The following is a 230,686-nucleotide window of genomic DNA, read 5'->3' as shown; positions in this document are numbered from 1 at the left end:
CTTACATTTCTTTTCTAACAAATCAAGAGGATCTAAAATAGCAGAACAAGCATCGCATTGATCTCCTCTTGCTGCTTCATGGCAATATGGACATATTCCTTCTACATAACGATCCGGTAAAAACTGCGTACACGTTTCACAATACGCTTGTTCCACTGTTTTTTTATAAATATAGCCTTCTTCTAATAAACGTAAAAAAACTTTTTGAACAGTTTCATGATGATGCTCGCTATCGGTACGTGTATAGCAATCATACGTAAAACCGAGATCACGAAAACATCGCTGAAATTCTTCATGATACTTATTAGCAATTTCTTTTGCTGTCACACCTTCTTGTTTTGCTCTAATTGCAATCGGTGTTCCATTGCAGTCACTCCCTGAAACATACAGCACATTCTCACCTTTTGCCCTGTAATAACGCGCTAAAATGTCTCCAGGTAATAAACTCGCAATATGTCCAAGATGTAATGAGCCATTCGCATATGGCCAAGCGCCCCCAATAAAAATACTCATCTTACATTCCTCCTTTAAAATATAAAAAGCCCCGCCCCTATCTTAAAAAAGATAAGGGCGGGGCTGTATAAACAGTCGCGGTACCACCTTATTTCGCCAATCACTCACATAATTAGCCTTAACAAGTACGGAGCTCTATGCTCTTATACTGTGGTTTTGATAACGAGTACCAACTCTCGTCGCCGCCTACTATTATCATTTGATAAGTTCAGGACGAAGCTCAAAGGCCATTGTTCAAATGAATATTCTTGCTTCTTCTCAGCTACCGAAGCTCTCTGGAAAGAATGTGTTCATCCTACTTTTCCTTTTCAACGCTTTTACGTATAACAAGTATTGTACGACTTAATCACAGAAAAATCAAACTTTTATTCAGAACGAAAAGGAAATCCCATCCTCCCGCCGAATACCTATACGTTCACAAAAGGAGTGATAACATTGAACCCAAAACAACTAAGCACTATAAATGAAAAAAGCTGGAATACAGCTGCTTATGAAGCTTGGACGAATCGCCATGGGGCACCGGAGGATTATGCGAAAAAAATCATGGAAGATCCCACACGCGAAGTAGCACATTATTTACCTTACATACAATCTCCAAAAGGAAGACGTATTATTAATTTACTCGGCTCAAAAGGAAATAAAGCTGTCGCACTTGCCCTTTTAGGCTCTGACGTAACAGTTGTTGATATTTCAGCAAGTAATGCAAAATATGCAAATGAACTTGCGGACGCCGCAGACGTCTCTATTCATTACATCGTTTCTGATGTACTAGATGTAAATCTCTCCAAATCATTTGATATCGTATTACTGGAGCTTGGTGTACTTCATTACTTTCTAGATTTAAAACCACTTTTCAAAAAAATTTCTCAACTACTAAAGCCAGGTGGGATACTTATCCTTCGCGATTACCATCCAATATACACAAAGCTATTAGGAGTAGACCATCCATCATTTCGAGCAAGTGGAAATTATTTCGATGAAGAATTAATTGAAGATGATGTTGCTTATAGCATCCTTCTTACAGAAGCACAGAAAGAATCGCTACCTAAAACAACCATCCGTCGCTGGACGCTAGGAGAAATCATTACAACACTGGCGGAAGAACGTTTTAAAATTGAAAAACTAGTTGAAGAACATGGATCTCATCAAAGATGGGTCTTCCCTTCTACTGCACCAGAAGGAATCGAAGAACGTATCCCTGGTCTATATACAATAATTGCGACAGTATGCAAAAAAGGATCCCTTCACGGATAGGATCCTTTTTGCATGCTCACGCATATAAGTTGAGGTTGGAGATTACCATAATTCTGTAGAATAGGACACAAGATATTTCAACATTTCGTCTCTGACTTACGTCGTCAAAAAGGGGTATGACCAACATAACGAAGAGTAATGTTTTTAGTTGATACTGATAATCGTTATCAACTAATTAGAAGTATACATGATGTCATTTCAAATTTCAATAGCATTTCTAATATTTATTTATGAATTTTATGATATGCAAATGTATACATTTTAAGAACTTTTTCTAATACCAATCTGACTCCTTCCATTATCTGCTATAATTTTTATTGAACAGATTAATAACTTCATAATAATGTTTTTATTAATTTCGTTTTAAATATCTATAAATCATAATAAACAGTTTAAATGAGGGTAGGGGTAACGATGAAATATGTTAGTATTCGAAAAAAACTACTGTTCACACTCTTAAGCATTTCTTCTTTATTTAGCATTGCTCTTATTGTTATTCTTTCATTCGCCATGAATCAAGCAAGTGAAATCGAAACGTTAAAAAATGATGTATCGAAAAGAGCGACGATTTTAAAAGAACGTGGCGATTGGTTCCAAGGACAAGTTGCTGGTTTACAAGAATATTTGCTATCACATGATCAAAAAGGATTAGATAAGTTCAACCGAGAAGGGAAAAAATTAGCTGATACTAGAGAGAAAGTAACAAGTGACAAAAAGCTCCCAGAAGGAATGAAAGAAGCCATTTTAATGGGAGGAAAATGGCGTAGCGTCATAGATAATGAGGTACTCCCTCTTGCGCGTGAAGGAAAATGGGACGAAGCATCTAGAATTGCTTTAGCACAAACAGATTATGTAAATGATCTTTTAGGTCGTTTTAATAAATATACAAATGAAGAAAATGAGAAACGTGACGCATTAATTGCTGATGTCGAGTCTTCTTCATCACTTATTCAATATATTATTTTCTTCTCACTCATTACATGTACATTAACGTCTATTTTATTAGCATGGTGGTTCTCTGGTAAACTCGTTAAACCAATTCGACAAATTGATGAGAAGTTAAAAGAATTAGCTTCTCAAGATGGAGATTTAACGGCTAGATTACACGTAACGAGTAAAGATGAAATTGGTGACATTGCAAATTCCTTTAATCAAATGCTCACTAACTTACAGCATATAATAAAACAAGTTCAACAAACATCAACAAGTGTAAAAGAAGCTTCCGAAAATGTATTTATTGAAACAACCGCTTCTATGGAAAATACCGCAAGGACCCAAGAAACTATGAATGCTCTTGAACACAATATTCGTTCACAAGTTTCTAGCATTGAAGAAAGTTCAACCGCAATGGATGACATGGCAACGAGTGTTCAGCGTATCGCTGAGTCCGCCTCTTCTGTTACTAGTTTAGCTGTCACAACTTCAGAAAAAGCAGATGATGGGAATAAAGTCATTGAGAAATCTATTACACAAATGCATACAATTAACGAAGCTGTTAATGCTACATCACAAGTAGTTGAGCGACTCATTACACATACAAATCATATAGATACTGCACTTCAATCTATTTCGAATATCGCCGAGCAAACAAATTTACTTGCTTTAAATGCTTCTATTGAAGCAGCTCGTGCTGGTGAACACGGTAAAGGATTCGCTGTTGTTGCCGATGAAGTTAGAAAACTTGCTGAACAATCTCAACTAGCCGCAACTGACATTAACCATTTACTGCATCAAATTCAAGCTGATACTAAAATAGCAAATGACATGATGACAAAAGGTCAAGCAGAGGCTTCTGAAGGAATTACGGTTATTCGTACCGCCGGATCTTCATTCTCAGAAATTGTTAACCACATTAACAAAGTCTCTACGCAAATGCAAGAAATGTCTGCAACTGCTGAAGAGATGGCTGCAAGCTCTGAAGAAATGAATGCAGCTTTAAATAATATCGCTTCTATTTCAAACGAAGTTGCTGCAGAAACATCACAAACAGCACATTCGGCTGGTGATCAAGTAAACAAAATGAGTATCGTGGCTAACAAATCATCTGAAATGAAAACAATTGTACAAGAACTTGAAGTTCTCGTTTCTCATTTCAAAACAAACGCTTAAAGTGAAAATGACACGAACTCAAAGGTATAGGAAAGCAAGTTTTACAGTCTCTCTTTTTTCACTTTAAAATATCTCTTTCTATCTCTCATTCCGTCTGCTATAATTCCTAAAGGAAATAAGAAAGCTTTATTCCAACTGGAGTAAAGCTTTCTTTCAATTTTTTACATTTATTAATTCTAATACTAAGATTTCACAAAGGAGGCTTTTTATCATATGAATTTTGTAAGTATCAGAAAAAAACTTATGTTCATGATGGGAACGATTTGCGCTTTATTCGGTATCGCCTTAGCATTTATTTTATTTTTTGCTATTGACCAATCTCGTAAAGCTGAAACATTACAAAAAGAAATTTCTCCACTGGCAACAGAATTAAAAGAACGTGGAGACGCTTATCAAGTACAGCTCTCTGCTTTAAGAGGTTATTTACTACAACATGATCAAGTCGAATTAGACAAGTTTAATGAGATGAGTAAACGTCTTGAGGATTCAAAAGATAAACTTCTTTCTAATCCAAATGCTTCTTCGTCCGTAAAAAGTACAATGGAATTAGGGTCTACTTGGAGAAAGTTCGTTGAAGAAAAAGTATTCACTCTTGCAAAAGAACAAAAATGGGAAGAAGCTTTACAAGTAGCTTCTTCAGAGAACGGAACTGTCTATAAAGTAATTGGTGACTTCACAAATTACAGTAATGAACAAGCTAAATTACGTGAACAATCTATTGAAAAAATTGACCAATCTGCACTCTTAATCGAATATGTTATTTTCTTATCACTTGTTATTTGTATTGTCGCTGCAATTATTCTTGCATGGTGGTTCTCTGGTAAACTTGTGAAACCAATTCAACAAATTGACACAAAACTAAAAGAATTAGCCTCTCAAGAAGGTGACTTAACGGCACGTCTACAAGTAAATAGCAACGATGAAATCGGTGCTATCGCAACATCATTTAATAAAATGTTAGAAAACCTACAACATATCATTAATCGTGTTCAAAAAACATCAGTGGAAGTACAAACTGCTTCTGAAAATATGCTAGAAAAAACGAATACCTCACGTGAGGCGACAGTAAGAGTCCAAAGCTCGATGTCCAACTTAAATGCAAGTATTCAATCACAAACTTCTAGTATGGAAGAAAGTTCAACTGCAATGGACGATATGGCAGTAAGTGTTCAGCGTATTGCTGAATCTGCTTCATCTGTAGCGGAACTTGCTGTTGCCACATCTGAACATGCTAGCGATGGAAGTACCGTTATCCAAAAATCTGTTTCACAAATGACAACGATACACGAAGCTGTAAATGCTACGTCAGAAGTGGTTGAACGTCTAATCACTCATACGAAATATATTGATACTGCTGTACAATCTATTTCTAATATTGCTGAGCAAACAAACTTACTTGCTTTAAATGCTTCTATTGAGGCAGCTCGTGCTGGCGAGCAAGGAAAAGGATTTGCTGTCGTAGCTGACGAAGTTCGAAAACTTGCTGAACAATCTAAAACAGCTGCAACAGACATTAATCAATTACTACATCAAATTCAAAATGATACAGAAACTGCTAGCTCTATGATGTCTCAAGGCCGTTCTGAAGCATTTGAAGGCATTAATGTTATTCGTGAAGCTGGTACTTCTTTCTCAACAATTGTAGAACAAGTAAATAAAGTATCTACTCAAATGCAAGATATATCAGCAACTGCTGAAGAGATGGCTGCAAGTGCTGAAGAAATGAACGCTTCACTTAATAACATCGCTTCTATCTCGACTGAAGTATCCAGCGAAACTGCCGCAACGGCACAATCTGCTGAAAAAAAGGTTATCGTTATGAATGAAATGGCAGTAACTGCTGGAAAAATGAAACAAACAGTTGAAGAGTTAGATCAACTCGTATCTCATTTTAAAACAGAATAGATTTTCAAAAAAATATCCCCCTTTCAAAGAGGGATATTTTTTTGAGCTCATTTCCTGCACATTATACTCATTTCCGTTATAATGAGAATCGATATCATTAAATTGTAGGAGGGGCTGCTTATGTCACAAGAAGCATTTGAAAATAAATTATTTGCCAATTTAGAAGCTGTTATTGACCCTGAACTAGGTGTTGATATCGTTAATCTTGGATTAGTGTATGATGTTACAGCAGATGAAAATAATAATGCTGTCATTACGATGACTATGACTTCTATCGGTTGTCCAATGGCTGGGCAAATCGTATCAGACGTTAAAAAAGTATTATCAACGAACGTACCTGAAGTTAATGAAATAGAAGTAAATGTCGTTTGGAATCCACCGTGGTCGAAAGAACGTATGTCACGTATGGCGAAAATCGCATTAGGCATTCGCGACTAGCGGGATAAAGAAAAAAAACCTGACACTCTAGTCAGGTTTTTTTCTCTTATTATTTTACGCCTACTGCATCATAAGCTTTCGTTACAGCTTGTACAGCTTTAGAGTTTTTACCATATAAATCTTCAGCTGACTGAAGTGCAGCTTGACGCATCATTTTGAAGTCAGAGTTTGCAGTTAAATATTTCGTAAGCGCACGGTAGTAAATTTTTTCTGTCGCTTCACGGCCCACTCCAGTTACTTTCACGCCGTAATGATCTCCGCCTTCAGATACTAAATAAGCAGCTTTATTATTAATACTACTGTTAATATGAACGCCGCCATTATCAGCTGTTCCAGTATAACGTTTACTATAGTGATCTGGGTAACCTTCACTTGGTTTTAATGGGTTTGGAATAGATGCTGGATCTTTTAGTGAACGAAGTGCATCGCCTGGTTTATCAGGTGTATAAATGTCAGCACCTAAATCCCAGCTCTTCTTCTCAACCATAACACCCATAATGTCAGATAACGATTCATTTAACGCCCCTGACTCATTTTTGTAAACAAGGTTTGCTGTATGTTCAGTTACAGCATGCGTTAATTCGTGACCGATAACATCAAGTCCAGCAGATAATGGAATGAATGTTTTTCCATCGCCATCACCATACATCATTTGCACACCATTCCAAGCTGCGTTATTCCAGCTCTCCCCTACGTGAACAGTAGAAATAAGCTTCGCACCTTTATCATCGAAAGAGTTACGATTAAATGTCTTTTTGTAGTAATCATATACTTTTCCTGCATTTACATGCGCATCAACTGCAGCTTTATCTTCGAAGAACTTAGATTTACTTTCAACTTCTTCTCCTGTATATCCAAGCCATTGTGAGAATAAATTAAACCAGTTCTCGTCCATATTTTCTGCATCAAATGTATGAACACCTTGTCCTCGTTTACCATCAAACAAGTTGAATTGTCCTGTTTTCGTATCTTGAGCAATTTCAAATGATTGTCTAGCACCTAATACTCCGTAACCAAATCCAGTAATGTTATCTACAGCGTTATATTTCTCAATAACATTTCCATTCGTTGCATCAACAAAATAATGCCAATATCCTGGAGCTGGTTTTGAAATCGATGCCTTAACTAAGTATGCAAGATAGTAATTACCGTCCTTTTCATATACAAATAAATCTTTTTTCACACCGTCATAACTCTTTACTTTACCAATTTCTTTCTCAATATCTGCCTTAGCAATTGTTTCTGCTTGTTCCGCAGTAATGCTTGCAGCTGCAGGAATATTTTTATCATCTAAATTCGGAATAACTTGTCCGAAGAATGCTTTTACATTATTCTCTTTATCAAGTGTAACAGTTTGATCAGAACCGTACACAGGAATGTTATTATGTTTCTCAACTAGCTTTACATGTGTCGTATCAGATTCAGCGTCTTTTTCTTCCCCAACGATATTAAAATGCTTTTCAATATTTCCTGCTAATTTAAACATATCTTTCTTACTCTCTAAGTATTGAAAGACCGTCTCTTTTTTATCTAGCCCTTCCGGTGCTTTCCATTCTTCACCTATGTATGCAGGTGTTTTAAATTCTTGATGATATTGAATTTTTTGTTCTTCCGCTTTCGTTGTCGTTGCCCCAAACGCTCCAAATCCCCCGGTGATAACAGTTAACGCTAATGCTGATGAAATGACTTGCTTTTTCACTATAACATTCCCCATTCCCATAAAGATTTTTGACACTTTTATACAATTCTGATTTTTACAGCTGATACCTCTACCCAAAATTTGAGAAACATTTTTCAGACAATTCCAATCAAAAAAAGAGGACATCCGATCGGATGTCCTCTTTTTTTTACGCATTTTATTATTTTTTCAATTCAATTGCTAAATAGTGTGATTGCTCTTTTGCTTCAATATGAATATCTTCTTCTACCGCTTCTGCTGCATCACGCATAACAAGATTTTCACCATTGATTACACTGCTTCCTTCAATTTGTACAAGGTACAATTGACGGCCTTCTTTCACTGGAAAATGAATTTCTTTTCCAGCCTCTAATGATAAGGAGTATAAATTCGCATCTTGGTGAATTTGAATTGGTGCATTTCCTTCTACTGAAGATACCATATGGAACCATTCATTTTCGCGCTTGCTCCAATCAAATTTAAACTCACCATAGTTTGGTTTATGATCCGCACGGTCTGGTAAAATCCAAATTTGTAATAAACGCAGCGTTTCATTTCCTAAATTATGCTCGCTATGAAATACACCCGTGCCAGCACTCATATATTGAACATGTCCACGCTCAATCGTTCCGCGATTTCCCATGCTGTCTTCATGTGTTAAAGCACCATCTACAACGTAAGAAATAATCTCCATATCACGGTGCGGATGCATATCAAAACCAGTTTGTGCCGCTACTAGATCATCATTAATAACACGTAACGCTCCGAAGTTCATGTTATTTGGGTTATAGTAATTAGCAAAAGAAAAATGAAAATGTGTATTTAACCAGCCATGATTTGCTCTGCCCATATTTTTATGATCAACTTTTCTAAACATATCCTTCACCTCATACTATCTCGAATTCGAGATTTATTTTAAAATTTTTTCTTACTGTAACTTTTTTAGTAGTGTTAATAATTGCTTTTGTTCCTCTATATTTAAATTATGAAACTTCTCTGCTTGGAACGTTTCTTGAGGTGGGACGATTTCCTCATATAAAGCTCTTCCCTTTTCTGTTAAAGAAATATATTTCGTAGTACCCTCTTGTTCACGCGAAATCCACTCAAGCTGCTCCATTTTATTTAAAAGCTGCGTTACATTTCCTTTCGTAACAAATAGCTTATTTCCAAGTTCTTGCTGCGTTAAACGATCATGTCCTCCAACTTGAGCTAACACATCAAACTGGGCGGCAGATACATTCCATTTCTTCAAATGCTGATTCGTCTCACGAATACTCTTATTATAAAAACGTGATAAACGAAACCATAATAGTAGCCCTAGTCTATCTTCTGTTTTCATTTCATCACCTCGCTCGTTTCATACCATTAGTTTAGAACTAAACTTTATAAAAGTCAAATACTTATTTTTAATAAGCACAAAGAAAGCACAGCGCTATTTCTCCACTATGCTTTACATTAACTTTCTACTCTTATATTCATCCAATTTCCTCTCCGCGAACTTCCTCGCATCTTTTTCAATCCACCGCTCTTCGTACCGTTCACTTCCCACATACAATATATCTCTCTTATGCTGCATCGCATGGCGGAATTCATGCAGTAGCGTTTTGAGAACTTGCTCATACTCTTCCCATATACAAACGAAAATTAATTGCTTTTCTTTATGATAAAAACCACCTACTGGGAATAGGAACTCTTCTTCCTCTTCTCCTAATGATAGAAGCACATCGTTTGCATCACACGTATCACAAAAAATAACGGGCGTTTTACATACTTCAATAAGAGAAAACAAATCCTCTCTCAACTTTTTGATATCCCAAGGAAGCTCCGAATCCAACACATACCAATTCTCTACCTGTTGATATACATTTTGAAACTGGAGTTCCATTTCTCTTTATTCCCCTTTCCAAGCACCCTTTTTCTATATGTATGCCACAATATGGTAAATATTAAACGTATTCTTTCATCCTTGAAAAAATGCCAATAAAAAAGGAATCTACGTCGACATAGATTCCTTTTCTGTAATCACTTTTTTTTCATCATTTTTTTTAATACAAAATAACCAATTGCACAAACAATAGCAGCAAGTGCAAAGTATTTCACATATGGCCCCGCAACTTTATTAATACTTTCCCATTCTGTTCCTAATTTAAAACCTAAATATACAAACACAATTGACCACGGAATAACAGCTAATGTAGTTAGCGTAATAAACTTAGCATGTGACATTTTCGCAATACCCGCTGGTATCGAAATAGCATGACGCACAACCGGAATAAAACGTGCGGTAAAGATAACGCCAGTTCCATAACGATTAAACCAATCTTCAGCATAATCAATATGTTTCTTCTGAATTAAAATATATTTTCCATATCGCTCAAGAACAGGTCTTCCTCCATATCGACCAATCCAATAAATGAATAGTTGTGCAATTACACCACCAATTGTACCGAACGCGACAGCGCCCCAAAATGTAATGCTTCCTGTTGATACTAAATAACCTGCATAAGACAATACGATTTCACTTGGAATAACCTCTAGCATTAATCCAAGCATAATTCCCCAATAACCAAGTCCTTCTAAAAAAACTAAAACCGAATGAATCAACTCTCCTAACATCATTTACCTCTCTTTACTGTTTTCATTACAAAAATAAAAGTACAAGCAGGAAATATCTTGTACTTTTATTTTTTTTAATTTAGTTAGTCTTCGTATCCCACTTAAAGATTTTATTTAAGAATTTATATACATTCTTCGACTCTTTTGTCAAAAGTGGGCCTAAAATGGATAGTATAAGCACGTATAGTGCTGAGAATGGTTTCAGTACTGACATTAAACCACCAGCGATACCGATATTAGCCATAATGATGGAGAACTCTCCTCTTGAAACGATTGTTAATCCGATATTTGTTGATGCTTTATGAGATAATCCAGCTTGTCTTCCTGCGATCATTCCTGCTACAAAGTTACCGATTATCGTAAGAAGGACAGCGCCTAACGTTAACCATATCGCTCCGCCTAATGAGAACGGATCAATACTTAACCCGAAGCTGAAGAAGAAAATAGCTCCGAAAAAGTCTCTAAATGGAACAACAAGATGTTCAATTCGGTCACTATGCTCTGTCTCAGAGAAAACTAATCCTAGAAGAAGTGCTCCAATTGCTTCTGCAACGTGAATTGTTTCTGAAAAACCAGCAATGAAGAATAACGAAGCAAATACTACAATAATAAAGATCTCATCTGAGCTAATGTTGAGCAATTTATTTAATAACGGCGTAGCCTTTCTAGCTACTATAAAGAATAGAAGCATATATCCTAAAGCAATTCCAATTGAAGTAAGGGCACCTAAGAAGGAAGCGTGATCCCCAAGTACTAAACCAGAAACAACTGATAAATATACAGCAAGGAATATATCTTCAAACATAATAATTCCTAAAATTAATTCGGTTTCATTATTACCAGTTCTTCTTAAGTCCACTAACACTTTAGCAACGATAGCGCTAGAAGAAATCGTAATAATACCCGCAATAATTAAGATTTCTAGTAATGGGAATCCCATTATAAATCCGTATAACAAACCAAGTGAAAAGTTAATTAAAATATAAATCGTTCCACCAATCGCAATAGAGCGTCCAGATTTAATTAGTTTTTTCATTGAAAATTCTAATCCTAGATAGAATAGAAGGAATAGAACCCCAATCCGTCCAAGGAAGGAAATTACACTTGCACTTTCAATAAATTTGAGATCGATAACACCTATTGTCGGTGCATGCGGTCCTACTAACATTCCAAGAACGATTAGAAAAGGAATTACTGAGAACTTAAATTTTCCAGCAATTACTGCTGCAATTGCCACTAAAACTAAAGCTGTACCAACTTCAAAAATTAACGTATCCATCTAATCAGTCCCCCCTATTTGAAAGTAATTCATTAATGATTTTTTTAATTTCTTCTCTCTCACCTGAAACTACCAGCATATCTCCTTCTTCAATTACTGTTTCTGGTCCTGGATTAAATAGCTTCTTCATGTTCTTCTTCATAACCGCGATTATCGTTACGCTATATGTTTTTCTTATTTCAAGATCGCCAATTGTTTTTCCGATTGCTGGAGCTGTATTCTCCACTTTGAACCACTCAATCGCTAAACCTTCAAAAACCATCTCAACATTTTCTAACGCCCTAGGCTTATATACCATTCCACCTAATATTGCTGCAATTTGTCTTGCCTCTGAGTCACGTAGTGAAATACTTGAGATGCTTTCTTCATGGTCTGAATCAAAATGATACATTTCTCTACGTCCATCATCATGAATAACAATTACCATCTTTTCGTTACCTTTCGTAACGATTTGAAACTTATAACCAATACCCGGAAGTTCACTTTCTCTAATATTCATTTTTAGCTCCTCCATAACTTATTTATTTTAATTTTCTGTTTTTCTGTCTTTTATTCATCCAATCAGCTTTAGAAATTCTAACCACTCAGGATATTTGTGATTTGGAAATCTTTTATTGTAATAATAAGTGGACCCTAAAAAGATACTTAAAGATGTAATGATAAAAAATATATTACTTCTCATTTTCAAACTCTCAAGGCTTACTTTCAATAAAGAATCTTCTTTCAAATTATCCCCACCTTCTCGCTTTAAATTTAGTTTTTTAAAATGTAAATAATTCTAAAAATATTACGATGTAACATAATCATAACACAAAAATGACTTAAGTAACATAATTTTTTAGAAAAATTGATTCTCGTATATTTTTTGCATATAATTTTCTTATTACGAAAAAAAGGAAGTGTATTATATGGTTGATATCTTTAGCAGATTCCTTGAGGTAACGAATAATATTTTATGGTCATATATTCTTATTGCAATGCTAATCGGCTTCGGTCTTTACTTCTCTTTTAAATTAAAATTTGTCCAAATTACTCATTTCAGTGAGATGGTCAGCTTAATTAGTAAAGGGTTTAATCGAAAAGAAAAAAAGAAAGATAGCATCTCCCCATTCCAAGCATTTTGCTTAAGTGCAGCAGCACGTATCGGTATTGGGAACTTAGCTGGCGTAGCATTAGCAATTTCAATGGGTGGACCTGGCGCAATATTTTGGATGTGGTTTATCGCGATTATCGGAGCAGCTACTAGTTTCGTAGAATGTACACTTGCGCAAATTTATAAAGTAAAAGATGGAAGTAGGTTCCGTGGTGGACCAGCATATTACATGGAAAAAGGGTTAAACAAACGCTGGATGGGCGTCTGGTTTTCACTTCTTATTACAGTTGCGTACGGATTAATTTTCAATTCAGTTCAAGCGAATACAGTAACAATAGCGTTTGAAAATGCTTTTGGACTAGAGCGAACGATCGTAGGAGCTCTATTAGCCTTATTAGTTGCAGTTATTATTTTTGGTGGTATTAAGAGCATTTCACGTATTACAGAAATGATTGTTCCGCCAATGGCAATCGTTTATATCGGCGTGGCTATTTTTGTCGTTATTAACAACTTCAGTATGTTACCAAGCATTTTCATGGAAATCTTTAACGGTGCATTCGGTTTAGACCAAGCCATCGCTGGTGGTATTGGAGCAGCAATCAAGTTCGGTATTCAGCGCGGTTTATTCGCTACAGAAGCAGGAATGGGTAGTTCTCCTAATGCAGCCGCAACATCTGATGTATCTCACCCTGTAAAACAAGGGCTTGTTCAAGCATTAGGCGTTTTCGTAGATACATTCTTAGTATGTACATCAACAGCATTTATCGTATTATGTTCTGGACTTTACAAAGGATCAAATTTAGAAGGCATCGAATTAACACAAAACGCATTAAGTTCACAAATTGGACCGTGGGCAAGCACTTTCTTAGCGATTATTATTTTCCTATTCGCTTTCAGTTCACTTCTAGGAAACTACTATTATGGTGAAACAAATATCGCATTCATTAAAGAAAGCAAAACATGGTTAATGATTTATCGTGTTGCAGTTGTCGGAATGGTATTCTTCGGATCAATCGCTGCTCTTAAAACAGTTTGGAGTTTAGCTGATTTATTCATGGGACTAATGGTATTCACAAACTTAATTGCCATCTCATTCCTTAGCAAATTTGCTTACGCTGCATTAGTAGACTATTTGAAGCAAAAGAAACAAGGCAAAGATCCTGTCTTCGTTGCAAACTCTATCCCTGGCTTAAAGAATACAGAGTGCTGGGATGGACAGGATGTAGAAGAAAAACAAAAGGCTGTTTAACAAATAAAAGCGGAAGCGGCTCGTTTAGAACAAGAGCCATATCTCAAACAAAGGCCCTATTACTTCACCGTAATAGGGCCTTTTATTTACAACAGTTCATAATTTGTTCAAATTAATTCCAGCAAAAGGGTTGATTTATAGAGATTACTAGATTATAATAATTATAAATTAGTAATTGATATCACATAACAACTCAAAAGGAGATTGATCATAATGAACAAACAAGTAATCGAAGTATTAAACAAACAAGTAGCAGACTGGAGCGTTTTATTCACAAAACTTCACAACTTCCATTGGTATGTAAAAGGACCTCAATTCTTCACATTACACGAGAAATTCGAAGAACTTTACACAGAATCAGCTACTCACATCGATGAAATTGCAGAACGTATTTTAGCAATTGGCGGCAAACCAGTAGCAACAATGAAAGAATACTTAGAACTATCTTCTATTCAAGAAGCAGCATACGGAGAAACTGCAGAAGGGATGGTCGAAGCAATCATGAAAGACTACGAAATGATGCTAGTCGAACTGAAAAAAGGCATGGAAATCGCTCAAGACTCTGACGATGAAATGACATCTGACCTACTACTAGGTATCTACACAGAACTAGAAAAACACGCTTGGATGCTACGTGCGTTCTTGAATCAATAATAGACTTTAAAGCGGAAGCGGCTCGTTTAGAGTCGCTTTTTTATGTAATGGTCGCACTTAACGGTACACGAAATTATATCAACGATTTTTCAAATATATCGATCATAACTCGCAATATATCAACGATTTTTTCATTATATCGATCATTACCCGCAATATATCAACGATTTGACAAAGGATATCAATTTGCCGACAAATCACGACAATATCAGCGCCCCTCTCCCCTACTTTTATCAATATATTACAATCTCATCTATGTTAAAATATAAGAAACACCCTTTAGTATCATAGATCCAAAAAGCTTTTCCAAATTCATCATTTACTACTTAAATGACGGGAGTGGTTCAGTTGAAAGACTACTTAATTAGAGCATTTTTTGCGTTGATAACAGTTGGGATTCTCTTACTTATAGCTAATATTTTCAATATACGTGTCGAGGTTAAAGACTATGCTTTCCTCGTTGTCGTAGCAATTGGTGGCGGATGGGGTGGCTGGTACCTGTATAAAAAACAAAATAAAAATAACAATAAAGGCATTCCGAAATAATATGGAATGCCTTTATTCTATATTACATAATTAAACTTAAGCCAATAATAAAAGCAGTCCCCAAAAAATATCATAAAACCCATATTCTATGGTAAATAAAAAGAATTCATTTTGAATATAGAAACAGTCCAAAATCTTGCATAACAGAGGTATAACCCATTTGCCGCAACATTGTGGCTATATTCCCACGGTGATATGCTCCGTGGGTGACGACGTGTAGTATTGTTTCAGAAACCGTCGTATCTAGGTGCCCAGCATATGGATTATCAACCTCAACCACTTTTTCATAATCTTGTTGACTACTTAAAAGTACTTTATATCGTTTAGATAATTCATAAAAACTAGTTTTCATTTCCTCAATATTTTTTGTTTCCAGCTGCTCTCTCAATTGGTCTGTGTGTACCATTGCATCACTCATGCTTTTACCAGAAATAATCTCAAACCAGGCTAAATCTGTGAGGTATATGTGAGACATTACTTTTGCAACCGAAGAAAAACCACTCTTAACTTCCTTATGGAAAATGTCTTGCGGTAGTTCTTTTAAACGATTTAAAATAACTTCATTTGCCCATAAGTGGTAGTTATACATTTTTAATACAGAACGCCCCATGCTCATCTCTCCTCCAATTTTCATTTTAATGATTAGATTATGATACATAGCTGATTAAAAATTTCCAAAGGATTACATCTATAAAATTTATTCTCATTTCGATTAAAAAAACCTCTACTAACTTCATAAAAACATTCGGTATCTTCCACAATCTGACCCTTTAACGGAACAATTATATGTCACTCAATAATTCCTTACTCACCCTTTATTCAGATGTTCTTTTTTAATTCATCAAAACATCCCTCCATCTACTTCCCCTCTTCAAACGCTTCCACATCTCACTATCAATATATTGAACCAAATTAAAAACACATGCTTTTTTAAAATAAACTTTCATGTGTTTCCAAAGACATCTATAAAAAACAAAGCAATCAAAATGATAAAGGCATTCCAAAGTAATATGGAATGCCTCTTTTATTGCCTTCTGTAATAAATAATGAAATTCAGGCCACTAATACAACCAATCGCAATAAACATACAAAACGATTGTGGATCTCCAGCCAAATTATACTCATCAACAATAAAGCCAATCATAAAGAGTGTTATCGCCGAAACACCGATACACAATATCGAAATAAACCAAAGCCAAAATTCATTAATTAGCTCTTTCTTCTGTGTTGAAACGATTAGCATAACAAGAATAGACGCTGCTAAAATACTTTTAAAAACAGGACGTAAATACACAAACTCCTCCATCAATTTCTCCTTTTCCAAAAAACATCATATCTCAACATTAACATATTGAACCAAATTAAAAACACATGCCATCTTAAATTAAAACGACATGTGTTTCCGTATTTGCTATGATAGTTGCTTCCACTTCGTTCCCAAAACAGGACGCTCATAATTTTGGATTGCATGAATTAGTTTATCTGCCGTCTCAGCTGAAACGATCAATTCTTTATTTGATGGATTCATAAATCCTTCTTCTGCTGCACGTTCAACCATTTGCAGAATTGGTCCGTAAAAACCTTTTATGTTTAATAAACCAACCGGCTTATTGTGTATACCAATTTGTGACCAACATACAACTTCAAATAGTTCTTCAAACGTTCCGTATCCGCCTGGAAGCGCAATAAAAGCATCTGCAAGCTCTGCCATTTTCGCTTTACGTTCATGCATCGTCTCTACTTCAATTAATTCTGTTAATCCTGTATGCACAATTTCTCCTCGGAATAGACCGCGTGGCATAACACCTGTTACACGCCCACCTAAACGAAGAACTTCGTTTGCTACTTCTCCCATTAATCCAACGCATGAACCACCGTATACGAGCTCATACTCGTTCTCAACAAACATTTTACCTAACTGAATTGCCTGCTCTTTAAACTCTGGTCTCTCCCCTAAATTAGAACCTGCAAACACACAAATCTTTCTCATCCCTACACCCCGAAACTATATATTGTTATGATACAATGAACATTGTACAACATATTGAGGAGATGAGGAAGAAATGGATATCGTTGCATTTCAAAGATGGGTTGAGGAATTTTACGAAAAACGAAGCTGGTCACAGTATAATGCCTTTATTCGCTTAAATTTCTTAACCGAGGAAGTTGGGGAAGTTTCACGAGTCGTTCGTGCTATTGAAATCGGCCGCGATCGCCCTGATGAAGATGCGAAAACAGAAGAAGAGCTAAAACAAGAACTAAAAGAAGAACTTGGCGATGTACTATCTAACCTTATTATTCTTTCGCAAAAATATGATTTAGACTTACAAGACATTATGGACGCACACGTCACAAAGCTTTCGAAAAGGTTCGAAGTATCTAAATGAGAATATTATCAATTATGGTATAATATTCTTGTCACAATACTAAGGGGGATTTTATGTTATCAAAAAAATTGCACGACGCATTAAATGAACAAATGAACTTTGAATTTTACTCTGCCCATGCTTATATGGCAATGGCTGCTTACTGTACAGCTGAGAGCTATGATGGATTCGCTAACTTTTTCCTTGTACAAGCTGAAGAAGAACGTTTCCACGCAATGAAGCTTTACAACTATATTAATGACCGCGGAGAGCGCGCTATTATTACTGGATTTGATAATCCGAATAACGAATACGAATCTGTATTAAACGCTTTTGAAGTCGCACTTGAGCACGAGCGTGAAGTAACGAAACGTATTTATAACTTATCTGATATCGCTTGGGATGAGCGTGAACATGCAACAATTACATTCTTAAAATGGTTCGTTGACGAACAAGTTGAAGAAGAAGCTTCATTCGATAGCATCATCCAAAAACTAAAACGTATTACAAGCGATTCAAACGCACTGTTTATGCTAGATGCTGAATTAGAGAAACGTACATTTACACCTCCAGCTGAGTAATATTTCAATCACCTTAATACATGTATTAAGGTGATTTTTTTGTTTGCTCTCTATCTTAAAATCACCTTAAATTTCCTCATATTTGACATAGTGCCAGATATAAAATGGTATTATTTTCAATATAAAAACGAATATACGAGGAGAGGAAAAATGAATCAACGTGTAGAAGCTGTTGATGCAATTCGTGGTTTCGCTTTGTTTGGCATTTTACTAGTCAATATGACATTAATTCAATTTGGGTTCTTCACCAGTGAAAAACCAACTTATCTATTTGGCGATCTTGATAAAGGTGCTAATTGGTTTATTCAATTTTTCGGCACACATAACTTTATATCCCTATTTTCTTTTCTATTTGGGCTTAGCATTATTTTGTTACAAAAAAGTATTATCGCAAAAGGAAAAAAATTCTTCCCCACATACATAAGACGTATTATCATTCTTTTACTACTCGGCTACATTCATGGCACTTTTGTTTGGGAGGGAGATATTTTATTTGCATACGGAATAATCGGGATTTTTTTAATGATATTCATCAATCGAAAACCGAAAACTTTGCTTATTTGGGCGATTATTCTACTCGCACTTACTACATTTATGTCTTATCAAACTGATCCATCTACAAATATAAATGATTTCGCACCTTATACTGAAAAAGAACATAAAGTCCATCAAACTGGAAGCTATATGGATCACGTCAACTTTAGATTGACTGAAAATCCTTTTGATTACATGGGAATTGACGGTGCATTCGGATTATTTTTCATATCAGTTTTCGCAATAATTTTTATGTCTCCACTGTTCCTACTCGGAATGTATGTAGGGAAAAAAGGCTGGCTATTTGAGGTCAGTAAACATATACCTGCTGTCAAAAAAATATGGTTTGCCACCGGTCTCTTCTCTTTTACAATTAAAATCTTAGCTATGTTCATAAAACACCCGGTTTTAATTATGTTACAAGATGGCCTTACACCAGTAACTATGACCTTCTTTTACGGAAGCACAATCATTTTATTATTCCATTACAAAAAAGCAACCCGTCTACTAACATACATGGCGAACATGGGGAAAATGTCCGTTAGTAATTACTTAGCGCAATCTATTATCGCAACAACCATTTTTTACGCATATGGATTTGGCTTATACGGGAAAATCGGCTATTTCTTCGGTATTCTTTTAACCATCGGAATTTATACGATTCAATTATTCGTTAGCACCTATTGGCTCCAGAAATACCGAATGGGGCCAGTGGAATATGTCTGGAGACTGGGAACTTATTTAGAGAAACCACGTTTTAAAAGAGACTTGGATAAAGCAAGTTAAACAAAAAAAGCAATGAGCCTACGCTCATTGCTTTTCTTAATTTATTAAAGCATAACCCCAACGATAATCGCTGATAATATACTTACTAACGTTGCACCGTATACAAGTTTTAAACCGAATGATGATACAACGTTTGCTTGTTTGCCATCGATACTCTTCGTTGCACCTGCGATAATTCCGATAGATGAGAAGTTCGCAAATGATACAAGGAAGATAGATAAAATACCTACTGTACGAGCTGATAAATCGCCAGCTACTTTTCCAAGGTCAAGCATTGCAACGAATTCGTTCGTTACTAATTTTGTTGCCATAATTTGTCCTGCTTGTAGCATCTCTGATGTTGGAATACCCATTACGAATGCTAATGGTGAGAAGATGTATCCTAAAATGCTTTGGAATGTGATTCCGAAAATTGAATCGAATACACCGTTAATTGCTGTAATTAATGCTACGAAACCGATTAACATCGCCGCTACTGTTACAGCGATTGAGAAACCAAGCATAATATATTCGCCTAACATTTCAAAGAATGTTTGTTTCTTGTCTTCTTGTAATTCTAAAATATCGTCTTCTTCTTTTACTTCATATGGATTAATGATATGAACGATAATGAATCCACTGAATAAGTTTAATACAAGTGCTGTTACTACATATTTTGGATCAATCATTTTCATATAAGAACCGACAATTGACATCGATACTGTAGACATTGAAGATGCACAAAGTGTGTATAAACGATTTTTCGGTAATTTGCTTAGTTGATCTTTTACTGTAATGAATACTTCCCCTTGACCAACGATTGCAGCTGCTACCGCATTATATGATTCTAGTTTTCCTAAACCGTTAACTTTACTTAATAGGAAACCGACTGCACGAATGATAATCGGTAAAACTTTAATATGTTGCAGAATCCCGATTAATACTGCTAAGAAAATAATCGGTAATAATACTGTTAAGAAGAATGGTGCTTGTCCATCGTTTGCTAGACCACCAAATACGAAATTAACCCCAGCTTCCGCAAATTTTAAAATAGAACCAAATCCATCTGCGATCCCTTTTACTAATACAAATCCGACCTTTGTATTTAGTAAGAAATACGCAAGTACCAATTGAATGACGAGCATAAGTGCAATTGGTTTATATTTAATCTTCTTACGATCTGAACTGATAAGGAAACCTAGTACAAACACTACAAGTAAACCGACTAGAAACATTACGAACTTCATATGTGAATCCTCCACTTCTCCCACGAGTTATTGGTCGTATAACGTATAACGAATGACGTCTGACCATTGTTGTTAAAAAAATTTAAAACCCCTAAAACTATTCAACTGTCATCTAAAATCAGTAAGCGTTTACATAAATTGCAATTTATAAAAGGTAGCTTCTTCTCTCCTACCATACTTGAAAGTCTGAAATTGATACCACCTACAAATCAAATTGTAAGCGTTATCTAGGTGAAATGCAATATAAATTTTAAAAGATTTTTATATGTTAATATATTCCTAATTAATTGGTTTTTTCATGCAAATTTACCATAAAAAAAATAGCCCTAGCTATGAGCTAGAGCCATCCTTTTTTTATAACATAACACCAACGATAATCGCTGATAGAATACTTACTAACGTCGCACCGTACACAAGGCGTAGACCGAATGATGATACAACATTTGATTGATTTTCATCGATACCTTTCGTTGCACCTGCAATAATTCCGATAGATGAGAAGTTCGCAAATGATACAAGGAATACAGAAAGAATACCAACCGTACGAGCCGATAAATCACCAGCTACTTTACCAAGATCAAGCATCGCAACAAACTCGTTTGATACTAATTTTGTTGCCATAATTTGTCCCGCTGTTACCATTTCTGCTTGCGGGATGCCCATTACGAATGCTAATGGTGAGAAAATATATCCTAAAATAGCTTGGAATGTAATACCGAACATTGTATCAAACAAGCTATTGATTGCTGTAATTAATGCTACGAAACCGAGTAACATAGCTGCTACTGTAATCGCAATCGTGAAACCAAGCATAATGTACTCGCTCAGCATTTCAAAGAATGATTGTTTTTTCTTATTTTCTAATTTCAGTGTATCTTCTTCTTCTGTAATATCGTACGGGTTAATAATATGAATGATAATGAAACCACTAAATAAATTTAATACAAGTGCTGTTACTACATATTTCGGTTCGATCATTTTCATATAAGAACCAACGATTGACATCGACACTGTCGACATAGAAGATGCACATAATGTATATAAACGATGTTTTGGGATTTTACTTAATTGATCTTTTACTGTAATAAATACTTCTGCTTGTCCAACAATGGCAGCTGCTACTGCGTTATATGATTCTAGTTTTCCTAGACCATTTACTTTACTTAACAACGTACCAATAGCACGAATAAATATCGGTAAAATTTTAAAGTGTTGCAGAATTCCGATTAAAACCGCAAAGAATACGATTGGTAATAACGCTGTTAAGAAGAATGAAACCTCTCCTTTATTAACAAGACCACCAAATACGAAAACGATTCCAGCTTCCGCATATCCAAGAAGTGCGCCAAATCCATCTGAAATTCCTTTTACTAAAATATAACCAACTTGCGTATTTAATAAGAAATAAGATAATGCTAGCTGAATAATAAGCATAATTGCGATTGGTTTATACTTAATCTTCTTTCGATCGGCACTTATAAGAAAACCGAGTACAAATACAACGAGTAATCCTACAAGGAACATAACAAACTTCATTAATAAAATCCTCCATTTAACTCTTCATTAACGTTGAACGTCTGACCATTCAAAACAAGAAATAATCCGAACTTTCCATTTCTCCTCCAAAATCTTCAATCGGATAGGAAAGATCATAAAACCTCTTATTTCAAAGGCATTTTCCATTCTAACATAAATCACAACTCATATCCGCACTTTTCTTAAAAAAATACATTTTATTACGAAACATCCATTAATGTTCGTCTTTTTCATTATAAAGCGAAACTTTAATGAGCAGGAGTTTCACTTCACACAAATAGCTGAACCAACAAAAAATGAGCATCAAGTTTCACTTGATGCTCACCTCATTATACTGCTTTTTCTTTATCAGCTACCGCTGGCTTATCCCAACACTCTGTATTGTTCAAACCTGGAATAGACTCCGCATAAAAGACTGGATCTTTCCCTTGTTTCTTTTGCTTAATATAATCTGATAAAGCTGCGAAAGCATACTTAGAAAGGAATACAATTGCTACTAAGTTAATAACAGCCATAATTCCCATAAATAAATCTGCTAAATCCCAAACGATTTGAATTGTCGCTACAGATCCTAGCATAACCATACCAAGTACAGCAATGCGGTATGCATTTAATAGCACTTTACTTCCATTTAAGAACTCAATATTTGTTTCACCATAGTAGTAGTTACCTACTAATGAACTAAATGCAAACAAGAAGATCGCAACTGCTACAAATATAGAAGCCCATGGACCGATATGTTGACTTAACGCCTGCTGCGTTAATTGAATTCCATTTAAATCAGCTGCATTATGCACGTCTGATAAAAGAATGATAAATGCTGTACAACTACAAATTAATAATGTATCTGTAAATACCCCTAAAGTTTGAATGAAACCTTGTTTAACTGGGTGCGTTACGTTTGCAGTCGCTGCTGCGTTCGGCGCACTACCCATACCTGCTTCATTTGAGAATAACCCACGTTTTACCCCTAATAAAATCGCAGCTCCTAATCCTCCGCCTACTACTTCTTTAATTCCGAAAGCATGTAAGAAAATTTCTTTAAATACATATGGAATTGCCGTAATGTTTGTTACAACAACAAATAATGCCACTGCTACATAAATAATTGCCATTACTGGAACAATCATTTCAACCGCGCGAGCAATTCGTTTTACTCCGCCGAAAATAATAACTGCAAGTAAACCAGCCATAACAAGACCTACTAATCTGCTATCTGTTTTAAATGCACCATCAAAGGCAGCTGCTACAGTATTAGACTGTACAGCGTTAAAAATCAATCCGAAACTTACTGTTATTAGAACAGAGAACACAACACCTAACCAGCGTTTATTTAAACCCTTTTCCATATAATACGCTGGGCCCCCACGGAATGCATTCCCATCTTTTACTTTATAAATTTGCGCTAATGTGCTCTCTACAAATGCAGAAGCACCCCCAATTACCGCGATTAACCACATCCAAAATACTGCTCCTGGTCCACCTGCTGAGATTGCAATAGCTACACCAGCTAAGTTACCAGTACCTACACGAGAAGCTGTACTCATACAAAATGCTTGGAATGACGATACACCGCTCTTCTCTTTTTGCGCTTTCCTCGTTTTCGAGCTTGCTCCATCCCCAAGCAAACGAATCATTTCACCGAAGTAACGAACTTGGACAAATTTCACACGAAATGAAAAATAGAGCCCTAACCCAATTAACATCGCAATAATGACATATGACCAAAGGATATTATTTACATCCCCAATTACCCTAGCTAAAAAATCCATATTTGTATTGCCCCCTCTTCCTAACAATAAGAAAATTATATTCTAAAAACTTTAAGTAATCAAGAACTTTATGTAAGGTTTTATGACATGAGTATGTTAATTCTCTTAACATACGTGTTTTTTTCATAAAATATAGCTATTACATGCATTTATCCAATACTCAATCACTTATCCTCTTCGACCAGTCATACTTTTAAAATAGTACGTTCCCCATAAATAACGAGAGAAACAAACAAAAAAAGTTATATTGATAATTACCTCTCACCCTTTTCATCATTTACTACAACAAAAAAGGCGAGCATCGAATTTGCCTCGATGCTCGCCTTTTCATTTACACTGCTTTTTCTTTATCTGTTACCGCTGACTTATCCCAGCACTCTGTATTCGTTAAACCAGGAATAGAATCTGCACTGAAGACTGGATCTTTTCCTTGTTTCTTTTGCCTTACATAGTCTGCTAATGCTGCATACGCAAATCGGCCAAGAAGTGTAATCGCAATTAAGTTCGTGATTACCATTAGACCCATAAATAAGTCTGCCATATTCCATACAACTTGAAGCGTCGCAACAGAACCGAATAATACCATTCCAACTACCGCAATACGGTAAATTGTTAACCACGTTTTGCTTTGCTTAATGAATTCAATATTTGTTTCACCATAATAGTAGTTTCCTAGAAGTGAACTAAATGCAAATAAGAAAATAATAATCGCTAAGAAACTGCTCGCCCATGGGCCAATTTGTGAACTTAATGCATTTTGTGTTAATTCAATACCTTCTAAATTCGTTGCTTTATATGCACCAGAACATAGTACGATAAACGCTGTTGATGTACATACTAAGAATGTATCTACTAATACTCCAATTGTTTGAATAAAACCTTGTTTCGCTGGATGCGTTACATCAGCTGTTGCTGCCGCGTTCGGCGCACTACCCATACCTGCTTCGTTCGCAAATAATCCGCGCTGAATACCATATTTCATCGCAGCACCGATACCGCCACCTACAGCTGAATCTAAACCGAATGCACCTTTAAAGATTTCCGTAAACACATCTGGTATTAAATAGAAGTTTTTAATGACAACAAAAATAGCTACTGCAATATAAATAAGCGCCATTGGCGGAACAATCATTTCCGACATACGTGCAATACTTTTTACACCACCAAAAATAATAACCCCAACTAATGCAGCTAATACAATACCAACAATATAACGCTCTAAGCCAAATGCATTTTCAAACGCTAATGTTACTGTATTTGCTTGTACTGAGTTGAAAATTAAACCGTAACTAATTGTAATCAGAATAGAGAACCAAATCCCCATCCAACGTTTATTTAAACCTTTTTCCATATAATAAGCAGGACCACCGCGGAAGCCACTGCCATCTTTTATTTTATAAATTTGCGCAAGCGTACTTTCTACGAAACTTGAAGACGCACCGATAATCGCAATAACCCACATCCAAAATACAGCTCCAGGTCCTCCCATAGAAATAGCTAACGCTACACCAGCTAAGTTCCCGATACCAATACGAGCTGCAGAACTCATACAAAATGCTTGGAACGATGATACGCTGCCCTTTTTACGTGTCTTGCCAGTTAGTCCATCACTCATTAAACGAATCATTTCCCCTAAATGAGTAAGTTGTACGAATTTTAATTTAATAGAAAAATAAAGCCCTAAACCAATTAACATTGCAATAAGAATATATGACCAAAGAATTGTATTCGTTGATGAAATAAATTGCTCTAAAATATTCATACAATTAACCCCCTCCTTTTCTCCATAAAACGAATTATATTTAAAAAACATTCAAAAATCAACATTTTTCGACAATTTGCAATTTCCAAATATTAGCCAGGTTCACAGTAACAATATCTTTATGACTGACTACCCTCCCTCTAACTGTGCATACTAAAACAAAAAATAAATTCACAAACAACCCTATTGACAAAAATACCAACCTGTAACTATAATGATTACAACAGGTTGTAACAAACCTAATTACAACAAATTCATTTACTTTCAGATATACACTTTAACAAAACACTTTGGAGGGATTTATTATGAAAATCGGAATTATCGGAGCAACTGGTAAAGCAGGAAGTCGTATTTTAAAAGAAGCATTGGATCGCGGACATGAAGTAACTGCAATCGTAAGAAACGCTGCAAAAATTACAGAAGACAATGTAAAAGTTTTAGAGAAAGATGTATTCTCTCTTACATCTAACGACCTGCAGGCATTTGACGTAGTTGTAAATGCATTCGGTGCTCCAGCAGGCGAAGAACACCTTCACGTAGATGCAGGAAACGTACTTATTGAAGCTGTGAAAGGTGCACCAAATACAAAATTACTTGTAGTTGGCGGAGCAGGAAGCTTATTTGTAGACGAAGAAAAAACAACACGTGTATTTGATACACCAGGTTTCCCGGGCGAATACCTTGCAACAGCTCAAAACCAAGGTAAAAACTTAGAAATCTTGCAACAAACAAATGATATCACTTGGACATTCATCAGCCCTTCTGCACTATTCGCATTAGGAAAACGCACTGGTTCTTACAAATCTGGCAAAGACAATCTTCTTGTTAACTCAAAAGGTGATAGCTACGTAAGTTACGAAGACTTCGCAGTTGCAGCACTTGATGAAATCGAAAACCCAAAACACGTAAACGAACGCTTCACAGTAGTTTCTGAAGCTGAATAATAAAAAAAGCTCGTAAAACATTATGTTTTACGAGCTTTTTCTTATTATTGCACTTGCTCTAATCCATTTTGAGTAATCTTAAAGGATATTTCTTGCCCCTTCATCGCATCCTCTTTTTTAACGAACTCATTCTTTTTGTACCAATTCAAACGACTCGGTTCCGCATGATATACTTTCAACACGTCTCCATACTCAAATGCCGTTCCATTTACTTGCCCAGCAAAATTCTTTGAAGTCTCTTGTCCTTCTGCCGTTACATGCTTTTTCTCATTTCCATTTTGATCATAAATCGTAAGGCCTATATACTGCTCATTTACAAAGCGATAATGAATCTCCTCATTTGTAAATGTTGCATGTAATTTCTTTTCAGCGTGGTTTAACGTAACAATTGAACGTGTTACATTCGACACACCTTGATATACTATGCTATCTCCATATGTAACTTCCACAAATACTTCTGTCACTTTCTTATTCCCAAAGCGATCTTTCGTTTCTACTTTTGCTTTTTGTTCACCAATTTTTGTTGTATCCGGTTTCTCTACAAATCCGAGTACTTCTCCATCTTTCACTTGAACAAAGTCTTTCGCATCTAATTTTTCAGCGTCCGTTCCGATTACTACTTTTTGTGGGACTGCTGTTACTTCTTGTTGCGCTTCCATTCTCTCGAAACCTTTTTCCGTTAATTTAAAGTACAACTCTTGTTTTCCTTTACCGTTACTTACAAACTCATTTTTTTGATACCACTTCAATCGATCTGATTCTGCATGATATACCTTAATAACATCACCATATGCGAAGTCTACACCATTTAACTGTTCTGCAAAGTTTTTCGAACTCTCTTGCCCTTCTGCCGAAATAACTTTCTTTTCATTTCCATTTTGATCGTATAGCGTGATTCCCATATATTTTTCATTCGCAAAACGATAATGAACTTTAGCATCCGTAAATGTTGCCTGTAGCTTTTTCGTATTATGATCCGCAGTTACGATAGAACGCGTATTATTACCATCACCTTGGAAGACTAAGCTATCGCCATAAATTACTTCCAATGGTACTTCCGTCACTTTCTTATTTCCAAAACGATCTTTCGTTTCTACTTTCACTTTTTGTTCACCGATTTTTGTTGTATCCGGTTTTTCTACAAATCCAACTACTTCTCCATCCTTCACTTGAACAAAGTTTTTTACATCTAATTTTTCAACGTCTGTTCCGATTACTACTTTTTGTGGGACTGCTGTTACTTCTTGTTGCGCTTCCATTCTTTCGAAACCATGCTCTGTTATTTTGAAATATAACTTTTGTTCTGCTTCCCCTTTTCCCTTACCTACAAACTCGTTATTTTGATACCAGTTTAATCGTTCTGATTCTGCATGATACACTTCCACAACATCACCATATGCAAAGTCTATACCATTTAACTGTTCTGCAAAGTTTTTCGAACTCTCTTGCCCTTCTAGCGAAATAACTTTCTTTTCGTTTCCATTTTGATCATATAGCGTGATTCCCATATACTTTTCATTCTCAAAACGATAATGAACTTTAGCATCCGTAAATGTTGTCTGTAGCTTTTTCGTATTATGATTCACAGTTACGATAGAACGTATCGCATCACCATTGCCCTGGAAGACTATACTATTTTCGTAGCCAACATTCACTAAAACTGGAATTAAATTTTTATTCCCTTTTTCATCTATAATTTCTACTTTTACAGTTTTTTCTCCAATTCCAGGTTTATCTTGTATAATTACACCTGTTACTTTTACACTTTCTCCTAAATTTTGTACAAGTTCGTTTGCTTTTTTCTCATCATATGTAGTACCAACTGCTATATTTTGTATTTTTGTATCATTTGGCTCACCATATGGAACTTCATATAGCTCAGTTTGTTTTTCTCGAATTGGATTACTATCTGTCGATAACCATATTTCTTTTTCTAATTTAGGTAAATTTAATCCCTCTATTTTCTCTCTTGTATCATCATTTGGAGTTAATCCCCATTTTTCAAAGAAAGAAATTAAATTTTGTCCAGCTGCTTTGGACGTCATATAAATAAACATCTGCTTTTTCTCTTCATCAGATTGAGGCATTTCTACATCATGTAACATACGGTACATTTGGTGCAGTTTCGGATAGAATTGATCTCCATAAGCTAAATGCAGCTGCCAAAACATAACTAATTTCTCGAATACCCCCATTTTCTCTTGCGCATCCGGTTTACCTAAATATGCAAATGCAGCTTCATAACGCCCTTCTTTTTCTAATCTCGTTTTATGCCCAAATGTAGTTTGAACCGCTAAAGAATAAATATTAACAGTTACCTCTCCAAGCCCATTCCATAACCAAGGATCCTGCTGATGTTGATGACCTAATTCATGCCAAGGGCCCCATCCATTAGCATTTAATTCTTCTACATCTAATACTGGTTTTAAACTTCCTTTTGAATAGGCTGTTCTATACTCCATAGCGTACATATGAGTTTTTGTATACCAATCTTCCACGAAATGAATATAATGTTTGCCCCTATTCGTAGCACCTACACCATCTTTTGATAAACCTGATATTCTACTTTCTATATTAATGATTTCATCATGTTTCTTTAGTAACTCAGTTGGATCTGCTTGCTTCAAATGTTCCTTCACAGTTTCAGGGTGCATAGTCAATAAACTATTTTCCCCCTTCATCTCTATTGCATAAGGGTTAGGATTCTCTGCCAACATACGCTTCCAATCTTCTGTCGTATGTTTCCCTAAAATAAATAAAGGATTTGTACTTCCACCTTTCTCCACTTTAGCAGTTATTTCACCTGAATCATTGTAATTATAAAAGTACAATAACCCACCCTTTGGAGAAGAAATTTTGTTCTCACCAGGATTTAAATTAAATTCGATAGGTCCTCCTAATACATTTTCATTTTTATAAGAATATGTACCAATATAAGCTTTAATTTGCTGATTGCCACCTACTTGAATAACTATTTCTTCACCTGGTTTTGCATAAATACCTGTTGGTTCATATGGAGAAAAACTAAATTGACGTTTATGCAAGTCACGTATCTCTTTCACGTCACCTTTTGGCAACAATTGATACACTCGCTCTTCTTGCTGTTTCTCCATATTTGCAAGTGACATCTGTGCATACACCCTAGGCACTTCAAGACCATATGGTGTTAATAACGTAGCTAAACAAACACCAGCTACTAATACCCTACTCTTTTTCTTCTTTGACATAATCTGTGTCCTCTATTCTTTTTTTAGACAAACCATCCTACATATATCCATTTAATTAAAAATCCTATTATCTTTATAAAAACATTTAATGTACAGACTAAGATCTCTCGCACCTATATCTATTACTACCGCATCCCTTTCCACATATTCACTTTCTTACATTGTAAAGCTTTTATGTATTGTATCCTCCTCACTTCTCTACTTGTGACGAGTTCTCTTTCTACATAAAAAAAGAATAGTAATAGATATTTTTCAGTCTTGTCATCTATACATCTAAAAACATGAGCGACAATAAAATCTTACATTTTCTTCATATATGACCATCTATAGGTAGTTTTTTCAACTGAATTTTACATGCTTTTTCCTACATTTGATAGACTTCAACCAAGAATAATATTACAATTTTGTGAATAAAAACCTATCATCTTAACGTTACGATTAATCGTATTTAATATTATTTCAAAATAAAAACCTATCAAAAAGACGCTACTCTTTTTGACAGGTTTTTATTAGTTCAGTATACGTTTCATTATAAATCCTTTTCCATTTATCCATTCACCTTCAATTTCACCAGTTAAATGAAATCCAATTGATTCATATAATTTTTGGGCAAGTCTATTCTCTGGATGTATACTTAAATATATAACTTTTCGATCATATTCTTTTTGTAAGTATTCTATTAGCAAATGTAATAATGGTTTTGCGTAACCTTTACCTTGGCAATTACTATCAATCATAAATTGATTTAAATATACAGCCTTCTCTTTTTCTTCAAACCAACCGTACATCGCATATCCGATTGGCGTGTCACCATCATAAAACCCTAATGAAGCAGCATCGCCTTTATATTTCGTATCAACATCGACTAAACATTCTGCAACTGTACTTTCAATAAATTCAAGCTGTTCTCTGGTTACTTTCAAATTAGCAATTTCATTTCGATTTTCATTCGTTATTTTATAAATATGAAGAGCCATAATTCTCTCTCTTTCTAATTTCTCATTTTCATTATACTTTACAGTGGTGTAATGAAGCCAAAATAAACTAATTCTAACTCTTTTCGCGGCAAAAGTTCAAACGAATGAAAAAGCATTGGCATACGCCAATGCTTTCTCATTATCTCTTTTGATTCGGTTTATGCGGTTCATTTGGAGTATATGGCTTATTTGGAGCCTCAGCCTTTTTCCAACTTACCGCTAACTCTGGACTTGTTTTTTCTTCACTACGCTCAAGTAATACTACTGCATTTTGAATAGTCGGTGTACCTTTATGCGCAATCCCTTGTAATTTCGTTAAATTTCCTGATACTTTAAAGCTAAATCCACCAGCTGGTGTTTGTTTCGGAATTAAAATGCGGAACTTTTCTCCTACATTAAATTCTGTTTTTGTTTCGCCTTTTTCATTTGCAAATTTCACGCCCGCTGGTGCACCTGTTGCTTGCACTTTATACGTTCCGCTTTTTGCATTTGTTTCTACTGTATATAAGCCTGTTTCAAAGAAATCATTTTTTAAGACTGCTTCTTGTTCTTCTGTAGGAGTTACACTCATCGTAATTTCTTGTAGTTCTTCACTAGCACTTGCTTTTGCAACGATATCTTTCGTTACCTTTTCTACATTTTTATTACGGAAGTCTAAATCATTAACATCAATTTGTTTTAACGCATTCCACACTGCAAGCTGCGTTGCGTAATGCGCCTCTCTCCAATCAGATACTCCTAATTCTTGTGGACTCTTTTGTGGATATCCATTCAATAGTACACGGTACACATTAATATCCACTTTCCCCATTTCCGGTAAATCTTGACCGCTTGGAGATTTCAAATCTACATTTAAGCAAAAAGCAATTTTGCCATCTGCCGTTTTAATAAGCTCTGTTCGAATTGGCTTCTTCTTGGACTTACTATAACTCCAATCCATTTCATACTTTGTATGGTCCATCACTTCTGCGAATGCTTTTTGAAGTGGGAATAATACAAATAAGACACTTAAAAACATAGCTAAAAGTTTGAACGATTGCTTTATATTCATGTTTACAGCCCCTTAATAACAAACTTAATACTAAGTAGTATTTAATTAGAAAATATTTTTATGCAAAAAAAAGAGCGCATAAAAGCACTCTTTTTTCTTTCTTACTTTAATCTTAGAAATCGAAGTTATCAGGATCTGGACCAACGCGGTGATTTTGGTTTAACGCATCGATTTTTTCCATGTCTTCTTTTGTTAATTCAAAGTTAAATACATCAGCATTTGCAATAATGCGGTGTTCTTTCGTTGATTTTGGAATTGTAATTACTCCGTTTTGAAGATCCCAACGTAAAATCACTTGTGCTGTTGTTTTACCGTGTTTCTCAGCAATTTCTTGTAATGTTTCATTATCTAATAATTGACCTTGCATAAGTGGTGACCATGCTTCCATTTGAATACCTTGTTCTTTACAGAAAGCTTGTAGTTCTTTTTGTGTTAAACGAGGGTGGTATTCTACTTGGTTAATCATTGGTTTAATTTCTGCATCTTTCATTACATCTTGTAAGTGATGGATTTGGAAGTTACTTACACCAATTGCACGTACGCGCTTTTCTTTATAAAGTGTTTCTAGCGCTCTCCATGTATCTTTATATTTTCCTTCTGAAGGCCAGTGAACAAGATATAAATCTAAATAATCTAGTCCTAATTTTTTTAAACTCTCTTCGTATGCAGCGATTGTTGTTTCATATCCTTGATCTGCGTTCCATACTTTTGAAGTAATAAATAATTCTTCTCTTGCAATACCAGTCGCTTCAATACCTGCACGAATTCCTTCACCTACAGCTTTTTCATTTCCGTAAATTGCAGCTGTATCGATGCTGCGGTATCCTGCTTTAATTGCTGATTTAATTGCTTCTACAAGTTCTGGTCCTTCTTCTACTTTAAATACACCTAAACCGAACCAAGGCATTTCTACACCGTTATTTAATACTGCTTTACTTTGTAAGTTTTTCATTTTATTTTCTCTCCTTTTATTTTACTTGATCTCTTTTTTCTAATGTCATGCTCCATGCTGTTAAAATCACGGCACCTACTACCATAAGACCGCCTACCCAAGCAGTATGGATTAATCCTAACGAATTCGTTACAAGGCCACCTATATAAGAACCTAAAGCGATTCCTCCGTTAAATGCGGCAATATTAATTGCTGAAGCAACATCAACCGCACTTGGAACAAAGCGCTCTGCCAATATAACTACATATACTTGTAGCCCTGGAACATTCATAAATGCGAATAGTCCCATGAAAATAATTGTGATTAATCCAGCTACTTTAAATGGCGCTGTAAATGTTAAAACAAATAATATGATCGCTTGAATAAAGAACATGTAAAATAGCGCTCGAATCGGATTATGATTCGATAATTTCCCGCCAACCATATTCCCTATCGCAATTGCGATTCCATACACTAATAAAATGATAGTAACGGTACTTGCTTCAAATCCTGTTACTTCTTGTAATAGGGGTGATAAATACGTAAATGTTACGAATGTACCACCGTATCCAAGTGCAGTAATAATGAAAACAAGTAATAGTCTTCCATTTTTAATCAATTTAAATTGATCACGAAACGATACAGGTACACCATTTTTTAAATTAGATGGGACGAGTATACTGTTTGCGATGAAAGCAATAATTCCAATTACGACAATCGCCATAAATGACGCTCTCCAGCCAAACTCTTGACCGATAAATGTTCCAATTGGCACACCAGTAATAGTCGCAACTGTTAATCCAGTAAACATAATCGCAATTGCGCTAGCACGTTTATTCTCTGGTACGATTGCAGCTGCAATTGTAGATCCAATTGACATAAACACACCATGTGCAAACGCGGATACAATTCTTGCGATAATTAATACAGTGAAGCTTGTTGCTACCGCCGCAATGCCATTACCAATAATGAAAATAACCATAATCCACATTAATAATGTCTTTCGCGACATACTAGCCGTTAACGCTGTTAAAACAGGAGCTCCTACCGCTGCTCCTAACGCATATAAGGAAACCGTTAAACCGGCTGTTGTAACCGAAACATTTAAATCTTTTGAAATAGATGGTAGTAAACCGACACTAATAAACTCGGTCGTACCAATCCCAAACGCACTAATTGCTAGCGCTAATAAAGCAAACATACTTCTTCGGCTCGTCTGAGCTTCCGAAGATGGTACTGTATATGAACTCAATTGAATTCCTCCTTATTACAAGAAATCCAATCATAATAGTATGATAAAAAGGCCCTTTTATCTTCTAAAAAATATATTTCATACTTACAAATGCTATTATGAATGGTTTCATTCCTTTTTTGAAGAACGCACTTTAAAGTACGATAGGCACTAAAAAGTAACATAGTCACTTTTTGGTACCGTACTACTCATTTGCCTCTTACATGTGCTATTATGAAACATATTTAACATAATAAAAAGTACGTACTTTAAAGTGCTATAGGTACTAAAAAGTAACATTTGTATTATTAAACTTACTTTACTCAAAAAGGGAGGGGTTCATATGAAGAAATACAATATTCCTGTAGAGGCGACTTTAGAAGTTATCGGCGGCAAATGGAAAGTTGTGATTCTTTGTCACTTAACGAAAGGTACAAAGAGAACGAGTGAATTAAAACGCTCAATGCCTGGTATTACACAAAAAATGTTAACGCAGCAATTACGTGAATTAGAAGACGACGGGGTCATTCAAAGAAAAGTATACAACCAAGTCCCACCGAAAGTAGAATATTCTCTTACCGACTACGGTTGGTCTTTAGAATCCATTCTTGACTCTCTTTGTTCTTGGGGCGAATGCCATCTTGAAAAAGAAGGTAACACATCGATGCTAATTGCAGAAGGTGAATAATAGGAAAAAGGAAAAAACGAACATGAATTTGTTCGTTTTTTCCTTTTTTTCTATATATATATGTACATTTCTAACTGAAACAAAATATTTTATACGCTTTCATACCTTGTCAGCACTACGTTATACACTCAATATCAAATAATTAGGAATCATTTTTATGTTAACATAGGTGTATATAGTATATAATATAGGATATATATTATATACACTTTCCGGTAACGGAGCTTTTCCATTATGCGGACAAGCCATATATCGGACAGTTCATAAATAATAAGTAAGACGTTATGGTTTTAGATTTATGTTTGCAGCTTACTTGCTGTCATAAATTTAAAGGCATTTTATTGTGTTTTGTGAAACTTTGCATAAAGTTTCGTAAACGTTTACTATCTTACTTATAAAAAATAAGAGTATTGCTATCGTAAAGGAGAATTGGAGATGCCAGAAACTATGACTCAAACAAAGCCAGAACAAGAAACTGTACAAATTTCTGCTAGCCAAGGACAACTTGATGTACTTGATCAGTTGTTAAAACCTGAGGTACAAGAATCATTAACAACACTAGTAGAACAGCTTCCAAAATTAACTGAGCTTGTTAACATTTTAACTAAGTCTTATGACTTCGCTCAAACTGTTGCTACTGATGAAGTATTAAAAAGCGACACTGTTGGTGCAATTACAGAGCTTGTAGAACCTGTAAAAGATACAGTGAAAAGCATGGCGGCAACTGCAATCGAAGCGAAAGATCGTGCTGACGAAAGTACTGAAGTTATCGGCCTATTCGGTCTATTAAAATTACTAAAAGATCCACAAGCACAAAAAATGTTCCGCTTTGTGAACGCATATCTTCAAATTAGTGCAGAACGTAACAATAAATAATTTAACTTATAACAACAATTAGTAAAGACGGGGGATATCATACTATGTCAAAACAAATTGTCATCTTAGGCGCTGGTTATGGCGGTCTTCTTGCCGCTTTAAACGTACGTAAATATTACAGCAAATCAGAAGCACAAGTTACAGTGATTAACCAATACCCAACACACCAAATCATCACTGAATTACACCGCCTTGCAGCTGGTAACGTGTCTGAGCAAGCAATTGCAATGCCACTTACAAAGCTTTTCAAAGGTAAAGATATCGATCTTAAAATTGCAACAGTTGAGTCATTCTCAGTTGATAGCAAAGAAATCAAACTAGCTGGCGGCACTACTTTATCTTACGATGCACTTGTAGTTGCTTTAGGAAGTAAAACTGCTTACTTCGGTATTCCAGGACTAGAAGAAAACAGCATGGTATTAAAATCTGCTGCTGATGCAAACAAAATCTACAAACACGTTGAAGACCGTATTCGTGAATACGCGAAAACGAAAAACGAAGCTGATGCTACAATCGTAATCGGTGGTGGCGGATTAACTGGCGTTGAGCTAGTTGGTGAGCTTGCTGACATTATGCCTAAACTTGCAAAAAGCCACGGCGTAAATCCAAAAGAAGTTAAACTTCTTCTTGTTGAAGCAGGTCCAAAAATCCTTCCAGTATTACCAGACCACTTAATCGAACGTGCAACTACTAGCCTAGAAGCACGCGGCGTTACATTCTTAACTGGTCTTCCTGTAACAAACGTTGCTGGCAATGAAATCGACTTAAAAGACGGTCAAAAACTTGTTGCTAACACATTCGTTTGGACAGGTGGCGTTCAAGGTAACCCATTAATCGGTGAATCAGGTCTTGAAGTTAACCGTGGACGTGCAACAGTTGATGCATACCTACAATCTACTTCTCACAAAGACGTATTTGTTGCTGGAGACAGCGCTGTTGTCTTCTCTCCAGACGGTCGTCCATACCCACCAACTGCACAAATCGCTTGGCAAATGGGTGAGTTAATTGGATACAACTTATACGCAGCACTAGAAGGCAAAGCATTCGAAGAGTTCGCACCTGTAAACTCTGGAACACTTGCTAGTCTAGGACGTAAAGATGCGGTTGCTACAATTGGAGCAAGCAATACTCCACTTAAAGGCTTACCAGCATCATTAATGAAAGAAGCAAGTAACGTTCGTTACTTATCACACATTAAAGGTCTATTCAGCTTAGCTTACTAATCTGAATATAAGCCCGAATCATGCCCAGCATGGTTCGGGCTATTTTTATCCGTAATTTTCTCTAACTTATTTATTCGGCAAAAGAATAATATAACCCTTTTAATTATCTAAATTTACTGATTATTTTATGTCCAAATTGTGTATACGAAAAGATGGAAGTATTCTTCCTACTCCCATCCTTTCACACAAACTATTCGCCTAACTTCACAAGGCTGTAGTTCTTCTTCCCTTTACGAATAATAATAAATCTGCCATCAAATGAATTTTCTACAGTAACATCCGTACCCACATCTGTTACTTTCTCACCATTCATAGAAATCGCACCATTATTAATGTCTTCGCGTGCTTGGCGTCTAGATGGTTCAATTCCTAAATCGACTAGCCACTCTACGATGTTTTTCGTCTCTTTTGAAGACTGGAACGTTGGCATTTCTTTAAAGCCTTGTTCAATTTCATCAGCTGTTAACGATTTAATATCCCCGCTAAATAACGCTGCTGTAATCTTCTCAGCTTGTAATAATGCCTCTTCTCCATGAACGAATTTCGTCATTTCTTCCGCTAACACTTTTTGCGCTTCACGTTTATGAGGTTCCGCTTCTACCTTCGCTGCTAATTCATCAATACGCTCTTTCGTTAAGAACGTAAAGTATTTCAAGTATTTAATTACGTCACGGTCATCTGTATTTACCCAGAACTGGTAAAATTCAAACGGTGTCGTTTTTTCAGGATCAAGCCAAACCGCACCACCTGCTGATTTACCAAACTTCGTACCGTCCGATTTTAATAATAACGGAATCGTTAATCCGAATACTTTCGCCTCATGACCTTCTAACTTACGAATTAAATCTAAACCACTCGTAATATTTCCCCACTGGTCACTACCACCAATTTGAAGTTGAACATCCTCTTTCGTGTATAAATGATGGAAATCCAGCGCTTGCAAAATTTGGTACGTGAATTCTGTGAAAGAAATACCTGTATCTAAACGGCTTGCTACAATATCCTTCGCTAACATGCTATTGATGCTAAAGTTTTTCCCGTAATCACGTAAAAACTCAATAATATTTATTTCATGTGTCCAATCATAGTTATTTACCATCTTCACTTCGCTATTTCCGCCAAAATCAAATAGCTTTTTCATTTGTGCTGTTAACGCATCTACATTATGCTGAACCACTTCTAACGTTTGAAGTTGACGCTCCGATTGTCGTCCACTCGGATCACCAATTGTTCCTGTTGCCCCGCCAATTAAAATAACAGGATGATGGCCAGCTAATTGGAATCTCTTCATCATCATAAACGGAATCAAATGTCCGATATGCATACTATCACCAGTCGGATCAACTCCGCAGTATAGTGAAATCTTTTTCTCTTCTACTAGCTTACGTAAACCTTCTTCGTCAGTCTGCTGATTAACGGCGCCACGCCATTCTAATTCATCAATAATATTCATCTTTTGTCATCCCCTTTATTTTTTAAAAACAAAAAAGCCCCTATGTCTACGATAGACATAGGGACGATTATTCACCGTGTTACCACCCAGTTTGCATAAATAGCATAGCTACTCATACCACTCTTAGCAATAATATCGATTGCTAGTCCGCTTAGCATTACCTAAGATACTCCAGAGTGTAATTCGCAAGTTTGTTTGTGCTAGGTTCCAGCAACCCCTAGCTCTCTCGTTAACAGTGACAAACTGCTACTGGGCTCTTTCAACGTATGTTATTTGTTAAATTATTAGCATTATATTGAATTGAAAACAAATTGTCAACAATACCCAAATATTATTTTAAAATAATTCATATCTTCATACGTATTTCGTTATTCCTTATCTTCTCCAATAATCCTTACTTCTCGCTCTAACTTCACGCCAAATTTCTCTTCAACTGTCTTTTGTACGAAGTGAATTAAATCGATGTAATCTTGTGCTGTTCCGTTATCAACATTCACCATAAATCCAGCGTGTTTTAAAGAAACTTCCACTCCACCAATTCGCTTACCTTGTAGTCCTGAGTCTTGAATCAACTTACCAGCAAAGTTATTTGGTGGACGCTTAAATACGCTACCACATGAAGGATATTCTAGAGGCTGTTTTGACTCACGCTTAAACGTTAAATCATCCATTTTTGCTTTAATTTCTTCACGTACACCTTCTTCAAGTTCAAATCTCGCTTCAAGAATAATGTAATGGTTGTTAGCAAATACACTCTTACGATATCCAAATTCAAATGCTTCTTTCGTCAAAGTACGTAGCTCTCCATCACCTGTCATTACAACAGCTTCTGTTAACACAAACGATACTTCACCACCGTAAGCACCAGCATTCATATATAACGCTCCGCCAACTGAACCTGGAATACCACAAGCAAACTCAAGACCCGTTAAGTTATGGTCTAAAGCAATACGTGATACGTCAATAATTGCTGCACCACACTGTGCTACAATCGTCGTTCCTGTTACAGTAACACCTGTAATATGAATTAAACTTACTGTAATCCCGCGAATTCCACCATCTTTAATAATGACATTCGATCCATTTCCTAAAAACGTAACTGGAATATTATATTCGTTCGCATATTTGATAACTTCTTGAATTTCATCATAATTTGTAGGCGCAACAAAAACATCTGCTTTTCCGCCAACTTTAATATGCGTATGATTCTTTAACATTTCATCTTGTTTAACATGTCCTTCAGGCAATACCGTACTTAAATATTTATAAACCTCTTGCATATTCATTTTACGATTCCTCTATTTCTATATTCATTTTATCCCGTTATACGGGCCCATAATATCCCCACGTACATGAAAGAACCTAAAGTGGTGGATACAGTGTACCCAAAATCAATTCGAGACACCTATAAACCTCTTAATTTATAAGAGGTGCCACTCATATTAAAATATATATTGCATAATAAAGCAACCCAAATGGACTACTAAACTTGACATGTCATCAGAAAGACAACAATTTGTAAAATATGTGACTTTTTCAAAACACTATCCCTCAGTATCTTACTATACCATACAAAAAGAAAGTGGTATTTTTTTGTACTTTTTACTTTATTTACATCAATAAAAAAGAGCACATCCGACAGAATGTGCTCTTTCTATACTCTTTATATTACTTTTCGTTCTCTTCTTTTTCTTTATCAAACCATAACAGCTCATCGTTATCAACTTCACCATTATAATTGATTAAAATTTCTTCTCCTGCTTTTATATCTTTATAAGCAAAGAAGTTAAACGTATGGTTCTCGAAGACAATATCATACGTTGCATTCGGTTTATATGAATGATTAAATAACATACCGTATCCTAAAAGGATTGCCGTATGATTGATCCCATACTCAAATGCGTAGTCAGCAAGTAACGTTTTCTCAATATGTTCATGCTGTTCATTCGGATAAGAGATAACTGGTGCTGCGTGTATCAACTCACCCTTTTTAATATCACGAGTTGCAAATACACCTCTATTAAATTCTCCATCACTAAGTTCAGAAGTCTTAACTTCGATCATATGCGTCACCTATATAATTCTTTCTTTGAAGTATTTTATTCCGCTATTTGCGGATAGCTTGATTGGTGAGGGCTAATAATCAGTATGTACTAGTCTCACTTTATCTCCTTAAGCTTGGCAGAAAACGCGCAGAAAAGCAATTAAATTCCTATCAAGTATTCGTTTCAATGAAAAAAGAGCACATCATTTGTGCTCTTTCCAAGCAATATTACTTTTCTAAAATATCTTCTAACAACTTCACTTGCTCGCTAACAGTTTGTAACGTCTTCACTGACGTATCATTTCGATGTTTTTCTTCTTCCACACTCGCTAGCACTTCTTCTGTAGCTGTAGAAGTTTGCTGAATTACGTTAGAAGCATGCGTAACATCCTTTACGATATTCGTCGTTTTAACTTGGAAACTTTCTTGATGAACAACAACCTCTCGCATTACTTCATTAATCGCATCAATAAACTTCCCTAAATCAGTTACGTTTGTTAAAACGCTTGCTAACATTTCGTTACACTCTTCTTGTACTCTTTCTGACTTCTCTACCTGCACTTCTACCTTACTTGCTTGATTACTAAACTCCTTCAAAATCCCTTGAATTCTTCCCGCAGAACGATTTGATTCTTCAGCAAGCTTTAACACTTCACTCGCTACAATAGCAAAACCTTTTCCATGCTCGCCTGCCCTGGCAGCTTCAATATTTGCATTTAAAGCTAGCAAACTCGTCTGACTTGAAATATTCGTTATTACATCTACAATTTCATTAATTTGTTTCGATTGCATCATTAAATCTCTAAATATAATTCCAGACTGTGAAACAACATCATTTAAACTTCTCATGTTAGTTTCAAAATTTCTTAGAGTATGTACACTACCTTTTGAAATTTCTAAGCTTTCATCCACACGAGCCGATGCAGTTCTTACTTGAGAGATGATTTGTTCAATATTTCCCTCCATATCATTCAATACTTCTACCGAACGATACATCATCTCTGATTGTGATTGCGTACCAACTGCCACCTCTTCAAAGGCAAAATTAATTTCACTCATCGATTCCATCGACGTGTTCATATTTTGTCTTAAATGATTGAAATTACTATCTAGTTTCAAAACTGTTTCTTCAATAAGTCTTTGCGTCTCTTCTAACTCCTGAGCTTTTCTCATTACTTCTTGCTTCTCATCACTTAAACGAAGGAGCAGATTAGAACCGATTTTCGTGACGCCCCACATAGCGATTGTTACAATCGCTAACAAACTTGCGAAATTAGCAGCTTCAGATGAGGCTGTATAAGCAAAAAATTGCTCCGGCCAATAGCTACAAAGGATAAATGTGATCACAACAGCTACCCCGCCAAGAATTAAAATGAGGCGCTCACTTAAGTAAATAAGTGAAACAGCTAATGTAAAATAGACCATTTGAAATACAGCCGGGCTTTCATTAAAAGCTTGTACCATAATGTAAGACATTGTAAGCAACATAAATGTCATGATATATTTATACGCTGATTCCATACTTTTTATAAAAGTAAAAAGCGTTCCAAATACAACGACAGAAATACCACAAATCCAAAACGCTATTGCTCTCTCTGTAAAAATATATCCATAATACCCAATCGCGATTATCCCAAGGAAGAAACTACAAATCGTTATAAACAGTAATAAATGATTTTTCTGTGATTCTTTCTCAAGGTTAGAAAAACAAGTCCTCTTTAACCACTCCATATGAAGCCCCACCTTCTACTTATACATATCAATTACTTCAGTTTAAATACCGCACTTACTGGGTTATGATCGCTATTTTCAAACTTTAAATCTTTCCCTTGTACATTTACGATCTCTACATTCGGTGAAACGATAAAGCCATCAATAATAGTGACGAAATTTTCACCTTCTACATATTTCTTTACATCATCTCTCACAGTCATAACAGACGGATCTACAGCCCACTTAAAGCCACCGTCCGTAAAGTCCTTCGGTAACTCTACTAACCACTCAGGACGCTCTTTCACGAACTTCGGATCACTTAATTGAGCGTTTGAAACTAATTGATTCCAATCTCCGCCCATTATTACGTAATCACCATTTTCATAATGCTTGTTCATATATTCTTTTAAATACTCTACTTGCTGTTTTCTAATTTTCCCGCCTTCATCATAAGCAGACAAATGTAAATTTACGAGTCTAACATGTTTCCCATTATTAACAGGGATTTTATATTCCACAATTGCTCGATCTAAATCAAACAAACGCTTTGGCCAAGGCTCCATTCCAGGAAGCTGGAACCTCTTCGCTTCTTGAACAGTGTATTTAGAAAACGTACTTAATCCAGCCTCCGCATAGCCCATTGGATTTGTTATTGGCACTGGAACCCATTTCGTATCGTAGTTCTTACCAAATGATGAAACATAATCAGGTAATCCTTTTTTCAAAAATTCATGTTCATTTACATCAAATGAACGAAGTGACTTTATATCAACTTCTTGTAATAGTGCAAAATCACTATTCTCATTTTGTAAAAACGAAAGCATATTCTTTAAATTAGTTTCCGTTTGCTCTTTACTACTTGAACCAGATCCCTTTCCACCATCCATAAAGAAATCTTGGTCCTTATCTAACCCAGCATATCCAATATTAAATGTTGTAACTTTAAATTCATTTCCAGTCGCTAATACGCGCTCCTTATTATTCTCCACCTTCAAGCTTATAACATCAGCAGGCTGTTCTTTAGTAAGTGTCATATACGCTAGAAATCCTCCTACAATGCCCGCTACTACTAAAACACATATAAATACGATTTTTAAAAATTTCTTCAAATAAATGACTCCTTTTCACGCGAATTTATTTTTCTTTATTTTCAGTCAAATAAAACAAAACGACACACATAAGAAACATTTTATCATAATTAAAACCGTATATCACTATATTTAGTTGATAAGTAATCGATCCCATTTTAATTACTAAAAAAAACCTTCAGGCATCAAAAAAAGAAACGTTACACCCACCTCCTCACTGGAAATTAAACGGTATATTTAGTACACTATATGTAATAATCATAGGCGATGGAGTTCGCCATAAACGCTGCTTAGCTAATGACTCCTACCAGTATACATACTGGTAGGAGTCTATTTTTTTGAGCAAGCTATTTAAAGAGGTGAGAAAATTGATTTATATTATCGTCGGCATTGCCGGTATATTAGGAGCTCTTTCTCGTTATTATTTAGGTCTTAATATCTCCACATTTTGGCATCATTCATTTCCATTAGCAACATTACTCATTAACTTAATCGGTTGCTTCTTCTTAGCGTGGCTAACTACTTATATCGCTCGGCTAAACATCTTACCTTCAGAGGTTATCACAGGCATCGGGACTGGATTCATCGGTTCCTTTACGACTTTTTCAACATTTAGTGTAGAAACTGTGCAATTGATCAATCATTCTGAGTGGAGCATAGCCTTCTTATATGTATCATGTAGCATACTTGGTGGCCTCATTATGTCTGGCCTTGGCTATACACTTGGAGATTTCTTAATTAAGAAATCTCTTACGGAAGGTGATTACTCATGATAGAAGCTTTATTAGTCGCAACAGGAGGATTTTTCGGTGCGATTACACGATTTGCAATTAGCAATTGGTTTAAGAAAAGAAATAAAACACAATTTCCAATTGCTACATTCCTTATTAATATAACAGGAGCATTTTTACTCGGATATATAATTGGCAACGGAGTTACTACAGGCTGGCAACTATTATTAGGTACTGGATTTATGGGCGCATTCACTACATTTTCTACGTTTAAATTAGAATCTGTTCAGCTTCTCAATCTTAAAAAACCGTACATCTTCCTTTTATATTTAAGTGCTACTTACATAATTGGTATCCTCTTCGCATTCCTTGGGATGAAGCTAGGTGGAATATAAAAAAAGCGACTCTATTGAGTCGCTTTCTTTCATAAGAAATATGTCCCGCCATATGGAATGGAAAATAAACCAGCTGGATGTACATCGTAATGTACAATTTGCATCGGAAGCTGTGAATACGGCATATACTGACTTTGCATCATTTGTGCTGCTTGTGCTTGCTGCTGCATGTGAATAGCCTGATACACAGCATGAATTGTTCCCTGTGCCCCTGCCCAAGTAATAGCCGATCCTACTTGTCTTCCATTATAAAAATGATGGTTCATCATGATTCATCTCACTTATTCTTTTTTTCCATATGGTATGTTTCTATTTCATAGTGAGTGTTTTGTCCCTATTGGTAGCCCCTATCTATTGCCCTTTTTCAGCTTTGAAGTAATAAATCCAAATAATGATACACCAATGCCACTAAGGAACAATACATAACTTATCGGTACTAGGAAAAAGAAAGGTTCTTCAAGGAATCCATCCGCTCCTACTTTACTGTTTGAAGCATGTATAGTTAAAGAAATAATCGCTAAAATCATGAAAGAAATAGCTACTACGTATTTATTTTTCATTTCACATTCTCCTCTACTTATGTAATTCTCCTTAAATCGTTAACATCATATTATCTAAAATAACATTAACAGTCAATAACTATTTATCGTTTAACAATAAATAGTTATTGACTAGACTAATAACAAAAAGGTTTACGAAGCATCTTAAATCACTTCACAAACCTTCTAAATTATAAATATTTACACTTCAAACCTCTTGCTTAATACAATATACATTGCGCAAAATAACACGAATATCCCAGCATAAATTAACAAAATCTCTACACTAAGCATATCCGACAACGGACCAAATATTATCATTCCTAAAGGAAGCGCGCATGAATTCGCAATTTGTACAAGGCTGAACATCCGTCCGTGCATCGATGGTTCTACTTTCTCCTGCAATAACACAGTAACTGGTGTATTGAAGCACGGCATTGTTATACCAATTAAAAAATTAAATACTAAATACATAATAAATATCGGTGCTATTCCGAGTCCAATCATAAGCAGTCCATATAAAGCACAAGCTAGCGCTGTTGTATACATACGATTACGAAAGCCACCCCACGCCGCAATCAATACGCCACCAGCTGCCGCACCCGCACTAAAGGTCATCTCACTAGCAGTAAGTCTCCACATTTCGCCCCCGAAAGAACGAGTTACCATTAAAGGTGTTAAAAAAGCAGCTGGACTTATTAAAATCATGACGATAATTAATAAAACGATTAGCCTTTTAATGAATACATTTTCTTTTAAATAAGAGAATCCTTCTTTAATTCCTTGTAGATTAGATTTTTGCTTATTCTCTACATTCACATGTCCTTCCACCTGAATGATAAACATAATACTAATTCCAATCATAGCCGTAATAACATCAATAAAAAATGTTGTTTCAATGCTGGCAATAGAAAGAATCGTCGCACTTGCTGCTGGAGAAAGAAACATAATTAAAGATGTAATACTGCTATTTATTCCATTTACTTTCATAAGATACTCTTTCGGAACGATTTGCGGAATTAATGCATTCACAGCTGGCGTTTGTACTCCTGTTCCAGCTGAACGAATGAGTAACACGATAAAAAGTAACCAAATACTTTTATATCCTGTTAAAAATAAAATTGCTAAGACTAACGTCGCAATCGCTATAATTCCGTCCGATAACATAATCATCTTTTTACGGTCATAACGATCAATCCAAACACCTGCAAACAAAGATATCGCAATTTGTGGTAGGAAACCGCAAACAGTTGAAATAGTCAACATCACTCCTGATGATGTTGTAAGGGTGATATACCATATAATCGCGTATTGCACGAGAGAGGAGCCGAACAACGAAGTAGTTTGAGCGGTCAAAAATAATATAATTTTCGTTTTCCAATTGTTTTCACTCATATGTTTCACACCCCCTTAACTAATCCTGTCTCTATATGAAAGATGCTATCTGCCCAATCAAGATAAAAACTCGCTTCGTGAGATACGAGTATAATGCTGCCCTTAAAATTAATTAGCGCCTTTTGCAAAGCTTCCTTCGCTTCTGCATCTAAATGATTTGTCGGCTCATCTAAAATTAAGAAGTTACACGGTGATAGTAATAATCCGCACAGTTTCACCTTCGATTGTTCACCACCACTTAACGTACGAATTTCTTGCGAAACGTGCGTATCCTTCACACCACACGCAGCTAAATGATGGCGTATTTCCTTCATATTCAGTTTAGGAAACTGCTCTGAAATAATTTGAAGCGGCGTTAAAGAATCATTGCTCCAATTTAAATCTTGCTCATAATATCCAATCTTTAGTTGCTCTGAAAAGTGAAACTCTCCAGAAATACTAGCAATATTTCCAACGATTGTTTTTAATAAAGTAGATTTCCCTACTCCATTGAAACCTGTAATAACAAGTTTTTGCCCACCCATTACTGAAAAATTCAACTTTGGTAAGAGAGCGAAGTCGTAACCAACTTCAAGGTTATTTACTTCAAAAACTGTCTGAACTGAAATGGGAAGTTCCTGAAAATGAATAGACGGTTTATGAGTAAAACTTGGTGGCGCAATTCTTTCCATACGCTCCAATTGTTTTCGACGACCTTGCGCTATTTTTGAATTCACCCCAGCAATATTTCTACGAATATACTCTTCCGTTTTTTCAATTTTCTTTTGCTGTGCATAATATTGGCGAATGTAATCTTTTCGCAAATGCTCCTTCTGCCTTACAAAATCTGAGTATTTACCGTAATACTTCTTAACTGTTCCGAACTCTACATCACATATGCAAGAAGTTACTTTTTCCAGAAAATCAAAATCATGTGACACTACAATAAACGCTCCTTCAAAATTCATTAAATAATTAGCAAGCCACTCCACATGCTCCTTATCAAGAAAATTCGTCGGTTCATCTAGTAATAAAATATTAGGCTCTTCTAATAAGAGCTTCGCTAAAATTACCTTTGCACGCTGCCCTCCGCTTAATTCACCAATAACACGATCCATCCCAATTGCATCAATACCTAAACCGGCTGCCACCTTATTCGTAATACTGTCTACTGAATAAAAATCACGAGCCTCAAGCTGCTCTTGCATTTCAGCCGCTTTTAGTAGTTGATTCTCATCTCCAGTCATCGCACTTTCTTCATATAACTTGTTCATTCTCTTTTCCATTTCATACAAATCATAAAAAGCTCTCTTTAAATATTGTGAAATGGTATAACCCTCATCAATTTCAGCGTATTGATCAAGATGCCCAATTTGAATATTAGGTTGCCACTTTATGTCTCCCTTATCAGAAATAATTTCCCCCACCAATATTTTCATTAATGTGCTTTTTCCTGCACCATTCTGCCCAACAATTCCCATATGCTCCCCTTTATGCAAATCAAAAGAAGCATTCTCGTATAATACTTTATCTATAAAACTATGTGATAAACTTTCAACTTTAAGTAAACTCATTTTTATTCCTCTTTTCCTGAAATTAAAAAAAGCAGAGAGATAGCGTCATTCGACACTAGCCCTCTGCTTCGTGTTTTTTCCTATACTACTCCAATTTACGGTAAAGACTCATCGGAATAATATACACAAAGGGCCATAGACAAAGCATTGTCTATGGCCCCTTAATCTATTTTATACACCAGCTGAAAAACCATAACGAAATAAGCATAGATAAACTATACTTTTTTAGAAAAGTTATTCAGCCGATGAATATAGGGGATTTATACCCCTTGATTAAGCTCCGTACAACGCTTCACCGTATACATTTGTGCGGAGCAAAGTTTTCTAATGAGTTTTACAAATTTTATATAAAGCATATTCTGCACCTTCCTTAATACTTAAAAGGGATTTTAGCATACGGTTTTATGAAGCGTCAACATTACTTCCGAATCTTTCAACTACTTGTTTTCAAAATATTGCTTCTGAAACATACACATTCTTATCGCATTATGATAGTTACCATCAACGAAAAACTCATCGATAAGCTCACCTTCTACAATAAATCCAACCTTTTTATAAACATGTACTGCTTTTTCATTTTCCTTATCCACAACTAAATATATCTTATGCATATTTAATACAGCGAAAGCATAATCCATTGCTAAACGCGTCGCCTCTACTGCATAACCATACCCTTGATAATTCGGATCAATAATAATTTGGAATTCTGTTCTACGATGAATATAATCGATTTCTACTAACTCAACTAATCCAACCATTTCATTGTCTTTCTCAACGATAAATCGGCGTTCGCTTTGATCATGTATATGTTTATCGTATAAGTCTTGCAGCTCCACAAATGCCTCATATGGCTCTTCAAACCAATACGACATAATATGCGCATTATTATTCAGTTCGTGTACGAACTTTAAATCTTCTCGTTCCAATGGACGTAACTTCAATTCCTGATTCATTCCTATAACCTCCAAGTAAAAGAAACCTCTTCACTTAATTTCTCAATTTTTTTCGATTTCAAACGCCCTAATTTCATTGTAAACTTTCAAGTAACTTGAAGGTCAAGATGTAAAAAAGTAGTGCAAACTTACGTCTGCACTACTACTCTTTTCTCAAATCTCTCATATTCGATATGTATAAAGCAATAACTAAAACAAGAATTGCTCCTGCGTATAATAACGTCTCCATCGGTTCCTCATGAGACACAATAATTAATCGAATTAAAGCCGTAATTCCGATATAAATAAAATAACGTAACGGGAAATGATAATTCGATTTAAAATACTTAATAATTAATGCAATGAACTCGAAGTATAAGAAATAGACGATGATACTTTCAACCAATTTATAAGACGTATACTCTTTTGACGAAAAAATATACTGCACAAACGTGATCGTCTCATTCACTAAGAAAATTGATAACACAATGGATAATATAATTAAAGCTATATTTAATATCCATTGCAAAACACTAGCTATAACATGATCGATATTAAATGACTTCATTTTCTCTTTAGACTCCCCTTCGTATAAGTACTTATTTATTATAGCAAAATTACGATTGGAAAGAAGTTAAATCATATATTCGTCCTTTGTTGTTTCCAGTGTAGGGAAGATTTAGTGTGTGGAGAATTCTGTTTACAACCATACCCGACGAAACATTGAGAAACTCCTTCAAATTACCATTCGTACATGTCTTACTAATGAGCAATGCATAATCTCGTATAGCATCCACATGTGCCACTTTTGAAAAATCTTTACAACTTGTACAACGCCAACCCTTCTTAACTTTAACCATTGGAATAACTAAGCATTTCTCACATTGTACTCCATTTAGCAACTCCTCTTTTTCTATTTTATATTGCTCAAGTATATTTTGTTGAAGTGGAGAATGCTCCGCTATTATTTGATGAATGAGCCTATCTACATTATCTATAACTTTTCTCTTATATTTACTTTCAAACCACTTTATTTTATGAGGTAAATTGGCACTATGAATAATTGTATGAAGAAGATTGTCATCTGAAGATTTTATAATGGTACGAGGCGAGCTAATAACAACGAGGGACTCAATTGGAAGACTAGAGGAAAATCCATGTGAGTTTAACCATTTCTTTAGTTGTATTTCTTGCCTTTTTATTTGTAAAACCGGATCTGGAAATCCCTCTGAATTTCCTTCTGTTATTCGGATAAGTTGATTAAACTTTGCATCAAACATTAATGTACCTGCTATATTTTTTATCTCAAGAAAAAGAAGAAACTTTGTGGAAAGGATAATAGTATCAATTTGAAAGTATTTATCATAATTACATAAGCGAACATCATGTAAAACACTATACTCTTTCTCAGAAATAAAACTAAGCGGATAATCAATCGCTTGCTCTCCTTTATACCCCGCCATGTGTTTTGCCAAGTTTTCTCCAATTAAATTTCGTTTCGGATGATGTACAGGTAACCTTCTAAGAAGTGCTTCTAACTGTCTTATATAAATCGGCATTTTTCTCTCTTTCACAATCACCTCAAACACCCCTTTACAAATATATCAACGATTTTTCCAATATATCTATCATAACTCACAATATATCAACGATTTTCTCAATATATCTATCACAACTCACAATATATCAACGATTTTTCCAATATATCGATTGGTCGACAATATCTGACACTACCTCACTCCAATCACTCACAGCATATCCTAGAAAAACATCTTCAGCAAAAACTTAAAATCGCATTTCCTCATAAAAAAACATAACCCGCTCCTCCAGCAAAGGTATGATTTTTAACCCTGCGATGCCACTCTATCTATAACCTTGCTGTGAATTCCACAAAATCCATTTGTACTTATACCAACTTTCACTTTTTTCACACTGAAACTATATCCGTTAAAATCGTTTCATAACGTTATTACTTCCGCATAGCTACAATTTATATAATAACGGTACAGTACAAATAACGTGCTGAATCACTAAGTATGGGGGAATAACGATGAACGAAGCGTTACTATTAGTAGACATACAAAATGATTACTTTGAAGGCGGCAATATGGAATTACATCAACCTGAAAAAGCCGCACAAAAAGCGAAAGAAGTTTTGAAAGCATTTCGTGAAAAACATAAAACAGTTATTCACGTACAACATATTGCGAACAATGAAGGGGCTACTTTCTTCTTACCCGATACAATAGGTGTTCAAATTTATGATGATGTACAACCGATTGCTAACGAAAGAGTCTTACAAAAACACCACTCCTACAGTTTTTCTCAAAAGTTTTGTACTACAATCGATTAGCTCTATTAGCAATTACATTATTGTTAGCGGCTTTCCTTCTTCTTTACAATGTATTTTTTGGATTACTCGTAGGCACTACAGTAATCTAGCGATTTTTTATAAATATGAACATTTTTTAGGAATTAGTTTATCTTTTTTTAATGTTTTATTTAGAGGCAGTTTATAGTCGGGGATTAACATAGGAAACGTAGCAACTAAGTTCATCTATGACGCACTGCTACTATAATCGCTAACCGTACTACTTGAAATCATAAAATAAGGAGACGATAAAACATGAACAAAAAAGCAAAAGCACTATCATCCGTACTGCTCGGATTCACATTAGCATTAACAGGGTGTGCTGGTACTAAAGCTGAAGAAAATCATGGGAAACAAAAACAAGAACAAGTTGCCAAAGAAACAAAAAAGGAAAATAAATTAACTAAAGGACAAAAAATGGCTAATATTCTTAGCGAGACAAATTGGCAAGGTACACGAGTGTATGACAAAGATAAGAATGACTTAACAAAAGAGAATGCAAACTTCATTGGTCTTGCAAAATATGATGCGAAGTCAGGCAGATATGAATTTTTTGATGCTAAAACAGGTGCAAGTCGTGGCGATAAAGGAACTTTCTTTGTCACAAATGATGGGAAGAAGAGAATATTAATTTCAGAATCAATGAAGTATCAAGCTGTCGTTGACATGACAAAACTAAATAAAAATGTATTTACTTATAAACGAATGGGGAAAGACGCTAACGGTAAAGATGTAGAAGTTTTCGTTGAACATGTTCCATATAAAGAAAAAGAACTTTCTTTCACTGATCCGGACAAGCAGCTGAACACGACTACAGGAGATATTGTTAAAAACGTTGATGGAGATAAAATTTTGGGCGGTACCCTTTGGCACGGAACAAAGGTATTAGATGAAGCTGGTAACGATGTAACACAGTTTAATTCGAATTTTATAAGTCTAGCAAAATTTGATGACAAATCTAATAAATATGAGTTCTTCAATAGCGAAACAGGTCAAAGCCGCGGTGATTATGGCTACTTCGATGTTGTACACGAAAATAAAATAAGAGCCCATGTTTCAATTGGAAATAATAAATACGGTGCTGCTCTTGAGCTTACTGAACTAAATAAGAATAAATTTACGTATAAAAGAACTGGTAAAGACCAAACTGGTAAGGATATAACTATATTCGTTGAACATGAACCTTATAAAGGTGATATGAAACCACAATTTAGTTTTTAAATACGTTTGATTAAAGATCCTGTACTGAGTTGCAGGATCTTTCTTATTAAGCAAGAGAACGAAAAGACGAAAAACATGTAGCTTTTCGTCTTCACAATATTCCCACCTTATAGTTGATGATTTACAAAACCTAAAAACATACCGATACAAAATAAAATAAATCCAATTAGAATTAAGGGAAGAGTGAAGCCACCCCAAGCTGGTTTATTAGCAAACGCCCTTATTTTAAAATTAATCCTCGCTAAAGACATGATAACGATACCCGCTATTGATAAAATTGTAGTTACATAAGTCATCTAGAATAATACTCCTCTTCTATATTGATTTTATATCTCTGCAAACCATCTACATAAGTGTTACAGTCCACTATTCATACATGTCATCCCAATTGTAGCAATCCAGCTTTGTGCCACATCATTTGTAAAATTCATTCTTCACTCCTAAAAAAGGACAGAACCAGACGGTTCGGTCCTTTTTGTTTTATAATAATCTCTTTTATTTTTGCTACAATACCTTTTTTATATACATCTTACGCTAACACAGCTTTTGATTAACTTATCCTGAAATATTATGAATTTGCGTTCAACTTATCTAAAATACCTTTTTCTATTTTTGCCTGATTCACTTTAGCTATTTTAGAAACAATCCCACGGCGATCTTCCCAATCAATCAAATAATATTGATTTTTTTCCAATTCATTTTGCAAGGAAATTTTCAGTTCTCTTTCTTCCCCTTTTTTATCGTACACCTTCTCATCATAAACATGATACGTAAGAACTTCTCCATTACTCAATTTTTCATTTTCTACTGTAGAATCCGTCGTTACTTTTACATAATATTGTTTAGTCGAATAGTACCCATTCCCTGACTTCATATAGTAGAAAGCACCTCCTACTATAGCTAATAACACAAAAATTCTCATGATCCATTTCATATGATAATACCTAACCTTTCTATTATACTTGTAAGATTTATACCCGTTAAAATATAAACCTTCCTTACCTTAAGTATGCTTTAACCATAAAGATGGTACAATCCAGTTTCCTTACATCCACATTACATTTTTGTAATCCTATCATTTTACAAAAGTTTCTTAAGTTGGCCCAAAACAAAGGAACATAAAGTTTTATTCCTCCAATTGCCACACTTTTAGCAACACTTGTCCAAGTAATAGGAATTTCATTTCAATCCATTTTACGTGAAGAAGTAAATCAACGCCGATTAACTATATTAGGAATTACATTATTAATCAGCCCTCACCGATCGGGCCGCCCGGCAAATAGAGGAATAAAATTTGTGACTAAGTAAAAAAGCGCCCTACTTATAGGGCGCTTTTTTTATACTTAATGACTAATACTAGCTGTTGGGTATAATGTTGTTCCTCCAATTGAAACTTTTATTTCATTTGTTAATGGAACGTTTTGTTCATTAATAATTGTTCTCCACCATTCCCATGCAAGACCTGTACATTCTCTTGCTACAATTTTTATATTTTTTGAATTCGGTGGAAGAGGGATAACTGTAGAGTAATGAGCCGTTTTGTCTTTTCCACTACCATCCCACGTTTTATGTGTTAGTACTTCGTTACCCTTTTGATCAAATGTGAATTCATCCCAAGATACATCAAATTGAGCAACGTAAGCACCGTAATGATCAAGTGTCATTTTAGCACTTGAATATTCTGTAGTTGTAGTCTCAATATAATCTGTATTGTTATGAACAGCAGCAGTTGCATTATCTTTTAAGAAAGTACTTGTATATGAAATTGGGTATGCTGGATTTTTAAGACTTAATTCAGCATTATCTTTAATAATATTTCGGATTTCATTGAAATCTTTAGTAACAACCCTGTTATGCTCTTTCGCATCTCCGCCTAATACTACAGCAGTAAAGGTACTCTCTTCAAAAATATCTTTATACTGTCCACTTGTTTCAACGCTGTTATTCTTAAGTAAGGCTTTAAAAGCAGCTTGTACATCTTTGCTCTTAGATGTTGTTTCTAATTTTACATAAATCGTTCTACCATAAGCTACATTTGAAACCATAACAGGTGGAGCCGAATTACTTACGCCTTTTCGAGTTAACTCGTCAAAAGTAACGCTATTATCAAAAAGGTCGGATGGATTGTTAGGTAGTTCAGCACTTACCGTATAAAATATTTGCTTATACGCCGCTACCATCACTTTTTTCTCTCCATTTGCAACCGCATTAAAATCAATGTTTAGACTGTTATCAAGATATTTAGCGTTAACATTAAGAGCGCTTGCGATTTGTGATTTACTATAAACCATAGATTCCGTATACTGCATTCTTGCAGGTAACGTATGTGTTGTAGAATACTTTTCATTCCAAGTAGATACTAAATCGTCTACTGCTCCAGCTACATTACCATATGTCGGATTTTGGACAGTGATTGTATTTTCTTTTCTCATGCCCGGTAAGTCTATACTAATATTCAAAGGCTTTCTCTTAGCCACTAATAAACTTGGTTGATTGTCTGCAAAAGCTTTATTTGCAAGTTGTACAGCTCCTGGATACGTGCGATTCACTACAGAATCAATAATTGAAATATCGACTGGTGACGTTGTAAGTGATTTTTTCTCGCGTTCCACTACTACAAATTTACCATTTGAATTAATACTTTCTTTCGGAACAAAACTTTCTACTTTATCACCATTTACAGCTAAAACCTCTTGATTATTATATTTAAGATTTGCTATACCAGTATTAATGCCACTAGCATTTTTGGTCACATCAGTTACATTACTTGCTTGTGTTTCTGCGAAGGAAATAGATGAATAATTAATAGTGCATAGACTAACTAATAAACATGTAAGGAACTTTCTTCTTTTAGTGTTTTTCTTAATATTCAGAAAAATCACCCCGTTCTTTTTTTAGTAAAATATGATAATGATTGATAAATGATAGCTAACTAATAAACTTACATAAATGCTTTTAAAAGTTCTTGAATTAACGGGATTACGCCACCTACAAATTTTAAAACTGCCATTGCGATTTCCATATTATTTCCTCCTTTTTATTGCTACGAAAATGTGATTTATCTTTATGCCCTCATTATAGTGACCCCTTACACTTTTATCAATACACTCTGATATGCAATATTACATATACAAAAAACAAGCTGAATTCTTTTGAAAAATTATACAGAGATATTTTTTCCACTTGGTACATACTTGAAAAGATGAAGCATTCTTTTGCATTTTATGAGTAATCACATAAAAAAAGCTGCTGCCTATAAAATACAGACAGCAACTTCAACTAGAGTGTCTTGCATAATCTACGCAAGACATTTTATAACTAATAAACAGCGATTGGCCCATAAGGACCATTAATAATCTCTATTTTTGTTTCAAAAATATCTGTCAAAAGTGTTGGGTCCATAACTTCTTCTACTGTTCCAAAAGCAGCAATTTGTCCATCTTTCATAGCACAAATTTTATCCGAGTATTTAGCTGCAAAATTTATGTCATGCATGACAGTCAAAATTGTTCTTCCAAATTCATTAGCTGCACGTCTTAAATGCTCCATCATTTGAACAGAACGAGCAACATCAAGGTTGTTCAAAGGTTCGTCCAAAAGTACATATTCAGTCTCTTGGCACAATACCATCGCTACATATGCCCTTTGTCTTTGACCACCAGAAAGCTCATCTAAATATCTATTCTCTAAACTAGTTAAATCTAAGAAATCGATATATTTAGAAATGATAACCTCATCTTCTTTAGTCAATCTTCCCTTTGAATAAGGAAAGCGCCCAAATCCAACTAATTGTCTAACTGTAAGCCTAGTTACAAAATGATTTTCTTGTCGCAATATAGTCAAAACTTTTGCTAAGTCTTTTGATTTGGATTCAGAAACATCCATATTTGCTACCTGAATTTGACCTTCATCCATATCTAAAAGTCTGCCAATCATCAAAAGTGTCGTTGACTTTCCAGCGCCATTTGGTCCAATTAAAGAAGTAAAGCCCGCTTTTGGTATTTCAATATCCAAAGGTCCTATTTTTACCTTATCAGTATAGAACTTTTTAACATTATCAATTTTTATCATAAAGCCCTCTTCCTTAAAACTATAGTTAAGAATATGATTCCACCGAATAATTCAATAATAACTGAAACTACACCTTGAGCATGGAATACATGATACATTAAAAAGTATGCGCTCGTCATTATTAAAAATCCTATAGCAAAAGCCATCGGAAAAATATATCTATGATCATAAGTTGACGCTGCCTGATAACTCAAAGTTGCCACTAAAAAGCCGTAGAAAGTAAGTGGCCCAATTAGAGCTGTTGAAATGGACATTAAAATAGCTACTAATACAAGCGTATAAATTACACTAGGTTGATATTTAACCCCAAAAGAAGTAGCAACATCCTTTCCTAGTGACAAAACATTTAAATTCTTAGAATGAGCAAAAATTAATACTGCTACAATTATGATCATAGGAATTACAATAGGAAAATATGCAGGATCTGCATGATTAACAGAACCAAATAATCTTGCTTGTAAAATATCAAATTCTGAAGGCGCAAGTAGTTTTCTCATGAAAGTTGACACTGAATTTAGCCCGGTACCAATAATAATTCCAACTAAAAGCATAAGTTGTAAATTCCCGTATTTACCGGAAAGTAACCATCCATAAAGTATCAAACTCATGAAGACCATAACAACAACTTGGAATAAAAATGATCCAATTCCATTAAAATTTATTAACGCACTAGCACCAAAGAAGAATACTGTACTCGTTTGAATTGCTGAATAAAGTGATTCGAAACCTAAAAGCGATGGAGTAATAATTTTATTATTCGTAATAGATTGGAAAGCAACTGTCGACAAGCTATGGCAAACCGCAGCAATAATCATTGCAACAATAGCTACTATCCTTCTCTTAACGACTGGGATAAAAGAAGGTGAATCTATCGGAACTGGATTGTTATAAACTAAAAGTCCATATGAAGAAAGAAGACCTAAAGCAATCAATGTTATCAGTAAAATCCAATAACGTCTTGCTTCCTTCTTAGACCGAAAAGCGCTAGCTGATCTACTTTCATTATGAAGGCTAGAATCGATTTCGACATTTTCTTTTTTTCTATATTCTAATGTGATCATCGTAGCCTCCTTGGTTTTCTTTGTCTCAATAAAATAGTAATAAACACGACTGCTCCCACTGTTGCAAGTATTAAAGAAACAGGTAATTCAAAAGGCTGTATAATTGTTCGAGAAATGATGTCACAGGCAGTTATTGATCCCATTCCGATCACACAAACCCAAGGTAAATTACTCCTAAGATCATCACCTCTAAACATTGAAACGATATTTGGCACAATTAATCCTAAGAAAGGTAAGTGTCCAATAACAGCTGCAACAATTCCAACTGCAACAGAGATAAGAGCAGTCCCAAAAAGAACAATTCTATTGTAATTAACTCCAAGACTTGTTGCGACATCTTCTCCTAGTCCAGCTAAAGTCAATCTATTAGCATACATAAAAATAAGAAAAGTAATGATAACAATCAGCCATAAATATTCATATCTTCCCACCTGAATGTTAGCAAATGAACCTACAAACCAAGTTTCAATACTTTGCGTCTTTTGAAAAAGGAGTCCTAAAAAAGTAGACACTGCAGAAATTACTGCTCCAAGCATCAATCCAATAATCGGAACAATTAAAGACGAACGAAGCTTAACTCTTCTTAAAAATAGAAAGAAAATCATAGTTCCTATAAAAGAAAAAATGATTGCACCAGTCATTCTTTGAACTAAAGTCGGGGCAGGAAATAATAAATACACAAAAAGCAGGCCTAAGCCTGACCATTCAATAGTCCCCGTTGTAGTAGGTTCAACAAAGCGATTCTGTGTAATGAGTTGCATTACGAGCCCTGCCATCGCCATCGCAGCTCCAGTAAGCATTAATGCAGCTGTTCTCGGAACACGAGTTATGAAAAACATCTCTGTCCCGTCCTCTTGTCCACGTATATCATAAACTCCAGTAAACAGTGATATAATCCCTAAAATTATAACAACTATAACTGCTATTATAAAAGGTTTTGTCCATAATTTATTGTGATTATAAAACTGGGGTTGAGAAATATTCTCAACCCTAGAAATTATATTTTTTGACACTGTTTCGTACTCCTTTACACTACTTAGCTAAAGTTTTTGCCATATTTCCAAATAACTCTATATAAGTTTGAATTGATTCATTCGTGTAAGTATCTTCTGGTGCATAAATAACTTGTTTTTTAGAAACAGCAGTTGTGTTTTGAAGAGCAGGTGATTTAGAAATAACATCCTTAGCAGGTGTTGACTTAGCTGCATCAGATGTTGCAGCATCACGATCTAATACGAAAATCCAATCAGGATTTGTTTGTGCAATAGCTTCAACAGAAACGTCATCACCTTTATGACCTGCAGTAGAATTTGAAACTTCTAACGCTGGAGTCCAACCGAAAATTTCATACATTGGTCCCCAAACACGACCAGAATGTGGAGCAGCAAAACCAATATTACCACCAGTAACGATAACACTCATAACTTTATCTTTTCCGTTATAAGCAGATTTTGCTTTTTCAATAGATTTATCAAAATCAGCTACTAATTGTTTAGCTTCTTTATCTTTATTAAAGATTTTTCCTAAAGTAATTGTAGAATCTTTAAGTCCTTTTACTAAGTTTTCGCCAGGCTTAGTAGCTTTCTCAGAAACATCAAAATTAAGATCAATAACTGCTGCATTTGGTACTAATTTTTTGATTTCTTCGTAATGGTCAGCAAATCTTTGACCAACAATTACAAGTTCAGGATTTGCCGCTGCAATAATTTCTAGATTTGGTTCACGGTGATTCCCAATATTTTGAACTTTTTCATCCTTTTTATATGCTGAATCAGCAGGCATGATATCCTTTGGAGCAGCCGCTAATTTAATTCCCCAATCAGATAAAGTTTCAAACGTTCTGTTATCCAAAGCAACTACATTCTTTGGGTTTACAGGGACTTTAACAGTTCCATGAGCATCAGTGATTTCAACCGTTTTTGGCTTATCACTACCATTATCTTTATTATTAGCCTTCGAAGTTTCTTTACTTGAATCTGAGCAAGCTACTAACATTAAAGTGAAAATTGCTAGAATACTCACTAATTTTAAAAGCATAGATTTTTTCATATGTATACTCCTTATAGTGTGATTTATTTCGAAAATGATGACATCCATAGATTGAATTAGAAAGTAATTTTCATTCAATTGAATCGCTATTGATAATCATTTTCACTTGAACATCCTGTTAATTAGTATAGTCATTAATTCTGTGAAAATCTTGTGAATGGTGTGAATTAATAAAATCAGGCACACAAAGTAATATGTGAAGTCGGGCGTGTTGATTAACCATGATTTCCTCTACAAAACACGCTCATTAATAGCTAATACTTTCATAATCCATTTTTTTACGTCTTTTAATACTTCTAAGAAACTATTTGATTATCATATTTAATAAAAAAATGAGTAAAACCGAATGAAATAGTTTTACTCATTTTTTTATTATCTTATTTTTATCAGTCAATCATTGAATAGCCTCTGCCATGTATCGTTTGAATATATCTGTCTTTCTTCTCGCACTTTAACTTTTTTCTTACATACCCAATATATAAGTCTACTACATTTGGATTTACTACTACGTTATATCCCCAAACTTGATTCAAAAGCATTTCACGGCTCAATATTGTGTTTTTGTTTTTGATTAAAAATACAAGCAAATCATACTCGCGCTTAGTAAGGGAGAGGTTCTCGCCACCTTTTTTCACAATATTGCTAGATGCATCAACAAAGAGATCTTTAAACTGAAAAAAGTTTATCTCATTTTGCTGGTTACAATTACTTCTCCTTAAAATAGCTTGAACCCTTGCTACCAATTCTTCTTTCGCAAATGGTTTTCTTATATAATCATCTGCTCCTGCTTGTAATCCTGCTACGCAATCCTTACTAGAAATATTGTCGGTCACAATAATGATCGGTGTCTTTTTAACAAGCCGTATTTGTCTGCAAATTTCTGGTCCCGATATACTTAATGAATCCCAATCTAATATGATAATATCCCAGTCTTGTTCATATATTATATTTAAACCTTCGTTTTCATTGTGAAGTTTTAAAATGAAATAGCCTTCTTGCGTTAGACCGCTTACGATTTTCTTTGCTGAAGACCGTTCATTTTTAATCACCAACACTTGCTTCACCGATGGTTCACCTCTACTTCAATATAACTTAGTTAGATAAAAAATTATCCCCAAAAAACAATTTAAGATTTATAAATTTAAAACCCCTAAATAATCCATTAAAACAGTTTATTAGGAGAACTCTATATAATCTTACAATAGATATAGATAAAAATACAAAACATATGAAGATTTGAATAAAATGAAAACTTAATTAAGTCTTATCAACCAGGCTTTGACGGGATAGACTTGTAATCATTAAGGGATACGCATTAAGGATAGAATTGAAAGAAGTGAAGAATTAAAAGCATTCTATTTTTAGAATCCTAACTTTTCCACAAACAAAAGAAGCATAAACTTGCCGTGAATGTTACAACAAGACAAATAAAAATACCTATTATCAGCATGTGGCATTTAATCTTACTATTTTATTCATTAAAGCTTTTATACAACAAATTCAATAACTTTAACAACGGAGTTTTAGTATATTGGCTTAATGATAAAAGTGTTTGTAATGATATCCTTTGCTTTTAGAGGTACCGTCAGGAAAATGCGGATTTACAACACTAAGCCCATTTTCCTGACGATTCCTCCGCTTTCAACAACGTTAAGAAAATTTTATATGAAAGAAAGTTTTGTTCTTTTAACCAAAAATGGTCGTTTATGGTTAGATGAACTACTCACAGCTATTTATGTGATGCCATTTTTTAGATGTAATCAAAGGTAGTACAGTTGCATCATGAATTTGCCAAATTCCTTGTGTCTGTTGTCCCATATGGAAGGATCTCGTATATTTTTGCAGCAAGTGCCTGGGGAGATTCCTTTGCCCCTCTTTTAATCCAATCGTTAACAATATTATAGATACCGCCTGCTAAAAACAGGATTTGCATTCTGCTTATGTCATGATTGCGCGTAATATCCGCTTGAAAGACCTTTTCCATTGTGTAATTCAAATAATCAAGCATCATACTAGATATATTTGCATCAATTAACTTTCCTGACGGCTTCTGTGCAGACACAAAGCCCTCTATAATATATTCAATAATTAGCTGCATACTTTCATAAGGATCCAAACTATCAACCTCTTTCAAAAATTGTTGAACAATTTCATCCACTGATACTTGTACGACGTCGTAAACGTTGCGGTAGTATTTGTAGAATGTGACTCTGGCAACTCCAGCCTTTTTGCAAATAGCTGTTACAGTTATATCTTGCAGTTTATGTTCATGCAACAGTGCGCTCAATGCCTCCATAATGTATTTCTGAGAGTGTATACTGTCTTCTCTTGACTTCCTCAAAACTAACACATCCCTTCATTCTGTTCGTTTTAAGTGCAAATTTTCACATAGTGCTTGAAAGATGAAAATTCACTGTTATACTTACACATGTAAGTACAATTGTTAGTGTATAAAAGGCCATCATTGCTGTCAATGTGTACCATTTTCTTTGTTTCCTACTGGCAATTTTCCGCCATTTTGCAAGCTATAAATAGGGTGAGATATACTGATACAATTTATAATATACATTTTAAAATCCTTTTATATAAATAATATAAGATTTTGGTGTTTGTACATTTCTAAATTACAACGTAAGAACAAGACAAATTTTCAACGAGAGTAGGGTGAGATTTAATTGGCAAAATATCTTTATAAGTTAGGACATTGGGCAGTAAATCATAGGAAAAAGGTTATATTCAGTGCACTCGCAATTCTTATTGCATTTGTACTTATTGGAGTCAACATGGGTTCCTCTTTCAATGATGAAATGAGCATTCCGAATACACCGGCAGATAAAGCAGGAAAAGTAATTAAAAAAGAGTTTAAAGCGATGCAACCAGCAGGTGCACAAGTAAAAGTAGTATTTCGAGCACCAAAAAACGGAACCTTGGAGTCAGCGGAAGTACAACAGAAAATTGCAGAAGTTCTAAGTGAGATAAAAAAAGATTCAGCTGTTGATTCTGTGGCAGCACCGATGCAACTGCAGAACCTTAGTGAAAATAAGAAAATCGGATATGCAGTTGTTACGTACAAAGTGGAAGCGGAAAAGGTCACAGAAGCTTCTAAGGATAAGATTTTAGATAGTATTGAAACAACAAGGGATGCCGGCATTCAAACGGAGCTATCAGGAGGCGATATTAAGTTTTCCGACTCAGAGACTTCAGGTATGACTGAAATTGTTGGAGTACTTGTTGCCTTCGTAGTCCTCACATTTACTTTTGTGTCTTTTCTAGCAGCTGGACTTCCGATTCTCACTGCGATAATCGGATTAGCGATTGGAATGCTAGGAATCATGATTGGAACCAATTATGTGGAAATCCAATCTGTTTCCTTAACATTAGCTGCCATGCTGGGACTCGCAGTAGGCATTGACTATGCGCTTTTCATTATCAATCGCTTTAGACAGCAGCTCGCACAAGGAGATTCTGTTCCAGAATCTATTGCCATTGCAACTGGAACAGCGGGAAGTGCCGTAATCTTTGCAGGATTAACTGTTATTATTGGTCTTTTGGGACTGTCTGTTACAAAGATTCCATTCCTAATAGCGATGGGCGTATCCGCTGCTTTCACTGTGTTCATAGCTGTGGTGGTTTCCGTCGTCATATTACCGGCCATATTAGGAATTATCGGCCATAAGATTGCCCCAACTAAACAAAATCGATTCTTAGAAAAGATGACTGGGGCAGGTAAGAAACGCACTGGTTCAAATAAATGGGGGGAATTTGTCGTAAGACGTCCTCTGGCTGTTTCGATTTTCGCAATCGGACTACTTGCAGTGATTACGATTCCATTTTTCCATATGAACCTTGGGCTGCTTTCTGATGGAACATCAAAGTCCACAGAAACGACAGAACGAAGAGCATATGATTTATTGACGGAAGCATATGGAGAAGGAATTCATGCCTCTTTAGCGGTAGTGGCAAAAGCTGAGGAAGCAACAGCTGAAACGCAAAATACTATGAACACCGTTGCAAAAGAATTGGGTGACTTATCTGACGTGAAAAGTGTGACACCAGCTATCCCTGGTCCTTCTGGAAAGATTTATATGATTTCCATCACACCAAAAACAGGACCTGACGATACAAAGACGAAGGATTTGGTAAATACGATTCGGGACAGATCAAACCAGACCGAGAAAAAAAATGGAATTGAACTAATGGTAACGGGCACAGCAGCGATGAATATTGATATTGTGCAAAAGCTGAGTGATGCCTTGCCAGTTTTCGCTGCTCTTATTGTGGGACTCGCATATGTACTCTTAGTTCTAGTGTTTAGATCTCTACTCATTCCATTAAAAGCAGTATTAGGGTTTCTACTGTCTCTTGGTGCTACGTTGGGAGCCGTGGTATTTTTCGTGCAGGATGGGCATTTCCAAAATTTATTTGGTTTCCCAGCTGCCAGTCCAATCTTAGCTTTCTTGCCTGTTATTCTGATTGGCATCCTGTTCGGACTTGCCATGGACTATGAGGTGTTCCTAGTAAGCAAGATGCGGGAAGTATATACGCATACAGGCGACCCGAAGAGAGCTATTTTAGAAGGAATGCGAGAGAGCGGTAAAGTCGTAGTCTCAGCAGGATTAATTATGATGTCTGTATTTATTGGATTCATGTTGGCACCTGATAGCATCATTAAATCCATAGGCATGGCTCTTACATTCGGTGTTTTCTTCGACGCATTCATCGTGAGAATGACAATCGTACCTGCGGTCATGGCTCTCATGGGTAAGTCGGCCTGGTACTTGCCAAAATGGCTGGATAAAATTTTGCCTAACATTGATGTTGAAGGCGAAAGCATTATACATCAAATGGAAAACAAAAGTGAAAAGATATATAAACAGAACAGTTAAAGTTAATTCATAGTTATATTCATAAAAAAACCGCTTTCTTATAAAAGAGAAGCGGTTTTTTAGAGAAAGTATAGATTTCCTTTGCTATTTATACAAATATAGGTAAAAACAATTTAAGAAGGTTTGTTTGCATCATTGTAAAATATAAAAATAAATGAAACACGCATTTTGAAAAAACTTAATCAAAATGCGTGTTTTTAGTATAAATCTAGTAATTTTATCAATGGGTACAAATTGTCCTTTTAAATTGTAGAAATTCAATGAATATCATATACACGTAAGGTGGTCACTTCCCTGTCAAGTAGACAATAATAAAGATACGGTTTAAAATCTTTTATTTTTGGAACCATAACTTTGCCACAAACAAAAAGAACCATAACCTCGCCAATCTGGCAAAATTATGGTTCATATCATACAAAATAAAAAAACCACCAAATATGTATTGGTGGAGACGGTGGGAGTCGAACCCACGTCCAAAAATATCGGCACTTAAGCTTCTACGAGTGTAGTCGATATATTAGCATTTCGCGAACTCTTCGGCCTATCGACAGGCTTCCAAGTTGCTAGTCTGATTGTTCTCTTCCTTCGCCCTCAGACGGCGAACTCCGGCGTAGTCCACTTAGTTTGAGTCCCTTACCCTACCACATGGACGATGGAGGGAGGAACCTTTAGTGCAATTAAGCAGCTAAAGAAAGATTGTTTTGTTTGCCAATTATAGGCTTTGACGTTTTAACGAGGCCGATCCCCTCGACTCGCAACCTAAGCTCGAACTATCCCTGTCGAATCCGTAACGTCCCCATGATAAAAATGGAGCATACGAAGAAAATATCGTGATAGCTACTAAGAGCTATTTTTCAATGTGCAACAACCTTACATAAGTTATTATATCATACGCGCGCCGTTTTACAAATGTAAATATCTGTATTACATCTTTTGGCGATCACGGAACACGCGTGCAATTTCACGTTTTGCTTCTTTCTCTTTTAAATCGTGACGTTTATCGTATTGTTTCTTACCTTTTGCTAAACCAAGTGCCATTTTTGCAAATCCATTTTTCAAATAGATTCTAAGTGGAACTAATGCGTAACCTGTTTCTTTTGCAGCGCCCGCTAGCTTATCAATTTCTTTTTTATGAAGAAGTAACTTTCTCGTACGAAGTGGATCATGGTTGAAACGATTCCCTTGTTCGTATGTATTAATGTGCATATTATGAACCCATACTTCACCATTATGTACACGTGCAAACGCATCTTTCAAGTTCACGCGACCAGCGCGAATCGACTTAATTTCCGTTCCTTGAAGGACAAGCCCTGCTTCGTATGTTTCTTCGATGAAATAATCATGAAACGCCTTTTTATTTTGTGCAATAACCTTACCTGTACCTTTTGGCATATAACGTCCCTCCTCTATTTTTACTATTGTAACAAATGTTAATAAAAAGCGAAAGTGGCTCGCTCAGAATCTTTGGACATTGGAACTCCCGACAGAGAAGCGCTTTTTGCTTCGTCCGAGGGAGTGAAATGGCCCACAGATTCTAGCCACTGTAGCTGGATTCCATTAAAAGCGAAAGTGGCTCGCTCTCAAGCCACCAATAAAAAAAGAAAAAGCCCCGCTTTTCATCAAAGCGAAGCCACTCTTTTCTTACTTACGCTTTTTCTTTTTCTTCTTGAATCCTGGTACGTTTTCGAAAAATCCTTTTTTCTTCTTGCCGTTACCATCTTTTTTCCCTGGCTGACTTGCGGATGCGGATGTGGATGCAGATGCGGATCCTCTTCCTTTTCCTTTGCCACCACGGTCAAATTTTCTACCTGTGCCACGTTCACCGCCGCGCTCATTACTGCGCTCGCTACGTCCACCGCGTTTCTTTCTGCCTGTTCTTGGCTGCTCGATAACGACTGGACGATCTTTGAACTTACGGCGAGGTGTGCCTTTCATACCAACGATTTCAAAGTCGATTGCACGCTCGTCTTTATTTACGTTAATAACGCGAATTGTAATTTCGTCACCGATGCGGAATACGTTTCCTGTACGCTCTCCGATCATAGCGAAATGCTGCTCGTCATAACGGTAGTAATCATCCGTTAAATAACTAACGTGTACAAGACCTTCGATTGTATTTGGAAGCTCTACGAATAAACCGAAGTTTGTTACAGAGCTAATCATACCGTCATACTCTTCACCGATCTTATCAACCATATACTCTGCTTTTTTCATCTCATCTGTTTCACGCTCTGCTTCAACAGCACGGCGTTCCATATTAGAAGAGTGCTCTGCAATCTCAGGTAATTTTTCACGCCATTTTGCTTGCGTTTCATTGTCGACTTTACCATTAATAATGTATTCACGAATTAATCTATGAACAATTGTATCTGGGTAACGACGAATTGGTGATGTGAAATGTGTGTAGAACTCAGTTGATAAACCGAAATGTCCTAAACTATCCGAATCGTAACGAGCTTGCTTCATAGAACGAAGCATAACTGTTGAAATAACTACTTCTTCTGGCTGTCCTTGAACCATTTCAAGAATTTGTTGCAGCGCACGAGGGTGCACTTCATTCGCACGTCCTTTTACCGCATATCCGAAGTTCGTTACAAACTCGAAGAAACGCTCAAGCTTATCTTCTTTCGGATCTTCATGGACACGGTACATAAACGGTACGTTCATCCAGTGGAAGTGCTCTGCTACTGTTTCATTCGCAACAAGCATAAATTCTTCAATTAACTTCTCTGATACAGAGCGATCGCGCATAACAACATCAGTCGGTTTTCCTTCTTCATCTACTAATACTTTCGCTTCTTTAAAGTCAAAGTCAATTGCACCACGGCGCATACGTTTTTCACGTAGAATTTGTGCCAATTGCCCCATCTCTTTAAACATCGGTACTAATGGCTCATAACGCTTAATTAACTCTTCGTCCTCATCTTCTAAAATGCTTCTTACGTCAGCATACGTCATACGCTCTGTCGTTTTAATCACACTTTGGAAAATCTCGTGTTTAACAACATCACCTAAGTTGTTGATTTCCATTTCACAAGATAATGTCAGACGGTCTACTTTCGGATTTAATGAGCAAATACCGTTAGATAGACGATGTGGAATCATTGGAATTACACGGTCAACAAGATACACACTTGTCGCTCTTTCCGCTGCTTCTACATCAATTGGAGAACCTTCTTGAACGTAATGACTTACATCCGCAATGTGAACGCCTAGCTTGTAATTGCCGTTCTCAAGCTTCGTTACTGTAACAGCGTCATCTAAATCTTTCGCATCTGCACCATCAATCGTTACGATCATTTGATCACGTAAATCACGGCGATCTTTTAAATCTTCTTCTGAAATCGTTTCTGGTACACTGTTTGCATGCTCCATCACTTCTTCAGGGAATGCTAAAGGTAAATGATGTTTATGAATGACAGATAAAATATCTACTCCTGGATCATTTTTATGACCTAGAATTTGAATAACTTCACCTTCTGCACTTAAACGGTTTTCTGGGTAGCTCGTAATTTTCACAACTACCTTATGACCTTCTACAGCACCCATTGATGCACTTTTCAAGATAAAGATATCACTCGTCCAGCGCTTATTGTCAGGTATAACAAAGCCAAAGTTTTTCGATTCTGTATATGTACCAACAAGTTCTTTCGTTCCACGCTCTAAAATGCGTACAATTGAACCTTCTTGACGTGAACCGCTCGATTGAGAACTAAGTCGTGCTAATACTGTATCGCCATGAAGTGCACCGTTTAATTCTGTAGGAGGGATGAAAAGATCATCGTCTCCCGTTTTCTTCTCGTCTGGTACAACGAATGCAAAGCCACGTGCATGTCCAATTAACTTACCTCTTACTAAATTCATCTTTTCAGGAAGACCGTAACGGTTGCTACGTGTACGAATAACAAGTCCCTTCTCTTCCATCATTACAAGTGCCTTTACAAAGTCTTTAAAGCCCTCAGAACCTTCAATTCCAAATGCCTCTTCTAACTCTTGTATCGTTAGCGGTTTATACGCTTCTTCTCTCATAAATAATAACAACTTATCAATATGTTCTTGTATGATTTCTTCCAAGCAAAAATACCTCCTTTAAAACCTTATATTATTTAGTGTATCCGAAAGATAGGGGATGTATAAAGTGAAACTTTAATCAGTGGGGGTTTGTTCATCCCCCCACTGATTATTAGTTGAACCAATCGGGCCTTTACGGGCAGTTGATCCCTACCTAACTTCTTTGCTTTCGCTGAATTTTAAGGTGGGAGGCTTACTGCCCGTTAATGCGGGATAAAGCGAAACTTCAATACTCCCCTTATGATTTTTACAGTTTTCACAAAAAATTCCTTATGAAAAAAAGAGGCAACTAGATCTTACCAATCTAGTTGCTCCAAGAAGTTATATACATCCTCATGTAGCTCGTCACGTTGTTTATCAAGTGTAATGACATGCGTAGAGTCTTCATACCATTTAATGTCTTTTAACGTAGATTCTACACCGTTATAAATAATGTTAGCACTATCTGTATTAATCATTTCGTCATGACGTGCTTGTACAACAAATGTTGGTGCATAAATCATATCCACATTGTTACGTACGTCAGCAATTAATTGTTGTAATGCTTTTAATGTATTCATCGGTGTCTTTTGGAATTCCAACATTTCTTGTTCAATTTGTTCTGGTGATTTTTGCTCACGTTTTTTATATTCGCGGGCATATGCCAATATACCTTGGTACATCGTTTCTTCGCTCTTAATATACATCGGTGCACACATTGGTACTACACCTAAAACCGGTACTGTATAACCTAATTTTAAAGAAAATACGCCGCCAAGTGACAATCCAACAACAGCAATTTTCTCAAAACCTTTATCTTTTAAAAGCTGATATGCCTCCGTTACATCTTGCCACCAATCTGTAGGGCCTGTATGAACAAGCTCTTCTGGTGGTACACCGTGCCCTTTATAAATTGGCGCATGACAAGTATAGCCTTTCTTTTCTAAGAAACGCCCTAACATACGTACATCAGCTGAGTTCCCTGTGAATCCATGTAGTAATAAAACAGCGCGGTCTCCACCCTCAAATGTAAATGGTTTCGGAGATGCTAATTTCATCATGTACTTCTCCTCTTTCTCTTCTGTAATCTAGTCGTATTCTTTCTATATCTAGTGTACCATATTTGTATTTCTATAATCTAATTAGAAACATCTTTCAAATGGCAAAACAAAAAAGAAGAACCATTAGTACATCTTACTAACGCTTCTTCTTTCAATTCTATAAGTTTAAGTACGTAACAGCAATTGTTAATACAAAGAACAATACAGCTAAAACAATTGTAATACGGTTTAATACTGCTTCAATTCCACGTGCTTTTTGCTTACCAAATAATTGCTCTGCACCGCCTGAAATTGCACCTGAAAGGCCTGAGCTATTACTAGACTGCATAAGTACCATAACAATCATTAAAATCGATACAGTAATAAGTAAAACGGATAATAACGTATGCACTTGGCGTACCTCCTACAAAGATTCAGTTATTGTAACTGTAGCATAAATCCTATAGAAAAGCGAGAGCTATAGAGTTGCCCTCGCTTTTCTTCTATTACATAAACATCATTGCAAATAACGGTCCAAGTAAACATGTCAAAATTGCTGTTAATGTCATTGTTACCGATCCAATAACACCTTCATGTTCGTTATTTTTCATTGCTCTCATAACACCCATAATATGAGAAGCACATCCAAATCCGATACCTTTACCAACTGAGTTTGTAACACGGCTCCATTTCAACAAGAGAGGTCCTGTAATTGTTCCAGTAATACCTGCGATAACAACGAAAGCTGCTGTTAAGGAAGGTACACCACCAACTTGTTCAGAAACGCTCATCGCAACTGGCATTGTTACCGATTTTGGTAAAGACGATAAGATTAAGCTTTTATCTGTTCCCATAAGTGAAGCAATGGCAAAATCACTAGCGATTGCAACTGTTGTACCTACTAATACCCCACCAGCAATCGGTACAACATATTTTTGCAGAACATGACGTTGTTTATAAAGAGGAATTGCAAATGCTACAACACCGGGTCCAAGTAGCTTTGCAATCCAGCCACCACCACTTTCCATATAATGTTGATATGGTATATCAAGCACGATAAATAGGAAAGCCATTAATCCTGTTGCTACAAGCATTGGAATGGTGAATGGTGTTGGAAATAATTTATAGATTTTTTTAGATAATTGATATAATAGCACCGTAAAAAGAACCCAACCGATTCCGATTAATATTTGGCTCATCGCGACTCTCTTTCCTTCCTATTCGCAAGATATTGTCCTGTATGTCCTGCGACAATAATAATTAAAAACGTACTCGCTACAACTGTAATGAAAAGAGAAATTCCTTTACTCATAAAAAAAGCACCGTAATTCATTAGGCCAAGCGTTGGCGGAATTAATAAAAACGGCATAATAGCAACGAGTGTTTCTGCTCCTAAATCGAACCATTTCACTGGAAGAACTTTTAGGCTAAGTAAAACAAGTAAGAGGAACATCCCAATCAAACTTCCTGGGATTGGAATGTTTAACATTTCTTGCACCCAAGTTCCAACCATATAAAACACGTAAAGAGCAGCAATTTGGACAAGAATCTTTGTAAATTTCATGTTCATCATCCCTCATGTTTATACGATCTTCTGTTAATATCTTTATCATAGTATAAATTGTAAAAAGCTGCAATTTATCAACTTGACAGCAAAAAAAGCCGATGTTATACGCTTACAACCTTGATATGACTGCATTTCCAAATGAAAATTACGTCAAAAACCTTGACCTAATATAAAAAGTTTTTATTTTCTGAATTTATAAGACTGTTATTTCAATAAAATAATCTTTTTATCCTTAAACTTACATATATATAAAGTGAAACTTTAATCATTGAGGGTTTCCTCATCCCCATTGATCATTCCTCACCAAGCGGGTTTGTACGGGATAAACAAGATAGGTGGTGAACATATGCCCAAAAAAGTTCTCATTTTTTGTGATCCTGGGATTGATGATACGATGGCTCTCCTCTTAGCATTCTTTATCAATGAAATAGAAATCGTCGGTATCGTTGCTGATTACGGCAATGTTCCAAAAAAAATGGCCGTAGAAAATGCTCATTTTCTTACAAGCGAAGTAAAGGGTAGAAATATCAAAATCTTTGGTGGATCAGAACGTCCAATTACTGGTGCTCCTCCTGCTTTTTTTACAGATGTACACGGGAAACAAGGGCTCGGGCCAATTATTCCAAAGGTGAATGTAACTAACGAAGAAATGGAGAATTTTTTTGAAGTTATTCCTCTTATTGAACAGTATAAAGATGAATTAATTATTGTGAGCTTAGGAAGACTTACCTCCCTAGCAATTTTATTTATCGTATGTAAACAATTAATGGAGCAAGTTAAATCTTACTACGTAATGGGCGGTGCCTTTTTACATCCTGGTAATGTTACCCCTATTTCCGAAGCAAACTTTTATGGCGACCCTACTGCAGCTAATATAGTCCTTCAATCCGCAGCTAACATGTACATATACCCATTAAACGTCACCCAATATTCCATCATTACACCAGAAATGGCCGAATACATTGAGGCAAAAGGAAAAGCCCCACTTGTCAAACCGTTATTCGATCATTATTACTACGGATATTATAAAGACACCCTACCACATTTAAAGGGCAGCCCCTTCCATGACACAATGCCAATACTCGCTTTACTTGATAACTCTATGTTTACCTATCACAAATCACCTATCGTTGTCATGACAGAATCTTATGCACAGGGGGCAAGCATTGGAGAATTTCGCTCTTTAGGAGAACCTAAACCATTTATTGATTGGCCGAGTCATCAAATAGCAATTGATTTTGATTATAACCGCTTCTTCAAACATTTCATGTCACTTATGACAGGTGAACAATTTTAACATAAAAAAACAGACCGTGATTTCTCACGGTCTGTCGTTTATTTTCTACAATTATCGTTTGATGTTATAGAAAGATTTGATACCATCGTAAACAGCGATTTCGCCTAGTTCGTCTTCGATGCGTAATAATTGGTTGTACTTAGCAATACGGTCAGTACGGCTCATAGAACCAGTTTTGATTTGGCCAGCGTTAGTTGCAACTGCGATGTCAGCGATTGTAGCATCTTCAGTTTCACCAGAACGGTGAGATACAACTGCTGTGTAACCAGCACGTTTAGCCATTTCGATAGCTTCAAAAGTCTCAGTTAAAGTACCGATTTGGTTAACTTTAATTAAGATTGAGTTAGAGATACCTTTTTCGATACCTTCAGCAAGTTTTTGAGTGTTAGTTACGAATAAATCGTCACCAACTAATTGTACTTTATCACCGATACGCTCAGTTAATAATTTGTGACCATCCCAGTCGTTTTCGTCTAAACCATCTTCGATAGAGATGATTGGGAAGTCTTTGCAAAGCTCTTCGTAGAAATCAACCATTTCTGCAGAAGTTAAGCCAGTACGGCCTTCGCCTGCAAGGTCATATTTACCAGTTTCTTTGTTGTAGAACTCAGAAGAAGCAACGTCCATTCCTAAGAATACGTTCTCGCCAGCTTTGTAACCAGCTTTTTCGATAGCTTCGATGATTACTTCTAGAGCTTCACGGTTAGAACCAAGGTTTGGAGCGAATCCACCTTCGTCACCTACTGCAGTGTTAAGACCTTTGTCATGTAATACAGCTTTAAGTGCATGGAATACTTCAGCACCCATACGGATTGATTCTTTGAATGTTGGAGCACCAACTGGTAAGATCATGAACTCTTGGAAGTCAACGTTGTTATCAGCGTGAGAACCACCGTTGATGATGTTCATCATTGGAGTTGGTAATTGTTTTGCATTGAATCCACCAAGGTAACGGTATAATGGAAGACCTACGAAGTCAGCTGCTGCGTGAGCTACTGCCATAGATACACCAAGGATAGCGTTAGCGCCTAGTTTACCTTTGTTTGGAGTGCCATCTAATTCGATCATAGCACGGTCGATACCAGCTTGGTCAGTTACATCGAAACCAGCGATTTCTGGAGCGATAATTTCGTTAACGTTGTTTACTGCGTTAACAACACCTTTACCAAGGTAACGAGATTTGTCACCGTCACGTAATTCTACTGCTTCGTGCTCACCAGTAGATGCACCACTTGGTACGATAGCGCGTCCGAAAGCGCCGCTTTCTGTGTAAACTTCTACTTCTACAGTTGGGTTACCACGAGAGTCAAGGACTTCGCGAGCATAAACATCAATAATTGTTGACATAATAAATTCTCTCCTTTTTATATAAGCAAATTATTTAATAATTGTTTTACCTGTCATTTCTTTCGGTTGTTCCACATTTAAAAGTGTAAGCATTGTTGGAGCGATATCTCCTAAAATACCACCTTCACGAAGCTCTACATCATTTTTTGTAACGATGAAAGGAACCGGGTTAGTTGTATGAGCTGTCATAGGACCGCCATCAGCAGTTAACTCCTGATCAGCATTACCATGGTCAGCAGTAATAAGTGCTACACCATCTTTTGCAAGAATCGCTTCTACAACTTTTCCTAAACATTCGTCAGTTGCTTCTACTGCTTTAATTGTTGGTTCCATCATCCCAGAATGGCCAACCATATCACAGTTCGCAAAGTTAAGAATGATAACATCATGTTTATCATTTTCGATTTCATTTACTAAAGCGTCCGTTACTTCGTAAATGCTCATTTCAGGTTTCAAGTCATACGTTGCAACCTTTGGTGAGTTAATTAAGATACGCTCTTCTCCTGGGAATTCAGCCTCACGACCACCGCTAAAGAAGAATGTAACGTGCGGATACTTTTCAGTTTCCGCGATGCGAAGTTGCTTTAATCCCGCTTGCGCAACAACTTCACCTAAAGTGTTATCAAGGTTCATTGGCTTGAATGCCACGTAACCATCTACAGTTTCACTGAAGTGTGTCATACATACGAATTCTGGAATGTGAGGTACTTTTTCACCACGATCGAACTCACGGAAGTCTTCGTTTGTAAATACACGAGCAATTTGAATTGCACGGTCTGGACGGAAGTTATAGAAGATAACTGCATCATCATCATTGATTGTTGCAACTGGCGTGTTATCTTCGTTAACAATTACAGACGGCAATACGAATTCATCATAGATACCGTTCGCATAAGAGTCTTCTACACACTCTTCTGCTGATTTATAAGTAGGGCCTTCACCATTCACCATAGCACTGTAACATTTTTCTACGCGATCCCAACGCTTGTCACGGTCCATAGAGTAATAACGACCAGAGATAGTCGCGAATTGTCCTACTCCTGTTTCTTTAATTACTTCATTCGTTGCATCGATATAACCTTTTGCTGTTTGTGGTCCAACATCGCGGCCGTCTAAGAATGCATGGATATAAACTTTCTCCACGCCTTCTTTTGCTGCTAAGCGAAGAAGAGCAAACATATGGTTCATGTGACTGTGCACACCACCGTCAGAAAGTAAACCGAATAAATGAAGTGCAGTACCTTTTTCTTTTACGCTTTTAATTGCATTTTGGAAAGTTTCGTTCTTATCGAACTCACCTTCACGAATTGCAACGTTAACGCGTGTTAAGCTTTGATATACTACGCGGCCAGCACCGATATTTAAGTGACCAACCTCAGAGTTACCCATTTGACCTTCTGGAAGACCTACCGCCTCACCACAAGCTGTAAGCGTTGTATGAGGGAATTTGTTCCAGTAACCATCAAAATTAGGTTTCTTAGCTTGTGCTACAGCATTCCCGTAAGTTTCTTCACGAAGTCCGAAACCGTCAAGAATGATTAAAGCTGTTGGCTTTCTCATTTTACCGCCCCCAGAAGACCTAAGAACGAAGCAGGCTCTAAGCTAGCACCGCCAACTAAAGCGCCGTCGATGTCAGATTGTGCCATATACTCTTTAATGTTTTCTGGTTTTACGCTACCGCCGTATTGGATACGAACAGCTTCTGCAGCGTCTGGAGAAACAGCTTCTGCAACAACTTTACGGATGTGCGCACATACTTCGTTTGCATCTGCAGAAGAAGAAGATTTACCTGTACCGATAGCCCAGATTGGCTCATAAGCGATAACAGTTGCTTTAACTTGCTCTTCTGTTAAACCTGCAAGTGCTTTTGTCACTTGACCTGCTACTAGATCAAATGTTTTTCCGCTTTCGCGCTCTTCTAAAGTCTCACCACAACATACGATTGGTGTTAAACCATGTTCAAATGCTGCGATAGTCTTTTTGTTTACTGATTCGTCTGTTTCAGCAAACATTTCACGACGCTCAGAGTGGCCAAGTACTACGTAGCCTACTTTTAAGTCGCTAAGTGCTACTGGGCTAATTTCGCCAGTGAATGCACCATTTTTTTCGAAGTGCATGTTTTGTGCACCTACTTGTAAGTCAGTTCCTTCAGTTGCTGCTACAAGGCGCTCTAAGAATAGAGCTGGAGAGCAAACTACTGCATCAACAGCTGAAGCTGCTGGGATTTGACCTTTAACTTCCTCTACGAAGCTAACTGCTTCAGATAGAGTTTTATTCATTTTCCAGTTACCTGCGATAATTGGTTTACGCATGCTTTGCACCGTCCTTTTTCTTTGGCTGCTACTTATTTGTCGTTAAGACAAACTACACCTGGAAGCTCTTTACCTTCCATGAATTCTAATGACGCACCGCCGCCAGTAGAAATGTGGCTCATTTTATCAGCCATACCGAATTTTTCAACAGCTGCTGCAGAGTCACCACCGCCGATAACAGAGTATGTATCTTCTGCATCTGCTAATGCTTGTCCTACTGCTTTTGTACCTTCTGCGAATGGAGTCATTTCGAATACACCCATTGGTCCATTCCATACAACAAGCTTAGAATTTTTAATTACATCTGCATAAATTTCACGTGTTTTAGGACCGATGTCCACGCCTTCCCAGTTAGAAGGGATAGAGTCGATACCAACAATTTTAGTTGTTGCAGTTTCAGAGAATTCCTCAGTGATTACAACATCAACTGGCATATAGAAGTTTACGCCTTTTTCTTTTGCAAGTTGCATAAATTCTTTAGCTAGTTCAATCTTGTCGTCTTCACATAGAGATAGACCAATTTCATGACCTAAAGCTTTAACGAATGTGTAAGCAAGTCCGCCACCGATGATTAAGTTATCTACTTTGTCTAATAGATGACGAATTACACCGATTTTATCTTTTACTTTCGCACCACCGATGATAGCTGTAAATGGACGTTCTGGGTTAGAAAGTGCTTTACCAAGTACATCTAACTCTTTTTCCATTAATAGACCAGATACTGCTGGTAGGTAGTCTGCGATACCTGCTGTAGAAGCATGAGCACGGTGAGCTGCACCGAATGCATCGTTTACGAAGATGTCAGCAAGTGCTGCAAATTCTTTCGCAAGTTCTGCATCGTTCTTTTCTTCGCCCGCATAGAAACGTACGTTTTCAAGAACTAATACGTCGCCTTCGTTCATTGCTGCAACCATTTCTTGTGCAACTGGTCCGAATGCTTCGTCCGCTTTTTTAACATCTTTACCAAGAAGCTCGCCTAAACGTGCTGCTACTGGAGTAAGACGTAATTCTTCTACTGCTTGACCTTTTGGACGGCCTAAGTGGCTTGCTAAAATAACTTTCGCACCTTGCTCTACTAAATATTGAATTGTAGGAAGAGCTGCACGGATACGAGTTTCATCTGTAATTTTGCCTTCTTTCATAGGTACGTTGAAATCAACGCGGCAAAATACACGCTTACCTTTTAAATCTACGTCACGAATTGATTTTTTGTTCATTGGATTTCCCTCCGACTACTAGTTAGGATTGACAAAACCCATTCAAAAGCTTAACACATTTGCTTTTAAAACGAAAGAAGAGAGAGAGGGAACAAACCCTCTCCCTCGTTTTGTCATTGATAACTTATATAATTAAGAATTAAAGACCTTTTGAAGTCATGTAAGCTGCTAAGTCTACTACGCGGTTAGAGTAACCAGTTTCGTTATCGTACCAAGAAAGTACTTTAACCATGTTACCTTCCATTACCATTGTAGATAATGCATCGATTGTAGAAGAAGCTGTACATCCGTTATAGTCGATAGATACTAATGGCTCTTCGCTGTATCCAAGGATACCTTTTAATTCGCCTTCAGCTGCTGCTTTGAATGCTGCGTTTACATCTTCAACTGTTACTTCTTTGTCAAGTTCAACAACTAAGTCAACAAGAGAAACGTTAGCAGTTGGAACACGTACAGCGCCACCGTTTAATTTACCTTTAAGTTCTGGTAATACTAATGCTACAGCTTTAGCTGCACCAGTAGATGTTGGGATCATGTTTTCAGCTGCTGCACGAGCACGACGTAAATCTTTGTGTGGTAAGTCTAAGATTTGTTGGTCGTTAGTGTAAGAGTGAATTGTTGTCATCATTCCGCGTTTTACGCCGAATTTTTCGTTTAATACTTTAGCGAATGGAGCTAGACAGTTTGTAGTACAAGAAGCGTTAGATACTACGTTGTGGTTAGCTGCATCGTATTGTTCATGGTTAACACCCATAACTACAGTGATATCTTCGTCAGAAGCTGGAGCTGAGATGATAACTTTCTTAACTGATCCACCTAAGTGTTTTTCAGCGTCTGATTTTTTAGTGAAACGGCCAGTAGATTCTACTACTACTTCTACTCCGTAGTCGCTCCATGGTAATTGAGCTGGGTCACGCTCAGCGATAACTTTAATTTCTTTACCGTTAACAACGATGCTGTTTTCGTTAGCAGATACTTCTGCATTTAAAGTTCCGTGAACTGTGTCATATTTTAAAAGGTGAGCTAATGTTTTAGCATCTGTTAAGTCGTTGATTGCTACTACTTCTACCTCAGAGTTGTTAAGAGCTGCGCGGAATACGTTACGTCCGATACGTCCAAATCCATTAATACCAATTTTAGTCATTTGAATTTCCTCCTTGGGGGATTATATTAAAGGGTAAAACCCTTTGTTAATTGTTTTGCTGCACCTTCATCTGTAATTAGAATTGAAGTGTGCCCTTGCTTTATTACAGCCTGTATTGCTTTTGCCTTTGAAGAACCTCCAGCGACTGCAACAACGTGAGATACATTTTGTAAATCCTCAAGTTGCATACCAACTGTTCTTACTTTATGAACAACATTTCCTTCTTCATTAAAGTAGTAACCGAAAGCTTCGCCAACTGCTTCGCTTGCCTGAATCTTTAACCAATCTGCTTCTGAAGTACTTCTGCGACGTGCCATTGTTAACGCATCACCTATTCCATGAATGACGATATTGGAAGATCGAATCAACTCAAGAACTTCTTTCACGGAAGGCTCTGTCACAATAGACGCATATGCTTCGCTACTAACATGGTCTGGAACATACAATAAGCGATAATTACTCATCGTATTTTGCGCCATCTTGGCACAAATGGTATTGGCTTCTAATTCAACACCTTCTCCAATTCCACCACGTGCTGGGACAAATAGCATATGTAAATCTTTGCAATCAAGTTGCATCATGTCCGCAGCAGCAGCTAGCGTAGTTCCTCCAGCCACAGCAACGATATTATTCGCTGTCAGACGGTCTTTTATACAAGTCACACAAGCACGGCCCATCTCCAGTTTGACCCAAGGTGATTCATCACTATCACCAGGGACAACGAAAACTTCATCCAAGTCTAATGTTTCCTTAAGTTGCTTTTCTAAAACCTTTAACCCGGAAATTTCTTTCATAAAGTCTTCCAAAGCAAGAACTAAAGCTGTTCCTTCTTCTGTCAAAGTCATTCCAGAAGAAGCGACGTGAACTAAGTTTTGTTCTTTCAAAACTTGAACTTCACTTCGCAATACTCGTTCTGTCATACCGAGGCTTGCTGATAAGTTTCTTCTTCCAATCGGCTGCATGAGCCTAATGTATTGAAGAATTTGCATTCTCGTTTGCATAACAGGTAGCAGATCAGGTAATAATTTTTTTGTGTTCTGAATCCATGAGCGCATATCTTTTCTCCTCACTACATTGGTTCATTTTTCCTTAGTGGTCACTTTACGTCCCGTAGTGACATTTTGTGTCCCACATAGGTTAAAAAAATAATCCCTGCTACGTGTATTATTGTAACAGGAGATAGAAACTTATTCAACTCTTAACTGCATTCTTTATATAGTTTATTATGACACCTTTGTGAATGTTACCATATTCTACTTGTTTTCCGTCCATTTCTACAACCGGAATCATTAAGTGATATTTTTCTAAAAGGTCATTATCTTCATATATATCTATTTCCTCGATTTGAAAAGAATATTCACATTGTACTTCCTGTAAAACTTGTTTCGCCTTCACGCAAAGGCCACAATCTTTTTTAGTATACAGTACAACTTTCATCTTCTTCACCTATCCGATCGTTTTTCGTAATGACGAAGCTGGGATATGCATTTGTTCTCTATACTTCGCCACTGTTCTTCGAGAAATAACAATTTCATGCTCTTCTTCTAATAATTTTGAAATCTTTTGATCTGAAAGTGGCTTTTTCTTATCCTCTGCCCCAATTAGCGTTTGAATAAATTGTTTTACACGTTTTGTAGAAACTGCTTCATCTTCAGTCGTCGAAACGGCATTGCTAAAGAACGATTTCATCTCAAATAAACCGTGTGGTGTTTGCACATATTTATTTCGCGTCGCACGACTAATTGTTGATTCATGCACACTTAACTCTTCCGCTACCTCTTTTAAAGCGAGAGGTCTTAAATACTCTGGACCTTTCCAGAAGAAATCACGTTGTTTTTCCATAATAATATTCATCACTTGCAGCAGCGTCTGTTTTCTCTGCTTCAAACTGCGCATAATCCACTGCACATGCTGATACTTTTCTGATACGTAAGATGCTACTTCACTTTCACTATTATTAAGAAGCGCACTATATTCAGAATGAATTTCAATTCTCGGCATATTTCTCTCATTCATTTGTAAAACGAGGCGATCGCCATCTTTTTTCACCGCCATATCAGGCACAATATAAAGTGGTTTATCTGAAGAAAACGCAAGACCTGGTTTTGGTTGTAATGACGTTATACAATTTACCGCACTCTGTAATTCCTCATTACTACATTTCAACACTTGAACGAGCTTTCGCCAATCTTTCTTCACAAAATAAGCGAAATGATCTTCTACAACCTCTTCTGCTAATCCATTCCGTCTTTGTAAGCGCTTCAATTGTAAGGTTAAACATTCCTGAATATTACGCGCCCCTACCCCTGCTGGTTCCAGTGATTGGACAAGCTCTACGGAGCGGTCGACTACATGAATATGCGCAGAAAGGAGCTCTGCTAACTCTTCATTCGTTTCTTGTAAATATCCATTTCCATCCATGTTCATAATAATGAAAGAAGCTACTTTTCGCTCTTCTTCATCTATTTTATAATACTGTATTTGATTTAATAAATGTTGCTGAATCGTTGTAGAATCCACACTGTAGATCTCCATCTGATTCTCGACTTGTTTGCTGGTACTTTTACTGTTGTTAGAGCTCTTTTTCTTCTCCCTCTCAAAACCACCTAACTCAATAAGGGGATTCTCTAACGATTGCTCATACAAAAACTCCGATAATTCTTGTACATTATACTGGAGCATTGTAATCGCTTGCCTTAACTCTTGTGTCATTGCCAAACGTAAGCTTTGTTCTTGTAAAAGACTTGCCTTCAAACTAATCTCCCCCTTGTTTCTATTGTACAATAAGTTTGGTAAAAGGAGAATGCTATCACAGACACCCATTCCAAAATATTATTAATTTATATGTATTAATGAGATTTACAACTTACAACCTAAATTTGAATAATATTGAAAGAAAATAATAATATTCAAATTTAATACTAAGTACTAATAGTAAATATTAATACAAGATGTTAAAATGAGCAACAAAAAAGAGAAGATCCCATCTTCTCTTCCACTAATCAACTATTTTTCAAAAGCTGAAATAACTTCAAGCTCTTACCACTTCGCAAAATACCCTTTGGATATACTTTCGCAGCAAATAAAGAAATCAGGCTAATACTACTTAACAAAACCAATATAGACATTGCAATTTCCATACCACTCACAGACCCATTAATAATCCTAACTACCATACTAATTGGAGCTGTAAACGGAACATATGATGTCACCCTTGATACTAGCCCTTCAGGGTTATCAAGTACTACTAATAACTCCACCACTAAGCTTCCCATCAATATAAGAGTAATCGGCATCGTTGTTCCGGATAATTCTTCTGGCCTGCTTACCATAGAACCAAACACTGCGAAAAGTGCCGCATAAACGAAGTAACCGAGAACAAAATATAACAAGAAATATGCAGCATGCTCACCTGTAATCATATTTACATCAATATTCACTCCAAAAAACGAATCCGATACCTTAAAAATTCCAGATTTAATATATAGCGCCATACTAAGGAAGAAAATAAATAACTGTGTCAAACTAGCAAGACCGACTCCTAATATCTTCCCAAAGACCATGTGAACAGGCGACACCTTCGTTACCATCACTTCCATAACACGCGACGCCTTCTCTGACGCTACCGCTGTAGCAATCGCATTTCCATACGAAGTAATTGCTAAGTACATAATCGCTACTAATAAATACACCAGTAAGAATGAGCTTGTTTCTTCGTTATTTAAGTTTTGCTTTTTCGCTTGCACGTTCATCGTCAGTGATTTCACAGCCTCTTCTGATAACTGTTGTTTAACTACCGCACTTTGAAAATACTGATTTTGTACAAAGACCTGCGCACTTTGAATCAACTTAGGATTATCCACCTTCATAAAGTAATCTAATACTGGTTCAGCACCCGCACCCTCTTTTAATATAAAGAGCGCTTCGACTTTCTTATCTAACAAATCTTGCTTATATTGATTTAATTTTGTTTTATCGCCTAAAGACCAATCCCATTCTGGAAGAGCTTTACTAAGATTAGATTGATCCAAAGTAACATTAGATGCTTCGGAAATAAATACAACTTTTGCTTTTTCTTTCTCTCCAGAAAACTTTTGTACTAAAGTTGGAAAGGAGAATAAGAATATCCCTCCCCCTATTAATAACAATGTCATCCCAATAAATATTTTCGTCCTCACACGATCCCAATACGTTTGCCCTAAAACAATCCAGAAATTCCTCATTACTTATGCACCCGCCTTTTCAACAAAGATTTGATGTAAAGAAGGTTCTTTAATAGAAACATCTCGGATATATTGTTTATTTTTAATGTCTTCAAGCAGCGAAAATGCATCCTCTCCATCATTAACTTTAATCATGAACGTACGATTAACTTTTTCAAAATTGAAATTCTTCTCCTTAAGAATAGGTTCAATATCCCCTTCCGTTTGCAACGTCATATATTTGTATTGGTAACTTTTCTTAATATCTGACAAGGCACCCGATAATACAAGTTGACCATTTTTCATAATACAAATTTCCTCACAGAACGTTTCTACACTGTCCATTTGATGACTACAGAAGATAATCGTTTTTCTTTGCGCGATTAACTCGAGCACAACATTTTTTAACATCTCTGCATTTACAGGATCCAATCCACTAAATGGTTCATCTAGTATGATGAATTCCGGATTATGCAATATCGCTGAAATCAATTGAATTTTTTGTTGATTTCCCTTTGACAATTCCTCTGTTTTCTTCTTTAAATGTGGTGTCATTTCTAATTTTTCTAGCCACTGTAACGCATGCCTTTTTGCAAGATTAGCTGGCATTCCTTCTAACTTGCCGAAATACACCAATTGCTCCACTACATTCATTTTCGGGTATAATCCACGCTCTTCTGGTAAATAGCCAATAGATAGGTCTTTCTTTGAAAAAGGGCGATTATTCCATAGAATTTGGCCGCTATCCGGTTTGATTAAATCTAAGATCATACGAATCGTTGTCGTCTTACCAGCACCATTTCGGCCCAGCATCCCTAAAATTCCACCTTCTTCTACACGTATATTTAAATCATTAACGGCTTTATATTCACCAAATGTTTTATTTAATCCTTGAATTTCAAATGCCATCCATAACAGCTCCTTTTAGCTTTTTACGAAATAAATAACCGCCATTCCTAATACAATCCCGCCTATCATCAAAAAAAACTTTTTCATCACTATTGCCTCCTTCATTTACTTGTTAAGTTGTATCTTTATCATAGACTTCTTTCTGATGCTATTGTCCGCAATCCGTACTGTATTTACCGTAAAAAAGGCGAACCACTCTTATGTGGTTCACCGCAATTTCAACAGATGACATTGATTGTATGAAAACTTCTTAAATATTATTATAAAAACATTCAGAAATTAAACGATATACCTACAAAGAGAGGTGTCTAAACCGTTGCAGATACAACGTAACTTCGTTTTCATTTTATGTGTAACTATCCTGTATTTTTGTTTACAAGGCTATATCTTATATAAAATAAACCAACCATATAGTGGAGTTCTTATTTCTAAAACAGACTCAACTACATACACAATAGCAAAAATTAAATCCTCCGGTTGGGCTTTTCAGACGGACTTAAAAGAAGGAGATATAATCTATTCGATAAATAAAGAAAAGCCTCATTTAGGAATACTTCCTGGATATCAAAACCAATCACTAAATGCATCTGAAATACAAATTAAAAAAGACGATATCACCCAAACTTATAAAGGAACACAACATTTTATTGATTCTCGTGACAAAATTATTTCTGTATACTTTCCCTTCCTACTCGCTTTTATTTGTTTAGGGTTATCTATTTTTCTTTATACAAAGAAGCCTTTGAACCGGGAAACATTCTTTTTGATCACGTTTCTATTCATGACTTCCTCAAGTCTTCTAATCGCAGTTGAATCTGGTAAAGGTGATTTTATCGCTCTCATTATTTTAAGTATTGTATTTCAAGGTACACCTATGTCTCTCATTTTATTGTTGAATGAATTATTCAAGAAAAAGCAACTATACGTTATTTCTATGAGATTTCTAAAAATCGATATTACAATCGGCATTATTTTACTATTACTCTCTAATTTAACGATGTTCATTCCATTTCCAATAGTTAATACCGATGGATTAGAACTAATTTACCTTTCAATAAATATTATCTTTTGTATATATTTTTTAATCCGTGCCTATATCAAATATCACAGTACAGTACATAAACCATTTTTAAAATTAATGCTCACGATTCATTCCATTGCCTTCTTTCCGTTCGTTACACTCTATGCTCTTCCAGATGCAATATTCAGAACACCGATTCTCTCAGCAGATATTGGCGCTATGTTCCTAATCGCTCTACCAATCGGTTATTTTTATTTAGTAGCGACGAAGCAGATTTTTGATATAGAGTTTGTATTTGATCGTTTACGGTATTACGCATTTCTGTCACTAATTCCAACTCTATTAATTGCAATCATTACGAGCTGGAGCATTTATTACAAAGACAATTTTCTCTCTCGACTGCTGCAAAGTTTTATTATTATTTTTCCGTTAAATATTCTATTTCTCATATTAAAAGAAAGATTAGATTTTACATTTCGTAATCACCTCTTTCGGACTAAAACAAACTTATACGTAAACATTGAACAGTTTACCGCACAGCTATCATCTATTATGAAAACAGAAGAGTTAGAGAAAAAATTCACTAATGAAATCGTTTCAATGTTGAAACCTTCTTTTATTCAATTTGTTCAATATGATATGAAAGAAAACACATATACACAATGCAACGGATATGGACAAACGAAAGATTTCACACTTTCTAAAAAGAAAAAATGGAGTATGGCAGCATTACTAATTAATGATTTATTAGAGGATGATGGATGCATCGGTATTTACTTATACTCTACTAAACATATAAAACACTACATCTGGATTGGAACAAAAGTGAATAATATTAAATATAATACGCATGAAAAATCATGGTTCATCACTGTCACGACATACGTCCGTCTTATTTATGAAAACTTGTATACCATTAATGAAATTATTCATTCTCTAGAGCAGGAGAGTTTAGAATCCAAAACAAATTCTGCAAGCTTATCACGCCTACTCTTTCAAATTTCTGAACAAGAAAGGCGCCGACTTGCTTCAGATTTACACGACTCTGCATTACAAGATCAAATTGTATGGTACCGCAAACTAGACTCTTTATTAAAAAACAAATCCGTTCCACTAGAATTAAAAAATGAACTAAAAAAAATCCATTTCGGTATGCACGATGTAATACAACAAATTCGCGACACATGTAATGAATTGCGTCCATCACTTTTATCAGATGCTGGTTTAATTGGTGCATTAAGAGAATTGCTAGCCCAAACACAATTGCGTGTGCAGTTTCAAATTCAATTTGATCATGAATCAATTCAAGAACATCATTACGATTTTGACAAAATTTTATCTTTATATCGTATCATTCAAGAACTACTAACAAACGCAGATAAACATTCCGAGGCAACCATCGTATCGATTTTTTTATGGGAAGAGAATAACTGTATTTTCCTAGACTACCGAGACAACGGCAAAGGTTTTAATATAGACACTCCCTACTCTCCTAAGCAGCATATGGGGCTTTCCGGTATAAAAGGAAGGCTTCAATCAATTGGTGGAGAAATACATATAGTATCCGAAGCTAAAAAAGGACTTCAAATAAACATTACAGTTCCGAGGTGGTAAATAATGATTCGAGTATTAATTGTAGATGATCATCAAATTGTAGGCGAAGGAACAAAGAGCATGATTGAATTAGAAGAAGATATGCAAGCAGAATATATTTTAAATGAACAGGAAGCACTCATAAAAAGTGACGCTACACCTTTTGACGTATACCTCTTGGATATGAATATGCCCAATTGTAGTGGTATTGAACTCGCCCAGAAAATATTACATATTCAAACAGATGCAAAAATCATTTTATATACAGGTTTTGAATATGTATCCCAATTCAATTTATTAATAAACTCTGGTATCAGCGGCATTATTAGTAAATCAGCTTCTCAACAAGAGCTATTAATGGCAATTCGTGCAGCTGTAAACGGATATACTTTACTTCCTATTTCGTTATTACGTCAACTACGTACAGACGATATAACGACTCAACAACTTGAAAATAAAACCGCTCTTCTTACACAAAAAGAATTAGAAATCTTAGAATCCGTCTCTAAAGGAAGTAGCAATAAACAAATTGCTGATGAACTGTACATGAGTTCAAGAGCTGTAGAATACAACCTAACAAAAATCTTCAAAAAATTAAAAGTAGGATCACGCTCCGAAGCTTTAACAGAAGCAATGAGACAAGGCATTTTGAAAGTACACATATAAAATGAGACTTCCATCAGTTTGTTTTGTTTAACCCTCAAATAATGAGATAAATAAAAAAGTCCTAACCTACAAAACGTAAGTTAGGACTTTTTGACGCGCCCAGAGGGATTCGAACCCCCGGCAGACGTGGTACCGGAAACCACCGCTCTATCCGACTGAGCTATGGGCGCATGATTATAGAAAACACTTCATTTTCTTCTCATAATAATAGCAATAAAATCCATCTAAATCAATAAAAATATCCCCGTGATACCTTATGCATCTTAGCTAAAAGCATATAAAATCTATTCCACCCCTAAATTTTCCAATCATAAATTCACCCCAACTCACAAATTATAATCTTTGAATTGATATTCCAAAGGGGGCTTCATTCAATGACTGTAATTACAAAATTAAAGCAAACTGTTTCTGGATTAAAAAGTGCACAAGCTAGCTTAGAGGGATTCGCTCTTGATACGGATAACCAACAAGCTAAGCAACTTTTCCAAACAGCTGCGCAGCAAACACAAACGATTATCGATTCTTTAAACCCACGCGTTGAAGAAGTCCAACAAGAAGAACCACAATACTCACAGCAATAACGAATCAGTCTTGCTGTGAAATAGAAAAAGGATGATATGCAGTCATCCTTTTTCTATCACATTACATATTGCAATAGAAATGGAATGATAATTATGCGAAAACTCGGCCTCATAACCGCATTATTTGCACTTCTATTTAGCTCTTTTACCGGATGTGATAATAGTCCTTTAGATAAAAAAGTGAAAGAAGAAGCAAAACGAACGGAGAAAGAAAAAGGTCCAAAGTTAACAAAGACGAGTACGGAATCCTTTAATCAATCTATATCACAAGGAGCGAAGAAAAGAGCTCTCGCTATGGATGAAATTATAAAAAGCACAGCAGTGAATTCAAATTTAGATCTCTACATAGCAGTTACACCTGAGCATCACGAAAGGTTTGGATTAAAACCTCTTCGTAAAAAGCTTCAAAAGCAGCTAAGTGATGAGCATCCTACTTTCGATGTTCGTGTCAGTACAGATAAAAAAATCTTTATGTTACTCGAAAAACTCGAAAGAAAAATTAAGGAAAAAGAAGTATCTAAAGATGAAATTAATAAACAATTAAAATTCATTGGTAAAAAAATGGAGTCTAACACTTAACGCTTTTTAAAAGAAAAGGAAGGATTGCAATGTCTAGTAAAGATAAAAACTTAACCCCTGTACAACAGGAGTATAAAAAATTCGAACAAGAACGCGAACCGAAACGACCTGTCTTAAAAAATTGTATAAAAGCCTTTTTCGTCGGTGGTTTTATTTGCTTCATCGGACAACTCATTTCTACTTTTTACATCACATATTTTGATTTCACTGAACGCTCAGCAGGAAATCCAACAGTCGCAACTCTTATTTTCATTTCTATGTTACTAACTGGATTTGGTATATACGATCGTTTTGGACAGTTTGCTGGTGCTGGTACAGCTGTACCTGTTACTGGATTTGGTAACTCTGTTATTGCAGCATGTATCGAACACCGAACGGAAGGATTCGTCCTTGGTGTTGGCGGCAATATGTTTAAACTAGCGGGTTCTGTTATTTTATTTGGTGTATTTTCAGCTTTTGTCATCGCACTTATTAAAACGATTCTCGTTCAATGGGGAGGTCTATAAATGTTACAAGGACACCGAACGTGGGTATTTGAAAACAAACCAGTCATTATCTCAACAGGGGTTGTCGGTGGACCATTTGAAGCAAAGGGAAACATTCCAGAAGACTTCGATATCCTTCATGAAGATTTATGGCTCGGACAAGATTCCTATGAAAAAGCACATAAAATTTTATTCGAAGAAGCTTGTAGTCGTGCTACTGAAAAAGCAGAACTTCGTAAAGATGATATTCAATTTGTACTTGCAGGAGATTTAATCAATCAAATTACTCCAACAAGCTTTGCTTGCCGGACACTTGGCACTCCTTATCTCGGATTATTCGGGGCTTGTTCTACTTCTATGGAAGGTTTAGCACTTGGGGCAAGTATCGTAAATGCAAAAGGCGCAAAATATTTATTAACTGGTGCATCCAGTCATAATACAGCTGTAGAAAAACAATTCCGCTATCCTACCGAATACGGCGGACAAAAGCCACCTACTGCACAGTGGACAGTAACCGGAGCAGGAGCCGCCATTTTAAGCGATACTGGACATGGTCCAAGAGTAACCTCTGCAACGATTGGGCGAGTTATTGATATGGGATTAACAGACCCTTTTAATATGGGAGGCGCAATGGCTCCAGCTGCAGTTGATACAATTGAAGCCCATTTACGTGAACGCCAAATTGATGCCTCTTACTACGATTTAATCGTAACAGGCGATCTCGGACATGTAGGACGCGAAATTGCTTATGACTTACTACATAAACACGGAACGAAAGTAACGAGCGAACAATTTCAAGATTGCGGAATTATCATTTATAGAGAAGGACAACCTGTCATAGCTGGTGCTAGCGGGCCTGGATGTTCCGCAACAGTCGTATACGGTCATTTATTAAACCGAATGAAAAGAGGAGAGTTCAAAAAAATACTTGTCGTTGCGACAGGCGCTTTACTATCTCCACTTACATTCCAACAAGAAGAAACGATTCCGTGTATCGCTCACGCCGTTTCGATTGAATTTGGAGGTGCAACGCAATGATTTTTTTCTGGGCTTTCGTCATCGGCGGACTCATATGCGTAATCGGACAACTTATGTTTGATGTCGGCAAGTTAACACCAGCTCATACAATGGCAACACTCGTTGTTGCCGGAGCAATATTAGATGGATTCAATTTGTATGAACCATTAATTGATTTCGCTGGAGCCGGGGCAACTGTACCTATTACAAGCTTTGGTAATGCCCTTGTTCATGGCGCAATGGAAGAAGCTGCAAAACATGGCATCGTTGGCGTTATTACTGGCATGTTTAAAGTAACGAGCGCCGGCGTATCCGCGGCTATTATTTTCGGCTTCATAGGTGCATTGTTATTTAAACCGAAAGGATAAGGAGTGTTTGTATGACTGTTATCGCTAGCGTAAAAACTTGCCTTGCTAGTGTAAGAGGAGCTCAAGCAAGTTTAAGCTCTCTTTCATTAAATTCACAAGACGACGAATCCAAACGCGTATTTCATGAATGTATGTTAGAAATGGACAACGTCATCGCTGATTTACAGAATAGAGTTTCAGTATTAGAACGTGAAGAACCTCAATATAAAGGGTTTTAAGTAGACTGGAGGAAATGACTATGTCTCACCTGCCGGAATGGACACTTGTCATTCTTCGCTCTGTATTCATATTAATTATTTTATTCGCTATTACGAAATGGTTAGGGAAAAGACAAATCTCTCAGCTCTCCTTTTTTGAATACATTGCCGGAATGACAATCGGTGACATCGCTGCCCAAGTATCTACAGGGCTCGATTCGAAATTTTTCCACGGCGTCTTTGCGATACTCATTTTCGCTGCGGTACCTTTTTTCACAGGAATCCTCTCCTTAAAGAACAAAACAGCTCGGGATTTCTTTGAAGGGAAATCTACCGTATTAATAAAAGATGGAAAGATACTCGAAGATAACTTAAAGAAAGAAAAATATACGAGTGACGAATTACTTGAACTACTCCGAGGGAAAAGTGCGTTCAGCGTAGCTGAAGTCGAATTTGCTGTCTTAGAACCGAGCGGAGAATTAAATGTATTATTAAAGAAAGATTCTCAGCCACTTACAGCAAAAGACATCGGTTTAAAAGTACCAAACGAGAAAGAACCACAAACTGTTATTATGGATGGAAATGTACTAGATGAACCTCTTTCAGCAAGCGGACATAACCGCGCTTGGCTACATTCAGAATTAGAAAAACTCGGTGTTGTTATTGAAAATGTCTTCCTCGGTCAAGTGGATTCATACGGACAACTTACTATCGACATTTACAATGACAAACTCCAAATGCCTTCTCCTCAAAATAAACCTTTATTATTAGCATCTTTAAAAAAATGTCATGCTGATCTTGAACTATTTTCCCTAGAAACAAAGTCGAAATCAGCAAGCGAAATGTATAGTAAAAACGCCAAACAAATCGAAAAGATTTTAAATAAAGTAACCTATCTTTTAAAAGACTAATTATCGAAAGAACGCTTCAGTTAAAAGGCGTTCTTTTCTTTTTTCTCCAGTTTTCATAACGTTTAAATTTATATAATTCGGTTATGATGTTGAAGATACATAAGCAGGGAATTTCGAAAACATAGCGAATATTTCATGGTACAACTACATATTTTTTTGATTTAAAGTGGTTTCGTTTGACCTTTATTGACCATAATTGTATTATAAGACTAAGAAAGCTTTATAAGGAGGAAATAACAGATGAATTTAATTCCTACAGTAATTGAACAAACAAATCGTGGAGAACGCGCTTACGATATTTACTCTCGACTATTAAAAGACCGCATCATTATGCTTGGTAGTGCAATTGATGACAACGTAGCTAACTCAATCGTTTCCCAGCTTTTATTCTTGGAATCTCAAGATCCAGAAAAAGATATTCACATCTACATCAACAGCCCTGGTGGTTCTATCACAGCGGGTATGGCAATCTATGATACAATGCAGTTTATTAAACCACAAGTATCAACAATCTGTATCGGTATGGCTGCATCTATGGGTGCATTCTTACTTGCAGCAGGTGAAAAAGGAAAACGTTATGCACTTCCAAACAGTGAAGTAATGATTCACCAACCACTTGGTGGAGCACAAGGTCAAGCGACTGAAATCGAAATCGCTGCAAAACGTATCCTATTCTTACGTGAAAAACTAAACCAAATTCTTGCTGACCGCACTGGTCAACCACTTGAAGTACTACAACGCGACACAGACCGCGACAACTTCATGACAGCTGAAAAAGCTTTAGAATACGGTTTAATCGATAAGATCTTTACAAATCGTTAATACTTAAAAGCGAAAGCGGCTCGTTTAGAATCGCAGGGCGATGGAGCCCCTGATTCCGAGGCGCTTTTTGCCTCGAATGAAGGGGCGAAACAACCGGAGATTCTAAACGCTAGAGCTAGATATAACTAAAAGTGGAAGCGCCCTATAAGTGGGCGCTTCTTTTATATATTGTTCCCCGCTCACATACCCCATCCAGTATCCCTCTAAATATATCAACGATTTTGCAATTATATCGAACAAAACTCAAATTATATCAACGATTTTTTTAATATATCAACGGTTCGACACAACATATCGATTTACCGACAATCTCCGACAAGGACAAACCAGCTAAATACCCCTCCCCGCTAATCCGCACAAACAACAAAACAAAAAAACTATCGCATATACGCGATAGCTCTTTATTGTACATATGCAGCTAATGCTTCTAAAGCCTCTTCTGCATCTGAACCTTCTGTTGTAATTGTTATCATGCTTCCAGTTCCAATTGCTAAGCTCATAATCCCCATTATGCTCTTTGCATTTACTGTCTTTCCATCTTTCTCAATAAAGATATCTGCATGAAAGCGATTTGCCTCTTGTACAAACAACGCAGCCGGACGTGCTTGTAAACCGTTTTTTAATGAAACCTGAACTCGTTTTTGAACCACAGCTCCATTTCCCCTTTAACCTCTTATTTTTTTGCTACCGTTTCCCCCGCGCGTAATTTCTCTGCAATTTCATCGATTTTACGCAAACGATGATTAATACCCGATTTACTAATTTTCCCCCCGGATACCATCTCACCTAACTCTTTCAATGTTACATCTTGATAATCTCTTCGTAGTTGCGCAATCTCTTGTAGTTTATCTGGCAATATATCAAGACCAACCGTCTCATCAATATAGCGGATATTTTCAATCTGCCTTAGCGCTGCACCAATTGTTTTATTTAAATTAGCTGTTTCGCAGTTCACTAAACGATTTACGGAATTACGCATATCACGTACGATTCGAATATCTTCAAACCTTAAAAGTGCATTATGAGCACCAATAATATTTAAAAATTCCGTAATTTTCTCCGCTTCTTTCAAATACGTAATGTACCCTTTTCTTCTTTCCAACGTCTTACTATTTAAATCAAATCCGTTCATCAGTTCACATATAGCATCATTATGTTCCTTATATAACGAAAAGATCTCTAAATGATAAGATGATGTTTCTGGGTTATTTACTGAACCACCTGCTAAAAATGCACCGCGTAAATACGATCGTTTACAACACTTCTTCTCAATCAATTCTTGTGATATATTTCGAATAAATGAAAAGTCATCTCGAACGATATGAAGATCGGCTAATATTTCGCGAGACTTTTCAACAAGCCTTACGATATATACATTATTTTTCTTCAATCGCATTTTTTTACGAACAAGTAATTCTACCGTCACATCATATCCTTTTTTCAAAAGCGTATAAATCCTTCTTGCAATTGCCGCATTTTCTGTTTGAATATCGATAGATAGACGACGGTTTGAAAAAGAAAGCGATCCGTTCATTCGAAGTAACGCCGATAATTCTGCTTTCTCACAGCATTCTTTCACTTCAAGATTCGTCAACTCTTTCTTTGTTTCTGATGCAAATGACACAGTCAACACCTCCTTATACGATTATTATGGAACAAAATTCTTGTCCTATATGAATGAGGAGCGCCACCTCAAACGAGGCAACGCACATTTATAACAATGAATATAAAATCGAAGCTAACTTTAACGTATCATGCCTTACAACACGATCATCATACTTCGCTAATCCCTCTTGAATAACATCAATATTATTTTCAGCAAAACGTTCTTCATCCACTACAACTGGTGTAGACATTTCTTCCTCATATAACTTACGTAATTCACAAGGAATCTCACGGTTATTTACAATTGCAGTATTAATAAATGGTTGCCCTAAATGATCGTGTAACGCCTGCACATGATCAAAAGCAGTATATCCCATCGTTTCACCCGCTTGTGTCATAACGTTACATACATATACCTTCTTCGCCTTTGCAGCAAGAACAGCGTCCCCAATTTTGTTAACAACTAAGTTGGGTAATATACTCGTATACAAACTTCCTGGGCCGAAAACAAGTAAATCAGCTCGTTTAATCTCAGCCAACGTTTCATGCAATGGCTCTACATCTTCTGGAGTTAAAAAGACACGATTAATCTTCTTTCCGTAATAAGGAATCTTTGATTCACCTGTTACAATTTCCCCATCTTCAAGTTCCGCATGAAGTACCGCACTTTGATTCGCTGCTGGTAATACACGTCCTCTGACATTTAATACTTTACTTGTTTCCGTAATTGCATGGAAAAAGTCTCCTGTAATCGAGGTCATACCTGCCAACAATAGATTTCCTAACGCATGACCTTTCAGTCCGTCTCCTGTTGTGAAACGGTGCTGAAATAAAGCTTCCACCAGTGGCTCTACATCCGATAACGCAACCAGTACGTTACGGATGTCACCTGGAGGTGGAATTTCTAGCTCATCACGTAATCTACCCGAACTGCCACCATCATCAGCGATTGTAACAACTGCTGTAATATCAACAGGATATTGCTTTAATCCTCTTAATAAAACAGAAAGTCCAGTCCCGCCTCCCATAATGACAATTTTAGGCTTTCTCTCTTTTTTCATCCCTTAATGGCCCTTTCTCTTCTCCACATCACGATGAGATACATGAACACTATACTCTGGTTTCAAATGTTTCCCAAGGTATTCTGTAAGCGTAACAGAACGATGCTGTCCACCTGTACATCCAATTGCAATTACAAGTTGACTTTTGCCTTCTCTTTTATAATGAGGCAGCATGAAAGTAATCAGATCCGTCAACTTCTCTAAAAACTTATGTGTCTCATTAAATTTCAGTACATAGGAAGAAACTTCTTCATCTAGTCCTGTTAATGGCTTCATATGTGGAATGTAATATGGATTTGGTAAAAAACGAACATCAAATACTAAATCTGCATCAATTGGAATACCGTACTTAAATCCAAATGACATAACATTTACACGAAATGCTTGCTCAGTTTCTGTTGAGAACAAGTGAACAATTTTTTCACGTAATTCTTTCGGTTTTAAATCCGATGTATCAAGCACAATATTTGCTCGTGCCTTCATATCTGTTAATAAATTGCGCTCTGCTTCGATTCCCTTTAACGGCAAACCAGTTGGTGCAAGTGGATGCGAACGTCTCGTTTCTTTATAACGAGTTACAAGCGTACTATCTTTCGCATCTAAAAATAAAATATGAGGAATAATCCATGTACGTTCTGATAAATCATCAAGTGCTCCCCATAAATGCTCGAAAAACTCGCGGCCACGTAAATCAATACCAAGTGCCACTTTATTCATTTTCCCTTTTGAATCCGCCATAAGCTCAATAAACTTTGGCAATAACATCGGTGGTAAATTATCTACACAAAAATATCCTAAATCTTCAAAACTTTGTAAAGCTACTGTTTTTCCAGCTCCAGACATCCCTGTAATAATTACCATTTTTATATCATTATTCTCTGTCATCGTATCCTCTCCTTGACGGTTTAACTCGGATCTAATCGATATGAAAGCAACTCAAAATCTGGGGTATATACAAATGTACCGTAGATTATGCCATTTCCTTTAATTAAATAATCAATAATGTGATAATCTCCTGGCGCCATTGCTAAATCATCAATTTTATCAAATGTATGCCAACCAATGATGCCTTCTTCGCTCTCTAGTTTGTTTTCTCCTGCAAAATCTGTCGCTAAAAAGGAGAACATCATCCATTCAGAAACAACTTTATCACCTTCTTGGATGACAAAGGTGAAGACCCCCTTTAACGCTGGGTTTTTCAAATAAATACCTGTTTCTTCGCGATATTCGCGAACAACGGAATCTCTTACAGTCTCACCACGCTCCATTTTCCCGCCTGGTGCAACCCACCAATTTCGGCGAGGTTTTTGGAGTAAGAGTACTTCATTATCTCTAATTAACACACAGTTTGTCACTCTTTGCATGTTTCTTCACCTCAGCTACTTGCAGTAAAATTTCTCACTGCATACTTCTTTCATTATACTATCAAAAACAGTTTGCTACAACGAAGGAGCCAGTCCTCTTTCGCTAAGCATATGCTACTCAACAATTTTAAAAAAGCTTTCCATAACAAGCAATGTAAATGCTTAGACTTTTAATGAATAGCATGAAAAATCCCCTTAACGATTTTTATCGCCAAGGGGATTAAAGCCCTTATTTCTTACCGAAATAAGTAACAATCGCAAATCCTAAAATAAAGGTAATAATTGAACTTATAATTGAAAATCCGCCAGTTGGAATACCAGGGAACACAATTACAATCGAACCGATAACTAGTCCAATAATTGCCGCAAATGTCATACTTTTATAACGATCTAATAAAAAACTAATGCCTTTACTACTTACAACAAATCCAACCATAACACCAGCACCGATAACCACGATTAAAGGTAAGTTAAGTGTAGTTAAAGCGTTAATTGCTGTTGGATACACACCAATAATTAATAAAATAAACGATCCACTAATCCCAGGAAGTAGCATAGCCATACTAGCCATCCATCCTGCGAAAAATAAACCAATTGCATTTAAAATTGTTAACGTCGTAATTGGATCTGCTGCCTTATCTGGTTTAAAGAAAGCTGTGATCGCAACAAGAATTGCTGCAACTATTAATAAAACAATGTGCTTACCTTTAAACGACGACTTTGCATCAGCTTCTCTCATTAACATCGGTAATATACTAATAATTAAACCGAGGAAGAAAAATTGAGTCGGTTCATAATGATTTGCAAGTAAATATTTAATAACATGACTTAACGTTAAAAACGCTGCTGCCACACCAGCTGCAAGTGGAATTAAAAACCCTAAATGTTTTTTCCATTCACGACTAAAGAATCCACTAATTGCCGCAAGCAATTGTTCATAAATCCCTAACACAACAGCGATTGTACCGCCGCTCACACCAGGAATTAAATCACTAACGCCCATACAAAATCCACGATATATATTACGCCATTCCATACTGAATAAATTCCTCATTTCTTATAGTGATTTTTTCCGTAAAGTCCAGTATATCAATAAGAAAGCTTATAATCCTTATATTTTTTGACAATACTTTGACATTTTCACACAAAAAAAGAAGAAAGCTCCTGTCGGTAGCTTTCTTCTCACAAGGTATATTATCCCTTATTTTTCTGATACATTTTTTAATTCCTCTAATAATTCTTCTACGTAATGTTGTGCACTTTGTGCTGCAATACTACCGTCACCTGTTGCAGTTACAATTTGACGAAGCATTTTTTCACGAACATCACCAGCTGCGAAAATACCAGGGATTTTAGTTTCCATACGTTCGTTCGTTTCAAGGTAACCATTTTCATTTGTAATACCTAGTTCAACAAATGGTTTTGATAATGGTAACATACCGATGTATACGAATACGCCGTCAGTTTTGACTTCTTTCTCTTCTCCACTGTTTACGTCTACAAGTGTTACACTTCCTACTTTACCGCTTGCTTCGTTAATTTCTTTTATAGTGTGGTTCCAAATGAAATCTACTTTTTCGTTTTGGAAAGCACGGTCTTGTAAAATTTTCTGTGCACGAAGCGTGTCACGACGGTGAACGATCGTTACTTTTGATGCGAAGCGTGTTAAGAATACACCCTCTTCAACAGCAGAATCTCCACCGCCAATTACGATAAGTTCTTTTCCTTTAAAGAATGCCCCATCACATACTGCACAATATGATACACCACGGCCGCCAAGTTCTGTTTCACCCGGTACACCAATTTTTTTATACTCTGCACCGCTTGCAACGATAATTGCACGTGCTTTATATTCTTTTTTACCAGCAATAATTGTTTTGTATTCTTTACCATCGATGACTTCTTTCACATCACCGTATGCATATTCAGCACCAAATTTCTTCGCATGCTCGAACATTTTATTTGATAAGTCTGGTCCTAAAATAGACTCATAACCTGGGTAGTTTTCTACATCTTCCGTGTTTGCCATTTGGCCACCTGGAATACCACGCTCAAGCATTAATGTGCTTAAATTTGCACGAGATGTATATACTGCAGCTGTCATACCAGCTGGTCCTGCACCAATAATAACGACATCATAAATTTTTTCTTCTGACACACTATTCACTCCTATCCATTCCTACACAATTAAGTTACCCTCATTATACTGTTAGCATCATTTTTTTCCCAATGATTTGCTTATCTTATGTGTGCGTACGCTTAACAGCTTGCACATACTTTCGGACAGTCGCTACAGATACATTATATACATCCCCAAGCTCCGACTGTGTCATTTTATTTCCTTGTTCGCCGCGTACAATGTATTCAATCGCAGCTGACCAGCCGTACACATTTGTAAATATGTCTCCAGATGTATATAAACGTATGAACGTACAAAACCAAAAGTGTAAACACTCTTCAATTAATTCATCATCTTTTTTCGTATAATTGTATAAGGCATCCGCGATTCTCGCGCACTGCTCAAATTGTTGTAAATCAGCTGGAATACTCTTATGACTATTAAGTAAAAAGAAGTACTTTGCAAGTTGCGATACGATGGGAACACCGTTCTTCGCTTGCGTTATATCAAAGAAGAATCCAACCTTCTCCGGCGTTGACAATTCATTCATTAAATATAAAGCTAGCATTTGTTCTTCTAGCGTCGCACTTTGCTGAAATGATTTTCGTAATTCTTCAAATAACACGTTTTGTCCTTCATCTGCTAAATTCAGCGCATTCCACGGTTCTTTTCCCTTTTTATCAGGATGCAATTCCACGACATGTTGCCACATTTTTTCAGCTAGTTGCTGATCTTTCACCATATACGCAGAATATGCAAACCAATAATAAAAACTAACGTCTCCTTCGTACCCTTGACGCTTTAATAGTTTGAACCATTTATATGCATGCTCGAAATAACCAATTGTTGCAAGTGTAGTTCCCAGTTTCAAACGATGTTCAAATGAAATCGGATATACCGAAACTAGCTGTCCCGCTAACGCTTCTACTTGTTTATGCTCTCCAATTGAATATAGAAAAATAAGCGTATTACAAAGCGCATGTATATTACCAGGATTTTTCTCTAAAATCATTTCTGTTAACTTCAGTGCTTTGTCTACATTACCCGATTGAAAATGTGCAATGGCTAAATTATTATGACCTGACCAAAATTCCGGATAATCTTTCGTAACAATTTCTAATGTAGCAATTGCTTCTTCCAATTGTCCATTACGAATATAACGATTCGCTTCTTCCTGCATAACAATTAAATCATCTTCATCTTCAATCTCTTCCGCACCCATTGCTTCTTCTTCCATAATCTCAAGAAGTTCTAATGTATCTTCTACGAATTCCTTCTCTTTTGCAACTTCTAAATAACGATCCGCATATTTCTTCGCCTGTTGAAATAACCCCATATATGCATAATTATTTGCAATAAAATAATAGCACTGTTCAAGTTCTGGATTAGATCTAACTAACTTTAAGAATATTTGGTTCGACTCTTGATATTCACCAGCCTCAGATAATACTGTTGCTAATTGACATAAAATAAACGGCTCCTTCTCACTTTGTGCCGCTCTTCGAAAATATTTAATTGCATCTTGTAATTTTTGCCCTTTGTAAGCTCTCATCCCTTTTTTATAAAAGAAGTCCGCTAATTGATTAAAAGAGATAACTTGTCCGTTCTCCTTATATATCCTTTGATTTTTCCCCATATATCCTCCAGTTTTTTGTTTTCTTCGCTCACACATTCTTCTATCTATAAGTATAAACGATTCCGTAAAAAACAAAACAGTATATTATACTCAATTATTTCCTTTTTATTCATAAAAAAAGAGGAGAAATGTTACATTTTCACCATGAACCTTCTCTTGCGGTCATTTGCTCTTTCGTATAAATAATACGCATTGGATTTCCACCTACGAAAGCACCGCTCGGTACATCTCTATGAACAAGTGTGCCAGCTGAGACAGTCGCACCGTCTCCAATTTTCACACCTGGTAATATTGTTACATTCGCTCCAATCATCACTTCATTTCCAATGACGATTTCCCCAAGTCGATATTCACGAATTAAATATTCATGCGCTAAAAGCGTTGTATTATAGCCAATAATCGAATTCTCTCCCACAGTTATCTTTTCCGGGAACATAATATCCGGCATTACCATAAGCGCAAATGATGTTTTCTTTCCTACTTTCATCCGTAAAAAAGTACGGTACAACCAATTCTTCACAGATAAAAATGGCGTGTAACGCGCAATTTGGATAATAATAAAGTTTTTCATTACCTTCCAAAAAGACACTGTTTTATACACATTCCATAATGAATTTTCTCCTGAAACAGGATAGCGCGTTGTCCGTCGCACTTAGCTCGCTCCTCTACTAACTTACTTGGACCTTTATGAACGGTTCATATTAGACAAAATTGGTAGCAAATCACTCATTTTATCTAGCATAAAGTCCGGCTTGTAAGCCTCTAAATACGCTCTACCTTTCAGCGTCCATGAAACCGCAGCTGTTTTCGTCCCCGCATTTTGACCACCGACAATATCATGATGATTATCTCCAACCATCAATGCCTCTTCTGGTTTTGCATCTAATAATTCAAGCGCTTTTTGAAGTGGCTCTGGATGTGGTTTCACATGCTCTACATCATCAATTGTCACGACAACATCAAAAAATTCATCAAGCTTTGACAACTGTAATCCCATCTCAACGGTGTGTCTCGCTTTCGTTGTAACAATACCAACTTTATAACCTTGCTTCTTCAACTCTCGAACTGTTTCATATACAGTTTCATATTCTTCTACTAATTCATCATGATGATCATGGTTAAATTCGCGATAACTTGTAATCATCTCTTCAACCTTACTTTCATCAATCTTACTGAAAGTATCATGCAAAGATGGACCGATAAATGGCAACACATCTTCACGCTTATATTGATTTGGATAATACGTATTTAAAGTATGTAAAAAAGAAGAAATAATAAGTTCGTTTGTATTAATTAAAGTTCCATCTAAATCAAATAACACTGTATTTATTCTCATTGCCTTAGTCCTTTCGCCTTCCTGAATATGAAAGAAGCAGCATCTTATAATAAGATGCTACTTTTCTCTAATTTTCCGAATATCTTTTATCAGCTTGCCCCATTTTTCGTCTCACAATAATGAAAATAATAGAAATAACAACAAGTCCAATTGACATTACTTGTGCAATACGAAGTGGTCCTAGCATTAAACTATCAGTACGTAAGCCTTCTACGAAGAAGCGTCCTACTGAATACCAAATTAAATATGTGAAGAATAATTCCCCGCGGCGTAAATTCACTTTTCTTAATGCAAGTAGTAAAATTACACCTGCAAAATTCCATAATGATTCATATAAAAACGTCGGATGATAGTACACACCCTCAATATACATTTGATTAATAATGAAATCTGGTAAATGAAGACCTTCTAAAAACTGTCTCGTTACTTCATCACCATGCGCCTCTTGGTTCATAAAGTTTCCCCATCGGCCAATTGCTTGTCCTAATAAAATACTTGGTGCAGCAATATCCGCCAACTTCCAGAATGAAACCCCGCGTCGCTTTGCAAAAAGAATCCCTGTAATAACCGCTCCGATTAAACCACCATGAATCGCCAAGCCACCTTGACGAATATTAATAATTTGACTCGGGTTTTGCGCGTAATATTCCCATTCAAAAATAACATAGTACATTCTCGCAAATAGAATAGCGATCGGTACTGCAATTAATACAAGGTCAACAAATGTATCTTTTGGAATACCTAGCCTTTCTCCCTCGCGAGTTGCTAGCCAAAGACCTAATAGCACACCTGTACCGATAATAATCCCGTACCAATAAACAGGAAACGGCCCAAGTTGGACAGCTACGCGGTCAAGCTGCGGTACAGAACCTAACAGCATATGTATGACCTCCCTCTCCAATGTTTACTCCTGATTCCCTAACTCAATCGCACTCATTAATCGTTCTGAGAACTGCTGTGCTGCATTGACTCCCATACGCTTTAAACGGAAGTTCATCGCTGCTACTTCAATAATAACAGCCAAGTTTCGACCAGGACGAACTGGAAGTGTAATCTTCGTAAGTTCTGTATCAATAATTTTCATCTTCTCTTCATCAAGACCTAAGCGATCATAGTTTTTCTTTTGATCCCAAATTTCAAGATTAATAACAAGTGTAATACGCTTATAATTTCGCACTGCCCCTGCACCGAATAACGTCATAACGTTAATGATACCTAGACCACGAATTTCTAATAAATGCTCAATTAAATCTGGTGAGCTTCCTACTAATGTGTCTTCATCTTCTTGGCGAATTTCTACACTATCATCCGCAACAAGGCGGTGACCACGCTTCACAAGTTCAAGAGCTGTCTCACTTTTACCAACACCACTTTGACCTGTAATTAAAACACCAACACCATAAATATCTACTAATACACCATGAACAGCAGTTGTTGGTGCTAGCTTACCTTCTAAATAATTAGTTAAACGACTTGATAATCTCGTTGTCGTTTGAGAAGAACGTAATAAAGGCATGCCTGATTCACGTGATGCTTGTAATAACTCATCTGGTACATCTTGATTACGAGTTATAATAATACATGGCGTCTCCTCGGTACAAAGCGCTTTCATTCTCTCTTGTTTTTGCTCTGTTGTTAACGTATCAAAGAACGTGAGCTCCGTTTTTCCAAGAAGCTGCACGCGATCAGCTGGATAATATGTAAAGAATCCTGCCATTTCAATTCCAGGTCGTGATAAATCACTTGTATCAATCGGACGATGAATTCCTTCCTCACCACTTATTAACTCCAATTGAAATTGTTCAATTAAATCTTTTGTCCTTACTTTTGGCATATGTATAAACCTCCACTCCGCTGCGGGTTCAGTCTCGTTTGATGTAAAATTCCATTCTACCGGATATTGTACCATTTTTTTCTGGAAACAAGAAATACGGTTTCTAATAAATAGAAAAAAACATTTCATACGAATAATGAAATGTTTTTCTTTTTGTCATTTTCTCTTTTTTTCATATAGAGGTTCCACAATTGCCTTCTCAATAATCATATTAAAAATTGAAATACAAATTGCCGCAACAATCGCTACACCAAATCCTGATATATTAAAAGCATCTCCTAATAATGAATCTGCTATTTTTAACGTAATCGCATTAATAACAATTAAGAAGAAGCCGAAAGTTACAACAGTAATTGGTAGCGTAATTAAAATTAAAAACGGCTTTACGAACATATTTAAAACCGCCAATATAATACTCGCAATAATTGCAGTTTGTATATTTGCTACGTAAAATGCATCTGGTGCAATCCCTTTTAAAAGCCCCGATACAGCGATTAACACAACGCTATTTACAAGAAGTGATACAATCCATCTCATTTCGTTACACATCCTTTTAAACATATATATTTCATCATACGCTAATAGATAATAAACGCAAGTATGATACAAACACTTATATCAACTTATTCTATCTTTCATGCTTGTATACCTACTAACACTTCCTCGCAAAATAAGGACCACACCACCTATGTTCATGAGTTTTCACAAAGGTCCAAGTGAAATCTTTATCTACAATATAGATATCACCTTTATACGCATCGTCTGTCTCACACAATATATCATCCATATGTAACAAACTCGCATCCTTTATTAACAGTACCTCATCACAGTGTTGGTAGAAAATGTAGCAATCCTTTTTCACTTCATTATGAAACTCGTTTTCCGCTTCTTTACCCTCTAAACACTTCTTTTTCTCATAACTAAATATGTGCCATAGATAACCACATGCATACCTATCTCCATGAAGAAAAATATCTTCTTTTTCTTTATCACTTAAATGATTTGCAAAGTGATCCTCCCAGCACTTTCGAAAATATACACCCCAACTTTGAAATTCTCTTACCTTCATATTTTTCTTTCTTAACACCTCTAAAAACTCCATCTTCTCCCCCTATACAATAAAAACCGAGTGTCATTTCCACTCGGTTTTTATTCACACACTTATTGCGATAATTCTACTTCTTTTATTTTCTCTTTCATTCTTGCTTTATCACGATTTAAAATCTCTTTTAAATACTTACCTGTATACGAGCGCTCTTCTTTCACTACTTGCTCTGGCGTTCCGGAAGCAACAATTTGTCCACCTTTGTCCCCGCCTTCTGGTCCAAGATCAACGATATAATCAGCTGTTTTTATCACATCTAAATTATGTTCAATTACAAGTACCGTCTCACCGCTCTCAACAAGACGTTGCAGCACTTCTAGAAGACGTGCAATATCATGCGCATGTAAACCAGTCGTTGGCTCATCTAAAATATATAACGTACGACCTGTAGAACGACGGTGTAATTCAGAAGCTAATTTCACACGCTGTGCTTCCCCACCAGATAATGTTGTTGCTGGTTGACCTAATTTCATATAACCAAGCCCAACATCTACAAGCGTTTGAAGTTTACGCTTAATTTTAGGAATATTGGCGAAGAATTCTACTCCATCTTCAATTGTCATCCCTAACACTTCAGAAATATTCTTATCTTTATATTTCACTTCTAACGTTTCACGATTATATCGTTTACCGTGACAAACTTCACACGGAACATACACATCTGGTAAGAAGTGCATTTCGATTTTAATAATTCCATCACCACGGCACGCTTCACAACGTCCACCTTTTACATTAAAACTGAAACGTCCTTTTTGATATCCGCGCACTTTCGCTTCATTCGTTTGTGCAAACACATCACGAATATCATCGAATACACCTGTGTACGTCGCTGGATTAGAACGTGGTGTACGACCAATTGGCGATTGATCAATATCAATTACTTTATCTAAATGTTCAAGACCTTTAATCTCTTTATGAGTACCTGGCTTCGCTTTCGCTTTATATAACTTTTGCGCTAACGATTTATATAGTACTTCATTAATCATCGTACTTTTACCTGATCCAGATACACCTGTTACCGCTACAAACGTACCGAGTGGGAATGACATTTTTGCATTCTTTAAGTTATTCTCTTTTGCGCCGACAATCTCTACTTTACGTCCATCACCTTTACGTCTTTCAAGTGGAACTGGAATAAACTCTTTACCGCTTAAATACTTACCTGTCAGCGAATTCTCATCCTGCATCACTTCAGCTGGTGTACCTGCTGACACAACTTGACCACCGTGAATACCTGCACCAGGTCCGATATCAAGTAAATAGTCAGCAGCCATCATCGTATCTTCATCATGTTCAACCACAATTAACGTATTACCTAAATCGCGCATTTCTTGCAATGTACGAATAAGACGATCGTTATCGCGCTGGTGTAAACCAATTGAAGGCTCATCAAGAATATAAAGTACGCCAGTTAGACGAGAACCAATTTGCGTCGCTAAACGAATACGCTGCGCCTCACCACCTGATAACGTACCAGCCGCACGACTTAGCGTTAAATAATCTAAACCAACGTTCACTAAGAATCCAACGCGCTCCTGAATTTCTCTTAAAATTAAATGAGCTATTTTTTGTTGCTTCTCCGTTAGCTCTACATTCGAGAAAAATTCTTGTACTTCTTGAACTGAATACTTCGTTACGTCAGCAATCGTTTTATCACCAACAAAAACAGCTAAGCTTTCAGGCTTTAAACGGCCGCCTTTACACTTCGGACAAGCTTGTTCTGCCATATACTTTTCCATTTGCTCACGAATGTAATCGGAACTCGTTTCACGATAACGACGTTCAATGTTTGGAATAACACCTTCAAATAAAATCTCATTTTCCTTTACTTGACCGAATTCATTTACATAGCGGAAATAAACCTTCTCTTCCCCGCTTCCGTACAACACTTTATCAAATAAATCTTTCGGTATATCTTTCACAGGCATATCCATATCAACGCCGTAGTGATTACATACAGATTGTAAAAGTTGTGGATAGTATTGTGAACTTGTCGGTTCCCAAGGTGCAATCGCATGTTCATTTAATGATAAATCCCAGTTCGGGATAACAAGTTCTAAATCTACCTCTAGCTTTGAACCAAGTCCATCACAAGAAGGACAAGCTCCGAACGGACTGTTGAATGAGAACATACGCGGCTCTAATTCTCCGATTGAAAAACCACAATGCGGACAAGCATGATGTTCACTAAATAGAAGTTCCTCTTCTCCCATTACATCGATTAAAACTCGGCCTCCGCCAAGCTTTAATGCACTTTCAAGTGAATCAGCAAGACGGCTTGCGATTCCTTCTTTTACAACAATACGGTCAATTACAACTTCAATGGAATGCTTCTTATTTTTATCTAACGTAATCTCTTCAGACACATCGAGCATTTCACCATCAACACGTACACGAACATATCCTTGCTTCTTAATATCTTCAAGTACTTTCACATGTGCACCTTTACGACCAGAAACGATAGGAGCTAACACTTGTAATTTCGTACGTTCAGGATATTCAAGAACACGGTCTACCATCTGCTCTACTGTTTGTGATGTAATTTCAATCCCATGATTTGGACAAATTGGCGTACCAATTCGCGCAAATAATAAACGTAAATAATCATAAATCTCCGTTACCGTTCCGACAGTTGAACGTGGATTACGACTCGTCGTTTTTTGATCGATTGAAATCGCTGGTGACAATCCTTCAATCGTATCTACATCCGGCTTATCCATTTGTCCTAAAAACTGGCGCGCATACGCAGATAACGATTCTACGTATCTGCGCTGCCCTTCTGCATAAATCGTATCAAATGCTAATGATGATTTCCCCGAACCAGACAATCCCGTTACAACGACAAGCTGATTTCTCGGAATGGTTACATCAATATTTTTTAAGTTATGTGCTCTAGCACCTTTTACAACGATAAAATCCTTGCTCTTACTCACTCTTTTCACCCTTCCGCTTTTAATTCTAATAGTAAATCTCTTAGTTCAGCTGCACGCTCGAAGTCTAACGCTTTTGCTGCTTCTTTCATCTCTGCTTCCATCTTCGCAATTGTCTTTTCACGCTCTTTTTTCGTCATTTTCTTAGCAGGAGTTGCTTCGTATGTTTCTGTCTCTTCAGCAGTTGTCGTTGCACGGATTACATCACGTACGCCTTTTTGAATCGTTTTCGGCGTAATACCATGCTCTTTATTGTAGGCTTCTTGTATAGTACGACGACGCTGCGTTTCTTCAATTGCAATTCCCATTGATCTTGTTATACGATCTGCGTACATAATAACTCGGCCGTTTTCATTACGCGCGGCACGACCAATTGTTTGAATTAATGAGCGCTCTGAACGTAAGAACCCTTCCTTATCAGCATCTAAAATCGCTACAAGTGATACTTCTGGAATATCTAATCCTTCTCGTAATAAGTTAATACCGACCAGTACATCAAACTTACCAAGGCGAAGATCGCGGATAATTTCAATACGTTCTAACGTTTTAATTTCAGAGTGAAGATAGTTAACTTTAATTCCTACATCTTTTAAGTAGTCCGTTAAATCCTCGGACATTTTCTTCGTTAAAGTCGTAATTAATACACGTTCATTTTTTGCAATACGATCTTGAATCTCTCCTAATAAATCGTCAATTTGCCCTTCAATAGGTCGTATATCGATTGGTGGATCTAAAAGCCCTGTTGGACGAATAATTTGTTCTATTACTTCTGGTGACTGCTCTAACTCGTACGGTCCTGGCGTCGCCGAAACGTAAATAACTTGATTCGTTTTCTCCTCAAACTCATCAAACATGAGCGGTCTATTATCTAAAGCTGACGGCAGACGGAATCCATGATCCACAAGCACTTGCTTACGTGCTTGGTCCCCGTTATACATCGCTCTTACTTGTGGCACTGATACGTGCGACTCATCCATAACAATTAAGAAATCTTCCGGGAAATAGTCCAATAACGTATACGGTGTTGCACCCGCTGGACGAAGTGTTAAATGACGGGAATAGTTTTCAATCCCTGAACAAAAGCCCATCTCGCGCATCATTTCTAAATCATAACGTGTACGCTGCTCTATACGCTGCGCTTCTAACAACTTACCGTTATCATTTAATTCCTTTAAACGCTCTTCTAATTCTTTTTCAATATTTTCAATAGCGACCTTCATTTTCTCTTCACGCGTAACGAAGTGAGATGCTGGGAAGATTGCTACATGATCACGTTCTGCTAATACTTCACCTGTTAACGCATTTACTTCACGAATACGATCGATTTCATCACCGAAAAATTCAATTCGAATACAATGCTCATCAAGTGATGCTGGGAAGATTTCAACTACATCTCCGCGCACACGGAATGTACCACGCTTGAAATCAATATCATTACGTCCATACTGTACATCAACAAGTTCACGAAGCAATTGATTGCGGTCCTTCTCCATACCAACTCGAAGTGATACAACTAACTCGCGGTATTCTTCAGGAGAACCTAAACCATATATACACGAAACACTCGCAACGATAATTACATCGTCCCGTTCAAATAATGCAGACGTTGCTGAGTGACGCAATTTATCAATTTCATCATTAATCTGCGCGTCCTTTTCAATAAACGTATCTGTTTGTGGTACATACGCTTCTGGCTGATAATAATCGTAATAACTAACAAAATACTCAACTGCATTATTCGGGAAAAAGTCTTTCAACTCACTATATAACTGTCCTGCTAACGTTTTATTGTGAGCCATAACAAGTGTTGGCTTTTGCACTTCTTTAATGACATTTGAAATCGTAAATGTCTTACCCGTTCCTGTCGCTCCAAGCAACACTTGCTTTTTCTTTCCACTATTAATTCCCTCTACAAGCTTCTCTATAGCTACCGGCTGATCACCTTGCGGGGAATACGCTGATATAATTTCAAATTGATGTTCCAAGTAAAATCCGACCTCCTCATAAAAATCTGTATTATTATTTTACCACGAATGCCTATAAAAAACCTAAAAAAACGAACAGATATTCGGTAAAGTTTTCGACAATATACACATAGAAAAAGGAAGGAGTAAATACTTCCTTCCTCTACTAACTCTATTTTTTAGGTACATATACTAAGTCATATCCATTGCGCCCAGCTTCATTCGTACAATCTATTAGTCTATAAGTGATTCCTGATTCGCGCTGGTCTTTAACAATACTTTTACAACTATCTTTATGTAACCCTTTATCCTTCCCAGCAAATTTGTCTTTTCTATTATCTGACACATAAAATATATCGTTCCCACTATACTCTAACGTTTGAAAAATCGGGTCCCCTTCAAGGGTATACTGTACAATTCTTATTTTATCAACTTCCCTTTGTTCGACATTCAAAACGAAATTTTCAAATTTATCTAGATTGGAAATCCTGGTTCCCTTTACAATGACATCGTTCTTCTTATCAATTGTAGTGTTAGATGGTGAGCATGCTACTAAGCTAAAGAGAAATATCCATATAAAACTGGTTCTTTTTCCTATTGTCATCCTCTCCTATAAAAATTATTTGTATACCGCAAAAGCTACTTTCCCCTAAGAAAGTAGCTTCTTGTTCCCTTTCTCCTTCTTCGGAAAAAGAACATATGAAAATGAAATAGCTGCATCCACTAAAAGTATAATCACCCAAACTTGGCTCACGCGACTTGCAGCTTTATTTAAAACGATTCCCGATTCTAACCAATTACCCCATTGTTCAAATGGAATAAATCCATACGCGAAGAAAAAGAATATGTGCACACCAACGAATAAAACAAGATGTAATACCCAATTTTTTATTTCCTGCTTTGCATAGGCCATACCTGTTAATTCTACCTGTTCTTCAATAATAGGCGCCGGTTCATTACGCCATTTCGCAACTAGCTTTTGCGCAAATATATCCAGCTTCTTCAAATCATTTTTCCCGTAGAAAACTGCATACAGTAAAATAATTACAGTAATGATTTGAAAATTAGAGAACTTTCCTGTTTGATAATAGTCCACTGCCCCTAATGTTAAAATAAACACTTCATTTACGAGTAGTACAATCCCCATAATAAAGCTCGCCTTCTTCAAACGGAATCCGTAACGGAGTAAAAAGAAACCGATAGCCGATAACCAAAATACAATCTCTGCTCCAATTAAAAAATACCAACGATATTCTGCGAGTATGCTCATTTATCCTTCTCCCTTTCATCATAAATACGAAAAGCTTCATCCATATATAATAAAAACTCTTCTTCAATTGGATACATGCTCATTTTCTGTGAATCTTCCTTTGATTTTCTAACTTCCCATAACTTATCTAAAAACGCTTCGTCACCATTAGCCATTTCTAAACACTTCTGCATTAATCTCTTCATTGCCCTTTGTACTTCATCACTAGTGGCTTCTTTACCCTCTTTCATAAAAATACGTAATTGCTTTAATAAATCTACCCATTCTAAAACATTCGGATCTTCCTCACTCATATTCGGCAAATTATGAAGCAACTTTTGTTCTTCCTTTGAAAATACTTCATTTTGAAATATTTCACGTATACGAGGAGACTGTTTTGAAAGCTGAATAAGTTCAAACATAACTTTCCAATCAAGTTCTCCCTCTACATCTACCGAATAAACAACTGCTTGTAAAACACGCTCCATTCGATTGAACTTCTTTTGCTCTTCTTGTACAAATCGAAGTTGGTTTTCAAGTGATTTTTTCAAATCCAGCTCACCTTTTACTAACATATTCGCAACTTCTTTTAATGAAAATCCCATTTCTTTTAAAAATAAAATTTGTTGCAAACGAATAACGTCAGCTTCACTATATAACCGATGCCCACCCTCTGTTTTTCCGCTCGGCTTTAATAAATCTATTTGATCATAATAACGTAGTGTACGTACTGTAACCCCTGTTTCTCTCGTCAGTTCTTGTATTGAAATCACTACCATCACCTCTTCCCCCTCATTATAGAAGATGACGTTACGTAACTTTCAAGTGTTTTGTAAAAAAAATACAAAAAGCTGTTTATACAAAGTGTATAAACAGCTTTTATGGAAATAACCCCTTTTGTATGGCGCGCCCACAAAATAAAATAAGTGCTCCAACAACAACACTCGTTGCCGTTTTATGATAATGGGCTAATAATAATAAATAATACGATAAACCTACAGTACCAATCATAATACAAATACTCGGCACTGGATTACGAGAAAAATTTTGCATTCCCCAAAGAAGCGCAAATATAGCTGTAGCGACACATAACACCGGTAATCCCATCCCAGTTCCCCTTTTTCTATCTATTATTCCTTGTTGCTAACACGCTCGTTGATGCCGTACTAATTAATAAACCAAAACCAATCCTTATATATTTAAACGTTTAATCTAATTGAAATCTCTCAAGCTTATCCTTTTTTTTCTCTCCCCTTACTCCAGCGTAAAGATTTCCTCCACCTTCACTCCAAAATATTTGGCAATTTTTAAAGATAACTCTAGACTCGGATTGTAATGATGATTTTCAATCGCCACTATCGTCTGCCGCGTCACCTGCATCGCCTTTGCCATTTCAACTTGTGTTATATGATTTTGCTTTCTTAACTCTTTTATTTTATTTTTCACACCCATAGGATCCACCTTCAAAAGTAAAGATATCTTTACTTAAATTATAAATATTTTCCAGTTATAAGTAAAGATATCTTTACAAATTTTAGAAAAATGTTTCATTGAACATCTACTCTAACAAAGTACAAGAGTAATTCAATTTATATCAGCGATTTTCTAAATATATCAGCGCAACTTGAAATATATCGGCGATTTCCCAAATATATCAGCGCAACTCCATTTATATCGGCGATTTTCCAAATATATCGACATCCGTAGCGCTACTATAATCATAAGAAAAAGCTGTCCCCAAACACCTTCGGGAACAGCTTTCTCCTCTACTACATAAATCCTAACGCATATACAAGAACGTATCCAAGAACCGATAAGCAAACCGAGCCAATCAGCCCTGCCACGAATGCTTTACTTCCTAATTTACGGAACGTTTTAAACTCTACATTTAAACCGAGCCCTGCCATCGCCATTGCGATAAGCATGTAAGCAAGAACAACAATGTATCCCGCAACAACTTCTGGAATAATCCCGAGCGAGTGCACTGCACTCATCGCTAAGAACCCGAAAATGAACCATGGTATTGGAAGTTCGCGCCACGATTTCTTTTCTTTGCTACCTTCACTCTTACCAAACCATAGACCAATTAAAATCGCTACTGGCACAAGCATTGCTACGCGCGTTAACTTCACAATAACTGCGATGTCTACAGCAGTACTTCCTCCTGGCGCCGCAGCTGCGATGACATGAGCGATTTCATGAAGCGTCGCACCTGAGAATACACCATAACCGTACGGAGATAAACCAAGCACTGGATATAATAACGTATAAATAAGCGTAAATATGGTACCTAAAATCGCAATGATTGCTGCCCCAACTGCTGTTTCATCGTCCTTCGCTTTGACTTGCGGTGCAATTGCCACGACCGCGGCTGCGCCGCAAATTGCCGTACCGCATGCTGTTAAAATCCCAAGTTTCTTTTCTACTTTAAATACTTTCGTTAGTCCGTATACAACAAAAATAGTAAATGTAATAACAACCGCCGCGATGACCAATACTTTCGGTCCCGCCTTCGCAATATCAACAAGATTTAATCGCATTCCAAGTAAGATGATCCCAAAGCGCAGTAACTTCTTACTCGCAAAGTTCGTTCCTGCAATCGCATCATGAGGAACTCCAATTGCAGCGCGCCAAACCATCCCAATTAGAATAGCAATTACTAATTGTCCCATAATATTTAAAAATGGAAGCTCCGCTAAATATTTCGCGGCAATTGCGATTAATAATGTAATCCCAATTCCTTGCGAAAATCCAAAGCCCTTCTTCTTTTGTATAACAAGTGTTTGTTCCACCTTGTACCACCCCAATAATCGTATTGGAACATGCATGTTCTTTCTACTTACATTATAAGAGAGTTTCTATAATAAGTTTAATACCAATACCAAATCTCTATCATCAGAAATACTTATGATAAAATGAAAGAAAAACGAAAGGAGCTTTGCAAATGAACGTAGACATTTTAAAAATTTTTGTTACTGTCGTTGAACAGAAACATTTCTCCCGTGCAGCAGAATTATTAAACCTTTCACAGCCCGGAGTAAGTATGCATATACGCAACTTAGAAAACGAATTTGGCACTACACTTATTCAACGCTCCCCGAAGCACGTCCAAGTTACGGAAGCTGGAAACATATTATATATACATGCAAAGCAAATGCTCTCTCTTTACGAAGATGCTAAGCAAGAGATTAATGAACTACATAACGTTGTAACAGGAACACTTCGCATTGGTGCTAGTTTTACAATTGGCGAATACTTACTTCCAAAAATACTGGCTAACTATGCGAATGAAAATCCACACGTCGAAGTTCATACTTTTATCTCAAATACAGAAGACGTTTTGCAAAGCCTTCGCTCTAATCAAATTGATATCGGCTTAGTGGAAGGACAAGTCGTATACGCTGACGTTAACGTTGAAACGTTTATGCAAGATGAAATGAAGCTCGTCGTTCCGCCAAATCATCCATTGCTCCGCACAAATGAAATAAATGAAAGCACACTCCAAGATCAAGTATGGGTACTAAGAGAAAGTGGTTCTGGTACACGTGCTTATAGTGACCGCTTTATTCATCAACACCATTTAAAAATGAAACGATTCTTTACATTCAGTAGTATCCAAAGCGTAAAGGAAGCTGTTAGTGCCGGTCTTGGCATCGCTATACTTTCTGATTGGACTGTACGGAAAGAGCTACTAGCAAAAGAACTATTCCACGTCGAAGTTCCAAATGAACAACTAATCCGTCCGTTCTCTATCGTTCGCGGCAAATATTTCATTCCATCTAAAGCCATTCAAGTGTTCTTAAATTATGTAAATTCTTTTGCGAAAAAACAGAGTTGACCTTCACATTAGTGTGAAGGTTTACAATACATGTAAAAGGAGTGAAACACATTGCGAATTGGAGAATTATCAAAAGAAACTGGCGTTAGTGAAAGATCACTAAGACATTACGAAGAAAAGGGATTACTCCCTTCTAAGCGCCTCGCAAATGGCTACCGTGATTTTGATGAAAGTGCCGTCGAAAAAGTGGAGCTTATTCAAATGTACTTACAAATTGGCTTAAATTTAGAAGAGACAGCAAGGATGCTGCGCTGCCTTGAAATTGAACCGCACCTGTACGACAATCCGTGCAGCAGTATCCTTACGCTTTACGAAGATAAACTCAATGAAGTAACAAAGCAAATCACATTACTTTCCAACATCCAAACGAATTTGCAAAAACACGTTTCACTCCTAAAACAAGCAAAAGAAAAGGGATGATTACATGTTTGTTATACATGGCAGTTCAAGACAAAACGGAAATACGGAAGCTTTAACACATATGATGATTGATGGAATTGAAACAGAACAAATTTATTTACGTGATCACACAGTCTATCCTATTACAGATAAGCGTCATGATGCAGAAGGATTCCAACCTGTAAATGATGACTACGAGCAGTTAACGAAACGCATGTTAGAGCACGACACAATTATCTTTGCTACACCATTATATTGGTACGGAATGAGTGGACATATGAAAAACTTTGTTGATCGCTGGTCACAAAGCTTGCGCGATACATCTCTTCATTTCAAAGAGAAAATGAAAGATAAAAAGATGTATGTTGTCATCGTTGGCGGAGACAATCCAAAACTGAAGGCATTGCCGCTTATTGCTCAGTTTCAATACATCTTCGATTTTGTTGGTTCATCATTTGAAGGATATATCATTGGAGATGCGAATGGATTAGATGAAATCAAAAACGATGCTGAGGCGCTGGCAAAAGTACAATTGTATAATAATAAATTCAAAAATAGCGAACAGAAATAAGTTTGACAAACCCTTTTGTATGCGCATACAATAAAGTAATATTATGAAAGGAAGGTACTTTGACCAATGAAGTTCTAATTCTCTTATTTATTTCATCCATCACAAATAGTGAACAAAAATGATGAAAACTAGCAGGGGATTAGTCTGTCCATTTGTCGATACTTTCTTTCGAAACGATCATGTAAAAAATCGTTTATTTATATACGATTTTTTACATACAAGGGCGACGTTTATCCTCTCTAGTGAAACTAGGGAGGTTTTTTTATGACTATTTTATTCGCAAGTAATATTGAAAAGAGCTTTGGTGATCGCACACTATTTACGTTACCATCACTGGAAATTCAAGCACAGGATCGCATAGGTATTGTCGGAGTCAACGGAGCTGGTAAATCTACGTTATTACAAATATTAAGTAAAGAAATAGAAGCTGACAGAGGCATAGTAACTCATCATAGTTCTATCAGCATCATTCCTCAGCTTAGCGAGGAATTACCGGAAACTACCTCTTCCCTTGCAAAAGGAAAATGGAGTATTTCAAACGTTACCGACGTAATGAGCGGCGGTGAACGAATGCGGCTAAAGATTGCCCATGCTCTCGAACAAAATGCAGGCATTTTATTCGCTGATGAACCAACAAGCCACTTAGATATGGTCGGTACAGAGCAATTAGAAAAGGCACTTTCATCCTATAAAGGAGCACTTGTTTTAATATCGCATGATCGTGAATTTCTAGATAATATATGTACCAAAATTATTGAAATTGAAGACGGTATTATTCAAGAGTATAAAGGGAATTATTCCAACTATCGAAAGCAAAAAGAACGTGAACGAATACAAAAACAAGCAGAATATGAGCAATATGTACAAGAAAAAAATCGTTTAGAACAATCCATTCTACAAAAAAAGCAACGTGCTTCTAGCATGACAAAAATCCCAACACGGTTCAGTTCATCTGAATCTAAACTTTATAAATTAAGTGGAGCTCATGGTCAAGAACAGGTTAGTAAAGCAGCAAAAGCATTAGAGACACGTCTCGAAAAATTAGAAAAGAAAGAAAAGCCAAAGGATTTTTCTCAAGCTCAGTTTGACGTACAATACCATACACCCATTCATAGTAAGGTGGCAGTACAGTTCAATAAAGCAACAAAGAAAATAGGCGACCGCACACTATTTAAAAATATGAATGGAACTATTGTCCCTGGTGCAAAACTAGCTATTTTAGGGGCAAATGGAAGTGGCAAAACCACTTTGTTCAACATGCTTCTCACAAACGAGCGTGGCATGCAGCTATCGAAAAGTTGTAAAGTTGGATACTTCGAACAAACATTATCTATTTTAAAAATAGATAAAACCATTTTAGAAAACGTTCTAGAAGAAACAAAATATATGGAAGCATTCGTTCGCACAATACTTGCACGGCTTCTATTCCGTCGTGAGGATGTTCATAAACCTGTGCACGTTCTAAGCGGGGGTGAACGAATGAAGGTTGCACTCGCAAAAGTATTTTTAGGAAACTATAATATGCTTCTGCTAGATGAACCGACAAACTATTTAGACTTAGCAACGCAAGAAGAATTAGAAACCATGTTACAAGAATATCCTGGCACAATACTTTTCATTAGCCATGATCGTGCCTTTATTCGCTCTGTTGCAGACCATATTCTACAAGTAGATGAGAGTGAACCAAGAGTATTCCACGGTAATTACGAGCAATACACAAAAAGAACAACCGGGAATTCTGTAAACGTTACTGAACAAGAATTATTAAGGTTACAAACAAAATTAACTGAAGTCATCAGCCGGATTTCTATGCCCAATCATCACGATGACATCACATCTCTCAACCAAGAATACGAAACATTATTAGTTCAAATACGGAAATGTAAAGAAGCGCTCTAATGTCTTCCCTATATATCGACGGGACCTTCCGCATTTCCCAAGAAATATTGAAACTTCGACATATAAAGTAAAAAGCCATGCATCAGCACGGCTTTTTACTTTATCCCGCATTAACGGGCAATAAGACTCCCACCTCAAAATTCGGTTAAGGCAAAGAAGGTAGATGGGAGACCAACTGTCCGTAAATGCCCGATTGGTTCAACTAATAATCAGTGGGGAACAAACACCCCCACTGATTAAAGTTTCACTTTATATTCGGACAGCAGTCCCGCTCACTGCAACCATTAGCATCCCTTCACGAACTACTTCGTAATCCACGTCGATACCGACAATTGCATTTGCATTTTTTTGTCTTGCGAAAGTTTTCATCTCTTCCATTGCGATGTCACGCGCTTCTTTTAATTTACTTTCATAAGCGCCAGCACGACCGCCGACAACGTCACGGACAGAGGCAAAAAGGTCACGAACGATATTCGCGCCCATAATCGCTTCTCCATTGACGATATCGATATACTCAATAATTTCTTTTCCTTGAATTGTAGACGTTGTTGTTACAATCATACTTTATTTCCTCCCATATGAGATTTTTACCTACTTATGGTGCACTAATTCAGTACAAATTATATTTACGAACTAAACTGAGCTTCGTATAACCTACTGTATCCTCCGCCACGCTCAATTAATTCATCATGTGAACCTTGTTCTGCAATACCGTCTTTATTTACAACGACGATTCGATCTGCATTTTTAATCGTTGCAAGTCTGTGAGCGATAACTAACGTTGTACGACCAGCTGCTAATTCAGCAAGTGATTTTTGAATTGCAAGTTCCGTCTCAGTATCTAGTGCGGAAGTAGCTTCATCTAGTATTAAAATTGGCGGGTTTTTCAAGAACATACGAGCAATTGCTAGACGCTGCTTCTGTCCACCAGAAAGTTTTACACCACGCTCACCGATAACAGTATCTAAACCGTCTGGTTGTGAGTAAATTAAATCTTCTAACTGCGCACGTTTTACTGCCTGCCAAATTTCAGCTTCTGACGCCTTTAAGTTCCCGTAAGCAATATTTTCACGAATTGTTCCTGAGAATAAGAACACATCTTGCTGCACAATTCCAATTTGCTTACGAAGTGAAGATAATGTCATATCTTTCGTATCAATACCATCAATTTGAATTGATCCAGATGATTGCTCATAAAAACGTGGTAATAGGCTACATAACGTCGTTTTCCCTGCTCCTGATGGTCCAACGAACGCAACCGTTTCACCTGCATGTATGTTCAAACTAATATCATTTAAAATCGGTTCTTTATTTTCATATCCGAACGTAATGTTGTTATATTGAATATCACCATGTACTTGTTTAACTTCCATTGCATCTTTAGAGTCTACAATGTCAGGCTCTGTTTCAAGAAGCTCTACATACCTTTTAAAACCAGCGATTCCTTTCGGATAGCTTTCGATTACCGCGTTAATTTTTTCAATTGGACGGAAGAAAATATTCGTTAATAGAACGAATCCGATAAATCCACCGTATGTTAATTCTCCTTGCAGAACAAACCATGTACCGCATATTAATACGAAGAGCGTTACGAGACGCATGAGCATATAACTAATCGATGAATTTAAAGCCATAATTTTATACGCCATTAATTTCGTTGTACGGAAACGAGCGTTGTTCACAGCGAATTGCTCTTTCTCAAACTTTTCATTTCCGAATGCTTGTACAACGCGAATACCACCAACGTTGTTCTCAATACATGCATTGAAATCAGCAACGTCTGAGAATAAACGTCTAAATGTACCTGTCATTTTTTTATTGAAGTAAAGTGCTAACCATAATAGGAATGGAATGACGAAGAACGTTAATAACGCTAACTTCCAGTTGATCATCATCATAAATGAGAATGCCCCAACTAAAGTCATTACGGCGATAAATAAATCTTCTGGTCCATGGTGAGCAATTTCCCCAATTTCCATTAAATCGTTTGTCAGGCGCGAAATTAAATGACCTGTTTTATTATTATCAAAAAATCTGAATGATAGCTTTTGAATATGATCAAATAATTTCTGCCTCATATCTGTTTCAATGTTAACACCAAGCATATGTCCCCAATATGTAACGACATATTGTAAGCCTGCATTTAACATATAAACTGCGAGTAAACCGAAACAAGCCCATAAAATAAGCGTCCAGTTTTGCCCTGGCAATAACTTATCAATAAATTGATTTACGATAAGCGGGAAGCCGAGTTCTAATAATCCTGCGACAACCGCACAAGAAAAGTCGAGTATAAATAAACCTTTATACGGTTTATAGTACGAGAAAAATTTACGCAGCATATCTTACCTCCATTTTCCAAAATTAAAAAGACTCCCTAAATGATAACCATTATCAAATAATTATTCAAGTTATCCGTCTATGAAACTGAAAATAAGCTTTGCGATAGCTGTCGTTTTTGGCCGGAAAGTCGATATATTCGAATAATCGCCGATATATTTCGAGTTACGCTGATATATTTGCAAAATCGCCGATATAAATTTCATTTACTAACTACCCTCCCCCCAAAAAACAAAAAAAGGTACCACCACAAGGTGATACCATTCCTTCTATTACATCGCTTCCGAATCCCACTCATGCTCCTGCTGAACAAACACAACACCTAATTCGTGATGTCCACCAGCATATAATGCAGTTTGTGCAAGACGAAGCTCACCATTTGTATCTAATACTTCTAATTTACAAAATGCTCCTGTCGTCTTCGTTTGAAGCGCATCATAAAATTCCTCGGCGCTTTTTGGAATGACTCCATTTACTTTCGTAATAATTTCTCCAGGCAGTAATTTCAGCTCTGCTCCAATTGTATTTGGAATTGTATCTAGTACAATGAGCCCATCATTACGTGCAGCAAAATACGCTGGTCTTGTTTCATCGGAAATTTTCTCTTGCATCGAAATTGTGAAACGCCCAAGCATCGCGACTCCCATCGCGATAATTGCAAGTACGTGCCACCAGTAACTTGCGATTCCTAAAACGAGCACAAGTCCTGCTAATCCATAAACACGTCTTCCTGTAAATAATAAAGCTTCCGTCGGCTCATAACTTTTAATCTTTCTCATAAACCCAATTAAAAATGGTACGAGGAATAGAGAATATGTATTTGAACCTATTGAAACGACAGGCCACCATGAAATAAACTGCGTTACCGCATCACCCGGTACAAGAATAAAAATAGGAACGATCCATAAACGCTTTGATTCGTGTAAACCAATCTTTAATCCACGCTTCCCCTTCCTAATCTTCGGTGTAGAGTATCCTACCGCGTTTTTAGAAATCAATAAGCCTTCTACAATAAGCATAACGCCTAGTAAAATAGCAAGGGATACAATGGTACTCTCTTCACCTTCTCGAAGCTGTAAGAAGGAAACTGGTAGCTTAGAAGATAATAGAACACATACAATCGCAATGCTAAATGTATAAGCTGCCGATAAATATCGATACATAGCCGTTAATCCAAATAGTAATGTCCAAATTAAAATGGCCCATAAGCTTGCTTTAGAAACAACAAGTCCAAGCCCAATCGTCATAATAGATACTACTAATCCGTATCCAATCCCTGCAAATAGAGAGGTTCGCAGTTCAAACCAAATATCATAAACTTTAAAAGAAAAATCTTTTCGTTCTCTTAACATACGTAAGTATCCAACGAAGATACTACTTATTACAAATATATAGACAGCAGGGTGTAAGAAAAAACGTCCAACTGCCCGCATTATTTCAAAAATCCACGCCTCCACGAACTCATTCACCACCATTTATATCATTCTTTCTTTTTATATTATCACAACTAAACAAACGTTTGTTTAACACAAAAAAATACAGGCAGCAAACTGCCTGTATTTCTTCTTATTTTGCCATTAACTTTAATGCTGACTGTAATTGTAAATCATTTTCTCCAGAACGGATTTTTTCGATAATTTTAGTTTGAATCGCTTCAGCTGTCTTTTTATCAAGCTGTCCTGTCGCTTCCATCTCATTCGCATTTTGGAATGCTTTCAGCGCCGATTCTGTCTCTTTACTAAAGTATCCATCTTCACGACCTGGTACATACCCTAAGCTCTTAAGCATTTCTTGAGCATGTTTTACTTGTACATCATTTGAATTGTATGAAAGTGTTTTTTCAATTTGAATTGGTGTCGCATGATAATAATTTGGTTGCTTCACTTCTACTGTTGGTGCGATTCCTTTTTTATGAATCCAGTTCCCATCCGGTGTTAACCATTTAAACATTGTTAATTTAATGTTGCTGCCGTCTTTAAATGGAACAGCTTGCTGGACAGTACCTTTACCAAATGTTTTTTCACCAATTAAATCGTATCCTTCTCCTTCTTTCAGCGCACCCGCTAAAATCTCTGAAGCAGAAGCACTTCCATTATCAATTAATACTGAAATTGGATATGGTTTTCTCTCTTTCAGTTCCGTAGAGAATTTCTTCTTCTCACCATTTCGCTGCTCTACTTGTAGCATTGGCTTTTTATTCGTCATAATTTCCCCTAGTATATCTTCTACACTATTTAAATAGCCACCAGGATTACCACGCACGTCAATAACTAAGCCTTTTATATTTTTCTTCTCTAACTCTTTTAACTGATCCTTAAATTCCTTCGCTGTATTCTCAGCAAAAGAAGTGATTTGCATATAACCGATATCTTTTCCACTCTCTTGCTTCACAGAACTAAACACTGTAAAGATTGGAATCTTTTCACGCTTAATTTTAAATACAATCGGATCAGTTACTCCCGCACGTTTAATTTCAATTGCGACAGTCGTTCCCTTTTTACCACGAATTTTTAATACCGCTTCTTCACGTGATAAGTCTTTCACACTGTTTCCATCTACAGATAAAATTTGGTCATTCGGTTTAATTCCTATCTTTTCTGCTGGTGAACCTTTAATTGGCGATACGATAATAAGCTTATCGTCCGTCTTGTTCACCTCAGCCCCAATCCCCTCTAATTCAGGATCAAGCGATTCACTAAACTGTTTGGCTGTTTCTTTATCCATATACGTGGAATAAGGGTCCTTCAGCGTAGACAACATACCTTGTATTGCACCTTCAACTAACTTTTCATCTTTCACGTCTTCCACATAACGTGAATCAATTAGTGCATACGCCTCATTAATTTTTGCCAAATTCCCTTGCGCAGTGCTAGCATTCCCACTCGAAATTGTTTGCGTTACTTCTGCTGGGGTAACCCCAAATACAGACATGCCTGCAAACATTCCGCCAGCACCAATTAAAAATGCAACAACCATTCCAATAATTGCAACTCTACGTTTCAATGCGGAATTCCCCTTTCCAAAACACACAGGTGGTGTAGCAAAAGGCATCACACAGTGTGTGATGCCTTTACCTATTTCTACTATATGATAAGCTTGTACGAATTATGTTTGCAACTTTTTATACTTTTAAGAAGCGACGAATTGACATTACACTTCCCCACATACCGATTAAAGCACCGATTAACACTAGTAAACCAGCTAATTGGAATACGAAAGGACTGTATGGTAGAAGCTCGAAAATTGTTCCGCCAAGTTTTTCGTTAAACACACCTTGCAACGAATTATACGTAACTAGAATTAGGCCAATTGGAATAATTGATCCTAATACTCCTAAGAATAATCCCTCTAGCAAGAATGGCCAACGAATAAACCAGTTTGTTGCACCAACAAGTTTCATAATTTCAATTTCTGTACTACGAGCATAAATTGTAATTTTAATTGTATTAGAGATTAAGAACATCGCTGTGAATAAAAGACCAGCAATTAACGCAATCCCAATGTTACGACCAGTTTTTACAGTATCAAATAATCGTTCAACTTGCCCTTTTCCGTACTGAACATTACTGACAAACTGCATTTTTTCAACTTTCTTCGCGATTGTCGCTGTATCTGTTGGTTCTTTTGCTTTTACAACGAATACGTTTTTAAGTGGGTTATCTTGTTCAAATAACTCAAACGTTTTTCCACTATCACCTAAGCTTTTAATTAAACGTTTTAACTCTTCTTCTTTAGAAGAATATTTAATAGAATCTACTTTTGCAATCTTACTCATATCTTCTTCTAATTTCTTTTGATCCGCTTCTTTTGCAGCTGGATCAATGTGTACACGAATCTCTACATCTTGCTCTACTTTCGTCGCAAAATGGTTCATATTCATAATCGCTGTTAAAAAGACACCTACAAGTAATAATGTAACTGTTACTGCACTAACAGAAGCAAATGTCATCCATCCGTTACGTGATAGATTCTTTACACCTTCTCGCAAATGTCGACTAAGGGTCTTAGCCTTCATATCCGTATCCTCCCTCAATCTCATCTCGAACAATTTTTCCGCCTTCAATCGCGATTACACGATGACGGATTGTATTTACGATATCTGCATTATGCGTCGCCATAACGATCGTTGTGCCGCGCTCATTAATGCGAGTAAAAATATTCATAATATCAAGAGCTGTTTCAATATCTAAGTTACCTGTTGGCTCATCGGCAATTACAACCTTTGGTCTATTTACAATTGCTCTTGCAATAGCCACACGTTGTTGCTCCCCGCCCGAAAGCTCACTTGGAAGTGCGTCTGCACGATCTTCAAGGCCTACAAGACCTAGAACTTCTGTTACACGCTCACGAATTGCATCCGGTTCTTCTTCAATTACTTCTAAAGCAAACGCAACATTCTCATATACCGTTAATTTAGGTAGCAATTTAAAATCTTGGAAAATTACGCCTAATTGACGACGAAAATACGGAACGTCTCTTTCTGCCAATGTTTCGATAGTAAGTCCATTTACATTAATAGATCCTGTAGATGGTTTCTCTTCACGATACATCATTTTAATAAATGTAGATTTTCCGGCTCCACTCGGTCCAACTACGTATACGAATTCACCTTGTTTAATGTTAACTGTAAGACCAGCAATGGCTTTCATACCATTCGGGTACTCCTTATAAACATTCGTCATTTTTATCATTATTTATCACCCAATACTTAATGATTTTTTTCGAAATACTTTTCTGTACATCTGAAAATAAAAGACATCCTTCATTTTCACTTATTCATCCTTGTTGAAGGTAGTTTACTTATGCTTTCTCATAAGCAATACCACTCTATGTAATATATTTCAGCAAAATTCTACAAACCCCATTGTAACATCAAACGGTTTCCAATTTGGATACATTTTTGTTACAGTTATGTTACATTCCAGAAAAAGGAAAACGAGTTGAATATATTATCAACTCGTCCATTTCACCTTTTTTATTTATGTTCTGCTAACCATTCAGATACTTTTTTCGCATCTTCACCTTGAATAAGTCCTGGTGACATTGAACCGCGGCCTTTTTTAATAATCTCTTCGATATCTGCGGCGTCGTACTTACCGCCCACTTTTCTTAAATCAGGTCCAGTTGCCCCTGATAAATCTGTTGCGTGACATCCAGCACAACTTCTTTGGAAAATTTGTTCTGCGCTGTCTGTGCTTGCAGACTGTTTCGAAGACTTACTCTCTTCTTTATTTCCGCATGCTCCTAAAGTAAAAACAACCGATGTCCCTAGCGCAATAGCCAACAATTTCTTTTTCACTTCTATCGCTCCCCATTGTTGATATTCTTTTTATTCCTAACACACTCATTTTCATTATAAGCATTATCTTTATATAGAAAAACTAAGGTGTATTTCATATTCCTCAAAAATACAGTGAGAACCTTGATAAAATAAAGCTTTCATAAGTTGTTTCAATTCTGTGAACAACTTAAAAAACTTCTATAAAGAATCCTTTTTAAAAGGAAAATTAGAAAAGTTCTATATAAATCTTCACCCTATTACCGCTCTATTTTACTATTCTCTACTTTTTACAAAACAATATACAGCATTGTAATCTACATATAATCCCATCAAAAAGAGAAGTTGTCGTTTCCAACTTCTCTTCCTCTTTACTTCATCTATAAAAATAAAATCAAATGCCTTATATCCTCTATATCCTCAGCATGCGCCAACAATTTTGTTGGCTTTTTTTCGCTTATTAGATGCGAGAACGTAAGTAAGCATCAATAAATGGATCAATCTCTCCATCCATAACTGCTTGTACGTTACCAACCTCCGTATTTGTACGGTGGTCTTTTACAAGAGAATACGGGTGGAATACGTAAGAACGGATTTGGCTACCCCATCCGATTTCTTTTTGTTCCCCACGGATTTCATCTAATTGTGCCTGTTGCTCTTCTAGTTTCTTTTGATATAATTTCGCTTTTAACATCTTCATCGCATGCTCACGGTTTTTAATTTGTGAACGCTCTGACTGACACGTTACAACTGTATTTGTCGGTGTATGTGTAATACGAACTGCTGAATCTGTCGTATTTACGTGCTGTCCACCCGCTCCACTTGCGCGGTACGTATCAATTTTTAAATCTTCTGTACGTACTTCGATTTCAACTTCATCATTGAACTCTGGTACAACTTCACAAGATACAAACGATGTATGACGACGACCTGAAGAATCGAATGGTGAAATACGTACAAGACGATGTACACCTTTCTCTGCTTTTAAGTAACCGTAAGCGTTATGACCTTTAATTAATAAAGTTACACTCTTAATACCAGCTTCATCACCTGGTAAATAGTCAACCGTTTCTACTTTAAAACCACGTTTTTCAGCCCAACGTGTATACATACGTAATAACATAGAACCCCAGTCTTGTGACTCAGTTCCACCTGCACCTGGATGTAATTCTAAAATCGCATTATTTTTATCATAAGGATCACTTAATAGTAACTGAAGCTCATACTCATTCATTTCTTGAATTAAGCCTTTTACTTCTGATTCTAATTCCTCATGTAAATCTTCATCATATTCTTCTTTTAAAAGCTCATGCGTTACTTCTAAATTTTCGAACGTCTCATCTAACTGACGGAAACTTCCAACCATATCTTTTAACGCATTCGCTTCATTAATTACAACTTGTGCGCCTTGTTGGTCATCCCAAAATCCTGCGCCCATCATTTTTTCTTCTAATTCTGCAATTTGGTTCTCCTTAGTAGGGAGGTCAAAGAGACCCCCTAAAAGCCGCTAATCGCTTAGCCATTTTCTCTAATTCCTGTCTAATTTCTACTAATTCCATTTCCTTCACCTCTATGTAATTGCTGTTACTTTCGTATGAAAACAAGGGAAACTCTCTCCACTTATTACGGAGAGAGTTTAATTCTTCTTAATTATACATTTTTGATATAAAAGTTTGCAAAGCAGCCAAAGCTACCGCCCTATATTACTGAACAATACCACAGCAGTTTTTATATTTTTTACCGCTACCACATTTACATAAATCGTTGCGGCCCACTTGGTCACCTTTTACAACTGGCTTTTTCTTCGCTTCTTCGCCATCGCTAGATGGATGAACAGCTTCACCTTGAACAACTTCTTGACGTTCTAAGTTTTGTTCAATTTCAGCTTTCATAATGTAACGAGAAATTTCCTCTTCAATAGAAGCAACCATTGACTCGAACATCGCGAATCCTTCCATTTGGTACTCACGAAGTGGATCAATTTGACCGTAAGCACGTAAATGAATACCTTCACGAAGGTGATCCATCGCATCAATATGCTCTGTCCATTTCGTATCTACAACGCGGAATACAACAACCTTCTCAAACTCACGCATTTGCTCTTCTGGCATAAGCTTTTCTTTGTCATTATAACGCTCTATTAATTTCGCGATAATCGGTTCGCTCATTTCCTCAGGAGCAAGGCGACGTAATTCTTCTTCTTTTATGTCTCCTTCTTGAAGAAGGTTTGTATTTAAGTAGTCAACAAGACCTTTAATGTTCCAATCCTCTTCAATTTCCTCTTGTGTATGAAGCGCAACAGCACGTTCTACTGTAGATTTCATCATACCTTCAATAATGCCACGTAAGTTTTCCGATTCCATTACTTCTTGACGTTGCTTATAAATAACTTCACGTTGCTGACGAAGTACATCATCGTATTGTAATAACTGCTTACGTGCATCATAGTTATTTCCTTCAACACGTTTTTGTGCAGACTCTACCGCACGAGAAACCATTTTACTTTCAATTGGCTGAGAATCATCCATACCAAGACGATCCATCATTGCTTTCATATTATCTGAACCAAATCGGCGCATTAATTCATCTTCCATTGATAAGTAGAACTGCGTCACACCAGGGTCCCCTTGACGACCAGCACGACCACGTAACTGATTATCAATACGACGGCTTTCATGACGTTCTGTACCGATAACTGCTAGACCGAAGATTTTCACATCGTCTCCAAGCTTGATATCTGTACCACGACCAGCCATATTCGTTGCGATCGTTACAGCACCTTTCATACCAGCTTCTGCAATGATATCTGCTTCACGCGCATGGTTTTTCGCATTTAAAATGTTATGACGTACACCTTTACGTGTTAACATTTTTGAAATAAGCTCTGAAGTTTCAATTGCAACTGTACCTACAAGAATAGGTTGCCCTTGTTTATGACGATTCACAATATCCTCAACAACTGCATTGAACTTACCTTCCATTGATTTAAAGATTAAATCGGCACGATCATCACGAATAATCGGTTTGTTTGTTGGAATTACGATAACATTCATATTGTAAATACTACGGAATTCTTCTTCTTCCGTTTTCGCTGTACCAGTCATACCAGATAACTTTTCATACATACGGAAATAGTTCTGGAACGTAATTGTTGCAAGCGTCATACTTTCATTTTGAATTTCTACACCTTCTTTTGCTTCAATCGCTTGGTGCAAACCTTCGCTATAGCGACGACCTTTCATAAGACGACCAGTGAATTGGTCTACAATTACGATTTCGCCCTCTTGTACAACATAATCTGTATCACGATGCATAACAACGTGTGCACGAAGCGCCTGATTAATATGGTGAAGAAGTGCTACATGTTTTAAATCGAATAAGTTTTCAATATGGAAAGCTTTCTCTGCTTTCGTAATACCATCTTCAGTTAACATTACATTTTTCGTTTTCACATCAAATGAATACTCTTTTTCATTTTCTAATGTACGAACGAATGCATTTGCAAACATGTATAGCTCTGTTGATTTTTGAGCTTGTCCCGAAATAATAAGCGGCGTACGTGCTTCATCGACTAAAATAGAATCGACTTCATCGATAATAGCAAAGTGAAGTGGACGTTGAACGCACTGCTCTTTATATAAAACCATGTTGTCACGTAAGTAATCGAATCCAAGCTCATTATTTGTGCTATACGTAATATCAGCAGCATAAGCCTCTTGTTTCTCTTCACGTGACATACTGTTTAAGTTAATTCCTACCGTTAAGCCTAGGAACTCATGAAGTTGTCCCATTTCGCTAGCATCACGTTGTGCTAAGTATTCATTGACTGTAACAACGTGAACACCTTTTCCTGTTAAAGCATTTAAATATACAGGTAATGTAGAGGTTAACGTTTTACCTTCACCCGTTTTCATCTCAGAAATATTCCCTTCATGTAAGGCAATACCACCCATTAACTGTACGCCATATGGACGCATTCCAAGAACACGAGTTGCCGCTTCGCGAACAACTGCAAAAGCTTCAGGTAGTAGATCATCTACTGTTTCACCTTTTGTTAGACGTTCTTTAAATTCAAGCGTCTTTCCTTTTAATTGTTCATCAGTTAGTGGCTTAATAGATGACTCTAATGCATCAATTTGCTCAACTGTCTTTTGCATACGTTTAATTTGGCGTTGATTTACATCAAATACCTTTTTTAAAATACCGATCATAGGAAATACGCTCCTCTTTTTATTAAAATAAAACTTCCGATTGTTTTTCTTTTTCTCTATTACAATCAGTCGTTGTAAAAATCAAATGTATGTTATGCCAATTTTTCTCCTAATTAAAAAAACTAAAATGTATATACCTAATGATAATTGTAACACTTGTCTTATAACTATGACAACAATCGGCCGAATGTCTCGTTCTAAATTAAGAAAAGTTTTTTAAAAATCTATTTTCAGCAAAAAAAGCGCAGCCATTTCGGCTGCGCTTTTGAATTATTATTTAGTTTCGATTAAACCGTATTTCCCATCTTTACGGCCATATACAACATTAGTTTCATTTGTATCAGCATTTGTGAAGACGAAGAAATTATGTCCTAGCATATCCATTTGTAGGATCGCTTCTTCAACGTCCATCGGTTTTAAATCGAATCGTTTTGTACGTACAAGTTCTAATTCATCCTCTTCTACCGCATCCAGAACAGCTACTGCTTCTGGAAGGATAAAGTTCGTTTTCACAGAACCTTTCTCACGTAACTTACGATTTACCTTTGTTTTATGTTTACGAATTTGTCGCTCAAGTTTATCAACTACTAAATCGATAGCAGCGTACATATCGCTATTAGTTTCTTCTGCACGAAGTAATAAATCAGTAAATGGTATTGTTACCTCGACACGTTGCTTGTCAGAGTATACTTTTAAATTAACTTTAATCTCTGGGAATGTATCAAAATAACGCTCTAACTTACTTAGTTTTTTCTCTACATATTCCTTTAATGCTGGAGTTACTTCAATATTTTCACCACGAATGTTGAATTTCATAGATGAATTCCTCCTTTCAAGCCTATGTACTATAATTTCGACACTGGCTTAAAAACTCCTTCTAACTTTTTTAAAAAAATTAGTGGAATTGCGATTTTTTTATCGTTTTTTGTTGAAATGAAAAGATGCATCGTTTCTATCTTTATTTTATCCTATTAACATCGTGAATAACGAATATAACTGTGGACAATTCGTTACAGAAAAGAAACAACTTTTTGACAACTTACCCTATAACAAAAAACCCCTTGCGAAAAACAAGAGGTTCTACTACATATATATAACGTTGCCACAAACGCAGCTTTCTCTTCCCAAAACAATATCCCCTACAGTTTCACAACATTAGCTGCTTGTGGTCCACGTGCTCCATCTACAATGTCAAACTCTACTTGTTGCCCTTCTTCTAATGACTTATACCCATCTTGTTGAATAGCAGAAAAATGGACAAATACATCGTCACCATCTTCACGCTCAATAAACCCAAATCCCTTTTCTGCATTGAACCATTTCACTCTTCCTTGCATGTTCATTCCATTCCCTTCACTCTAAAAATCAGGGCATTCGCCCCATATTTTGACTATAACGAATGACAACATATGAAGTCAAAGAAGACTTATCGCCTTTTTATTATCCCTTTCGACACTGCCATATTAACTTCTACAAAGTGTCAAACTAGATACTTCCCTTGCCCCTCTTTCATATAACAAACTTCCGATTTGCCTAACTGTAATTCCAGTCGTATACACATCATCAACGAGTAAAATATGTTGCCCAGAAAACATCTCTTCTCCCTGAAAATAAAAAGGATTGCTTCCTGACACCCTTTCTTTACGTGTCTTCTTACTTTGCTTTTCTGTTTCCCTTCTTCTTAATGATGGATAAGAAATTTTGACAGGTAAACAAATTGCTAATAACTCAGCTTGATTAAAACCACGTTCAACTGCCCTTTCCTTACTAAGCGGAACAGCGATAACGGTTGAAACATTAGCAAAATACTTTTGAAATAAACTTCGAAAAGGACGATAAAAAATGCGCACTAACTCTGCATCCCCCCGAAACTTAAACTGCGCTACTATTTCTTTCATCTCATCATCATACATATATAACGAACGGTTTTTAAAAGAACGATACTTCGCCTCTTTCATCCACCTTAGACAATCTATACAAATACCGTCTTCTTGAAATGAGGCAGGAACATATTCTAAAGGCCGCCCACACTCCATGCAAATTTCTCCTATAATATAGGAAAGTTTCTGCTCACATCTATCACATATATATTTTCTATGACACTTTACAAAAAAATTGTACCAACTAACCGTTTCTACAAAACACTCATCACAAAGTAAACAATGCATCAATCGATCAATCCTTGTTCTTTCGCATTTTTATTCATACCTTGAATATGTTTTTTCGCGCGCACCATCGCCTCTGTCTTACCATAGTGAAAATAAACGACCTCTCCATACGGTGCTTCAAAGCTCCGCCCTGCTCGGCCCGCAATTTGTACGAGTGCACTTTCTGAGAATATTTCTTCTTCCGCCCCTAAAACCGCTACTTGCAAATTTTTTACTGTTACGCCTCGCTCTAAAATTGTCGTTGTAACTAATAATGGGATTTCTCCTTTTCTGAAAGCCGCTACTTTTTCTTTTCTACCCGGATCTTCTGCATGTACACCTTCAATTCGCTTGTTTAATGACTTTAACAACAGGCTTATCTCTTCTATATATCGCACATGGGGAACAAATAAAAAAATAGGATATTTTTTATTTAAGTACGTTTGTAACCACTGTAGTAAAACTCGAGGAATTCTTTTATGAATGAGGCTTTTTTTCCAATTCCAGCACCAACAAAACAAAGGAACTGGCAAAGGATGACGGTGATATCGTCCAGAAACAATAACACCTTTTTGTTCACCTCTTCTAAATTTCCGCTTCCACGTTTCATCTGGAGTCGCAGTTAAATAAATACGCGCCGCTCTTTCTTTCATCGCTTGTTTTACCGCGTACTGTAACATTTGATCTGCACAATATGGAAAAGCATCTATCTCATCTACAACCATGACATGAAACGCCCTATAATAACGCAATAATTGATGCGTGGTTGCAACGACTAGTACTGCATCTTTTTCTTTATCCACACTCCCTCCATATAAAGCCGCTACCTTTATATATGGAAATACTTCTTGTAATCTCGGTGCTAATTCCAGAACAACATCCGTTCTCGGCGTTGCGATACAAACTCTTTCTCCTTTTTGAAGCGCTTCGTTAATACCGTAAAACAACATCTCTGTTTTCCCAGCCCCGCATACAGCCCAAATAAAAAATGATTCTTTTCGCTTAATAGCCTCTATAACTCCTTGCGCCGCCAAATTCTGACCAGTAGACAACGTTCCGTTCCACTGTAACAAATTTGAATTCTTTTCTCTCTTTCTTTCAGCAATCCCGCGAACAAGTACAGCACATTCACTTACTCTCCCCATCGTTATACACTTCCGGCAATATGCGCACACTTTACTGCACCTTTTACATAAAAACGACGCAAATAGCCGCCGATCTACATTTCCGCAGCGTTGGCACATATATTTAGAATTCTTCTTTTTTACACCTTGTACACATACGATCTCTCCCTTCTTTTTCAAATCGTTTAATTCCCTCTGTAAATCTGAAGAAAGTTCTTCTAATAGCAACTGTTTCCCCGCTAGCATCAACAATCACCTCCAGCACTACTATAAACCTTTCTCATCATCTCGTAAAAACTCAAAAAAGCCGATAACCTACTTATAAAATAGTAAGCTATCGACTTTATACACATTTTTTATTCTTTTATAAATCCTAGAATCGACCGTATCCTAAGAAATGTTTTTGGTTATATGAGCTGTTAATATCACCGTACGCAATTCCTTTATCACTAGCATGAATCATTTGACCATTACCAACGTAAATACCGATGTGAGATGGACCTGCTTTATAAGTACCTTGGAAGAATACTAAGTCTCCTGGTTGTGGGCTACTTACTTTTGAAACTGAATGCCAGTAACCATTAACGTCTTGACGACCTACACCGAATACGTAAGAAATGAATCCACTACAATCAAAACCACCGTTTGATGGAGATGCACTTCCCCAAACATATGGTAAACCTAAGTAGCTTTGCGCTTTACCAATTACGCCACCCACATTTGGAGCTGGCTTTTTCTCTTCTTGTTTAGGTGCTTCTTTCTTAGGCTCTTCTTTTTTTGGTTCCTCTTTTTTAGGTTCTTCTTTTTTAGGCTCTTCTTTTTGAGCTTGTCCACCATTGTTTGCTGGTGCAGCTTGCTCTGCAGGTGCTTGTGCTGGCTGAGCTTGCGCAGCTTTAGCAGCTTGCTCTGCTTGTTTTTGAGCAGCAGCTTCTTGTGCAGCTTTTGCTTGTGCTTCTTCTTCTGCAATGCGTTGTAATTGTAGCGCTTGTTTCTCAAGCTCTTTCAATTGACCTTCCGTACTTGTCATTGAAGTTACAACTGTATCCATTTTACCGCTTAAATCGTTTACCGCTGTTGCTTTTTTCTCTTTTTCAGCGTCAAGTTCTTTCTTAGCAGTTTCAATTTGAGTTTGTGCTTCTTTTAATTCTTTTTGTTTCTCTTTTACCGTTGCAACATCTTTTTTCACACTAGCTTGGTCTTCTTGCTGTGTTTTCATGATATCTTCATCAGACTCAAGAATTTTAGAGACAGAAGTTAAACGATCAACTAAATCTGCAACGTTTTTAGAGTTTACAAGAACTTCTGTTACAACGTTCGTATTTGGTTGTTCTTGAAGTGCAACTAAACGCTTTCTTAATAACTCTTCACGTTTTGCAATCTTCGTTTGTAATTCTGCAATATCTTTATTTTTCTTTTCAATTAATTGCTCAGTATCAGAAACTTTTTTCGTTGTTTCATCAAGCTTTGCAGCATTCTCTTGAACAGACTTATCTAAACCTTGAATTGTTTTGTTTAAGTCATTCATTTGTTTTTGTAATTCATCACGTTCTTGTTGTTGTTTATGTAAAGTGTCATTTTGTGTATTAATTTGTGATTTCACGTCAGAAATTTTATCTTCTGCAAATACATTTGGTGTTAGCCCTGAAAACATTAACCCTGCAACTAATGCGCAAGATGCCATTTTTAGCTTTTTCATTTTATTTTTTACACCGCTTTCTTTTTTCTTTTTCCGTATATAACCTATAAAATTTATACCATAATTCGGGATTTTTTTTGCTAATGTTACGTTTTTGTAAAACAAATGTAATATTATATGTAGCTCTAGCGCAAAATTCGTATATTTTTGTATGTGTGTGTAGAAATTTATATACTTTTCTTACTTCTATAAACAAAGAAAAAACGTAAGGAATCCCTTACGTTTTATTAAATATACGAATACAAATGAAATGCTACTTCATCCATTTCTCAGCCCAATTTTGGACCTCATCCATAACACTTTCTAACGCTTTTCCCTTGTCAGTTAAGCCATACTCGATTCGAACTGGTACTTCTGGATAGACATTACGAACTACAATGCCCTCGCTTTCCAATTCCTTCAAACGCTCTGACAACATACGATCGCTCATATTTGGGATAATATCTGCGATTTCTCTAAAACGTTTCGACTCTTCAAGCAAAGATTTAATAATTAAGCCAGTCCACTTCTTACTAAGCAGAGTAAAAGCTGACTCAAACTTTGGACATAAACAAGAATTATGCTCCATATGTTTCACCTCTCTTCTATTATAATATAGTTTCTTGTAAAAAGTAAGTTATAAAACTTTCCTCATTATTTTATTTTACGTACATTTTACCATTTCCAAATATTAACTTGTCAACTAAACGTAACATACCCGTAAAAAAACCCTCTTAAAAAGAGAGCTTTTTATATCTTTATTACTTCGTATACCATCCAAGACCTAATGCACCTTCACCTAAGTGCGTACCAATTACAGCTCCAAAATAACCTGTACGAATTGTGACGTGAGGATATTTTGCTTCTAATTCTTTCTTCCATTCATTCGCTTCCTCTTCACGTTGCGCATGAATGATAACTGCTTCCATAGGTACACCTTTACTTGCTTGCTCATCAAAAATTTCAATGATACGTTTTAATGCTTTTTTACGTGTACGAATCTTTTCAAACGGAATAATGATTTTATCTCTAAAATATAAAACTGGCTTCACTTGTAACAGACTGCCGATGAAAGCTTGCGCGCTATTTAATCGACCACCACGTTGTAAATGATGTAAATCATCAACTACAAAATAGGCGTCCATCGTTTTCTTCATTTCATCAAAACGAGCAATAATCTCTTTTGGACTCTTTCCTTCACTTGCTAACCTTGCACCTTCACGCACATAAAATCCTTGTACTTCACAACTAATTTCAGAGTCATACGTGTATACATCAATACCCTCTACCATCTGTCCAGCTGTCGTTGATGTTTGATATGTACCACTAATTCCACTTGATAGGTGAATACTAATAACTGCATCATAATCTTTAGCTAGTTCTTCATATAGCTCAACAAACTTTCCGATTGCTGGTTGAGAAGTTTTTGGAAGTTCCTCTTGTTCACGTACTTTCACATAAAAATCATCTGCTGAAATTTCAGCTTCTTCTTGATAAGATTCTGTTCCAAACACAACGTTTAATGGAATCATATATATATTGAGTTCATCACGGATTTGCTTCGGTATATATGCTGTACTATCAGTAACAATAGCTATTTTCATTTTCGTACCTGCCTTATAAAAAGTTTTATTTCCTAATTTTACACGAAAACTACAAATGGTGCATCCATACAGGGAAATGCCGGTTGAAATTATACTCACCATCTCGACAAATTACAACAAAAAGATAAAATACTCACCAAAAACTTCAGCCTATTTAGAAAAAATGTTTGAATATAAAAAGGCTCGCTTTTAAAATGGAAAGTACTAGTCATTTTGATAGATAGGGGCGTATACAAGTGCTATTACAATATTTAACAATCAAAGACTACGGCGAACACGAAATCGTCATTCAAAAATCAAGATTTATTTGTTATATTAGCCGAGCAACGACTGAGGAAGAGGCTCAAGAATTTATACAAAAAATAAAAAAACAGCATTGGAATGCAACACATAATTGTTCCGCTTATTTAATTGGCGAACAAGATCATATTCAAAAAGCAAATGATGACGGCGAGCCTAGCGGTACAGCTGGCGTACCAATGCTAGAAGTACTAAAAAAACGTGGGCTAAAAGATACCGTCGTTGTCGTAACACGCTATTTTGGTGGCATTAAACTTGGCGCAGGTGGATTAATTCGTGCATATGGAAAGTGTACAAGCGAAGGCATTAATCATGTCGGTGTTGTCCAGCGAAAACTAATGCGTGTGATGCAAACCGAGATTGATTACACATTACTTGGCAAAGTGGAAAATGAATTACGTAATTCAAAATATGCCATTAAAGATATACATTATCTAGAAAATGTCACATTTGATACGTATGTAGAAGAAGACGGCAAACAAGCATTTACAGATTGGATGATTGAATTAACAAACGGGAAATGTACAATTACAGAAGGAGATATGTTGTACTTAGAACAAGATGTTATCTAAGCATAACCCATTTATCACCTTCAAAGATTAATGTAGTGAATTACTTCCCTACAAATGAACTAACGAACTAAGGAGATTATATATGGAAGAACGTTATTATCATCTCCAAAATAGCAGAATAAAAAAGAAGCGAAGAAGGAAACTTTTCTTCTTCCTTATTTTCGCATTTTTATTTGGCAGTATAGGAGTTTATGTGTTAAATTCTTACTCTTCTCTTATGGGGATGTATAGTGGTTTTACTCGTGAAAAATCGGATTTAAGAAACAAAGATGTAGAAATTACAAAGGAACCTTTTACAATTCTCATTATGGGTATAGAAGATTATGCGACAGACGGTCAAAATGGTCGTACAGACTCATTAATGTTTGCAACAGTCAATCCGAAAACTCAAAAGATTTCACTTATGAGTATTCCTCGTGATTCTCGAGTTAAAATTGTTGGTAAAAATAAGGAAGACAAAATTAACGCTGCCCATGCTTACGGCGGAGAAGAAATGGCAATCAAAACTGTCGAAGGCTTTCTAAAAGTTCCTGTAGACCATTATCTTAAAATTGATTTCCAAGGCTTTAAAGGTATCGTTGATGCTGTCGGCGGCGTTACGGTTGACGTACCCTTCGATTTCTGGGAGCGCTCTGACGTAGATTACTACAAAAAAATTCAATTTAAGCAAGGACAGCAAAACTTAAACGGTGAAGAAGCACTTGCTTACGTCCGTATGCGAAAGCAAGATCCAAATGGCGATTATGGTCGAGCTGCTAGACAAAGACAATTACTGGCCGCTGTTGCTCATAAACTAAACTCCACCTCTACTGTATTTAAAATTAAAGATTTAACAGCTGTCGTTGGAAAATATATAAAAACCGACATTCCTATTTCAGACGGACTTGCTCTTTACAATAAACTTTCTGGATTTGATCCTTCTACAATGCAAACGTTAAAGCTTGAAGGCGAAGACAAAAAGATAGGCGGTATTTATTACTTCCTTCCAGATCCAATCAGTGTAGAAACGGTGCGTAACGAAATTGAAAAAGAATTAGGGGAAAAAGCAAAAAATCCAACTACAAAAAACAACTCAAATCCTGATTCAAATTCAAGTTCTAACTCTAACGAACAAGCAAAAAAAGAAACAAACCAAAATAAAACACCAACTGATCCGCCACCTTCTACAAATGCTCATGCAGAGTGGATTATGCGCAATCAGCCGTAACAAAAAGGCCCAATCTATCCGATTGGGCCTTTTTTATTTACTTATTAAAGTGTTGTAAAATCGCTTCTACAATGCGCTCTGATGCACGACCATCACCGTAAGGGTTAGATGCTTTCGCCATCTTATCATGAGCTTCTTTATCTGATAACAACTCATCTGCAAGACCAAAGATTGTCTCTTCGTCTGTTCCTGCTAATTTCAGCGTACCTGCTTCAATACCTTCAGGGCGCTCTGTTGTATCACGAAGAACAAGAACTGGTACCCCAAGTGATGGAGCTTCTTCTTGTACACCACCAGAATCCGTTAACATTAAGTATGAACGAGCTGCAACATTGTGGAAATCAATTACATCTAGCGGCTCAATTAAATGAATACGATTATGTTCACCTAAAATTTCATTTGCTATTTCACGAACAACAGGGTTCATATGAACAGGGTACACAACTTGTACATCTTCATGCTTATCAACAAGACGCTTAATTGCACGGAACATATTACGCATAGGTTCACCTAAGTTTTCACGACGGTGAGCTGTCATAAGTACAAGACGATCATTTCCAAGTTTCTCTAGTACAGGATGACTATATGTTTCTTTTACAGTCGTTTGCAGCGCGTCAATCGCTGTATTTCCTGTGATGAAAATACGTGACTCATCTTTATTTTCCTTCTGTAAGTTCGTTGCTGATTTTGCTGTTGGTGAGAAATGAAGATCCGCCATTACACCTGTTAATTGACGATTCATCTCTTCTGGGTATGGAGAATACTTATCCCAAGTACGAAGGCCCGCCTCAACATGACCTACTGGAATTTGATTATAAAAAGCAGCTAAGCTTGCAATAAATGTTGTTGTTGTATCACCATGTACAAGTACAATATCCGGCTTCGCTTCTTTCATTACTTTATCCAAACCTTCTAAACCGCGTGTTGTAACATCAATTAAAGTTTGGCGGTCTTTCATGATATTTAAATCGAAATCTGGCGTAATTCCAAAGATATTTAATACTTGATCTAACATTTGGCGATGCTGTGCTGTTACAGTCACAATCGATTCAATTTTTTCTGGGTGTTTTTGCAACTCTAATACAAGAGGTGCCATTTTAATTGCTTCTGGACGTGTCCCGAAAATTGTCATTACTTTTAAACGTTCAGTCATGTGATTGCCTCTTTTCTTTCACTAATTACAGCTTCTATTATGACATATAAAAATATGCATGAGTACATCCCTTTTTAACGCATAACAGAAACTTTTCTATTACAAATACTTTTTCTGCCCACCGAGTAATAATCTATCTTTTGTTTCTTAACATCTTCATCAGTATAACAATTTCTCCCATCGAATAAAATAGGCTCTCTCATAAGTTGTACGTACTTTTCTAATGGGTACACTCGAATAGCTTCCCATTCTGTTACGATAAAAACCGCACTCGCATCTCTAATCGATTCATCTATACATCTACTATATTGTATAGCATCTCCAAATATATTTTTCACATATTGAATTGCTTTTGGGTCGTACAGAACAATTTCTGCACCTATATTAAGTAATGCTTCTATTATAATAAGAGATGATGCCTCTCTAATATCATCCGTATTCGGTTTAAATGACGCGCCAAGAACTGCAATCCGCTTTTTATTCATGTTCATAACTTTTTTCGCTTTTTCAATCAATAGCAGCTGTTGCTTATTATTTACTTCAATAACCGCTTTTAACAAACGAAAATCATGAGCAACATTTCCCGCAATTTGCACCAGTGCTTTCGTATCTTTCGGGAAACACGATCCCCCGTATCCAATGCCCGCATTTAAAAAAGATGCACCAATTCTCTTATCCATTCCCATCCCTTTGGCAACATCCAATACATTTGCGCCTATCTTCTCACATATATTTGAAATTTCATTAATGAAACTAATCTTTGTAGCTAAAAAGGCATTCGATGCGTATTTAATCATCTCTGCACTTTTAATATCTGTAACATACGTTTCTAAGCATAATTGGCTATACAAACTCTCTACTCTTCTTGCTACTTCCTCACTATCCGCTCCAATTACAATACGATCTCCATGAAAGAAATCATAAATACCTGAACCTTCACGCAAAAACTCTGGATTCGATACGATATGTACTGTATGCCTCCCTTTTAAATTCCCCTCAATCCATTCCTTCATTACATCATTTGTACCTACTGGAACTGTACTTTTCGTAACAACAATAATATCGTTCTTCGCATATAATCCAATATCTTTACAAGCACTCTGAATATACGTTAAATCCGCCGTCCCATCTAATAAAGATGGTGTTCCAACTGCAATAAATATAAACTCTACATCATCAAATGCCTCTTCTTTATTTGATGTAAAAGTTAAAGCATTATTCTCATATGCATAATTTATTAATTCATGTAATCTAACCTCATAAATAGGTAAATCCCCTTGTTTTATCCGTTCAATTTTTTCATCATCTATATCAAAACATGTAACTGAATGCCCCAACTTTGCCAATCCTACTCCTGTAATCAACCCAACATATCCAGTACCTATTATCGTAATTTTCATTTCCTTTTCGCACAGGAATTTACAATAGAAAAGATATGAAATACAGAATTCTCCCTGTGCTTCCCCCTCTCACATTAAAAATGAGAAAACCCTTTTCCTTCTTCATTATATGAATTACTTCCCTCATTCTTTTTAAAGTTTTTGTAAAATTAAATGCACTATAATATAAAGTGAAACTTTAATCAGTGGGGCTTTTACGGGCAGTTGGTCCCCACCTAACTTCTTTGCTTCGCTGAATTTTGAGGTGGGGGTCTTACTGCCCGTTAATGCGGGATAAAGTAAAACTTTAATTAGTAGGAATGGGGCTACTAGTTGACGCGAGATAAATTCCCACATTTTAACATGAAACTTACTCATTTCTACGTGTAACACTTATAATACTGAACTAAAAGTATTCACTATCGAAGAAAAAAGGAAATGTCATATTCCAAAGTCCAGTACGATTAACCTTCTCATATGATGCAACATTCTATATACAATTGTCATATATTCTATCCGCTTCCATTAACCGTAAAGAGAAAAAAAGATTGAATTCTAATCTTTTTGTGATACCATATGTTATGAGCCTGTAAATAAACATCATAATTTTCAGATAAATATATTTTCAAAAAAAAAAATTACGTTAGAATATAAAGGGTGGGGTATTAATGGACTCACAAGTGATTTATGCCATTTTGGCATCTTTCATCACTGTACTCGTCGTTACTCCTTTAGTTATTAAATTAGCTTTTAAAATAGGAGCGACAGATAAGCCAAACGCACGTAAAGTGCACCAAAAGATTATGCCACGTCTTGGCGGGTTAGCAATATTTATTGGTGTAGCTGTAGGATTTGTTGTCGGCGGCTTATATGAGCAAAGAATGTTATCGATAACACTAGGTGCGATTATCATTGTAATCATCGGAATTTTAGATGATATGTACGAGTTATCTGCGAAAGTAAAATTCGGTGGACAACTGTTAGTTGCCATTATGATTGTAAAAAGTGGATTATTAGTGCAAGTATTATATATCCCATTCCTTGGGGATACTGAACTTGGATGGCTTGCTTATCCAATTACAGTATTTTGGCTTGTAGGTATTACGAATGCAATCAACTTAATTGACGGCTTAGATGGATTATCTGCTGGTATTTCATCTATCGTACTTGCAACGCTAGCATATATGGCCTTCACTAGCCCATGGGGTACTGGAACAGCTATTATCTTGCCACTCGCATTAATTATATTAGCAAGTACAATTGGATTTTTATTCTTCAACTTCCATCCAGCAAAAATTTTCATGGGAGATACAGGAGCACTATTTTTAGGATACTGTATTTCTGTTATATCGTTACTTGGATTATACAAAAGTGTAACGTTATTCAGTTTTATCGTTCCAATTATCATTTTAGGTGTACCTATATTTGATACGATATTTGCAATCATCCGTCGTATCGTAAATAAAAAACCTATTTCAGCACCAGATAAATCGCATTTACATCACCGCTTACTTGCAATGGGATTCTCTCATCGTAAAACGGTACTAATTATATACGCATTCGGTATTTTCTTTAGTGTAAATGCCATTATTTTCACTAGTGCAACGTTATGGTTATCCATTATTCTTCTTTTCGCTTTGATTTTCTTCACAGAAATCATTGCTGAAATAATCGGACTTGTACATGAACGTTACAAACCACTTATTTCCTTTTATAAAAAAGTGAAAAAACGCGAAGACTAATTGTAGTATAGCCTTTACCATTATGAAATATTCAAATAGCATCCTTTAGGATGCTATTTTTTATTCCTTATTTTATATTTCCAAAATATAGATTGTTTGAGAGTTCCTCTATTGGAGAAAGATATACATAATAAGAAAAGTATCAAGTTTTTTTACATCTTGATTGTCAAACTGAGGGTGAATGTTATGATTAAGCGAGTATTTCAATGTATTATTTTATTCTTAACAATTACTACGTACGCATCATCTAATACTGAAGCAACAACCGTTATTCCTGCTGAACATCATCCAAATACTGAAACAACTTCTCCTACACAAAAAATTGCGTACTTAACATTTGATGACGGACCAAACAAATATACGACGCAAATTTTAAACATCTTAAAAGAAAAGAACGGAAAAGCAACTTTCTTTGTTATTGGCGGAAAAGTGCCGCATTACAGAAAAACGATGCAACGATTAATTAAAGAAGGACATTATATCGGGCTCCATAGCATGTCACATGATGTAAAACGCCTTTACACTGGTGACCCTTCCACTTTAATTGCAGAAATGGAACAAACACAAAGTATTGTCCAGCAAGTTACGAAATTAAATACACATCTCGTTCGCGTTCCATATGGTAGTATGCCTTACTTAAAAAAGAATTACCGTGACGCACTTGTATCAGCCCAGTATAAAATGTGGGATTGGACGATTGATACTTATGACTGGAAAAGCTATGATAATCCTTCTGCCATACTCGAAAGAGTGCGTAATCAAAGTGATGAACAAGTCGAAGTTATTTTAATGCATGATTCGAGTGTGACCGTACAAATACTGCCAAAAGTAATTGATTATTTACAGTCACAAGGATACAAACTTCTTCCCTATAATCCATCTTCTCATCTCGAGGTAAATTTTTGGAAAGACACAAGATTGTAACAGCTTTAGTACTTCTAGACTAAAGCTGTTTTATTTTTCTCTTCCCACCCTTCCCATTTTTGTGTAAAATTTTAAATAGTGATGAAGTTTCGAGGTGAATGGAAATGAAACGAATAGATCTCATTTTTAATGCAATACAAGAAGGAAATTATACAGAAGGTGTAACCGCATCAGAACTCGCTACATTTCTACAACTAGATCGCGCCAATGTAAGTAGCGACTTAAACAAACTTGTAAAAGATAAACGGTTATTAAAAACAAATACGCGACCTGTTCGTTTTTACATAGAAACGAACACTTCGTTGGAAACGCATTCAAAAGACATAACTTCATTAGATACATTTGCAATTGAAAATACGAGCCTTAAAATCGCAATTGAAAAAGCGAAAGCTTCTATTCTCTACCCTCCAAACGGTATGCATACTTTACTACTGGGAGAAACAGGGGTCGGAAAGTCTATGTTTGCTTCTTTAATGCACGAATATGCAATTGAAGTTGAACAGCTTCCCAAAAATGCACCATTTATCGTCTTTAACTGTGCTGATTACGCAAACAATCCACAACTACTACTTGGACAGTTATTTGGGATTAAAAAAGGAGCTTACACAGGAGCAAGTGATCAAAAAGGGTTAATTGAAAAAGCACATGAAGGAATTCTTTTCTTAGATGAAGTACATCGCCTACCTCCAGAGGGACAAGAAATGCTTTTCACCTTTATTGACCGCGGAGTGTACCGCCGCCTTGGAGAAACAGAGAACGAACGTAAAGCACAAGTATTAATCATTACTGCAACAACAGAAGAACCAAATTCCTTTTTATTAAAAACATTTACAAGACGTATACCGATGACTGTTACGCTGCCACCACTTCGTGAGCGTACACATAAAGAGCGCTTTGCTTTACTACAGCTATTTTTCACAAATGAAGCAATTCGTCTGCGAAAAGACATTCACGTTAGCCCAAATGCAATGCGTGCTTTCGTCTTTTACAATTGTCCCAATAACATTGGTCAATTAAAAACAGATGTTCAAATTGCCTGTGCGAAAGCCTATTCTGATTTGGTCACAAAGAAACGTGATTCTGTCTATGTTTCAAGTACAGATTTACCTTGGTATATGAAAGAAGGGTTGTTCATTGAAAGGAAGAGCCGTCACTTATACCAAATACCAAATGAAACATTTGTATTTACAGGTGAGGAAGGTTGGAGTAATCATAAAACAGAAGATGAAAAACGCTCTTCTATTTACGATTATATTGACTATAAATACGAAGAACTTCAAGCACGTGGTATTGAAGAGGAAGAATTGGAATTACTAATAGAAAATGATGTTCAAAGCTTTTTCGTACAATATTTTAACCAAATATCAAAAAAAACAAGCCATGAAAATGTTTTTAAAATTGTGGATCGTAATATCGTGTCCGTATGTGAAAAAATAGCGGAACTTGCTGAAAAGCATTTATCTAAGACGTTTGATGAAAAAGTATTTCTCGCTTTAAGTTTACATGTACAGACAACTCTACAACGTTTACAAAGCGGAAAACAAATACATCACCCACAATTAAATCAAATTCGTACGAAATATAAAGAAGCTTTTTCCGTAGCTATGCAATGCATTCAACTACTGGAGGAAGAATTACAAATAACAATGCCTATTGATGAAGCTGGCTTTTTAACAATGTTCTTCGTTGTTGATCCAATTCCTGCCTCACAAACAGAAGTAAAAGTATTAATATTAGCACACGGTAATGGCATCGCAACTGAAATGGCAAACGTTGCAAACGAACTTCTCGGCATTGAGGAAGTAACCGGTATTGATATGCCGTTACACGAATCACCGAAAGATTTCTTGGAACGTGTGAAAGTGTATATGAAAACACTACAAAATGTAAATGGGCTTCTCTTACTTGTCGATATGGGGTCACTTGCTTATATCGGTGACATATTAGAAACGGAGTTCAAAATCCCTGTACGTGTTCTCTCGATGACGAGCACACCACATGCACTAGAAGCAGCTCGAAAAGCTCAGCTCGGTTATTCATTAGATGCGCTGTATGAAACAGTAAAAAATTTAACACCATTTTACTTAAACGTACAAGAAGAAAAGAAAAAACCTCTCTCTCCAATGAAATCTGTTATTTTAACAGCTTGTTTAACTGGTGAAGGAAGTGCTTTAGCTATTCAAAAAATGTTAGAGAACTATTTACGATTTGATAAAGACTTAATTGAAATTATTCCGATTAGTATCGTCCATGAAAAAGATTTAACGAAAATGATCGAGAACATAAAAAAAGAGCGTAACATCATTTGTATCGTCACGAATTTCGATGTGCAAGTGCCGTGCTTAACATATCATTTCCAAGACATCGTAAACTACACAGCGATTCAGCCCATTCAAGAATTAATTACGTATGAAGAAACATATGCAAAAATGGCGGATATTCTTGAACAACAAATGCAACGTAACGACGGGGCATTACTGATCAAAACAATTCGTTACGCATTAAATACAATCCAAGAATTAATTTCCTTACAACTAACTCCTGATAGCTTAATGGGTGTTATTCTGCATATGAGCTGTATGGTTGACCGTCTCCAAAAAGGAGAAAGCCTTCTCCCTCATCCTGATAAGGAGAAAAGGAGACAAGATGAATACTGGATGTATATGAAAGTAAAAAAAGCATTGCAACCAATTGAAAATACATTTGAAATACAAATACCAGATGACGAAGTATTTTACGTTATGGACTTCTTTATTAAAAATCAACCTGTTAAAAATTAATCGAGGCAGTTTTTAAAAATATCGACCGTAACGCGAGTTATATCGGCGATTATTGAAATATATCGGCGCAACTCAGATTATATCAGCGATTTTCAAAATATATCGATTTACCGACAATAATCGCTAAAACTAGCACCTTATATAATGAGAAAAGGCTGTTCCAACATATGGACAGCCTTTTCCTCTATTTCTTTACTTTTCTAACTCGCCCTCTTATTTCTCCTCTTTTTTGTGATTTCGTATGGACATTAACATATACGTTTGCTTGAATAATTTCTTGAAGTAAATGTACAAATGATTTCCCTTGTAAAGGTCCCTCAAAATCCTCCACATTCACTACACCAGTAATACTTCCCTCGTTCAAGCTAATCCCTTGCTCCAGCGGACCATACAAATATAAAACAACAGGACCAATTTGAGTAGACTTCCCTAAATGAATTTGACACGATGTAACCTTTTCTATATTTTTTAGTATTACTCTGTAATGCAATTTCGTTAAATCATCACTAAAAATAAACTCTGCTACCCCAAAAGCTTCTGTATTTACAGGAGGCACTTCCCTCTTACCTGTTAACCTGGCAAAGAAATGTGTTGTCATAAGGCATTCTCCTTATATAAATTTCCCAGCACTACTTCTACTACTTTATGGTTTAGACATAATCATTTATGACTTTTTCAATTTTAATTACAAAGAAAAGATTCACAAAATCTTTACATTAGATTTGTTCCTTTTGCTTTACCACTTCTTGTATAATGCACATAGCAAAAACATTCTAGGAGGTTATTTTGAAAAAAAACAAACACACCTTTCACACATTATTAGAGATTTTTCTCGTCTCATTTAAATTAGGACTTACTTCATTCGGCGGTCCTGTCGCTCATCTCGGCTATTTTCACCACGAATACGTGCAAAAAAGAAAATGGATGGATGAACGAAGCTATGGAGATTTAGTAGCGCTATGTCAATTCCTTCCTGGTCCTGCCAGCAGTCAAGTCGGTATGGGGGTTGGATTATTACGGGGCGGGCTTTTAGGAGCTATTATTTCATGGATTGGATTCACTTTACCGTCTGTCCTTGTTTTAGTTTTCTTCGCCTCATTCCTTAATCAGTTCGATCTTGGGAGTGCTGGCTGGATTCATGGACTAAAACTTGTAGCAGTCGCTATTGTCGCTCACGCCATATGGGGAATGGCGCAAAAGTTAACTCCAGATCGCAACCGTGCGACGATTGCGATTGTAACTGCCGCAATCGCCTTATTATGGCCAAGTAGTTGGACGCAAGTCATCCTCATTATAATATGTGGCTTTATCGGCTGGTTTTTATATCGCAACCAACCAATTAGCCAATCTCAACATATAAAAGTACCTATTTCAAAAAAGATAGCAGTTTCTTGTCTCGTCTTATTCTTTGGACTATTACTACTGCTACCGATATTAAGACCGTTCTCTTATTACATCGCTTTATTTGATAGTTTCTATCGCTCTGGCGCACTTGTATTTGGAGGAGGACACGTCGTGCTGCCTCTTCTTGAAGGTGAGTTCGTACAAAACGGAATGATGACGAAAGAACAGTTCCTAGCTGGATACGGATTAACACAAGCAGTACCAGGACCACTATTTACATTCGCCTCTTATATAGGAGCAGTGTTAAACGGGACGCTTGGGGCAATACTCGCAACAATTGCGATTTTCCTCCCTGCTTTCTTACTCGTTATTGGTGTTTTACCATTTTGGAACAGTGTGAGAAAAATATCATTCATACAAGGCGCACTACTTGGTGTTAACGCCGCAGTTGTTGGTATTTTAATTGCCGCTTTTTACGATCCCATTTGGACGAGTACAATTATAAATACTTCAGATTTCGTTTTCGCTTCGCTTCTTTTTTGCTTACTAGCTTTTTGGAAAACACCACCTTGGGTTATCGTTATACTCGGAGCCTTTGGCGGATATATTCTGTCCATTTTATAAATAGAAAAAACGACGGCATGATGTAGCCGTCGTTTTTCTATTAGAACTTCACAAGCTCTATTCCTTCTGGCAACTCACTCTCTGTTAAAATACGCAATTCCTTCACACGATCCATTACGTAAGAAGAACGCTTCACAAGCTCTGGATCAATATAAGCTGGATGAACCATAATTTCTACCGTTTGTTCACCTTGTACTCTTTCTTTTAACTTCACAAAGTAATCTTCCGTCACACCATCCGCATAAAAGTCACTGTAAAACACATCAGAAAATGGATGCACCGCTCTATCTTCCTCACAACGACGAATCGGAACATTATATTTAGCCGCTAATCTCTCTAGAACATCATGTAAAATCGGTAAACCATGCACATGATGATGACTATCTAAATGAGTTGGTGTTAATCCGTAAGATAAAAACTTCTCAATTTGAGCAATCCATTCTCTCTCAACTTCTTCTGGATTTATATTCCCTTCCCTTACAACACTTTGTTTATGAAACGATCCGTCGCTACCTACAAGTGATGGTACGTCTCCAAGAAATGGTTCCCCTGCTGTTAATACGAGATGTACGCCTACTCCGAGTAGGTTGTACTCTTTCGCTAAGCGTACCGCATGCTCTGTTCCTGGCATATTCATCATCATTGTCGTTGAATTTACAAGTCCATTTATATGCCCATCAATAATTCCATAATTTGTACCCTCTGTAAGACCGAAATCATCTGCATTTACAATTAACTTAATCATCCTAATACCTCCTAATAGAATAAAAAAAGCGGGCTAAATAGCGCCGCTTTTACTTCTCTACCTTTTTAAAGAACTGTGGAAGATATTCTTTATGTGCTTCCAACATTTCATCTAAAATTTGTTTTGCAACTTTATCTGATGGTACAAGTGGATTGATTGTCATAGCAAGCAGCGCCTTATGATAATCCCCTGTAACAGCAGCTTCAATTGTTGTGCGCTCGAATGATTTAATTTGTTGTACTAAACCGCGAACTGGTACTGGAAGATCTCCCACTGCAATTGGTTTTGGACCTTCTTTCGTAATAATACAGTTCACTTCAACAGCAGAATCATGTGGTAAGCTTGCAATTGTTCCGTTGTTTCGTGTATTAACAGGCTGGATATCACCTTTATTATTGTAAATAGACGTAATTAAGCTACATGCTGCATCACTATAATAAGCTCCGCCACGTTTTTCTAATTGTGGTGGTTTAATATCTAAGTTCGGGTCTTTATATAACTCAAATAAATCATTTTCTAATTGTTTTACTACTTCTGCACGTGTACCTTTTTCAACAGAAGCTTCTTTCTCTTCTTCTAACATTTCACGTGTTTTGTAGTAGTAACGATGGTATGGACATGGAATTGCACGAAGTCCGCGAATAAAGTCTGGTTCCCAGTTAAGCGCTGCGATATTTTCCATCGTAATTTGCTTTTCTGGATCTGTTACAAGCTCTAACACGCGGTCCATTACACTCACGCCATCTAAATATACGTCTAGTCCGTATACCATATGATTTAAACCTGCGAAATCAACGTGAACACGACTCGCATCTACTTCCAGTAATCTTGCAAGACCCATACGAATTCCGATTGGAACGTTACATAGACCAACTACTCTTTGAATATTTGTATAACGAAGGACAGCTTCTGTTACCATACCAGCTGGATTTGCAAAGTTAATTAACCATGCATTCGGACAGAGCTCCTCCATATCTTTACAAATATCTAAAATAACAGGAATCGTTCTCAACGCTTTGAATAGACCACCAGGACCATTCGTTTCCTGACCGATTACATCATATTTTAACGGGATTGCTTCATCTTTTGCACGTGCTTCTAATAAACCAACGCGAAGTTGTGTTGTTACGAAGTCAGCATCTTTTAATGCCTCACGGCGATCAAGTGTTAAATGTACCTCGATTGGTAAACCTGATTTTTTCACCATACGTTTCGCTAAGTTACCAACGATTTCTAACTTTTCTTTTCCTGCCTCAATATCTACTAACCAAATTTCACGAACAGGAAGCTCATCATAACGCTTAATAAATCCTTCAATTAACTCTGGTGTATAACTAGATCCACCGCCGATTGTAGCAATTTTAATTCCAGTCATGCTTTATTCCCCTTTCGCTTCAAGCTTTTTATAAAGATCGATAAACTCTGCTGCTAATTCTTTCACTGTAATCGCATTCATTAAATGATCTTGTGCGTGAATTAAAAGAACACTAATCTCTGTTTTTTCTCCTCTTGCTTCTGATTGTATGAGCTCTGTTTGGAAATGATGCGCTTCATTAATCGCTTCTTTCGCCTTTACCATCGCTTCATCTGCTTCTGCCATTTTCCCCTGTTTGGCAAATTGAAGTGCCTCCATCGCAAAGCTTCGTGCGTTACCACTATTTAAAATCAATTGGAATGGAATTTGTTCTGCTGTAGTCATCATAATTACCGCCCTCTCTATAAAGTTCAACCGATTTAAATACCCCTTCAGTTTGAACATGTCTATTAAAGTATGAATTTATTAATGATAGTTTAGTGTTCATATAGATGTTTTTCATCTTTTTGAACATGATATAAAGGTAATTGTTCTCACAGGTATCGTTGTCTATGAGAACAATTACTATGTTACATAGGTAAAGAATTACTATTACCTTGTGCTGCTGCTTTTTCAGTACGAACAACTGAACGGTCACATAACACAACGAATGGATAATAAATTACCATTGCAATTACAAAGTTGAATAACTGTAGAATTGCACCAGAAATATGTCCACCTGTTACAAGATAACCACTAATAATTGGTGGTGTTGCCCATGGAATCATCACAACTGTTTTTGGTACCCACCCCATAGATATAGCTGTATAAGAAGTAATTACTAATACAATTGGTGTTATGATAAAAGGTAAGAATAAAATTGGATTTAAAATAATTGGTGTACCGAATATTACCGGTTCATTAATATTGAATGCACCTGGTCCAATTGATAGGCGCGATACACCGCGTAATTGTGCACTTTTTGCTACAAGTAATACCACTACTAAGAATGCTAATGTTGCACCAGAACCACCAAGATATACGAAAGTATCAAAGAATGGTTTTGTAACAATGTTTGGAACATCAAATGCAGATGTACCACCTTTGAATAAATTCATATTTTTCTCTAATGCCGGTAAGTATAACGGCTCAATAATACCACCAACGATATTTGGCCCATGTAAACCGAAGAACCAAAGAAGATGAACAAGGATTACAATGATAATTGCACTTGGTAATGTCCCTGCTAAACTTTGCAGTGGTGATTGAATCGTATTAAAAATAAATTCATGAACACTTGTACCAGATAATTTCACTGCTAATTGAATACCTGCAACTACTGTTAAGATAACAAATGCTGGAACTATAGCTGCGAAAGATCTTAAAACTGCTGGTGGTACTCCATCAGGCATTTTAAAAGTAATATTTCTTTGTACAAAGAAACGGAATACTTCAGTAACAAGGAGTGCCACAATAATTGCTACGAATAACCCTTGTGCACCTGTCCAAGCTAAGTTCAATCCGCCTTCTTTCGGTGTTGTTGGCGTAAGAATAATTAACGCACCAAATGAAATAATACCTGCTGACAAACCATCAACGCCGTAAGATTTTGCTAAGTTATAACTTGTTGTAAATGCTATGATTAGTGCTAGAATCGCGAAAGAACCAGTCCACATTCCACCGCCAACTTGTTTCCACGTTTCACCAAACATACCTTTCATGAAATCTTGGAAAGCTTCAGACGGAAAACCATTAATTAGTGATGCTAGTGCACCAACTAAAATAAGTGGCATAACTGCAATAAATCCGTCACGGATTGCAGCTAAGTGACGTTGCGATCCGATTTTACCAGCGACAGGAACAATATATTTCTCCATAAATGCAATAAACTTTTGCATTTCGCTTCCCCCCTAATTATTTTTTAAGTGTTAATGCGTGATCTAAAACTGCTTCCCCATTCATCATGCCGTAGTGCATTGGATTGATAACGTCGATTCCAACGTTTCTCTCGTCAGCAAGCGTTTTCATTGAAGAGAGCATGTAACGAACTTGTGGTCCTAGTAATAATACATCTGCTTGATCGATATTCGTTTTTACTGCATCCCCAGATACAGCCCAAATCTTGCCTTCTAAACCGCGAGCTTTTGCAGCCGCTTCCATTTTTGTAACTAGTAAACTTGTAGACATCCCTGCTGAGCAACATAATAAAATATTCATTTGAAAATCCCCCTTGTGTAGTATAAAAAATTTATGTTTATTTATTTTTCTTTACGCTATTTATTAATGCAATTAGCGTGCCAACTTTTTAAAACCACTAAAATCAGTGCTTTTTCGAGCATTTTCTTTGTGTGTTAACGCTTTCAATTAGTGTGTCGTCCAAAAAACACACAGTGTGTTATAAAACAACACGTTTTTAACACATAACTGTATGAAAATAGATTAGTGTTTAGTTGTCTAGTTATGTTTAATATGAAAAAACACTAAAAAAATTTTTTATCGTAGAAATCTAGTAAAAAACAACATTTTCTTGAGCTCAGTCTTCTATCTATTCTATTGTCCAAGCACACTCTACTAAATTACATAAAATAAAATAGAATAAAATAACACAATTCGAAAGGGGATTCCTATGCCAAAACATAGAAAACAAAGCAAAATAAAGATTTATAGAATAACAAGCTATAAAAAGGACAAGCGTTCTGAATTAGACTCTGATAAATTTGAACTAGAACAGCAGGACAAGCATGATACACAAGACAAACAAGATAAACAGGACAAACAGAATAAGCAAGATAAGCAAGTACAATCAGAAAATGTAATTATAGTACCTACAGATTCACACAGCTTAGATGTGTGGGATGAAATTTCTCTAAAAGAAATACAAGCTGGTGAACATACGAACCTATTTGAAGAAAAAAGTAATTATCAAAATATTAATTTAGTCCAAGTAAACGATGTTCGCTTATACTTGGACAAGCAACTACAATTTAGTTCCGTTGATGAGCAAATCTATCATGAAGCACTTGTACATCCAATTATGTCAAAAGTAATCGATCCAAAACGTGTTCTCATATTAGGTGGTGGCGATGGTCTTGCCTTACGAGAAGTTTTGAAATATGAAACTGTGCTACATGTAGACCTTGTTGATTTAGACGAGGCGATGATTAATATGGCACGTAATGTTCCAGAAATAGTATCTTTAAACAAAAATGCTTTTTTTGATAATCGCGTGAACGTGCACGTATGCGATGCAAAAGAATTTCTAAATTCACCTTCATCTTTATACGATGTAATCATTATTGATTTTCCAGACCCAGCGACAGAGTTGTTAAGTACTTTATATACAAGCGAACTATTCGCTCGTATAGCTACATTCTTAACAGAAGATGGTGCTTTCGTCTGTCAATCTAATTCACCTGCTGATGCACCTCTAGTATATTGGAGTATCGGTAATACAATTGAACACGCTGGATTAACTGTAAAAAGCTATCATACAATCGTTCCTTCTTTCGGAACTGACTGGGGATTTCATCTTGCTACTAATTCTGCACATGTACTCGATCAAATTGAACAATTATATGTAGTACCAACTCCTCGAACATTGCCTGCTCTTCTTTTTCCTTTATTTCAATTTAAAGAAGAACATCTAGAACAACGTAACCTCGCTCTTTTAAATTCAGAATCAAATCTTATCTTACATCAATGCTACAAACAGGAAATGAAGTTTTGACGATATTAATAGTAAGGAGTGCTGCCCTATGGAATACTCTACCTTTGGCAAGCATATAATAGTGGATTTATGGGGAGTGGATTTTTCCCTATTAGATGATATTCACTTTTTAGAATACCATTTAGTTAACGCTGCAGATTGCTCTGGTGCCCATGTTTTAAACGTAAGTAAAAAAGAGTTCCAGCCATATGGTGTTACTGTATTAGTGTTATTATCAGAAAGCCATCTTTCCATTCACACTTACCCGGAACAAAATTTTGCAGCTATTGACTGTTATACTTGCGGTACAACCGTTGAACCACAAATAGCGATTGATTATATCGTAAATATATTAAAACCGGAACGGATGCATATAAAAAGATTAATTCGTGGTATAGGAGAAATTGTTACTGCCGATTAATTATAACTCTTACTCATCCGAAAAAAGGAGGATTGTAAAATACCATCAGTGGGATGAACATTCCACTGATGGTACAGGCACATACATAAAATGAAATTTTAATTAGTGGGAGTTTTACTGCCCGTTAATTCGAGATAAAAAAACCTTGCATAAGCAAGGTTCATTCATCCACCGACATCTTCCTATATAACTCTACAAACTCACTCGCTAATTCTTTCACCGTAATTGCATTCATTAAATGATCTTGCGCGTGTACCATTAAAAGAGTAACTTCGGTCTTTTCGCCACCAGCTTCTTTCTGGATAAGCTCCGTTTGTACACGATGCGCCTCTTTTAATTCCTCTAGTGCTTCTTGTAATTTAGCTTCAGCTTCTGTAAACTCCCCACGCTTCGCACAATCAATTGCTTCCATTGAACAACTTCTCGCGTTTCCCCCATGCAAGATTAAATGAAAAGCTTTCGTCTCTATCGTATCCATTTTAGTTCTTTACTCCCCCTTTTCTTCCGCCAGTTTTTGTTTATCCCATATTTTTAAGAACGGTAAATAAATGAAGAATGCTAGCGCAAAGTTAACAAGTTGCAAAATAACACCTGAAATTTTCCCGCCCGATCCTAAATATCCACTAAAAAGAATAGGTGTCGTCCAAGGTACAGCGGCCCCACTCGGACGTGCGACCCATCCCCATTCCATTGCAAAGTAAGAAACAATTGTTAACACAACTGGAACTAATATAAATGGAATTAGTAAAAGTGGGTTCATCACAATCGGCATACCAAAAGTTACCATCTCATTAATATTAAATATACCAGGTGCAATTGACAATCTCCCTAAACTTTTTAATTGTTGACTTCGTGCAAATAGTAACATTCCGACAACTAGAGCAAGCGTTGCACCAGAACCGCCCATATAAATCCATAAGTCAAAAAACTGTGCCGTAATTGTATTTGGTACATCTTGCCCAGCTTGAAAAGCAACTCGGTTTTGATCCATTAAAGACAACCAAACGGGGCTCATTACACCACCAACAATAGTAGCACCATGAATTCCACACGACCAAAGAACATGAACAAGAATAACTGCTATTATTGCGCCCCAAAGACTAGCACCAAGTACACTAAGTGGTTCCTGTAAAATTTGTCCTACGATATTATGGATACTGCCAAAAGAAGTATTTTCTATAATTAAGCGTAAAATCCAAATAACTGTTACAACAATAAATCCTGGAACAAGTGCGGCAAATGAACGCGTGACAGCTGGTGGAACTGTCTCTGGCATCTTTATAATTATCTTTTTTTGTACAATAAACCGATAAAGTTCAGTAGATATAAGTGCGATAATCATTGCTACAAATAACCCTTGGCTTCCCATTAATGCTGCTGGGATAGCGCCTTCTACAAGTACACTCTCTTTTGTACTTGGTATAATATATGCAACTTGAAATGGAGTCGCAAGTAAAAACGTCACAAGCGACAATGCCCCGGATGCTAAAGCATCCACTTTATAATACTCTCCAAGCCTGTAAGCGATTCCAAAAACAGCTATTAAAGCCATTATATTAAAAGTTGCACTAACTGGATACCCTAAAGCTCTCTGCCAATTCTCACCAAACAAACCTGCCATAAACTCGTTATATCCAGGTATCGGCAGTGCACTAATAATGAGGAAAAACGATCCAATAATTAAGAAAGGCATCGTTAAAATAATTCCATCTCGAATTGCTTGCAAATGCCTCTGCTCTGCAACCTTCCCTGCTACCGGCATCACGTACTTCTCTAAAAACCGTATCATCTATCCCACTCTCCTCATGGTTTCATTGACAAAGCTGCTTGCAAGATAGCTTCTCCATTACAAAGTCCGTAATGAACGGATTGAATGACATCAACAGGTATCCCTTTATCCTTACATAATTCTTTCATTTTCGGTAATAAATAACGTACTTGCGGTCCAAGTAAAAGGACATCAGCTTTATCAATATGACTATTCACTTCAGAACCTGATACTGCCCAGATTTTTACTTCTATCCCTCTTGCCTCTGCTGCTTTCTCCATCTTTGTAACAATCAAACTGGAAGACATTCCCGCTGCACAGCAAAGCAAAATATTCATTCCGCTTCCCTCCCCCTTTTTCTAAACCTAAGTTATGGTGCATCCCTTGCCACCACTAGGTTACAAATATATATGTCTAGATTTCCTGCTGTATGCCGAGCTTAAAAACAAAAATTTCTTGGTTTTCACGCTATTCCATTTATCCGTATTCTCCTAGTAAAGAGGACTCTAACTCGCTATAATGATTCAGTATGATTTTTTTAATTGATAGGAGGATATATTTATGAAGGCATATCGCTTTCCGCTTATTTTATTATCTTCTATCCTAATTGGTGGTTTCATTGGTTATTTCATGGGTGCCGATGCAGTTGCTTTAAAGCCGCTTGGTGACATTTTCTTAAACTTAATGTTTACGATTGTTGTACCTCTAGTGTTCTTTAGCATCGCATCGTCTATTGCTAATATGGATGGATTAAAACGTTTCGGTAAAATTATGTCTAGTATGGCTGGGACTTTCTTATTTACAAGTATTTTGGCTGCTATTTTTATGATTATTGTCGTGAAAGTATTCCCGCCAGCACAAGGTGTTGTACTAGAACTAACACAACCTGACAAAGCCGGCAAAGCTGTTAGTGTTGCAGATCAAATCGTCGGTATTTTAACAGTATCTGACTTCTCGAAGTTACTATCTCGTGAAAATATGTTAGCTCTTATTTTCTTCTCTATCTTAATGGGGATTGCAACTTCAGCAGTTGGCGAAAAAGGAAAACCATTCGCTACATTCCTACAAGCTGGTGCAGAGATTTCAATGAAGGTTGTATCTTTCATTATGTACTACGCTCCAATCGGACTTGCTGCTTACTTCGCAGCATTAGTTGGTGAATTCGGACCACAACTTCTTGGAACTTACTTCCGAGCGGCAATGGTATACTATCCAGCTTCTCTAATTTATTTCTTTGTATTCTTCACATTCTATGCATACCTTGCAGGTCGCAAGCAAGGTGTACAAGTATTTTGGAAGAACATGGTCTCTCCTACAGTTACATCACTTGCAACTTGTAGTAGTGCCGCAAGTATTCCAGCGAACTTAGAAGCAACGAAGAAAATGGGTATTTCTTCAGACGTTCGTGAAACAGTTGTCCTTCTTGGTTCTACACTTCATAAAGACGGCTCTGTTTTAGGTGGCGTATTAAAAATTGCTTTCTTATTCGGTATTTTCAACATGGAATTCGAAGGACCGAAAACATTAGCAATCGCACTTGTTGTTTCTTTATTAGTAGGAACAGTAATGGGTGCTATTCCAGGCGGTGGTATGATTGGTGAAATGTTAATCGTATCTCTATACGGTTTCCCGCCAGAAGCACTGCCAATTATCGCAGCAATTAGTACAATCATTGATCCACCTGCAACGATGTTAAACGTAACAGCAGATAACGCTTGTGCGGTAATGACAGCTCGCCTTGTAGAAGGTAAGAATTGGATCAAAAACAAATTTGCTTAATAGCTAGAAAGAGGATGCTCTAAACGAGCATCCTCTTTTTGTCGTTATTTGTTGATAAGTTGATATTTCCTCTCGCCACAAATTTGTTAAAATCTTCACAAATATTCCACATCCATTATCCATTCTCCGTACTATAATCATGTATGGAAAAGGAGATGGAAATAATGACACAAAGCGCACCTGAATTTAAAGTTTTGCAAAGCATTGCATTTCTCGCTGTCGTTTTGCAAAGTTCCTTATTATATACAATGAAGCAAGGAAATGTCTTACTTGAGCAATCCCTCATTATGGGCATGCTATTTAATCTTGCAAAATTCTCAGCACCAGCATTCATATTTATCGTTGGATTTCACTTAATTCGTCACTATACGAAGCAATTAGTATATAAAGAATATATTTCTGAAAAAGCGACACACTTACTCATTCCTTATTTCTTTTGGTCTATTCTTTACTTATTAACAACAAATGATTTTATTACATTACAAGGCGGAATAAAAAGTTTATTACTCGGAACAGCCGCGCCCCATCTTTGGTACGTTATTATGATGTTCCAAATTCACTTATTGTTCCCTTTACTATGCACACTTTTTTATTGGTTTCAAAAACGAACAGAAAATAAAAAAGACATATATAAATATATGACCTTTTTCGCTTGCCTATATTTTCTATTAATGTGGTTCTCTTCTCACTATATTTTTAATGGAGAAAAATTAACAAGCTCAACAATTTTACATTATACAGATCGATCATTTCTATTCTACTCATTCTATTTCGTTATGGGTGGCATTGCCGCTGTAGCACTAAAAACTTGGCGTCTATTCGTCATGAAACATATCCCGCTTATAACAATATTATTTTTCATCTTATTTTTATTCATCAATTATGAGTTGTTTAGTTTTTACGGAGCAAACTCTATTCATTTAACTGTTTCTACCTATTTAAAACCATCTATGTTTTTATATATCGTATGCGAAATTATCATACTGTATGTGTTATCTATTATGATAGTACAGCGTCGTGGTTTCTTATATAAAACGTTACGTTTCATTGGAAATTACACGTATGGTGCTTATTTAGCTCACTTATTCTTCTTGCAACTATGCACAAAGTTTCTTTCTTTATTCACACTGCAAGAAAATACTATATTATATAGCCTATTACTATTTGTGTTAACGGCTATTATCTCTATTTCAACAATGGTCATTTGTAGCACAATACCATTTCATACTTGGATTACAGGTCCTTCTCCTACAACAAAGATGAAATGGACGAAGGTTGTATTCCGAAAAAATCATAAAAAACTATTCAAGCCATATATTTGATATAATGATACGCATATAAAAAGAAAGCGAGAGACACCTATGATTAATCAAGTTGGACAAATTATGCTATATGTAAATAACCAAGACGAAACAGTACAATTTTGGACAGAAAAAGTAGGGTTCCAAATCATTGCGGAAGAGAATAACGGAAACGGATTCCGCTGGATTGAAATTGCACCGGCGAAAGAAGCAGGAACAAGCATCGTCCTTCACGATAAAGCGTTAATCGCGAAGATGCAACCTGAACTAAACCTTAATACACCTTCACTTATGTTCTTCTCAAATGACTTAGACCGTCTATATAAAGATCTTTCTGAGAAAAATGTCACAGTTGGACAGGTTGTAGATTTACCTACTGGTAGAGCATTCAACTTTGCTGATAATGAAAATAATTACTTTGCAGTAATGGAACGTAAATAAAAAATAAGCTATCCGAAAAAATCGGATAGCTTATTTCCTGTTAAGAAACTTGTTCTACATTCGTTTCTCTATGCTGTATATGGCTCGTGATCCAAGCAATTCCACCGGCAACAACGAGATAACATAACAATATTAAAATTTGTATTTTTAATTGCGACCAATCTCCTAAAGAGATAACATCTTGTAATCCTCTAAGAGAATGAGACATTGGGAGAAACTGTCCAATTTTACTAAGAACAGCTATATTTAATTCTCCTGGGAAAGTACCTCCGCTCGTCGCTAATTGCAAGACAAGAAGCGTTACTGCTAAGAACTTTCCAACAAGACCAAATACTGTTACTAACATAAGAATAAATGTCATGAACGTAAAGGAAATCACAATACTTGATAAAACAAAGAGTGGTACACTGGCAACTTCTAATTTCATAACACCTAGCACAACTACATCTACGAGTAGCGCTTGAATAAGTCCAATTAAATATACCAATCCTAGTTTATTAATAAAATGTACCGTTCCGCTTACCTTCATATTTTGTCTACGACCAAGCGGTAAAATATTCGATGCCATAATTCCGCCAACATAAAATGCAAGCGATAAGAAATATGGTGCAATGCCTGAACCGTAGTTAGGAACGTCAGAAACTGTTGACTTCACTAACTGAACTGGCTCTGAGAACATCGTATTACGTGCATCATCATTACGAACATTCGCTATCTTCTCTGCACCCTCTCCCAATTTCGCAGAAAGTTCTTTCGCACCATCATCCAGTTTAACAAGTCCATTTGTTAATTTACTAGCACCGTTATTCAGCTCCGTTCCACCACTCGCAAGCTGGTTTACACCTTCTTGCAATGATGTAAATCCATTTCCCCACTTCGTAAATCCATCAGCCAAATTCGATGCACCATCTGCTATCTTTTGCGTTCCAGCAGTAGCTTCATTTAACTTAACTCCGAATGTATTTATGCCTTCTTCAATCTTATGTTGACCGTCAGTAAGCTTCTTCGCACCTTGTGTCAATTGTTGTTGGCTATTATTTAAAGTACTTGTTGCTTTAGCTAGTCCATTAGACGTAGCAACAATTTTTTGAAAAGCGGGATCTTGCTGCACTTCTGGATGATTTTTCACGTACTCTTCTAATTGTTGTTTTACACTATTTGCCGCATTTTCCGCTTTCGCTTGCCCTTCAGCAAGTTTTTCATTTCCATTCACCCATTCATTTGTACCAGCACTTAATTCACTAATTCCTGATTGTAACGTTTTTTCACCTTGTGCTAGTAATTCCATACCACTATGAAGTGATGTCGCTCCTTGACTCAGCTCATTTGCTCCCCCGGTTAAAGCAGATTGACTGGATGCAAGCTTGTCACTTCCTTCTTTCAATTTCGATGTCCCATTACTTAAACGATCAATACCATCCGCAAGCTGATTCGCTCCATTTTTTGCATCGGTCGTTCCTTCATGTAACTTCTCAGCACCATTACTTGCATCACTCAATCCTTGTGCCAAATCTTGAAACTTTGAAAAGACACCTTCTGTATAAGATTTCGTAATACTATTTGAGATTTTTGTTTTCATATTTTCAACAGCTGTCGTTCCAATTTGAGCTGCTACAAAGTTTTTACCTGGATTTACTTTGTACTGCAACTTTGCCGGCTCTGGTTTCTCATCCATAAGTGTACTTACCTTTTTAGAGAAATTCTCTGGAATCGTAACAACCATATAATATTTATCTTCTTTTAACCCTTCATCTGCATTTTTTTCTGATACGAAATGAAAAGCTAGTTCCTTATTCTCTTTTAAATTTTTAACAAAATCGTCTCCTGCATGAATTGTTTTTTCATCCATCACAGCACCCTTATCTAAGTTCACAACTGCAACAGGTAATTTATCTAATCTTCCGTACGGATCCCAATACCCAGCTAAAAAGAATCCTGAATAAATTAACGGAACGATTAATAAAAAAATTAAAGCGATACGTCCATGTTTATGGTGCCACATCGCTTTCCAATCTTTAAATATAAGTTGAATTCCCTTCATGAAACATACTCCTTCTCCGAATTTAACACCATTAGAATGGTTTAACAGATTTACTATACACGTCACTTTCCATACTGTATAATACATCTTTAATTATCAATTCATTCCTTTTGGTCTATAGAAAGGAGATTCGAAATGGAACTGCTCCAGTTAAAATACTTTCAGACAGTTGCACGACTAGAACATATGACAAAGGCAGCTGAAGAATTGCATATCGCGCAACCTTCACTCAGCAAAACAATCGCTAGACTCGAAAAGGATTTAGGAGTCCCTTTATTTGATCGCCAAGGCCGACAGATTACTTTAAATTCTTTCGGAAAAGTATTTTTAAAACGAGTAGAGCGTATTTTTCATGAATTAAGTGAAGGGGAACGAGAAATTAAAGATTTAGCCGAATTACAACAAAGCTCTATTACACTGGCCGTTTCTATTCCGAGAATATTACCAGAACTACTTGGCTCTTTTTTAATAGAACATCCTAACGTTCGATTTCAACAATTTCTTGCATCTACTCCTTCTATGAAACGACAACTAGATAATATAGAAATTGACTTTTGTATCTCCTCTGTGCCAATTGAAGGTGAGGAGATTGTTTGGGAACCACTTATTACAGAAGAAATTTTCTTAGTCGTCCCTTCAGGCCACCGTTTATCCGGCCGAGAAAATATCCACCTGCATGAAGTAAAAGACGAACCGTTTATTAGTATGAACACTGGCTACGGATTTCGGCACTTAACGGATGAATTTTGTAAAGAAGCTGGTTTCACTCCGCATATTGCTTTTGAAGTCGATGAACCGACCGTGATTAGCGACCTCATTAAGCAAGGTCTCGGCATCGCTTTTGTTCCAAGTTTAACTTTATTAAAAAACTCTACTTTAGCATCAAGCAAGTTGCGTATTATTGAACCCACTTGTCAGCGAACCATCGGATTAAGTTGGTCAAAAAAACGTTACTTATCAAAAACAGCTCAGCAATTCCGTGAATTTGTGATTGACTACTTCTCTAATATTAGAACGTAAAATTATATGAACAAATAAAAGGTGCCACCCTCATATGGTGGCACCTTTTATTGTTCACTCTTTTTTAATTCCATTTCAGCTAAAAGTGGTAGCACGTTATCAAAAATATGCGTATTATTATTTTCACCTGTTACATATCCACCGTAATATCTACTAAATACGTTGTCATTTCGGAATGTGGCCATATGATCATACAATTCCTTCGCAAACTTTGTATCACCTGTTTGTAGTACGTACAAAATTGTTAATCCGTACGCGGCCGGCGATTCATAATTCACAGTTTGTTTTCCCGTTTCTAAATTGTAACGACCATATAGCTTTCCATCCTCCTGGAACTTCTTCTTTATAAATTCCAAATAAGCAGCTGATGAAAGACCACCTAAACTTCGATGATATGCAACGTATGATTGGTCAATAAGATTCACTTCTTTATCGTACGTAAATGTACCATCTTCTTTATACTCTTTTGGGAATGCCCAGCCATGCCTTGGATAATCAGCTAAAAATTGAACGACTTCCTGATATTGCTGAGCAGAAACTTTGCCGTACTTCTTCATATAGGAGAATGCACGCGGATTTATGTATGATGTTGTTACAAAATTATTTTGTTTCCCTGCATCTGCATCATAATAATCAACATAATAATTATCTTTTTTATTATAACGAAGTACAGCATCACTTAATTGATCGGCAAGGTTTTTATAACGCTCTTCCTTATACATTTCATAAGCACGATATAATTGTTCTATAATACGAAGATCATCTATAAGTGCATTTGTAGCTGACTGCCTCTCTCCCTTTTCAGAGAGTTTCCATAAAACGATATGATTCTTATATATGAAATTATCTTGAATAACCTTTACTTGCTCATCAAATAACGCCTGATCATCTTTATCAAGTGTATACTGTAACCATAATCCCGCCGATTCTGATAATGCTTCACGTCCCTTAGCTTCACCCGTACCTGCCTTAGTATCTACTAAACGATACGTGGCAAGTGTTCCATTGTCATTCACCATATGTCTTAAAATAAAATTTTCTGTACGGTTTCCTTGTAAAGCTGACCAAAATACAATTCCACCTAAAGCGATTAAGAAGATAACTCCAATCCCTATATATAAACGTTTCCGCAATCTTTTCACCTCCCTAGTAAGGCTAACCTTAATTTTATCAGAACATACATAAATTTAAAAAAGACAATCTATTAGATTGTCTCCCCCATTTCTATCCCTCACAAACCTCTTTAGAAGGTTTATATAGCGATTGTACAAGTCGATCATATTCACGACGCGTAATTTCTTTATTATATAGCTTCAATAATAAATCTCTATGCTCTTTTGAAAATGCCATCTTTTTAATGACTTCAGGATACATAAAACACCCTCTCCATTTCACATAAACTTCTTGATTCCGAAAAACAGAACTTATGTTCGCATAAAAGATTATAAAAGATTCCTGAGCAAAAAACAAACAAAACATGACCAACCATTTATTTCTTTCTATTCAAAATATTACAACATTATATTATCATATTCACTTTTTAAATACATATATATTTTTGGTAGTTTTTTTGAATAAATCTTCCAATTCAATCAGAAAATAATGGCAAAAAAGAAGAGGAGTTTACATATGGATACGGTAACATTAGCAAGAGCATTTTTTGGTTCTTCATTAGCATTCCACATTATCTTTGCAACACTTGGCGTCGGACTTTCATTGATGATTTTTATAAGCGAAATACTCTATCACTGGAAGAAAGACTCCGACTATGCCATTATGGCGAAAAGATGGACAAAGGCGTTTGCTATTCTTCTCGGTGTAGCAATTCCAACTGGAACAATTGTTGGTGTGCAAATCTCACTTCTTTGGCCTGGTTTCGCCAAAATTGTTGGGCAAGTTATTTCTGTTCCCTTCCAAATTGAGATTTTCGCCTTCTTTTTGGAGGCTTTATTCATGTCGATTTACGTATATGCAGCTGATAAACTTCCTCCATTTATGAGATTAATCTCGCTATTTTTCGTCATGCTTGGTGCCACGGCATCCGCCGTACTCATTACATCAGCAAATACATGGATGAATACACCAGCAGGATTTTCAATGAATCCAGATGGATCTGTTTTTAACGTTGATCCTTGGAAAGCTTTCTTTAATCCGAGTTTTGGCACAAGTGCATTCCATGTTGTTATTACGGCTTATGCAACTGGTGCGGCTGTCATTGCTTCTATCGCTGGATTTAAATTATTGAAGAAAAATTTAAGTACACGTGAAATTGCTTATCATAAAAAAGGGCTGCTATTAGGGCTTGTCGTTACATTTATTACAGGCGCTACGATGTGGCTTTCAGGACATGAATCAGCGATTGCCTTACATAAACACTCACCTGAAAAACTTGCATCTGCTGAAGCTTTATTTGAAACGACATCACACGCACCGCTATCCATTGGCGGAGTTGTGGATCCTAATACACTTGAACTAAACTACGCACTTGAAATTCCAAACATGCTTAGCTTATTAGTGGGACTAGACCCTAGCACTGTCGTAAAAGGTTTAAAGGAATTCCCACAAGAAACATGGCCACCATTTTATACACATACACTATTCAACTTAATGGTCGGCACTGCTACATTCACCTTTGCAGTTGCAGCAATTGCACTCTTATATTGGTATTTCGTGTACCGAAAAAAGGGAACAGAACTACCGAAGTGGCTACTTTGGGGGGCTGCCGCATGCGGACCAATTATGATGCTCGGTATTGAATTCGGATGGATTTTCAGTTGTAGCGGTCGTCAACCATGGACAATTTATGGTATGCAACGTACCGTCGATGCAGCTACACGCGCCGATTTCGTCGGTCCTTTATTTATTTTGTTCATCATTTTATATATTGGACTCGCTATTTTAACAGTCTTTGTTCTACGTACATTCTTTAGAAGACATCCATTAAAGAATGATTTACAACACCAAGGAGGCGATTCTCATGCATGAGGAAAGTATTGCAATCATCATCTTATGGGCCCTTATTTTCGTATACAGTATACTAGGGTCCATCGATTTTGGTGCTGGTTTTTGGGGCATGGTATACGCAAAACATCCAACGCTCGCTGCCAAACTTGCGAATCGGTACTTATCACCCACTTGGGAAGTAACAAATACGTTTCTCGTCTTCGTCGTTGTCGCATTTCTCGGCTTCTTTCCGAAAGCGGCCTTTACCCTTGCGACAGTAATGTTCGTACCAGTTATGTTAATTTTAGTGCTCGTTGCAGTACGTAGTACATTTATGGTGTTTGCTTACTCCTTGCCGAAATATCAGTACCTTCTTCGGGTTATTTCAGGTATTACTGGTCTCTTAATTCCAGCACTATTAATTACCGTTTTACCCGTTACAGAGGGAGCCTATATTACAATGGCTGAAGGGAAAGAAGTACTCCTGTATGGAAAACTTCTTTCTAGCCCGGTTATCTATTGCTATATGCTCTTCGGAATAACGTCTGAACTATTTCTCTCCTCTCTCTTTCTTGCTGATTTTGCGAGAGAACAAAGTTCAGAAGATACGTATAGAATTTATAGAAGAAATGCCATCATCCTTGGTCCTGCAACGCTCGTTACGGCGATCATCGCCCTCGTTGTAATGGATCCTGAAACACATTGGCTTATGCAAGGATTAATAAAGCAATTCCCGTGGTTTACAGTTTCTATTGTTTTATTCGTTATCGGATACTCGTCCCTTTGGTGGACAAACAAAAAGTACAATACACTAGGATATCCTCGCATTGCCGTTTTAGCTGTCGTCGCTCAATATGCATTTGCAAGCTACGCTTACGGCGTCGCGCATTTACCTTATATTATTTATCCTGACGTAACTGTATTTACAAGCTTTACAACGACAGAAACGTTCTATGCACTGCTCATTCTATACGCAATTGGGATTGCAATTTTATTACCAGGATTTATTTTCTTCTGGAATTTATTCTTGAAGGATCGTACTTTTTTGAAGGAAAAATAATATAGTCTTGGGGTCTGTTCCAAAAGGCATTTTGGGATGGGCTCCTTTTGTCATGTTTTGTCGATAAGTCGATATATTTTAAAAATCGCTGATATATTTTGAGTTGCGCCGATATATTTCAATGATCGCTGATATATTTTCAGTTACGCCGATATATTTCAATAATCGCTGATACATTTTCAGTTACGCTGATATAAATCTCATTTACTACCTTACTGCCCAATCAATTTATAGACTCCTATCACAATAGTTATTTCACTACTAGCGACACTTGTCCTTTAGCATGAAAAACACATATTCGCTTCATCTCGTTATACGTCTAGTTCTTCTTATTTTTTGCTGAATATACTACCAATATAACCTTGAGACAAGCTACATCTATTCAAGGGAAAATAGAAAGGTAGGCAAAATATGAGCATTGAAATATGGATTACTATTATTGTATTCTTCTTAACGATGATTGTTATCTTTTGGCGGCCTCGAGGTTTAAATGAGGCGTGGCCAGCAGCAATCGGAGCTGGTATCATCATAATTACTGGACTTGTATCAAAACCAGACGTCATGGATATTATAAGTAAAATTGGCGGTGCTTCCATAACAATATTAGCGACCATCGTCATGGCAGTTATATTAGAAAGCTTCGGCTTTTTCCATTGGTCCGCAGCGAAACTAGCAAATTTAGCAAAGGGTTCTGGACGCCGCTTATACTGGTATATTCAATTATTATGTTTTCTCATGACTCTTTTATTCAATAACGACGGTAGTATTTTAATTACAACTCCAATTTTAATTCTTCTTCTAAAAAATCTTCAATTAAAACCTCATCAGCAAATTCCTTATTTATTAAGTGGTGCTTTAATCGCTACGGCATCTAGTGCACCAATTGGTGTAAGTAATATCGTAAATTTAATCGCATTAAATATCGTTAATATGACTCTTTATATGCATACTGCTATGATGTTTGTACCTGCAACATTAGGCTTATTATTTATGTCATGGCTCATGTATACAGTTTTGAAGAAAAAACTTCCGAAAAAATTACCTGTTTCTTCATATGATATTGAAGAAATTTTCTTCACGAAAAACTTCCATCCACTAAAAGGAAATAATTCTGTTGATACGAAACAAAAACGGACAAGATTCATGTTAAAAGTATTAGGTTTCGTCTTCCTTATGCGCTGTCTTCTATTCGTTGCATCCTTCTTATCCATCCCAATTGAAATCGTTGCAGTACTTGGTTCACTCGTTCTTCTCATTTGGAGATGGTACTACTTACGAACAAATCCTGTCGACATTTTGAAAAAGACACCGTGGCACATTTTAATTTTCGCCTTCTCTATGTACGTCATTATTTACGGACTCCACAACGCAGGATTAACAGCTGCACTTGTACAATGGCTCGAGCCAATTGTGAATCAGCATCTACTCTATGCTAGCTTTGCAATGGGCGGACTTGTATCCATCCTCTCTAACGTCTTCAATAACCATCCTGCCCTTATGATTGGTACAATTACATTAACAGAAATGGGACTAGATCCAGTCACATTAAAAACAATCTATCTTGCAAACATCATTGGTAGTGACATCGGTTCACTATTACTACCAATCGGTACACTAGCTTCACTCATTTGGATGTATATTCTGAAACAAAACAAAATTAAAGTAAAATGGAAAGACTATTTAAGTGTATCCCTTATCGTTATCCCGCTCACAACAGTCGTCACACTATTCCTCTTATTCTACTGGGTACATCTCTTCTTCGCCTTATAAAGTGAAACTTTAATCAGTGGGGGTTTTGTTCATCACCCACTGATTATTAGCCTTAACCAATCGGGCTTTTACGGGCAGCCCGACCCCGACCTAACTTCTTTGCTTCCACTGAATTTTGAGGTGGGGGTCTTACTGCCCACAAATAGCGGGATAAACAACAGAAGCCCCATTTGCTACCGTCTTAGCAAATGGGGCTTCTTCTATAATAAAGTTAGGTACTACAGTGTGATCAATCAAGTAAAGAGGTGTAATGTGTTATTGATATAAATGACTACCAGCTTCTTTAAATTCTTCTGCTTTCTCTTTCATTCCTTTTTCAATTGCTTCTGTCGTTTCTAAATCATTTTCTTTTGCATATTCACGGATATCATGTGAAATTCTCATACTACAAAACTTCGGTCCACACATTGAACAGAAGTGAGCTGTCTTTGCCCCTTCTGCAGGCAACGTTTCATCGTGATATTCCATCGCACGTTCAGGATCTAAAGATAAATTAAATTGATCGCGCCAACGAAATTCGAAACGTGCTTTTGAAAGTGCATCATCACGCTGATGAGCCGTTTTATGTCCTTTTGCAAGATCAGCCGCATGCGCTGCAATTTTGTACGTAATAACACCCGTGCGTACATCATCTTTATTCGGTAAACCTAAATGTTCTTTCGGCGTTACATAACAAAGCATCGCCGTTCCAAACCAACCGATCATCGCAGCTCCAATTGCCGATGTAATATGGTCATAACCTGGTGCAATATCTGTCGTTAGTGGCCCAAGTGTATAAAACGGCGCGCCCTGACAAATATCAAGCTCTTTCTCCATATTCTCTTTAATTAAGTGCATCGGTACGTGTCCAGGTCCTTCGATCATAACTTGCACATCATGTTTCCAAGCAATTTTCGTTAATTCACCAAGTGTTTCAAGCTCAGAGAATTGTGCTTCGTCATTTGCATCTGCAATCGATCCTGGACGTAATCCATCTCCAAGAGAGAACGAAACATCGTACTGCTTCATAATTTCACAAATCTCTTCAAAATGAGTATATAGGAAGTTTTCTTTATGATGGAATAAACACCACTGCGCCATAATCGAACCACCACGCGAAACGATACCTGTCGTACGCTTTGCAGTAATTGGAATGTAACGAAGTAATACACCAGCATGAATCGTAAAGTAATCCACGCCTTGCTCCGCTTGCTCAATTAACGTATCACGGTACACTTCCCACGTTAAATCTTCTGCAATTCCATTTACCTTTTCAAGCGCTTGATAAATCGGCACAGTTCCAACTGGTACAGGCGCATTACGAATAATCCACTCACGCGTCGTATGAATGTTTTTACCTGTAGATAAATCCATAATCGTATCTGCACCCCAGCGAGTAGCCCACGTCATCTTTTCTACTTCTTCTGCAATAGAAGAAGATACAGCAGAGTTTCCGATATTCGCGTTTACCTTCACATGGAAGTTACGCCCGATAATCATCGGTTCAGCTTCTGGATGATTAATATTCGCTGGTAAAATAGCGCGGCCTTCTGCGATTTCCTTACGAACAAACTCCGGCTCTACTCCTTCACGAATTGCAACGTATTCCATCTCAGACGTAATAATGCCATTACGCGCATAATGCATTTGCGTAACATTTGCACCTTGCTTCGCTCTAAGCGGCTGGCGATCCATTTGCGGGAAAACAGGTGTATGTTTCGAAGCCACTTTCACACCATCATCCTCTGGTTTCACCTCGCGCCCTTCATATGCCTCTACATCCCCGCGCTCCATGATCCAAGAATGACGCGGCGTTGGAATTCCCTTTTCCAGCTCCACTTTATACGCCGGATCCGTATAAGGACCGCTCGTATCATACACACGGACTGGAGGATTTGGGATGCCGTTCGTTTCGCTTTGTTCAATCTCACGCATCGGCACTTTCATGCCTGCGCGTGGTCCATCCACATATACTTTCTTACTCCCTGGTAAACTCGATTTCAATTCAATTTGCTCAGCTGAAACAGACTGTTTCATAACCTTTGTTGCCTCCCCTGTTCGTGACAAGGACGAGATATGGCCAGCGCATGCCAAAATAAAAAGAGCCAGGTCCATAAAAAAATAAGGACCTGGCTCATAAAAGACATCATTATGTAAAGCCGTTAACTTCCCTACGCTGGTACGAGCCAGATCAGGTCCAAAGGGTTAAGAAGATCACGCGCTTCTCTCTCAGCCTACGCATACGTTAGGCACCCCTAGTTTATCACTGATTTAATTTTCAATACTTTCCCATCATACACGATAATCTGAAAAATGCAAAGGTTATTTCTTTTTCTCTTTATGGAATCATCCACGTTAAATAATACGCTTGAACATACGTCATAATACCAACAATAATTACGAAGAACACCCTATTGTAAAAATAGTTTATGACTTAACATGGGAGTTTAAAAACATCTTCACCACAAAGAGTGTTGAGAATCTCGACCATTGTATCAAGAAAATTAAGAATACTAATATACAAGAGTTTAAGAGCTTTACGAATGGATTAGCCCGGGATATTGAAGCTGTCAGAAATGCGGTAACTTATGAGAATAATAATGGTCTTGCCGAAGGGAGCATAAACAAGTTAAAGCTTATTAAAAGAATCATGTATGGTCGATACAAATTCTCCACATTGCGGACAAAGATTCTACTTTTGGAGAGAATGAGACTTTTCAACTAACTCCGGAAAGAACCATTTTTTACTTGCCAAATACATTCATCAGTCCCGTTTGACAAAGAGCCTTTGTCTCTGCTGCATTTCGCTACAACTGCTACCTGCCATACAACCTGCAATAGAGATAGGTAACAATTTACTATACAAGGAACAAAATTGACCTGCTCCTCCATTTAGTGATTTAACTATCTTTATTATTCAGAGCTAAAACTCAAAGAAAAAGCTCTTACATTTATTTTAATATTATTTCCTTAATATGTTAATTATTTTTGTTGTCTTGTTAGTTAAAGGGGTACTTAGTACAAAAAATAACCGTAGATAGTAGCACGAACACTGTTCTTGTTATAATTATTTTTTTCAGAACGTCTATAATCCTCTTTTAAAAAATATATGTAAATATAATAAAAAACGAATGATTAATAGAAATATTCTACACCACTCGTTTTTTATCGGACTTCTTTTTACTGTACTTTTATTTTCTTTATGAGTTATTAGAAAAATAATTGTCTATATAAGTCTTTATTTTTTCAAAATTCTTTTCCATAAATAAGATTGCTGGTACTTCAATTATTGGAAGATTATTTTCATTATCAAAAGCTGGACACGGTTTGGGAACTACCAAATAGTCAACTGAGTTTTTATCCCTAATATAATTAATTGAAACATCATAATACTTAGAAAAATGTTCCTTCAAATCATCCTGATTCCTTAAAAATGGTAGAGAAAATATTGAACCATAATTTATACCAGCATCGACAATTAATACAAAGCATATTTTTTTCATGATACACCCTCCTCTTATAATAAGTTTTAAGTTAATAACTGTTCCTTGAAAATTAAATAGTTTTTATCTTCAAGAGCTACATCAAAAAAATGATGTATGGGTAAAATTTAGTCTTGGATACTGGGGGATTTACCCAGATAATGGAAGTATAGAAATGGACCCATCGGGAATATGCTTACTCCTCCTGTAGTTCGACCACGTTAAAAGACTGTGACCCAGACCAAAATGCACTGCATACGCACAAGCTGTATCGGTTTCCTTCACTTACCTCTCATAGTGGTGGAAGGGCAGCTTAGATGAAGGTAATCATTGAATACTCATACGCGAGGTTGTGGCTATGTTTTGGACTCTAGGGAGATCCCACAGTATCCAAGCTCATTCCAAATACTATTCAAAGAAAGGAGGTCCTTTCTTTGAGATTATTCGTAGCTATTGATGTAAGCTCTGAAAAACTTGATGTATGTTTTCTTGACAGTCATGACACTGTTTTGAAAGAAATTTGTCTTTCAAACGATGTGAATGGTGCCAACGCCATTAAGGAGGATGTTCTCCATTTTCACCAGTTGTACAACTATAAAAAAATTGTCATTGGCATGGAATCTACTTCCGTCTATAGTTTCCATCCTTCCATGTTCCTAACGGAAGATAAGGATTTGAGGGCTTTAGACGTGGAAGTGGTCGTACAAAATCCAAAAGCCATCCATCGGTATAAAAAACTCTTTGAAGAAGATAAGACCGATAAAATAGATCCTTTCCGTATTGCCGATTTTTTAAGAATCGGACGGTATAATAAGTTTCTTATCAAGGAGGAAAAATACGTTGCCCTTCAACGTTTAACACGATCTAGATATCAACTCGTTCACCAGCAAACAGAATGTAAGCAACACTTTCTGAAGAACCTTTACTACAAATGTAATACGTTATCGAAAGAGTTAAATACCTCTGTTTTTGGTGCGACGATGATGGAAATACTCTCAGATTCCCTTTCGTTGGATGAAATCGCAGAAATGGATCTAGAAGCACTCGCTACTCTTCTTCAGAAAAAGGGGAAAGGACGCTTTAGCGACCCGGAAGATTTAGCGAAAACCATCAAGAAAGCCATACGTGACTCCTACCGACTAGGTAAGGTCGTTCAAGACTCTGTGGACGTTGTATTAGCCACTTATGCACGATTGATTCAAACATTGAAAAAACAAATCAAAGAGATAGAAAAAAGCATTACTGCTTTATTCTAAGCCATTCCAGAAGCGAGATATTTAACAAGTGTTCCAGGCATTGGAGTCGTATACGCCGCGGGAATCATTGCGGAAGTTGGACAAATTGAACGCTTTGAGAACGAAGCACAATTGGCCAAATACACCGGTCTTTACTAGAAAAAATCGCAATCTGGAAACTTTGAATCGGAACGAACACCCATGACACGAACGGGAAACCAGTATCTTCGTTATTACATGGTTGAAGCTGCCAACTCTGTACAACTTCGTGAAGCTACTTACCGTGCTTATTATTTAAAGAAATATGATGAAGTTCCGAAATACAAACATAAAAGAGCCCTTGTCTAAAGCCGTAACTAGATTCGCTAAATTGTTTTTCAAATATTGAACCAAGCACTTGACTGATTGCTTGTTGAACAACCCTATCCACTACTGTCGGTATTCCCAATTTGCGCATCTTCCATAAAAAGAGCCAGGTCCATAAAAAAATAAGGACCTGGCTCATAAAGACATCATTATGCAAAGCCGTTAACTTCCCTACGCTGGTACGAGCCAGATTAGGTCCAAAGGGTTACGCTTCTCTCTCAGCCTACGCATACGTTAGGCACCCCTAGTTTATCACTGATTTAATTTTCAACACTTTTCCATCATACACCATAATTTGGAAAAATAAAAATTTATTTCTTTTGTTGTTTATGGAATCATCCACGTTAAATAATAAGCCTGAACATAAGTCATAATACCAACAATAATTACGAAGAACAAACTATGCTTCACTGTAAAACGGAACAAATCCGATTCTTTTCCAGCAAGACCAACTGCTGCACAAGCAATCGCAATCGACTGCGGAGAAATCATTTTACCTGTTACACCGCCTGTTGTATTTGCTGCAACGAGAAGCACTTCAGATACGCCGACTTGCTGCGCTGTAATGGCTTGTAAATTCGAGAACAGTGCATTCGCAGACGTATCAGACCCTGTTAAGAATACGCCAATCCAGCCTAAGAAAGGCGAGAAGAACGGGAATAGTCCGCCAGTTCCTGCTAGTGCTAACGCTAACGTAGAAGATAGACCAGAATAGTTTGCGATAAATGCAAACCCTAGTACGAATCCGATTGATAGAATTGGCATTTTTAATTCACTTAACGTTTCTTTAAATGTCACTACTGCATCTTTTACATTCATTTTCAAAATAAACATGGAAATGATACAAGCAATTAAAATCGCCGTTCCGGTTGCTGATAATACATCAAACTTCAGAATTGCCTCGTAAGGCGTTGGTTTATTTACAATCGGCTCTGCTTTCATTACTAGATTATGCAGACCTGGAATTTCAAACTTAAATACAAGACTTGCTAAAGCCCCTCCTGGAGCGAATAATGCCTTAAAGAAACTTTGGCTCCAAATGACTACCATAACCGTTAATACGATAAATGGAGACCATGCTTTTACTACTTTTCCAAACGTTAATTTCGGCATCGATGCCGCTGTCGTTGTTGCTGCTACTTCACTATTTGCTTGCTCGGATTGATAGATTTCTTTCGGCTGCCAAACTTTTAAGAACAGCGCTAAACTAATTAAACTTACAAGTGCCGATGTAATATCCGGAAGTTCCGGCCCTAAAAATGTCGCTGTAATGAACTGCGTAATTGCAAATGAACTACCCGCTACAAGTAACGCAGGCCACGTTTGTCTTATCCCTTTAAATCCATCCATTAAAAATACGATAAAGAATGGAACAAATAATGATAGGAACGGTAATTGATGTCCAGCCATTTGTCCAATTTTATGTGGATCAATACCTGTTACTTGTCCAGCAACTGTAATCGGAATTCCCATCGCTCCGAACGCCACTGGTGCAGTATTTGCAATCAAACAAAGACCTGCTGCGTATAAAGGATTTAACCCAAGACCCGCAAGAAGCGCTGCTGTAATCGCTACTGGCGCTCCAAATCCTGCCGCTCCTTCTAAAAATGCTCCAAATGAAAATCCAATTAAAATAACGAGTAGACGATGATCGTTTGTAATCGATAATACCGATGCACGAATCACATCGAATTGACCTGTTTTTACAGAAATTTTATATAAAAATACCGACATAATGATAATCCAAGCAATCGGCCATAATCCGTATAAGAAACCATATCCGGTCGCTGCCATTGCCATCGTGAACGGCATTTTATAAGCGAATAACGCTACTAAAACTGTAAGTACAACTGTAATAAATCCTGCCACATACCCTTTCATGCGGAAAACTGCTAAAGCTAAGAAAAAAAAGATAATCGGAATAAGTGCGACCGCTGCCGAAATCCAAATGTTTCCGAATGGATCATAAACTTGTGTCCATGTGTTCATTGTTCTCTCCCCCTAAAGAATCCCCTTTTAAATAGAATAACCCCATCAATAGACTATCAGGTCATCATACCTTTAAGCCTAAAATAAAAAAACGTTTAAGAAAACGTTTTCAATGACTTTCATTTATACTGTACCATAACAATTTCCATTAAAAAAGATTTTTTTGAAAATTTTATCATTTAACAAAAAAATCTTACAAAATCGTCATGTTCCTGTAATGTTCATCGATAGAAAGCTTGCAAAATTTATTGCATAATAATAGTATAACAACGGACATTATTTATGAGGTGATATATATGAATGGAAACAAAATATTAGCTGCTTTATCGTACTTTAGTGTACTATTTGCCCCTATCTTATTCCCAATTATCGTTTGGATTGTGGGGGACGCTGAAACAAAGCCACATGCAAAACGTGCTCTATGGACACACATCATTCCAAGTATTGCTACATTTATCGGCGTAGCCATTTTAGGAATTATGGGCATGGGATCTGAACAAGCAGATATAACACTTGGAATTGGATCAATGATTGTCTTAGCTATTTGCGGAATCATCAGCTTATACTACTTCATCTGGAACATTGTAAAAGGAATTAAAGTACTGAAAGCTTAATTTTAAACAAACGTTTGTTTAAAAAAGGACCCTTGCAAATTGCAAGGGTCCTTTTCCGTTCACTTTATCTTCTGCGTTTCTTCTTTTTTCTCATCATTTTCTTTCGGCGCGTATTCACTTTATCCGCTATAATGTGAAGCGTACTTGCCACAACAATTCCCATTAAGAACGTTACAATTTCAACCTCATGTTTCTTCGCAATTTCTATTAAATTACCATCCAGTGCGATTACATTTAATAGAAATAAAAATGGAGAAAAGACGATTAACATGTACGCAATACGAATCACATCACCAAGTATAATCGTATGCGTAAAGAAAGATCGATGCGGCATTACTTTTTTATAAGGATACCAAAATATACGTAAGAAACCCCATTTGTTATAAGCATTACTGTACGTATCTAAATCCGGTGTTAAAAATGAAGTACCTACTAAAAAACCAATTGCAAAAGTTAATAAAAAATCAAAATTTGTTAATCCATACGAAAAAAGCAAAAACAAAACAACCGGAAGGGATATTAAGTTTATTTTCGTATGCGTTCTTCCTGATGGCATAATGCACTTCCTCGCTTACGTTCGTCCTGTCACCTTATGACAGGTTTCACCTATTGACCTAATTTCTGATCGATAAATGTTGTGTCTATATCCGAACCAAACCATTCTGCCAACTTCACTCGTGCCTTATCTTTCACATCTTCATTGACGTATAACGACACCTGTATTAGTGCGGCCGTTAACGCCCCTAAATCATCCGTATAGCCAATTCCAGCAATGAAATCTGGAATCGCATCAATCGGTGCAATAAAATAAGCAAGTGCTCCAATTACAATAATTTTCACTCGCTTTGGAACATCGGGTCTTTGCAAAACGTAAAACAGTAATAAACTTGTATAAATGACCGACTGCCCTGCTTGCTTTGCAACATGTTTTACTTTCTTCCAAAACGCTTCAACTGAAAATTTTTGTTTCATGTAAAAGCCTCCCTATTTTTAAAAAGAAATAAGCTACAATATGTTATCAGTAAAAGTTCATGGAAATTACACAAAACCTATCAATGAACTTTCATTGTAACAAACAAACTAAAAAAGAACAAGTGTTCGTTAATTTTTACACAATTTCCTTCATATAATAGATTTCTAGATAACCCTTGCCCATCTTCGTTTCTTATTTCTCAACAAAGAAAATTTTCACTTCCACTTAACATTCTGCTCTATCTTTGTTATATTTTCTAGTTGACGGACATATAAACGAATGTTAAAGTTTTCTCTGGTAGTGACAAATCTTATACAAAAAATGTAAAATGTTATAGTGTTTCTCAAAAATGAATTTTGTTGTATAATACAGAAATGACGTTATGCTTATGAGCAACAAAAGAAACCAAAAGGGTATGCATAGTTATAGTCGTATATGGGTGAATATAGAACCTTTAATTATGGCCAAGAAAACTATGTATTTTTTATTTTAGCATTTTTCGCTCCAAAATCGACCAAGCCTGATAGAGAAAGGGTGGAAATGAATGAAAGAAACCTTGAAATCACAATTTCAAAATGTGCGTTTCACTGTATTCGTAGCTTTAGCCTTATGGCTGAAAACTTACATTATTACACGCACAAGTTTTGATTTAAAACTTGAATCTTTCATGCAAGAATTCATTTTATTCCTTAGCCCATTAGCAGCATCATTACTGCTTGTTGGTCTTGCATTATTTGCAAAAGGGAAAAAACGTAACTATATAGCACTAGGAATTAATTTTATCTTAACAATCGTTCTTGTTGGTAACGTAATGTTCTACGGATTCTACAATGACTTCGTTACTTTACCAGTACTCGGACAAACATCTAACTTCGGAAGTTTAGGTTCTAGTGTGAAAGAATTATTTAACTACAAAATTATTCTTGCATTTGCAGACATTATCATTTTCTTCGTTCTGTTGAAGAAAATGAAAAACTTTGCACCTACAGAGCGTGTAGCACGCCCGATGCGTTCTCTATACTTCGTATCAACAGTTGCTATTTTCTTCGCAAACTTAGGACTTGCAGAAGCTGAACGCCCAGAACTATTAACACGTTCATTCGACCGCGTTATGCTTGTTAAAAACTTAGGATTATATGTACACCAAGTATACGATCTTGGCTTACAAGCAAAATCAAGTTCACAAAAAGCATTCGCTGACGGTAGTAAATTACAAGAAACAGAAAACTACGTAAAAACAACACAAAGTAAACCAGATCCAAATATGTTCGGTACTGCAAAAGGGAAAAACGTAATTGTTGTCTCTCTTGAATCATTACAAACATTCTTAATTGGTGCCACAGTTAACGGACAAGAAGTTACACCATTCTTAAACCAATTTACGAAAGAAAGTTATTACTTTGATAACTTCTTCCATCAAACTGGTCAAGGTAAAACATCTGATGCTGAATTCCTAGTAGATACTTCGTTATATCCACTAGACCGCGGTGCTGTATTCTTCACACACGGTAACAATGAATATACAGCAACTCCAGAAATTTTACGTCAGCAAGGGTATCACACGTCGGTATTCCACGCAAACAACGCAACATTCTGGAACCGTAACATTATGTATCCAGCACTTGGTTATGATCGTTACTACAACGAGCTTGATTACAAGATTACGCCGGAAACAAAATTAAACTGGGGATTAAAAGATATCGAATACTTCGATCAATCTATTGATATGTTGAAAGAAGTGAAGCAACCATTCTATACTCGCTTCCTTACTTTAACGAATCATTACCCATTCACTTACGATGACAGTACAAAATTAATCGACGAATATAATTCTGGTGATGGAGTATTTGACCGTTACATGGTAACTGCTCGTTACTTAGACGAAGCAATGAAACACTTTATTGAGCGTCTAAAAGCAGAAGGTATTTACGACAACTCAGTAATCGTATTCTACGGTGACCACTACGGTATTTCTGAAAACCATAACCGTGCAATGGCACAGTTCTTAGGAAAAGAAGAAATCACTGCATTTGACCATATGAACTTACAAAAAACACCGATGTTTATTCACGTTCCAGGTCAAAAAGAAGGTAAAACAATTTCGAAACCAACTGGTGAAATTGACATTAAACCAACTATTCTAAACTTACTTGGTGTAGATTCTACAAATGACGTTCGATTCGGTCATGATGTATTCTCACCTGATAATAAAGGATTTGTTGTTCTTCGTGACGGTAGCTTCGTTACAGATAAATACATGTACACAAACAGTACATTCTACGACCGTGCTACTGGCGAAGTTGTACAATTACCGAAAGAAGAATCTCAACCACTAATTGATCGTGCCCAAAATGAATTGAACATGTCTGATAAAATCATTGAAGGTGACTTACTTCGCTTCTCTGAAAGTAATAAGATCAAAACTGGTGAAGTAAAAACAGCTATTAAAGAAGAAAAGAAGAGCGCTGAGTAATCTCAGCCTCTTTTTTTATTTTCTTCCATACAACTACTTATATTCATTAACTTTAAAATTACATAACCTTTACCAAATATTCACATATTTTTAATGAAGAATCTCTATAATAAAATATGTAAACAAGGTTCTACATATTTCTTATCTCTCATCTTTCGTAAGATCCCTTAAAGAAATGTGTAAATCTTTTGTTTCTACTTTCTTATAATTGTCTTTCAACATGTTTTGTTTCCATACACAAAGCATTCAACGAGACAATGTCCCTATGAAAGATAGCTACCCTCCTTGTGCAGCATTCCATAAGAATGTTGCTTTTTTTTATTTAAAAGCAGGATTCTCATTCTTATTTTCGAATTTGTATATACAAAATGCTGTAAAGTGAAACTTTAATCAGCCCTCACCAATCGGGCATTTACGGGCATATGTAGAGAATTACTTACATAAAAATTACTATAGTGATTCTTATCTCGCATGAATGAAAGTTTCACGTTACTTACGTACTTACGAAAGGATGGGACGGAAATTGGCATACGAAAAATTTGTACTTTGGAATGATGAAGTTATTGATACAACAAAACAACAAACGTACATAGAACTTGAAGAAAGAGGTTTGCAGTTCGGAGATGGTGTCTACGAGGTTATTCGCCTATATAAAGGGAACTTTCACTTATTAGATCCGCACATAACGAGATTATATCGATCCATGGAAGAAATAGAATTATCGCTCCCTTTCTCAAAAGCTGAACTCATCACTTTACTTTACAAATTAATTGAAAGAAACCATTTCCACGAAGATGGCACAATTTATTTGCAAGTATCTCGCGGTGTACAAGCTCGCACACATATATTTTCATATGACAACCCTCCGACAATTTATGCCTATATTACAAAAAAAGAAAGACCAGCGTTATGGATCGAATATGGTATACGCGCTATATCAGAACCAGATACTCGATGGTTACGCTGTGACATTAAATCATTAAATTTATTACCAAACGTACTAGCTGCTACGAAAGCTGAACGGAAAGGCTGTAAAGAGGCACTTCTCGTAAGGAATGGTATTGTAACGGAAGGAAGTCATTCCAACTTCTTTTTAATTAAAAACGGGACCCTTTACACACATCCAGCCAATCACCTTATTTTAAATGGCATTATTCGTCAATATGTCCTTTCTTTAGCGAATACTCTTCACATACCTGTACAGGAAGAACTTTTCAGCGTTCGTGACGTTTATCAAGCAGATGAATGCTTTTTCACAGGCACAACGATTGAAATTTTACCAATGACCCACCTTGATGGAACCGCGATTCAAGATGGGCAAGTTGGACCTATCACCAAAAAACTGCAAAAATCTTTTAATAAAATCTTGTTACAATCCAATATGTCATCTTCTTAAACACGAATAATTTCTGTCCTTTCATATTCAATATATGCATTTAAATGGAAATCAAGGTGTAAATTTATGCCTTGATTTTTTCTTGTAATCTTTTTGTCATATTCAGATTCCCACATAAGCCTTGACAGTAATCGACATGCTCTTTAGAATTTTTAACAGTTGGTAAATATTTCTTCACTACATTACAGACAGAAAGGAATCGACAAATTATGAAAAAGTATCTTGCCGGTCTTGCGGCAGTGTCTGTAGCAGGAGGAGCAGCACCTACACTTGATAGTGTTCAAGCTGCACCTGAACAAAATACACAAAAAGCTGCTACAACTGTCCAAGCTTCTGCGTCAAACAACTCATCTTATACGGTAAACGCGAGCGTCTTACATGTTCGTGCGGGATCAAGCACTTCTCACGACATCATCTCACGTGTTTATAACGGTCAATCATTAAACGTGATTGGCGAAGAAAATGGTTGGTTCAAAATTAACATTAACGGAAAAACAGGCTTTGTTAGTGGCGAATTTGTATCAAAAAGTGGAGCAGCAAACAACAATGTAAGCACAGGTGGAAACAATAAAGTTACTGCTGATGTATTACGTGTACGTACAGCTCCTAACACTTCTAGTTCTGTTTCTGGACGTGTATATGCAGGACAAACATTAAACGTAATTGGACAAGAAAATGGTTGGGTGAAAATTAACCATAATGGACAAGTAGGTTATGTAAGTGGCGAATTCGTATCTGGCGTTTCTTCTAATGGGGGTTCTTCAAACAACAATACGAATAATAACAACCAAGAAGTAAAACCAGCAAGCGGAAACTATACAGTAAATGTATCTTCCCTTCGCGTTCGTACAGGTCCTAGCACTTCTCACACAACTGTAGGTTCTGTCAAAAAAGGACAAGTAGTACAAGTTGTCGGCGAAGTTCAAGATTGGTTCAAAATCAATTACGCAGGACAAACTGCTTATATAAGCAAAGACTACGTAACAAAAGGCGGTTCTAACGAAAACGTTACAGAAGGCAACAAACAAGAGCAAAACAATAATAATGGAACTATTCAAACTGGTGGTTCTTACGTAGTTAACGCTACATCTTTACGTGTTCGTACAGGCCCTGCCGCTTACCATAGTGTAATTGGTGGCGTTTTAAACGGTACAACATTAAACGTAGTTGGATCTGAAAACGGTTGGTTTAAAGTAAATTACCAAGGAAAAACAGGCTTTGTTAGTAGCGAATTTGTAAAATTCGTTAAAGGTGGCACTACTACTCCTGAGCAACCAAAACAACCTGAAAAACCTAACCAAGGTGCAATTGGCGACTATTACATTAATGCTTCTGCACTAAATGTACGTAGCGGCGAAGGTACAAATTATAGAATCATAGGCGCACTTCCACAAGGTCAGAAGGTTCAAGTAATCTCTGAAAACTCTGGATGGAGCAAAATTAACTACAACGGTCAAAATGGTTATATCGGAACACGTTACCTATCTAAAACACCAGTTGGAGGCGCAGTAGATAATAAGCCTAACAATAACCAAAATAACAATCAAAACAATAACAACAATAATACAGGCAATAATAGTGGCGACAGTTCTTCCGTACTTGCATATGCAAAATCAATGCAAGGTGTACCATACGTTTGGGGCGGAACTTCTGCTAACGGCGTAGACTGCAGTGGCTACATCTACCACGTATTTAAGAAATTTGGTCATAACATTAGCCGTCAAAGTGTTGCGGGATATTGGAGTAGCCTACCACAAACTTCAAATCCACAACCAGGTGACTTAATTTATTTCCAAAACACTTATAAATCAGGTCCTTCTCACATGGGTATTTACCTTGGGGGCGGATCATTTATCCAAGCTGGAGATAAAGGTGTAGCAATCGCTTCATTAAGTAACTCTTATTGGAAGAGCCACTTCTTAGGATACACGAAAGCACCTTAATTAATAGTTTCAAAGCCTTCTAGTTTACTAGAAGGCTTTTTGCTATGAGTTCAACATATTGCTCCCTTTCTCCTACCTTCTCTCTATAAAAATAATGTATCCATTCTTCCATTTCATACACTTTATTCTGCAAAAATAATCCATAACGTTATCATAATGTATATATTCTCATAAAAAACATAACCTATTTCATGTCCATTCATTTCATATGTGTTTTTTTGAAGAATTTTCTTTTTATTTAAACTTTTCGTTAGACGTTTGACCTCCGATGTCCATTATGATAAGTTACTTAAGATGTATATTCGCAAAAGTATAGACAACTGGTTTATACACTTTTTTACTATGAGGAAGGAGCATACACTGCATGAATCTTTTATGGGGAATTGGCGGCGTGATTGGAGTATTAGCAATTGCTTTCTTACTATCTTCCAACCGCAAAGCTATTAATTGGCGTACAATTTTAATTGCGCTAGCATTACAAATGTCATTTTCATTTATCGTATTACGATGGGATGCTGGTAAAGCAGGTTTAAAACACGCTGCTGACGGTGTTCAAGGATTAATTAATTTTTCTTACGAGGGAATTAAGTTCGTTGCTGGGGATTTAGTCAACGCAAAAGGACCTTGGGGATTTGTATTCTTTATTCAAGCACTACTTCCAATCGTATTTATTAGTTCATTAGTAGCAATCTTATATCATTTCGGTATTATGCAGAAATTTGTTAGCGTCGTTGGTGGTGCATTAAGTAAACTTCTTGGCACTTCTAAAGCAGAAAGCTTAAACTCAGTAACGACTGTATTTTTAGGACAAACTGAAGCTCCAATCTTAATTAAACCTTACTTAGCACGCTTAACAAATAGTGAATTCTTCACTATTATGGTAAGCGGTATGACAGCTGTTGCTGGATCCGTTCTTGTCGGCTATGCAGCAATGGGTATTCCGTTAGAGCACTTATTAGCAGCTGCAATTATGGCAGCTCCATCAAGCTTATTAATTGCAAAACTAATCATGCCAGAGACAGAAAAAGTAGATAATAACGTTGAACTTTCTACAGAACGTGAAGATGCAAACGTTATCGATGCAGCTGCACGCGGTGCATCTGAAGGTATGCAACTTGTTATTAACGTAGCAGCAATGTTAATGGCTTTCATCGCATTAATCGCTTTATTAAATGGATTATTAGGATGGGTTGGTTCTTGGTTCGATATTAAACTTAGCCTTGATTTAATCTTCGGTTACTTATTATCACCATTTGCAATCTTAATCGGTGTTTCTCCAGGTGAAGCTGTACAAGCAGCAAGCTTTATCGGTCAAAAACTTGCAATCAACGAATTCGTTGCATACGCAAACTTAGGACCACACATGGCAGAGTTCTCTGACAAAACAAATCTAATTTTAACATTCGCAATCTGTGGATTCGCAAACTTCTCTTCTATCGCAATTCAGTTAGGTGTAACAGGAACGCTAGCTCCTACTCGCCGTAAACAAATTGCACAATTAGGGATTAAAGCAGTTATCGCTGGTACATTAGCGAACTTCTTAAACGCAGCAGTTGCAGGTATGATGTTCCTATAAACTTATATAGAGTCTTCTCTTTCTCCAAGAGAAGACTTTTTTCATGCAATCCAAGCGTATTATATATATCTATCAACCACCTTATCCCAAATATAAGAACATTATGATACAATAATGTTTAGATCTTTTTATTTTTCTGATGAAAATAGAAATACTACTTGTTGTTGCCCTTCAAAAGAATTTAAAGACATAGTCAATTTCTTAATAATTGCGCATACTACAAGTATCTATGGATGAAATAGCTTTAAGGAGGAAAGTTTTGTGAAAGATAAGTTCTATAAAATCCTCTCTATGTGGATTCTACAAATTGTATTTTATTTTACTACTGTACATGTGACGAATTATGAGCATGCGCTCATTTTTACAATAATATACGTAATCGTAAATGTACTATTCTTATTTTTAGCTGACAAAACAGCATTTATTTTCTTCATACTAGGAACCATCATTTCCGTATTTTATTTATTTTATGAAGCATGGCTTCATTTATGGAGTACATCAGTTCAATGGCAATATATGATTACCCACTTCCTGATGGCAGCTAACTTCTTCATTGTATACATAACAACTCACCTATTGAAAAAAGTGATTCATGAAAATAAAACTTTGACTGAGCGTGTGAGAACGTTGGAACAATATATTGGAGAATCAAAATTACTAACGAGACAAGAATTCGAGAGACGCCAAGCGTTATTAACGACTGCAATGAATCGTCGTAATGAAACAGGCTTTATTGTTTACTTTGATTTCACTTCCTTTAGTAAATATACGAAGGAAAGTGTTATGGACCGTGTAGCTTCCTTATTAGTTGAAACCGTAAGGAATGATTTTGACCTTGCTGCTGAATATGATAATAATACGCTAGTTATTTTATTACAAAACACAAATGAAGCTGGTGCTGATATTGTAATGAACCGCCTAAAGCCAAAAATGGAGCAATGGCTTGCAGCTGAAGCAATCCGAGATATAAAAATTTCACGTGAGCAAATTGGAAACAAAGGACAGACATTGTTATGATGACTCTCGTTATACTTCTTTTATTTCTTCTGTTTTGCGTACTCGTTTTTTGGATCAGTATCACATTTTCAATTAAATATGTTCTTATTTTTACGGCCTTTCTATTCTCTGGCTTACTCGTTTACTACTCTTTCTTAACAATTGCGGGCTTAATTCACCGAAATAGTAAACGAAAAGATCGTACATTAGAACATTATCCGAGCGTCGATATTTTCATCCCTGCTCATAATGAAGGGGTCGTTATTAAAGATACTTTAGAGGCAATGGCGAAGATTGAATATCCAGGAAAGCTAACCATTTATTTATTAAATGATAACTCTCAAGATGAAACACCTGAAATCGGCGATGATTTCGACAAAGCTTATGCCCACATTCGTCACATTCGTGTTCCACCCGGTGAACCGAAGGGTAAATCACGTGTACTAAACTATGGCCTTAGTATTTCAGATGGTGAATACTTCTGTGTTTACGATGCAGATAACCAGCCTGAACCACACGCACTGCGAATGCTTGTAGAGCACGCTGAAACAACTGAAGATGCTGTTGGGGCTGTTGGACATGTTCGTACAGTAAATGAAAAAAGAAACTGGCTGACGCGAATGATTTCGCTAGAATTTCAAATCTTCCAGCTCCTTATGCAATCTGGACGCTGGTTACTATTCCAAACAGGCTCACTGACAGGAACAAACATGCTTCTTCGTCGCTCTGCACTAGAAGAGCTTGGTGGCTATGACCCTTATGCAATTGCAGAAGATGCCGAATTAACATTACGAATTACACAAAAAGGTTATCTCTTACCAATCGTCCCAGAATCAGTTACTTGGGAACAAGAACCAGAGCATTTAAAAATCCTTATTAAACAACGTACACGTTGGCTCCAAGGAAATTTATACATTTTAGAAAAAATGTTCTCATCATTAAGTTTCTTTAAAGGAAAACTTCTCGTCCATTCCTTACAACAAGTTCTAGTGTATGTTGTATTTTGGCTATTCCTAATCATTTCGAACGTTTGGTTTGTAATTGGGCTACTCGGGATATTCCAAATTCAATATAGCATTCCGCTACTATTTATGTGGTATGTCGCATATATTACATATGTTTCTCAATTATTTAGTGCCCAGAGTGTCGAACGAACCTTTACACCGACTAATATTTTTATTAGCGTTATTATGTACTTTACGTACGCACAGCTCTTTACGTACTTATTTATTCGTAGCTTAATCTTATACTTACGTGCAAAGAGCAAGAAACAAGTCATTGGCTGGGATAAGACAGTTCGATTCAAAAAAGATAAATAAAAATAAGCACAGAGCGCCGTATGCTCTGTGCTTATTTATTGCCGTATAAATTATATATCAGACAATACCCCTTAGCTGAAAGTAATTTCACGTCCATCCCCCAACGAACGATCGACCTTCATTTATATACGAAAAAGTGATTGCTATTTTTGTAGAACCAATTGCTTCTCTTGCTGTTCTTTGCGCGTTTCAGTCTTAGGTTCCGTGCTTTCTTGGACACTACGATGTGCCACACGTTTCAAACAAATATGCTTCCACTTTCTTTCGTAACGTTTCATTATTCTAGATGTCCCCCTTGAATGCGCTTTAAAACTATTTGAAATCGCTTACAGGAAATAATATAGCACATATATATAAACGTGACAACACATTTCCGACATATTTTTGACAAAAATACGAATAGAATTCGTAAGGTATCGAATATTGTCGAAACCTATCGTTTTTTCTTCGTATAAAAGGCATACTACTTATATGGTAAAGTATTTTATTTCCCCTACCCGCATTTCAAATTCCTTCTATATAAAGTGAAACTTTCATTAGCCATCACCAATCGGGCTTTTACAAGCAGCTCGATTTATTTGCTTTTGCTGAATTTTGAGGTGGGGTTCTTACTGCTCAGCAAATAGAGGGATAAAAAAAGAGCTGATATGAAATCAGCTCTTTTCCTTCTATTATTAATGACGCTTCATACGTCCTTCTTTTTGTAACTCTTTAAATAATGCTGCCATCATAAAGAAAATAACAAAGACGAACGGGAATGCTGCAATGATAGCTGCTGTTTGTAATGCTTCTAATCCGCCAATATATAATAGCGTAGAAGCTATCGCGGCTAGAACGATACCCCAAATCATTTTAATACGATTTGGTGGGTTTAAACTACCATGTGTCGTTAACATCCCTAAAACGAATGTTGCAGAGTCTGCAGATGTAATAAAGAATGTTGCAATAAGTAAAATACCTAAAACCGATAAAGCTGATCCAAAGCTGCCCATCTGATCAAACATAGCGAATAATCCTACTTCTGTTCCCATTTCTTTCACTTTGTCGAAGATATGTGCATCACCAAACAGCTCCATATGAATACCAGTACCGCCGAACACAGAGAACCAAAGTGCACCAATTACGGTCGGCACAAGTAACACACCGATAACAAACTCACGAATCGTACGACCTCGTGAAACACGAGCAATAAACGTACCTACGAACGGTGACCACGCAATCCACCATGCCCAATAGAAAATTGTCCATGACTGAATCCATTGATTTCCACCTTCATCCAATGGACTTAAACGGAAGCTCATGCTTGGTAATTCCTGAATATAAGAACCGATTGTTGAAGTGAAGTAATTCATAATAAAGTTTGTTGGACCTGCAAATAATACAATGATCATAAGTGCAAAGGCAAAAATAATATTCGTATTACTTAAATATTTAATTCCTTTATCAAGACCTGTTTGCGCAGATAACATAAATAATACTGTTACGATTGCAATAATAACTAACTGAGTCGTTAATGAGTTCGGGATAGATGTTAAATAACTAACACCACCTGCAATTTGTTTTGCACCGAGACCTAATGATGTTGCAACACCAAACACAGTTGCGAAAACAGCTAACACATCAAATGAATGAGCAATACGCCCGTGTTCCCCGCCCTTAAATAACGGACCTACTGTCGCACTAATCGTACTTGCTTTTCCTTTTCTAAAGGTAAAGTAAGCAATACATAACGCTACAAACGCATATAGTCCCCAAGGATGTAATCCCCAATGGAAAAATGAAAAACGCAGTGCAAGACGCGCACTTTCCTCAGTTGCGCTATCTCCAAACGGAGGTGCGTATAAATGGTTTAATGGTTCGGCAACGCCCCAGAAAACTAAGCCAATACCCATACCAGCACTAAATAACATAGCAAACCATGTCATATAACTATAATCAGGTTCGTCATCATCTTTACCTAAACGAATAGAACCGTATTTCGAAACAATTAAAAAGATAGATACACCTAAAATAATAGAAACGGAAATAATATAAAACCAGCCAAACTTACTAACTAATGCAGTTTGAATTGCGGTTGTTACATTTCCTAAGCTACCTTTTCCAATAATAGATTCGGGAATAATCCCCCAAATTGTAAATGCAATACATAATGTTAATGAAACGATGAATGTTTTTGTCAGTTTCCTCATCAAATCCCCCTTCGTAGGTTTCGTTTTTGTAAATAACATAAATTCCGATATGTAAAATCGGATAGAAAACTATAATTTTGCGGTGATTTTCTTACTTTCACCTTCACCAATTCGAATTCTTATGGACAGCCTTACCTTTCGTATAACCTTTTCACTCTGCAAGAGCTACAAGTTAGAAATACTGCTGTCAAATTGTGTGAGAAAAACGCGGATAGGAATGTATTTTCCTAAAAAAGGATGTGTTACATATGTAAAAAAGGGCAAAGTTCTTCCTTGCAACCCTTTCGTTTTGTAACAATTATGCGGTTTTTTTGCTAGTATATAGCACGTGTTTATAGCTTCACAAACAAAATGTTTATGTTTATATAACTATATTACCCATAAAACGGTAAAATACTCAAGGAATGTAATCGTTTAGTAAACATCATGTAACATTCCTGTAACATTCTTATTTACGTCGAAAAAAACATGTTGTATTAAATATTTTGAATATAACTAGAAACCTATGAGTCATATAGAATGAAAAACGCTTTCCTATATTTTTTGTTATATTACAGGATGTTAACGACTTATTACGAATGGTTTGTAATTGTGTGTTTTCCCCAAATCCGAAAAAATCTGTTGCTATAATGAGGACACGAAAACAAACGCAATGGAGGCTATCATGAAAAAATTAATTGGTATAGCAACAGCAGCAGTTTTTGGTCTTGGGATTTTCACATCATCTGCTAATGCAGAAACTGTTGTAACAACAGACGTACTAAACGTACGCGAAAACCCTACTACGGAATCAAAAGTTGTCGGTAAATTACTAAACGGTAATAAGATAGATGTTCAAAATACAGAGAACGGATGGTCAAAAGTTACTTTAGACGGTAAAGACGCATTCGTAAGTGCAGAGTTCACAAAAAGCATCTACTACGTAACAGCTAACGTATTAAACGTACGTGCTGAAGCGAACACAAACTCAGAAATTCTTGGAAAGTTGAAGAAAGACGATGTAATCGAAACAACGAACCAAGTACAAAATGAGTGGTTACAATTTGAATATAACGGGAAAACAGCTTATGTTCATGTTCCTTTCTTAACAGGTACAGCACCTGTAATTGAGAAACAAGAAACGACTGTTCCTGCTAAAGCTGAAGCACCAGCTAAGGCTCAAGCACCTGCAGCACAAGCAAAACCAGCTGCTAAGCCTGCTGTGAAAGCTGCTGAAACTAGCACACCATCTGGTGGTCGTGAGTTAACAGTTGTAGCTACAGCATATACAGCTCACCCGAGCGAAAACGGTGGCACATATGGCGGCCGTGTATTAACTGCAATGGGTCATGATTTAACTGCGAATCCAAACATGAAAATGATCGCTGTTGACCCGAAAGTAATCCCATTAGGATCTAAAGTATGGGTAGAAGGTTACGGAGAAGCTATCGCTGGAGATACTGGTGGTGCAATTAAAGGTAACCGTATCGACATCTTACTTGGATCAGATAGCGCTGCTCAAAAATGGGGACGCAAAACTGTTAAAGTGAAAATTTTAAAATAACCAATGACTGCTAAATTACAAGCCGGTTCTCTTTATTGAGAGCTGGCTTTTATTTATTTATAATACATATAAGGAGGCTATGCCCATGAATGTACAAGCAAAAGTAGACTGGATTGGTACGCCAAAGCCGTACATATATAAAGATGAAGTAACATATAACGCTACTTCTATTGATTTCTCACTCGCTGGCGATGATAATCGCTATAAGTTAATTGTGCTCAAGTCTGAAAACAATACACATTACAAAATTGTGCAATATGGAATAAAACCAGGCTCTCAAAAACCATTTCCTATCGACATTCCATTTGAACAAAATATGTTGCCAATTATAGAGCAAATATTACATGATCCGTATGTACAAGCGATATTAAAAGAAACGCACTCATAATTGAAAAAAAAGATATCACCTCGCCGGATTTTTCGGCTAAGTGATATCTTTTTTATTTTCCCTTCATGAACAAAGTTTAAGAAAAATATATCAACGATTTTCCGAATATATCTATCATAAATCGCAATATATCAACGATTTTTCAATTATATCTATCATAACTTACGATATATCAACGGTTTGACAAGAAATATCGATTTAGCTACAAAAAAGAAGCTGTTCAAATATTGAACAGCTTCTCTCATATTAACGAGTTGGACCAGATACATCTTCTGATTTCAACGTATTATTTGCACCAAGAGAATGATACAGCATCTTTCCATTTCCATTCACAGTTACAATATGTTCGTTATTAAAACTTTTGAACTTCACAGATCCATCACCGTAACGAATGTGATACTCTTCATATGTCGTTACTTTATATTTCGTATCACTTTGACGCTCTACATTACGAACTTCCATCGTTAATAAGTCTTCTGTAATTCCTTTTTTGTGTAAATACTGTATATAATCACGGTCTTCCTTATACGATTTCCCGCTCTTATCATAATTATTTTCAATTAAACTAAAATCATTTAATGAAATTGCACGTACGTTATCATAAATATGATTTTTTACAAATTCGCCCACTGCTGAATTTGATGTTTCTTTCGGGAATTTTAAGTAATACGTGCTTTGGTCTCCAATTTTAATACTTTCAGATTTCATCACACCAAAATCAGTAGTTTTCTCTAAATGTACTTCTACTGTTTCATCTGTGGATACAGGACCAAGCTTATAACTTCCATAACTTAATTTTCCACGTTTTTTCCCGTTCACAAATACAGTTGCATCACTTTCATCAGAAGAAATGCTTACATACTTGCCTTCAAGCGATAAATCAATTTTCACTTTCTCACTCTGCTCATCCGCTAAATCTACTTCTTTCTCTGTTTCTAATTCAGTAAGTTCTGTCTTCGCCGTTGCCTTTACAACATATGTACCTGGGAAGTATGGCCCCAACTCTTTCGAATTTTTATCACTAGAAAGCTCTGTTTCTTTTTTGTCATTCACATATATTTCTGCATTCTTTGCAGTTGTACTTACATTCATATAATAAGATTTCATGCTGAACTTATACTTTGGATATAAGAACCACTCTTTTCCCTCTTCTACTATTTCCCCGTCTTTAAATGCAGGTTTATCTTTTGTTAACTTTTGATCTACTGTCTCTTTCTGTAAATAAGACAACAATTGTTTGTTGTAAGAAGGATTCTCTTTTAAATAACGCATGTACGCTTTAATATCCTCTGTCTTAATCTTTAAGCTTGAATCATTTGCTTTCACAAACTCATCAATTGCGTTAATATCTTTCTTTTGGAATGCTTCAATCATTACATTTACTTGCTTTTCTTTTGAAAACTTATATGCTCCAAATTTATATGCCCCAAATAATAAAATAACAATAATAGCTAAACCAATGATTAAAAATACATTTTTCTTACTTTTCACTGGTTTTGTCTCGCTTTGTAATTCTGTATATGAAGCAGCAGTGTTATCAACGATTACTTCTACTTTACTCCCACACTCAGGACAAAAGTTTAAATGGTCTGCAACGTTCTTTTTACATGTTCCACAAAACTTCAACGTGCTCTCCTCCTATTTTTTAGCTAATTTCATTCCAGCAAATGCTGCTACATATGTCACAATCAAGCTAAACAAAGTTAAATATATAAATGAATTTTGCATAGATAATACCGTTCCACTTGTTCCAAATAAACCTGTTACAGTTCCTGAAACATTAATTTGGAACTTAGAAATCATATTCATTATAATCATCATAATTGTGTAAGAACCACTGCATACCGCTAATGTAATATATATATTGGCAGTCGGTAATTTAGCTAACTTTCTTCCCGCTCTAAACATAAAGAACAATGGAATAATAAGCAGTAATAAACCATAATGGAATACGTTATTCACTTTATCAAATTCTGCAAGGCTTTCCTCATTTGCTCCTTTTGAAATCAATATCTCTCTGAGCTCTACGCCATTTACAGAGACGCCTGATATAAATGAAAACGATAGTGTGCTCTCATATGCTTTTGATTTCTTACCAATTTCAGTAAATTCCTTACTAAGTGCTGGACTTGATACTTCTAACGGCGCAAAATGAGCCATACTCCATAATTGAGGTGTTAACTCTAATGCTAATAATGTACTTTCAGATTTTAAAGTTGTTATTTCTTTTAATGGTTCAATACCATCTTCCTTACTTACTAACGCCATAATACAAACCGCTACCGCTGTTACTAAAAGTCCTTTTATCATAGCTGAAACACCGTAATAAACAGACGCTCCATATGGCATTAACTCTTGAAATGCTGCTGCCATATTGTTTTTGCTTGTATGAGCAATAAATCCTAATAAGGTAAATAATGTCCCACATACAAAACCACTCAATAAACTCTTAATCGCTGAATAGCCAACCGTAATCTTACCTGCATCTGAGAATGGAATTGCAAAAGATTGTGATGCTATAAAACTTATAATGAATAAAAAGACGCCATAAATAATACCAACTGTTGATGCCATAAAAATTTGATCTTTAATCGTTTTCGCAACATGCTGCTTCCCTAACCAAATTCCTGTACCAGCGAAAATAATAAATGGAATGATTAATAGTAATGTAAATGGAGTATGCCAAGATAAAGAAAATATCAATCCACTATCGTCGTTAGCTGTAAAACCAAGTAAATGATAACTTAACATCGTAGAAGTTGCACTCGAATAAAAATTCGGCAACATTTCTAATTCTTTCGCAAATTTGCTAAACATCTCACTTAACATAGAAGCAAATAATAAACTACCAATCCAACCAGCAATTAACATGAGAATACTTGCAACAGCCCCACCAATAAAACCTTTTTGTAAAACGGCTTTATCTGCTTTAAATTCAACTTTAGGAGCACCATCCATTGTAGGCAATTTTACAGATTGTTCTTTTTTCTTCGCAACAAATAAAGAATACCCACACCTTTGACAATATAAATTTTTTTGAGCATTTTCATTGCCACAACCTTTGCAGTATTTTGCAGTATCTTTTTCTAATGTTATTGCATCTATAGCTCCTGCAATCTCCATACTACCTTCATTTGGACAATAATTTACTTCTTCACCATGTTGTTTTCCACATGTGCGACAATACATTTAATTCACTCCCCACTTTGCTTAATTCCACAAACTGGACAGTAAGTAGAGTTTTTATCGATATGCTCATTACATGAAATACAATTTACCGTTTCACCTTCATTTTCTACTGCTAACATTGGGTTAGGCTTTCCACACGAACCACAAAACTTATCATTTATTGATAAAGGTCCACCACATTCACATGTAGCTTTTTCACCTTGTTGTTTTTGCAATTCAACAATGCGTTTTCTTGCTTGATAAATAGCTACATCAAATTCTTGAACTGGAGCAATCATTTCTTTTAAGCTTGCTTCATTTACTCCATTTCCTCTTAATTGAACGTACACTTGCTGTCCAACCTCTAATAGAACCTCTGCTTTTTTCTGCATTTGCACTTGCATTCCCTTTTTCAATTGAGCAATTTCTTGTGCAACTTGCAACTTCATTTTCCCTTGTTCTATTCCTTCTTGTAACTTATTCATTCCACTACCTAACTTCGTCTGTAAATCTGACAAATCATTTCTCCTCCTATACGTATATATTCATATATGAAATTAACATTTTATATATTACCATGATTTTCAAGTTATGTAATCCAAATTTCATTTTTTCTGTTTTGAGCATTTTTTGTTTATAATGGTAAAGGAAAGAAATATGTGTACGGAGGAATATTATGCTGCAACACTCAATTACGAAAGATGAAATTATGATGATTGCGAATGAGTTCGTTCAAGGACTAGATCCACAGCAAACAGCTGATCAGGAACATGTCGCTACAGCTCGGCACCTATATCGTAGTGGTGTTGTCTACAACGTTGACTTTGATGGTTATACACTATCAGGAACTGTAGATGCGGAAGGCAACGTATATAGCGTTCATATTCCGATTCGTAACGTCGCTGAAAGTTATTGTGATTGCTTCGCACCAACACAATGTGAGCATATGCTTGCTGTATTACTATCTGCAGCGTCTAGTTTCGGGCAAGTAGGAGATGTATTAACTTTATTTAAAAATAATACGAAACCTTCCCTTCCCCCTATTCGAACTGCAAGACAAGTATTGCAATCATCAGCTTTTGAAGAAACCGATTATAAAAGTTGGCAATCGTATTTTGAAAAAGAATATGAATCATTTAAAAAAGAACAAGCTCGGCTTACTTATAAACAAATGTATTTTCTTATGAGTATCTTTACAGATTTCTATACGAAACTTGAGCGGAAAGCTCCGCGTGTCATTGCGATACATGAATTATTCAGGTTACACGCAGCACTTTACTGCTTTCAAAAATTATTAGAAGAAATTCAGGCATTCGACGCAAACAAAACGTATTCTTATCACCAACCTGTTAATGTCATTCGCCTATTTGTAGACAAAGTGGAATCCATCGTTCGGGACTTACAATCAGAAGCGATTCCTTCAGAGTCTGAAATAATTTTACAAGAAACAGCTCGTCTCGTTCATGAAGTATTCTTCTCTACCGACACTTATACGCAAGAGCGATTTTTCATTTATCGTCACATATGGAGTGAACTTTTGAACAATAAAGAGAAAATACAAGAAGAAGAAAAACGAATCGATACGAAAATCAATCCACTATCCAAAGCGTTAGCGTCTTCCCATCTTCTCTTTTTGAATGACGAAGATCTACTAGCGATGGACTTACTAAAAAAACAGCCTGCTTCTGTTGTGAGTCTATACTTCTATTGGTTAGAAGAACTATTAAGTGCCATGCAGTGGGATCGTGCGAAAAATTGGCTTTCCTTTACGTATAAACAAGTAAAGAAAACGATCCAAGATCACGAAAATACGATTTTTATAAAAGATGTCGTTCGGCTATTTGTAATCATGTATGAAACATATGCAACACATACAAATGAACAAGCTGGTTTCGAAATGATCTTACAAGAACTATTACCGTATAGTTTCACAAACTATGAACAGTACGTACTCGCGAAAAAACAGTATCGCACATGGGCAGAACTTCATCTCCTATATGGATTTGAAGCAATTGAACTGTTAAAAGAGCCACTGAAAGATATTGAAAAAGAAGCGCCAGAAGCGGCACTTCCTCTTTACCATCTTGCTGCTGTAGAGGCAATTGAAGAACGAAATCGCAAATCATATAAACGCGCAGTTCGTTACTTAAAGAAATTACGTACATTATATAAACGATTAAAACGCACCGATGAATGGGATGCTTTCATTATTCACATCGCCAATCTCCATTCACGTCTGCGTGCACTACAAGAGGAATTACGGAAAGGAAAATTAATCGATGATCAATCAAACTGAAGTAACAATTAGGCTCCAGCATGTTAGTCAAGGTTGGTTCCTTTGGGGAGAAGATGACAGCGGTACTCCATTATCCGTAACAAGTTGGAAACGAAATGCATTCACATGGCACTCCACTTCTTTCTACGGTACGTTTCTAAAAGAAGCAACCTTCGAAGGAAAACAAGGTGTTATGCTAACAAACGCACAAGCATTTGAATACATTGCAAACAAACCGATGAATTCATTTGCACATATGCAAATAAACGGACCTATTACAGCCCTTACGAAAGATGCAAATGAATTATGGGATGCCTTTACGAGTGGTAGCTTCGTACCAGATATGAATCATTGGTCCAAACAACCATCTTGGAAAGTTCAAAATACACCAATTGAAGATGACACATTAGCATCTCTTTTCTCAGCAGCAGTTAATGAAAGCATATTACAAGATAATCGCTCAAATGACGGCTGGGAAGATGCCAAAAGACTATATGAACATTACGACTTTACGAAAAGACAATTGGAAACAGCACTACATGAAGAAGATTGGCTTCGAAAAATTGGTTATATTGAAGATGATCTTCCGTTTACAATCGGACTAAGACTGCAAGAACCACAAGAAGAATTTGAAATGTGGAAGCTTGAAACAATTGTGACACCAAAGCGCGGGGCGCATCGCATATATGTATATGAAAACATCGATTCCTTACCGAAAAGATGGCACGATTACGAAGAACGGATTACAGAAACACAAGAAGGTTTTAGTAAGCTCATACCGTGGTTAAAAGAAGAAGATACGTTCCGAAATGAGCTCTTTGAAACCGAAGCGTGGAACTTCTTAACAGAAGCAAGCAATGAATTACTTGCAGCTGGCATTACAATTTTACTACCATCATGGTGGCAAAATTTAAAAGCAACAAAACCGAAATTACGTGTCCAGTTGAAGCAAAATACAGCACAAACACAATCGTTCTTCGGTATGAATACGCTCGTTAATTTTGACTGGCGCATTTCGACAAACGGCATTGATTTATCAGAAAGCGAATTTTTCGAACTCGTTGAACAAAACAAACGTCTATTTAATATAAACGGTCAATGGATGCGACTAGATCCAGCCTTTATCGAAGAAGTAAGGAAACTCATGAACCGTGCCGATAAATACGGACTAGAGATGAAAGATGTCCTGCAGCAACATTTATCAAATACGGCTGAAACGGAAATTGTAGAAGATAATAGCCCGTTTACTGATATTGAAATCGAACTAGATGGATATTATGAAGAACTCTTCCAGAAGCTGCTTCATATTGGAGATATTCCAAAAGTAGATGTCCCTACTTCACTAAACGCAACACTTCGTCCGTATCAACAACACGGTATTGAATGGTTATTATATTTACGAAAGCTTGGATTTGGAGCATTGCTAGCTGACGATATGGGACTCGGGAAAAGTATTCAAACAATCTCTTACTTACTATATATAAAAGAAAACAATCTCAAAACAGGCCCTGCATTAATCGTAGCGCCGACATCTGTTCTTGGAAATTGGCAAAAAGAATTTGAGCGTTTCGCACCGAATTTACGTGTTCAATTACATTACGGAAGTAATAGAGATAAGGGCAATTTATTTGAAGATTTCCTTCAATCGGCAGATGTTGTATTAACATCTTATGCATTGGCTCAGCTCGATGAGGAAGAACTGACTTCATTATGCTGGGATGCTGTTATTTTGGATGAAGCACAAAATATTAAGAACCCACATACGAAACAGTCGAAAGCAGTACGAAACTTGCAAGCAAATCACAAAATCGCTTTAACTGGTACGCCGATGGAAAATCGCCTCGCTGAACTTTGGTCCATTTTCGACTTTATTAATCATGGATATCTCGGAAGCTTAGGGCAATTCCAGCGCCGCTTCGTCACACCGATTGAAAAAGATCGTGATGAAGGAAAAATCCAACAAGTTCAACGGTTTATCTCACCATTTTTACTGCGCCGAACGAAGAAAGATCAAACAGTCGCATTAAATTTACCAGATAAACAAGAACAAAAAACTTACTGTCCTCTTACTGGTGAACAAGCTTCCTTATATGAACAACTTGTTCAAGATACACTGCAAAATGTCGAAGGATTAAGCGGAATTGAAAGACGCGGTTTTATATTACTTATGCTGAACAAGCTAAAACAAATTTGTAATCATCCTGCTCTTTATTTAAAAGAAGAAGAGCCACAAAATGTCGTTGAACGCTCCATGAAAACAAAAACGTTAATGGAGCTCATCGAAAATATAAAGGATCAAGATGAAAGTTGCCTCATCTTCACTCAATACATCGGCATGGGGAACATGCTAAAACGTGTGCTAGAAGAAAAATTCGGCCAGCGTGTCCTCTTCTTAAACGGTAGTGTACCGAAAAAAGATCGTGACAAAATGATTGAGGAATTCCAAAATGGAACGTATGACATTTTCATCTTATCTTTAAAAGCTGGCGGAACAGGACTAAACTTAACCGCTGCCAACCATGTCATTCACTACGACCGTTGGTGGAATCCAGCTGTGGAAAATCAAGCAACGGACCGCGCATATCGCATTGGTCAAAAACGATTTGTTCATGTTCACAAACTCATTACTACAGGAACATTAGAAGAAAAAATCGATGAAATGCTAGAGAGAAAACAATCTCTAAACAATGCGGTCATCACAAGCGATAGTTGGATGACTGAACTATCAACAGACGAACTAAAAGAATTACTTGGTGTATAAACATAAAACAAAAAGAGCTAATCTCAAAATGAGATTAGCTCTTTTTTCTATTCCAAAACCAATTACTTATTATAATCCCGGTTAATCCGCCGCACGTATCAAGCAATGAATCTTGCCACATTGGTGTACGGTCCCCCGTATACCATTGATGGATTTCATCAAATGTTGCATAACCTGCCACGAAAAGAAGGGCATATATAAAACATCTTTTCCTCGAATGACCTGATCGATGAAAAGCGTAATAAATCAATGAACCTAGCATAAAGAACACCATAAAATGAGCACCTTTACGAAGGAAAAACTCAATAAATCCGCCTACACCTTTATTGGCAATACTAACAGGGGTTCCTCCACCATAATCGATAGATACCCATGAAAAATGCTCTTTCACAAATTCAACATTCACATATTGTTCAATATCTGAACGCATATCCTGCTTTTTATATGGTTGTGCCGAAGAATAGAAAATCAGCCCCATCCATAGTAATACAGGAATCCAAAATAACCATTTACGATTCATTATCCAGAATTCTCCTCTCTTAATCTTTTAAGGGTACCAAAAAAAAGAAAAAATTTCACGCCAAAACATGACATTTGTACCCTATTTATAAAGTGAAAGGAGGTGATACACATGGCAATTGAAACAATCGTAATGGATTTAACTTTACGTCTTGTCTTAAACAACGGATTAGATAAGAACGGCAAAACAGTTTTCAAGAGCAAACAATTTAAACGTGTTAAAACAAATGCGAGCTTAGATCAAGTACACAACGTAGCTCATGCTCTCGCTTCCTTACAAGCATCACCACTTCACGCTGTACAACTTGTTAGCACATCAGATCTTTCTAAACTATAAAGTAAAACTCGGATCAGTGGGGATTTTATTCATCCCCGCTGATTATTAGCCGCAATTTAACCAGCAGACCCGAGTCCCGTAAATAGCGGGATAAATACAAAGGAGGGAATAACACATGCAAGTACTAGAGTTAATTTTCGCGAAAGAAGATGGAAAAACAGTCGTTTTTTCTATCGATACGCCCATCACACCAATCGATGCACAAGTCGTAAATCAAGTAATGGATACAATCCTTGCCTCATCTGTATTTTCATCCATTGATGAAAATACAAGAAAAAAGGGAGCTCGCCTTGTAGAAAAAAATGTATCTGAAGTTCCAATTACTCTATAAAATGAAAAAGACGAATCTGCATCATTTTGCAGATTCGTCTTTTTTCTTCGGCATTTCAATCGGAATAAAAATCTTTGAAAAACCGACGCATACGTACTTATAATGTTCTTCACCTATATCAAACTCAGTCGTATATGTTGAGAAGAATATATAATCATTTCGCTTCGTATAATGATCAATTAATAACCCAACTTGTGGCTCAACATACTTTTTCGCTAACTTTTTACCGGCCGATGCCAAGTCGCCAAGGAGACCCTCTTCATTCTCTTTTTGAACTTCATCTAGCTTCTTACTCACATCATTACGCTTCATAAACTGCTTCGCTGCCCATTCTGTATATTCTCCTTTACTCGGATTGCTGTTTGCTAAATATACTAGGAGAATGACAACTAAAGCCATAATAATATACTTTTTCTTCATACTATATCACCGCCTACTCTTTTCTATTTTCATATATATGTACAAGCGATGCAAATTAGAAAGACTATCACCTATTGATTGTAAACGAATAGCCAAAATTTACAATATGAAATAGAATATTAACAATCAATTTACTTAATTTATATATAATTATATTCAGAATGAGAATTATAAGGGAGGATATAGAATTATGGATAATGAAAACAACATTTTTATTTCTAGTTCTACAATGATGCTTGAACCATGTAAACACCCTTATTACCGTACAAAAATCATCGACAGTAGCGGAAACCATCTTTACTCCTGTCAGACTGCTCTCCAACTTATACAGAAATCTTGTCTAACAAATATTCATTCTACTTATCAAGGGAGACGTAATGCCGTAAAAACAAAATTTAAATTTAAACAAAACGTCCCAATTCCGATCAACCATAGAGAATATATTTGTGCTTTCCCAACAGAATCTCCTGCTTCTCCAAATTGTATTTGGCTTTTCTTCAAACATGTTCATACAATAGAGTTTTTCCAAAAAGCTAAACAAGCTAAAATTCATTTTTCAAACGGAGCTACCGTAACGATACAAATTAGTTCCCATAAGTTAAGTCAGCAATTATGGAAAGCTGGATATGTATTATCCCAAATGAACATGCAAGATTCATCACCTTAATAGCAAATAGAATGGAAGGTAGTATTTCCTTACCTTCCATTCTATTTGCTATTTTTATCCTCTTACACTATCTCGCATTTTCTCGAGTGCTTGCCGATACATCCATCTTACTTGATAATATGTCATTTCCGTCTCTAAAGCGATTTCTCCCATCGTCTTTCCTACAAAAAAACGTTCAAAAATAATATACTTCTCCTTCTCATCTAACACACTCATAAAATCCTTCACTCTTATTTCAACATCTTCAAAATGAAAGATTTCTTCATACTCACCTACACATACACATCTCTCCTGCACTGTGAACTCTTTCTTCAATCTCTCTAATATATAACCTCGCACCGTTACAACTGCATATGCAGGGAAACAACCCTTCTCCGCATCAAATCTTTCATATGCATGCCAAAGACCAATTAAACCACATTGATAATACTCTTCATAATCTTGGCGAATACCTAATTTCTTTATTTGATTTACAATCATCCCTTCATACAAAACAACTGCCTCTGTAAAAGTCGCTGGCTTCACACAGTACCCGTTTCTAAAAGGTATACCTTTCTAGTATTCCGCGGTACCTTCACAATATAAAAATAAAGAAAAGATTTCACTGTGAGTCATTTCAAATACTACCGACGGAATTTGAAATTTTATTGGTGGTATTTGAAATAGGGATAAAAATAAAAAAGGTGACTCCCTTGAAGAGTCACCTTTTTCTAAAAGAATAAATTATGCACCAAATTTTGGAGCTAGACCACTTAAACTAGTAAATCCAACTGAAAGAATAAAGAAAATAACAATTAAAATCGTTGCTTGTTTTTTACTTAATCCAGCCGTAATATGTAATCCTAATCCCATTACAACTAATGTCCAAATATTGAAAACTTCGAATGATGAAGCAGCACCATGAGCAACTGTACCTGGCTCAAATAAAGTTGCTAAACTTGTATAAGAAGTTTCAATATCTCCACCAAGAATCATTCTAATAATAAAGTTCACAATTGCACCTAAAATTGAAATCGTATATGTGTAGACATAAATAGATAATAATTTCATGTATGAAGTATCATTACTCATAAACATCATAATCACTTTATAAATAGCTGCCGCAATGAAGAACCAAATCGCAGTACCAAATAGCCCTCCAACAATACCTGCTCCTATTCCGAAGTAACCAACAACTTTAGCCGTTTCAGCATCAGGCACCTCACTCATTACATCAGGATGATTCATTACTTGATACATGCTAATCCCTGCAATTACAGCTGTTAATATAATGAAAAGGAAAAATGCCCCCCATACTGGACTTTTCGTCTTCATTCTCTCAAATTGCTCACCTGGAGAAGTAATCATTCCTAATAATGATGGCTTCTTCGCACCTACATCTTGCGTATTAATATTTGCTTCCATTATAACGCCTCCTTCTATTTATATAACCCGTTCTAACGGGCGGTTCACTTCCTCACGCAAGAGGCTACGAACCGCCCACTAGAACGGTAATGTGTAGTTCTACTACACTATTAATTACTCATAACGCAATGCTTCAATTGGATCTAATTTCGCAGCTTTGTTCGCTGGAATTAATCCGAAAATAATACCAAGTGTCATCGAGAACAGTACGCCTCCAACGACAACTTCCCATGAAACGAGTGGTGGCCATTTTGCGAATGTAGAAACGATATATGCTCCGCCATACCCAAGGCCAATTCCGATTAAACCACCTAGAAGCGTCAACATAACTGCTTCAATTAAAAACTGTAATAAAATTTTACTACGCGTTGCTCCAAGCGCTTTACGTATCCCAATTTCGCGCGTACGCTCCGTTACAGATACAAGCATGATGTTCATAACACCGATACCACCAACGACTAATGAAATACCAGCGATACCACCGATGATCATTGTCATAATGTTAGTAACTTTAGAAACATTTTCTTGGAATTCTTTTAAATTAACCAGTTCATATTTACCCGGAATTTCACTTGGCTTACGGCTATTTAATACATCAACAGCTTGTTTCCCTGCTGCTTCTAAATCGTCTACATTTTTAGCTTGAATTGCGATACTTTGAATTTCATCTGTTCCGTATAAAACAGGCCATAACGTAAGAGGGATTAACGCTTCTTCCATTTCAAATCCCATAAATTCATTATCAGATGTATACACACCGACAATTTGCATCGGTTGTCCTTTCATCTCAATAATTTGTCCTACTGGATTTACACCCTTAAATAACGTCTCTTCTGTTTTTGTACTAATCATCACAACGTTATTTGCATGAGAAATATCTGATTCATTTAAAGTACGTCCCTTTACGACCTTTACTTTATTAACCGCAAAATATTCATTATCAAGACCAATAACATTCAAATTTGCTTTTTTATCATTTACATCAAGCACCTCTGTCGTCTGGTTTGTCGTAATAACATGTGAAACATCTTTCACTTGTTTTACTTCCAAAATATCCTCTTCCGTTAACTTCGGCATTTCAAATCCACCTATAGCAAACTCATCATTAATATCTGGTTTAAATTGAATTGGCATAAGGTTATTACCACCAGAACCTGCGAATTTCGACTTCAGCATCGCTTCTCCGCCTTGCCCAATTGCAACGACTGTAATAATCGAACCTACCCCGATAATAATACCGAGCATCGTAAGGGCTGAACGTAATTTATGAGCTAAAATAGAAGATAGGGCAATTTTTATACTATCTAGTAAACTCATACCGCACACCTTCTATCTTCTGTAACTTTCCCGTCTCGCAGTACAATGCGGCGGGAAGAATACGCTGCTACTTCCTCTTCATGCGTAACCATAACAATCGTCGTACCTTCTGCATTAAGCTTCGTGAAAATATCCATAACTTGCTCACCAGACTTCGTATCAAGTGCACCAGTCGGTTCATCAGCCATAATGAACGTTGGATTATTTGCAATCGCTCTTGCAATCGCTACACGCTGCTTCTGTCCACCTGATAACTCATTTGGTAAATGATGCACGCGATCTGCCAATCCAACTTTACCTAACGCCTCCAAAGCACGCTTGCGACGCTCCGCTTTCTTCACGCCACCATATACGAGCGGAAGCTCAACATTTTCCACTGCGGAAAGACGAGGTAGTAAATTAAAATGCTGGAATACAAAGCCAATATATTCATTACGAATTAAAGCAAGCTTTGACTCGTCTGCTGTTAAGATATTCACGTCATTCAGCATATATTCGCCTTCTGTTGGACGATCTAAGCAACCAATAATATTCATAAGTGTCGACTTACCAGAACCAGACGGTCCCATAATCGAAACGAACTCACCGCTCTGAATTGTTAAACTAATACCGTGCAAAATCGGCACCGCCAATTTTCCTTGATAATACGTTTTAGCAATATTATTTAACGTAATCATTTCTCTTTCACTTCCATTCCGTCATACACATCGTCGGAAGGATTTTTAACCACCTTTTGCCCCACTGTTACGCCTTCAGTAATCTCTGTCCAGTCTCCATCAGTAGAACCTTTTTTCACATTTTGTTTACGAAGCTTTCCTTTTTCCTCAACATAAACAAATGCATCATCGCCTTTTTCTACAATGCTTTTACTTGGAACAGCAATCATCGTCTTATTCTCTAAGTTTACTTGCAGAGAAACGTGATAACCTGGAGATAAACCATCTTGACTATCAAGGCTAGCTTTATATGTATACTGAGACATATTTTGAGTTGCTTCACCCATGCCGCCAGCTTGCGCCATCTCTGCACTTGTTGGGAACTCACTTACCTCTGTAATCTTACCTGTCCACTTCTTCTTATTATTCGCTTTTGCCGTTACAGTGAATATTTGATCCTTTTGAATTTGTGACTTTTGAAGCTCAGTTAACGTACCTTGAACTTGGAATGGATCTTTAGAAGCTACTTGTAAAAACGCTTTTCCTTGACCACCTAACGCTTGAGATGAACTTTGTGCCGCATCTTTATCTAACTTTTGAACAACACCAGCAAAATTACTATAAATCGTAAGTTCTTTCTGCTTCTTACTTAACTCTTCTTTCTGTAACTTTCCTTTTTCTTTCTCAAGGTCAATTGTTTTTTGTCCTATCTCTAACTCGTTTACTTGCTCGTCCATCGGATCTGTTACTTCTTTCCCAGCTCCGCTATCTTTCGCCTTCTTAATTTCTTTCTTCAACGAATCAATCTTCTTTTTCCCTTGATCATAACGCATATCCGCCATCTTCTGATCAAGCTCAGCTTGCTTCATTTGAAGGTTAATCTCTTCATTATCATAAGAGAATAACTTCGTGCCTTTCTCTACCTCTTGCCCTTCTTTTACCTCAATATCTTTCACTTTCCCTTTGGCCGGATCTGCATAGAAGCTTTCAATATTACCAGGCTTCACCTGACCAGAAATTAACTTCGTATTATTCAGCTTACGCTCTGTCACTTTCTCAAAACTTACAGCATCAGCATTTGTTGATGCACCCTTCTTCTTACCTTGCATAACAAAAATATTAATTGCCGCTACAATAACAATTAGTGCAATAACCCCAATAATAATCCATTTCTTCTTCTTGTTTGGAGTACGAACCGTATTTGGTAACATAGTCTCTCTCCTTTTTACAACTTAATAGTTTAATATAAAATTGTATAAAACTTTCTGAAAATATATTACATATTATTACATTATTTTTACAAAGTTTTACACATCCAATTATATTGTAACAAAAATTCCAATGATTAGAAATATGACATTATATCTTTTAAGATAGATTTAAGGAAAGGAAAAAGGATAATTTAAATTGAATTTTCAAGTACTTTTTATATGAATGTAAGCCATCTTTTATTAATAAACTTCTTACCAAGATAAATTATTAAAATCATTTTCCTAATTGTACTACTATCATTTTTGTCATATATATTTGACATTTCATCTATTCAATTATAAAATGTCACATATAAATGACATTTTGGTACACGAGGTCTACAACCATCAATGGGAGGGTTATATTTGAATAACGTTAAACAATATCGAAAATCTGAAGGTCTATCGCAGCTAGAATTAGCTAAAAAAGTTAACGTAGCGAGACAGACAATAAATTTAATTGAAAACAATAAATATAACCCCTCTTTAGCCTTATGTATCGAATTAGCAAAAGCACTAAAAACAGATTTAAATAGTCTATTTTGGGAGGGAGATTAAATGATGAAAATTGAATGGAAAGAAAGAGTTTATAATAGTTTTGTTGGAACACTAAGTGAGAGAGATGAATACCAAAAACAAGAAATCAATAAAGAGTTATCTGTAGCTGGAATTGGTTTGTGGTGGTTAAATATGTTGGTAATGCTTATTATGTTACTTGTTGATACTATGAATCACACAATATCTATAGGGACAATATTCATTTTTCTATCTAATATGATTTACGCTAATTACTTAGCCTTTAAATTCAAGAAAAAAGGTTTAAGTGATACTGAATGTGCAACAAAAGAAGAATATTTACAACACAAGAAAAAATTAAGAAAAGCTGGCTTAAAAGCAGGTGTGCTTTGGGGCTTTCAAATGTTTGTTTTTATGAATTATATCCTTCCCTATGTAGGCTCAGAAGAAATCTCTATTTCTTTATTTAAGGTTGTAATTTTCATCTGTGGCGGCGGATTTTTCGGTCTAACTATGTACGTAATTGGTTTATTAAATCTAAAAAAATTATATTAATTAACAAAAATCATTTATATATTAAACTGCAATTTTACATACTGTTTGTTTTTTCTAATATAAAAGCTATCCAATCACACACAATTGGATAGCTTTTTCAAACAAAATATTACGCTACTTTAGGATCTTTTCTCTCATGTCCACGTTGAACAATAAATAAGAAGATTGTTGATAAAACCGCACCTGTTAATAGTAAGATGAAACAACCATCCCAGCCAGAACGATCAACAATAACACCAATTGCTGCGTTAGCTACAAGACTTCCGCCTACATAACCGAATAGACCACACATACCAACTGTCGTACCTACTGCAAATTTCGGTACTAATTCCATCGCACTTAAACCGATTAAGAACTGTGGTACATAAATTAAACAACCGATAATAGAAACTGCAATACTTACAACAAGTACGCTAGTTGCTTGCCAATATATAAACGTACCAATAACAACTCCAACCATACTAATAATACATAATGGCATACGTTTTCCTTTAAACAATTTATCACTTAAAAAACCAACGATTAATGAACTTGGAATTGCCATACCTTCAAAGATTGCATATGCCGCATGCGCTTCTGCTTTTGAAAATCCTTTAACTGTCGTTAAATAAAGTGGAACCCAGTTAATAACACCGAAACGAATTAAATAAACAAAAGCATTCGCAATACATAAGAACCATACAAATTTATTTTTCACTACATACTTCATTAAAATTTCTTTTGGTGATATCTTGTTAGCATTATCTGCTTTTTCAAGATTTTCATAGTCATTACGATACTCATCAATTGGAGGAAGACCTTCAGATTCTGGTGTATCCTTCGCATTAATCCAAACAAGAACCGAAATTACCATTGCGATAATAGCAGGGAAAATAAACACGCCGCCTTGCCAATGGTTTTCACCAAAAATACCTACACCAATTCCGACAAGTGGTGGCACAAGCATTCCACCAACGTTATGTGAAATATTCCAAAGACCTGTTTTCGTACCGCGTTCTTTCTTCGAGAACCATTTTGTCATAACAATACTACAAGGTGGTGCTCCCATACCTTGTACAATACCGTTAACAACAAGTAATGTAACAATCATCCCAAATGATGATGCAAAGCCGAAACAAATATTTACAAGCCCTGATAAGAATAAACCGACTGCGATAAAGCGCTGGGCGAAAGCTTTATCTGATAAATTACCCATAAAGAACTTACTAAATCCATAAACAATTGCCATTACTGAACCTAGTAGACCAATTTCAGCTGTGCTAAAACCATATTCTTGTACTAAATACGTACTTGATAACGTAAAGTTACTACGAACTAAATAATAAGCAGCATATCCAACTGAAATCCCGATTAACACACGAATACGTAGTAATCGATATACACGGTCGATCATATCCGCTGGCAATCTTTCAATTGCAGGTGCTGGCTTGAGCCATTTAAACATATATTTTCGTCTCCTTTTCTCACTTCAGAGAGAGACGCTGTCTATTCCATATCTCGATTATTCCGCTATTTGATATATTTTGGTTCGTCCTTCTAACCGGCTGTCCTTCTATTTCTTTCTCATTCTTCGCAAACATCGTTGGTACGCCAAACGACACTTTTTCTAAAATATGCCCCGCTTCTTCTGATAAACAATAATCAATAAATAAATCCGCAATAATACCACTCGGTGCACGTTTTAGTTTAGAAATCGCATTAACGGATAACCCTGTTTGCTCAGGTTCGTTACTTAAAATCGGAAAGCCTTGTTTTTGAAGCATTCTCTGATCTCCCATAAAGTTGATGCCTATCATATATTCACCACTCGCAACAAGTTCTGCTGGGATGTAACCATTCACTGTTACTTCTCCAACTTGTTCTGCCAGATTCTTCACATATTCCTTCGCTTCCTCTTCACCTAACGTATCAATAAGTGATTGAAAAAACGTATATGCTGTACCTGAAACATTTGGATCGGGCATAACAATCTTTCCCTTATATACTGGATTCAATAAATCTTTCCATCTTAACGGATACGAGAGACCAAGCGGCGCTATTTCCTCGTTCCACCGCTCTTTATTAATCGCAATTGCCAGCTTCTCCACTTCATAACCGTACCAATAACCATCTTTATCTTTAACAGTTTTTGAAATACGATTTGCATGTTGGCTTATCACAGGAATAGAAAGATTTTTTTGCTTCATCATTTGATGCGCATCTACTGTACCGCCAATAATAATATCCGCCTTCGGATTTCCAGCTTCTTCTTCCACTCTACGAAGAAGTTCTTCTGTTGAAAGACGAATAAATTCATACGTACATCCGCGCGGCTTACAAAATGATGAAAGTAACGCTTCACCAACTTCCTCACGAGCCGCTACATACGCAACAATATGACGATCATCCAAAATAGGGAGACCATTTTTACTATATTTAATAGCGGTTGTATCTCGAGAGCAACTAGACATCGCTCCTCCAATTACTAGCAAAAAGAAGAAAAAGGCTATCTTTCTCATGACGCATTCTCCTTTACGAATAACTCTGCTAGAGAGCCTTTCATATACATGACATTTCCGTTATTATCACCGAGATATTGCACAACAAAGTACGATGGATACACAGAAATCGTAAGAATATCTTCACGATCATTCTTTACACGCTTACCTGTTTTATAAGCTGTAATATAAGCAATCGGTTCATTCTGCGATTGTAATAACTTCTGAATTTCTCCGTAATCTGTAATTTGCTTTGCGTATCGAATAGAATCAAGTATGTGCGTAAGATTGATAGTACGTACCACATCGCCTTGACGTACTACGACGTCCTTTGCTGAAGCAAAGAAATCACTAATACGCTCTGGCGTGTAATACAGGCTTAATAAATACGTTTGAAGTGCTGAAATCATCGGATCCATGCCATTCTTTCCGTATACATTTTCCCCATACTGGAACAAGTCACCTACTGCAAAAGTACGCTTATGTCCATTCAAGTACGTTACTTCTCCAGTAAATACTTGTTCTTGGCTCTTAACGCCCTCAGGCTCTATTCGAATTCGGTCAAAGAATGAAACAATCGTATGCAAACGTACTTCATCCGTTACAACAATTTCTCCCCACTTTTCATGTCTTACTTTCACTTCAATTGGAAGAGATTCATTCACCCTTTGTAAAACGGCTTGTTTATCATTTACAATGTTAATTCGATTATAGATTTGCTTCTCCATAACATAAAACAAAACAAGAGAAACAATCATACAAATGACAAACATAAGAATTTGAAATGATAGCCTTTTCATTTCTGCCTACCTCCAAGATAAAAAAACGTTGTTTCGAAAATACCGCATAATTGTTTCATAAATGTATCATTTAACCGCTTTCAAGTTTTTTATGTCTTCCATCCTTCTCGGAAGCAAAAATGTAATGAATATTGTAGTACCTATTTCTTCACTACTCTCAATCCGCATGCTTCCGCCCTGCTTACTCATAATCTCCTGACAAATATACAAACCATAACCATTCCCGTAACTAGAAGGAAGTGCTTTTCCTTTCGGAGACTCATTCCACTCTGCAAGCACCACTTCATCTATACCGATCCCATCATCATGAACAAAAACCTTCGCCTCATGCTCATTTACAATTACATTCATACGAATGTGTGAAGCATCACTATACTTAATTGCATTATCAAGCACATTTAAGAAAATTTGCTTCGTCTTATCAAAATCCGCAACAACATGTACATCCGTTAACTCATTTATCACTTCAATTTCAAACTGATTTAGACGAGGTTTCACAATTGAAACTGCTTCTTCTGCCAATTCCTTTATGTTCACAACTGTAGGAGACACCTCAAACGTACTCGTCCCATATTTCGAAGACTTAAGCAGTTCCTCTACAAGTGATAATAAACGCTCACTTTCCACCGCCACATAACGAAGACTTTCCTGTACATCTTCTTTCGATTGTAACTTCGGAATTAAATCAACATAACCAATAATCGCCGTTAGCGGTGTTTTTAGCTCATGCGTAATGCGGTCTAGGAAATCTTTCTGCTTCTCTTTCTCCTCCTGCAATTGCTTAATATGCAGTTCAATTCCATCGGCCATCGCGTTAAAAGATGCGGAAAGCTGAGCGATTTCCACGTACTCATTTAACTCAATCTTACTCTTATAATCACCATTTGCGAGCCGCTGTGCCATTTGTCTCAACTGATCAATTGGTTTATGAAGAGACTTCGCCAAACGGATCGCAAAGAAAATACCAGTAGCTACTAGGCAAAGAGACGTCATTAAGAAAGTCCAGCTCACATTTGTTAAAACTTCCTTCTCACCCGTTAACTCATTTATAAAACGAATACTTCCAATGACATCGTTTCCATAATAAACCGGGCTTGAAAACAAAAGAATGGGAGCGGGATCTGCCTCCTCAAAAACATAAGACTTCTTTCCCTTCAAGGAACTCTCAATGTCGATGTTACGGTGAAGCAATGCTCCTTTTTGTGTATCTGCAACAACATCGCCATTCTTCCCGATCATCTGTACACGGACATCCATACGCTTCGCTAAATACGACGCAATTAAAAGTGAATTAGGTCCAAGCGTATCCACTTCTGCTTCCTTCTCTAAATAATTCATCGTGTAAATTTGTGCTTCTACACTTAACTTTTCTAAAGAATCTGCTGCGTTATGATACATATTCTTTTCTAACGTAATATAAACAACTGCATATAAAAGAACAAAAATCGGAATTAACAGCCCAACTATTCCGAACACCATATTTCGCTTTAATGACATACCATCACCACTTAACAATCCAGTTTATAGCCAACGCCATAAATTGTCTTAATATATTCTCCGCTCGTCCCAAGCTTCTTTCGAAGTCTCTGCACCATAATATCAACTGCTCTCGTATTTCCGATATACTCAAATCCCCATACTTTCTCAAGCAACTCATCCCTCATAAACACACGCTGCGGATTTGAAACAAACAACTGACATAAATTAAACTCTCGGTACGTTAACTGAATCTCTTGTCCACTCACATGTACCTTTCTTTCCTTAGGACAAATCACTATCTCTCCAGCCTCAATTACTTCATAACTTACAGCCGCCTCCGTCTTCTTTACACGCCGCGCCATATTCTTAACCCGAAGAATAAGCTCCGCATAATTAAACGGCTTCGTCACATAATCATCAGCACCAAGCTGCAATCCAAGCAACTTATCATTCATCTGACTCTTTGCCGTTAACATAAGCACCGGAATATCCCTATCCCTCTCACGGAACAAACGAAGCAACTCATACCCATCCGTATCCGGAAGCATAACATCCAAAATCAATACATCCGGCCCTTCATTCCATCGCTCTAAAGCTTCTCTCCCATCAGCCGCTGCCAATACTTCATAACCTTCCATCTCCAACTGCATCCGAATCAAATTACGAATACTCGATTCATCATCAACCACAAGTATTTTCATTATTTTCCTCCTTCCATCATGTATTATAGTACAGTTTAGTATAGCAAAAATCGTACAAAAAAAGAGAGGGTATTGTCGAACATATTTTGTCGACGATACCCTCTCTTTCACTTATTATATTTATTTAGCATATCCATTCGGTTGCTTTTGATGCCAATTCCAAGCATGTTCAATGATTGTCTTAACATTTACATACTTAGGATCCCATCCTAGCTTCTCTTTCGCTTTCTTAGAAGAAGCAACTAAACGTGCTGGATCGCCCGCACGGCGCGGTGCTACCTCAGCAGGAATTTCATGATTTGTAACTTCTCGAACTGCATCAACGATTTCTTTTACACTGAAACCATTACCATTTCCTAAGTTATAGAAATCACTCTCTCCGCCGTTCTGCAAGTCTTTAAGCCCTAAGAAATGAGCCGCTACTAAATCTTCAACATGAATATAATCACGGATACAAGTACCGTCTGGTGTATTATAATCATCACCAAACATCATAATCTTCTCACGTTGACCTAAAGCCACTTGCAGCACAAGAGGAATTAAATGTGTTTCTGGACGGTGATCTTCCCCAATAATACCATTTGGAGTTGCACCAGCCACGTTAAAGTATCTGAAAATCTTATAACGTAAATTAGAAGCTTGGCTATACCAATGAAGCATCTTCTCGATTGCTAACTTCGTCTCTCCGTACGTATTCGTAGGATTTGTCATCGTTTCCTCAGTAATAAGATCCACATCTACCTCACCATACGTTGCCGCAGTAGAAGAGAAAATGAACTTATCTACCTTAAACTCATCCATTACCTCTAATAAACAAAGTGCACCATACACATTGTTATTATAATATTGAAGGGGCTTTTCCATACTAACTCCAACTAAAGAATCAGCTGCAAAGTGCATAACCGCCTCAATATTTTCTTGTTTAAAAACATCCCTTAAAAATGATTTATCACGAAGGTCGCCATTATAAAACTTCGCGCCTTCCGTAATTGCATCTTCATGACCAGTTTGTAAGTTATCTACTACTACTACAGATAAACCTTCGTCTACTAATTTTTTCACAGCGTGAGAACCGATGTACCCGGCTCCGCCGCAGATTAGGATTGAGTTCATTGTTTTCCTCCTACTATTTTCAAATCTCTTAATTATAAAAAGACAAGGTATACGAGAACTCGTACACCTTTTATCTCTCCTTCATTACTTAGCTACAAAATAATCAGTTACATATTTCGCCCAAACGTCATGTCCTTTTGCACTTGGGAAACCAAATTCTTCTTGTAAATATGGTAGGATAGCCTTTGTTGTCGCATCAGGCCATGCTCCCCAATGATCAATATATGTATAATTATTTTGCGTTGCAAATTGTTTTAATGCTTCAATCGATTTCGGATAATTTTTCGCACCATACACTGGATTTGATGGTTGAATCATAATCGTAGCGCCTTTTGCACTAGTAGAAAGTGCTTGAACAAACTTCTGTGTATTCACAACAGAGTTCCCATTACCAGTTTTACCGTTATCAGTAATGAATGGTGGTTCAAATAAAATCACATCTGGATTGTCTTTCGCAATCTCTTTATCACGCTTATTCGCGATTAACTCTTCTGTGCTTTCACCCTTATATTCCTTTACCGTCACATTCCATAAACCTTTACCGTAAGCTGTTTCTAAATTAGTTGTTAACTTAGCTGCCCAAGCATCTTTTGCAGATGAAGAAGCTTCATCACCAACAATAACAAGGTTTACTGGCTTTTTAGCCTCAGCAGCTTTCTTTAACTTCTCTTTCACTGCATCTGGCAAGTTCTTCGCATATGCTTCATTAAAAGATGACTTTGTATCTTGTTTTTTCTCTTCCTTTTTCTCTTCTTTCTTTGCTCCGCTATCTTTCACTTCAGCCTTTGTTTTCGTTACTTCACTCGTTTGTCCTGTTGCATTCGCAATCTTCTTATTCCAGTACAATTTACCGCTCACAATCGAAGCTACAAACAATACAAAAATAACAAGGACAAGTACTGCTTTCTTATTCATCGATTCACCTCATCTATTAATCTCACAATATATAATACTAATATAAATCCATGCAAAAATAAACCCAACTCCTTCCAAAGGAGTTGGGTTATTACATATTATTTAGTCACTTCAAGATGCGCTCTTAACTTATTCGTTAAATCTTGTTTTGCTGCCTCTGGAACATAGTAGTACCAAATACCATCAGCGGCTATGTGCCCGTCACCTGAGATTTGGATATCTTCACTATTCTGCAGACAATCTTTATAATTCTTCTGCATATCAAACATTTGATCTTGCGTTAAGTTTGTCTTTACGTTTTTTTGAATTGCTGTAAGTACATCTCCATAGTTTGCTAAAGAAGAGAATGTTGCACCCTTTTTAATAACAGCTTGCATAACTTGGCGTTGACGCATTTGACGACCAAAATCACCTCTTGGGTCAACTTTACGCATTCGCGTATACGTTAAAGCTTCTTTCCCCGTTAAATGGATATTTCCTTTTTTGAAGTTTGTTCCTTCCCAAGTAAAATCCAGGTCATTATTTACATCCACTCCACCAACTGCATCAACAATATCTTTAAATCCATTCATATTTACTTCAACATAATAATTTATTGGGATATTCAAGAATTTTTCCACTGTCGAAACAGACATATCTACTCCACCAAATGCATAGGCATGATTAATTTTATCACTTTTGCCTTTCCCAACAATCTCTGTGTAAGTATCACGAGGGATGCTTACTGTTTTCATTGAATTATTTTTAGGATTTAATGTGATAACCATTAAAGAATCTGAACGTCCTTTATCATCACCTTGTTCATCTGCTCCAAGCAATAAGATAGAAACTGGATTTGATTTACTAATCTTTTCTTCTTGTTTATTATCTTCATCACGTTTTAATGGTTTATGAACTTCATCTAATGTTTTTGAAACAGACGAATACATATTATAGGCATAAACCCCACCACCTATAATCATTATTAGTATAATCCCAACTATTGATAACAGGATCTTTTTTTTCACTATATTAACCTTCTTCCTTAGACATATTTCATTAGATACTACTAATTCTCACGCCGCGTTGTATAATCACCCAAACAATTTTGCATTTATCCAAAATTGATTTCCTTCTATCCAAGTTAAAATTGTTTTTTCTACTAATCTTAGATAAAGGTTCCAATTACATAATGAGAAAAAATACATTAATAAAAAATGTTATGCTTTTACAAGTAATTAAAATAACGGTACAATAAAAAATTTAGAGCATATATTGAATTAGATGCTATTTATTCTAAATATACTTAAAAAGAAGATGGACATATTTTTTGAACTTTAATCTCTACTAAATAGATCTCTTGTATAAACTTTATCTCTAACTTCCTCTAAATCTCTTGTTAGTCTATTTGCAATAATTACATCACTTATTTTTTTAAACTCTTTAAAGTCATTAATTACTTCTGAGTTATAAAATGATTCTTTATGAAGAGTTGGTTCATATACAACCACCTCAATACCTTTGGCTTTAATACGTTTCATAATTCCTTGGACAGCAGATTGTCTAAAATTATCTGAATCCATTTTCATAGTAAGTCTGTAAATACCTACAACCTTAGGATTCTTCCTTATAATCATTTCAGCAATATGATCTTTTCGAGTTCTATTTGCCTCGACAACTGCAGTCATTATATTATTTGGAATATCAGTATAATTAGCTAATAATTGTTTTGTATCCTTAGGTAAACAGTAGCCTCCATAACCAAATGAAGGATTATTATAATGATTACCTATTCTTGGATCCAACCCAACCCCCTCAATGATTTGCTTTGCATCTAGTCCTCTTATTTCTGCATAGGAATCTAGTTCATTAAAGTAAGCCACCCTCATCGCTAAATATGTATTAGCAAACAATTTAATTGCCTCTGCCTCAGTAGAATTAGTAAATAATATAGGAATATCCTCTTTAATAGCTCCTTGGGCTAATAAATCAGCAAATATTTTTGCTCTATCCGATTGTTCACCAACAATTATACGCGAAGGGTGTAAATTATCATATAAAGCTCTACCCTCTCTTAAAAATTCTGGTGAAAAAATAATATTATCCGTTTCAAACTTTTCTTTTACTTTTTCAGTATAACCAACTGGAACTGTTGATTTAATTACCATTATTGCTTCTGGGTTCACAGATAGAACAGTTGCAATAACAGCTTCAACTGTTCTAGTATTAAAATAATTCTTTTCAGGATCATAGTTAGTTGGTGTAGCAATAATTACATACTCAGCATCCTTAAACGCCTTATAACTATCCGTTGTTGCCGTTAAATTTAAGTTTTTTTCAACTAAAAACTCTTCTAATTCATTATCAATAATTGGAGATTTTCTATTGTTAAGCATGTCTACCTTTTCTTGAATAATATCAAGGGCTATTACTTCATTATGTTGCGCCATTAAAATTGCATTCGATAACCCAACATATCCGGTTCCCGCTACTGCTATTTTCCGCATATTTATACCTACCTTTACTTTTCCACTTACAAATTAAAATCTATGAAATTCTGTTATTTATCTTTAGATTTTATAACCCTCAAACTCAGTAACTTTCAAGAAATATTTTTACAGCAATTAAGATGAGATTAAAATTATTCTCACAATAAATATTCATGCTCCTATCCAATCACTCAATTATTGAATTATAATGTAAATCTAATTCCTTCTTTGTTTTAATAACAAATATATATCTGTTTTTCTAACAACATGATACAAAATACATAAAGAACAATATACTATACTACCTAAACATATCAAAATTATCAAATTTAAAAACGAATACTCTAACTTTTCACCTAACCAATTTATAGATATATACATGAATAAACCTGCTAGTAAATATATTATATTGGCCTTAAAATATTTTGCTATATTTAAATCCTCTTTTGCAATCCATGTCTGATAAATTGCAACTATCCCCTCTGCTAACAGGGTTCCTGCTACAGCCCCTATTCCCCCAAACTTTGGTATTGTAATTAAATTAACCACAAGGTTTATTATAGCACCAATAATTGTTGAAATTACGTAAGGCTTATCTTTTGCATTTGGTATAAGATATTGCGTTCTTATAATACTAGCCCATGCAGTAAATATAACTGTAGGAAATAGTGCCTGCATTATCAGCGCAGATTGCGAGAAACCACTTCCAAAAAATACTGGAACAAAAAATTCCGCAACTGCCCCCATTCCAAAACCCATAGCACATGATAGGAACATCGCTATTTGCAAGGAATAATCAATATATTTCTCTCCCATTCCTTTATTTCCATTGGCAAGTAAATTGGCTATTCTAGGTAATGTTACTGCACCAAGGGCGGTTGTAACTACCGCTGGGATAGCAATAATATTTTCACTATATGAAAAATAAGCTACTTCTGCATAATTACTTAGTAATCCAATCATTATTTTATCCATTGTTTTATACATACTAATAGCTATAACTGGGATAAAAAGTACCAATAATGGCTTGAAATGTACCATACATTCTTTATACTTTGGTAACCTAAAACTCACATAATCTTTAAGGTATATCCATGTAATTGTTTGTCCTATAAGCGCTCCTAGTGCCATTATTAATGTATATATATATATATCCTCTTCAGTTTTTACAAATAAAAAAATACATACCACAGTCATTAACTTAACTATTATATTTCTAGTGATAGTAATTTTAAATTTTTCAATCCCCCAGAAAAACCAATTAACATCAAGTAACCCAGAAATTACATATATAATCAGTATTAATGCAACTAGTTGGTGCTCATTATCTAGAAACGCAATATATATCATATATATAATTATTGAAGTTATGGCTGTAGTTAATTGAGCATAATATATACTCCAAAATGTTTTTTCTATTTCTCCTTCTTTATCTCTTACTTTTGCAATACACCTACTCCCATAATTATTTACCCCCAACATAGCAAATAACATAAAATAACTTGCAATAGAGAAAGAAAATGTATAAATACCAACATTATCAGCATGCAAGACATTAGAAATATAAGGAAGTGTAACTAACGGCAAGATAATCTGTAACACTTGATAAATCAGGTTATACAAAAAATTCCTTTTAACACTACTCATGTTTAATTCCCAATGAGGATTTTCTGTCTTTTATACATTGAGCAATAAACATGTCGTATGAATCATAATATGGACTAGATTTCATAAAACATTCGATAATATCTTTATGATCATCACCTTTTAGATTAAAGAATGCACTATACTTCTCTAAACTTTCGGGTTCTCTAGGTAGATACTGCCAAGAAAAGGCATTTCCCATTTCTTCAATAGTTGGATATCTATTATTTAATTCATAAAATCCATTTGCATATTGTTTCGCTTCTTCAATACTCTTAACTTTCCGTTTTTCATAATAATCCTCTAAATTACAAATAACTCTTGCAGGATTACCCGCAATAATAACATCGTCTGGAAATGTTCCTGATACAATGGCCCCGGCTCCAACAATTGTATTATTTCCAAGACGTGTCCCCATTAAAATTACACTGTTCACACCTATAAAAACATTATTTCCAATTATCGTTTTTCTTGCTTCACCAATATTTTCTCCAAATCTTAATCTCATTACCGATCTGCTATAATCATGACATAATATAGTGACACCCTGGGTTATTTTAACATTATTCCCAATTTCTAATAAACCTGGTCTAGTAGCATCAATAGTAGTATTATTCGGGCTCCAAATAATACAATTATCCCCAATTTTACAACCCGATTCCCTTAAATATTCGACATATGCCTCTGAAGAATACGTTTTAGGAAATATTATTTTTTTTAGCATGTTAATTAACACTATGTTATCACCTCAAAAAATAGTTTATCTTCAAAATCTCCTATACTCTAATTACTTCTTAACAAAGCTAAATTTATTTTCCTCTTAATAATCTGAATAAAAAAACCACCAATGATAAAAATACCAATAATACCACCATTTAACTCTTTATATCGTTGGAAAAACTCTTTAAATTTCCTATCTTTTAATAATTTCATAGCAATGTCCAATTGATTATTAAGTAAAATTCCCCTCTGCTTTCGTTTACTAAAAGTACGAATTATACTATCCATTTTTAGCAAATAATGATCCCTAATCTCCTGTATATTGGAAGAGATCGTTAACCTTGTCCAATATTTTTTTATTCCAAAATAAGGGTTTGCAGCTATTTTATATTCATTGGCCATTCTTGCTATGAATTCATAATCTTGATGTCTTTTAAAACTCTCATCAAATCCATTTAAACTTTCAAATGCAGATCGCCTTACCATCCACGTACTAGTTGCCGCATGAATTTTATGGACAAGTACTGTATATAATATCTCGCCACTTTTTTTCGCTTTATATTTCGCATATAATTTATCTTTATAATATTCTTCAGAAGAGCAATAGACCATTCCCCATGAATTATCTAACGCCTTTAACATATCAACTTGTGATTGTAGGGTACCATTATTCATCACATCATCATCATCTAAAAAAACTAAATATTCCGCATTAGTTTTTTTCACCCCAGTATTTCTTGCTGCGGAACCATTTTTATTTACCTTATGCACTAAGTAACTGAATTGAGGATGATCCAAATATTTTGCAATGATATTTTGTGTTAATAATTGATTTTCTGATCCCTCTCCATTATCATCAACGACTATTACCTCAAAATTTTCATAATCTTGACTAAGAACACTTATTACAGTCCTTTCCAATAGTTCACCTCCACCGTAAGATGGAATAATAACTGCTACTTTATCCAACTTCTAAGCCTCCTAATCAAAGTATTTTTTTATAACCTTCTAAATTAATAAAATATCTAACTTGTAATTATTAACTCGCTCGATTAACTATATCTTCCTCTGTAACTTATCAAATACAGCAAATAGCATCCAAAACGCTGGGACCATCCAAATATTACTAGAAAAACTAACTTGTGGAATAGACGCACAAACCATAAATGCAACTAAACAAAAATCATCCTTTTCTTTTATACGCCCTACAATAATTGCAAATGTTATCCTAATTGCTTTTACAATGAAAGGTAATCCTAATAAAATACCGCCATCGTATAATAATTGTAATATAAAGTTATGAGGATAAAAACTTGTATTAGTAGATTCATCATAATGAAAGACGCCAATACCATGGCCCCAAAGTGGACTTTTTATAATTCCAGCTATTGTCTCCTCATAAATATCCGTACGCCCGTTAGTTACATCTCCTAGTTCTACATATATTTTAAATTTCTCTAAGAAGTAAGCCTCTATATTTAAACTTTTTGATATTTGTAATAAAATATCAAGTATTTGTTTAAAATTTAATATAGCTACTAAAATTAAAATACCAATAATAAAATATGATGTAATTTTCATTGCGCTAACTTTAAGTTTTTTTCCATTACTATCAAAAGAGTTTAATAAAATGACAATTAAAGTAAAGCAAATTGCAATAATTACTCCACGGTTTGCAGTCATTATCAATTTAAACATACTCACCAAATTAATTACAATACAAACAAATAATGGAATATTTAGCTTTTTACTATAAAATTTCAAAAAGATTAAAACCGCAACTACTCCTGGTACCATACTATATGCTCTACCTAAATCCATATCCTCAAAAATAGCCCCCATGGCAATAATAGATAATGAAGAAATGTATATCATACATTTCAGCAACATGACAGTATTACTTTTAAGACTCATTGCATAATATCCTAGGATACAATAATAAAACATATAAATTAAATTAATACTTGTAGCACTTCTATTTACTAAATAGGTAAGAAGGCAAAATATTATTATATGTACCATAAACCAAATAAATTTCTTTGGCATATAAACTTTTTGAGTAATTAGCACTTCTAATAAAAGGATAGCTAACACGCATATAGCACTGAAAAATATAAATCCACTTTCAAGATGGAATTTCAAAGATAAAATAGCCGCTAAAAATCCAGTTGATATAATTAACGCCTGTATAAAACTGTTTATATTTTTAATTGTATTTTCACTAATTCTTATTTTCATTCCTTATGCTCCCTTAGTATAGCGAGGCCAAATTAATTATTAATTAAGTTACTCTAGCATCCCTCTTCTTCAAATTTTTTATTTTTTCTTGTGATATAATACTCCAATAACTTAGAGAGTCAAAAAACTAACTTATCGTCTGTTTTTTTTTAAAATACACCAATTATTTAAGACACTTCAATGATAATATAATTACTTATGCGATTATTTCCCACATAATTTAACATGGATTTTTCATGTAGTAAAATGGTAAATCCGCTATTATTTTATTACACAATTATCAATAGATATTAGCCATTAGTACTGAAAAAATTATTTTCCAAACACTTTTCTAATCTCCAGTCTACATGTCATTATTGTGTCTATTAATGTAAAAGTCCTCTAAAAATACCGCCGTTTCTTTAATATCATATCCACTAATAGCTAAATCATTACTACGGTCAACACGTGAGTAAGAATTAGAAGCAGCACTTATCTTTTGTAGCCAACTGTCAATAGGCTCACTTAAGCCTACAAATTCAACTAGATCTGTCACTTTGACTTCCTCAGTAACAGTATCTGAAACAATACATTTTAATCCGGTGGCCTGTGCTTCAATAAGGGTAACTGGTAATCCTTCGTATATTGAAGGGAAAACAAATACATCCCCCATTTTTAATAAGTCAGGGACATCATTTCTAATCCCTGTAAAAATCACATTTTCTTGTAAATTAAGTGCTTTCACTTTTTCCTCCAGCACCTTCTTTAATGGTCCCTCTCCAACTAATACTAATATAGAACTTTCGTTTACCTTATGATATTCCTTAAAAATATCAATCAAATAAGTTTGATTTTTTGGAACATCGAATCTACCTACGTGAATAATTACAAACTGATCCTTCAAATTAAATTCATTTCTATATTTAATACGCATATCCTCGTTGAATATATAATCTTGAGTCCTCACAGCATTATTAATTACTTCAAAACGATCTGAACCTACTATTTTATCTCCGTAGCGATACTTTCCTGCAAGCTTTGAGCACCCAAAAAAATAATCCGCTATAAACCTTGTCGGATAAGAAAAAACAGGAAATAGTATTTCCTGTGGAGTTTTTATTTTTTTAGTTGTTTTTTTTGTACTATGGCTATGTGCAATTGTATACAATCCATATTCCTTTGCTATTTGCAAATAAATTGCAGCACAGCTACCGATATGTCCATGAATAACCTTATATTCTTTATGAATATTAAAAAATTTATTCCATTCCTTTCTATAACTTAGATAGTTATAGCCTTTAAAACGCGGAATATAATATATATTCCCACCCAATTGTTTAATTTCATCATCAAATGCACAACTATTTGAGGTATGGACAACAAAATCAAACTGAACCTTAGTTTTATCAACTTGACGATACAGATTCATAATCATAGATTCTGCACCACCTCTGTTCATTGAGTTAAAAACTTGTAATATTCTAATTGGAGCCCCCATATTATTTCACCTTTCCATAAATTACTTACATAATACATTTATTACCCTTTTCAAATATTCTTTTAACTACAGTATCTACAACTATTTTCTTATCAAAAGTATTTGAAATGTGCTGGTACGAAAACTTCCCCATATCTTTCTTCTCATTAAAATCTAATTCAATAAATCGGAGGATTTTCTCATATAAATCTAATGGGTCACTCACTTTAACTAAAAAACCACTCTGTTCATCAATAACAGCTTCCTTGCAACCCGATATATTTGTAGTAATAAGCGGTCTTCCCATGGCTCCAGCCTCTAATAATGTATTTGCCATGCCTTCATGATATGATGGGAGAATTAGACAACCAGATTTTTCAATAAATGGTCTCACATCTTCTTGAAACCCATGATATTCAATAGCCCCGTCTTGTTTCAATTTATATATTAAGCTACTATAATCATCTTCAAAAGGTCCAACTATATCAAAAATAACATTATTATACTCACTTTTAATACGCTTTACAGCCTTAAATAATTCATCCACACCTTTTTCTTTCATAACCCTACCAACGAATAAAAAATGAATTTTTTCACTAATTGGATATTCCTTAAACTGAAACTCGTTTAAATTTACACCAGCACCGTTTAACTTACAAGCAATTTCATCTTTCACAATATTATTATCTATAAAGATTTTCTTATTCTCTTCATTTTCAAAAAAAACTACCTTAGCCTTTTTACAAGCTATTTTATACAAACGAACTATAATTTTTTTTAAGAAGCCATCCTTTTGGAAAGCTGTTCCTACACCAGTAATATTTACGATATATGGAATCCTCATAATCCGAGATGTTATCCCACCATAAACATTTGGTTTAACTGTATATGTAATCACCTTATTTGGTTTAAGACTCATTAATAATTTTATGTAATGCATTACGAGCTTCAAATCTGTAAAGGGATTTATTCCTCGTCTATCTACCTTGGTTTCAATAAATGTACATCCCATGTCAATTAAGGGTTGTACGAAGGATCCGTTTGGTAGTGAAATGAATATCTCATTTCCTTGATCTATTAATTCTTGAATAAACTCTTTTCTAAATTTATATAAACCAACATCGTTATTGGCCAATATTAATATCTTTTCCATCCTCTACTCTCCTAGCCGGAATTCCTATGTAAGTTCCAGTTTCAGTTATATCTCTGATTACTACAGCACCTGCACCAATCTTACATTCGTTAATAATATTAATATTATTGATTACTACACTCCCAATACCTAACCAAGTACCCAATCCAACCCTTACTGTACCAGCTAAATGCGCACCTGGTGATATATGAACATAGTCATCAATTTTATTATCATGATCTATTGTAGAAGCAGTATTAATAATGCATCCTTTTCCAATTTTGGTACAACAGTTAATAACAGCACCTGCCATAACTACAGTTCCTGCTCCTAAATAAACTTGTTCTCCAATAATTGCACTTGGATGAATTAAGACTGGTATAATTGCTCCTAAATCCTCAAGTTCTTCCTGGACCTTTTTGCGTACAACATTATTCCCAATGCCAACAAAAATGTCATAATCCTCTATGTATTTCGAAACACTTGTGGATTTATCAATTATTTCCATCCCCATTGAAGTTTTTATATTTTCACTATCATCAAGAAAGGCTATATATTCCCACTTTTTCATCTTTAATGCAATGTCAGCTATAACCCTTCCATGACCACCAGCACCTATTATAAGAAGTTTTGTGTTCATAACTCTATGCTTCCTTTACTATTCCCTTTAAATGGTTCCATAGTAGCTGCCGTTTGAGAATTAATCCCTTCTCTAATGAAGACCTTCTTAATAGTTAAAAGGATAATTTTCCAATCCATAATAAAATTCATATTTTCCACATACTCAACATCGTAATTAAACTTTTCTTCCCAACTAATAGCATTACGGCCATTAACTTGTGCTAATCCTGACAAACCAGGCCTAACTTCATGGCGACGCTTTTGATGTTCATTATATAGTGGTAAGTACTGAACTAATAAGGGCCTTGGCCCTATAATTGACATATCACCTTTAAAAATGTTAAAAAGCCCCGGTAATTCATCTAGTGATGTCGAACGTAAAAATTTACCGAACTTAGTAAGCCTTATGCTATCAGGTAGTAACTCACCATTTTCATTTTTTTCATCTGTCATTGTTCTAAATTTATACATTTTAAAAATAGTTCCATTTAATCCTGGTCTTTCTTGTTTAAATAATACCGGACTACCCAATCTTGTTTTTACAAGAAAGGCCACTATAAGGAATACTGGACTAAGCATTATAATAGCAATTAAAGACAGTATAAAATCCATCGGCCTTTTTATAAACCTACCATAGATGCCAACTTTAGAACTCCTCATTATGCTATCCACAACCCTTTAATAATTTTCACAACTTTTTCTAGATCTGCTTCTGTCATCTTCGTATCGCTTGGTAAACATATACCATTCTCAAAAAGTTTTTCTGATACATCTGTACCAACAAAATCATATTTCTCAAAGAACGGTTGCATATGCATTGGCTTCCAAACCGGTCTAGATTCAATATTTTCTTTTTCAAGGGCTTCCATCACATCTATTGGACGGATCTTACCGTTTAGTGTCATAGAACTTAGCCAATAGTTTGGTTCATTCCACTCATTACTAGGCATAAATTCAATTCCTTCAAGATTTCCTAGTTCTCTCTTATAAAAATCAAATATGTATCTTTTCTTTTGAACCCTTTGATCTAATACTTTAAGTTGCCCTCTACCAATTCCAGCAACTACATTACTCATACGATAGTTAAACCCTAATTCACTGTGTTGATAATGTCTTGCCTGGTCTCTACTTTGAGTAGCCCAAAATCTTACCTTTGAAACTCTTTCTTCATCATTAGAAACAAGCATACCGCCACCAGAAGTAGTAATGATTTTATTGCCATTAAAAGAAAAAATACCATACTCTCCAAAACTACCTGTATGTTTACCTTTATAATAAGTTCCCAAAGATTCAGCAGCATCTTCAATTAAAGTAACACCGTATTTTTTACAAAGTTCAACAATCTTATCCATATCTGCCGAAAGACCATAAAGGTGAACTACTATAACTGCCTTTACATTTGGATACTTTTTAAAAGCCTCTTCTAATGCTTTAGGACACATATTCCAAGTTTCATAATCACTATCTATGAAAACAGGAGTAGCATTTTGATAAATGATTGGATTTGCTGTAGCTGAGAATGTAAGTGTTTGACAAAAAACAACATCACCTTCTCCTACTCCAGCCGCTTTTAATGCCATATGAATTGCAGCTGTTCCAGAAGATAGTGCCGCCGCTGCATTAGATCCTACTTTCATAGCTAATTCTCTTTCAAATCCATTTACATTTTCCCCAAGTGGTGCAATCCAATTTGTATCGAAAGCTTCCTTCACATAATGCATTTCATAACCTTCATCACTCATATGTGGTGATGAAAGAAATATTCTGTCTCCCATTTTTAAAACTTCCTTCCCTTGAATTAATTTTTAAGATTTACTTTATTATTTGCAATATCTAATAGTCGTTCTCTTATTTCTTCTTTACTAATTCCTTCAAAGTCATTCATAAACTGCCTTAAAATCCCTTGATCAATTAAAACAGCCTTTCCTATATGAATTTTAGGGAAAATTTGTTCTGGATGAATTTCACCTTCATTTAATAACTCTTCATACATTTTTTCACCTGGTCTTAATCCAGTAAATTCAATTCCAATTTCTTCAATAGAAAAACCTGAAAGGGTAATTAAATTTTTAGCTAAATCTACAATCTTTACTGGAGCTCCCATATCTAGCACGAACAATTCTCCGCCCCTAGCCAGTGTGCCTGCCTGAATAACTAATCTTGAAGCTTCTGGTATTGTCATAAAGTAACGAATCATATCAGGGTGAGTAACAGTTACAGGTCCACCTTTTTGAATTTGTTTCTTAAATAGAGGAATTACACTTCCCCTACTTCCAAGAACATTACCAAATCTAACCGCAACAAAACGTGTACCAGTACTAACCGATGCCATATGTTGCACAATCATTTCTGCAAATCGTTTTGTAGCTCCCATTACATTTGTCGGATTTACAGCTTTATCTGTAGAAACCATAACAAATGTATTCACTTTAAACGTATCTGCCGCTTCAGCTACATTTTTCGTACCAAAAATATTATTTTTCACAGCTTCTTCTGGATTACGCTCCATTAAAGGAACATGCTTATGTGCAGCTGCATGATACACAATATACGGTTGATGCTTTTTCATTATTTCAAAGATTTTATGACGATCTTGAATATCAGCGATTTCTGTTGTTATTTCCACAGAATCTTTATAAGTAACTCTCATTTCCATCTCAATATTATAAATGCTGTTTTCACCATGTCCTAAAAGAACAATTTTAGCTGGTTTGTATTTCATCACTTGACGACAAATTTCTGATCCGATTGATCCACCAGCACCTGTTACTAAAATTGTTTTACCTGTAATCTTCTCTCCAATTCCTGCATCATCTAGCTTTATTGGTTCTCTACCTAATAAATCTTCCACTTGTACATCACGGAATTCATTAACAGAGAGTTTCCCATCTAATAAATCTTCAAGCATCGGTACAATTTGTGTTTTCGCCTTCGTTTTTCTACACTTCTCAAAAATCTCGTTTATTTGACCTCTATTTAATGAAGGAATTGCGATAATAATATGTTCTATGTCATTATCTTCTACAATTTCTTGAATGTGATTTGTTGTACCAACAACCGGCACATTATAAATCTCCAATTTTTGCTTATTTCTATCATCATCAACAAACGCAATTGGATATAAATCTGCTTCTTTATTATGTTGCAATTGACGCACTACCATTGTTCCTGCTGAACCTGCACCAATAATTAATGTTCGTTTTTTATCAGTTGCTTTTGAAATATATGTATCACGGAACATACGCCATACAAAACGAGAACCACCAATTAATAATAAATGTAACATCCATGCGATCGCTAAAATCCGAACATAAATATCCTGATTTATAATCTGTTGAACAATTGCTGTTACTAAAATTGATAGCGTAATTGCCTTAAATATTTGCTTTAGCTCTCCAATACTTGCATATTCCCACGCCTTGTTGTACAACTTGTAAATAGCTGCAAAAACATGATGACTACACAATAATGTAATAGAACTAATAATTACTGTCATAGGAATTTTGTTTAATACATTTGGATGTATAAACCAATAACTTAAATACACGGCAGTTAATACGATAAATGAATCTAATAAAATCAATAATGAGAGCCGTTTTCGATAACTCAATATACCTGTTCCCTTCTTTATATAATTCTTATCTTACTCATAATAAAAAAGGACATTCTCTTATGAATGTACCTTTTCTTTTTTTACAAGTTCTTTCATATATTCCATTAATTCAACTTTTAATTCTTCATTTTGAAGTGCCATTTCAATCGTCGTCTTAATAAATCCAAACTTCTCCCCAACATCGTAACGTGTACCTTCGAAGTCATAAGCAAATACACGTTGAACTTCATTTAATCGTTGAATTGCATCTGTCAATTGAATTTCCCCACCAGCACCTGTTTGTTGATTCTCAAGGAACATAAAGATTTCTGGCGTTAATACGTAACGTCCCATAATTGCTAAATTTGATGGTGCAGTTCCTTTAGCTGGCTTCTCCACAAATTGACGTACTTGATAACGGCGATCGCTTTGTTCAATCGGATCGATAATACCGTAACGATGTGTTTCGTTTTCAGGCACTGTTTGTACACCAATAACTGACGACTGTGTACCTTCATATTGATCCATTAATTGACGTAAACATGGTGTTTCTGCTTGTACAATATCATCACCAAGTAATACCGCAAATGGTTCATTTCCAATAAATTTACGTGCACACCATACTGCATGCCCCAGCCCTTTTGGTTCCTTTTGTCTTATGTAATGAACATTAATTTTTGAAGAAGCTTGTACTTTTTCTAGCATCTCATGCTTTCCTTTTTCTAGTAAGCTTTGCTCTAATTCAAAGGAATGATCAAAATGATCTTCAATAGCACGTTTACCTTTTCCAGTAACAATAATAATATCTTCAATTCCTGATTCTATCGCTTCTTCTACTATGTATTGAATTGTTGGTTTATCAACAATTGGTAACATTTCTTTCGGCATTGCCTTTGTTACCGGTAAAAACCTTGTTCCCAGTCCCGCAGCTGGAATAATTGCTTTTCTTACTTTTTTCAAATCTAGTCCCCCAAACATATTATTATATCCATATGTAGCAATAACAAAAACCCTACTTATAGGGTCGTCTTTACAACTCCATAAGTAGAGTTTCTAACATAAATAAATTATGGGCATCCAACCCATCCTCACGTCATACTCCCGACGACAAGCGTCTAAGGTAGGTTCGAAATAAAAATTTCTACCCACAGCACGACCGAGTGCCCCCGTTGATAACGGTTAGGAGACATCACCAATTCTTATTTAAAAAATACCGAACAATTTTTTACGACGAATTTGTTCTGGATCTTCTTTGTAAATTGCCTTCCCGCTAATTAATAAGTATGGATTTTCTTTCAAATCACTCATAACATTCATTCCGAATTCTTTCTCAATTAGTCCATAGCTTTCTGCTAAATGAAATCCTCTCGATGTCGTGTTATGCGCATCTGATGCGATCATATGTGTTAAATTATGTTCCACAAGCTGTAGTGAGAATTTTTTAATCTTTTTACCAAACTTTCCAAGCAAACTACCTGCTGTCACTTGTGTTAATGCACCTTTATTTACAATGTTATATAACTTATCTGGTCGCTCGATTAACTCGGCATTACGTTCTGGATGAACAATAATTGGAATCATTCCTTTTACACGTAATTCGTATAATAGTTGTTCGGCATAACGAGGTACGTGATTCGACGGAAATTCAATGAATATATATTTATTTGTTTCATTTAAAGTAACGATTTTATCAGCTTCATAGTCTTCTAATAAATCGCCATATAACCTGACTTCTTGCCCAGGTAAAATAGTAAGTGGGATATTATGTTGTTTTAGTTCATCATTTAGTTGTTTTACGTGATGAATAATTGAGGTACGTTCATTTACATATTTTCCATTTTGATGGTGCGGCGTTGCGACAATTGTATGTATTCCTTCTGACACGGCTTGTTGTGCCATGGCTAAACTATCGGTAACTGTCTGTGCACCGTCATCGATACCAGGTAAAATGTGACAATGTAAATCTATCATTTGTTTCATCCTCCCTCTCTCCTATAAAGATCTTTTTTCCCTTGAATATGAGATATCGCTCATATTCAAGGGAAAAAAGGAGATATGTTTTTACCATATCTCACTTTAAAATTAGTTTGCACCGTAATAATAATATAAGCCTTCTTCACGTTCACGATCGTTCAGAACAACGCCCAACAATTTACCTTTAGCCGATTCTAACAATCCTTTTGCTTTCACTGCTGTTTCTTTCTCTGTTGATTCACTACGAACAACAAGAATAGAAGCATCACATACATTTGCCATAATTTGCGCATCCGTTACAGCTAAAATTGGCGGCATATCAAAAATAACTAGATCATACATACTGTATGCTTGTCCAAGAAGTTCTTTCATTGATTTTGAACCTAACAATTCGGCCGGGTTTGGCGGGATTGGGCCACAAGCTAAAAAGTGTAGATTGTCTACAGATGTCGTTTGTACACATTTTTCTAAATGTTCACTATGTGTTAATACGTTCGTGAGTCCAAAAATATTATCTACTTGGAACATTTGATGCATTGCTGGTTTACGCATATCTGCATCAATTAATAACACTTTTTTTCCTTGTTGAGCAAAAACAACTGCCATATTCGCTGTCGTTGTCGTTTTCCCTTCACTTGGGTTTGCAGACGTAACCATTAATGAATGTAAATTCGTATCAATAGCTGCAAATTCAATATTCGTTCGAATATTACGATATTGTTCTGAAATTGGTGATTTCGGTTGTTGATGAGCAATTAATTGACGGCGTTGACGATGATTTTTTTTCTTTTTAAATAAATTAAGAGCCAATTGTTTGTCCCCTCACTTTTCTTGATGATGGAGCGTGTGATTTCACGTTCATTGTTTCTTCATCCATACGAGCTACAATTCCTAATACTGGTAAGCCAAGTAAGTTTTCCACATCTTCTTCTTTTTTCACTGTGTTATCTAAGTACTCTAGTAAGAATGCAAGACCAACTGAAGCCATTAAACCAACAACGAAAGCAATTACCACATTTAACATTGGACGTGGTTTAATTGGAGATTGATTTTCTGCGACTTCTGCTTTAGATAATACTGTTACGTTATCAACGTTCATAATTTTTGCAACTTCACCTTTAAATACATCTGCAGTTGCATTCGCAATATCGCGAGCTAGTTTTGGATCTTTATCCTCAGCTGTTACAGAGATTACTTGTGAATCCTTTTCATTTGCAACATTAATCTTTCCTGTTAGCGCTTGA

General features: G+C 36.1%; 216 protein-coding genes, 1 tRNA gene, 1 other RNA gene, 3 pseudogenes, 3 riboswitches and 2 other annotated features (2 of these 226 only partly in view). Of the genes and pseudogenes, 68 read left to right on the top strand and 153 right to left on the bottom strand.

Annotated elements, in window-relative coordinates:
* On the bottom strand, window positions 1–513 hold the 5' end (the start) of the coding sequence (metG, locus tag MRP26_RS14070) for a methionine--tRNA ligase (protein WP_168410389.1). 1,122 nt of this gene lie to the left of the window's left edge; the window shows 513 of its 1,635 coding nt (coding positions 1–513); the start codon lies at window positions 511–513; its stop codon lies off the left edge, out of view.
* 50 nt (window positions 514–563) lie between these two features.
* Window positions 564–834 (bottom strand) — a binding site (T-box leader).
* A gap of 114 nt (window positions 835–948) precedes the next feature.
* Between metG and MRP26_RS14065 the strand changes: the two genes are divergently transcribed.
* The 4 genes from MRP26_RS14065 to MRP26_RS14050 all read left to right on the top strand — a co-directional run bounded on the left by MRP26_RS14065 (window position 949) and on the right by MRP26_RS14050 (window position 6,219).
* Window positions 949–1,767: a class I SAM-dependent methyltransferase gene (locus MRP26_RS14065; protein WP_197242275.1), complete on the top strand. Its 819-nt coding sequence runs from the start codon at window positions 949–951 to the stop codon at window positions 1,765–1,767.
* A gap of 414 nt (window positions 1,768–2,181) precedes the next feature.
* Entirely contained in the window at window positions 2,182–3,876 is a 1,695-nt protein-coding gene (locus MRP26_RS14060; protein ID WP_088025121.1) for a methyl-accepting chemotaxis protein, read from the top strand.
* A gap of 213 nt (window positions 3,877–4,089) precedes the next feature.
* Complete coding sequence (locus tag MRP26_RS14055) at window positions 4,090–5,781, top strand: methyl-accepting chemotaxis protein (RefSeq protein WP_001012193.1); 1,692 nt, start codon at window positions 4,090–4,092, stop codon at window positions 5,779–5,781.
* A 120-nt stretch (window positions 5,782–5,901) separates the two neighbouring features.
* Window positions 5,902–6,219, top strand: coding sequence for a metal-sulfur cluster assembly factor (locus MRP26_RS14050; RefSeq protein ID WP_000076418.1), 318 nt, complete (start codon window positions 5,902–5,904; stop codon window positions 6,217–6,219).
* Between the two features lie 49 nt (window positions 6,220–6,268).
* Here the strand turns inward: MRP26_RS14050 and MRP26_RS14045 are convergent, their stop codons facing one another.
* The 7 genes from MRP26_RS14045 to MRP26_RS14015 all read right to left on the bottom strand — a co-directional run bounded on the left by MRP26_RS14045 (window position 6,269) and on the right by MRP26_RS14015 (window position 12,291).
* Window positions 6,269–7,918 (bottom strand): M4 family metallopeptidase, encoded by a 1,650-nt coding sequence (locus MRP26_RS14045; protein WP_053563405.1) that lies wholly within the window; start codon window positions 7,916–7,918, stop codon window positions 6,269–6,271.
* 160 nt (window positions 7,919–8,078) lie between these two features.
* Window positions 8,079–8,774, bottom strand: coding sequence for a pirin family protein (locus MRP26_RS14040; protein WP_053563404.1), 696 nt, complete (start codon window positions 8,772–8,774; stop codon window positions 8,079–8,081).
* Between the two features lie 51 nt (window positions 8,775–8,825).
* Complete coding sequence (locus MRP26_RS14035) at window positions 8,826–9,236, bottom strand: MarR family winged helix-turn-helix transcriptional regulator (protein WP_000845480.1); 411 nt, start codon at window positions 9,234–9,236, stop codon at window positions 8,826–8,828.
* 111 nt (window positions 9,237–9,347) lie between these two features.
* Window positions 9,348–9,782: a DUF3920 family protein gene (locus MRP26_RS14030; RefSeq protein WP_053563403.1), complete on the bottom strand. Its 435-nt coding sequence runs from the start codon at window positions 9,780–9,782 to the stop codon at window positions 9,348–9,350.
* Between the two features lie 137 nt (window positions 9,783–9,919).
* On the bottom strand, window positions 9,920–10,513 hold the full coding sequence (gene uptA / locus MRP26_RS14025; protein WP_000900214.1) for an undecaprenyl phosphate transporter UptA: 594 nt from the start codon (window positions 10,511–10,513) through the stop codon (window positions 9,920–9,922).
* A gap of 79 nt (window positions 10,514–10,592) precedes the next feature.
* Window positions 10,593–11,792: a cation:proton antiporter gene (locus MRP26_RS14020; RefSeq protein ID WP_000380223.1), complete on the bottom strand. Its 1,200-nt coding sequence runs from the start codon at window positions 11,790–11,792 to the stop codon at window positions 10,593–10,595.
* 4 nt (window positions 11,793–11,796) lie between these two features.
* Window positions 11,797–12,291: a cation:proton antiporter regulatory subunit gene (locus tag MRP26_RS14015; RefSeq protein ID WP_001026075.1), complete on the bottom strand. Its 495-nt coding sequence runs from the start codon at window positions 12,289–12,291 to the stop codon at window positions 11,797–11,799.
* Window positions 12,292–12,700: 409 nt separating this feature from the next.
* Here MRP26_RS14015 and MRP26_RS14010 point away from each other — a divergent pair, with 409 nt between their 5' ends.
* From MRP26_RS14010 to MRP26_RS14000, 3 genes are all read left to right on the top strand, one after another.
* Complete coding sequence (locus MRP26_RS14010; RefSeq protein ID WP_000227591.1) at window positions 12,701–14,134, top strand: alanine/glycine:cation symporter family protein; 1,434 nt, start codon at window positions 12,701–12,703, stop codon at window positions 14,132–14,134.
* A 213-nt stretch (window positions 14,135–14,347) separates the two neighbouring features.
* Entirely contained in the window at window positions 14,348–14,788 is a 441-nt protein-coding gene (locus tag MRP26_RS14005; RefSeq protein WP_001041895.1) for a Dps family protein, read from the top strand.
* A gap of 348 nt (window positions 14,789–15,136) precedes the next feature.
* Window positions 15,137–15,334 (top strand): hypothetical protein, encoded by a 198-nt coding sequence (locus MRP26_RS14000; RefSeq protein ID WP_000656311.1) that lies wholly within the window; start codon window positions 15,137–15,139, stop codon window positions 15,332–15,334.
* Between the two features lie 106 nt (window positions 15,335–15,440).
* Here the strand turns inward: MRP26_RS14000 and MRP26_RS13995 are convergent, their stop codons facing one another.
* From MRP26_RS13995 to MRP26_RS13985, 3 genes are all read right to left on the bottom strand, one after another.
* On the bottom strand, window positions 15,441–15,944 hold the full coding sequence (locus tag MRP26_RS13995; protein WP_016079796.1) for a DinB family protein: 504 nt from the start codon (window positions 15,942–15,944) through the stop codon (window positions 15,441–15,443).
* A 414-nt stretch (window positions 15,945–16,358) separates the two neighbouring features.
* Complete coding sequence (locus MRP26_RS13990; RefSeq protein ID WP_242806212.1) at window positions 16,359–16,640, bottom strand: hypothetical protein; 282 nt, start codon at window positions 16,638–16,640, stop codon at window positions 16,359–16,361.
* A gap of 105 nt (window positions 16,641–16,745) precedes the next feature.
* Window positions 16,746–17,324 (bottom strand): LOG family protein, encoded by a 579-nt coding sequence (locus MRP26_RS13985; protein WP_001225756.1) that lies wholly within the window; start codon window positions 17,322–17,324, stop codon window positions 16,746–16,748.
* Window positions 17,325–17,397: 73 nt separating this feature from the next.
* Here MRP26_RS13985 and MRP26_RS13980 point away from each other — a divergent pair, with 73 nt between their 5' ends.
* The 3 genes from MRP26_RS13980 to MRP26_RS13970 all read left to right on the top strand — a co-directional run bounded on the left by MRP26_RS13980 (window position 17,398) and on the right by MRP26_RS13970 (window position 19,601).
* Window positions 17,398–17,721, top strand: coding sequence for a MazG nucleotide pyrophosphohydrolase domain-containing protein (locus MRP26_RS13980; RefSeq protein WP_000355749.1), 324 nt, complete (start codon window positions 17,398–17,400; stop codon window positions 17,719–17,721).
* A gap of 53 nt (window positions 17,722–17,774) precedes the next feature.
* The gene (locus tag MRP26_RS13975) at window positions 17,775–18,281 is read left to right on the top strand and encodes a ferritin (RefSeq protein WP_000949403.1); all 507 of its coding nucleotides are present in this window, start codon (window positions 17,775–17,777) and stop codon (window positions 18,279–18,281) included.
* A 150-nt stretch (window positions 18,282–18,431) separates the two neighbouring features.
* Window positions 18,432–19,601 (top strand): DUF418 domain-containing protein, encoded by a 1,170-nt coding sequence (locus MRP26_RS13970; protein ID WP_088025115.1) that lies wholly within the window; start codon window positions 18,432–18,434, stop codon window positions 19,599–19,601.
* 44 nt (window positions 19,602–19,645) lie between these two features.
* Here MRP26_RS13970 and MRP26_RS13965 read toward each other — a convergent pair whose 3' ends face one another.
* The 4 genes from MRP26_RS13965 to MRP26_RS13950 all read right to left on the bottom strand — a co-directional run bounded on the left by MRP26_RS13965 (window position 19,646) and on the right by MRP26_RS13950 (window position 25,897).
* Window positions 19,646–20,827 (bottom strand): NupC/NupG family nucleoside CNT transporter, encoded by a 1,182-nt coding sequence (locus MRP26_RS13965; RefSeq protein ID WP_053563400.1) that lies wholly within the window; start codon window positions 20,825–20,827, stop codon window positions 19,646–19,648.
* Between the two features lie 354 nt (window positions 20,828–21,181).
* Window positions 21,182–22,363, bottom strand: coding sequence for a NupC/NupG family nucleoside CNT transporter (locus tag MRP26_RS13960; RefSeq protein WP_000673841.1), 1,182 nt, complete (start codon window positions 22,361–22,363; stop codon window positions 21,182–21,184).
* Between the two features lie 329 nt (window positions 22,364–22,692).
* The gene (locus MRP26_RS13955) at window positions 22,693–24,135 is read right to left on the bottom strand and encodes an alanine/glycine:cation symporter family protein (RefSeq protein ID WP_000346413.1); all 1,443 of its coding nucleotides are present in this window, start codon (window positions 24,133–24,135) and stop codon (window positions 22,693–22,695) included.
* 331 nt (window positions 24,136–24,466) lie between these two features.
* The gene (locus tag MRP26_RS13950) at window positions 24,467–25,897 is read right to left on the bottom strand and encodes an alanine/glycine:cation symporter family protein (RefSeq protein WP_016123726.1); all 1,431 of its coding nucleotides are present in this window, start codon (window positions 25,895–25,897) and stop codon (window positions 24,467–24,469) included.
* Between the two features lie 305 nt (window positions 25,898–26,202).
* Between MRP26_RS13950 and MRP26_RS13945 the strand changes: the two genes are divergently transcribed.
* Entirely contained in the window at window positions 26,203–26,841 is a 639-nt protein-coding gene (locus MRP26_RS13945) for an NAD(P)-dependent oxidoreductase (RefSeq protein WP_075717273.1), read from the top strand.
* 44 nt (window positions 26,842–26,885) lie between these two features.
* Here MRP26_RS13945 and MRP26_RS13940 read toward each other — a convergent pair whose 3' ends face one another.
* From MRP26_RS13940 to MRP26_RS13920, 5 genes are all read right to left on the bottom strand, one after another.
* Complete coding sequence (locus tag MRP26_RS13940; RefSeq protein WP_242806211.1) at window positions 26,886–30,068, bottom strand: putative mucin/carbohydrate-binding domain-containing protein; 3,183 nt, start codon at window positions 30,066–30,068, stop codon at window positions 26,886–26,888.
* A gap of 509 nt (window positions 30,069–30,577) precedes the next feature.
* The gene (locus MRP26_RS13935; RefSeq protein WP_098390374.1) at window positions 30,578–31,045 is read right to left on the bottom strand and encodes a GNAT family N-acetyltransferase; all 468 of its coding nucleotides are present in this window, start codon (window positions 31,043–31,045) and stop codon (window positions 30,578–30,580) included.
* Window positions 31,046–31,184: 139 nt separating this feature from the next.
* The gene (locus MRP26_RS13930; RefSeq protein ID WP_242806210.1) at window positions 31,185–32,096 is read right to left on the bottom strand and encodes a thioester domain-containing protein; all 912 of its coding nucleotides are present in this window, start codon (window positions 32,094–32,096) and stop codon (window positions 31,185–31,187) included.
* 112 nt (window positions 32,097–32,208) lie between these two features.
* On the bottom strand, window positions 32,209–33,048 hold the full coding sequence (locus tag MRP26_RS13925) for an aldo/keto reductase (protein ID WP_000793526.1): 840 nt from the start codon (window positions 33,046–33,048) through the stop codon (window positions 32,209–32,211).
* Window positions 33,049–33,064: 16 nt separating this feature from the next.
* Window positions 33,065–34,228, bottom strand: coding sequence for an MFS transporter (locus MRP26_RS13920; protein WP_168410432.1), 1,164 nt, complete (start codon window positions 34,226–34,228; stop codon window positions 33,065–33,067).
* A gap of 373 nt (window positions 34,229–34,601) precedes the next feature.
* Between MRP26_RS13920 and MRP26_RS13915 the strand changes: the two genes are divergently transcribed.
* The 3 genes from MRP26_RS13915 to MRP26_RS13905 all read left to right on the top strand — a co-directional run bounded on the left by MRP26_RS13915 (window position 34,602) and on the right by MRP26_RS13905 (window position 37,045).
* A complete protein-coding gene (locus MRP26_RS13915; RefSeq protein WP_000760481.1) occupies window positions 34,602–34,946 on the top strand; it encodes a winged helix-turn-helix transcriptional regulator in 345 nt (114 codons plus the stop codon).
* 435 nt (window positions 34,947–35,381) lie between these two features.
* Window positions 35,382–35,822 carry a DUF1641 domain-containing protein gene (locus MRP26_RS13910; RefSeq protein ID WP_001115310.1) on the top strand — a complete coding sequence of 147 codons (441 nt, stop codon included), beginning with the start codon at window positions 35,382–35,384 and terminating at the stop codon, window positions 35,820–35,822.
* A gap of 44 nt (window positions 35,823–35,866) precedes the next feature.
* Window positions 35,867–37,045, top strand: coding sequence for an NAD(P)/FAD-dependent oxidoreductase (locus MRP26_RS13905; protein WP_000043199.1), 1,179 nt, complete (start codon window positions 35,867–35,869; stop codon window positions 37,043–37,045).
* 190 nt (window positions 37,046–37,235) lie between these two features.
* On the opposite strand, the gene tyrS is transcribed toward MRP26_RS13905, so the two are convergent.
* The 5 genes from tyrS to MRP26_RS13880 form a co-directional block, all read right to left on the bottom strand.
* Entirely contained in the window at window positions 37,236–38,498 is a 1,263-nt protein-coding gene (gene tyrS, locus MRP26_RS13900) for a tyrosine--tRNA ligase (RefSeq protein ID WP_075719252.1), read from the bottom strand.
* Between the two features lie 56 nt (window positions 38,499–38,554).
* Window positions 38,555–38,770: a binding site (T-box leader), on the bottom strand.
* Window positions 38,771–38,866: 96 nt separating this feature from the next.
* The gene (gene murB, locus MRP26_RS13895) at window positions 38,867–39,784 is read right to left on the bottom strand and encodes a UDP-N-acetylmuramate dehydrogenase (protein ID WP_001057106.1); all 918 of its coding nucleotides are present in this window, start codon (window positions 39,782–39,784) and stop codon (window positions 38,867–38,869) included.
* Between the two features lie 382 nt (window positions 39,785–40,166).
* Complete coding sequence (locus tag MRP26_RS13890) at window positions 40,167–40,562, bottom strand: SET domain-containing protein (protein WP_000573647.1); 396 nt, start codon at window positions 40,560–40,562, stop codon at window positions 40,167–40,169.
* A 208-nt stretch (window positions 40,563–40,770) separates the two neighbouring features.
* A complete protein-coding gene (locus MRP26_RS13885) occupies window positions 40,771–42,273 on the bottom strand; it encodes a DUF4077 domain-containing protein (protein WP_078400849.1) in 1,503 nt (500 codons plus the stop codon).
* Window positions 42,274–42,305: 32 nt separating this feature from the next.
* Window positions 42,306–43,364: an endonuclease/exonuclease/phosphatase family protein gene (locus MRP26_RS13880; RefSeq protein ID WP_074618689.1), complete on the bottom strand. Its 1,059-nt coding sequence runs from the start codon at window positions 43,362–43,364 to the stop codon at window positions 42,306–42,308.
* Between the two features lie 233 nt (window positions 43,365–43,597).
* A riboswitch (Fluoride riboswitch) is annotated at window positions 43,598–43,657 on the top strand.
* A gap of 54 nt (window positions 43,658–43,711) precedes the next feature.
* Between MRP26_RS13880 and crcB (MRP26_RS13875) the strand changes: the two genes are divergently transcribed.
* Window positions 43,712–44,116: a fluoride efflux transporter CrcB gene (gene crcB / locus MRP26_RS13875; RefSeq protein ID WP_069356665.1), complete on the top strand. Its 405-nt coding sequence runs from the start codon at window positions 43,712–43,714 to the stop codon at window positions 44,114–44,116.
* Window positions 44,113–44,469, top strand: coding sequence for a fluoride efflux transporter CrcB (gene crcB / locus MRP26_RS13870; RefSeq protein ID WP_000568579.1), 357 nt, complete (start codon window positions 44,113–44,115; stop codon window positions 44,467–44,469). The genes crcB (MRP26_RS13875) and crcB (MRP26_RS13870) overlap by 4 nt, the downstream gene beginning before the upstream one ends.
* Before the next feature lie 29 nt (window positions 44,470–44,498).
* Here the strand turns inward: crcB (MRP26_RS13870) and MRP26_RS13865 are convergent, their stop codons facing one another.
* The 7 genes from MRP26_RS13865 to MRP26_RS13835 form a co-directional block, all read right to left on the bottom strand.
* Window positions 44,499–44,738, bottom strand: a complete 240-nt coding sequence (locus MRP26_RS13865; protein ID WP_029443564.1) for a DUF3947 family protein — start codon at window positions 44,736–44,738, stop codon at window positions 44,499–44,501.
* Window positions 44,739–44,816: 78 nt separating this feature from the next.
* Window positions 44,817–45,029, bottom strand: coding sequence for a DUF3955 domain-containing protein (locus MRP26_RS13860; RefSeq protein WP_242806209.1), 213 nt, complete (start codon window positions 45,027–45,029; stop codon window positions 44,817–44,819).
* Between the two features lie 180 nt (window positions 45,030–45,209).
* The gene (locus tag MRP26_RS13855) at window positions 45,210–46,403 is read right to left on the bottom strand and encodes an MFS transporter (protein WP_197242277.1); all 1,194 of its coding nucleotides are present in this window, start codon (window positions 46,401–46,403) and stop codon (window positions 45,210–45,212) included.
* Between the two features lie 5 nt (window positions 46,404–46,408).
* The gene (locus MRP26_RS13850; protein WP_197242278.1) at window positions 46,409–47,956 is read right to left on the bottom strand and encodes an ABC-F family ATP-binding cassette domain-containing protein; all 1,548 of its coding nucleotides are present in this window, start codon (window positions 47,954–47,956) and stop codon (window positions 46,409–46,411) included.
* A 437-nt stretch (window positions 47,957–48,393) separates the two neighbouring features.
* Window positions 48,394–48,909, bottom strand: a complete 516-nt coding sequence (gene speG / locus MRP26_RS13845) for a spermidine N1-acetyltransferase (RefSeq protein WP_001071094.1) — start codon at window positions 48,907–48,909, stop codon at window positions 48,394–48,396.
* 142 nt (window positions 48,910–49,051) lie between these two features.
* On the bottom strand, window positions 49,052–49,456 hold the full coding sequence (gene psiE / locus MRP26_RS13840) for a phosphate-starvation-inducible protein PsiE (protein ID WP_000834709.1): 405 nt from the start codon (window positions 49,454–49,456) through the stop codon (window positions 49,052–49,054).
* A gap of 49 nt (window positions 49,457–49,505) precedes the next feature.
* Window positions 49,506–50,462, bottom strand: a complete 957-nt coding sequence (locus tag MRP26_RS13835; protein ID WP_016079776.1) for a nuclease-related domain-containing protein — start codon at window positions 50,460–50,462, stop codon at window positions 49,506–49,508.
* 476 nt (window positions 50,463–50,938) lie between these two features.
* Between MRP26_RS13835 and MRP26_RS13830 the strand changes: the two are divergent.
* Both MRP26_RS13830 and MRP26_RS13825 read left to right on the top strand, forming a co-directional pair.
* Window positions 50,939–51,211 (top strand): annotated as a pseudogene (locus MRP26_RS13830) (isochorismatase family protein); the annotation flags it as partial.
* A 303-nt stretch (window positions 51,212–51,514) separates the two neighbouring features.
* Window positions 51,515–52,480 (top strand): DUF4822 domain-containing protein, encoded by a 966-nt coding sequence (locus tag MRP26_RS13825; protein WP_001034144.1) that lies wholly within the window; start codon window positions 51,515–51,517, stop codon window positions 52,478–52,480.
* Between the two features lie 107 nt (window positions 52,481–52,587).
* Here the strand turns inward: MRP26_RS13825 and MRP26_RS13820 are convergent, their stop codons facing one another.
* From MRP26_RS13820 to MRP26_RS13775, 9 genes are all read right to left on the bottom strand, one after another.
* Window positions 52,588–52,776 (bottom strand): hypothetical protein, encoded by a 189-nt coding sequence (locus MRP26_RS13820; RefSeq protein ID WP_000222858.1) that lies wholly within the window; start codon window positions 52,774–52,776, stop codon window positions 52,588–52,590.
* 272 nt (window positions 52,777–53,048) lie between these two features.
* The gene (locus tag MRP26_RS13815) at window positions 53,049–53,414 is read right to left on the bottom strand and encodes a YxeA family protein (RefSeq protein WP_088025097.1); all 366 of its coding nucleotides are present in this window, start codon (window positions 53,412–53,414) and stop codon (window positions 53,049–53,051) included.
* Window positions 53,415–53,823: 409 nt separating this feature from the next.
* Window positions 53,824–55,362, bottom strand: a complete 1,539-nt coding sequence (alo, locus tag MRP26_RS13805) for an anthrolysin O/cereolysin O family cholesterol-dependent cytolysin Alo (protein WP_197242281.1) — start codon at window positions 55,360–55,362, stop codon at window positions 53,824–53,826.
* 436 nt (window positions 55,363–55,798) lie between these two features.
* Complete coding sequence (locus MRP26_RS13800) at window positions 55,799–56,551, bottom strand: iron ABC transporter ATP-binding protein (RefSeq protein WP_000590070.1); 753 nt, start codon at window positions 56,549–56,551, stop codon at window positions 55,799–55,801.
* A complete protein-coding gene (locus MRP26_RS13795; protein ID WP_000631245.1) occupies window positions 56,548–57,612 on the bottom strand; it encodes an iron chelate uptake ABC transporter family permease subunit in 1,065 nt (354 codons plus the stop codon). Before MRP26_RS13795 ends, MRP26_RS13800 begins: the two co-directional genes overlap by 4 nt.
* Entirely contained in the window at window positions 57,609–58,625 is a 1,017-nt protein-coding gene (locus MRP26_RS13790) for an ABC transporter permease (protein ID WP_025686661.1), read from the bottom strand. Before MRP26_RS13790 ends, MRP26_RS13795 begins: the two co-directional genes overlap by 4 nt.
* Window positions 58,626–58,644: 19 nt before the next feature.
* A complete protein-coding gene (locus tag MRP26_RS13785) occupies window positions 58,645–59,661 on the bottom strand; it encodes a siderophore ABC transporter substrate-binding protein (protein ID WP_063246369.1) in 1,017 nt (338 codons plus the stop codon).
* A gap of 386 nt (window positions 59,662–60,047) precedes the next feature.
* Window positions 60,048–60,725, bottom strand: coding sequence for a response regulator transcription factor (locus tag MRP26_RS13780; RefSeq protein WP_088025093.1), 678 nt, complete (start codon window positions 60,723–60,725; stop codon window positions 60,048–60,050).
* Window positions 60,726–61,441: 716 nt separating this feature from the next.
* Complete coding sequence (locus MRP26_RS13775) at window positions 61,442–61,957, bottom strand: TetR/AcrR family transcriptional regulator (RefSeq protein WP_043935894.1); 516 nt, start codon at window positions 61,955–61,957, stop codon at window positions 61,442–61,444.
* A gap of 379 nt (window positions 61,958–62,336) precedes the next feature.
* Between MRP26_RS13775 and MRP26_RS13770 the strand changes: the two genes are divergently transcribed.
* Window positions 62,337–64,547 carry an MMPL family transporter gene (locus MRP26_RS13770; protein WP_242806208.1) on the top strand — a complete coding sequence of 737 codons (2,211 nt, stop codon included), beginning with the start codon at window positions 62,337–62,339 and terminating at the stop codon, window positions 64,545–64,547.
* Between the two features lie 443 nt (window positions 64,548–64,990).
* On the opposite strand, the gene ssrA is transcribed toward MRP26_RS13770, so the two are convergent.
* The 7 genes from ssrA to MRP26_RS13735 form a co-directional block, all read right to left on the bottom strand.
* Window positions 64,991–65,345, bottom strand: a transfer-messenger RNA (tmRNA) gene (gene ssrA, locus MRP26_RS13765).
* A 126-nt stretch (window positions 65,346–65,471) separates the two neighbouring features.
* The gene (smpB, locus tag MRP26_RS13760) at window positions 65,472–65,939 is read right to left on the bottom strand and encodes an SsrA-binding protein (protein WP_001123920.1); all 468 of its coding nucleotides are present in this window, start codon (window positions 65,937–65,939) and stop codon (window positions 65,472–65,474) included.
* Window positions 65,940–66,188: 249 nt separating this feature from the next.
* Window positions 66,189–68,621 carry a ribonuclease R gene (gene rnr, locus MRP26_RS13755; protein ID WP_098678356.1) on the bottom strand — a complete coding sequence of 811 codons (2,433 nt, stop codon included), beginning with the start codon at window positions 68,619–68,621 and terminating at the stop codon, window positions 66,189–66,191.
* 293 nt (window positions 68,622–68,914) lie between these two features.
* On the bottom strand, window positions 68,915–69,655 hold the full coding sequence (gene estA / locus MRP26_RS13750) for a carboxylesterase (protein WP_000761986.1): 741 nt from the start codon (window positions 69,653–69,655) through the stop codon (window positions 68,915–68,917).
* Window positions 69,656–69,815: 160 nt separating this feature from the next.
* On the bottom strand, window positions 69,816–70,049 hold the full coding sequence (gene secG, locus MRP26_RS13745) for a preprotein translocase subunit SecG (protein WP_000557266.1): 234 nt from the start codon (window positions 70,047–70,049) through the stop codon (window positions 69,816–69,818).
* Between the two features lie 94 nt (window positions 70,050–70,143).
* Window positions 70,144–70,836 carry an LrgB family protein gene (locus tag MRP26_RS13740; RefSeq protein WP_000078304.1) on the bottom strand — a complete coding sequence of 231 codons (693 nt, stop codon included), beginning with the start codon at window positions 70,834–70,836 and terminating at the stop codon, window positions 70,144–70,146.
* The gene (locus MRP26_RS13735) at window positions 70,833–71,201 is read right to left on the bottom strand and encodes a CidA/LrgA family holin-like protein (protein WP_000673222.1); all 369 of its coding nucleotides are present in this window, start codon (window positions 71,199–71,201) and stop codon (window positions 70,833–70,835) included. The genes MRP26_RS13740 and MRP26_RS13735 overlap by 4 nt, the downstream gene beginning before the upstream one ends.
* Window positions 71,202–71,550: 349 nt before the next feature.
* Between MRP26_RS13735 and MRP26_RS13730 the strand changes: the two genes are divergently transcribed.
* Window positions 71,551–72,501, top strand: a complete 951-nt coding sequence (locus MRP26_RS13730) for a nucleoside hydrolase (protein ID WP_088024788.1) — start codon at window positions 71,551–71,553, stop codon at window positions 72,499–72,501.
* 51 nt (window positions 72,502–72,552) lie between these two features.
* On the opposite strand, the gene eno is transcribed toward MRP26_RS13730, so the two are convergent.
* The 10 genes from eno to MRP26_RS13680 all read right to left on the bottom strand — a co-directional run bounded on the left by eno (window position 72,553) and on the right by MRP26_RS13680 (window position 83,632).
* Window positions 72,553–73,848 carry a phosphopyruvate hydratase gene (eno, locus tag MRP26_RS13725; protein ID WP_000103951.1) on the bottom strand — a complete coding sequence of 432 codons (1,296 nt, stop codon included), beginning with the start codon at window positions 73,846–73,848 and terminating at the stop codon, window positions 72,553–72,555.
* Window positions 73,849–73,878: 30 nt separating this feature from the next.
* Entirely contained in the window at window positions 73,879–75,408 is a 1,530-nt protein-coding gene (gene gpmI / locus MRP26_RS13720) for a 2,3-bisphosphoglycerate-independent phosphoglycerate mutase (RefSeq protein ID WP_001231158.1), read from the bottom strand.
* On the bottom strand, window positions 75,405–76,160 hold the full coding sequence (tpiA, locus tag MRP26_RS13715) for a triose-phosphate isomerase (protein ID WP_088024791.1): 756 nt from the start codon (window positions 76,158–76,160) through the stop codon (window positions 75,405–75,407). The genes gpmI and tpiA overlap by 4 nt, the downstream gene beginning before the upstream one ends.
* 32 nt (window positions 76,161–76,192) lie before the next feature.
* Window positions 76,193–77,377: a phosphoglycerate kinase gene (locus tag MRP26_RS13710; protein ID WP_001036331.1), complete on the bottom strand. Its 1,185-nt coding sequence runs from the start codon at window positions 77,375–77,377 to the stop codon at window positions 76,193–76,195.
* 139 nt (window positions 77,378–77,516) lie between these two features.
* Window positions 77,517–78,521: a type I glyceraldehyde-3-phosphate dehydrogenase gene (gene gap, locus MRP26_RS13705; protein WP_000161234.1), complete on the bottom strand. Its 1,005-nt coding sequence runs from the start codon at window positions 78,519–78,521 to the stop codon at window positions 77,517–77,519.
* A 26-nt stretch (window positions 78,522–78,547) separates the two neighbouring features.
* Window positions 78,548–79,576, bottom strand: a complete 1,029-nt coding sequence (gene cggR, locus MRP26_RS13700; protein WP_001258185.1) for a gapA transcriptional regulator CggR — start codon at window positions 79,574–79,576, stop codon at window positions 78,548–78,550.
* Window positions 79,577–79,712: 136 nt separating this feature from the next.
* Entirely contained in the window at window positions 79,713–79,958 is a 246-nt protein-coding gene (locus MRP26_RS13695; protein WP_000869730.1) for a glutaredoxin family protein, read from the bottom strand.
* Window positions 79,959–79,967: 9 nt separating this feature from the next.
* Window positions 79,968–81,275: an RNA polymerase factor sigma-54 gene (rpoN, locus tag MRP26_RS13690; RefSeq protein ID WP_000647953.1), complete on the bottom strand. Its 1,308-nt coding sequence runs from the start codon at window positions 81,273–81,275 to the stop codon at window positions 79,968–79,970.
* A gap of 248 nt (window positions 81,276–81,523) precedes the next feature.
* The gene (locus MRP26_RS13685; RefSeq protein ID WP_242806207.1) at window positions 81,524–82,744 is read right to left on the bottom strand and encodes an ABC transporter permease; all 1,221 of its coding nucleotides are present in this window, start codon (window positions 82,742–82,744) and stop codon (window positions 81,524–81,526) included.
* Window positions 82,745–82,747: 3 nt separating this feature from the next.
* Window positions 82,748–83,632 (bottom strand): ABC transporter ATP-binding protein, encoded by an 885-nt coding sequence (locus MRP26_RS13680; RefSeq protein WP_242806206.1) that lies wholly within the window; start codon window positions 83,630–83,632, stop codon window positions 82,748–82,750.
* 316 nt (window positions 83,633–83,948) lie between these two features.
* Between MRP26_RS13680 and MRP26_RS13675 the strand changes: the two genes are divergently transcribed.
* Both MRP26_RS13675 and MRP26_RS13670 read left to right on the top strand, forming a co-directional pair.
* Entirely contained in the window at window positions 83,949–86,267 is a 2,319-nt protein-coding gene (locus MRP26_RS13675) for a sensor histidine kinase (RefSeq protein ID WP_242806205.1), read from the top strand.
* Window positions 86,268–86,270: 3 nt separating this feature from the next.
* Complete coding sequence (locus MRP26_RS13670; RefSeq protein ID WP_000621765.1) at window positions 86,271–86,912, top strand: response regulator; 642 nt, start codon at window positions 86,271–86,273, stop codon at window positions 86,910–86,912.
* 94 nt (window positions 86,913–87,006) lie between these two features.
* Here MRP26_RS13670 and MRP26_RS13665 read toward each other — a convergent pair.
* Window positions 87,007–87,082 (bottom strand) — tRNA-Arg (locus tag MRP26_RS13665).
* A 204-nt stretch (window positions 87,083–87,286) separates the two neighbouring features.
* Here MRP26_RS13665 and MRP26_RS13660 point away from each other — a divergent pair.
* From MRP26_RS13660 to clpP, 8 genes are all read left to right on the top strand, one after another.
* On the top strand, window positions 87,287–87,493 hold the full coding sequence (locus MRP26_RS13660; RefSeq protein WP_000216166.1) for a DUF1657 domain-containing protein: 207 nt from the start codon (window positions 87,287–87,289) through the stop codon (window positions 87,491–87,493).
* A gap of 93 nt (window positions 87,494–87,586) precedes the next feature.
* On the top strand, window positions 87,587–88,072 hold the full coding sequence (locus MRP26_RS13655) for a YhcN/YlaJ family sporulation lipoprotein (protein WP_001228545.1): 486 nt from the start codon (window positions 87,587–87,589) through the stop codon (window positions 88,070–88,072).
* A 29-nt stretch (window positions 88,073–88,101) separates the two neighbouring features.
* Entirely contained in the window at window positions 88,102–88,578 is a 477-nt protein-coding gene (gene spoVAC, locus MRP26_RS13650; protein ID WP_000095399.1) for a stage V sporulation protein AC, read from the top strand.
* On the top strand, window positions 88,579–89,595 hold the full coding sequence (gene spoVAD / locus MRP26_RS13645) for a stage V sporulation protein AD (protein ID WP_000938970.1): 1,017 nt from the start codon (window positions 88,579–88,581) through the stop codon (window positions 89,593–89,595).
* A complete protein-coding gene (gene spoVAE, locus MRP26_RS13640) occupies window positions 89,592–89,942 on the top strand; it encodes a stage V sporulation protein AE (RefSeq protein ID WP_000575919.1) in 351 nt (116 codons plus the stop codon). The genes spoVAD and spoVAE overlap by 4 nt, the downstream gene beginning before the upstream one ends.
* A gap of 11 nt (window positions 89,943–89,953) precedes the next feature.
* Entirely contained in the window at window positions 89,954–90,160 is a 207-nt protein-coding gene (locus MRP26_RS13635; RefSeq protein ID WP_053563376.1) for a DUF1657 domain-containing protein, read from the top strand.
* A 20-nt stretch (window positions 90,161–90,180) separates the two neighbouring features.
* Entirely contained in the window at window positions 90,181–91,050 is an 870-nt protein-coding gene (locus MRP26_RS13630) for a DUF421 domain-containing protein (protein WP_053563375.1), read from the top strand.
* 240 nt (window positions 91,051–91,290) lie between these two features.
* Window positions 91,291–91,872, top strand: a complete 582-nt coding sequence (clpP, locus tag MRP26_RS13625; RefSeq protein WP_001049162.1) for an ATP-dependent Clp endopeptidase proteolytic subunit ClpP — start codon at window positions 91,291–91,293, stop codon at window positions 91,870–91,872.
* A 401-nt stretch (window positions 91,873–92,273) separates the two neighbouring features.
* Here the strand turns inward: clpP and MRP26_RS13620 are convergent, their stop codons facing one another.
* The 22 genes from MRP26_RS13620 to MRP26_RS13515 all read right to left on the bottom strand — a co-directional run bounded on the left by MRP26_RS13620 (window position 92,274) and on the right by MRP26_RS13515 (window position 112,867).
* The gene (locus tag MRP26_RS13620; protein WP_000250307.1) at window positions 92,274–92,522 is read right to left on the bottom strand and encodes an HPr family phosphocarrier protein; all 249 of its coding nucleotides are present in this window, start codon (window positions 92,520–92,522) and stop codon (window positions 92,274–92,276) included.
* A 23-nt stretch (window positions 92,523–92,545) separates the two neighbouring features.
* On the bottom strand, window positions 92,546–93,496 hold the full coding sequence (gene whiA / locus MRP26_RS13615; RefSeq protein WP_000006566.1) for a DNA-binding protein WhiA: 951 nt from the start codon (window positions 93,494–93,496) through the stop codon (window positions 92,546–92,548).
* Between the two features lie 88 nt (window positions 93,497–93,584).
* On the bottom strand, window positions 93,585–94,538 hold the full coding sequence (locus MRP26_RS13610; RefSeq protein ID WP_000712187.1) for a gluconeogenesis factor YvcK family protein: 954 nt from the start codon (window positions 94,536–94,538) through the stop codon (window positions 93,585–93,587).
* 3 nt (window positions 94,539–94,541) lie between these two features.
* A complete protein-coding gene (gene rapZ / locus MRP26_RS13605) occupies window positions 94,542–95,423 on the bottom strand; it encodes an RNase adapter RapZ (RefSeq protein ID WP_000138459.1) in 882 nt (293 codons plus the stop codon).
* A 20-nt stretch (window positions 95,424–95,443) separates the two neighbouring features.
* The gene (locus tag MRP26_RS13600) at window positions 95,444–95,902 is read right to left on the bottom strand and encodes an NUDIX hydrolase (protein ID WP_001190080.1); all 459 of its coding nucleotides are present in this window, start codon (window positions 95,900–95,902) and stop codon (window positions 95,444–95,446) included.
* A gap of 229 nt (window positions 95,903–96,131) precedes the next feature.
* Window positions 96,132–96,938 (bottom strand): DUF368 domain-containing protein, encoded by an 807-nt coding sequence (locus MRP26_RS13595; protein ID WP_000455196.1) that lies wholly within the window; start codon window positions 96,936–96,938, stop codon window positions 96,132–96,134.
* Window positions 96,939–97,103: 165 nt separating this feature from the next.
* The gene (trxB, locus tag MRP26_RS13590; protein WP_242806204.1) at window positions 97,104–98,060 is read right to left on the bottom strand and encodes a thioredoxin-disulfide reductase; all 957 of its coding nucleotides are present in this window, start codon (window positions 98,058–98,060) and stop codon (window positions 97,104–97,106) included.
* A gap of 85 nt (window positions 98,061–98,145) precedes the next feature.
* Window positions 98,146–99,657, bottom strand: a complete 1,512-nt coding sequence (locus MRP26_RS13585; protein WP_000517723.1) for a tetratricopeptide repeat protein — start codon at window positions 99,655–99,657, stop codon at window positions 98,146–98,148.
* A 139-nt stretch (window positions 99,658–99,796) separates the two neighbouring features.
* Window positions 99,797–100,309: an acyltransferase gene (locus MRP26_RS13580; protein WP_001255070.1), complete on the bottom strand. Its 513-nt coding sequence runs from the start codon at window positions 100,307–100,309 to the stop codon at window positions 99,797–99,799.
* A 33-nt stretch (window positions 100,310–100,342) separates the two neighbouring features.
* The gene (gene ppaX, locus MRP26_RS13575; RefSeq protein WP_197242285.1) at window positions 100,343–100,993 is read right to left on the bottom strand and encodes a pyrophosphatase PpaX; all 651 of its coding nucleotides are present in this window, start codon (window positions 100,991–100,993) and stop codon (window positions 100,343–100,345) included.
* 67 nt (window positions 100,994–101,060) lie between these two features.
* Window positions 101,061–101,873: a prolipoprotein diacylglyceryl transferase gene (gene lgt, locus MRP26_RS13570; RefSeq protein ID WP_000924240.1), complete on the bottom strand. Its 813-nt coding sequence runs from the start codon at window positions 101,871–101,873 to the stop codon at window positions 101,061–101,063.
* Window positions 101,874–101,897: 24 nt separating this feature from the next.
* A complete protein-coding gene (gene hprK / locus MRP26_RS13565; RefSeq protein ID WP_001127251.1) occupies window positions 101,898–102,827 on the bottom strand; it encodes an HPr(Ser) kinase/phosphatase in 930 nt (309 codons plus the stop codon).
* A 156-nt stretch (window positions 102,828–102,983) separates the two neighbouring features.
* A complete protein-coding gene (locus MRP26_RS13560) occupies window positions 102,984–103,364 on the bottom strand; it encodes a phage holin family protein (protein WP_197242286.1) in 381 nt (126 codons plus the stop codon).
* 115 nt (window positions 103,365–103,479) lie between these two features.
* The gene (locus MRP26_RS13555) at window positions 103,480–103,929 is read right to left on the bottom strand and encodes a DUF4275 family protein (RefSeq protein ID WP_029443589.1); all 450 of its coding nucleotides are present in this window, start codon (window positions 103,927–103,929) and stop codon (window positions 103,480–103,482) included.
* Window positions 103,930–103,988: 59 nt separating this feature from the next.
* Window positions 103,989–106,865, bottom strand: coding sequence for an excinuclease ABC subunit UvrA (gene uvrA, locus MRP26_RS13550; protein ID WP_043315555.1), 2,877 nt, complete (start codon window positions 106,863–106,865; stop codon window positions 103,989–103,991).
* Between the two features lie 5 nt (window positions 106,866–106,870).
* Window positions 106,871–108,847, bottom strand: a complete 1,977-nt coding sequence (uvrB, locus tag MRP26_RS13545) for an excinuclease ABC subunit B (protein WP_000400989.1) — start codon at window positions 108,845–108,847, stop codon at window positions 106,871–106,873.
* Between the two features lie 151 nt (window positions 108,848–108,998).
* Entirely contained in the window at window positions 108,999–109,430 is a 432-nt protein-coding gene (locus tag MRP26_RS13540; protein WP_197242287.1) for a DUF4362 domain-containing protein, read from the bottom strand.
* 45 nt (window positions 109,431–109,475) lie between these two features.
* Window positions 109,476–110,096, bottom strand: coding sequence for a hypothetical protein (locus MRP26_RS13535; protein WP_197242288.1), 621 nt, complete (start codon window positions 110,094–110,096; stop codon window positions 109,476–109,478).
* Window positions 110,093–110,854, bottom strand: coding sequence for a MerR family transcriptional regulator (locus MRP26_RS13530; RefSeq protein WP_000260342.1), 762 nt, complete (start codon window positions 110,852–110,854; stop codon window positions 110,093–110,095). The genes MRP26_RS13535 and MRP26_RS13530 overlap by 4 nt, the downstream gene beginning before the upstream one ends.
* Before the next feature lie 100 nt (window positions 110,855–110,954).
* Window positions 110,955–111,182, bottom strand: a complete 228-nt coding sequence (locus MRP26_RS13525; protein ID WP_000524131.1) for a hypothetical protein — start codon at window positions 111,180–111,182, stop codon at window positions 110,955–110,957.
* A 147-nt stretch (window positions 111,183–111,329) separates the two neighbouring features.
* Entirely contained in the window at window positions 111,330–111,527 is a 198-nt protein-coding gene (locus MRP26_RS13520; RefSeq protein ID WP_000538364.1) for a helix-turn-helix transcriptional regulator, read from the bottom strand.
* Window positions 111,528–111,844: 317 nt separating this feature from the next.
* Window positions 111,845–112,867 carry a YeiH family protein gene (locus tag MRP26_RS13515; protein WP_000438416.1) on the bottom strand — a complete coding sequence of 341 codons (1,023 nt, stop codon included), beginning with the start codon at window positions 112,865–112,867 and terminating at the stop codon, window positions 111,845–111,847.
* A gap of 152 nt (window positions 112,868–113,019) precedes the next feature.
* Between MRP26_RS13515 and MRP26_RS13510 the strand changes: the two genes are divergently transcribed.
* From MRP26_RS13510 to abc-f, 4 genes are all read left to right on the top strand, one after another.
* Window positions 113,020–113,913 (top strand): LysR family transcriptional regulator, encoded by an 894-nt coding sequence (locus MRP26_RS13510; RefSeq protein WP_098678344.1) that lies wholly within the window; start codon window positions 113,020–113,022, stop codon window positions 113,911–113,913.
* Between the two features lie 51 nt (window positions 113,914–113,964).
* Window positions 113,965–114,333 (top strand): MerR family transcriptional regulator, encoded by a 369-nt coding sequence (locus tag MRP26_RS13505; RefSeq protein WP_001219212.1) that lies wholly within the window; start codon window positions 113,965–113,967, stop codon window positions 114,331–114,333.
* Between the two features lie 4 nt (window positions 114,334–114,337).
* Complete coding sequence (locus tag MRP26_RS13500; protein WP_097877337.1) at window positions 114,338–114,883, top strand: flavodoxin family protein; 546 nt, start codon at window positions 114,338–114,340, stop codon at window positions 114,881–114,883.
* 264 nt (window positions 114,884–115,147) lie between these two features.
* Window positions 115,148–116,782 carry a ribosomal protection-like ABC-F family protein gene (abc-f, locus tag MRP26_RS13495; protein ID WP_242806203.1) on the top strand — a complete coding sequence of 545 codons (1,635 nt, stop codon included), beginning with the start codon at window positions 115,148–115,150 and terminating at the stop codon, window positions 116,780–116,782.
* A gap of 249 nt (window positions 116,783–117,031) precedes the next feature.
* On the opposite strand, the gene MRP26_RS13490 is transcribed toward abc-f, so the two are convergent.
* From MRP26_RS13490 to MRP26_RS13415, 17 genes are all read right to left on the bottom strand, one after another.
* A complete protein-coding gene (locus tag MRP26_RS13490; RefSeq protein WP_000637523.1) occupies window positions 117,032–117,343 on the bottom strand; it encodes a heavy metal-binding domain-containing protein in 312 nt (103 codons plus the stop codon).
* Window positions 117,344–117,408: 65 nt separating this feature from the next.
* The gene (locus tag MRP26_RS13485) at window positions 117,409–119,124 is read right to left on the bottom strand and encodes an ABC transporter ATP-binding protein (protein ID WP_000944629.1); all 1,716 of its coding nucleotides are present in this window, start codon (window positions 119,122–119,124) and stop codon (window positions 117,409–117,411) included.
* A gap of 69 nt (window positions 119,125–119,193) precedes the next feature.
* Window positions 119,194–119,328, bottom strand: coding sequence for a hypothetical protein (locus MRP26_RS30775; protein ID WP_254906602.1), 135 nt, complete (start codon window positions 119,326–119,328; stop codon window positions 119,194–119,196).
* Between the two features lie 66 nt (window positions 119,329–119,394).
* Window positions 119,395–120,597, bottom strand: coding sequence for a PDZ domain-containing protein (locus tag MRP26_RS13480; RefSeq protein ID WP_242806202.1), 1,203 nt, complete (start codon window positions 120,595–120,597; stop codon window positions 119,395–119,397).
* A 91-nt stretch (window positions 120,598–120,688) separates the two neighbouring features.
* A complete protein-coding gene (locus MRP26_RS13475) occupies window positions 120,689–122,125 on the bottom strand; it encodes a S41 family peptidase (RefSeq protein WP_000830318.1) in 1,437 nt (478 codons plus the stop codon).
* 118 nt (window positions 122,126–122,243) lie between these two features.
* Window positions 122,244–123,137 carry a permease-like cell division protein FtsX gene (gene ftsX / locus MRP26_RS13470; protein ID WP_000645028.1) on the bottom strand — a complete coding sequence of 298 codons (894 nt, stop codon included), beginning with the start codon at window positions 123,135–123,137 and terminating at the stop codon, window positions 122,244–122,246.
* Window positions 123,127–123,813: a cell division ATP-binding protein FtsE gene (gene ftsE, locus MRP26_RS13465; RefSeq protein ID WP_000594319.1), complete on the bottom strand. Its 687-nt coding sequence runs from the start codon at window positions 123,811–123,813 to the stop codon at window positions 123,127–123,129. Before ftsE ends, ftsX begins: the two co-directional genes overlap by 11 nt.
* A 284-nt stretch (window positions 123,814–124,097) precedes the next feature.
* Window positions 124,098–124,421 carry a cytochrome c551 gene (gene cccB / locus MRP26_RS13460; protein WP_000727975.1) on the bottom strand — a complete coding sequence of 108 codons (324 nt, stop codon included), beginning with the start codon at window positions 124,419–124,421 and terminating at the stop codon, window positions 124,098–124,100.
* Between the two features lie 439 nt (window positions 124,422–124,860).
* A protein-coding gene (prfB, locus tag MRP26_RS13455; protein WP_096001455.1) for a peptide chain release factor 2 occupies window positions 124,861–125,959 on the bottom strand; the annotation gives its coding sequence in 2 pieces (ribosomal slippage) (window positions 124,861–125,886 and window positions 125,888–125,959; 1,098 coding nt in all).
* Between the two features lie 144 nt (window positions 125,960–126,103).
* Window positions 126,104–128,611, bottom strand: coding sequence for a preprotein translocase subunit SecA (gene secA / locus MRP26_RS13450; protein ID WP_088020045.1), 2,508 nt, complete (start codon window positions 128,609–128,611; stop codon window positions 126,104–126,106).
* A 273-nt stretch (window positions 128,612–128,884) separates the two neighbouring features.
* Window positions 128,885–129,427 (bottom strand): ribosome hibernation-promoting factor, HPF/YfiA family, encoded by a 543-nt coding sequence (gene hpf / locus MRP26_RS13445; RefSeq protein WP_000671193.1) that lies wholly within the window; start codon window positions 129,425–129,427, stop codon window positions 128,885–128,887.
* 323 nt (window positions 129,428–129,750) lie between these two features.
* Window positions 129,751–129,948 (bottom strand): cold shock protein CspC, encoded by a 198-nt coding sequence (gene cspC / locus MRP26_RS13440; protein ID WP_001990088.1) that lies wholly within the window; start codon window positions 129,946–129,948, stop codon window positions 129,751–129,753.
* Window positions 129,949–130,074: 126 nt separating this feature from the next.
* Window positions 130,075–130,779, bottom strand: a complete 705-nt coding sequence (locus tag MRP26_RS13435; RefSeq protein WP_078400874.1) for a ComF family protein — start codon at window positions 130,777–130,779, stop codon at window positions 130,075–130,077.
* On the bottom strand, window positions 130,779–132,128 hold the full coding sequence (comFA, locus tag MRP26_RS13430; RefSeq protein ID WP_242806201.1) for an ATP-dependent helicase ComFA: 1,350 nt from the start codon (window positions 132,126–132,128) through the stop codon (window positions 130,779–130,781). The genes MRP26_RS13435 and comFA overlap by 1 nt, the downstream gene beginning before the upstream one ends.
* Window positions 132,129–132,255: 127 nt before the next feature.
* Window positions 132,256–133,683, bottom strand: a complete 1,428-nt coding sequence (locus tag MRP26_RS13425; RefSeq protein ID WP_242806200.1) for a C40 family peptidase — start codon at window positions 133,681–133,683, stop codon at window positions 132,256–132,258.
* A 148-nt stretch (window positions 133,684–133,831) separates the two neighbouring features.
* Window positions 133,832–134,146 carry a winged helix-turn-helix transcriptional regulator gene (locus tag MRP26_RS13420; protein ID WP_000400857.1) on the bottom strand — a complete coding sequence of 105 codons (315 nt, stop codon included), beginning with the start codon at window positions 134,144–134,146 and terminating at the stop codon, window positions 133,832–133,834.
* A 172-nt stretch (window positions 134,147–134,318) separates the two neighbouring features.
* Entirely contained in the window at window positions 134,319–135,161 is an 843-nt protein-coding gene (locus MRP26_RS13415; protein WP_000684727.1) for a DegV family protein, read from the bottom strand.
* Window positions 135,162–135,397: 236 nt separating this feature from the next.
* On the opposite strand from MRP26_RS13415, the gene MRP26_RS13410 reads away from it, so the two are divergent.
* The gene (locus tag MRP26_RS13410; protein WP_000926669.1) at window positions 135,398–136,033 is read left to right on the top strand and encodes a YigZ family protein; all 636 of its coding nucleotides are present in this window, start codon (window positions 135,398–135,400) and stop codon (window positions 136,031–136,033) included.
* Window positions 136,034–136,115: 82 nt separating this feature from the next.
* On the top strand, window positions 136,116–137,240 hold the full coding sequence (locus MRP26_RS13405) for an LCP family protein (RefSeq protein ID WP_069356509.1): 1,125 nt from the start codon (window positions 136,116–136,118) through the stop codon (window positions 137,238–137,240).
* Window positions 137,241–137,277: 37 nt separating this feature from the next.
* Here MRP26_RS13405 and wecB read toward each other — a convergent pair whose 3' ends face one another.
* Both wecB and MRP26_RS13395 read right to left on the bottom strand, forming a co-directional pair.
* Entirely contained in the window at window positions 137,278–138,393 is a 1,116-nt protein-coding gene (wecB, locus tag MRP26_RS13400; protein ID WP_000140121.1) for a non-hydrolyzing UDP-N-acetylglucosamine 2-epimerase, read from the bottom strand.
* 74 nt (window positions 138,394–138,467) lie between these two features.
* Window positions 138,468–139,793, bottom strand: coding sequence for a UDP-glucose dehydrogenase family protein (locus tag MRP26_RS13395; RefSeq protein ID WP_078400876.1), 1,326 nt, complete (start codon window positions 139,791–139,793; stop codon window positions 138,468–138,470).
* A gap of 647 nt (window positions 139,794–140,440) precedes the next feature.
* Between MRP26_RS13395 and MRP26_RS13390 the strand changes: the two genes are divergently transcribed.
* From MRP26_RS13390 to MRP26_RS13380, 3 genes are all read left to right on the top strand, one after another.
* Entirely contained in the window at window positions 140,441–141,514 is a 1,074-nt protein-coding gene (locus tag MRP26_RS13390) for a glycosyltransferase family 4 protein (protein WP_000378306.1), read from the top strand.
* A gap of 186 nt (window positions 141,515–141,700) precedes the next feature.
* Window positions 141,701–142,438, top strand: a complete 738-nt coding sequence (locus tag MRP26_RS13385; protein WP_000597153.1) for a polysaccharide deacetylase family protein — start codon at window positions 141,701–141,703, stop codon at window positions 142,436–142,438.
* Window positions 142,439–142,542: 104 nt separating this feature from the next.
* A complete protein-coding gene (locus MRP26_RS13380) occupies window positions 142,543–145,218 on the top strand; it encodes a sigma-54-dependent transcriptional regulator (RefSeq protein ID WP_000820950.1) in 2,676 nt (891 codons plus the stop codon).
* A 184-nt stretch (window positions 145,219–145,402) separates the two neighbouring features.
* On the opposite strand, the gene exsM is transcribed toward MRP26_RS13380, so the two are convergent.
* The gene (gene exsM / locus MRP26_RS13375) at window positions 145,403–145,816 is read right to left on the bottom strand and encodes an exosporium regulatory protein ExsM (protein WP_000207046.1); all 414 of its coding nucleotides are present in this window, start codon (window positions 145,814–145,816) and stop codon (window positions 145,403–145,405) included.
* A 188-nt stretch (window positions 145,817–146,004) separates the two neighbouring features.
* Here exsM and MRP26_RS13370 point away from each other — a divergent pair, with 188 nt between their 5' ends.
* Complete coding sequence (locus tag MRP26_RS13370; protein ID WP_065229566.1) at window positions 146,005–147,186, top strand: chromate transporter; 1,182 nt, start codon at window positions 146,005–146,007, stop codon at window positions 147,184–147,186.
* A 40-nt stretch (window positions 147,187–147,226) separates the two neighbouring features.
* On the opposite strand, the gene chbG is transcribed toward MRP26_RS13370, so the two are convergent.
* From chbG to MRP26_RS13345, 5 genes are all read right to left on the bottom strand, one after another.
* The gene (gene chbG / locus MRP26_RS13365; RefSeq protein ID WP_078400879.1) at window positions 147,227–147,931 is read right to left on the bottom strand and encodes a chitin disaccharide deacetylase; all 705 of its coding nucleotides are present in this window, start codon (window positions 147,929–147,931) and stop codon (window positions 147,227–147,229) included.
* Between the two features lie 49 nt (window positions 147,932–147,980).
* On the bottom strand, window positions 147,981–149,306 hold the full coding sequence (celF, locus tag MRP26_RS13360; RefSeq protein WP_000145762.1) for a 6-phospho-beta-glucosidase: 1,326 nt from the start codon (window positions 149,304–149,306) through the stop codon (window positions 147,981–147,983).
* 3 nt (window positions 149,307–149,309) lie between these two features.
* Window positions 149,310–149,633: a PTS lactose/cellobiose transporter subunit IIA gene (locus tag MRP26_RS13355; protein WP_000989050.1), complete on the bottom strand. Its 324-nt coding sequence runs from the start codon at window positions 149,631–149,633 to the stop codon at window positions 149,310–149,312.
* 182 nt (window positions 149,634–149,815) lie between these two features.
* Window positions 149,816–151,123 carry a PTS cellobiose transporter subunit IIC gene (gene celB, locus MRP26_RS13350; protein ID WP_078400880.1) on the bottom strand — a complete coding sequence of 436 codons (1,308 nt, stop codon included), beginning with the start codon at window positions 151,121–151,123 and terminating at the stop codon, window positions 149,816–149,818.
* A gap of 16 nt (window positions 151,124–151,139) precedes the next feature.
* On the bottom strand, window positions 151,140–151,442 hold the full coding sequence (locus tag MRP26_RS13345) for a PTS sugar transporter subunit IIB (RefSeq protein WP_001023569.1): 303 nt from the start codon (window positions 151,440–151,442) through the stop codon (window positions 151,140–151,142).
* Between the two features lie 409 nt (window positions 151,443–151,851).
* On the opposite strand from MRP26_RS13345, the gene MRP26_RS13340 reads away from it, so the two are divergent.
* A complete protein-coding gene (locus MRP26_RS13340; protein ID WP_078400881.1) occupies window positions 151,852–152,952 on the top strand; it encodes a polyamine aminopropyltransferase in 1,101 nt (366 codons plus the stop codon).
* 28 nt (window positions 152,953–152,980) lie between these two features.
* Complete coding sequence (gene speD, locus MRP26_RS13335; RefSeq protein ID WP_000456814.1) at window positions 152,981–153,352, top strand: adenosylmethionine decarboxylase; 372 nt, start codon at window positions 152,981–152,983, stop codon at window positions 153,350–153,352.
* A gap of 160 nt (window positions 153,353–153,512) precedes the next feature.
* Here the strand turns inward: speD and MRP26_RS13330 are convergent, their stop codons facing one another.
* Genes MRP26_RS13330 through MRP26_RS13320 form a run of 3 tightly spaced genes read right to left on the bottom strand, consistent with a single transcriptional unit; the run spans window position 153,513 to window position 155,458 of the window.
* A complete protein-coding gene (locus MRP26_RS13330) occupies window positions 153,513–153,830 on the bottom strand; it encodes a PTS sugar transporter subunit IIA (protein WP_000379645.1) in 318 nt (105 codons plus the stop codon).
* Window positions 153,831–153,839: 9 nt separating this feature from the next.
* The gene (gene celB / locus MRP26_RS13325) at window positions 153,840–155,141 is read right to left on the bottom strand and encodes a PTS cellobiose transporter subunit IIC (protein WP_000617789.1); all 1,302 of its coding nucleotides are present in this window, start codon (window positions 155,139–155,141) and stop codon (window positions 153,840–153,842) included.
* A 14-nt stretch (window positions 155,142–155,155) separates the two neighbouring features.
* The gene (locus MRP26_RS13320; RefSeq protein ID WP_001023543.1) at window positions 155,156–155,458 is read right to left on the bottom strand and encodes a PTS sugar transporter subunit IIB; all 303 of its coding nucleotides are present in this window, start codon (window positions 155,456–155,458) and stop codon (window positions 155,156–155,158) included.
* 223 nt (window positions 155,459–155,681) lie between these two features.
* Between MRP26_RS13320 and MRP26_RS13315 the strand changes: the two genes are divergently transcribed.
* From MRP26_RS13315 to MRP26_RS13305, 3 genes are all read left to right on the top strand, one after another.
* Entirely contained in the window at window positions 155,682–156,899 is a 1,218-nt protein-coding gene (locus tag MRP26_RS13315; RefSeq protein ID WP_000649376.1) for a dicarboxylate/amino acid:cation symporter, read from the top strand.
* A gap of 164 nt (window positions 156,900–157,063) precedes the next feature.
* The gene (locus MRP26_RS13310) at window positions 157,064–158,221 is read left to right on the top strand and encodes an acyltransferase (RefSeq protein ID WP_078400882.1); all 1,158 of its coding nucleotides are present in this window, start codon (window positions 157,064–157,066) and stop codon (window positions 158,219–158,221) included.
* 39 nt (window positions 158,222–158,260) lie between these two features.
* Window positions 158,261–158,641 (top strand): VOC family protein, encoded by a 381-nt coding sequence (locus MRP26_RS13305; protein WP_000610162.1) that lies wholly within the window; start codon window positions 158,261–158,263, stop codon window positions 158,639–158,641.
* 40 nt (window positions 158,642–158,681) lie between these two features.
* On the opposite strand, the gene MRP26_RS13300 is transcribed toward MRP26_RS13305, so the two are convergent.
* Entirely contained in the window at window positions 158,682–160,682 is a 2,001-nt protein-coding gene (locus MRP26_RS13300; protein ID WP_078400883.1) for a YhgE/Pip domain-containing protein, read from the bottom strand.
* Between the two features lie 135 nt (window positions 160,683–160,817).
* Here MRP26_RS13300 and MRP26_RS13295 point away from each other — a divergent pair, with 135 nt between their 5' ends.
* On the top strand, window positions 160,818–161,702 hold the full coding sequence (locus tag MRP26_RS13295; protein ID WP_000421923.1) for a LysR family transcriptional regulator: 885 nt from the start codon (window positions 160,818–160,820) through the stop codon (window positions 161,700–161,702).
* Window positions 161,703–161,749: 47 nt separating this feature from the next.
* On the opposite strand, the gene MRP26_RS13290 is transcribed toward MRP26_RS13295, so the two are convergent.
* Both MRP26_RS13290 and MRP26_RS13285 read right to left on the bottom strand, forming a co-directional pair.
* Window positions 161,750–162,835 carry a hypothetical protein gene (locus MRP26_RS13290; protein WP_001231662.1) on the bottom strand — a complete coding sequence of 362 codons (1,086 nt, stop codon included), beginning with the start codon at window positions 162,833–162,835 and terminating at the stop codon, window positions 161,750–161,752.
* A gap of 91 nt (window positions 162,836–162,926) precedes the next feature.
* Window positions 162,927–163,076 carry a hypothetical protein gene (locus MRP26_RS13285; protein WP_000283179.1) on the bottom strand — a complete coding sequence of 50 codons (150 nt, stop codon included), beginning with the start codon at window positions 163,074–163,076 and terminating at the stop codon, window positions 162,927–162,929.
* Window positions 163,077–163,331: 255 nt separating this feature from the next.
* Between MRP26_RS13285 and cydA the strand changes: the two genes are divergently transcribed.
* From cydA to MRP26_RS13270, 3 genes are all read left to right on the top strand, one after another.
* Entirely contained in the window at window positions 163,332–164,687 is a 1,356-nt protein-coding gene (gene cydA, locus MRP26_RS13280; RefSeq protein ID WP_078400884.1) for a cytochrome ubiquinol oxidase subunit I, read from the top strand.
* Complete coding sequence (locus MRP26_RS13275) at window positions 164,680–165,705, top strand: cytochrome d ubiquinol oxidase subunit II (protein ID WP_078400885.1); 1,026 nt, start codon at window positions 164,680–164,682, stop codon at window positions 165,703–165,705. The genes cydA and MRP26_RS13275 overlap by 8 nt, the downstream gene beginning before the upstream one ends.
* Window positions 165,706–166,116: 411 nt before the next feature.
* The gene (locus MRP26_RS13270; protein WP_000021123.1) at window positions 166,117–167,475 is read left to right on the top strand and encodes an arsenic transporter; all 1,359 of its coding nucleotides are present in this window, start codon (window positions 166,117–166,119) and stop codon (window positions 167,473–167,475) included.
* A 255-nt stretch (window positions 167,476–167,730) separates the two neighbouring features.
* On the opposite strand, the gene thiC is transcribed toward MRP26_RS13270, so the two are convergent.
* Together thiC and MRP26_RS31060 are read right to left on the bottom strand one after the other, a co-directional pair.
* Entirely contained in the window at window positions 167,731–169,491 is a 1,761-nt protein-coding gene (thiC, locus tag MRP26_RS13265) for a phosphomethylpyrimidine synthase ThiC (RefSeq protein ID WP_000814450.1), read from the bottom strand.
* Window positions 169,492–169,605: 114 nt separating this feature from the next.
* Window positions 169,606–169,721: riboswitch (TPP riboswitch) on the bottom strand.
* A 71-nt stretch (window positions 169,722–169,792) separates the two neighbouring features.
* Window positions 169,793–169,864, bottom strand: a pseudogene (locus MRP26_RS31060) (L-lactate permease); the annotation flags it as partial.
* 3 nt (window positions 169,865–169,867) lie between these two features.
* On the opposite strand from MRP26_RS31060, the gene MRP26_RS13260 reads away from it, so the two are divergent.
* Window positions 169,868–170,179, top strand: coding sequence for a transposase (locus MRP26_RS13260; RefSeq protein WP_078400889.1), 312 nt, complete (start codon window positions 169,868–169,870; stop codon window positions 170,177–170,179).
* Window positions 170,180–170,654: 475 nt separating this feature from the next.
* Here MRP26_RS13260 and MRP26_RS13255 read toward each other — a convergent pair whose 3' ends face one another.
* Window positions 170,655–170,957, bottom strand: a complete 303-nt coding sequence (locus MRP26_RS13255) for a hypothetical protein (RefSeq protein WP_242806199.1) — start codon at window positions 170,955–170,957, stop codon at window positions 170,655–170,657.
* 413 nt (window positions 170,958–171,370) lie between these two features.
* Between MRP26_RS13255 and MRP26_RS13250 the strand changes: the two genes are divergently transcribed.
* Window positions 171,371–172,192, top strand: a complete 822-nt coding sequence (locus MRP26_RS13250) for an IS110 family transposase (RefSeq protein ID WP_460229650.1) — start codon at window positions 171,371–171,373, stop codon at window positions 172,190–172,192.
* 3 nt (window positions 172,193–172,195) lie between these two features.
* Window positions 172,196–172,519, top strand: a pseudogene (locus tag MRP26_RS31055) (transposase).
* Here the strand turns inward: MRP26_RS31055 and MRP26_RS31050 are convergent.
* Together MRP26_RS31050 and lldP are read right to left on the bottom strand one after the other, a co-directional pair.
* Window positions 172,446–172,619, bottom strand: a complete 174-nt coding sequence (locus MRP26_RS31050; RefSeq protein WP_006925833.1) for a hypothetical protein — start codon at window positions 172,617–172,619, stop codon at window positions 172,446–172,448. The pseudogene MRP26_RS31055 and the gene MRP26_RS31050 overlap by 74 nt on opposite strands.
* A 69-nt stretch (window positions 172,620–172,688) precedes the next feature.
* Window positions 172,689–172,793: riboswitch (TPP riboswitch) on the bottom strand.
* Window positions 172,794–172,864: 71 nt separating this feature from the next.
* Window positions 172,865–174,526: an L-lactate permease gene (gene lldP, locus MRP26_RS13240; RefSeq protein WP_023523515.1), complete on the bottom strand. Its 1,662-nt coding sequence runs from the start codon at window positions 174,524–174,526 to the stop codon at window positions 172,865–172,867.
* A 296-nt stretch (window positions 174,527–174,822) separates the two neighbouring features.
* On the opposite strand from lldP, the gene MRP26_RS13235 reads away from it, so the two are divergent.
* Window positions 174,823–175,140 (top strand): magnetosome magnetite crystal formation protein family, encoded by a 318-nt coding sequence (locus tag MRP26_RS13235; RefSeq protein WP_053563349.1) that lies wholly within the window; start codon window positions 174,823–174,825, stop codon window positions 175,138–175,140.
* A 64-nt stretch (window positions 175,141–175,204) separates the two neighbouring features.
* On the opposite strand, the gene MRP26_RS13230 is transcribed toward MRP26_RS13235, so the two are convergent.
* Window positions 175,205–175,696: a metal-binding protein gene (locus MRP26_RS13230; protein WP_001139059.1), complete on the bottom strand. Its 492-nt coding sequence runs from the start codon at window positions 175,694–175,696 to the stop codon at window positions 175,205–175,207.
* A gap of 50 nt (window positions 175,697–175,746) precedes the next feature.
* Window positions 175,747–176,112, bottom strand: a complete 366-nt coding sequence (locus MRP26_RS13225) for a YkvA family protein (protein ID WP_000810378.1) — start codon at window positions 176,110–176,112, stop codon at window positions 175,747–175,749.
* Window positions 176,113–176,657: 545 nt separating this feature from the next.
* Between MRP26_RS13225 and MRP26_RS13220 the strand changes: the two genes are divergently transcribed.
* From MRP26_RS13220 to MRP26_RS13195, 6 genes are all read left to right on the top strand, one after another.
* The gene (locus tag MRP26_RS13220) at window positions 176,658–178,586 is read left to right on the top strand and encodes an LTA synthase family protein (protein WP_000665343.1); all 1,929 of its coding nucleotides are present in this window, start codon (window positions 176,658–176,660) and stop codon (window positions 178,584–178,586) included.
* Window positions 178,587–179,097: 511 nt separating this feature from the next.
* Complete coding sequence (locus MRP26_RS13215; RefSeq protein WP_075717958.1) at window positions 179,098–179,982, top strand: D-amino-acid transaminase; 885 nt, start codon at window positions 179,098–179,100, stop codon at window positions 179,980–179,982.
* A 209-nt stretch (window positions 179,983–180,191) separates the two neighbouring features.
* A complete protein-coding gene (locus MRP26_RS13210) occupies window positions 180,192–181,925 on the top strand; it encodes a C40 family peptidase (RefSeq protein ID WP_078401582.1) in 1,734 nt (577 codons plus the stop codon).
* Between the two features lie 364 nt (window positions 181,926–182,289).
* The gene (locus MRP26_RS13205; RefSeq protein WP_001051020.1) at window positions 182,290–183,501 is read left to right on the top strand and encodes a NupC/NupG family nucleoside CNT transporter; all 1,212 of its coding nucleotides are present in this window, start codon (window positions 182,290–182,292) and stop codon (window positions 183,499–183,501) included.
* Between the two features lie 261 nt (window positions 183,502–183,762).
* Window positions 183,763–184,518: a nucleotidyl cyclase domain-containing protein gene (locus tag MRP26_RS13200; protein ID WP_000653228.1), complete on the top strand. Its 756-nt coding sequence runs from the start codon at window positions 183,763–183,765 to the stop codon at window positions 184,516–184,518.
* Window positions 184,515–185,816, top strand: coding sequence for a glycosyltransferase family 2 protein (locus tag MRP26_RS13195; protein WP_000988751.1), 1,302 nt, complete (start codon window positions 184,515–184,517; stop codon window positions 185,814–185,816). The genes MRP26_RS13200 and MRP26_RS13195 overlap by 4 nt, the downstream gene beginning before the upstream one ends.
* A 674-nt stretch (window positions 185,817–186,490) precedes the next feature.
* Here the strand turns inward: MRP26_RS13195 and opuD are convergent.
* Window positions 186,491–188,005 carry a glycine betaine transporter OpuD gene (gene opuD, locus MRP26_RS13190; protein WP_001229103.1) on the bottom strand — a complete coding sequence of 505 codons (1,515 nt, stop codon included), beginning with the start codon at window positions 188,003–188,005 and terminating at the stop codon, window positions 186,491–186,493.
* Window positions 188,006–188,669: 664 nt separating this feature from the next.
* Here opuD and MRP26_RS13185 point away from each other — a divergent pair.
* The gene (locus MRP26_RS13185; protein ID WP_000733343.1) at window positions 188,670–189,548 is read left to right on the top strand and encodes a cell wall-binding protein EntA; all 879 of its coding nucleotides are present in this window, start codon (window positions 188,670–188,672) and stop codon (window positions 189,546–189,548) included.
* A gap of 85 nt (window positions 189,549–189,633) precedes the next feature.
* Entirely contained in the window at window positions 189,634–189,936 is a 303-nt protein-coding gene (locus MRP26_RS13180; RefSeq protein ID WP_001102539.1) for a DUF3910 family protein, read from the top strand.
* A gap of 246 nt (window positions 189,937–190,182) precedes the next feature.
* On the opposite strand, the gene MRP26_RS13175 is transcribed toward MRP26_RS13180, so the two are convergent.
* From MRP26_RS13175 to MRP26_RS13165, 3 genes are read right to left on the bottom strand one after another with little or no spacing between them, the layout of a single operon-like run.
* Window positions 190,183–191,562: a zinc ribbon domain-containing protein gene (locus MRP26_RS13175; protein ID WP_197233088.1), complete on the bottom strand. Its 1,380-nt coding sequence runs from the start codon at window positions 191,560–191,562 to the stop codon at window positions 190,183–190,185.
* Window positions 191,563–191,574: 12 nt separating this feature from the next.
* Window positions 191,575–193,125, bottom strand: coding sequence for a zinc ribbon domain-containing protein (locus tag MRP26_RS13170; protein ID WP_242806198.1), 1,551 nt, complete (start codon window positions 193,123–193,125; stop codon window positions 191,575–191,577).
* A 5-nt stretch (window positions 193,126–193,130) separates the two neighbouring features.
* Entirely contained in the window at window positions 193,131–193,622 is a 492-nt protein-coding gene (locus tag MRP26_RS13165) for a zinc ribbon domain-containing protein (protein WP_001281749.1), read from the bottom strand.
* A 158-nt stretch (window positions 193,623–193,780) separates the two neighbouring features.
* On the opposite strand from MRP26_RS13165, the gene MRP26_RS13160 reads away from it, so the two are divergent.
* Entirely contained in the window at window positions 193,781–195,400 is a 1,620-nt protein-coding gene (locus tag MRP26_RS13160) for an SWIM zinc finger family protein (RefSeq protein WP_000939149.1), read from the top strand.
* Window positions 195,384–198,140 carry a DEAD/DEAH box helicase gene (locus MRP26_RS13155; RefSeq protein ID WP_242806197.1) on the top strand — a complete coding sequence of 919 codons (2,757 nt, stop codon included), beginning with the start codon at window positions 195,384–195,386 and terminating at the stop codon, window positions 198,138–198,140. Before MRP26_RS13160 ends, MRP26_RS13155 begins: the two co-directional genes overlap by 17 nt.
* Window positions 198,141–198,174: 34 nt before the next feature.
* Here MRP26_RS13155 and MRP26_RS13150 read toward each other — a convergent pair whose 3' ends face one another.
* Window positions 198,175–198,660, bottom strand: coding sequence for a VanZ family protein (locus MRP26_RS13150; RefSeq protein ID WP_023523524.1), 486 nt, complete (start codon window positions 198,658–198,660; stop codon window positions 198,175–198,177).
* 111 nt (window positions 198,661–198,771) lie between these two features.
* Between MRP26_RS13150 and MRP26_RS13145 the strand changes: the two genes are divergently transcribed.
* Window positions 198,772–198,996, top strand: coding sequence for a DUF1659 domain-containing protein (locus MRP26_RS13145; RefSeq protein WP_000963861.1), 225 nt, complete (start codon window positions 198,772–198,774; stop codon window positions 198,994–198,996).
* A 115-nt stretch (window positions 198,997–199,111) separates the two neighbouring features.
* Window positions 199,112–199,327 (top strand): DUF2922 domain-containing protein, encoded by a 216-nt coding sequence (locus tag MRP26_RS13140; RefSeq protein ID WP_001197593.1) that lies wholly within the window; start codon window positions 199,112–199,114, stop codon window positions 199,325–199,327.
* A 21-nt stretch (window positions 199,328–199,348) separates the two neighbouring features.
* Here MRP26_RS13140 and MRP26_RS13135 read toward each other — a convergent pair whose 3' ends face one another.
* A complete protein-coding gene (locus MRP26_RS13135; RefSeq protein WP_000731400.1) occupies window positions 199,349–199,747 on the bottom strand; it encodes a DUF4359 domain-containing protein in 399 nt (132 codons plus the stop codon).
* Window positions 199,748–199,937: 190 nt separating this feature from the next.
* Between MRP26_RS13135 and MRP26_RS13130 the strand changes: the two genes are divergently transcribed.
* A complete protein-coding gene (locus tag MRP26_RS13130; protein WP_029443634.1) occupies window positions 199,938–200,414 on the top strand; it encodes a competence protein ComK in 477 nt (158 codons plus the stop codon).
* A 54-nt stretch (window positions 200,415–200,468) separates the two neighbouring features.
* On the opposite strand, the gene MRP26_RS13125 is transcribed toward MRP26_RS13130, so the two are convergent.
* The 5 genes from MRP26_RS13125 to MRP26_RS13105 all read right to left on the bottom strand — a co-directional run bounded on the left by MRP26_RS13125 (window position 200,469) and on the right by MRP26_RS13105 (window position 205,002).
* Window positions 200,469–200,939, bottom strand: a complete 471-nt coding sequence (locus MRP26_RS13125) for a sigma-70 family RNA polymerase sigma factor (RefSeq protein WP_242806196.1) — start codon at window positions 200,937–200,939, stop codon at window positions 200,469–200,471.
* Between the two features lie 198 nt (window positions 200,940–201,137).
* The gene (yknW, locus tag MRP26_RS13120; RefSeq protein ID WP_000387922.1) at window positions 201,138–201,818 is read right to left on the bottom strand and encodes a YknW family membrane protein; all 681 of its coding nucleotides are present in this window, start codon (window positions 201,816–201,818) and stop codon (window positions 201,138–201,140) included.
* Window positions 201,819–201,932: 114 nt separating this feature from the next.
* Window positions 201,933–203,135 carry an ABC transporter permease gene (locus tag MRP26_RS13115; RefSeq protein ID WP_000054365.1) on the bottom strand — a complete coding sequence of 401 codons (1,203 nt, stop codon included), beginning with the start codon at window positions 203,133–203,135 and terminating at the stop codon, window positions 201,933–201,935.
* Window positions 203,132–203,812 carry an ABC transporter ATP-binding protein gene (locus MRP26_RS13110; RefSeq protein ID WP_000631624.1) on the bottom strand — a complete coding sequence of 227 codons (681 nt, stop codon included), beginning with the start codon at window positions 203,810–203,812 and terminating at the stop codon, window positions 203,132–203,134. Before MRP26_RS13110 ends, MRP26_RS13115 begins: the two co-directional genes overlap by 4 nt.
* Window positions 203,809–205,002, bottom strand: a complete 1,194-nt coding sequence (locus MRP26_RS13105; RefSeq protein WP_242806195.1) for an efflux RND transporter periplasmic adaptor subunit — start codon at window positions 205,000–205,002, stop codon at window positions 203,809–203,811. The genes MRP26_RS13110 and MRP26_RS13105 overlap by 4 nt, the downstream gene beginning before the upstream one ends.
* A 405-nt stretch (window positions 205,003–205,407) precedes the next feature.
* Here MRP26_RS13105 and MRP26_RS13100 point away from each other — a divergent pair, with 405 nt between their 5' ends.
* Both MRP26_RS13100 and MRP26_RS13095 read left to right on the top strand, forming a co-directional pair.
* Complete coding sequence (locus tag MRP26_RS13100) at window positions 205,408–205,599, top strand: helix-turn-helix transcriptional regulator (RefSeq protein ID WP_001067016.1); 192 nt, start codon at window positions 205,408–205,410, stop codon at window positions 205,597–205,599.
* The gene (locus tag MRP26_RS13095) at window positions 205,600–206,112 is read left to right on the top strand and encodes a DUF3278 domain-containing protein (RefSeq protein ID WP_000975591.1); all 513 of its coding nucleotides are present in this window, start codon (window positions 205,600–205,602) and stop codon (window positions 206,110–206,112) included.
* Window positions 206,113–206,221: 109 nt separating this feature from the next.
* On the opposite strand, the gene pgtP is transcribed toward MRP26_RS13095, so the two are convergent.
* The 23 genes from pgtP to MRP26_RS12980 form a co-directional block, all read right to left on the bottom strand.
* On the bottom strand, window positions 206,222–207,556 hold the full coding sequence (gene pgtP, locus MRP26_RS13090) for an MFS transporter (protein ID WP_242806194.1): 1,335 nt from the start codon (window positions 207,554–207,556) through the stop codon (window positions 206,222–206,224).
* Between the two features lie 19 nt (window positions 207,557–207,575).
* Window positions 207,576–208,610 (bottom strand): ABC transporter substrate-binding protein, encoded by a 1,035-nt coding sequence (locus MRP26_RS13085; RefSeq protein WP_242806193.1) that lies wholly within the window; start codon window positions 208,608–208,610, stop codon window positions 207,576–207,578.
* Entirely contained in the window at window positions 208,607–209,389 is a 783-nt protein-coding gene (locus MRP26_RS13080) for a DUF3919 family protein (protein WP_000826618.1), read from the bottom strand. Before MRP26_RS13080 ends, MRP26_RS13085 begins: the two co-directional genes overlap by 4 nt.
* 66 nt (window positions 209,390–209,455) lie before the next feature.
* Entirely contained in the window at window positions 209,456–210,886 is a 1,431-nt protein-coding gene (locus tag MRP26_RS13075; RefSeq protein WP_074047627.1) for a HAMP domain-containing sensor histidine kinase, read from the bottom strand.
* Window positions 210,887–210,897: 11 nt separating this feature from the next.
* Entirely contained in the window at window positions 210,898–211,569 is a 672-nt protein-coding gene (locus MRP26_RS13070; RefSeq protein WP_197242305.1) for a response regulator transcription factor, read from the bottom strand.
* 120 nt (window positions 211,570–211,689) lie between these two features.
* Window positions 211,690–212,682 carry a UDP-glucose 4-epimerase GalE gene (gene galE, locus MRP26_RS13065; RefSeq protein WP_001084657.1) on the bottom strand — a complete coding sequence of 331 codons (993 nt, stop codon included), beginning with the start codon at window positions 212,680–212,682 and terminating at the stop codon, window positions 211,690–211,692.
* 84 nt (window positions 212,683–212,766) lie between these two features.
* Window positions 212,767–213,597: an SGNH/GDSL hydrolase family protein gene (locus MRP26_RS13060; RefSeq protein ID WP_242806192.1), complete on the bottom strand. Its 831-nt coding sequence runs from the start codon at window positions 213,595–213,597 to the stop codon at window positions 212,767–212,769.
* Between the two features lie 98 nt (window positions 213,598–213,695).
* A complete protein-coding gene (gene tagU / locus MRP26_RS13055) occupies window positions 213,696–214,604 on the bottom strand; it encodes a polyisoprenyl-teichoic acid--peptidoglycan teichoic acid transferase TagU (protein ID WP_242806191.1) in 909 nt (302 codons plus the stop codon).
* A 309-nt stretch (window positions 214,605–214,913) separates the two neighbouring features.
* Window positions 214,914–216,083, bottom strand: coding sequence for a nucleotide sugar dehydrogenase (locus MRP26_RS13050; RefSeq protein WP_097877311.1), 1,170 nt, complete (start codon window positions 216,081–216,083; stop codon window positions 214,914–214,916).
* A gap of 198 nt (window positions 216,084–216,281) precedes the next feature.
* Window positions 216,282–217,712, bottom strand: a complete 1,431-nt coding sequence (locus MRP26_RS13045; RefSeq protein ID WP_161114157.1) for a flippase — start codon at window positions 217,710–217,712, stop codon at window positions 216,282–216,284.
* On the bottom strand, window positions 217,705–218,445 hold the full coding sequence (locus MRP26_RS13040; protein ID WP_161114158.1) for a DapH/DapD/GlmU-related protein: 741 nt from the start codon (window positions 218,443–218,445) through the stop codon (window positions 217,705–217,707). The genes MRP26_RS13045 and MRP26_RS13040 overlap by 8 nt, the downstream gene beginning before the upstream one ends.
* Window positions 218,446–218,492: 47 nt before the next feature.
* Window positions 218,493–219,398 carry a glycosyltransferase family 2 protein gene (locus tag MRP26_RS13035; RefSeq protein ID WP_097877306.1) on the bottom strand — a complete coding sequence of 302 codons (906 nt, stop codon included), beginning with the start codon at window positions 219,396–219,398 and terminating at the stop codon, window positions 218,493–218,495.
* An 87-nt stretch (window positions 219,399–219,485) separates the two neighbouring features.
* Window positions 219,486–220,667 (bottom strand): O-antigen ligase family protein, encoded by a 1,182-nt coding sequence (locus tag MRP26_RS13030; protein WP_161114159.1) that lies wholly within the window; start codon window positions 220,665–220,667, stop codon window positions 219,486–219,488.
* A gap of 343 nt (window positions 220,668–221,010) precedes the next feature.
* A complete protein-coding gene (locus MRP26_RS13025; protein ID WP_161114160.1) occupies window positions 221,011–222,144 on the bottom strand; it encodes a glycosyltransferase family 1 protein in 1,134 nt (377 codons plus the stop codon).
* 25 nt (window positions 222,145–222,169) lie between these two features.
* Complete coding sequence (locus MRP26_RS13020; RefSeq protein WP_242806190.1) at window positions 222,170–223,276, bottom strand: glycosyltransferase family 4 protein; 1,107 nt, start codon at window positions 223,274–223,276, stop codon at window positions 222,170–222,172.
* A complete protein-coding gene (locus MRP26_RS13015) occupies window positions 223,248–223,895 on the bottom strand; it encodes an acetyltransferase (protein ID WP_242806189.1) in 648 nt (215 codons plus the stop codon). Before MRP26_RS13015 ends, MRP26_RS13020 begins: the two co-directional genes overlap by 29 nt.
* Window positions 223,892–224,536, bottom strand: coding sequence for a sugar transferase (locus MRP26_RS13010; RefSeq protein ID WP_061661099.1), 645 nt, complete (start codon window positions 224,534–224,536; stop codon window positions 223,892–223,894). Before MRP26_RS13010 ends, MRP26_RS13015 begins: the two co-directional genes overlap by 4 nt.
* Window positions 224,536–225,651 (bottom strand): DegT/DnrJ/EryC1/StrS family aminotransferase, encoded by a 1,116-nt coding sequence (locus MRP26_RS13005; RefSeq protein WP_161114163.1) that lies wholly within the window; start codon window positions 225,649–225,651, stop codon window positions 224,536–224,538. The genes MRP26_RS13010 and MRP26_RS13005 overlap by 1 nt, the downstream gene beginning before the upstream one ends.
* 23 nt (window positions 225,652–225,674) lie before the next feature.
* Window positions 225,675–227,486: a polysaccharide biosynthesis protein gene (locus MRP26_RS13000; RefSeq protein ID WP_242806188.1), complete on the bottom strand. Its 1,812-nt coding sequence runs from the start codon at window positions 227,484–227,486 to the stop codon at window positions 225,675–225,677.
* 60 nt (window positions 227,487–227,546) lie between these two features.
* Window positions 227,547–228,428 carry a UTP--glucose-1-phosphate uridylyltransferase BpsC gene (gene bpsC / locus MRP26_RS12995; protein ID WP_161114165.1) on the bottom strand — a complete coding sequence of 294 codons (882 nt, stop codon included), beginning with the start codon at window positions 228,426–228,428 and terminating at the stop codon, window positions 227,547–227,549.
* Between the two features lie 243 nt (window positions 228,429–228,671).
* The gene (locus MRP26_RS12990) at window positions 228,672–229,439 is read right to left on the bottom strand and encodes a tyrosine-protein phosphatase (protein ID WP_161114183.1); all 768 of its coding nucleotides are present in this window, start codon (window positions 229,437–229,439) and stop codon (window positions 228,672–228,674) included.
* Between the two features lie 111 nt (window positions 229,440–229,550).
* The gene (locus MRP26_RS12985; RefSeq protein ID WP_001207145.1) at window positions 229,551–230,252 is read right to left on the bottom strand and encodes a CpsD/CapB family tyrosine-protein kinase; all 702 of its coding nucleotides are present in this window, start codon (window positions 230,250–230,252) and stop codon (window positions 229,551–229,553) included.
* Window positions 230,242–230,686: the 3' portion of a YveK family protein gene (locus MRP26_RS12980; RefSeq protein ID WP_161114166.1), read on the bottom strand. Its footprint extends 299 nt past the window's final position; only the last 445 of its 744 coding nucleotides appear in the window; the start codon falls outside the window, past its right edge; its stop codon occupies window positions 230,242–230,244. The genes MRP26_RS12985 and MRP26_RS12980 overlap by 11 nt, the downstream gene beginning before the upstream one ends.

Source organism: Bacillus sp. CCB-MMP212 (assembly GCF_022748145.1).
Lineage (GTDB): Bacteria > Bacillota > Bacilli > Bacillales > Bacillaceae_G > Bacillus_A > Bacillus_A cereus.
This window is presented reverse-complemented; position numbering and strand designations above follow the sequence as displayed.

Bases quoted from the DNA above. Each gene is read 5' to 3' on its own strand.
- MRP26_RS13270 (WP_000021123.1), top strand. From the start codon at position 166,117: ATGAGCATTGAAATATGGATTACTATTATTGTATTCTTCTTAACGATG.
- spoVAD (WP_000938970.1), top strand. From the start codon at position 88,579: ATGTTACAAGGACACCGAACGTGGGTATTTGAAAACAAACCAGTCATT.
- murB (WP_001057106.1), bottom strand. From the start codon at position 39,784: ATGAATATGCAAGAGGTTTATAAATATTTAAGTACGGTATTGCCTGAA.
- MRP26_RS13150 (WP_023523524.1), bottom strand. From the start codon at position 198,660: ATGAATCGTAAATGGTTATTTTGGATTCCTGTATTACTATGGATGGGG.
- MRP26_RS13915 (WP_000760481.1), top strand. From the start codon at position 34,602: ATGAAGAAATACAATATTCCTGTAGAGGCGACTTTAGAAGTTATCGGC.
- MRP26_RS14035 (WP_000845480.1), bottom strand. From the start codon at position 9,236: ATGAAAACAGAAGATAGACTAGGGCTACTATTATGGTTTCGTTTATCA.
- galE (WP_001084657.1), bottom strand. From the start codon at position 212,682: ATGAACTCAATCCTAATCTGCGGCGGAGCCGGGTACATCGGTTCTCAC.
- speD (WP_000456814.1), top strand. From the start codon at position 152,981: ATGGAATACTCTACCTTTGGCAAGCATATAATAGTGGATTTATGGGGA.
- ppaX (WP_197242285.1), bottom strand. From the start codon at position 100,993: ATGAGAATAAATACAGTGTTATTTGATTTAGATGGAACTTTAATTAAT.
- MRP26_RS13420 (WP_000400857.1), bottom strand. From the start codon at position 134,146: ATGGAGCATAATTCTTGTTTATGTCCAAAGTTTGAGTCAGCTTTTACT.
- MRP26_RS13330 (WP_000379645.1), bottom strand. From the start codon at position 153,830: ATGGATACGATAGAGACGAAAGCTTTTCATTTAATCTTGCATGGGGGA.
- hprK (WP_001127251.1), bottom strand. From the start codon at position 102,827: ATGCCAAAAGTAAGGACAAAAGATTTAATTGAACAATTTCAATTGGAG.
- MRP26_RS13015 (WP_242806189.1), bottom strand. From the start codon at position 223,895: ATGAACACAAAACTTCTTATAATAGGTGCTGGTGGTCATGGAAGGGTT.
- MRP26_RS13145 (WP_000963861.1), top strand. From the start codon at position 198,772: ATGGCAATTGAAACAATCGTAATGGATTTAACTTTACGTCTTGTCTTA.
- MRP26_RS13815 (WP_088025097.1), bottom strand. From the start codon at position 53,414: ATGAAATGGATCATGAGAATTTTTGTGTTATTAGCTATAGTAGGAGGT.
- MRP26_RS13490 (WP_000637523.1), bottom strand. From the start codon at position 117,343: ATGATTGTAACAACAACGTCTACAATTCAAGGAAAAGAAATTATTGAG.
- MRP26_RS13140 (WP_001197593.1), top strand. From the start codon at position 199,112: ATGCAAGTACTAGAGTTAATTTTCGCGAAAGAAGATGGAAAAACAGTC.
- MRP26_RS13585 (WP_000517723.1), bottom strand. From the start codon at position 99,657: ATGGGGAAAAATCAAAGGATATATAAGGAGAACGGACAAGTTATCTCT.
- MRP26_RS13520 (WP_000538364.1), bottom strand. From the start codon at position 111,527: ATGGGTGTGAAAAATAAAATAAAAGAGTTAAGAAAGCAAAATCATATA.
- MRP26_RS13105 (WP_242806195.1), bottom strand. From the start codon at position 205,002: ATGTTACCAAATACGGTTCGTACTCCAAACAAGAAGAAGAAATGGATT.
- MRP26_RS14010 (WP_000227591.1), top strand. From the start codon at position 12,701: ATGGTTGATATCTTTAGCAGATTCCTTGAGGTAACGAATAATATTTTA.
- MRP26_RS14050 (WP_000076418.1), top strand. From the start codon at position 5,902: ATGTCACAAGAAGCATTTGAAAATAAATTATTTGCCAATTTAGAAGCT.
- MRP26_RS13020 (WP_242806190.1), bottom strand. From the start codon at position 223,276: ATGGAAAAGATATTAATATTGGCCAATAACGATGTTGGTTTATATAAA.
- MRP26_RS13110 (WP_000631624.1), bottom strand. From the start codon at position 203,812: ATGATTACGTTAAATAATATTGCTAAAACGTATTATCAAGGAAAATTG.
- MRP26_RS13680 (WP_242806206.1), bottom strand. From the start codon at position 83,632: ATGGCATTTGAAATTCAAGGATTAAATAAAACATTTGGTGAATATAAA.
- MRP26_RS13905 (WP_000043199.1), top strand. From the start codon at position 35,867: ATGTCAAAACAAATTGTCATCTTAGGCGCTGGTTATGGCGGTCTTCTT.
- MRP26_RS13555 (WP_029443589.1), bottom strand. From the start codon at position 103,929: ATGGAGTTTTTAGAGGTGTTAAGAAAGAAAAATATGAAGGTAAGAGAA.
- MRP26_RS13160 (WP_000939149.1), top strand. From the start codon at position 193,781: ATGCTGCAACACTCAATTACGAAAGATGAAATTATGATGATTGCGAAT.
- MRP26_RS13795 (WP_000631245.1), bottom strand. From the start codon at position 57,612: ATGATCACATTAGAATATAGAAAAAAAGAAAATGTCGAAATCGATTCT.
- pgtP (WP_242806194.1), bottom strand. From the start codon at position 207,556: ATGTTTAAATGGCTCAAGCCAGCACCTGCAATTGAAAGATTGCCAGCG.
- MRP26_RS13195 (WP_000988751.1), top strand. From the start codon at position 184,515: ATGATGACTCTCGTTATACTTCTTTTATTTCTTCTGTTTTGCGTACTC.
- MRP26_RS13130 (WP_029443634.1), top strand. From the start codon at position 199,938: ATGGATAATGAAAACAACATTTTTATTTCTAGTTCTACAATGATGCTT.
- MRP26_RS13980 (WP_000355749.1), top strand. From the start codon at position 17,398: ATGGATATCGTTGCATTTCAAAGATGGGTTGAGGAATTTTACGAAAAA.
- MRP26_RS13320 (WP_001023543.1), bottom strand. From the start codon at position 155,458: ATGAATATTTTGCTTTGCTGTGCAGCGGGAATGTCTTCCAGTTTGATT.
- MRP26_RS13295 (WP_000421923.1), top strand. From the start codon at position 160,818: ATGGAACTGCTCCAGTTAAAATACTTTCAGACAGTTGCACGACTAGAA.
- MRP26_RS13975 (WP_000949403.1), top strand. From the start codon at position 17,775: ATGTTATCAAAAAAATTGCACGACGCATTAAATGAACAAATGAACTTT.
- abc-f (WP_242806203.1), top strand. From the start codon at position 115,148: ATGACTATTTTATTCGCAAGTAATATTGAAAAGAGCTTTGGTGATCGC.
- MRP26_RS13510 (WP_098678344.1), top strand. From the start codon at position 113,020: ATGAACGTAGACATTTTAAAAATTTTTGTTACTGTCGTTGAACAGAAA.
- MRP26_RS13820 (WP_000222858.1), bottom strand. From the start codon at position 52,776: ATGACTTATGTAACTACAATTTTATCAATAGCGGGTATCGTTATCATG.
- MRP26_RS13670 (WP_000621765.1), top strand. From the start codon at position 86,271: ATGATTCGAGTATTAATTGTAGATGATCATCAAATTGTAGGCGAAGGA.
- MRP26_RS13310 (WP_078400882.1), top strand. From the start codon at position 157,064: ATGACACAAAGCGCACCTGAATTTAAAGTTTTGCAAAGCATTGCATTT.
- MRP26_RS14060 (WP_088025121.1), top strand. From the start codon at position 2,182: ATGAAATATGTTAGTATTCGAAAAAAACTACTGTTCACACTCTTAAGC.
- estA (WP_000761986.1), bottom strand. From the start codon at position 69,655: ATGAAATTAGCATCTCCGAAACCATTTACATTTGAGGGTGGAGACCGC.
- MRP26_RS14020 (WP_000380223.1), bottom strand. From the start codon at position 11,792: ATGGATACGTTAATTTTTGAAGTTGGTACAGCTTTAGTTTTAGTGGCA.
- MRP26_RS13945 (WP_075717273.1), top strand. From the start codon at position 26,203: ATGAAAATCGGAATTATCGGAGCAACTGGTAAAGCAGGAAGTCGTATT.
- MRP26_RS14015 (WP_001026075.1), bottom strand. From the start codon at position 12,291: ATGAATATTAGAGAAAGTGAACTTCCGGGTATTGGTTATAAGTTTCAA.
- MRP26_RS13405 (WP_069356509.1), top strand. From the start codon at position 136,116: ATGGAAGAACGTTATTATCATCTCCAAAATAGCAGAATAAAAAAGAAG.
- MRP26_RS13385 (WP_000597153.1), top strand. From the start codon at position 141,701: ATGATTAAGCGAGTATTTCAATGTATTATTTTATTCTTAACAATTACT.
- MRP26_RS13995 (WP_016079796.1), bottom strand. From the start codon at position 15,944: ATGGGGCGTTCTGTATTAAAAATGTATAACTACCACTTATGGGCAAAT.
- MRP26_RS13660 (WP_000216166.1), top strand. From the start codon at position 87,287: ATGACTGTAATTACAAAATTAAAGCAAACTGTTTCTGGATTAAAAAGT.
- hpf (WP_000671193.1), bottom strand. From the start codon at position 129,427: ATGAAATTCAACATTCGTGGTGAAAATATTGAAGTAACTCCAGCATTA.
- MRP26_RS13955 (WP_000346413.1), bottom strand. From the start codon at position 24,135: ATGGATTTTTTAGCTAGGGTAATTGGGGATGTAAATAATATCCTTTGG.
- MRP26_RS13300 (WP_078400883.1), bottom strand. From the start codon at position 160,682: ATGAAGGGAATTCAACTTATATTTAAAGATTGGAAAGCGATGTGGCAC.
- comFA (WP_242806201.1), bottom strand. From the start codon at position 132,128: ATGCTAGCGGGGAAACAGTTGCTATTAGAAGAACTTTCTTCAGATTTA.
- MRP26_RS13655 (WP_001228545.1), top strand. From the start codon at position 87,587: ATGCGAAAACTCGGCCTCATAACCGCATTATTTGCACTTCTATTTAGC.
- MRP26_RS13115 (WP_000054365.1), bottom strand. From the start codon at position 203,135: ATGAGTTTACTAGATAGTATAAAAATTGCCCTATCTTCTATTTTAGCT.
- MRP26_RS14030 (WP_053563403.1), bottom strand. From the start codon at position 9,782: ATGGAACTCCAGTTTCAAAATGTATATCAACAGGTAGAGAATTGGTAT.
- MRP26_RS13685 (WP_242806207.1), bottom strand. From the start codon at position 82,744: ATGAGGAATTTCTGGATTGTTTTAGGGCAAACGTATTGGGATCGTGTG.
- MRP26_RS13935 (WP_098390374.1), bottom strand. From the start codon at position 31,045: ATGGCTCTTCATATTTATAAAATAACGAATGAAAATCGAAATGAAATT.
- MRP26_RS13085 (WP_242806193.1), bottom strand. From the start codon at position 208,610: ATGAGAAAGATAGCCTTTTTCTTCTTTTTGCTAGTAATTGGAGGAGCG.
- MRP26_RS13025 (WP_161114160.1), bottom strand. From the start codon at position 222,144: ATGGGGGCTCCAATTAGAATATTACAAGTTTTTAACTCAATGAACAGA.
- MRP26_RS13415 (WP_000684727.1), bottom strand. From the start codon at position 135,161: ATGAAAATAGCTATTGTTACTGATAGTACAGCATATATACCGAAGCAA.
- cspC (WP_001990088.1), bottom strand. From the start codon at position 129,948: ATGCAAGGAAGAGTGAAATGGTTCAATGCAGAAAAGGGATTTGGGTTT.
- MRP26_RS13030 (WP_161114159.1), bottom strand. From the start codon at position 220,667: ATGAAAATAAGAATTAGTGAAAATACAATTAAAAATATAAACAGTTTT.
- MRP26_RS13060 (WP_242806192.1), bottom strand. From the start codon at position 213,597: ATGAATAAGAAAGCAGTACTTGTCCTTGTTATTTTTGTATTGTTTGTA.
- MRP26_RS13010 (WP_061661099.1), bottom strand. From the start codon at position 224,536: ATGAGGAGTTCTAAAGTTGGCATCTATGGTAGGTTTATAAAAAGGCCG.
- MRP26_RS13180 (WP_001102539.1), top strand. From the start codon at position 189,634: ATGAATGTACAAGCAAAAGTAGACTGGATTGGTACGCCAAAGCCGTAC.
- MRP26_RS13930 (WP_242806210.1), bottom strand. From the start codon at position 32,096: ATGAATATAAAGCAATCGTTCAAACTTTTAGCTATGTTTTTAAGTGTC.
- MRP26_RS13530 (WP_000260342.1), bottom strand. From the start codon at position 110,854: ATGGTAGTGATTTCAATACAAGAACTGACGAGAGAAACAGGGGTTACA.
- MRP26_RS13595 (WP_000455196.1), bottom strand. From the start codon at position 96,938: ATGGAATGGCGTAATATATATCGTGGATTTTGTATGGGCGTTAGTGAT.
- MRP26_RS14005 (WP_001041895.1), top strand. From the start codon at position 14,348: ATGAACAAACAAGTAATCGAAGTATTAAACAAACAAGTAGCAGACTGG.
- MRP26_RS13225 (WP_000810378.1), bottom strand. From the start codon at position 176,112: ATGAAACAAAAATTTTCAGTTGAAGCGTTTTGGAAGAAAGTAAAACAT.
- gpmI (WP_001231158.1), bottom strand. From the start codon at position 75,408: ATGAGAAAGCCAACAGCTTTAATCATTCTTGACGGTTTCGGACTTCGT.
- MRP26_RS13920 (WP_168410432.1), bottom strand. From the start codon at position 34,228: ATGTTTGCTTTATTAGCGCTAGCAATTAGTGCGTTTGGGATTGGTACG.
- MRP26_RS13185 (WP_000733343.1), top strand. From the start codon at position 188,670: ATGAAAAAATTAATTGGTATAGCAACAGCAGCAGTTTTTGGTCTTGGG.
- MRP26_RS13560 (WP_197242286.1), bottom strand. From the start codon at position 103,364: ATGAGATGGATTGTATCACTTCTTGTAAATAGCGTTGTGTTAATCGCT.
- MRP26_RS13735 (WP_000673222.1), bottom strand. From the start codon at position 71,201: ATGAAATTTACAAAGATTCTTGTCCAAATTGCTGCTCTTTACGTGTTT.
- MRP26_RS13070 (WP_197242305.1), bottom strand. From the start codon at position 211,569: ATGAAAATACTTGTGGTTGATGATGAATCGAGTATTCGTAATTTGATT.
- clpP (WP_001049162.1), top strand. From the start codon at position 91,291: ATGAATTTAATTCCTACAGTAATTGAACAAACAAATCGTGGAGAACGC.
- MRP26_RS13825 (WP_001034144.1), top strand. From the start codon at position 51,515: ATGAACAAAAAAGCAAAAGCACTATCATCCGTACTGCTCGGATTCACA.
- MRP26_RS13775 (WP_043935894.1), bottom strand. From the start codon at position 61,957: ATGGAGGCATTGAGCGCACTGTTGCATGAACATAAACTGCAAGATATA.
- MRP26_RS13230 (WP_001139059.1), bottom strand. From the start codon at position 175,696: ATGCCATCAGGAAGAACGCATACGAAAATAAACTTAATATCCCTTCCG.
- lldP (WP_023523515.1), bottom strand. From the start codon at position 174,526: ATGAACACATGGACACAAGTTTATGATCCATTCGGAAACATTTGGATT.
- MRP26_RS13890 (WP_000573647.1), bottom strand. From the start codon at position 40,562: ATGATCGAAGTTAAGACTTCTGAACTTAGTGATGGAGAATTTAATAGA.
- MRP26_RS13950 (WP_016123726.1), bottom strand. From the start codon at position 25,897: ATGAATATTTTAGAGCAATTTATTTCATCAACGAATACAATTCTTTGG.
- MRP26_RS13285 (WP_000283179.1), bottom strand. From the start codon at position 163,076: ATGTATCCTGAAGTCATTAAAAAGATGGCATTTTCAAAAGAGCATAGA.
- MRP26_RS13925 (WP_000793526.1), bottom strand. From the start codon at position 33,048: ATGAAAAACTTACAAAGTAAAGCAGTATTAAATAACGGTGTAGAAATG.
- MRP26_RS13860 (WP_242806209.1), bottom strand. From the start codon at position 45,029: ATGAAAAATAAATACGTAGTAGCTATTTCTTTCATGATTTTAGCGATT.
- MRP26_RS13965 (WP_053563400.1), bottom strand. From the start codon at position 20,827: ATGAAGTTCGTAATGTTTCTAGTCGGTTTACTTGTAGTGTTTGTACTA.
- MRP26_RS13205 (WP_001051020.1), top strand. From the start codon at position 182,290: ATGAATCTTTTATGGGGAATTGGCGGCGTGATTGGAGTATTAGCAATT.
- MRP26_RS13800 (WP_000590070.1), bottom strand. From the start codon at position 56,551: ATGATAAAAATTGATAATGTTAAAAAGTTCTATACTGATAAGGTAAAA.
- spoVAC (WP_000095399.1), top strand. From the start codon at position 88,102: ATGTCTAGTAAAGATAAAAACTTAACCCCTGTACAACAGGAGTATAAA.
- lgt (WP_000924240.1), bottom strand. From the start codon at position 101,873: ATGCTGTTAGGTTCTGTACCGCAGCTTGACCGCGTAGCTGTCCAACTT.
- MRP26_RS13635 (WP_053563376.1), top strand. From the start codon at position 89,954: ATGACTGTTATCGCTAGCGTAAAAACTTGCCTTGCTAGTGTAAGAGGA.
- MRP26_RS13500 (WP_097877337.1), top strand. From the start codon at position 114,338: ATGTTTGTTATACATGGCAGTTCAAGACAAAACGGAAATACGGAAGCT.
- wecB (WP_000140121.1), bottom strand. From the start codon at position 138,393: ATGACTGAACGTTTAAAAGTAATGACAATTTTCGGGACACGTCCAGAA.
- secA (WP_088020045.1), bottom strand. From the start codon at position 128,611: ATGATCGGTATTTTAAAAAAGGTATTTGATGTAAATCAACGCCAAATT.
- MRP26_RS13855 (WP_197242277.1), bottom strand. From the start codon at position 46,403: ATGAGTGAAAACAATTGGAAAACGAAAATTATATTATTTTTGACCGCT.
- tpiA (WP_088024791.1), bottom strand. From the start codon at position 76,160: ATGCGTAAACCAATTATCGCAGGTAACTGGAAAATGAATAAAACTCTA.
- uptA (WP_000900214.1), bottom strand. From the start codon at position 10,513: ATGTTAGGAGAGTTGATTCATTCGGTTTTAGTTTTTTTAGAAGGACTT.
- MRP26_RS13910 (WP_001115310.1), top strand. From the start codon at position 35,382: ATGCCAGAAACTATGACTCAAACAAAGCCAGAACAAGAAACTGTACAA.
- opuD (WP_001229103.1), bottom strand. From the start codon at position 188,005: ATGAGGAAACTGACAAAAACATTCATCGTTTCATTAACATTATGTATT.
- MRP26_RS13155 (WP_242806197.1), top strand. From the start codon at position 195,384: ATGATCAATCAAACTGAAGTAACAATTAGGCTCCAGCATGTTAGTCAA.
- cggR (WP_001258185.1), bottom strand. From the start codon at position 79,576: ATGCGCTCATGGATTCAGAACACAAAAAAATTATTACCTGATCTGCTA.
- MRP26_RS13610 (WP_000712187.1), bottom strand. From the start codon at position 94,538: ATGAAAAAAGAGAGAAAGCCTAAAATTGTCATTATGGGAGGCGGGACT.
- speG (WP_001071094.1), bottom strand. From the start codon at position 48,909: ATGAATCAGGAATTGAAGTTACGTCCATTGGAACGAGAAGATTTAAAG.
- MRP26_RS13255 (WP_242806199.1), bottom strand. From the start codon at position 170,957: ATGAAAAAAATATGCTTTGTATTAATTGTCGATGCTGGTATAAATTAT.
- MRP26_RS13970 (WP_088025115.1), top strand. From the start codon at position 18,432: ATGAATCAACGTGTAGAAGCTGTTGATGCAATTCGTGGTTTCGCTTTG.
- MRP26_RS13305 (WP_000610162.1), top strand. From the start codon at position 158,261: ATGATTAATCAAGTTGGACAAATTATGCTATATGTAAATAACCAAGAC.
- cydA (WP_078400884.1), top strand. From the start codon at position 163,332: ATGGATACGGTAACATTAGCAAGAGCATTTTTTGGTTCTTCATTAGCA.
- gap (WP_000161234.1), bottom strand. From the start codon at position 78,521: ATGACTAAAATTGGTATTAATGGATTTGGACGTATCGGACGTAACGTA.
- MRP26_RS13395 (WP_078400876.1), bottom strand. From the start codon at position 139,793: ATGAAAATTACGATAATAGGTACTGGATATGTTGGGTTGATTACAGGA.
- MRP26_RS13850 (WP_197242278.1), bottom strand. From the start codon at position 47,956: ATGAGTTTACTTAAAGTTGAAAGTTTATCACATAGTTTTATAGATAAA.
- MRP26_RS13135 (WP_000731400.1), bottom strand. From the start codon at position 199,747: ATGAAGAAAAAGTATATTATTATGGCTTTAGTTGTCATTCTCCTAGTA.
- thiC (WP_000814450.1), bottom strand. From the start codon at position 169,491: ATGAAACAGTCTGTTTCAGCTGAGCAAATTGAATTGAAATCGAGTTTA.
- MRP26_RS13730 (WP_088024788.1), top strand. From the start codon at position 71,551: ATGCCCAAAAAAGTTCTCATTTTTTGTGATCCTGGGATTGATGATACG.
- MRP26_RS13785 (WP_063246369.1), bottom strand. From the start codon at position 59,661: ATGAAAAAATCTATGCTTTTAAAATTAGTGAGTATTCTAGCAATTTTC.
- celB (WP_000617789.1), bottom strand. From the start codon at position 155,141: ATGATACGGTTTTTAGAGAAGTACGTGATGCCGGTAGCAGGGAAGGTT.
- MRP26_RS13485 (WP_000944629.1), bottom strand. From the start codon at position 119,124: ATGCTGCGTAAATTTTTCTCGTACTATAAACCGTATAAAGGTTTATTT.
- celB (WP_078400880.1), bottom strand. From the start codon at position 151,123: ATGCAAAAGTTTATTGCATTTATGGAGAAATATATTGTTCCTGTCGCT.
- MRP26_RS13535 (WP_197242288.1), bottom strand. From the start codon at position 110,096: ATGAGCATACTCGCAGAATATCGTTGGTATTTTTTAATTGGAGCAGAG.
- MRP26_RS13985 (WP_001225756.1), bottom strand. From the start codon at position 17,324: ATGAGAAAGATTTGTGTGTTTGCAGGTTCTAATTTAGGGGAGAGACCA.
- ftsX (WP_000645028.1), bottom strand. From the start codon at position 123,137: ATGAAGGCTAAGACCCTTAGTCGACATTTGCGAGAAGGTGTAAAGAAT.
- tyrS (WP_075719252.1), bottom strand. From the start codon at position 38,498: ATGAATATTATTGATGAATTAGAATGGCGTGGCGCCGTTAATCAGCAG.
- MRP26_RS13075 (WP_074047627.1), bottom strand. From the start codon at position 210,886: ATGTCATTAAAGCGAAATATGGTGTTCGGAATAGTTGGGCTGTTAATT.
- MRP26_RS13095 (WP_000975591.1), top strand. From the start codon at position 205,600: ATGATGAAAATTGAATGGAAAGAAAGAGTTTATAATAGTTTTGTTGGA.
- MRP26_RS14055 (WP_001012193.1), top strand. From the start codon at position 4,090: ATGAATTTTGTAAGTATCAGAAAAAAACTTATGTTCATGATGGGAACG.
- MRP26_RS13990 (WP_242806212.1), bottom strand. From the start codon at position 16,640: ATGGAGGAGTTTGTGTATTTACGTCCTGTTTTTAAAAGTATTTTAGCA.
- MRP26_RS13080 (WP_000826618.1), bottom strand. From the start codon at position 209,389: ATGAAAAGGCTATCATTTCAAATTCTTATGTTTGTCATTTGTATGATT.
- MRP26_RS13275 (WP_078400885.1), top strand. From the start codon at position 164,680: ATGCATGAGGAAAGTATTGCAATCATCATCTTATGGGCCCTTATTTTC.
- MRP26_RS13940 (WP_242806211.1), bottom strand. From the start codon at position 30,068: ATGTCAAAGAAGAAAAAGAGTAGGGTATTAGTAGCTGGTGTTTGTTTA.
- chbG (WP_078400879.1), bottom strand. From the start codon at position 147,931: ATGATTAAGTTAATTGTAAATGCAGATGATTTCGGTCTTACAGAGGGT.
- MRP26_RS13540 (WP_197242287.1), bottom strand. From the start codon at position 109,430: ATGACAATAGGAAAAAGAACCAGTTTTATATGGATATTTCTCTTTAGC.
- spoVAE (WP_000575919.1), top strand. From the start codon at position 89,592: ATGATTTTTTTCTGGGCTTTCGTCATCGGCGGACTCATATGCGTAATC.
- MRP26_RS13885 (WP_078400849.1), bottom strand. From the start codon at position 42,273: ATGGAGTGGTTAAAGAGGACTTGTTTTTCTAACCTTGAGAAAGAATCA.
- MRP26_RS13005 (WP_161114163.1), bottom strand. From the start codon at position 225,651: ATGGGAGACAGAATATTTCTTTCATCACCACATATGAGTGATGAAGGT.
- MRP26_RS13740 (WP_000078304.1), bottom strand. From the start codon at position 70,836: ATGAGCCAAATATTAATCGGAATCGGTTGGGTTCTTTTTACGGTGCTA.
- MRP26_RS13710 (WP_001036331.1), bottom strand. From the start codon at position 77,377: ATGAACAAAAAATCAATTCGTGACGTAGATTTAAAAGGTAAGCGTGTA.
- yknW (WP_000387922.1), bottom strand. From the start codon at position 201,818: ATGGAAGCAAATATTAATACGCAAGATGTAGGTGCGAAGAAGCCATCA.
- MRP26_RS13050 (WP_097877311.1), bottom strand. From the start codon at position 216,083: ATGCGGAAAATAGCAGTAGCGGGAACCGGATATGTTGGGTTATCGAAT.
- MRP26_RS13525 (WP_000524131.1), bottom strand. From the start codon at position 111,182: ATGGGATTACCGGTGTTATGTGTCGCTACAGCTATATTTGCGCTTCTT.
- MRP26_RS13600 (WP_001190080.1), bottom strand. From the start codon at position 95,902: ATGCAAAGAGTGACAAACTGTGTGTTAATTAGAGATAATGAAGTACTC.
- eno (WP_000103951.1), bottom strand. From the start codon at position 73,848: ATGTCAACAATTATTGATGTTTATGCTCGCGAAGTCCTTGACTCTCGT.
- MRP26_RS13215 (WP_075717958.1), top strand. From the start codon at position 179,098: ATGGGACGGAAATTGGCATACGAAAAATTTGTACTTTGGAATGATGAA.
- MRP26_RS13235 (WP_053563349.1), top strand. From the start codon at position 174,823: ATGAATGGAAACAAAATATTAGCTGCTTTATCGTACTTTAGTGTACTA.
- MRP26_RS13480 (WP_242806202.1), bottom strand. From the start codon at position 120,597: ATGGTGGTGAATGAGTTCGTGGAGGCGTGGATTTTTGAAATAATGCGG.
- MRP26_RS13865 (WP_029443564.1), bottom strand. From the start codon at position 44,738: ATGATGAACCATCATTTTTATAATGGAAGACAAGTAGGATCGGCTATT.
- MRP26_RS14040 (WP_053563404.1), bottom strand. From the start codon at position 8,774: ATGTTTAGAAAAGTTGATCATAAAAATATGGGCAGAGCAAATCATGGC.
- MRP26_RS13355 (WP_000989050.1), bottom strand. From the start codon at position 149,633: ATGATGACTACAGCAGAACAAATTCCATTCCAATTGATTTTAAATAGT.
- MRP26_RS13315 (WP_000649376.1), top strand. From the start codon at position 155,682: ATGAAGGCATATCGCTTTCCGCTTATTTTATTATCTTCTATCCTAATT.
- rapZ (WP_000138459.1), bottom strand. From the start codon at position 95,423: ATGACAGAGAATAATGATATAAAAATGGTAATTATTACAGGGATGTCT.
- MRP26_RS13630 (WP_053563375.1), top strand. From the start codon at position 90,181: ATGTCTCACCTGCCGGAATGGACACTTGTCATTCTTCGCTCTGTATTC.
- MRP26_RS13220 (WP_000665343.1), top strand. From the start codon at position 176,658: ATGAAAGAAACCTTGAAATCACAATTTCAAAATGTGCGTTTCACTGTA.
- MRP26_RS13345 (WP_001023569.1), bottom strand. From the start codon at position 151,442: ATGAATATTTTATTATGTTGCTCAGCAGGGATGTCTACAAGTTTACTA.
- psiE (WP_000834709.1), bottom strand. From the start codon at position 49,456: ATGAAGTCATTTAATATCGATCATGTTATAGCTAGTGTTTTGCAATGG.
- MRP26_RS13380 (WP_000820950.1), top strand. From the start codon at position 142,543: ATGAAACGAATAGATCTCATTTTTAATGCAATACAAGAAGGAAATTAT.
- MRP26_RS12990 (WP_161114183.1), bottom strand. From the start codon at position 229,439: ATGATAGATTTACATTGTCACATTTTACCTGGTATCGATGACGGTGCA.
- MRP26_RS13960 (WP_000673841.1), bottom strand. From the start codon at position 22,363: ATGAAGTTTGTTATGTTCCTTGTAGGATTACTCGTTGTATTTGTACTC.
- MRP26_RS13045 (WP_161114157.1), bottom strand. From the start codon at position 217,712: ATGAGTAGTGTTAAAAGGAATTTTTTGTATAACCTGATTTATCAAGTG.
- MRP26_RS13390 (WP_000378306.1), top strand. From the start codon at position 140,441: ATGGACTCACAAGTGATTTATGCCATTTTGGCATCTTTCATCACTGTA.
- exsM (WP_000207046.1), bottom strand. From the start codon at position 145,816: ATGACAACACATTTCTTTGCCAGGTTAACAGGTAAGAGGGAAGTGCCT.
- MRP26_RS13435 (WP_078400874.1), bottom strand. From the start codon at position 130,779: ATGCATTGTTTACTTTGTGATGAGTGTTTTGTAGAAACGGTTAGTTGG.
- MRP26_RS13340 (WP_078400881.1), top strand. From the start codon at position 151,852: ATGCCAAAACATAGAAAACAAAGCAAAATAAAGATTTATAGAATAACA.
- MRP26_RS13695 (WP_000869730.1), bottom strand. From the start codon at position 79,958: ATGAAAGTTGTACTGTATACTAAAAAAGATTGTGGCCTTTGCGTGAAG.
- celF (WP_000145762.1), bottom strand. From the start codon at position 149,306: ATGACTGGAATTAAAATTGCTACAATCGGCGGTGGATCTAGTTATACA.
- MRP26_RS13210 (WP_078401582.1), top strand. From the start codon at position 180,192: ATGAAAAAGTATCTTGCCGGTCTTGCGGCAGTGTCTGTAGCAGGAGGA.
- smpB (WP_001123920.1), bottom strand. From the start codon at position 65,939: ATGCCAAAAGGTACAGGTAAGGTTATTGCACAAAATAAAAAGGCGTTT.
- MRP26_RS13170 (WP_242806198.1), bottom strand. From the start codon at position 193,125: ATGTATTGTCGCACATGTGGAAAACAACATGGTGAAGAAGTAAATTAT.
- ftsE (WP_000594319.1), bottom strand. From the start codon at position 123,813: ATGATAAAAATGACGAATGTTTATAAGGAGTACCCGAATGGTATGAAA.
- crcB (WP_000568579.1), top strand. From the start codon at position 44,113: ATGATAGAAGCTTTATTAGTCGCAACAGGAGGATTTTTCGGTGCGATT.
- MRP26_RS30775 (WP_254906602.1), bottom strand. From the start codon at position 119,328: ATGAAATTTATATCGGCGATTTTGCAAATATATCAGCGTAACTCGAAA.